Origin of the sequence: Acinetobacter lanii, assembly GCF_011578285.1 — a bacterium.
Classification (GTDB): Bacteria; Pseudomonadota; Gammaproteobacteria; order Pseudomonadales; family Moraxellaceae; genus Acinetobacter; species Acinetobacter lanii.
Genome location: NZ_CP049916.1, coordinates 864,855 through 1,095,540 on the forward strand (window position 1 = coordinate 864,855; position 230,686 = coordinate 1,095,540).

191 protein-coding genes, 10 tRNA genes and 3 pseudogenes (2 of these 204 only partly in view) are annotated in these 230,686 nt (G+C 41.6%); 96 read left to right on the top strand and 108 right to left on the bottom strand.

From position 1 onward, the window contains the following. The 10 genes and pseudogenes from ypfJ to G8D99_RS04105 all read left to right on the top strand — a co-directional run. On the top strand, positions 1-748 hold the 3' portion of the coding sequence (gene ypfJ / locus G8D99_RS04060; protein ID WP_166322869.1) for a KPN_02809 family neutral zinc metallopeptidase. 155 nt of this gene lie to the left of the window's left edge; only the last 748 of its 903 coding nucleotides appear in the window; the start codon falls outside the window, past its left edge; it ends in the stop codon at positions 746-748. A gap of 225 nt (positions 749-973) precedes the next feature. Continuing rightward, positions 974-2,473, top strand: a complete 1,500-nt coding sequence (locus G8D99_RS04065; RefSeq protein ID WP_166322871.1) for a cation:proton antiporter — start codon at positions 974-976, stop codon at positions 2,471-2,473. A 429-nt stretch (positions 2,474-2,902) separates the two neighbouring features. After that, positions 2,903-8,686 (top strand): Ig-like domain-containing protein, encoded by a 5,784-nt coding sequence (locus tag G8D99_RS04070; protein ID WP_166322873.1) that lies wholly within the window; start codon positions 2,903-2,905, stop codon positions 8,684-8,686. After that, on the top strand, positions 8,661-9,347 hold the full coding sequence (locus G8D99_RS04075; protein WP_166322875.1) for an Ig-like domain-containing protein: 687 nt from the start codon (positions 8,661-8,663) through the stop codon (positions 9,345-9,347). Before G8D99_RS04070 ends, G8D99_RS04075 begins: the two co-directional genes overlap by 26 nt. Next, positions 9,331-10,116 (top strand): type I secretion C-terminal target domain-containing protein, encoded by a 786-nt coding sequence (locus tag G8D99_RS04080; protein WP_166322877.1) that lies wholly within the window; start codon positions 9,331-9,333, stop codon positions 10,114-10,116. Before G8D99_RS04075 ends, G8D99_RS04080 begins: the two co-directional genes overlap by 17 nt. Before the next feature lie 516 nt (positions 10,117-10,632). Next, positions 10,633-12,744: an Ig-like domain-containing protein gene (locus tag G8D99_RS04085; RefSeq protein WP_166322879.1), complete on the top strand. Its 2,112-nt coding sequence runs from the start codon at positions 10,633-10,635 to the stop codon at positions 12,742-12,744. Continuing rightward, complete coding sequence (locus G8D99_RS04090) at positions 12,636-13,697, top strand: Ig-like domain-containing protein (RefSeq protein ID WP_166322881.1); 1,062 nt, start codon at positions 12,636-12,638, stop codon at positions 13,695-13,697. The genes G8D99_RS04085 and G8D99_RS04090 overlap by 109 nt, the downstream gene beginning before the upstream one ends. Positions 13,698-13,813: 116 nt before the next feature. Further along, positions 13,814-20,623: pseudogene (locus tag G8D99_RS04095) on the top strand (Ig-like domain-containing protein); the annotation flags it as partial. A gap of 10 nt (positions 20,624-20,633) precedes the next feature. Next, positions 20,634-26,309 (top strand): Ig-like domain-containing protein, encoded by a 5,676-nt coding sequence (locus G8D99_RS04100; protein ID WP_166322885.1) that lies wholly within the window; start codon positions 20,634-20,636, stop codon positions 26,307-26,309. A gap of 319 nt (positions 26,310-26,628) precedes the next feature. After that, positions 26,629-26,979, top strand: a complete 351-nt coding sequence (locus G8D99_RS04105; RefSeq protein WP_227554352.1) for an MGMT family protein — start codon at positions 26,629-26,631, stop codon at positions 26,977-26,979. 66 nt (positions 26,980-27,045) lie between these two features. Here G8D99_RS04105 and G8D99_RS04110 read toward each other — a convergent pair whose 3' ends face one another. From G8D99_RS04110 to carA, 5 genes are all read right to left on the bottom strand, one after another. Beyond that, the gene (locus G8D99_RS04110; protein ID WP_166322887.1) at positions 27,046-27,492 is read right to left on the bottom strand and encodes a universal stress protein; all 447 of its coding nucleotides are present in this window, start codon (positions 27,490-27,492) and stop codon (positions 27,046-27,048) included. A gap of 138 nt (positions 27,493-27,630) precedes the next feature. Next, complete coding sequence (locus G8D99_RS04115; protein WP_166322889.1) at positions 27,631-28,269, bottom strand: CatB-related O-acetyltransferase; 639 nt, start codon at positions 28,267-28,269, stop codon at positions 27,631-27,633. Positions 28,270-28,672: 403 nt separating this feature from the next. Next, positions 28,673-29,149, bottom strand: a complete 477-nt coding sequence (gene greA, locus G8D99_RS04120) for a transcription elongation factor GreA (RefSeq protein ID WP_166322891.1) — start codon at positions 29,147-29,149, stop codon at positions 28,673-28,675. 96 nt (positions 29,150-29,245) lie between these two features. Continuing rightward, entirely contained in the window at positions 29,246-32,479 is a 3,234-nt protein-coding gene (gene carB, locus G8D99_RS04125; protein WP_166322893.1) for a carbamoyl-phosphate synthase large subunit, read from the bottom strand. A gap of 13 nt (positions 32,480-32,492) precedes the next feature. Beyond that, positions 32,493-33,635, bottom strand: coding sequence for a glutamine-hydrolyzing carbamoyl-phosphate synthase small subunit (gene carA, locus G8D99_RS04130; protein ID WP_166322895.1), 1,143 nt, complete (start codon positions 33,633-33,635; stop codon positions 32,493-32,495). Between the two features lie 306 nt (positions 33,636-33,941). Here carA and G8D99_RS04135 point away from each other — a divergent pair, with 306 nt between their 5' ends. After that, complete coding sequence (locus G8D99_RS04135) at positions 33,942-34,415, top strand: hypothetical protein (protein ID WP_166322897.1); 474 nt, start codon at positions 33,942-33,944, stop codon at positions 34,413-34,415. Between the two features lie 139 nt (positions 34,416-34,554). Here the strand turns inward: G8D99_RS04135 and G8D99_RS04140 are convergent, their stop codons facing one another. After that, on the bottom strand, positions 34,555-35,091 hold the full coding sequence (locus G8D99_RS04140) for a DOMON-like domain-containing protein (RefSeq protein WP_166322899.1): 537 nt from the start codon (positions 35,089-35,091) through the stop codon (positions 34,555-34,557). 21 nt (positions 35,092-35,112) lie between these two features. Further along, the gene (yhbY, locus tag G8D99_RS04145) at positions 35,113-35,436 is read right to left on the bottom strand and encodes a ribosome assembly RNA-binding protein YhbY (RefSeq protein WP_166322901.1); all 324 of its coding nucleotides are present in this window, start codon (positions 35,434-35,436) and stop codon (positions 35,113-35,115) included. Positions 35,437-35,739: 303 nt separating this feature from the next. On the opposite strand from yhbY, the gene rlmE reads away from it, so the two are divergent. The 4 genes from rlmE (at position 35,740) to G8D99_RS04165 (ending at position 39,936) form a co-directional block, all read left to right on the top strand. After that, the gene (gene rlmE / locus G8D99_RS04150) at positions 35,740-36,390 is read left to right on the top strand and encodes a 23S rRNA (uridine(2552)-2'-O)-methyltransferase RlmE (RefSeq protein WP_166322903.1); all 651 of its coding nucleotides are present in this window, start codon (positions 35,740-35,742) and stop codon (positions 36,388-36,390) included. A gap of 140 nt (positions 36,391-36,530) precedes the next feature. Further along, entirely contained in the window at positions 36,531-38,429 is a 1,899-nt protein-coding gene (ftsH, locus tag G8D99_RS04155) for an ATP-dependent zinc metalloprotease FtsH (RefSeq protein ID WP_166322905.1), read from the top strand. Between the two features lie 132 nt (positions 38,430-38,561). After that, positions 38,562-39,413: a dihydropteroate synthase gene (folP, locus tag G8D99_RS04160; RefSeq protein WP_227554353.1), complete on the top strand. Its 852-nt coding sequence runs from the start codon at positions 38,562-38,564 to the stop codon at positions 39,411-39,413. Between the two features lie 211 nt (positions 39,414-39,624). After that, positions 39,625-39,936 (top strand): DUF5713 family protein, encoded by a 312-nt coding sequence (locus G8D99_RS04165; RefSeq protein WP_166322907.1) that lies wholly within the window; start codon positions 39,625-39,627, stop codon positions 39,934-39,936. A gap of 1 nt (position 39,937) precedes the next feature. Here the strand turns inward: G8D99_RS04165 and G8D99_RS04170 are convergent, their stop codons facing one another. The 5 genes from G8D99_RS04170 to G8D99_RS04190 all read right to left on the bottom strand — a co-directional run bounded on the left by G8D99_RS04170 (position 39,938) and on the right by G8D99_RS04190 (position 41,866). Continuing rightward, positions 39,938-40,495, bottom strand: coding sequence for a hypothetical protein (locus G8D99_RS04170; RefSeq protein WP_166322909.1), 558 nt, complete (start codon positions 40,493-40,495; stop codon positions 39,938-39,940). Between the two features lie 133 nt (positions 40,496-40,628). Beyond that, positions 40,629-40,714: transfer RNA gene (locus G8D99_RS04175), tRNA-Leu, on the bottom strand. 132 nt (positions 40,715-40,846) lie between these two features. After that, complete coding sequence (locus G8D99_RS04180; protein ID WP_166322911.1) at positions 40,847-41,578, bottom strand: hypothetical protein; 732 nt, start codon at positions 41,576-41,578, stop codon at positions 40,847-40,849. A 116-nt stretch (positions 41,579-41,694) separates the two neighbouring features. Beyond that, positions 41,695-41,780, bottom strand: a tRNA-Leu gene (locus G8D99_RS04185). A gap of 12 nt (positions 41,781-41,792) precedes the next feature. Continuing rightward, positions 41,793-41,866 (bottom strand) — tRNA-Cys (locus G8D99_RS04190). Positions 41,867-42,019: 153 nt separating this feature from the next. Between G8D99_RS04190 and folD the strand changes: the two genes are divergently transcribed. After that, positions 42,020-42,868: a bifunctional methylenetetrahydrofolate dehydrogenase/methenyltetrahydrofolate cyclohydrolase FolD gene (gene folD, locus G8D99_RS04195; protein ID WP_166322913.1), complete on the top strand. Its 849-nt coding sequence runs from the start codon at positions 42,020-42,022 to the stop codon at positions 42,866-42,868. A gap of 279 nt (positions 42,869-43,147) precedes the next feature. Next, positions 43,148-43,816 carry a class I SAM-dependent methyltransferase gene (locus G8D99_RS04200; protein WP_166322915.1) on the top strand — a complete coding sequence of 223 codons (669 nt, stop codon included), beginning with the start codon at positions 43,148-43,150 and terminating at the stop codon, positions 43,814-43,816. 34 nt (positions 43,817-43,850) lie between these two features. Here G8D99_RS04200 and G8D99_RS04205 read toward each other — a convergent pair whose 3' ends face one another. Both G8D99_RS04205 and G8D99_RS04210 read right to left on the bottom strand, forming a co-directional pair. After that, positions 43,851-44,282: a hypothetical protein gene (locus G8D99_RS04205; RefSeq protein ID WP_166322917.1), complete on the bottom strand. Its 432-nt coding sequence runs from the start codon at positions 44,280-44,282 to the stop codon at positions 43,851-43,853. 409 nt (positions 44,283-44,691) lie between these two features. Beyond that, on the bottom strand, positions 44,692-46,521 hold the full coding sequence (locus tag G8D99_RS04210; protein ID WP_166322919.1) for a phosphoenolpyruvate carboxykinase (GTP): 1,830 nt from the start codon (positions 46,519-46,521) through the stop codon (positions 44,692-44,694). Positions 46,522-46,926: 405 nt separating this feature from the next. Here G8D99_RS04210 and G8D99_RS04215 point away from each other — a divergent pair, with 405 nt between their 5' ends. From G8D99_RS04215 to groL, 4 genes are all read left to right on the top strand, one after another. Continuing rightward, a complete protein-coding gene (locus tag G8D99_RS04215) occupies positions 46,927-47,865 on the top strand; it encodes a diacylglycerol/lipid kinase family protein (RefSeq protein ID WP_166327508.1) in 939 nt (312 codons plus the stop codon). Further along, the gene (locus G8D99_RS04220) at positions 47,846-48,625 is read left to right on the top strand and encodes a metallophosphoesterase family protein (protein WP_166322921.1); all 780 of its coding nucleotides are present in this window, start codon (positions 47,846-47,848) and stop codon (positions 48,623-48,625) included. The genes G8D99_RS04215 and G8D99_RS04220 overlap by 20 nt, the downstream gene beginning before the upstream one ends. A 179-nt stretch (positions 48,626-48,804) precedes the next feature. Beyond that, complete coding sequence (locus tag G8D99_RS04225; RefSeq protein WP_166322923.1) at positions 48,805-49,095, top strand: co-chaperone GroES; 291 nt, start codon at positions 48,805-48,807, stop codon at positions 49,093-49,095. Positions 49,096-49,165: 70 nt separating this feature from the next. Next, positions 49,166-50,800 (top strand): chaperonin GroEL, encoded by a 1,635-nt coding sequence (gene groL / locus G8D99_RS04230; RefSeq protein WP_166322925.1) that lies wholly within the window; start codon positions 49,166-49,168, stop codon positions 50,798-50,800. Positions 50,801-51,161: 361 nt separating this feature from the next. On the opposite strand, the gene G8D99_RS04235 is transcribed toward groL, so the two are convergent. Continuing rightward, on the bottom strand, positions 51,162-51,545 hold the full coding sequence (locus G8D99_RS04235; RefSeq protein ID WP_166322927.1) for a hypothetical protein: 384 nt from the start codon (positions 51,543-51,545) through the stop codon (positions 51,162-51,164). Positions 51,546-52,049: 504 nt separating this feature from the next. Between G8D99_RS04235 and G8D99_RS15560 the strand changes: the two genes are divergently transcribed. After that, positions 52,050-53,996 carry a YadA-like family protein gene (locus tag G8D99_RS15560; protein ID WP_171522753.1) on the top strand — a complete coding sequence of 649 codons (1,947 nt, stop codon included), beginning with the start codon at positions 52,050-52,052 and terminating at the stop codon, positions 53,994-53,996. A 273-nt stretch (positions 53,997-54,269) separates the two neighbouring features. After that, positions 54,270-55,214 (top strand): annotated as a pseudogene (locus tag G8D99_RS04245) (MBL fold metallo-hydrolase); the annotation flags it as partial. A 545-nt stretch (positions 55,215-55,759) separates the two neighbouring features. On the opposite strand, the gene G8D99_RS04250 reads toward G8D99_RS04245, so the two are convergent. Then, the gene (locus G8D99_RS04250) at positions 55,760-56,914 is read right to left on the bottom strand and encodes a glycerophosphodiester phosphodiesterase (protein WP_166327512.1); all 1,155 of its coding nucleotides are present in this window, start codon (positions 56,912-56,914) and stop codon (positions 55,760-55,762) included. Positions 56,915-57,181: 267 nt separating this feature from the next. Here G8D99_RS04250 and G8D99_RS04255 point away from each other — a divergent pair, with 267 nt between their 5' ends. After that, positions 57,182-60,289 carry a multidrug efflux RND transporter permease subunit gene (locus G8D99_RS04255; RefSeq protein ID WP_166322931.1) on the top strand — a complete coding sequence of 1,036 codons (3,108 nt, stop codon included), beginning with the start codon at positions 57,182-57,184 and terminating at the stop codon, positions 60,287-60,289. 262 nt (positions 60,290-60,551) lie between these two features. Then, on the top strand, positions 60,552-61,133 hold the full coding sequence (locus G8D99_RS04260; protein ID WP_166322933.1) for a DUF4112 domain-containing protein: 582 nt from the start codon (positions 60,552-60,554) through the stop codon (positions 61,131-61,133). 102 nt (positions 61,134-61,235) lie between these two features. Here the strand turns inward: G8D99_RS04260 and htpX are convergent, their stop codons facing one another. Next, on the bottom strand, positions 61,236-62,141 hold the full coding sequence (gene htpX / locus G8D99_RS04265) for a protease HtpX (protein ID WP_166322935.1): 906 nt from the start codon (positions 62,139-62,141) through the stop codon (positions 61,236-61,238). A gap of 150 nt (positions 62,142-62,291) precedes the next feature. Then, positions 62,292-63,188 (bottom strand): lytic transglycosylase domain-containing protein, encoded by an 897-nt coding sequence (locus G8D99_RS04270; RefSeq protein WP_166322937.1) that lies wholly within the window; start codon positions 63,186-63,188, stop codon positions 62,292-62,294. A 498-nt stretch (positions 63,189-63,686) separates the two neighbouring features. Between G8D99_RS04270 and ttcA the strand changes: the two genes are divergently transcribed. Continuing rightward, the gene (gene ttcA / locus G8D99_RS04275; protein WP_166322939.1) at positions 63,687-64,607 is read left to right on the top strand and encodes a tRNA 2-thiocytidine(32) synthetase TtcA; all 921 of its coding nucleotides are present in this window, start codon (positions 63,687-63,689) and stop codon (positions 64,605-64,607) included. A 386-nt stretch (positions 64,608-64,993) separates the two neighbouring features. Next, a complete protein-coding gene (locus tag G8D99_RS04280; RefSeq protein WP_166322941.1) occupies positions 64,994-65,377 on the top strand; it encodes an SCP2 sterol-binding domain-containing protein in 384 nt (127 codons plus the stop codon). A gap of 212 nt (positions 65,378-65,589) precedes the next feature. On the opposite strand, the gene G8D99_RS04285 is transcribed toward G8D99_RS04280, so the two are convergent. Next, on the bottom strand, positions 65,590-66,702 hold the full coding sequence (locus G8D99_RS04285) for a transglycosylase SLT domain-containing protein (RefSeq protein ID WP_166322943.1): 1,113 nt from the start codon (positions 66,700-66,702) through the stop codon (positions 65,590-65,592). Between the two features lie 366 nt (positions 66,703-67,068). On the opposite strand from G8D99_RS04285, the gene greB reads away from it, so the two are divergent. Both greB and G8D99_RS04295 read left to right on the top strand, forming a co-directional pair. Next, a complete protein-coding gene (greB, locus tag G8D99_RS04290) occupies positions 67,069-67,563 on the top strand; it encodes a transcription elongation factor GreB (RefSeq protein ID WP_166322945.1) in 495 nt (164 codons plus the stop codon). A gap of 89 nt (positions 67,564-67,652) precedes the next feature. Then, positions 67,653-67,743 (top strand) — tRNA-Ser (locus tag G8D99_RS04295). A gap of 127 nt (positions 67,744-67,870) precedes the next feature. On the opposite strand, the gene G8D99_RS04300 is transcribed toward G8D99_RS04295, so the two are convergent. Together G8D99_RS04300 and G8D99_RS04305 are read right to left on the bottom strand one after the other, a co-directional pair. Then, positions 67,871-68,560, bottom strand: a complete 690-nt coding sequence (locus tag G8D99_RS04300) for a pirin family protein (protein WP_166322947.1) — start codon at positions 68,558-68,560, stop codon at positions 67,871-67,873. A gap of 264 nt (positions 68,561-68,824) precedes the next feature. Further along, a complete protein-coding gene (locus G8D99_RS04305; protein ID WP_166322949.1) occupies positions 68,825-70,075 on the bottom strand; it encodes a L,D-transpeptidase family protein in 1,251 nt (416 codons plus the stop codon). Positions 70,076-70,281: 206 nt separating this feature from the next. On the opposite strand from G8D99_RS04305, the gene hemE reads away from it, so the two are divergent. The 4 genes from hemE to G8D99_RS04325 all read left to right on the top strand — a co-directional run bounded on the left by hemE (position 70,282) and on the right by G8D99_RS04325 (position 74,929). Next, positions 70,282-71,352: a uroporphyrinogen decarboxylase gene (gene hemE / locus G8D99_RS04310; RefSeq protein WP_166322951.1), complete on the top strand. Its 1,071-nt coding sequence runs from the start codon at positions 70,282-70,284 to the stop codon at positions 71,350-71,352. Between the two features lie 64 nt (positions 71,353-71,416). Further along, a complete protein-coding gene (locus tag G8D99_RS04315; protein WP_166322953.1) occupies positions 71,417-72,217 on the top strand; it encodes a DUF817 domain-containing protein in 801 nt (266 codons plus the stop codon). 148 nt (positions 72,218-72,365) lie between these two features. Beyond that, positions 72,366-72,836 (top strand): DUF3015 family protein, encoded by a 471-nt coding sequence (locus G8D99_RS04320; protein ID WP_166322955.1) that lies wholly within the window; start codon positions 72,366-72,368, stop codon positions 72,834-72,836. A 230-nt stretch (positions 72,837-73,066) separates the two neighbouring features. Further along, positions 73,067-74,929 carry an Lnb N-terminal periplasmic domain-containing protein gene (locus G8D99_RS04325; RefSeq protein WP_166327514.1) on the top strand — a complete coding sequence of 621 codons (1,863 nt, stop codon included), beginning with the start codon at positions 73,067-73,069 and terminating at the stop codon, positions 74,927-74,929. A gap of 75 nt (positions 74,930-75,004) precedes the next feature. Here the strand turns inward: G8D99_RS04325 and G8D99_RS04330 are convergent, their stop codons facing one another. Further along, on the bottom strand, positions 75,005-76,468 hold the full coding sequence (locus G8D99_RS04330; RefSeq protein ID WP_166322957.1) for an iron-containing redox enzyme family protein: 1,464 nt from the start codon (positions 76,466-76,468) through the stop codon (positions 75,005-75,007). A gap of 450 nt (positions 76,469-76,918) precedes the next feature. Here G8D99_RS04330 and G8D99_RS04335 point away from each other — a divergent pair, with 450 nt between their 5' ends. Next, positions 76,919-78,277, top strand: coding sequence for a diguanylate cyclase (locus tag G8D99_RS04335; RefSeq protein WP_166322960.1), 1,359 nt, complete (start codon positions 76,919-76,921; stop codon positions 78,275-78,277). A 128-nt stretch (positions 78,278-78,405) separates the two neighbouring features. Here the strand turns inward: G8D99_RS04335 and G8D99_RS04340 are convergent, their stop codons facing one another. The 3 genes from G8D99_RS04340 to G8D99_RS04350 form a co-directional block, all read right to left on the bottom strand. After that, the gene (locus G8D99_RS04340) at positions 78,406-78,954 is read right to left on the bottom strand and encodes a hypothetical protein (RefSeq protein WP_166322962.1); all 549 of its coding nucleotides are present in this window, start codon (positions 78,952-78,954) and stop codon (positions 78,406-78,408) included. Between the two features lie 398 nt (positions 78,955-79,352). After that, positions 79,353-79,901, bottom strand: coding sequence for a GTP cyclohydrolase I FolE (gene folE / locus G8D99_RS04345; RefSeq protein ID WP_171522593.1), 549 nt, complete (start codon positions 79,899-79,901; stop codon positions 79,353-79,355). A 94-nt stretch (positions 79,902-79,995) separates the two neighbouring features. Then, positions 79,996-80,682 carry a Smr/MutS family protein gene (locus G8D99_RS04350; protein WP_166322966.1) on the bottom strand — a complete coding sequence of 229 codons (687 nt, stop codon included), beginning with the start codon at positions 80,680-80,682 and terminating at the stop codon, positions 79,996-79,998. Positions 80,683-81,060: 378 nt separating this feature from the next. Between G8D99_RS04350 and G8D99_RS04355 the strand changes: the two genes are divergently transcribed. The 4 genes from G8D99_RS04355 to G8D99_RS04370 all read left to right on the top strand — a co-directional run bounded on the left by G8D99_RS04355 (position 81,061) and on the right by G8D99_RS04370 (position 81,999). Beyond that, positions 81,061-81,261 (top strand): hypothetical protein, encoded by a 201-nt coding sequence (locus G8D99_RS04355; protein ID WP_166322968.1) that lies wholly within the window; start codon positions 81,061-81,063, stop codon positions 81,259-81,261. A 93-nt stretch (positions 81,262-81,354) separates the two neighbouring features. Continuing rightward, complete coding sequence (locus G8D99_RS04360) at positions 81,355-81,582, top strand: hypothetical protein (protein WP_166322970.1); 228 nt, start codon at positions 81,355-81,357, stop codon at positions 81,580-81,582. Positions 81,583-81,591: 9 nt separating this feature from the next. Further along, positions 81,592-81,801, top strand: a complete 210-nt coding sequence (locus tag G8D99_RS04365) for a hypothetical protein (protein WP_166322972.1) — start codon at positions 81,592-81,594, stop codon at positions 81,799-81,801. A gap of 9 nt (positions 81,802-81,810) precedes the next feature. After that, a complete protein-coding gene (locus G8D99_RS04370) occupies positions 81,811-81,999 on the top strand; it encodes a hypothetical protein (protein WP_166322974.1) in 189 nt (62 codons plus the stop codon). Positions 82,000-82,204: 205 nt separating this feature from the next. Here the strand turns inward: G8D99_RS04370 and trpC are convergent, their stop codons facing one another. From trpC to G8D99_RS04385, 3 genes are read right to left on the bottom strand one after another with little or no spacing between them, the layout of a single operon-like run. After that, positions 82,205-83,011 carry an indole-3-glycerol phosphate synthase TrpC gene (trpC, locus tag G8D99_RS04375; RefSeq protein ID WP_166322976.1) on the bottom strand — a complete coding sequence of 269 codons (807 nt, stop codon included), beginning with the start codon at positions 83,009-83,011 and terminating at the stop codon, positions 82,205-82,207. 16 nt (positions 83,012-83,027) lie between these two features. Then, positions 83,028-84,074 carry an anthranilate phosphoribosyltransferase gene (gene trpD / locus G8D99_RS04380; RefSeq protein ID WP_166322978.1) on the bottom strand — a complete coding sequence of 349 codons (1,047 nt, stop codon included), beginning with the start codon at positions 84,072-84,074 and terminating at the stop codon, positions 83,028-83,030. A 12-nt stretch (positions 84,075-84,086) separates the two neighbouring features. Further along, a complete protein-coding gene (locus tag G8D99_RS04385) occupies positions 84,087-84,671 on the bottom strand; it encodes an anthranilate synthase component II (RefSeq protein WP_166322980.1) in 585 nt (194 codons plus the stop codon). Positions 84,672-85,160: 489 nt separating this feature from the next. Between G8D99_RS04385 and G8D99_RS04390 the strand changes: the two genes are divergently transcribed. The 7 genes from G8D99_RS04390 (at position 85,161) to G8D99_RS04420 (ending at position 91,932) form a co-directional block, all read left to right on the top strand. Further along, complete coding sequence (locus G8D99_RS04390) at positions 85,161-86,123, top strand: hypothetical protein (RefSeq protein WP_166322982.1); 963 nt, start codon at positions 85,161-85,163, stop codon at positions 86,121-86,123. Positions 86,124-86,226: 103 nt separating this feature from the next. Then, positions 86,227-86,754 carry a GTP-binding protein gene (locus tag G8D99_RS04395; protein ID WP_166322984.1) on the top strand — a complete coding sequence of 176 codons (528 nt, stop codon included), beginning with the start codon at positions 86,227-86,229 and terminating at the stop codon, positions 86,752-86,754. A gap of 494 nt (positions 86,755-87,248) precedes the next feature. Continuing rightward, positions 87,249-88,664, top strand: coding sequence for a type I glutamate--ammonia ligase (glnA, locus tag G8D99_RS04400; protein ID WP_171522584.1), 1,416 nt, complete (start codon positions 87,249-87,251; stop codon positions 88,662-88,664). Between the two features lie 87 nt (positions 88,665-88,751). Continuing rightward, positions 88,752-89,030, top strand: coding sequence for a hypothetical protein (locus G8D99_RS04405; RefSeq protein WP_166322988.1), 279 nt, complete (start codon positions 88,752-88,754; stop codon positions 89,028-89,030). A 149-nt stretch (positions 89,031-89,179) separates the two neighbouring features. Further along, on the top strand, positions 89,180-89,671 hold the full coding sequence (locus G8D99_RS04410) for a chorismate--pyruvate lyase family protein (RefSeq protein ID WP_166322990.1): 492 nt from the start codon (positions 89,180-89,182) through the stop codon (positions 89,669-89,671). 14 nt (positions 89,672-89,685) lie between these two features. Beyond that, positions 89,686-90,564, top strand: a complete 879-nt coding sequence (ubiA, locus tag G8D99_RS04415) for a 4-hydroxybenzoate octaprenyltransferase (RefSeq protein ID WP_166322992.1) — start codon at positions 89,686-89,688, stop codon at positions 90,562-90,564. Positions 90,565-90,684: 120 nt separating this feature from the next. Beyond that, positions 90,685-91,932, top strand: coding sequence for an alpha/beta hydrolase (locus G8D99_RS04420; protein WP_166322994.1), 1,248 nt, complete (start codon positions 90,685-90,687; stop codon positions 91,930-91,932). A gap of 57 nt (positions 91,933-91,989) precedes the next feature. Here the strand turns inward: G8D99_RS04420 and G8D99_RS04425 are convergent, their stop codons facing one another. From G8D99_RS04425 to G8D99_RS04455, 7 genes are all read right to left on the bottom strand, one after another. Then, positions 91,990-92,445, bottom strand: coding sequence for a DUF2726 domain-containing protein (locus G8D99_RS04425; RefSeq protein WP_196782900.1), 456 nt, complete (start codon positions 92,443-92,445; stop codon positions 91,990-91,992). A 94-nt stretch (positions 92,446-92,539) separates the two neighbouring features. Beyond that, positions 92,540-92,615, bottom strand: a tRNA-Asn gene (locus tag G8D99_RS04430). Positions 92,616-92,717: 102 nt separating this feature from the next. Next, positions 92,718-93,026, bottom strand: coding sequence for a hypothetical protein (locus tag G8D99_RS04435; protein ID WP_166322998.1), 309 nt, complete (start codon positions 93,024-93,026; stop codon positions 92,718-92,720). A 143-nt stretch (positions 93,027-93,169) separates the two neighbouring features. Next, positions 93,170-93,245: transfer RNA gene (locus G8D99_RS04440), tRNA-Asn, on the bottom strand. Positions 93,246-93,250: 5 nt separating this feature from the next. After that, positions 93,251-93,326 (bottom strand) — tRNA-Asn (locus G8D99_RS04445). Positions 93,327-93,484: 158 nt separating this feature from the next. Continuing rightward, the gene (locus G8D99_RS04450) at positions 93,485-94,111 is read right to left on the bottom strand and encodes a superoxide dismutase (RefSeq protein WP_166323000.1); all 627 of its coding nucleotides are present in this window, start codon (positions 94,109-94,111) and stop codon (positions 93,485-93,487) included. Positions 94,112-94,265: 154 nt separating this feature from the next. Next, the gene (locus G8D99_RS04455; RefSeq protein WP_166323002.1) at positions 94,266-95,024 is read right to left on the bottom strand and encodes a Nif3-like dinuclear metal center hexameric protein; all 759 of its coding nucleotides are present in this window, start codon (positions 95,022-95,024) and stop codon (positions 94,266-94,268) included. Positions 95,025-95,190: 166 nt separating this feature from the next. Here G8D99_RS04455 and G8D99_RS04460 point away from each other — a divergent pair, with 166 nt between their 5' ends. Then, positions 95,191-96,363, top strand: coding sequence for a S1C family serine protease (locus G8D99_RS04460; protein WP_166323004.1), 1,173 nt, complete (start codon positions 95,191-95,193; stop codon positions 96,361-96,363). Between the two features lie 822 nt (positions 96,364-97,185). Here the strand turns inward: G8D99_RS04460 and G8D99_RS04465 are convergent. Both G8D99_RS04465 and radA read right to left on the bottom strand, forming a co-directional pair. Further along, a complete protein-coding gene (locus tag G8D99_RS04465; protein WP_166323006.1) occupies positions 97,186-98,187 on the bottom strand; it encodes a Tim44 domain-containing protein in 1,002 nt (333 codons plus the stop codon). A 134-nt stretch (positions 98,188-98,321) separates the two neighbouring features. Then, complete coding sequence (gene radA, locus G8D99_RS04470) at positions 98,322-99,713, bottom strand: DNA repair protein RadA (RefSeq protein WP_166323008.1); 1,392 nt, start codon at positions 99,711-99,713, stop codon at positions 98,322-98,324. A gap of 182 nt (positions 99,714-99,895) precedes the next feature. Here radA and G8D99_RS04475 point away from each other — a divergent pair, with 182 nt between their 5' ends. Next, positions 99,896-100,333 carry a hypothetical protein gene (locus tag G8D99_RS04475; RefSeq protein WP_227554354.1) on the top strand — a complete coding sequence of 146 codons (438 nt, stop codon included), beginning with the start codon at positions 99,896-99,898 and terminating at the stop codon, positions 100,331-100,333. A gap of 114 nt (positions 100,334-100,447) precedes the next feature. Here G8D99_RS04475 and G8D99_RS04480 read toward each other — a convergent pair whose 3' ends face one another. After that, on the bottom strand, positions 100,448-101,806 hold the full coding sequence (locus tag G8D99_RS04480; RefSeq protein ID WP_166327516.1) for an alanine/glycine:cation symporter family protein: 1,359 nt from the start codon (positions 101,804-101,806) through the stop codon (positions 100,448-100,450). Positions 101,807-102,124: 318 nt separating this feature from the next. Here G8D99_RS04480 and G8D99_RS04485 point away from each other — a divergent pair, with 318 nt between their 5' ends. The 7 genes from G8D99_RS04485 to G8D99_RS04515 all read left to right on the top strand — a co-directional run bounded on the left by G8D99_RS04485 (position 102,125) and on the right by G8D99_RS04515 (position 108,695). Continuing rightward, positions 102,125-103,531, top strand: a complete 1,407-nt coding sequence (locus G8D99_RS04485) for an amino acid permease (RefSeq protein ID WP_166323012.1) — start codon at positions 102,125-102,127, stop codon at positions 103,529-103,531. A 154-nt stretch (positions 103,532-103,685) separates the two neighbouring features. After that, entirely contained in the window at positions 103,686-103,898 is a 213-nt protein-coding gene (gene lptM, locus G8D99_RS04490) for an LPS translocon maturation chaperone LptM (protein WP_166323014.1), read from the top strand. A gap of 39 nt (positions 103,899-103,937) precedes the next feature. After that, positions 103,938-105,188, top strand: coding sequence for a diaminopimelate decarboxylase (lysA, locus tag G8D99_RS04495; protein ID WP_166323016.1), 1,251 nt, complete (start codon positions 103,938-103,940; stop codon positions 105,186-105,188). Positions 105,189-105,194: 6 nt separating this feature from the next. Beyond that, positions 105,195-106,049 carry a diaminopimelate epimerase gene (gene dapF, locus G8D99_RS04500; protein ID WP_166323018.1) on the top strand — a complete coding sequence of 285 codons (855 nt, stop codon included), beginning with the start codon at positions 105,195-105,197 and terminating at the stop codon, positions 106,047-106,049. A gap of 93 nt (positions 106,050-106,142) precedes the next feature. After that, complete coding sequence (locus G8D99_RS04505) at positions 106,143-107,078, top strand: ADP-ribosylglycohydrolase family protein (RefSeq protein ID WP_166327518.1); 936 nt, start codon at positions 106,143-106,145, stop codon at positions 107,076-107,078. Between the two features lie 117 nt (positions 107,079-107,195). Further along, the gene (locus tag G8D99_RS04510; protein ID WP_166327520.1) at positions 107,196-108,119 is read left to right on the top strand and encodes a tyrosine recombinase XerC; all 924 of its coding nucleotides are present in this window, start codon (positions 107,196-107,198) and stop codon (positions 108,117-108,119) included. A gap of 204 nt (positions 108,120-108,323) precedes the next feature. Beyond that, complete coding sequence (locus tag G8D99_RS04515) at positions 108,324-108,695, top strand: hypothetical protein (RefSeq protein ID WP_166323020.1); 372 nt, start codon at positions 108,324-108,326, stop codon at positions 108,693-108,695. Positions 108,696-108,729: 34 nt separating this feature from the next. Here G8D99_RS04515 and G8D99_RS04520 read toward each other — a convergent pair whose 3' ends face one another. Then, on the bottom strand, positions 108,730-109,224 hold the full coding sequence (locus tag G8D99_RS04520; protein ID WP_166323022.1) for an Lrp/AsnC family transcriptional regulator: 495 nt from the start codon (positions 109,222-109,224) through the stop codon (positions 108,730-108,732). Positions 109,225-109,339: 115 nt separating this feature from the next. Between G8D99_RS04520 and G8D99_RS04525 the strand changes: the two genes are divergently transcribed. The 6 genes from G8D99_RS04525 (at position 109,340) to G8D99_RS04550 (ending at position 117,008) form a co-directional block, all read left to right on the top strand. Continuing rightward, positions 109,340-109,945 carry a LysE family translocator gene (locus tag G8D99_RS04525; RefSeq protein ID WP_166323024.1) on the top strand — a complete coding sequence of 202 codons (606 nt, stop codon included), beginning with the start codon at positions 109,340-109,342 and terminating at the stop codon, positions 109,943-109,945. A 534-nt stretch (positions 109,946-110,479) separates the two neighbouring features. Beyond that, positions 110,480-111,232 carry an electron transfer flavoprotein subunit beta/FixA family protein gene (locus G8D99_RS04530; RefSeq protein WP_166323026.1) on the top strand — a complete coding sequence of 251 codons (753 nt, stop codon included), beginning with the start codon at positions 110,480-110,482 and terminating at the stop codon, positions 111,230-111,232. Positions 111,233-111,250: 18 nt separating this feature from the next. Then, the gene (locus G8D99_RS04535) at positions 111,251-112,183 is read left to right on the top strand and encodes an electron transfer flavoprotein subunit alpha/FixB family protein (RefSeq protein WP_166323028.1); all 933 of its coding nucleotides are present in this window, start codon (positions 111,251-111,253) and stop codon (positions 112,181-112,183) included. Between the two features lie 446 nt (positions 112,184-112,629). Next, entirely contained in the window at positions 112,630-113,130 is a 501-nt protein-coding gene (locus G8D99_RS04540) for a hypothetical protein (RefSeq protein ID WP_227554355.1), read from the top strand. Positions 113,131-113,439: 309 nt separating this feature from the next. Continuing rightward, positions 113,440-116,430, top strand: coding sequence for a DNA gyrase subunit A (gene gyrA / locus G8D99_RS04545; protein ID WP_166323030.1), 2,991 nt, complete (start codon positions 113,440-113,442; stop codon positions 116,428-116,430). 104 nt (positions 116,431-116,534) lie between these two features. Continuing rightward, positions 116,535-117,008 (top strand): hypothetical protein, encoded by a 474-nt coding sequence (locus G8D99_RS04550; protein ID WP_166323032.1) that lies wholly within the window; start codon positions 116,535-116,537, stop codon positions 117,006-117,008. Between the two features lie 55 nt (positions 117,009-117,063). Here G8D99_RS04550 and gltP read toward each other — a convergent pair whose 3' ends face one another. The 5 genes from gltP to G8D99_RS04575 form a co-directional block, all read right to left on the bottom strand. Next, complete coding sequence (gltP, locus tag G8D99_RS04555; protein ID WP_166323034.1) at positions 117,064-118,359, bottom strand: glutamate/aspartate:proton symporter GltP; 1,296 nt, start codon at positions 118,357-118,359, stop codon at positions 117,064-117,066. A gap of 288 nt (positions 118,360-118,647) precedes the next feature. Continuing rightward, positions 118,648-119,772, bottom strand: a complete 1,125-nt coding sequence (locus tag G8D99_RS04560) for an ABC transporter permease (RefSeq protein ID WP_166323036.1) — start codon at positions 119,770-119,772, stop codon at positions 118,648-118,650. Next, on the bottom strand, positions 119,769-120,899 hold the full coding sequence (locus G8D99_RS04565; protein ID WP_166323038.1) for an ABC transporter permease: 1,131 nt from the start codon (positions 120,897-120,899) through the stop codon (positions 119,769-119,771). The genes G8D99_RS04560 and G8D99_RS04565 overlap by 4 nt, the downstream gene beginning before the upstream one ends. After that, a complete protein-coding gene (locus G8D99_RS04570) occupies positions 120,899-122,026 on the bottom strand; it encodes an HlyD family secretion protein (protein ID WP_166323040.1) in 1,128 nt (375 codons plus the stop codon). The genes G8D99_RS04565 and G8D99_RS04570 overlap by 1 nt, the downstream gene beginning before the upstream one ends. Positions 122,027-122,046: 20 nt before the next feature. After that, on the bottom strand, positions 122,047-123,585 hold the full coding sequence (locus G8D99_RS04575) for a TolC family protein (protein WP_166323042.1): 1,539 nt from the start codon (positions 123,583-123,585) through the stop codon (positions 122,047-122,049). A gap of 330 nt (positions 123,586-123,915) precedes the next feature. Here G8D99_RS04575 and serC point away from each other — a divergent pair, with 330 nt between their 5' ends. After that, positions 123,916-124,998, top strand: coding sequence for a 3-phosphoserine/phosphohydroxythreonine transaminase (gene serC / locus G8D99_RS04580; protein ID WP_166323044.1), 1,083 nt, complete (start codon positions 123,916-123,918; stop codon positions 124,996-124,998). 110 nt (positions 124,999-125,108) lie between these two features. On the opposite strand, the gene G8D99_RS04585 is transcribed toward serC, so the two are convergent. The 5 genes from G8D99_RS04585 to pyrC all read right to left on the bottom strand — a co-directional run bounded on the left by G8D99_RS04585 (position 125,109) and on the right by pyrC (position 128,184). Next, complete coding sequence (locus tag G8D99_RS04585) at positions 125,109-125,258, bottom strand: hypothetical protein (protein WP_166323046.1); 150 nt, start codon at positions 125,256-125,258, stop codon at positions 125,109-125,111. Between the two features lie 33 nt (positions 125,259-125,291). Further along, positions 125,292-126,233, bottom strand: a complete 942-nt coding sequence (locus tag G8D99_RS04590; RefSeq protein WP_166323048.1) for a hypothetical protein — start codon at positions 126,231-126,233, stop codon at positions 125,292-125,294. 176 nt (positions 126,234-126,409) lie between these two features. After that, positions 126,410-126,485 (bottom strand) — tRNA-Glu (locus G8D99_RS04595). Positions 126,486-126,505: 20 nt separating this feature from the next. Then, positions 126,506-127,165, bottom strand: a complete 660-nt coding sequence (rnt, locus tag G8D99_RS04600; protein WP_166323050.1) for a ribonuclease T — start codon at positions 127,163-127,165, stop codon at positions 126,506-126,508. Then, complete coding sequence (pyrC, locus tag G8D99_RS04605) at positions 127,150-128,184, bottom strand: dihydroorotase (protein ID WP_166323052.1); 1,035 nt, start codon at positions 128,182-128,184, stop codon at positions 127,150-127,152. Before pyrC ends, rnt begins: the two co-directional genes overlap by 16 nt. A gap of 433 nt (positions 128,185-128,617) precedes the next feature. Here pyrC and G8D99_RS04610 point away from each other — a divergent pair, with 433 nt between their 5' ends. Both G8D99_RS04610 and G8D99_RS04615 read left to right on the top strand, forming a co-directional pair. Then, a complete protein-coding gene (locus tag G8D99_RS04610) occupies positions 128,618-129,880 on the top strand; it encodes a GGDEF domain-containing protein (protein ID WP_166323054.1) in 1,263 nt (420 codons plus the stop codon). Positions 129,881-130,528: 648 nt separating this feature from the next. Further along, positions 130,529-131,776, top strand: coding sequence for a GGDEF domain-containing protein (locus tag G8D99_RS04615; protein WP_166323056.1), 1,248 nt, complete (start codon positions 130,529-130,531; stop codon positions 131,774-131,776). A 151-nt stretch (positions 131,777-131,927) separates the two neighbouring features. On the opposite strand, the gene argG is transcribed toward G8D99_RS04615, so the two are convergent. After that, a complete protein-coding gene (gene argG, locus G8D99_RS04620) occupies positions 131,928-133,268 on the bottom strand; it encodes an argininosuccinate synthase (RefSeq protein ID WP_166323058.1) in 1,341 nt (446 codons plus the stop codon). A gap of 709 nt (positions 133,269-133,977) precedes the next feature. Here argG and lldP point away from each other — a divergent pair. From lldP to dld, 4 genes are all read left to right on the top strand, one after another. After that, a complete protein-coding gene (gene lldP / locus G8D99_RS04625) occupies positions 133,978-135,639 on the top strand; it encodes an L-lactate permease (protein WP_166323060.1) in 1,662 nt (553 codons plus the stop codon). 20 nt (positions 135,640-135,659) lie between these two features. Next, entirely contained in the window at positions 135,660-136,403 is a 744-nt protein-coding gene (gene lldR / locus G8D99_RS04630; RefSeq protein ID WP_166323062.1) for a transcriptional regulator LldR, read from the top strand. A 3-nt stretch (positions 136,404-136,406) separates the two neighbouring features. Next, the gene (gene lldD, locus G8D99_RS04635) at positions 136,407-137,558 is read left to right on the top strand and encodes an FMN-dependent L-lactate dehydrogenase LldD (protein ID WP_166323064.1); all 1,152 of its coding nucleotides are present in this window, start codon (positions 136,407-136,409) and stop codon (positions 137,556-137,558) included. 489 nt (positions 137,559-138,047) lie between these two features. Next, positions 138,048-139,745, top strand: a complete 1,698-nt coding sequence (gene dld, locus G8D99_RS04640) for a D-lactate dehydrogenase (RefSeq protein WP_166323066.1) — start codon at positions 138,048-138,050, stop codon at positions 139,743-139,745. A gap of 85 nt (positions 139,746-139,830) precedes the next feature. On the opposite strand, the gene G8D99_RS04645 is transcribed toward dld, so the two are convergent. Further along, a complete protein-coding gene (locus tag G8D99_RS04645) occupies positions 139,831-140,694 on the bottom strand; it encodes a hypothetical protein (RefSeq protein WP_166323068.1) in 864 nt (287 codons plus the stop codon). Positions 140,695-140,953: 259 nt separating this feature from the next. On the opposite strand from G8D99_RS04645, the gene G8D99_RS04650 reads away from it, so the two are divergent. The 8 genes from G8D99_RS04650 to epmA all read left to right on the top strand — a co-directional run bounded on the left by G8D99_RS04650 (position 140,954) and on the right by epmA (position 149,870). Further along, complete coding sequence (locus G8D99_RS04650) at positions 140,954-142,987, top strand: NADPH-dependent 2,4-dienoyl-CoA reductase (RefSeq protein WP_166323070.1); 2,034 nt, start codon at positions 140,954-140,956, stop codon at positions 142,985-142,987. A 97-nt stretch (positions 142,988-143,084) separates the two neighbouring features. After that, positions 143,085-143,175: transfer RNA gene (locus tag G8D99_RS04655), tRNA-Ser, on the top strand. A gap of 367 nt (positions 143,176-143,542) precedes the next feature. Next, entirely contained in the window at positions 143,543-144,169 is a 627-nt protein-coding gene (locus G8D99_RS04660; protein WP_166323072.1) for a paraquat-inducible protein A, read from the top strand. Positions 144,170-144,483: 314 nt separating this feature from the next. Then, positions 144,484-145,239, top strand: coding sequence for a paraquat-inducible protein A (locus G8D99_RS04665; RefSeq protein WP_166327524.1), 756 nt, complete (start codon positions 144,484-144,486; stop codon positions 145,237-145,239). Continuing rightward, on the top strand, positions 145,239-146,870 hold the full coding sequence (locus G8D99_RS04670; RefSeq protein ID WP_166323074.1) for a PqiB family protein: 1,632 nt from the start codon (positions 145,239-145,241) through the stop codon (positions 146,868-146,870). Before G8D99_RS04665 ends, G8D99_RS04670 begins: the two co-directional genes overlap by 1 nt. 40 nt (positions 146,871-146,910) lie before the next feature. Next, positions 146,911-147,624, top strand: coding sequence for a PqiC family protein (locus G8D99_RS04675; RefSeq protein ID WP_166323076.1), 714 nt, complete (start codon positions 146,911-146,913; stop codon positions 147,622-147,624). Positions 147,625-147,825: 201 nt separating this feature from the next. Further along, entirely contained in the window at positions 147,826-148,893 is a 1,068-nt protein-coding gene (locus G8D99_RS04680) for a 4-phosphoerythronate dehydrogenase (protein ID WP_166323078.1), read from the top strand. Next, on the top strand, positions 148,890-149,870 hold the full coding sequence (epmA, locus tag G8D99_RS04685) for an EF-P lysine aminoacylase EpmA (protein ID WP_166323080.1): 981 nt from the start codon (positions 148,890-148,892) through the stop codon (positions 149,868-149,870). The genes G8D99_RS04680 and epmA overlap by 4 nt, the downstream gene beginning before the upstream one ends. 78 nt (positions 149,871-149,948) lie before the next feature. Here epmA and G8D99_RS04690 read toward each other — a convergent pair whose 3' ends face one another. The 6 genes from G8D99_RS04690 to ahcY all read right to left on the bottom strand — a co-directional run bounded on the left by G8D99_RS04690 (position 149,949) and on the right by ahcY (position 159,927). Continuing rightward, positions 149,949-151,172, bottom strand: coding sequence for a multifunctional CCA addition/repair protein (locus tag G8D99_RS04690; RefSeq protein ID WP_166323082.1), 1,224 nt, complete (start codon positions 151,170-151,172; stop codon positions 149,949-149,951). Between the two features lie 121 nt (positions 151,173-151,293). After that, positions 151,294-153,573 carry an NADP-dependent malic enzyme gene (locus G8D99_RS04695; protein ID WP_166323084.1) on the bottom strand — a complete coding sequence of 760 codons (2,280 nt, stop codon included), beginning with the start codon at positions 153,571-153,573 and terminating at the stop codon, positions 151,294-151,296. A 136-nt stretch (positions 153,574-153,709) separates the two neighbouring features. Next, on the bottom strand, positions 153,710-156,574 hold the full coding sequence (locus G8D99_RS04700; protein ID WP_166323086.1) for a sensor domain-containing protein: 2,865 nt from the start codon (positions 156,572-156,574) through the stop codon (positions 153,710-153,712). 168 nt (positions 156,575-156,742) lie between these two features. Continuing rightward, a complete protein-coding gene (locus tag G8D99_RS04705; RefSeq protein ID WP_166323088.1) occupies positions 156,743-157,453 on the bottom strand; it encodes a 16S rRNA (uracil(1498)-N(3))-methyltransferase in 711 nt (236 codons plus the stop codon). A 44-nt stretch (positions 157,454-157,497) separates the two neighbouring features. Next, positions 157,498-158,334, bottom strand: a complete 837-nt coding sequence (gene metF, locus G8D99_RS04710; protein ID WP_166323090.1) for a methylenetetrahydrofolate reductase [NAD(P)H] — start codon at positions 158,332-158,334, stop codon at positions 157,498-157,500. 210 nt (positions 158,335-158,544) lie between these two features. Next, entirely contained in the window at positions 158,545-159,927 is a 1,383-nt protein-coding gene (ahcY, locus tag G8D99_RS04715) for an adenosylhomocysteinase (RefSeq protein ID WP_166323092.1), read from the bottom strand. A gap of 443 nt (positions 159,928-160,370) precedes the next feature. On the opposite strand from ahcY, the gene G8D99_RS04720 reads away from it, so the two are divergent. Further along, complete coding sequence (locus tag G8D99_RS04720) at positions 160,371-161,393, top strand: DUF4917 family protein (RefSeq protein ID WP_227554356.1); 1,023 nt, start codon at positions 160,371-160,373, stop codon at positions 161,391-161,393. 32 nt (positions 161,394-161,425) lie between these two features. On the opposite strand, the gene G8D99_RS04725 is transcribed toward G8D99_RS04720, so the two are convergent. From G8D99_RS04725 to lipA, 4 genes are all read right to left on the bottom strand, one after another. Further along, positions 161,426-161,950, bottom strand: a complete 525-nt coding sequence (locus G8D99_RS04725) for a tetratricopeptide repeat protein (protein ID WP_166323094.1) — start codon at positions 161,948-161,950, stop codon at positions 161,426-161,428. 216 nt (positions 161,951-162,166) lie between these two features. Further along, positions 162,167-162,547, bottom strand: a complete 381-nt coding sequence (locus tag G8D99_RS04730) for a carboxymuconolactone decarboxylase family protein (protein ID WP_166323096.1) — start codon at positions 162,545-162,547, stop codon at positions 162,167-162,169. Positions 162,548-162,795: 248 nt separating this feature from the next. Then, on the bottom strand, positions 162,796-165,429 hold the full coding sequence (locus tag G8D99_RS04735; RefSeq protein ID WP_166323098.1) for an acyl-CoA dehydrogenase: 2,634 nt from the start codon (positions 165,427-165,429) through the stop codon (positions 162,796-162,798). 346 nt (positions 165,430-165,775) lie between these two features. After that, on the bottom strand, positions 165,776-166,789 hold the full coding sequence (gene lipA / locus G8D99_RS04740) for a lipoyl synthase (protein ID WP_166323100.1): 1,014 nt from the start codon (positions 166,787-166,789) through the stop codon (positions 165,776-165,778). Positions 166,790-166,996: 207 nt separating this feature from the next. Between lipA and sthA the strand changes: the two genes are divergently transcribed. Continuing rightward, positions 166,997-168,412, top strand: a complete 1,416-nt coding sequence (gene sthA / locus G8D99_RS04745; protein ID WP_166323102.1) for a Si-specific NAD(P)(+) transhydrogenase — start codon at positions 166,997-166,999, stop codon at positions 168,410-168,412. Between the two features lie 113 nt (positions 168,413-168,525). On the opposite strand, the gene G8D99_RS04750 is transcribed toward sthA, so the two are convergent. The 3 genes from G8D99_RS04750 to G8D99_RS04760 form a co-directional block, all read right to left on the bottom strand. Further along, positions 168,526-170,619: an FUSC family protein gene (locus G8D99_RS04750; protein WP_166323104.1), complete on the bottom strand. Its 2,094-nt coding sequence runs from the start codon at positions 170,617-170,619 to the stop codon at positions 168,526-168,528. A gap of 548 nt (positions 170,620-171,167) precedes the next feature. Then, a complete protein-coding gene (locus G8D99_RS04755; RefSeq protein WP_166323106.1) occupies positions 171,168-173,225 on the bottom strand; it encodes an FUSC family protein in 2,058 nt (685 codons plus the stop codon). Positions 173,226-173,873: 648 nt separating this feature from the next. Continuing rightward, positions 173,874-174,737 (bottom strand): pirin family protein, encoded by an 864-nt coding sequence (locus G8D99_RS04760; protein ID WP_166323108.1) that lies wholly within the window; start codon positions 174,735-174,737, stop codon positions 173,874-173,876. 104 nt (positions 174,738-174,841) lie between these two features. On the opposite strand from G8D99_RS04760, the gene G8D99_RS04765 reads away from it, so the two are divergent. Beyond that, positions 174,842-175,756, top strand: coding sequence for a LysR substrate-binding domain-containing protein (locus tag G8D99_RS04765; RefSeq protein WP_166323110.1), 915 nt, complete (start codon positions 174,842-174,844; stop codon positions 175,754-175,756). 78 nt (positions 175,757-175,834) lie between these two features. Here G8D99_RS04765 and G8D99_RS04770 read toward each other — a convergent pair whose 3' ends face one another. From G8D99_RS04770 to map, 4 genes are all read right to left on the bottom strand, one after another. Continuing rightward, positions 175,835-175,996 (bottom strand): hypothetical protein, encoded by a 162-nt coding sequence (locus tag G8D99_RS04770; protein ID WP_166323112.1) that lies wholly within the window; start codon positions 175,994-175,996, stop codon positions 175,835-175,837. Next, positions 175,989-177,212: an MFS transporter gene (locus tag G8D99_RS04775; protein WP_166323114.1), complete on the bottom strand. Its 1,224-nt coding sequence runs from the start codon at positions 177,210-177,212 to the stop codon at positions 175,989-175,991. The genes G8D99_RS04770 and G8D99_RS04775 overlap by 8 nt, the downstream gene beginning before the upstream one ends. A gap of 268 nt (positions 177,213-177,480) precedes the next feature. After that, a complete protein-coding gene (locus G8D99_RS04780; RefSeq protein ID WP_166327526.1) occupies positions 177,481-178,614 on the bottom strand; it encodes an OmpW/AlkL family protein in 1,134 nt (377 codons plus the stop codon). Positions 178,615-178,986: 372 nt separating this feature from the next. Beyond that, positions 178,987-179,811, bottom strand: coding sequence for a type I methionyl aminopeptidase (map, locus tag G8D99_RS04785; protein ID WP_166323116.1), 825 nt, complete (start codon positions 179,809-179,811; stop codon positions 178,987-178,989). A 225-nt stretch (positions 179,812-180,036) separates the two neighbouring features. On the opposite strand from map, the gene rpsB reads away from it, so the two are divergent. The 3 genes from rpsB (at position 180,037) to G8D99_RS04800 (ending at position 182,425) form a co-directional block, all read left to right on the top strand. Then, the gene (rpsB, locus tag G8D99_RS04790; protein WP_166323118.1) at positions 180,037-180,786 is read left to right on the top strand and encodes a 30S ribosomal protein S2; all 750 of its coding nucleotides are present in this window, start codon (positions 180,037-180,039) and stop codon (positions 180,784-180,786) included. A 138-nt stretch (positions 180,787-180,924) separates the two neighbouring features. Beyond that, on the top strand, positions 180,925-181,803 hold the full coding sequence (gene tsf / locus G8D99_RS04795; protein WP_166323120.1) for a translation elongation factor Ts: 879 nt from the start codon (positions 180,925-180,927) through the stop codon (positions 181,801-181,803). Positions 181,804-181,894: 91 nt separating this feature from the next. Next, positions 181,895-182,425: a DUF3465 domain-containing protein gene (locus tag G8D99_RS04800; RefSeq protein ID WP_166323122.1), complete on the top strand. Its 531-nt coding sequence runs from the start codon at positions 181,895-181,897 to the stop codon at positions 182,423-182,425. A gap of 28 nt (positions 182,426-182,453) precedes the next feature. Here G8D99_RS04800 and G8D99_RS04805 read toward each other — a convergent pair whose 3' ends face one another. The 8 genes from G8D99_RS04805 to G8D99_RS04840 all read right to left on the bottom strand — a co-directional run bounded on the left by G8D99_RS04805 (position 182,454) and on the right by G8D99_RS04840 (position 189,701). Further along, positions 182,454-182,912: an Mpo1 family 2-hydroxy fatty acid dioxygenase gene (locus G8D99_RS04805; protein ID WP_166323124.1), complete on the bottom strand. Its 459-nt coding sequence runs from the start codon at positions 182,910-182,912 to the stop codon at positions 182,454-182,456. Positions 182,913-183,164: 252 nt separating this feature from the next. Continuing rightward, complete coding sequence (locus G8D99_RS04810) at positions 183,165-183,776, bottom strand: septal ring lytic transglycosylase RlpA family protein (RefSeq protein ID WP_166323126.1); 612 nt, start codon at positions 183,774-183,776, stop codon at positions 183,165-183,167. Positions 183,777-184,061: 285 nt separating this feature from the next. Further along, positions 184,062-185,063, bottom strand: coding sequence for a lytic murein transglycosylase B (mltB, locus tag G8D99_RS04815; protein WP_166323128.1), 1,002 nt, complete (start codon positions 185,061-185,063; stop codon positions 184,062-184,064). A 20-nt stretch (positions 185,064-185,083) separates the two neighbouring features. Further along, positions 185,084-186,226, bottom strand: coding sequence for a rod shape-determining protein RodA (gene rodA / locus G8D99_RS04820; RefSeq protein WP_166323130.1), 1,143 nt, complete (start codon positions 186,224-186,226; stop codon positions 185,084-185,086). 273 nt (positions 186,227-186,499) lie between these two features. Next, the gene (locus G8D99_RS04825; RefSeq protein ID WP_166323132.1) at positions 186,500-187,150 is read right to left on the bottom strand and encodes a hypothetical protein; all 651 of its coding nucleotides are present in this window, start codon (positions 187,148-187,150) and stop codon (positions 186,500-186,502) included. Between the two features lie 27 nt (positions 187,151-187,177). Continuing rightward, a complete protein-coding gene (gene queF, locus G8D99_RS04830; RefSeq protein ID WP_166323134.1) occupies positions 187,178-187,996 on the bottom strand; it encodes an NADPH-dependent 7-cyano-7-deazaguanine reductase QueF in 819 nt (272 codons plus the stop codon). Beyond that, complete coding sequence (locus G8D99_RS04835) at positions 187,996-188,769, bottom strand: ABC transporter permease (protein ID WP_166323136.1); 774 nt, start codon at positions 188,767-188,769, stop codon at positions 187,996-187,998. The genes queF and G8D99_RS04835 overlap by 1 nt, the downstream gene beginning before the upstream one ends. After that, positions 188,766-189,701 carry an ABC transporter ATP-binding protein gene (locus tag G8D99_RS04840; RefSeq protein WP_166323138.1) on the bottom strand — a complete coding sequence of 312 codons (936 nt, stop codon included), beginning with the start codon at positions 189,699-189,701 and terminating at the stop codon, positions 188,766-188,768. The genes G8D99_RS04835 and G8D99_RS04840 overlap by 4 nt, the downstream gene beginning before the upstream one ends. A gap of 190 nt (positions 189,702-189,891) precedes the next feature. Between G8D99_RS04840 and G8D99_RS04845 the strand changes: the two genes are divergently transcribed. Both G8D99_RS04845 and G8D99_RS04850 read left to right on the top strand, forming a co-directional pair. Further along, positions 189,892-189,967 (top strand) — tRNA-Arg (locus G8D99_RS04845). Positions 189,968-190,553: 586 nt separating this feature from the next. After that, the gene (locus tag G8D99_RS04850; protein ID WP_166323140.1) at positions 190,554-191,993 is read left to right on the top strand and encodes an amino acid permease; all 1,440 of its coding nucleotides are present in this window, start codon (positions 190,554-190,556) and stop codon (positions 191,991-191,993) included. A gap of 106 nt (positions 191,994-192,099) precedes the next feature. Here the strand turns inward: G8D99_RS04850 and G8D99_RS04855 are convergent, their stop codons facing one another. From G8D99_RS04855 to G8D99_RS15630, 6 genes are all read right to left on the bottom strand, one after another. Next, entirely contained in the window at positions 192,100-192,642 is a 543-nt protein-coding gene (locus G8D99_RS04855) for a serine O-acetyltransferase (protein WP_166323142.1), read from the bottom strand. A 510-nt stretch (positions 192,643-193,152) separates the two neighbouring features. Beyond that, positions 193,153-193,449, bottom strand: coding sequence for a hypothetical protein (locus tag G8D99_RS04860; RefSeq protein ID WP_166323144.1), 297 nt, complete (start codon positions 193,447-193,449; stop codon positions 193,153-193,155). A gap of 399 nt (positions 193,450-193,848) precedes the next feature. Further along, positions 193,849-194,196: a hypothetical protein gene (locus tag G8D99_RS04865; protein ID WP_166323146.1), complete on the bottom strand. Its 348-nt coding sequence runs from the start codon at positions 194,194-194,196 to the stop codon at positions 193,849-193,851. 290 nt (positions 194,197-194,486) lie between these two features. Beyond that, complete coding sequence (locus G8D99_RS04870; RefSeq protein WP_166323148.1) at positions 194,487-195,188, bottom strand: DUF3820 family protein; 702 nt, start codon at positions 195,186-195,188, stop codon at positions 194,487-194,489. A gap of 86 nt (positions 195,189-195,274) precedes the next feature. After that, positions 195,275-195,451, bottom strand: a complete 177-nt coding sequence (locus G8D99_RS15625; RefSeq protein WP_227554358.1) for a hypothetical protein — start codon at positions 195,449-195,451, stop codon at positions 195,275-195,277. Positions 195,452-195,460: 9 nt separating this feature from the next. Beyond that, positions 195,461-195,724 (bottom strand): hypothetical protein, encoded by a 264-nt coding sequence (locus G8D99_RS15630; RefSeq protein WP_227554359.1) that lies wholly within the window; start codon positions 195,722-195,724, stop codon positions 195,461-195,463. Between the two features lie 362 nt (positions 195,725-196,086). On the opposite strand from G8D99_RS15630, the gene glyA reads away from it, so the two are divergent. From glyA to G8D99_RS15760, 3 genes are all read left to right on the top strand, one after another. Further along, the gene (gene glyA, locus G8D99_RS04880) at positions 196,087-197,340 is read left to right on the top strand and encodes a serine hydroxymethyltransferase (RefSeq protein ID WP_166323150.1); all 1,254 of its coding nucleotides are present in this window, start codon (positions 196,087-196,089) and stop codon (positions 197,338-197,340) included. 147 nt (positions 197,341-197,487) lie between these two features. Next, positions 197,488-197,892 carry a nucleoside diphosphate kinase regulator gene (rnk, locus tag G8D99_RS04885; protein WP_166323152.1) on the top strand — a complete coding sequence of 135 codons (405 nt, stop codon included), beginning with the start codon at positions 197,488-197,490 and terminating at the stop codon, positions 197,890-197,892. A gap of 79 nt (positions 197,893-197,971) precedes the next feature. Beyond that, positions 197,972-198,103, top strand: a complete 132-nt coding sequence (locus G8D99_RS15760; RefSeq protein ID WP_264821730.1) for a hypothetical protein — start codon at positions 197,972-197,974, stop codon at positions 198,101-198,103. 523 nt (positions 198,104-198,626) lie between these two features. Here the strand turns inward: G8D99_RS15760 and G8D99_RS04890 are convergent. The 5 genes from G8D99_RS04890 to G8D99_RS04910 all read right to left on the bottom strand — a co-directional run bounded on the left by G8D99_RS04890 (position 198,627) and on the right by G8D99_RS04910 (position 201,944). Next, positions 198,627-199,040 (bottom strand): DUF3106 domain-containing protein, encoded by a 414-nt coding sequence (locus tag G8D99_RS04890; RefSeq protein ID WP_166323154.1) that lies wholly within the window; start codon positions 199,038-199,040, stop codon positions 198,627-198,629. Next, positions 199,030-199,356, bottom strand: coding sequence for a hypothetical protein (locus G8D99_RS04895; RefSeq protein ID WP_166323156.1), 327 nt, complete (start codon positions 199,354-199,356; stop codon positions 199,030-199,032). Before G8D99_RS04895 ends, G8D99_RS04890 begins: the two co-directional genes overlap by 11 nt. Then, positions 199,346-199,966: an RNA polymerase sigma factor gene (locus tag G8D99_RS04900; protein WP_166327528.1), complete on the bottom strand. Its 621-nt coding sequence runs from the start codon at positions 199,964-199,966 to the stop codon at positions 199,346-199,348. The genes G8D99_RS04895 and G8D99_RS04900 overlap by 11 nt, the downstream gene beginning before the upstream one ends. 160 nt (positions 199,967-200,126) lie before the next feature. Continuing rightward, the gene (locus G8D99_RS04905) at positions 200,127-200,903 is read right to left on the bottom strand and encodes a TrmH family RNA methyltransferase (protein WP_166327530.1); all 777 of its coding nucleotides are present in this window, start codon (positions 200,901-200,903) and stop codon (positions 200,127-200,129) included. A gap of 66 nt (positions 200,904-200,969) precedes the next feature. Further along, complete coding sequence (locus G8D99_RS04910) at positions 200,970-201,944, bottom strand: class 1 fructose-bisphosphatase (RefSeq protein WP_166323158.1); 975 nt, start codon at positions 201,942-201,944, stop codon at positions 200,970-200,972. 175 nt (positions 201,945-202,119) lie between these two features. Between G8D99_RS04910 and G8D99_RS04915 the strand changes: the two genes are divergently transcribed. Beyond that, on the top strand, positions 202,120-202,311 hold the full coding sequence (locus G8D99_RS04915; protein ID WP_166323160.1) for an NF038105 family protein: 192 nt from the start codon (positions 202,120-202,122) through the stop codon (positions 202,309-202,311). A gap of 183 nt (positions 202,312-202,494) precedes the next feature. Here G8D99_RS04915 and pal read toward each other — a convergent pair whose 3' ends face one another. The 6 genes from pal to ybgC all read right to left on the bottom strand — a co-directional run bounded on the left by pal (position 202,495) and on the right by ybgC (position 207,676). Continuing rightward, positions 202,495-203,064 (bottom strand): peptidoglycan-associated lipoprotein Pal, encoded by a 570-nt coding sequence (gene pal / locus G8D99_RS04920; protein WP_166323162.1) that lies wholly within the window; start codon positions 203,062-203,064, stop codon positions 202,495-202,497. A gap of 27 nt (positions 203,065-203,091) precedes the next feature. Then, on the bottom strand, positions 203,092-204,375 hold the full coding sequence (gene tolB, locus G8D99_RS04925; RefSeq protein WP_166323164.1) for a Tol-Pal system beta propeller repeat protein TolB: 1,284 nt from the start codon (positions 204,373-204,375) through the stop codon (positions 203,092-203,094). A gap of 151 nt (positions 204,376-204,526) precedes the next feature. Continuing rightward, positions 204,527-206,104 (bottom strand): cell envelope integrity protein TolA, encoded by a 1,578-nt coding sequence (tolA, locus tag G8D99_RS04930; protein WP_166323166.1) that lies wholly within the window; start codon positions 206,102-206,104, stop codon positions 204,527-204,529. Between the two features lie 3 nt (positions 206,105-206,107). After that, positions 206,108-206,548 (bottom strand): protein TolR, encoded by a 441-nt coding sequence (gene tolR / locus G8D99_RS04935; protein ID WP_166323168.1) that lies wholly within the window; start codon positions 206,546-206,548, stop codon positions 206,108-206,110. Continuing rightward, entirely contained in the window at positions 206,548-207,246 is a 699-nt protein-coding gene (tolQ, locus tag G8D99_RS04940) for a protein TolQ (protein ID WP_166323170.1), read from the bottom strand. The genes tolR and tolQ overlap by 1 nt, the downstream gene beginning before the upstream one ends. A 22-nt stretch (positions 207,247-207,268) precedes the next feature. Further along, complete coding sequence (gene ybgC, locus G8D99_RS04945; protein WP_166323172.1) at positions 207,269-207,676, bottom strand: tol-pal system-associated acyl-CoA thioesterase; 408 nt, start codon at positions 207,674-207,676, stop codon at positions 207,269-207,271. Between the two features lie 42 nt (positions 207,677-207,718). Between ybgC and G8D99_RS04950 the strand changes: the two genes are divergently transcribed. Then, positions 207,719-207,862, top strand: coding sequence for a hypothetical protein (locus G8D99_RS04950; RefSeq protein WP_166323174.1), 144 nt, complete (start codon positions 207,719-207,721; stop codon positions 207,860-207,862). 150 nt (positions 207,863-208,012) lie between these two features. Continuing rightward, positions 208,013-208,762 carry a hypothetical protein gene (locus G8D99_RS04955; protein WP_166323176.1) on the top strand — a complete coding sequence of 250 codons (750 nt, stop codon included), beginning with the start codon at positions 208,013-208,015 and terminating at the stop codon, positions 208,760-208,762. A 13-nt stretch (positions 208,763-208,775) separates the two neighbouring features. On the opposite strand, the gene ruvB is transcribed toward G8D99_RS04955, so the two are convergent. From ruvB to G8D99_RS04970, 3 genes are all read right to left on the bottom strand, one after another. Then, entirely contained in the window at positions 208,776-209,783 is a 1,008-nt protein-coding gene (gene ruvB, locus G8D99_RS04960) for a Holliday junction branch migration DNA helicase RuvB (RefSeq protein WP_166323178.1), read from the bottom strand. 2 nt (positions 209,784-209,785) lie between these two features. Further along, positions 209,786-210,388, bottom strand: a complete 603-nt coding sequence (gene ruvA / locus G8D99_RS04965; protein ID WP_166323180.1) for a Holliday junction branch migration protein RuvA — start codon at positions 210,386-210,388, stop codon at positions 209,786-209,788. A 113-nt stretch (positions 210,389-210,501) separates the two neighbouring features. After that, positions 210,502-211,842: a deoxyguanosinetriphosphate triphosphohydrolase gene (locus tag G8D99_RS04970; protein ID WP_166323182.1), complete on the bottom strand. Its 1,341-nt coding sequence runs from the start codon at positions 211,840-211,842 to the stop codon at positions 210,502-210,504. Between the two features lie 225 nt (positions 211,843-212,067). On the opposite strand from G8D99_RS04970, the gene sohB reads away from it, so the two are divergent. Beyond that, positions 212,068-213,030 carry a protease SohB gene (gene sohB / locus G8D99_RS04975; protein WP_166323184.1) on the top strand — a complete coding sequence of 321 codons (963 nt, stop codon included), beginning with the start codon at positions 212,068-212,070 and terminating at the stop codon, positions 213,028-213,030. 71 nt (positions 213,031-213,101) lie between these two features. On the opposite strand, the pseudogene G8D99_RS04980 reads toward sohB, so the two are convergent. The 5 genes and pseudogenes from G8D99_RS04980 to G8D99_RS05000 form a co-directional block, all read right to left on the bottom strand. After that, positions 213,102-213,726 (bottom strand): annotated as a pseudogene (locus G8D99_RS04980) (DUF2238 domain-containing protein). A 144-nt stretch (positions 213,727-213,870) separates the two neighbouring features. Continuing rightward, a complete protein-coding gene (gene purB, locus G8D99_RS04985) occupies positions 213,871-215,259 on the bottom strand; it encodes an adenylosuccinate lyase (RefSeq protein WP_166323186.1) in 1,389 nt (462 codons plus the stop codon). 56 nt (positions 215,260-215,315) lie between these two features. After that, positions 215,316-216,047, bottom strand: a complete 732-nt coding sequence (hflD, locus tag G8D99_RS04990; protein WP_166323188.1) for a high frequency lysogenization protein HflD — start codon at positions 216,045-216,047, stop codon at positions 215,316-215,318. Positions 216,048-216,060: 13 nt separating this feature from the next. Continuing rightward, positions 216,061-217,194 carry a tRNA 2-thiouridine(34) synthase MnmA gene (gene mnmA, locus G8D99_RS04995; protein ID WP_166323190.1) on the bottom strand — a complete coding sequence of 378 codons (1,134 nt, stop codon included), beginning with the start codon at positions 217,192-217,194 and terminating at the stop codon, positions 216,061-216,063. Positions 217,195-217,198: 4 nt separating this feature from the next. Continuing rightward, complete coding sequence (locus G8D99_RS05000; RefSeq protein ID WP_166323192.1) at positions 217,199-217,684, bottom strand: NUDIX hydrolase; 486 nt, start codon at positions 217,682-217,684, stop codon at positions 217,199-217,201. A 152-nt stretch (positions 217,685-217,836) separates the two neighbouring features. Here G8D99_RS05000 and G8D99_RS05005 point away from each other — a divergent pair, with 152 nt between their 5' ends. Continuing rightward, complete coding sequence (locus G8D99_RS05005; protein ID WP_166323194.1) at positions 217,837-218,490, top strand: hypothetical protein; 654 nt, start codon at positions 217,837-217,839, stop codon at positions 218,488-218,490. Positions 218,491-218,516: 26 nt separating this feature from the next. On the opposite strand, the gene G8D99_RS05010 is transcribed toward G8D99_RS05005, so the two are convergent. From G8D99_RS05010 to G8D99_RS05030, 5 genes are all read right to left on the bottom strand, one after another. Beyond that, entirely contained in the window at positions 218,517-218,813 is a 297-nt protein-coding gene (locus tag G8D99_RS05010; RefSeq protein ID WP_166323196.1) for a hypothetical protein, read from the bottom strand. Between the two features lie 205 nt (positions 218,814-219,018). Continuing rightward, positions 219,019-219,561 (bottom strand): gamma carbonic anhydrase family protein, encoded by a 543-nt coding sequence (locus tag G8D99_RS05015; RefSeq protein WP_166323198.1) that lies wholly within the window; start codon positions 219,559-219,561, stop codon positions 219,019-219,021. A 106-nt stretch (positions 219,562-219,667) separates the two neighbouring features. Beyond that, positions 219,668-220,816: a D-alanyl-D-alanine carboxypeptidase PBP5/6 gene (gene dacC / locus G8D99_RS05020; protein WP_166323200.1), complete on the bottom strand. Its 1,149-nt coding sequence runs from the start codon at positions 220,814-220,816 to the stop codon at positions 219,668-219,670. 133 nt (positions 220,817-220,949) lie between these two features. Continuing rightward, positions 220,950-221,357: an MCR_0457 family protein gene (locus tag G8D99_RS05025; RefSeq protein WP_166323202.1), complete on the bottom strand. Its 408-nt coding sequence runs from the start codon at positions 221,355-221,357 to the stop codon at positions 220,950-220,952. 253 nt (positions 221,358-221,610) lie between these two features. After that, a complete protein-coding gene (locus G8D99_RS05030; RefSeq protein ID WP_166323204.1) occupies positions 221,611-221,913 on the bottom strand; it encodes an MCR_0457 family protein in 303 nt (100 codons plus the stop codon). A gap of 170 nt (positions 221,914-222,083) precedes the next feature. On the opposite strand from G8D99_RS05030, the gene surE reads away from it, so the two are divergent. The 3 genes from surE (at position 222,084) to G8D99_RS05045 (ending at position 224,852) form a co-directional block, all read left to right on the top strand. Then, positions 222,084-222,857 carry a 5'/3'-nucleotidase SurE gene (gene surE, locus G8D99_RS05035; protein WP_166323206.1) on the top strand — a complete coding sequence of 258 codons (774 nt, stop codon included), beginning with the start codon at positions 222,084-222,086 and terminating at the stop codon, positions 222,855-222,857. Positions 222,858-222,981: 124 nt separating this feature from the next. Beyond that, a complete protein-coding gene (locus tag G8D99_RS05040) occupies positions 222,982-223,821 on the top strand; it encodes a peptidoglycan DD-metalloendopeptidase family protein (RefSeq protein ID WP_166323208.1) in 840 nt (279 codons plus the stop codon). Between the two features lie 98 nt (positions 223,822-223,919). Next, positions 223,920-224,852: a LysR family transcriptional regulator gene (locus tag G8D99_RS05045; protein WP_166323210.1), complete on the top strand. Its 933-nt coding sequence runs from the start codon at positions 223,920-223,922 to the stop codon at positions 224,850-224,852. 97 nt (positions 224,853-224,949) lie between these two features. On the opposite strand, the gene G8D99_RS05050 is transcribed toward G8D99_RS05045, so the two are convergent. Beyond that, positions 224,950-226,161 carry an aspartate aminotransferase family protein gene (locus G8D99_RS05050; protein ID WP_166323212.1) on the bottom strand — a complete coding sequence of 404 codons (1,212 nt, stop codon included), beginning with the start codon at positions 226,159-226,161 and terminating at the stop codon, positions 224,950-224,952. Between the two features lie 161 nt (positions 226,162-226,322). Here G8D99_RS05050 and grxD point away from each other — a divergent pair, with 161 nt between their 5' ends. Continuing rightward, positions 226,323-226,664, top strand: coding sequence for a Grx4 family monothiol glutaredoxin (gene grxD / locus G8D99_RS05055; RefSeq protein WP_166323214.1), 342 nt, complete (start codon positions 226,323-226,325; stop codon positions 226,662-226,664). A gap of 91 nt (positions 226,665-226,755) precedes the next feature. Here grxD and G8D99_RS05060 read toward each other — a convergent pair whose 3' ends face one another. After that, on the bottom strand, positions 226,756-229,413 hold the full coding sequence (locus G8D99_RS05060; protein WP_166323216.1) for a Lon protease family protein: 2,658 nt from the start codon (positions 229,411-229,413) through the stop codon (positions 226,756-226,758). Between the two features lie 186 nt (positions 229,414-229,599). On the opposite strand from G8D99_RS05060, the gene G8D99_RS05065 reads away from it, so the two are divergent. Further along, positions 229,600-230,686: the 5' end (the start) of an AmpG family muropeptide MFS transporter gene (locus G8D99_RS05065; protein ID WP_166323218.1), read on the top strand. Its footprint extends 1,100 nt past the window's final position; 1,087 of the gene's 2,187 nt are visible here — the first part of the coding sequence; the start codon lies at positions 229,600-229,602; the stop codon falls past the right edge of the window.

Genomic DNA, 230,686 nt, shown 5'->3' on the forward strand with positions numbered 1-230,686 from the left:
CAAGCAAGTCACGTCAGGAGGCGCACAACAGCAGGCGACAGGGCTGACTAATCCAACCCCTGAGCAGCAAGAGATAGCAACCTTTGTGGGCACGGTTTTGGCCGATACCGAAGACACTTGGACGCAAATTTTCAAACAACAAGGTGTACAGTACACACCACCAAAATTGGTGATGTTTAGTGGTGCAGTCAACTCGGGCTGTGGTACTGCGCAATCCGCAATGGGACCATTCTATTGTCCTGCTGATCAAAAAGTTTATGTCGATACCGATTTTTTTAAAGAAATGCGGACACAAATGGACATTTCTGGTGAGCAGAACCAATCTGAATTGAGTAGCCAAGATGCCGCAGGTGATTTTGCACAGGCTTATGTGATTGCACATGAAGTGGGTCACCATGTACAGAACTTGCTGGGTATTTCAGATCAAGTGCAAAAAGCGCGTCAACAAGCCAGTGAAGTACAAGGTAATGCCATGTCAGTTCGCTTAGAGCTTCAAGCGGATTGTTTAGCAGGCGTATGGGCGAAGGACAATCATCAGCGTACTCAATTCTTGGAAAAGGGTGATGTTGAGGAAGCTATGGATGCCGCCAATAAAATTGGTGATGATTATTTGCAGAAGAAAGCACGCGGTCATGTGGTACCAGACAGTTTCACGCATGGGACCAGTGCACAACGTATGACTTGGTTTAATAAAGGTCTGACCACAGGTGACATTAACCAATGTGATACTTTTAACTCATCACTTTAAAGTACAGTCTTTTGACATATGGCTGTTGTAATCATTTATGTAGTTTAAATGAGCTGAAAGGTGATTTTAGTCCTAAATCACCTTTCGTTATAAATTTTTAATTAACGTAAGCAATATATTCATAACTTTAAAAACAATATAATATTTTAAAATGATTGTGGGTAAGGCATTTATTTTTTTAATAGGTGGATTTGCTGAGTGCTATGAAAGATAGATAGGCGAAGTATGGGTAATTATTTTTTTCTGCAAGTTTTCACAGTGGTTTTTGCTTTATCAATCGCTACGACAATATTCAATAAACGGGTTCTCGGATTTCCTCAAGCCATCGGTGTGCCGATTGTTTCGGCAATTTTTGTCTTCATTTTACAATGGGCTGCAAATTTACTCGGCGATAATCAATTTATCTCGATTAATTTGACCAATATTGAAAATGCAGTCCGTCACATCGATTTCTATGACTTTTTGGTCAATGGTGTGATTTGTTTCATTTTGACCTCATCAGCATTGAAATTTAAAGTCTCAGATTTACGGGTCTATTGGAAGCCGATTAGCATTTTGGCGACTATTGCATTGGTAATCTGTGCTGTGCTGTTCGGTGGCTTATTATTTGGCTTCCAATATTTGATTGGCAATCCGGTGCCTATTTTAGTGTTATTGCTGTTAGGTTCAGCACTAGGGGCTACGGATCCGATCGGGATTAAAGGGGTACTGAGTTCAGTTCGTGCACCGCATCATCTGATGGTGAAACTCGAAGGTGAGTCGCTATTTAATGATGCCATGTGTATCGCCGTATTTATGACCTTACTTAATGTATTGCAAGGTGAACATTTTAGTTTGCTGGCAACTCTACAAACTTTGCTGTATGAGATTGTTGTCGCGGTCATTATTGGTTGGGCATTTGGTTGGGCGATTCTGCGTATTTTACGTGGTAAGCATGTCATGGAATCTTTGATTCTGACCTCAGCGTTATTGGCTTGTGGGTCATATTTGGTGGCTTTATTTGCACATGCTTCTGCGCCGATTGCTTGCGTCATTGGTGGCTTGATCGTTGGTAATAAATGGGATGAGATTTTACAGGATCGTGAAATCCGTGAAGTCAACCATTTTTGGCATACTGTTGAAGGGATTATCAATTCATTCTTGTTTACCTTGATTGGTTTAGAGCTGTTTATTCTGGATTTAAATGCAAGCATGATTTTAGGCGGGATCGTGGCCTTTATCATTCTGCATCTGTGTCGTTTTGCAGCAAACTTTCTCTCATTTGCCTTTTTCCCATCGTTTCGCGCACGCAGTTATAACGGTAGTTTAACCATCCTGTCTTGGGGTGGTGTGCGTGGTGCCATTTCATTGGCATTGATTCTGTCTGTAGCCAACGTCCCGCAACTGAGTCAATACAGTGATATCTTGATTGGATATACCTTTATTGTGGTGTTACTTTCAGGCTTGGTCTGTGGACTGGGCTTACCGTCTGTGATGAATGCGTTCTATTTCAATCCACATGAAGAAACCACAGGATTCAAAGGTTGGTATCAAAAAATGTGCCATAAAATGAATCGTAAAGGAGTGAAGTATATTGTCGGTGAAGATGCAAATGGCAATGAAATTATTACCATTTATAATCCTGAAGCGATTGTCGATCAGCAAACAGATGATGGTGTTGCAGCAGTGCATCATCCCAATAAAGTACAAGAAGTGAAGCGTTTGGAAAATCCGCATAACTTCTAAGCAAAGACTTGAAAATTTAAGATTTAATCTTAAATTTGTTGTCTTAAACCGAGCAATGATTGCAATCATTGCTCGGTTTTTTATTTTAGTCATGAGAATTTGAATCGAATCAAACTCCATAAATCCGCTAAAAGATAACTAAAGCTAAATAATGTTGAGTTTTATCACTTAATTGAATGCATTACATCGGATTTTAAACTGCTTGAAAAGTTACACATAACGCATATGTTTTTGATTTTTAAATGTTAAAAAGAATCATTGCCGTGTTGGAAAATCATTTCATATTCCATTGATCTTGGCATAATAGCTTTTAATTAAAAAAGTGTGATATAAATCACAAATAAATAATAAAAAGATGCTTTCTCATTGGTTCTCACTCAGGAGATTTTGCATCTAATCATATAAAAAATTAATTTCGAGGTTCAAATCATGTCAAAAATTTCAATAATTTCAAAAACCACGCATCAGGTATTACAAACCCTAGATACAGCTTCTGAAAAGAATATCAATCTCACAGAAAACTCTGCTGTGATACTCGATATTCCGAAAGAAGATGTCGCAAAGATCACTCGTGAAGGAAACAGTGCTGTTATTTCACTGCGTAATGGTGAAACCATTGTCATCCAAAACTTTTTCAATAATGAAAATACCGCAGACAATAGCTTGGCATTTGTTGATGATTCAGGACAAATGTATTGGGCTGAATTTACGGATGCCAATGGAGCAGTCACTGATACCATCAAATATCACTTGATTGATGATGTTGAGCCTCTTCTTTACAATGATGACAACTTTGCAGGTCTAATTTTACCGTGGTTAGGTGGAGCAGCCGCGATTGGTGGGATTGCTGCGGCAGCCGGCGGTGGCGATGACGATAACAATAACAACAATAATAATGGTGGTGACACAACTCCACCCGCTAAACCCGAAATCAATCCAATAAATCCAAAAGATCCGATCACAGGAACAGGTGAAGCAGGTGGTGAAGTGACTGTCACTTATCCAGATGGTTCAACATCAACCACAGTAGTCGGCGAGGATGGTACATGGGAAGTTGAAAACCCAGGCAATCTAGAAGATGGCGATGAAATCACTGCAGAAGTGAAAGACCCTGCAGGTAATGTCTCAGATAAAGACAAAGAAATCGTCGATGGTATTGCACCAACCACACCAAGTATCGATCCAATTAATCCAAAAGATCCGATCACAGGAACAGGTGAAGAAGGCAGTGAAGTGACTGTCACTTATCCTGATGGTTCAACGGTAACTACCATAGTCGGCGAGGATGGCACATGGGAAGTTGAAAACCCGGGCAATCTAGAAGATGGTGATGAAGTGACTGCAGAAGCCAAAGACCCTGCAGGTAACGTATCAGATAAAGACAAAGAAATTGTGGATGGAATTGCACCGACTGCACCACAGATTGATCCAATTGGACCGAAATCACCCCAGATTACAGGCACAGCAGAACCCAATGCTAAAATTACGGTGACTTATCCTGATGGAACAATCGCAACCACAACAGCAGGTTCAGATGGAAAATGGAGCGTACCAACGCCACCGAACTTAAAAGATGGCGATGAAGTTAAAGCCACGGCTAAAGACCCTGCGGGCAACGTCTCAGATGAAGGCAAAGAAATTGTCGATGGCGTTGGACCAATAACCACTCTAAATCCAGTCAACCTTAAAGATCCAATCACCGGTACAGGTGAAGCAGGCTCAACAGTCACCGTGACTTATCCAGATGGCACTACGGTTACAACGACAGTCAATGCAGATGGGAAATGGACAGTTCCAAACCCAGGTCTACAAAATGGCGACGAAGTTAAGGCGGTAGGAACTGACAAAGTTGGAAACATTGGTCCAGAAGTCACAGATCTAGTTGAAGGTCAATTACCACCACAACCCCAGCCAAGTGCCCCGAGTATTGATCCAATTGGACCCAACTTAGCGACGATTACAGGTAAGGCTGAAGCAGGCAATAAAATTACGGTCAGCTTCCCAGATGGCACATCAGTCACAACAACAGCGGGTGCAGATGGCAAGTGGAGTGTAACCACACCACAAGGCTTAAAAGATGGCGATGTTGTCAAGGCTATTGCAACAAACGCAAATGGCACACAGTCTAATCCAGATACAGAAATTGTCGATGGCGTAGGTCCAACAACCACGATTGATCCAATCAATGCCATTGATCCAATCACCGGTACAGGTGAGCCAGGTTCAAGTGTTGAAGTGACTTATCCAAATGGTGATACAGAGACTACGACGGTAAAATCCGATGGGACATGGCAAGTTCCGAACCCTGGGCTTGAAGATGGCGACATCGTAACAGCCGTGGGTACGGACTCGGTAGCTAACGTGGGTCCAGAAGTCACAGAACAATTTGACGGAGTCGGTCCAGCCACAGAAATTGACCCAATTGGACCAAACTTGGCTGAAATCACGGGTACGGGAGAGCCAGGCGCAACAGTTACAGTTACTTATCCAGACAACAGCACATCAACTACAGAGGTTGGATCAGATGGTACGTGGAGTGTAACAACCCCTCCAGGACTGAAAGATGGTGATGTGGTTACTGCACAGTCCAAAGATCCGCAAGGTAATCTTGGCGCACCAAACAATGAAACTGTAGATGGTCTTGGACCAACCACTGAAATTAATCCAATTGGACCAAATACACCCGTCGGTGGCACAGGTGAGCCAGGTGCAACGATTGAAGTGACTTTCCCGAATGGTGATACAGAAACCACGACAGTCGAAGAAGATGGCACATGGAGCGTGGCGAACCCGGGACTTGAAGATGGTGATGAAGTCAAAGCGATCGGTACTGACAAAGTGGGCAATCAAGGCCTGGAAGCAACAGAGCAAGTGGATGGCATCCTACCGATTACCGATATCGATCCAATTGGACCAAACTTGGCTGAAATTACAGGAACAGGGCTTGCGGGCGCTATTGTAACAGTCACTTTCCCAGATGGTTCGACTGCAACAGCGACCATCGATGCGGACGGTAAATGGTCAGTTGCGAATCCAGGCAATTTAAAAGATGGCGATGAAGTGACTGCAGTATCGAGCAAACTCGGGAATACAGGACCGATTGCCACCGAGACTGTAGATGGCGTGGGCCCAACAACAGAGATCGATCCAATCAATGCCAATGACCCAATCACCGGTACAGGTGAAAAAGGTTCAACGGTTGAAGTGACCTATCCAAATGGCACCAGCGTGACCACGCAAGTGGATGCGGATGGCAACTGGACTGTGGCGAACCCAGGTCTTAACGATGGTGATGAAGTCAAAGCGATCGGTACTGATCCAGTGGGTAACGTTGGACCAGAAGCGACAGCGACTGTTGATGGCACAGCACCAACTGCACCAGAGATCGATCCAATCGGTCCGAACTTGGCTGAAATCACCGGTACAGCCGATCCAAAAGAAGCGGGTAACACCGTGACTGTCAGCTTCCCAAATTCAAGCCCAGTGACCGCAATCATTGAGGCAGATGGCACTTGGAAAGTGGCAACCCCTGCGGGTCTAAAAGATGGTGACGAAGTTAAAGCGATCATCACCGATGCAGCAGGCAACGTTTCACCAGAAGCAAGTGAAATTGTGGATGGCGTTGGCCCAACAACCAACATTGATCCAATCAATGCCAATGATCCAATCACCGGTACAGGTGAAGCAGGCTCAACAGTCACCGTGACTTATCCAGATGGTAAGACCACAGCGACTGCAGAAGTGGATGCGGATGGCAACTGGACTGTAGCGAACCCAGGCTTAAAAGATGGCGACATCGTGAAAGCCGTGGCTACCGATCCAGTCGGTAACGTTGGACCAGAAGCGACAGCGACTGTTGATGGCACAGCACCAACAGCACCAGACATCGATCCAATCGGTCCGAACTTGGCTGAAATCACCGGTACAGCCGATCCAAAAGAAGCGGGTAACACCGTGACTGTCAGCTTCCCAAATTCAAGCCCAGTGAACGCAATCATTGAGGCAGATGGCACTTGGAAAGTGGCAACCCCTGCGGGTCTAAAAGATGGTGACGAAGTGAAAGCGATCATCACCGATGCAGCAGGCAACGTTTCACCAGAAGCAAGTGAAATTGTGGATGGCGTGGGCCCAACAACCAACATTGATCCAATCAATGCCAATGATCCAATCACCGGTACAGGTGAAGCAGGCTCAACAGTCACCGTGACTTATCCAGATGGTAAGACCACAGCGACTGCAGAAGTGGATGCGGATGGCAATTGGACTGTAGCGAACCCAGGCTTAAAAGATGGCGACATCGTCAAAGCCGTGGCTACCGATCCAGTCGGTAACGTTGGCCCAGAAGCAACAGCGACTGTGGATGGCACAGCACCAACAGCACCAGACATCGATCCAATCGGTCCGAACTTGGCTGAAATCACGGGTACAGCCGATCCAAAAGAAGCGGGTAACACCGTGACTGTCAGCTTCCCAAATTCTAGCCCAGTGACCGCAATCATTGAGGCAGATGGCACTTGGAAAGTGGCAACCCCTGCGGGTCTAAAAGATGGTGACGAAGTGAAAGCGATCATCACCGATGCAGCAGGCAACATCTCACCAGAAGCAAGTGAAATTGTGGATGGCGTTGGCCCAACAACCAACATTGATCCAATCAATGCGATTGATCCAATCACCGGTACAGGTGAAGCAGGTTCAACAGTTACCGTGACTTATCCAGATGGTAAGACCACAGCGACTGCAGAAGTGGATGCGGATGGCAACTGGACTGTAGCGAACCCAGGCTTACAAGATGGCGACATCGTCAAAGCCGTGGCTACCGATCCAGTCGGTAACGTTGGCCCAGAAGCAACAGCGACTGTGGATGGCACAGCACCAACTGCACCAGAGATCGATCCAATCGGTCCGAACTTGGCTGAAATCACCGGTACAGCCGATCCAAAAGAAGCGGGTAACACCGTGACTGTCAGCTTCCCAAATTCAAGCCCAGTGAACGCAATCATTGAGGCAGATGGCACTTGGAAAGTGGCAACCCCTGCGGGTCTAAAAGATGGTGACGAAGTGAAAGCGATCATCACCGATGCAGCAGGCAACGTTTCACCAGAAGCAAGTGAAATTGTGGATGGCGTTGGCCCAACAACCAACATTGATCCAATCAATGCCAATGATCCAATCACCGGTACAGGTGAAGCAGGCTCAACAGTCACCGTGACTTATGCAGATGGTAAGACCACAGCGACTGCAGAAGTGGATGCGGATGGCAATTGGACTGTGGCGAACCCAGGCTTAAAAGATGGCGACATCGTCAAAGCCGTGGCTACCGATCCAGTCGGTAACGTTGGCCCAGAAGCAACAGCGACTGTTGATGGCACAGCACCGAATGTGCCAGAAATTGATGACGTGGTGAAAGGTGATGAATTTATTACGGGTGAATCGGATTTAGGTACTACAGTGGTCATCACCATTAATAATGGTGCAACCATGACCACACAAACCAAAGCGGATGGTACTTGGTCAATCCCGAACCCTGGCGTTGTAAATGGTGATGTGATTACAGCCTACGCAGTCGATCCTGCGAACAATGCATCCGATACCACATCTTTAACCGTGCACTTTATGACTGAAGCATTGCTTGAGGCTCCTCAAGCGTATGATGATGTCGATGCATTCGTTGGAAATATTGCCCAAAAAGGCCTGACCAATGACGATCGACCTGATTTCACAGGTCAAGGTGCCATCCCAGGTGCAATCATCACACTTTATGCAAATGGCCAAGCAATTGGATCGACCCAAGCTGATGCTGATGGAACGTGGAAAATCACACCAACAGATGCATTGCGTGATGGGCCTCATAACTTCACTGCAACTCAAACAGACGATGGTATTGAAAGTGCTCAATCACCAGTCCTCGACTTTATTGTGGATACCATTGCACCTGAGGTGACACAAGCGGATATCAACAGTGCAGGAACCCAAGTGATTGGTCAAACCGAATCAGGTGCGACGGTTTATGTAAAAGATGCCGAAGATAATATCTTGGGTTCATCAGTAGCAGATGCCAATGGTACATACAGCGTTATCTTGAAAACACCAGTGACTAATGGTGACACAGTACAAGTGGTTGCAACAGATAAGGCAGGTAACAGTTCAGACGCTGTAGACGTTCGAGATACCACACACACCACCAGCATTGATTTTAGATGCTTTATTCGATGATGTCGCGAATGCAAGTGAACTAGGTGCATATAACGACAGCATCCTAAAACCTCAGTACAGCAGCACCGATTCCAAAGGTGAAACAAGCTACTACACCAACGATTCAACCCCAACGATGATCGGTCGAGGTGAACCAGGCGCAATTGTATCCATCTATGATGGTTACGACATGATTAATGGGGAAAAAGTGGGTGATAACCTGCTGGGCACTGTAGTTGTTGATGCCGATGGGAAATGGAGCTTTGAAATTCCACAATTGATGGACGTGTCCTATCGCCTCATCTATCGTCAAACTGATAGTGCAGGTAATGCTGGACCATGGAGTGAAGACCTTGTCATTAACTACTTGGCTGAAAGTGTAAATGACCGCTTCTTATCGGATACCGATAGCTTCAATCTAGAAGGGGGTAAATTTGCACTGGGTACAGGACCAAATAACCCCTTCAAACTGATTGATCATGACAGTATTCGTTTCTACGGTCAAAATGGCGTGACGGATACCAGCAACAGTATTCATGTGCTTGATGCCAAAGGCAATGTCTTAAAAGATGTGACGTGGTCTACAGCGTATGAAGGTGACCACTACATGGTGACCATGAAACTACCTGCAGGTTATGTCGGTGCGTATAGTGTGGTGATCGCAGATGAATCTCTTCAGTGACCTAGCGGGTAACTACAACTATGGCTACCAGTTCGATAACACTGTACAGAAGCCACAGGCGTTAATGGCGGATGCACAAGGAGAGGGCGCAGCTGGAACCACTTTGGTCCAAAATGGTTGGATTACCAATGACAACACGCCAACATGGATGTTGTCGACAGGTAAAATGACCAGCAAAGTGCTGATTCGTAGTACAGATGGTAGTTACTACAAAGAAGTAGATATTACCAATCAAGATGACTACCAATTCCAAATGGATGAACCATTGAGTGAAGGTAAACATTCATTTGAATTCAGCTATATTTACCAAGATGGTACTGCCAATGAAATCCAATCACCATGGTCAGACCCGTTCACGTTCACGGTTGACAGTAAAGCCTATATTATCAAAGCTGGCTTTGATAATGTGACACTGGATCATTCGATCTATGACAAAGCGTTATACAACTTGTTGGTGGCGAATGATCCAACAGGTGGTAATAAGGTGACGAAAATCGATGAATGGACCGATTTTAAAGTCAGTGCGGATGATAGCGTGAAAGACACCATTGACGTGTCGGAATTGTTGAATCTAAAAGATGTGAATGCAGGCAATGTGACTGAGTTCTTATCGGTATCGTATCTTACAGGGGACAGTGGTAAACACACCGTGTTGTCGATTGACCGAGATGGGAAAGATGGTAAGTTCAGCAGCACAGAATTGATCGTATTCAACAACGTGGATACGACCTTGGCTGAGTTGTTGAAGAATAATCAGATTATTTATTAACCGATAAACGGATTGTTGACTTAAGCTAAACAGCAAAACTGAATAGCGAAAGGAATATCCCAATATCAGATTAAAAAATCTGCAACAAAAAAGTTGTAATAAAAAAAGAGAATCTTAGGGTTCTCTTTTTTTTGGACAAAATTCAATTTAAAGAAATTATTTATTTAGATAGAAAACATATATTTGACTGTGCTAGAAAAGTTTTTCTTTAAGCAAAATTCGCTCTTTGAATTTGAGTAACCTGGCTTGATTAGAAAATCAATATATAAATGAATAGAGGCGGAATCCATCTTATCTTTCAGAACAAAAAATACTCTTAAATTTATCTTTATATTCATTGAGCTAAATATCCCTTCCAACAAATAGATTTGTTAATGGATATAGATTTGATCTTTATTAGTGTGATATAAATCACAGTTATAAAAGAATAGTTGTGAATTGTCATTTAATCCCATTCTCAACAATAAGAATAGATAGCAAAAATCAGCTAAAAAATTTAAATTTGAGGTTTAAATCATGTCAAAAATTTCAATAATTTCAAAAACCACGCATCAGGTATTACAAACCCTAGATACAGCTTCTGAAAAGAATATCAATCTCACAGAAAACTCTGCTGTGATACTCGATATTCCGAAAGAAGATGTCGCAAAGATCACTCGTGAAGGAAACAGTGCTGTTATTTCACTGCGTAATGGTGAAACCATTGTCATCCAAAACTTTTTCAATAATGAAAATACCGCAGACAATAGCTTGGCATTTGTTGATGATTCAGGACAAATGTATTGGGCTGAATTTACGGATGCCAATGGAGCAGTCACTGATACCATCAAATATCACTTGATTGATGATGTTGAGCCTCTTCTTTACAATGATGACAACTTTGCAGGTCTAATTTTACCGTGGTTAGGTGGAGCAGCCGCGATTGGTGGGATTGCTGCGGCAGCCGGCGGTGGCGATGACGATAACAATAACAACAATAATAATGGTGGTGACACAACTCCACCCGCTAAACCCGAAATCAATCCAATAAATCCAAAAGATCCGATCACAGGAACAGGTGAAGCAGGTGGTGAAGTGACTGTCACTTATCCAGATGGTTCAACATCAACCACAGTAGTCGGCGAGGATGGTACATGGGAAGTTGAAAACCCAGGCAATCTAGAAGATGGCGATGAAATCACTGCAGAAGTGAAAGACCCTGCAGGTAATGTCTCAGATAAAGACAAAGAAATCGTCGATGGTATTGCACCAACCACACCAAGTATCGATCCAATTAATCCAAAAGATCCGATCACAGGAACAGGTGAAGAAGGCAGTGAAGTGACTGTCACTTATCCTGATGGTTCAACGGTAACTACCATAGTCGGCGAGGATGGCACATGGGAAGTTGAAAACCCGGGCAATCTAGAAGATGGTGATGAAGTGACTGCAGAAGCCAAAGACCCTGCAGGTAACGTATCAGATAAAGACAAAGAAATTGTGGATGGAATTGCACCGACTGCACCACAGATTGATCCAATTGGACCGAAATCACCCCAGATTACAGGCACAGCAGAACCCAATGCTAAAATTACGGTGACTTATCCTGATGGAACAATCGCAACCACAACAGCAGGTTCAGATGGAAAATGGAGCGTACCAACGCCACCGAACTTAAAAGATGGCGATGAAGTTAAAGCCACGGCTAAAGACCCTGCGGGCAACGTCTCAGATGAAGGCAAAGAAATTGTCGATGGCGTTGGACCAATAACCACTCTAAATCCAGTCAACCTTAAAGATCCAATCACCGGTACAGGCGAACCTGATTCAACCATCAAAGTGACCTATCCAGATGGCACTACGGTTACAACGACAGTCAATGCAGATGGGAAATGGACAGTTCCAAACCCAGGTCTACAAAATGGCGACGAAGTTAAGGCGGTAGGAACTGACAAAGTTGGAAACATTGGTCCAGAAGTCACAGATCTAGTTGAAGGTCAATTACCACCACAACCCCAGCCAAGTGCCCCGAGTATTGATCCAATTGGACCCAACTTAGCGACGATTACAGGTAAGGCTGAAGCAGGCAATAAAATTACGGTCAGCTTCCCAGATGGCACATCAGTCACAACAACAGCGGGTGCAGATGGCAAGTGGAGTGTAACCACACCACAAGGCTTAAAAGATGGCGATGTTGTCAAGGCTATTGCAACAAACGCAAATGGCACACAGTCTAATCCAGATACAGAAATTGTCGATGGCGTAGGTCCAACAACCACGATTGATCCAATCAATGCCATTGATCCAATCACCGGTACAGGTGAGCCAGGTTCAAGTGTTGAAGTGACTTATCCAAATGGTGATACAGAGACTACGACGGTAAAATCCGATGGGACATGGCAAGTTCCGAACCCTGGGCTTGAAGATGGCGACATCGTAACAGCCGTGGGTACGGACTCGGTAGCTAACGTGGGTCCAGAAGTCACAGAACAATTTGACGGAGTCGGTCCAGCCACAGAAATTGACCAATTGGACCAAACTTGGCTGAAATCACGGGTACGGGAGAGCCAGGCGCAACAGTTACAGTTACTTATCCAGACAACAGCACATCAACTACAGAGGTTGGATCAGATGGTACGTGGAGTGTAACAACCCCTCCAGGACTGAAAGATGGTGATGTGGTTACTGCACAGTCCAAAGATCCGCAAGGTAATCTTGGCGCACCAAACAATGAAACTGTAGATGGTCTTGGACCAACCACTGAAATTAATCCAATTGGACCAAATACACCCGTCGGTGGCACAGGTGAGCCAGGTGCAACGATTGAAGTGACTTTCCCGAATGGTGATACAGAAACCACGACAGTCGAAGAAGATGGCACATGGAGCGTGGCGAACCCGGGACTTGAAGATGGTGATGAAGTCAAAGCGATCGGTACTGATCCAGTGGGTAACGTTGGACCAGAGGCGACTGAAATCGTCGATAGTATTGCACCAACCACACCAAGTATTGATCCAATCAATCCAAAAGATCCGATCACAGGAACAGGTGAAGAAGGCAGCGAAGTTACGGTCACTTATCCAGATGGCTCAACCGCAACCACCACTGTGAAAGAAGATGGCACATGGGAAGTTGAAAACCCAGGCAATCTAGAAGATGGCGATGAAGTGACTGCAGAAGCGAAAGACCCTGCAGGTAATGTGTCGGATAAAGACAAAGAAATCGTCGATGGTATTGCACCAACCACACCAAGTATTGATCCAATCAATCCAAAAGATCCGATCACAGGAACAGGTGAGGAAGGTAGCGAAGTCACGGTCACTTATCCAGATGGCTCAACAGCAACCACCACTGTGAAAGAAGATGGCACATGGGAAGTTGAAAACCCAGGCAATCTAGAAGATGGCGATGAAGTGACTGCAGAAGCAAAAGACCTTGCAGGCAATGTGTCGGATAAAGACAAAGAAATTGTCGATGGTATTGCACCAACCACACCAAGTATTGATCCAATCAATCCAAAAGATCCGATCACAGGAACAGGTGAAGAAGGCAGCGAAGTTACGGTCACTTATCCAGATGGCTCAACAGCAACCACACTGTGAAAGAAGATGGCACATGGGAAGTTGAAAACCCAGGCAATCTAGAAGATGGCGATGAAGTGACTGCAGAAGCAAAAGACCCTGCAGGTAATGTGTCGGATAAAGACAAAGAAATCGTCGATGGTATTGCACCAACCACACCAAGTATTGATCCAATCAATCCAAAAGATCCGATCACAGGAACAGGTGAGGAAGGTAGCGAAGTCACGGTCACTTATCCAGATGGCTCAACAGCAACCACCACTGTGAAAGAAGATGGCACATGGGAAGTTGAAAACCCAGGCAATCTAGAAGATGGCGATGAAGTGACTGCAGAAGCAAAAGACCTTGCAGGCAATGTGTCGGATAAAGACAAAGAAATTGTCGATGGTATTGCACCAACCACACCAAGTATTGATCCAATCAATCCAAAAGATCCGATCACAGGAACAGGTGAAGAAGGCAGCGAAGTTACGGTCACTTATCCAGATGGCTCAACAGCAACCACCACTGTGAAAGAAGATGGCACATGGGAAGTTGAAAACCCAGGCAATCTAGAAGATGGCGATGAAGTGACTGCAGAAGCAAAAGACCCTGCAGGTAATGTGTCGGATAAAGACAAAGAAATCGTCGATGGTATTGCACCAACCACACCAAGTATTGATCCAATCAATCCAAAAGATCCGATCACAGGAACAGGTGAAGAAGGCAGCGAAGTTACGGTCACTTATCCAGATGGCTCAACAGCAACCACCACTGTGAAAGAAGATGGCACATGGGAAGTTGAAAACCCAGGCAATCTAGAAGATGGCGATGAAGTGACTGCAGAAGCAAAAGACCCTGCAGGTAATGTGTCGGATAAAGACAAAGAAATCGTCGATGGTATTGCACCAACCACACCAAGTATTGATCCAATCAATCCAAAAGATCCGATCACAGGAACAGGTGAGGAAGGTAGCGAAGTCACGGTCACTTATCCAGATGGCTCAACAGCAACCACCACTGTGAAAGAAGATGGCACATGGGAAGTTGAAAACCCAGGCAATCTAGAAGATGGCGATGAAGTGACTGCAGAAGCGAAAGACCCTGCAGGCAATGTCTCAGATAAAGACAAAGAAATCGTCGATGGTATTGCACCAGCCACACCAAGTATTGATCCAATCAATCCAAAAGATCCGATCACAGGAACAGGTGAGGAAGGTAGCGAAGTCACGGTCACTTATCCAGATGGCTCAACAGCAACCACCACTGTGAAAGAAGATGGCACATGGGAAGTTGAAAACCCAGGCAATCTAGAAGATGGCGATGAAGTGACTGCAGAAGCAAAAGACCCTGCAGGTAATGTGTCGGATAAAGACAAAGAAATCGTCGATGGCACAGCACCAACAGCACCAGACATCGATCCAATCGGACCGAACTTAGAGTACATCACCGGTACAGCCGATCCAAAAGAAGCGGGTAACACCGTCACTGTAAGCTTCCCAGATGGCACGACTGCAACAGCAAGCATTGATGCAGCGGGCAATTGGAAAGTTACAACCCCTGCGGGTCTAAAAGATGGTGACGAAGTGAAAGCGATCATCACCGATGCAGCAGGCAACGTCTCACCAGAAGCAACTGAAATTGTGGATGGCGTGGGTCCAACAACAGAGATCGATCCAATCAATGCGATTGACCCAATCACTGGTACAGGCGAGCCAGACTCAATCGTTAAAGTGACCTATCCAGATGGCAGCAGCGTAACCACGCAAGTAGATGCGGATGGCAACTGGACTGTAGCGAACCCAGGCTTAAAAGATGGCGACATCGTGAAAGCCGTGGCTACCGATGCAGTCGGTAACGTTGGCCCAGAAGCGACATCAACGGTTGATGGCACAGCACCAACAGCACCAGACATCGATCCAATCGGTCCGAACTTGGCTGAAATCACCGGTACAGCTGATCCAAAAGAAGCGGGTAACACCGTAACGGTAAGCTTCCCAGATGGCACGACTGCAACAGCAATCATTGATGCAGCGGGCAATTGGAAAGTGGCCACCCCTGCGGGTCTAAAAGATGGTGACGAAGTGAAAGCGATCATCACCGATGCAGCAGGTAACATCTCACCAGAAGCAAGTGAAATTGTGGATGGCGTTGGCCCAACAACCAACATTGATCCAATCAATGCCAATGATCCAATCACCGGTACAGGTGAAGCAGGCTCAATCGTTAAAGTGACCTATCCAGATGGCAGCAGCGTAACCACGCAAGTGGATGCGGATGGCAACTGGACTGTAGCGAACCTAGGTCTTAACGATGGTGATGAAGTCAAAGCGATCGGTACTGATCCAGTGGGTAACGTTGGACCAGAAGCGACAGCGACGGTTGATGGCACAGCACCAACAGCACCAGGCATCGATCCAATCGGACCGAACTTAGAGTACATCACTGGTACAGCCGATCCAAAAGAAGCGGGTAACACCGTAACGGTAAGCTTCCCAGATGGCACGACTGCAACAGCAAGCATTGATGCAGCGGGCAATTGGAAAGTGGCCACCCCTGCGGGTCTAAAAGATGGTGACGAAGTTAAAGCGATCATCAACGATGCAGCAGGTAACGTTTCACCAGAAGCAACTGAAATTGTGGATGGCGTGGGCCCAACAACGACGATTGATCCAATCAATGCGATTGATCCAATCACCGGTACAGGTGAAGCAGGCTCAACAGTCACCGTGACTTATCCAGATGGTAAGACCACAGCGACTGCAGAAGTGGATGCGGATGGCAACTGGACTGTAGCGAACCCAGGCTTACAAGATGGCGACATCGTCAAAGCCGTGGCTACCGATCCAGTCGGTAACGTTGGCCCAGAAGCAACAGCGACTGTTGATGGCACAGCACCAACTGCACCAGACATCGATCCAATCGGTCCGAACTTGGCTGAGATCACCGGTACAGCCGATCCAAAAGAAGCGGGTAACACCGTAACGGTGAGCTTCCCAAATTCTAGCCCAGTGACCGCAATCATTGAGGCAGATGGCAGTTGGAAAGTTACAACCCCTGCGGGCTTAAAAGATGGTGACGAAGTTAAAGCGATCATCACCGATGCAGCAGGCAACGTTTCACCAGAAGCAAGTGAAATTGTGGATGGCGTGGGCCCAACAACGACGATTGATCCAATCAATGCCAATGACCCAATCACTGGTACAGGTGAAAAAGGTTCAACGGTTGAAGTGACCTATCCAAATGGGGATAAAGTGACTACGCCAGTGGCTGAAGATGGCACATGGAGCGTAGCGAACCCAGGCTTAAAAGATGGCGACATCGTGAAAGCCGTGGCTACCGATCCAGTCGGTAACGTTGGCCCAGAAGCGACATCAACTGTCGATGGCACAGCACCAACTGCACCAGAGATCGATCCAATCGGTCCGAACTTAGAGTACATCACTGGTACAGCCGATCCAAAAGAAGCGGGTAACACCGTCACTGTGAGCTTCCCAAATTCAAGCCCAGTGACCGCAATCATTGAGGCAGATGGCACTTGGAAAGTGGCAACCCCTGCGGGTCTAAAAGATGGTGACGAAGTTAAAGCGATCATCACCGATGCAGCAGGCAACGTTTCACCAGAAGCAAGTGAAATTGTGGATGGCGTGGGCCCAACAACGACGATTGATCCAATCAATGCCAATGACCCAATCACCGGTACAGGTGAAAAAGGTTCAACGGTTGAAGTGACCTATCCAAATGGCACCAGCGTGACCACGCAAGTGGATGCGGATGGCAACTGGACTGTGGCGAACCCAGGTCTTAACGATGGTGATGAAGTCAAAGCGATCGGTACTGATCCAGTGGGTAACGTTGGACCAGAAGCGACAGCAACTGTTGATGGCACAGCACCAACTGCACCAGAGATCGATCCAATCGGTCCGAACTTAGAGTACATCACTGGTACAGCCGATCCAAAAGAAGCGGGTAACACCGTCACTGTGAGCTTCCCAGATGGCACGACTGCAACAGCAAGCATTGATGCAGCGGGCAATTGGAAAGTTACAACCCCTGCGGGTCTAAAAGATGGTGACGAAGTGAAAGCGATCATCACCGATGCAGCAGGCAACGTTTCACCAGAAGCAAGTGAAATTGTGGATGGCGTTGGCCCAACAACCAACATTGATCCAATCAATGCCAATGATCCAATCACCGGTACAGGTGAAGTAGGCTCAACAGTCACCGTGACTTATCCAGATGGTAAGACCACAGCGACTGCAGAAGTGGATGCGGATGGCAACTGGACTGTAGCGAACCCAGGCTTACAAGATGGCGACATCGTCAAAGCCGTGGCTACTGATCCAGTCGGTAACGTTGGCCCAGAAGCAACAGCGACTGTGGATGGCACAGCACCAACAGCACCAGACATCGATCCAATCGGACCGAACTTAGAGTACATCACCGGTACAGCCGATCCAAAAGAAGCGGGTAACACCGTGACTGTCAGCTTCCCAGATGGCACGACTGCAACAGCAAGCATTGATGCAGCGGGCAATTGGAAAGTTACAACCCCTGCGGGCTTAAAAGATGGTGACGAAGTTAAAGCGATCATCACCGATGCAGCAGGCAACGTCTCACCAGAAGCAAGTGAAATTGTGGATGGCGTGGGCCCAACAACGACGATTGATCCAATCAATGCCAATGACCCAATCACCGGTACAGGTGAAAAAGGTTCAACGGTTGAAGTGACCTATCCAAATGGGGATAAAGTGACTACGCCAGTGGCTGAAGATGGCACATGGAGCGTAGCGAACCCAGGCTTAAAAGATGGCGACATCGTGAAAGCCGTGGCTACCGATCCAGTCGGTAACGTTGGACCAGAAGCGACAGCAACTGTGGATGGCACAGCACCAACTGCACCAGAGATCGATCCAATCGGTCCGAACTTAGAGTACATCACTGGTACAGCCGATCCAAAAGAAGCGGGTAACACCGTCACTGTGAGCTTCCCAAATTCAAGCCCAGTGACCGCAATCATTGAGGCAGATGGCACTTGGAAAGTGGCAACCCCTGCGGGTCTAAAAGATGGTGACGAAGTTAAAGCGATCATCACCGATGCAGCAGGCAACGTTTCACCAGAAGCAAGTGAAATTGTGGATGGCGTGGGCCCAACAACGACGATTGATCCAATCAATGCCAATGACCCAATCACCGGTACAGGTGAAAAAGGTTCAACGGTTGAAGTGACCTATCCAAATGGCACCAGCGTGACCACGCAAGTGGATGCGGATGGCAACTGGACTGTAGCGAACCCAGGCTTAAAAGATGGCGACATCGTGAAAGCCGTGGCTACTGATCCAGTCGGTAACGTTGGCCCAGAAGCGACAGCGACTGTCGATGGCACAGCACCAACTGCACCAGACATCGATCCAATCGGACCGAACTTGGCTGAAATCACCGGTACAGCCGATCCAAAAGAAGCGGGTAACACCGTCACTGTGAGCTTCCCAGATGGCACGACTGCAACAGCAAGCATTGATGCAGATGGCAGTTGGAAAGTTACAACCCCTGCGGGCTTAAAAGATGGTGACGAAGTGAAAGCGATCATCACCGATGCAGCAGGCAACGTCTCACCAGAAGCAAGTGAAATTGTGGATGGCGTGGGCCCAACAACGACGATTGATCCAATCAATGCCAATGACCCAATCACGGGTACAGGTGAAAAAGGTTCAACAGTCACCGTGACTTATCCAGATGGTAAGACCACAGCGACTGCAGAAGTGGATGCGGATGGCAACTGGACTGTAGCGAACCCAGGCTTAAAAGATGGCGACATCGTCAAAGCCGTGGCTACTGATCCAGTCGGTAACGTTGGCCCAGAAGCAACAGCGACTGTGGATGGCACAGCACCAACTGCACCAGACATCGATCCAATCGGTCCGAACTTGGCTGAAATCACCGGTACAGCCGATCCAAAAGAAGCGGGTAACACCGTGACTGTCAGCTTCCCAAATTCAAGCCCAGTGACCGCAATCATTGAGGCAGATGGCACTTGGAAAGTGGCAACCCCTGCGGGTCTAAAAGATGGTGACGAAGTTAAAGCGATCATCACCGATGCAGCAGGCAACGTTTCACCAGAAGCAAGTGAAATTGTGGATGGCGTGGGCCCAACAACGACGATTGATCCAATCAATGCCAATGACCCAATCACCGGTACAGGTGAAAAAGGTTCAACGGTTGAAGTGACCTATCCAAATGGCACCAGCGTGACCACGCAAGTGGATGCGGATGGCAACTGGACTGTGGCGAACCCAGGTCTTAACGATGGTGATGAAGTCAAAGCGATCGGTACTGATCCAGTGGGTAACGTTGGACCAGAAGCGACAGCAACTGTTGATGGCACAGCACCAACTGCACCAGAGATCGATCCAATCGGTCCGAACTTAGAGTACATCACTGGTACAGCCGATCCAAAAGAAGCGGGTAACACCGTCACTGTGAGCTTCCCAGATGGCACGACTGCAACAGCAAGCATTGATGCAGCGGGCAATTGGAAAGTTACAACCCCTGCGGGCTTAAAAGATGGTGACGAAGTTAAAGCGATCATCACCGATGCAGCAGGCAACGTCTCACCAGAAGCAAGTGAAATTGTGGATGGCGTGGGCCCAACAACGACGATTGATCCAATCAATGCCAATGACCCAATCACCGGTACAGGTGAAAAAGGTTCAACGGTTGAAGTGACCTATCCAAATGGGGATAAAGTGACTACGCCAGTGGCTGAAGATGGCACATGGAGCGTAGCGAACCCAGGCTTAAAAGATGGCGACATCGTGAAAGCCGTGGCTACCGATCCAGTCGGTAACGTTGGACCAGAAGCGACAGCAACTGTGGATGGCACAGCACCAACTGCACCAGAGATCGATCCAATCGGTCCGAACTTAGAGTACATCACTGGTACAGCGCGATCCAAAAGAAGCGGGTAACACCGTCACTGTGAGCTTCCCAAATTCAAGCCCAGTGACCGCAATCATTGAGGCAGATGGCACTTGGAAAGTGGCAACCCCTGCGGGTCTAAAAGATGGTGACGAAGTTAAAGCGATCATCACCGATGCAGCAGGCAACGTTTCACCAGAAGCAAGTGAAATTGTGGATGGCGTGGGCCCAACAACGACGATTGATCCAATCAATGCCAATGACCCAATCACCGGTACAGGTGAAAAAGGTTCAACGGTTGAAGTGACCTATCCAAATGGCACCAGCGTGACCACGCAAGTGGATGCGGATGGCAACTGGACTGTAGCGAACCCAGGCTTAAAAGATGGCGACATCGTGAAAGCCGTGGCTACTGATCCAGTCGGTAACGTTGGCCCAGAAGCGACAGCGACTGTCGATGGCACAGCACCAACTGCACCAGACATCGATCCAATCGGACCGAACTTGGCTGAAATCACCGGTACAGCCGATCCAAAAGAAGCGGGTAACACCGTCACTGTGAGCTTCCCAGATGGCACGACTGCAACAGCAAGCATTGATGCAGATGGCAGTTGGAAAGTTACAACCCCTGCGGGCTTAAAAGATGGTGACGAAGTGAAAGCGATCATCACCGATGCAGCAGGCAACGTCTCACCAGAAGCAAGTGAAATTGTGGATGGCGTGGGCCCAACAACGACGATTGATCCAATCAATGCCAATGACCCAATCACGGGTACAGGTGAAAAAGGTTCAACAGTCACCGTGACTTATCCAGATGGTAAGACCACAGCGACTGCAGAAGTGGATGCGGATGGCAACTGGACTGTAGCGAACCCAGGCTTAAAAGATGGCGACATCGTCAAAGCCGTGGCTACTGATCCAGTCGGTAACGTTGGCCCAGAAGCAACAGCGACTGTGGATGGCACAGCACCAACTGCACCAGACATCGATCCAATCGGTCCGAACTTGGCTGAAATCACCGGTACAGCCGATCCAAAAGAAGCGGGTAACACCGTGACTGTCAGCTTCCCAAATTCAAGCCCAGTGACCGCAATCATTGAGGCAGATGGCACTTGGAAAGTGGCAACCCCTGCGGGTCTAAAAGATGGTGACGAAGTTAAAGCGATCATCACCGATGCAGCAGGCAACGTTTCACCAGAAGCAAGTGAAATTGTGGATGGCGTGGGCCCAACAACGACGATTGATCCAATCAATGCCAATGATCCAATCACCGGTACAGGTGAAAAAGGTTCAACGGTTGAAGTGACCTATCCAAATGGCACCAGCGTGACCACGCAAGTGGATGCGGATGGCAACTGGACTGTGGCGAACCCAGGTCTTAACGATGGTGATGAAGTCAAAGCGATCGGTACTGATCCAGTGGGTAACGTTGGACCAGAAGCGACAGCGACGGTTGATGGCACAGCACCAACTGCACCAGACATCGATCCAATCGGACCGAACTTAGAGTACATCACTGGTACAGCCGATCCAAAAGAAGCGGGTAACACCGTAACGGTAAGCTTCCCAGATGGCACGACTGCAACAGCAAGCATTGATGCAGCGGGCAATTGGAAAGTGGCCACCCCTGCGGGTCTAAAAGATGGTGACGAAGTGAAAGCGATCATCACCGATGCAGCAGGCAACGTTTCACCAGAAGCAAGTGAAATTGTGGATGGCGTTGGCCCAACAACCAACATTGATCCAATCAATGCCAATGATCCAATCACCGGTACAGGTGAAGCAGGCTCAACAGTCACCGTGACTTATCCAGATGGTAAGACCACAGCGACTGCAGAAGTGGATGCGGATGGCAACTGGACTGTAGCGAACCCAGGCTTAAAAGATGGCGACATCGTCAAAGCCGTGGCTACTGATCCAGTCGGTAACGTTGGCCCAGAAGCAACAGCGACTGTGGATGGCACAGCACCAACTGCACCAGACATCGATCCAATCGGTCCGAACTTAGAGTACATCACTGGTACAGCCGATCCAAAAGAAGCGGGTAACACCGTGACTGTCAGCTTCCCAAATTCAAGCCCAGTGAACGCAATCATTGAGGCAGATGGCACTTGGAAAGTGGCAACCCCTGCGGGCTTAAAAGATGGTGACGAAGTTAAAGCGATCATCACCGATGCAGCAGGCAACGTCTCACCAGAAGCAAGTGAAATTGTGGATGGCGTGGGCCCAACAACGACGATTGATCCAATCAATGCCAATGACCCAATCACCGGTACAGGTGAAAAAGGTTCAACGGTTGAAGTGACCTATCCAAATGGGGACAAAGTGACTACGCCAGTGGCTGAAGATGGCACATGGAGCGTAGCAAACCCAGGTCTTAACGATGGTGATGAAGTCAAAGCGATCGGTACTGATCCAGTGGGTAACGTTGGACCAGAAGCGACAGCAACTGTTGATGGCACAGCACCAACTGCACCAAAGATCGATCCAATCGGTCCGAACTTAGAGTACATCACCGGTACAGCCGATCCAAAAGAAGCGGGTAACACCGTCACTGTGAGCTTCCCAGATGGCACGACTGCAACAGCAAGCATTGATGCAGCGGGCAATTGGAAAGTTACAACCCCTGCGGGCTTAAAAGATGGTGACGAAGTTAAAGCGATCATCACCGATGCAGCAGGCAACGTCTCACCAGAAGCAAGTGAAATTGTGGATGGCGTTGGCCCAACAACCAACATTGATCCAATCAATGCCAATGACCCAATCACCGGTACAGGTGAAGCAGGCTCAACAGTCACCGTGACTTATCCAGATGGTAAGACCACAGCGACTGCAGAAGTGGATGCGGATGGCAATTGGACTGTAGCGAACCCAGGCTTAAAAGATGGCGACATCGTCAAAGCCGTGGCTACCGATCCAGTCGGTAACGTTGGCCCAGAAGCAACAGCGACTGTGGATGGCACAGCACCAACTGCACCAGAGATCGATCCAATCGGTCCGAACTTGGCTGAAATCACCGGTACAGCCGATCCAAAAGAAGCGGGTAACACCGTGACTGTCAGCTTCCCAAATTCAAGCCCAGTGAACGCAATCATTGAGGCAGATGGCACTTGGAAAGTGGCAACCCCTGCGGGTCTAAAAGATGGTGACGAAGTGAAAGCGATCATCACCGATGCAGCAGGCAACGTTTCACCAGAAGCAAGTGAAATTGTGGATGGCGTTGGCCCAACAACCAACATTGATCCAATCAATGCCAATGATCCAATCACCGGTACAGGTGAAGCAGGCTCAACAGTCACCGTGACTTATGCAGATGGTAAGACCACAGCGACTGCAGAAGTGGATGCGGATGGCAATTGGACTGTGGCGAACCCAGGCTTAAAAGATGGCGACATCGTCAAAGCCGTGGCTACCGATCCAGTCGGTAACGTTGGCCCAGAAGCAACAGCGACTGTTGATGGCACAGCACCGAATGTGCCAGAAATTGATGACGTGGTGAAAGGTGATGAATTTATTACGGGTGAATCGGATTTAGGTACTACAGTGGTCATCACCATTAATAATGGTGCAACCATGACCACACAAACCAAAGCGGATGGTACTTGGTCAATCCCGAACCCTGGCGTTGTAAATGGTGATGTGATTACAGCCTACGCAGTCGATCCTGCGAACAATGCATCCGATACCACATCTTTAACCGTGCACTTTATGACTGAAGCATTGCTTGAGGCTCCTCAAGCGTATGATGATGTCGATGCATTCGTTGGAAATATTGCCCAAAAAGGCCTGACCAATGACGATCGACCTGATTTCACAGGTCAAGGTGCCATCCCAGGTGCAATCATCACACTTTATGCAAATGGCCAAGCAATTGGATCGACCCAAGCTGATGCTGATGGAACGTGGAAAATCACACCAACAGATGCATTGCGTGATGGGCCTCATAACTTCACTGCAACTCAAACAGACGATGGTATTGAAAGTGCTCAATCACCAGTCCTCGACTTTATTGTGGATACCATTGCACCTGAGGTGACACAAGCGGATATCAACAGTGCAGGAACCCAAGTGATTGGTCAAACCGAATCAGGTGCGACGGTTTATGTAAAAGATGCCGAAGATAATATCTTGGGTTCATCAGTAGCAGATGCCAATGGTACATACAGCGTTATCTTGAAAACACCAGTGACTAATGGTGACACAGTACAAGTGGTTGCAACAGATAAGGCAGGTAACAGTTCAGACGCTGTAGACGTTCGAGATACCACACCACCACCAGCATTGATTTTAGATGCTTTATTCGATGATGTCGCGAATGCAAGTGAACTAGGTGCATATAACGACAGCATCCTAAAACCTCAGTACAGCAGCACCGATTCCAAAGGTGAAACAAGCTACTACACCAACGATTCAACCCCAACGATGATCGGTCGAGGTGAACCAGGCGCAATTGTATCCATCTATGATGGTTACGACATGATTAATGGGGAAAAAGTGGGTGATAACCTGCTGGGCACTGTAGTTGTTGATGCCGATGGGAAATGGAGCTTTGAAATTCCACAATTGATGGACGTGTCCTATCGCCTCATCTATCGTCAAACTGATAGTGCAGGTAATGCTGGACCATGGAGTGAAGACCTTGTCATTAACTACTTGGCTGAAAGTGTAAATGACCGCTTCTTATCGGATACCGATAGCTTCAATCTAGAAGGGGGTAAATTTGCACTGGGTACAGGACCAAATAACCCCTTCAAACTGATTGATCATGACAGTATTCGTTTCTACGGTCAAAATGGCGTGACGGATACCAGCAACAGTATTCATGTGCTTGATGCCAAAGGCAATGTCTTAAAAGATGTGACGTGGTCTACAGCGTATGAAGGTGACCACTACATGGTGACCATGAAACTACCTGCAGGTTATGTCGGTGCGTATAGTGTGGTGATCGCAGATGAATCCTTCAGTGACCTAGCGGGTAACTACAACTATGGCTACCAGTTCGATAACACTGTACAGAAGCCACAGGCGTTAATGGCGGATGCACAAGGAGAGGGCGCAGCTGGAACCACTTTGGTCCAAAATGGTTGGATTACCAATGACAACACGCCAACATGGATGTTGTCGACAGGTAAAATGACCAGCAAAGTGCTGATTCGTAGTACAGATGGTAGTTACTACAAAGAAGTAGATATTACCAATCAAGATGACTACCAATTCCAAATGGATGAACCATTGAGTGAAGGTAAACATTCATTTGAATTCAGCTATATTTACCAAGATGGTACTGCCAATGAAATCCAATCACCATGGTCAGACCCGTTCACGTTCACGGTTGACAGTAAAGCCTATATTATCAAAGCTGGCTTTGATAATGTGACACTGGATCATTCGATCTATGACAAAGCGTTATACAACTTGTTGGTGGCGAATGATCCAACAGGTGGTAATAAGGTGACGAAAATCGATGAATGGACCGATTTTAAAGTCAGTGCGGATGATAGCGTGAAAGACACCATTGACGTGTCGGAATTGTTGAATCTAAAAGATGTGAATGCAGGCAATGTGACTGAGTTCTTATCGGTATCGTATCTTACAGGGGACAGTGGTAAACACACCGTGTTGTCGATTGACCGAGATGGGAAAGATGGTAAGTTCAGCAGCACAGAATTGATCGTATTCAATAACGTGGATACAACCTTGGCTGAGCTGTTGAAGAATAATCAGATTATTTATTAATCTGATCTGAATGTTAAAAAAGAGAACCCTAGGGTTCTCTTTTTTATGCGTCGAATTAGGCCAAAAAAAAGCTGAATTTGAAATTTCAAATTCGGCTTTGATTTATCCAATTAATACAGGTTCGAAGGATCTTAGACCTTTATTGATATTTCTTTAAGAAGTTTAAATAAGGTTAAATCAACAGTTGTTGTTCCAAGATAGCCATATGATTATTTTGTCCTGTGTTTTAATTTTTATTGTGGTTCTATTTTAGATTAAGTGAGCGCAGGCTAAATGACATTTGCAACAATACAGTCCAAATCAGGTTTTAGGTCAATCTATGCACCCATCTATCATTCAACAATCAAAGTCAGCCACGCAAGAATTGGCTGAGATGATTATGGCGGTGGTCGCCACCATTCCTCATGGCAAAGTCGCCAGTTATGGACAAGTAGCCGCTTTGGCAGGATTACCACGACATGCACGGTTGGTGGGGCGAGTTTTAAGTCAAATGGACAGTAATAGTGAAATACCGTGGCATCGGGTGATTAATTCACAAGGTCGAATTAGTCTAAGTCGCTTGGATGAAAATGGCTATAACGAACAGCAAGCACGACTCTTGGCAGAGGGAATTGTGTTTAATAACGGACGGGTGAGTTTTCACAGTTTTGGTTGGATGGGGGATGTGTAAAAACCTCATCAGCTATGAAACTGATGAAGTTTTTAGATGATTGTAAAAACTTGATCATAAATTGTTTTAAGAGTGTTGTTTCACCACAAATACAGGTACTTTTGATTCAGTGATGAGGCTTTGTGCAACGCTTCCCATCAACAGTTTTTTAAAGCCACTGCGACCGTGTGAGCTGAGTACAATTAAATCGATGTTTAATTCATCTACAGCTTTGCAAAGGGTACGGGGAATATTTTCACCTTCAAGTAATTGGGTTTCTACTTGTATGCCATGCGCTTCAAATTGTGCTTTGGCATGGTCTATATTGCTTTGAATAAATTCACGAGCGCGCTCAATCATTTCATTGGTTTGACCTTGACTGAGGTACTCAGATGCGATGTATGGGTCTAGTGTCATGACCTGAACCACTGTCACTTTGCTGTTAAATGCTTTTGCGAGTTCAACCGCATGTTGAATGACGTTGAGAGCAAGTTCTGAACCGTCTACGGGGACGAGAATGTTTTGATAAGCCATGATCTTTTCTCCTTGTTCTATCTCTAAAATTTTAATCTCATTGATGCTGATTTACTGTTCTTATTTGATAGTAGCGTGATTATAAGTGAAATAAAACTGAGTAAATCAATAAGGATAAAATGTTGAAATATTTAACGATTACTTATTTTGTAAAGAAGAACTATCTATAAAAGTTTTTAATTGCTCGACATCATCTGTTTGTAACTGTTCACGCATCTTTAAAAACTGCTTTTCATCTAAGTCATACAGTTTAAGTGAAAGCAGTTTTTCGATATCTTCTTCAGCAAAGCGGTACTTAATAATTTTTGCAGGCACACCGCCTACAATAGCATAAGGTGGTACGTCTTTGGTCACGACTGCACCTGTTGCCACCACTGCACCTTCGCCAAGCTTCACACCTTGCATAATCATGGTACGTGAGCCAATCCAACAACCATCACCAATCACAGTATCACCCGCAGGCACAAAACTGCGAGTATCAAAAGGAAATGCTGAAATCCAATCGGTGCGATGCAGTTGATTTCCGCCCATCATGATGACGCATTCAGCGCCAAAACAGACGAAATTGCCGATATAAAGCTGATCAATGGGCTTTTCAGGCGTAGAAGCTTTGTCATGTAAATAACGGACTACACAACGCTCAAAACCTTGATCCCAATAGGCTGAGTAATAGCTGTAATTGCCCTTGATATGAATGTTTGGATTTTTGACCGTTTTGGAAATAAATTCGAATTCACACCAATGATTGACAGGGGAATTGATGAGCTTTTCAGACATGGGGAAATGATATGGTTGATGTGAGGGAATTATAGCGTAGTTAAGCACCTCTTTGGAAAAGAGGGGCTTGGGGGGATCTCAAAATAACCTCCCCCTAACCCTCACTTGCACTTCATTTTAAAGCAGTGCTTTAAAACTCGCTCAGGAGAGGGAATATCGCGTCCTTTTACCTTGCAATGAATGCTCCCTCTCCCCATGGGAGATGAAGCACTGCTTCGCAAGGGGTGAGGGTGTTTTTAAAAGTTACCTCTCCCTAGCCCTCTCCTAAAAGGAGAGGGAATCATGCGTATCAAATGAATGAGGTGGCACTCCCTCTCCCTCGGGGAGAGGGTTGGGGTGAGGGATTCCAAAAACAAAAAAAACCCCTCAATAGAGGGGCTCTTCAAGTGAATCTATCTTAATATTAGATATATTCAACTTTCACAATTTCGTATTCAACTTCACCATTTGGTGTATTGATTTTTACTTCGTCGCCTTCATTTTTACCCAAAAGACCACGTGCGATTGGAGAGTTCACAGAGATCTTGTTGATCTTAAAGTCTGCTTCGTCATCGCCTACGATTTTATATTTCTTTTGCTCTTCAGTATCAAGGTTTTCAATGGTTACAGTCACACCAAAAACCACACGACCGTTTTGCTCAAGGGTTTTCACATCAATCTCTTGAACCGCACCAAGCTTACCTTCGATATCTTGAATACGACCTTCACAGAAACCTTGTTGCTCACGAGCCGCATGATATTCCGCGTTTTCTTTCAAATCCCCATGCTCACGCGCTTCCGCAATCGCAGCGATAATACGTGGACGATCAACAGATTTAAGCTGTTGTAATTCTTTTTCCAAGGCAAGTTTGCCTTCAGGAGTCATAGGATAACGTTGCATTGTTGTCCCTCATAGGTTGGTATTTATAAAAAATACGGAGTTTAAAAATAAAAAAAGCCCGCCACCGATAAGGTGACGGGTCTTATCGGAAACGTATTAACCTACAGTTTGCAAATCTTGCAAGCGGTATACATCCATTGGTAATTTAATCGCTAAAGCTTGGCATACAGCTTCTGCACCGTTCAAGGTGGTGGTGTAATACACTTTGCCTTGAAGCGCAGAACGGCGAATCGAGAACGAATCTTCTTGCGCCTGTTTGCCCTCAGTTGTATTGATAATGAGGTGAACTTCGCCATTTTTCAAGCGGTCAACGATATTTGGACGACCTTCAGTGACTTTATTTACACGTTCGCACTCAATACCCGCTTGTTTGATCACGTCATAGGTACCACCAGTCGCGATCACTTTGAAGCCAAGATCAGTCAATTGTTTCGCAATGCTGACTGCACGAGGTTTATCCGAGTGACGTACAGACAAGAAAGCGTGTTTCACTTCACCTGTCGTAGGTAGACCTGGTAAACGATCATTTGAGCCTAACACAGCTTTATAGAACGCTTCACCAAATGTTTTACCGACACCCATCACTTCGCCCGTAGATTTCATTTCAGGGCCAAGAATTGGATCAACACCAGGGAATTTGTTGAATGGGAACACCGCTTCTTTCACAGAGAAGTAAGTCGGAATAATCTCTTTGGTGAATCCTTGAGATTCAAGAGATTGACCCGCCATACAACGTGCAGCCACTTTCGCTAAAGACTCACCGATACATTTAGAAACGAATGGCACTGTACGAGATGCACGTGGGTTCACTTCAAGAATGTATACGTCATCGCCTTTAACAGCAAACTGTACGTTCATCAAACCAATTACGCCAAGTTCTTTCGCCATTGCAACAGTTTGACGACGCATTTCGTCCTGAACATCTTTAGATAAAGAGTAAGGCGGAATCGAACATGCTGAGTCACCTGAGTGAATACCTGCTTGTTCGATGTGCTGCATGATCCCGCCGATCACAACGTCTTTACCGTCGGATACGCAGTCTACATCCACTTCAATCGCATCATCGAGGAAGTGATCAAGAAGTACTGGCGCTTCATTTGATGCTTGAACTGCATCACGTAAGTAGCGTTTGAGTTCGTCATCGTTGTATACGATTTCCATCGCACGACCACCCAGTACATACGAAGGACGTACCACAAGTGGGTAACCCACTTTAGACGCTTCAGCCATACCTTCTTCAGCAGATTTTACGATGCTGTTGTTGGGTTGACGAAGTTGCAGACGTTGAATCATTTGTTGGAAACGTTCACGGTCTTCTGCACGGTCAATCGCATCAGGTGATGTACCAATGATTGGTGCACCCGCTTCTTCCAAAGCACGAGCCAATTTCAAAGGTGTTTGACCACCATACTGCACGATAATACCTTTAGGCTTCTCGATACGTACGATTTCAAGTACATCTTCAAGTGTAATTGGTTCGAAGTACAAACGATCAGAAGTGTCGTAATCTGTAGAAACTGTTTCAGGGTTACAGTTCACCATGATGGTTTCATAACCGTCTTCACGCATTGCAAGGGCAGCGTGTACACAGCAGTAATCGAACTCGATCCCTTGACCAATACGGTTAGGACCACCACCGATCACCATGATCTTGTCACGCGTTGACGGATTTGCTTCACATTCTTCATCGTAAGTTGAGTACATGTAAGCAGTATCTGATTCGAACTCAGCCGCACAGGTATCGACACGTTTGTAAACTGGCGTTACGCCCAAGTTCCAACGGTGTTTACGGAATTGTTTTTGTGAAATGCCCATCAAGCCGGCAATACGAAGATCTGACAAACCTTTACGTTTAAATGCACGGATGTTATCCGCATTTAAATCACCAAAACCTAAAGTTTTGATTTGATTTTCAGTTTTAATGATGTCTTCGATTTGGATCAAGAACCAACGGTCGATGTTGGTTGCAGCAAAGACTTCGTCTAGCGTGAAGCCATGACGAAACGCATCGCCTATGTACCAAATACGCTCAGGACCTGGCACTTTAAGTTCTTGAAGAATCTTGTCTTTCGCGCCATCAGCACCCAATTCGATTTTTTCATCGAAACCTGAAGCACCGACTTCAAGACCACGAAGGGCTTTTTGCATAGACTCTTGGAAGTTACGACCAATCGCCATCACTTCACCCACAGATTTCATCTGCGTGGTTAAAGTTGCATCTGCTTGTGGGAATTTCTCGAAGTTGAAACGAGGAATTTTCGTTACAACATAGTCAATTGCTGGTTCAAACGATGCAGGCGTTGTACCACCAGTGATGTCATTTTTCAATTCATCAAGCGTATAACCAACTGCCAATTTCGCCGCGATTTTCGCAATTGGGAAACCCGTTGCTTTAGACGCTAGGGCAGAAGAACGAGACACACGCGGGTTCATCTCGATCACAACCATACGACCAGTTTTCGGGCAAATACCAAACTGAACGTTAGAACCGCCTGTTTCAACACCAATTTCACGTAGTACCGCTAAAGATGCATTACGTAAAAGTTGGAATTCTTTATCTGTAAGCGTTTGCGCAGGGGCAACTGTGATTGAGTCACCTGTGTGCACGCCCATTGGATCGAAGTTTTCAATGGTACATACAATGATACAGTTGTCGTTTTTGTCACGAACAACTTCCATTTCGTACTCTTTCCAACCAATTAAAGATTCATCGATCAATAATTGTTTGGTCGGAGACAGATCGAAACCGCGTTCACAGATTTCAATGAACTCTTCTTTATTGTATGCAATACCGCCGCCTGAACCACCCATCGTAAATGAAGGGCGGATAATCACAGGGAAGCCGAAACGTGCTTGAATCGCTAAAGCTTCTTCCATTGACTCGGCAATGTCAGCTTTCGGACATTCAAGACCGATTTTACGCATCGCTTGGTCGAACAATTTACGATCTTCAGCTTTTTCAATCGCTTCTTTGGTCGCACCAATCAATTCAACATTGTATTTTTCTAAAATACCGTTGGCATCAAGTGCAAGGGCACAGTTCAATGCCGTTTGACCACCCATGGTTGGAAGAACCGCGTCTGGGCGTTCTTTCTCGATAATGGCTGCAACCGTTTGCCACGTAATCGGTTCGATATACGTTGCATCTGCCATGGTTGGGTCAGTCATAATCGTTGCAGGGTTAGAGTTAACAAGAATAACTCGGTAACCTTCTTCACGAAGTGCTTTACATGCTTGTGCGCCTGAGTAATCGAACTCACACGCTTGACCAATCACGATTGGTCCCGCACCAATAATTAAGATGCTTTTAATGTCTGTACGTTTAGCCATGATTGCTCCTTAATTACTTCTTAGATGCTTCAATAAGTTCGATAAAATGATCGAACAATGGTGCGCAGTCATGTGGACCAGGGCTTGCTTCAGGGTGACCTTGGAAGCTGAACGCAGGTTTGTCTGTACGATGAATCCCTTGCAGGGTTTGGTCGAACAAAGATTTGTGCGTTGCTTTTAGGTTTGCAGGCAAAGTGTCGAAATCTACCGCGAAGCCGTGGTTTTGCGAAGTAATCATCACCGTACCTGTTTCTATGTTTTGAACAGGATGGTTGGCACCGTGGTGGCCGTGAGGCATTTTTACTGTTTTTGCACCTGATGCAAGTGCAAGAATTTGGTGACCCAAGCAAATACCAAAGACAGGTACATTGCGAGCGTCTTCTACGATCGTTTTTACAGCTTCAATTGCGTAGTCACATGCAGCTGGATCGCCAGGACCGTTCGATAAGAACACGCCATCTGGATTCAACGCAAGTACATCAGCAGCAGGAGTTTGCGCAGGCACGACAGTCAATTTACAACCGCGGTCTGCGAGCATACGTAGGATGTTGGTTTTGACACCGTAATCGTATGCAACAACATGGAATTTAAGTTCAGGTTGTTTAAAGCCTTGGCCAAGCGTCCAAGAGCCTTCAGTCCATTCAAAGCCGGTCGGATCACAGCATTCTTTAGCAAGGTCTAAACCATTTAAACCGCCAAATGCACGTGCTTTTTCTAAAGCTTGTTCTTCTGTAATATTTTCGCCAGCAAGGATGCAACCGTTTTGCGCACCTTTATCACGCAAAATACGTGTTAATCGTCGAGTATCGATATCAGCAATCGCAACAACATTATGCTCAACCAAGTATTCACTTAAAGACTGAGTTGCGCGGAAGTTACTGTGTAATAAAGGCAAATCACGGATAACTAAACCGTTTGCCCATACTTTATGAATGCGACCTGATTCTGCATCTTCTTCATTGCATCCTGTATTACCAATATGTGGGTAAGTCAGGGTAACTAATTGTTGTGCGTAACTTGGGTCAGTCAAAATTTCTTGATAGCCAGTCATGGCAGTGTTAAAAACGACTTCACCAGTCGTACTACCCGATGCGCCAATCGAAATACCTTTAAAGATAGTTCCGTCGGCAAGGGCTAAAATTGCTGGGGTGCTCAAACCAAAGCTCCTGAAATTTAGGCTGTAAAAAAGCGAGAAGACGAAAAAAAAGGAAGGCTATTTTTAAACCTACCCTCCCTTGTCTGCTCGCTTGAACTTAACACGGCATTATACGGAGGAAGTGCTATGAAGTCCATTGTATTTGTCGTGAATAAGTAAGATATATGGCTTGTGTTTTGACTAAAAGTCTGCTTTTTGTACAGGAATAAAAAGTGTAAGAATTTAAGAATTGTTTAACAATTCAAAAGTTAAGTTTTATCAAGCTCGATTAATCTGATTCCTAATGACCCAAAAGAGGATAAGATCATGACGGCTAAAGAGAAAACCCTAGAAGCAAAAACTGAAACAGCTTCAACGCTCAAACAAAATGTCACCAACAGCCTAAAAGAGGGTACGGAAAAGTTAGAAAAAATCGCCAAAGTAGCCAAGACTGAAGCAGTGGACGTGGTCACACAAACCCAAGACAAAATCACGGCTGAAGCCGAAGGCTTAAATGAGACTGTTCAATCTCAATTGGCAAGTTTTAAGCAAGAATTGTTCAGCCGACTTGATGTGATTAAAAGTCAGGTCAATTTGTCTCAGAAAGATCTGATCGAACTGAAAGACTTTATTAAGGCAGAACTCAATACCGTAGTGGAAGATTTAAGCAAACTGGGTAAAGCGTTAAAACAAGATGTTAGTCAGATTTCTTTAAAACATAAAGATCAATTGACCGATACTTTTAAACGCTCTAAAGAACATACATTAGAAGCGTGGCATAAGGTGTCAACTAAACAGTAGTTAAAAAATAGTTATGAACGATTGGATCGCTGATTTAAGCTTTATAAGCCAAATGCTAGACATAAAAAAGTGAGGTCAAATGCCTCACTTTTTTATTTAAATCCAATTAATCTGAATTCTCAAGGAATCGAGCAATTAATTAGAAGACATGCAGCCAATCACGTTTATTGTGGAAGTCTGCATTGGGACTACTATGCTGCATTGCATAATAGTGAGTGCCTTTACTGGTTTTGAATACTGCAGTCAGACCCATAAACAGATCAGCCCATTTGAGTTTGTTGCTCAACATGAACTCAGTGAGATCCACACTTACGCTTAAACCATAATGGGTTTTTTTCAACTGATTTAAATCAATATCATATGCAGCTTGTGGCGGCATATCTTCTGGATAGCGATATTCTTCAAATTGATAGGCTTGCCAAGCTTCAGAAGGGGACAGATTAATCTCACGATAATAATCTTCGCCTTTTACCCCAATGAAAATCTCAAAGCAGGTTTCTTCCCAAAGGAAATCCTGACGCGGATGTCCTGCAACCATAGGAGGGAACTCAATCAATTGATTGGAGTCACGTAGCCAGTAACCTACATTTAAGGTGTAAGGACTGATTTGCTCAACCGCTGCCACGAGTGATACATCGAAGAAGCGATCAAAAGCATTTAATTCATAACTTGCCATGCAGCGAGAGCTCTAGATCAATTAGTTAGATAAATGCGCGTGACGAACCAAGTTAGATAATTTTTGATTTTGTTTCGGTGCTTTTTTATAAAGCAAAACAATTTTACCAATGGTTTGTACGATTTGCGCTTCAGTCGCTTGTGCAATTTCGTCAATTAACGCAGCACGCGCTTCACGATCTTCAGCCACGATTTTCACTTTAATCAATTCGTGATCGTTTAAAGCACGGTTTGTTTCTTCAATGACATTTTCAGTCAAACCTTGACCACCCAACATCACCACTGGGTTAAGTGCATGTCCGATTTGACGCAGACGTTTGCGTTCCTGAATAGATAAAGCCGCCATAAAGATAACCTAATTTTAAAAACGACTTAGTATAGCAAATTTGTAGGTTTAAACGCTGTAAATTCTGAAACCTGTAACAAAGATTTATTCAGCGGATTTTTTAGAAAAAAGCGCGATATCGATTTGATTGTTAAATCGACAAATACAATCATAGCTAAATACGTTGATTGCATAAATTAATCGATTAATATCATTCAAAAAAACAAGCATACTGATGCTGATTTAGATACAGATGATTACTGCACAGTATCGAAATTTGACGTACAATCAGAAGTTATATGTTGATATGTATTTATAGAAGTTATGGCGACGCGCATTACCAATCAAAAGTTATCTAAAAGTAGCCGTGAGTGGATGAGAGAACACTTAGATGATCCTTTTGTAAAAAAAGCACAGAAGGAAGGCTATCGCGCTCGAGCAGCTTATAAACTCTTAGAAATGCAAGAAAAATATAAGCTCATCAAGCCGGGCATGGTGGTGGTTGACTTGGGTGCTGCACCAGGCAGTTGGTCACAAATCGCAGGTAAATTGGTGGGTTCAAAAGGCATCGTGATTGCATCCGACATTTTACCAATGGATGCATTACCCGATGTAACCTTCTTACAAGGCGACTTCCGTGAAGAAGAAGTCTTCGAAAAATTGTTAAATATTTTAGATGGACGTGCCGTAGACGTTGTAATTTCAGATATGGCCCCCAATACATCAGGTAATAAGGCTGTTGATCAACCGCGTCAGATTTATCTTTGTGAACTTGCACTCGACTTCGCCAACAAAGTTTTGGGCCCTAAAGGTCAATTTGTGGTAAAAGTTTTCCAAGGCACAGGTTTTGATGAATTTCGTAAGCAAGTGGTGGACAGTTTTACCGTATTGAAAACAGCGAAACCTGCTGCTTCTCGTGCGCGTTCTAAAGAAGTTTTTTTAATTGGACAGGGCCGTAAAAAGAATTCGCAGTAAAGACCACTTGCCAAGTCGTCAAAAAATGTGCATTTTGTACTATTTGCACATTTTGTTAGTGCGAACCGATTTACATGCTTTTTGTTAACGGTCACCCAACTGTGGGCATGATCAAATTAGATTGATATGGGAATAAAGCTTTGAGCGATCTCTTCAAAAATGCCGTTTTGTGGCTTGTGATACTAGGTGTGCTGATCTTAATCTTCAGCAACATTAGTGACCGAGATAAGCCTGCTGCATTAAATTATTCAGAATTTATTGCATCGGTGAATGCTGGTCAAATTAAGCAAGTCATCATTGACGGCGAAAGAATAAGTGGCGAAAAAACAAATGGTTCTCCTTTTGAAAGCATTCGCCCAGCAGTTCAAGACCCTGAATTGATGCCAAATCTCATCAAACATAACGTTGTTGTTGAAGGTACTGCACCGCAACGTCAAGGTTTGTTGATGCAACTTCTAATTGCAAGTTTCCCTGTACTGTTAATCATTCTGTTATTCATGTTCTTCATGCGCAACATGGGTGGTGGTGCCGGGGGTAAAAACGGCCCAATGAGCTTTGGTAAGTCAAAAGCCAAGATGCTCTCTGAAGACCAAATCAAAATTACCTTTGGTGATGTTGCAGGCTGTGACGAAGCAAAACAAGAAGTGGTTGAAATCGTTGATTTCTTAAAAGACCCAACTAAATTTAAACGCTTAGGTGCAAGCATTCCGCGTGGTGTGCTGATGGTGGGTCCTCCAGGTACGGGTAAAACCTTACTTGCGAAAGCGATTGCGGGTGAAGCGAAAGTTCCATTCTTTAGCATTTCAGGCTCTGACTTTGTTGAAATGTTCGTGGGTGTGGGTGCCTCTCGTGTCCGTGATATGTTTGAACAAGCCAAACGCCATGCGCCATGTATCATCTTTATTGATGAGATTGATGCAGTGGGTCGTCACCGTGGTTCGGGTACCGGTGGTGGTCATGATGAGCGTGAGCAAACACTGAACCAAATGTTGGTTGAGATGGATGGTTTCGAAGGCAATGAAGGCATTATCGTGATTGCTGCCACCAACCGTGCAGACGTATTGGATAAAGCCTTACTTCGTCCGGGTCGTTTTGACCGTCAAGTGATGGTGGGTTTACCTGACATCAAAGGTCGTGAACAGATCTTAAATGTGCATTTGAAAAAATTGCCTTCTGTAACAGGTGTCGATGTTGGTGTGCTTGCACGTGGTACACCGGGCTTCTCGGGTGCGCAATTGGCAAACTTGATTAACGAAGCTGCTTTGTTTGCTGCTCGCCGTAATAAAAATACGGTTGATATGCACGACTTTGAAGATGCCAAAGACAAATTGTTTATGGGGCCTGAGCGTAAATCGATGGTGCTTCGTGAAGAAGAGCGTCGTGCTACGGCTTATCATGAAGCAGGTCATGCGATTGTGGCTGAAATGCTACCGGGTACAGACCCTGTGCATAAAGTAACGATTATGCCGCGTGGTTGGGCATTGGGTGTGACTTGGCAATTGCCTGAGCAAGATGCGATTAGCCATTATAAAGACAAAATGTTGAATGAACTTTCGATTTTGTTTGGTGGTCGTATTGCGGAAGAAGTCTTCATCAATCAAATGTCAACCGGTGCTTCGAATGACTTTGAACGTGCAACCAAAATGGCACGTGCAATGGTGACCAAGTACGGTATGTCTGAAAAGATGGGTGTGATGGTCTATGAAGATGATTCTCAGCAATCCTTTATGGGCAATATTGGTAGCCGTACCATTTCAGAAACGACTCAACTTGAGATCGATCGTGAAGTGCGCCGCATTTTGGATGAGCAGTATAAAGTTGCGCGTGATATCTTGGAAAATAACAAAGATATCGCACATGCCATGGTGAAAGCTTTGATGGAATGGGAAACCATTGATCGTGAGCAAATCCGTGACATTATGGAAGGTCGTGAGCCAAATCCACCGAAGGTGTATGTTGCAGAGAATCCTGTGCTTGATGTAACACCCGCGGACAGTGCGACAACACCACCGCCGTTACCATCTTTGCCGAAAGTTTAAGATTGTAAATTAATAAAAAGAGTCTCTGTGGAGGCTCTTTTTTTTATCTTGCAAACATTCTGCATAAAACAAATGACAGCTTGAAAATATCTCTTGCTAGAATAAAGCGATAGAACAGTAAGGAAATTTGACATGCAACTCATGCCCTTGCCACAACGAACTTTGCAATGTGGAAAACTCAGTCTGGATTTATCTCAACCGCATGTGATGGGGATTTTAAATGTCACGCCAGATTCGTTTAGTGATGGTGGGCAGCACAATGAGGTGAATCAAGCGGTCGCATTTGCCTTAGAAATGATTGGAGATGGTGCAACAGTCATTGATATTGGAGGGGAGTCTACACGACCGGGTGCTTCGCCTGTGGCTGTAGAAGAAGAGATTCGCCGTGTAGTTCCTGTGGTAGAGGCTTTAGCACAACATGATGTGGTGATCTCTATTGATACCTCAGAGCCTGAAGTGATCAAAGCTGCCGTGCAAGCAGGGGCGCATATTTGGAATGATGTGCGTGCGCTTACACGACCTCACGCCTTAGCAACAGCGGCTGAGTTGAATATACCGGTTATGATTATGCATATGCGGGGTGAGCCCACCACAATGAATGCTTTGGATCAATACAAGGATGTAACTGAAGATGTGATGGCTGAACTCAAGCAAAGCATCGATGATGCTTTAAAGGCAGGAGTCAAGCCTGAAAACATTGTGATTGACCCAGGTTTTGGTTTTGCCAAAAATGCACAGCAAAATTTAAAACTACTGAATGAATTTCATAAGTTAAACAGTTTGGGTTATCCAATTTTATCGGCTCTTTCCCGTAAGCGCTTTATTGGTGAAGCCCTTGGTGGTGTAGATGCGCAGCAACGTGCTGTAGGCTCTGTGATGGGGCATATGCTGAGTATTCAGCAGGGTGCCTGTATGGTGAGAGCGCATGATGTTAAAGCGATGGTTGATGCGATTAAGGTCTGGTCAGCAATGCAAAATGCTTGATCTTAGGTAAGGATTAGATTTATTTGATACAGTTCACATTTTTGGCGAGATAATTTAGACTTTAGTTGTAAACGTTTTTACGATGAAAAATAATATTTTAAATATACTTTTGGTTGGGTAAATCAATTAATTTGTTTTTAATATTAGGTGAATTGTATCGTTTGTGGTATATAAACTCGGTTTTTGTTAATGCTAAAATTTGAGCTTTAATATGTTTAACGATTTACTCCTCCCAATGTTTGATGATGAATATTATCCAGATATTCTAGTTGCTGAAGTGAAGCAACTCATTGAGCAGTTTGCCAAAAAGGTAGCAAAAGCCAAATCTGATGATGATATTTACCGTTTCGCAGGTGAAACAGTAATTGAAATTAATGAAATGAAGCCGCAGTTTGAAGACCTGGAATCATCTTTGGATGATACGGCCGCGGATTATATTGCTGAAGCCATGATGATGGTGGTACAAGACGAAGGCTATCTCGAAATTGAGATGGAAGAATTGGTATCAAATAGAGAGTGGTAAATCACTCTCTATTTTTTTGTCTGACTTTTAAGCTCCAATAAATATTTTCACTTTTATCGCGAATAAGATAGCCTGTTAGCCAAGCTAAATTCACAGTACCATCCATTCTTTTGGAAAGTTTAATTTTTTCATTGAGCCAATCTAGATGGGTTTTATAGCATTTATCAATATCATAAGTTTCCCAAGATGAATAATCTTCATTCCTGTCTCTGATCTCAATAAAAAGGCCAGCCAATTTACCACTAGAGTTAAAGTTTAAATGCATCTCTAAATCTAATTCCAATATTTGAACCAATTGAATCTTGTGATTGTTTTCTAAAATCTGATATCGATCACCTAACTTTTTTTTGGGAATAACTTTTAAGTATTTTTTGGGATTTATAAAGTTTTCATAACAATTTAGATGTAATGAATTGCCTTGATCTTTGAACAGAATGCCAGCGCTTAATAATTTTTCTTTGAACTCGGGGAAATTTGTATGAAGTGGAATGAAAATATCATTGATACGTAGATCACCATGAGTTGGGTCAAAAATAAGAGATTGAATAGTACTGGACATGCTGAGAGCACCAATTTTATTGTTATGGAAAATTAAGACTTTCTATTTTAATGGATCATATCTAAATTTTAGACATAAAAAAACCAGCGCTAGGCTGGAGATTTTATTGCACCATTATTCTGTAAGAGAAGAATGGTGCCCGAGGCCAGACTCGAACTGGCACGCTTTGTGGGCGGGGGATTTTAAATCCCCTGTGTCTACCGATTTCACCACTCGGGCATGAGCGCAATAATAGAGGACGAAATAACAGTTGGCAAGAGCATTTCTAACTAATTGCTTTGTTTTCAATCAAATCATGCGCTTGTGTGCAAAATTTAATAAATATTCTGTAAAGGATGGCTTGAAAGGGTATTACATAATGCTATCAAGATAGTGTTCAAGATCAACATGTTTATAGGTCATACACAATTTATTCTCAAGATTAATCAGTTCGATGTGCAAATCCACAAACTGTTTCTTTTGTTTGACTAAGGTTTGATAGTGTTCAGTGTCTTTTTTATTGATTAAGAGTTTGAAATTAAGTCTCAGTACCTGCTTGTAGGTCCAAAAGCAGATTCGACGTACTTGCTGTAATTCGTGATATTGCACTGCTGTGGTGGTGGGGCGAAACATATTCTCTTTGTAGAACTTCACAAAGCCAAAGCTCAGTGTGGCTAAGAAAAAAAGCACCATCAGTAGCCAGCTTTCAGCAAAGGCGATATTTAAACTTTGAAGCACGATCAGTGCAGTAAGCTTCAGTGGTGTGTGTTGCAGTTGGTTATAGAGCGAGGTGCTACTGTGCTTAATCTGTTTAATAATGATTGGGCAGATCAGCATTAAAAACAGCATGATCCCTAAAGCGGATAAGGAGAAAGCTTTAAAGTAGTGAATTTCAGCAAAAGAGCGATAGATCATTTCTCCAAAAGCATAGGACAGTGAACCGAAGATCATTAGTGCCAACGCCCAAGGAATAAGTTCTTTAAGCTCATCTAAGATGCCTTGAGTTTTAATTTGACCATAGAACAAAAAGTTGCCTTTAAATGCACTTGGATAAAGTTCATGAAGCTGTTGCAGAAACTGCTCAGATTTTTGATTGCGAATCATGGGAGGGGTAAAGCGAAAAATGTAATTGTAATATATATGAATTCTTAAGTTTTAGACATAAAAAAACCAGCGCTAGGCTGGAAATTTTATTGCACCATTATTCTGTAAGAGAATAATGGTGCCCGAGGCCAGACTCGAACTGGCACGCTTTGTGGGCGGGGGATTTTAAATCCCCTGTGTCTACCGATTTCACCACTCGGGCATTTTAACAAGATGGAGGCGGAGGTCGGAATCGAACCGGCGTACACGGAGTTGCAGTCCGCTGCATGACCACTCTGCCACCCCGCCATGTCTTGTTGATGCGTATATTATCAAGCTCTGAAAAAAAAACAATACTCCATGTGGTGTATATGTGCATAAAAACGGCATATAGCGAAAAATAATGAAAATAATCATGTATTATGTGCAAAATTGATTCATATCATCACTTGGAGAAGTGCCGTGGCATTAGTTTTAGATGGTCGTGCATTGGCGAAGCAAATTGAAGCTGACTTGTTGACTCGCGTAGAAGCGTTGAAAGAGAAAACAGGTCGTACCCCAATTTTGGCGACTATTTTAGTGGGTGACGATGGTGCATCTGCGACTTATGTACGTATGAAAGGGAACGCTTGCCGACGTGTCGGTATGGATTCATTGAAAGTTGAACTTCCAACTGAAACCACAACAGAACAATTATTGGCTGAAATTGAAAAACTCAATGCTAATCCAGATGTTCACGGTATTCTTTTACAACATCCAGTTCCTGCGCAGATTGATGAGCGCGCATGTTTTGATGCAATTTCACTTGCAAAAGATGTGGATGGGGTAACTTGCTTGGGTTATGGTCGTATGGCGATGGGTGAGGCTGCTTATGGTTCTGCGACACCTGCCGGCATCATGACGATTCTAAAAGAAAATAACATTGAAATTGCAGCTAAACATGCTGTGGTGGTGGGCCGTTCTGCAATTTTAGGTAAACCGATGGCTGCAATGTTGCTCGAAGCCAATGCAACCGTGACCATTTGCCATTCACGTACCCAAGACTTAGCAAGCTTTGTGAACCAAGCCGATATTATTGTCGGTGCTGTAGGTAAGGCGGAGCTCATTCAAAAAGATTGGATTAAGCCGGGTGCAGTGGTGGTTGATGCAGGCTTCCATCCACGTGAGGGTGGCGGTGTCGGTGATATTCAATTACAAGGTATTGAAGAGATTGCATCCGCGTATACACCTGTACCGGGTGGTGTAGGTCCAATGACCATTACCACTTTGATTCGTCAAACGGTTGAAGCGGCTGAAAAAGCGCTAGGTTAATTTTTTACTTAAAAGATCTTAAAGTCACAACGGAGTCTTACTGTTGGGACTTATTAATTTAAGAAGCTCGTATGTTACTTTTGTTTCGGCGAAATGAGGAGCGAGCTACGCAAGAAAACCATTTGTCATCTGCTGAACTCGACATATTTTGTCTTTCGATTAATGATGTCGCAGAAACATTGTTAATTCGATTAAGGTCTGTCTCGTACAGCAGCAGACGACGATGTCGCGCACCCATTATGTTTATATATTCAAATAAAATCATCTCCAAGGCTTAATATGAGCTGTACTTTCCAATTTCCTAAAGCACCGGAACATCTACTTAAAGCTTTGCATGACGTGATTCCATATTGTGAATTGCATGCACAGCAGTTACCTGAAACGCCGATTTCCCTGTGGTTGATTCCCCCTGTCTTTCCAACAGACAAACTCGATGATGAGGTGATTCGTCGGATCTGGAACGATACGCCGTATTGGATCTTCTGTTGGGCTTCAGGTTTGGCTATGGCGCAATGCTTGTTAGCTGAACCACATCATGTTAAAGATAAAGTGGTTTTAGACTTTGGTGCAGGCTCAGGTGTCGTTGCAATTGCGGCAAAAATGGCAGGGGCAAAACGCGTCATTTGTTGTGATATTGACTCTGTTAGCTTAGATGCCTGCCGCGCCAATGCTGAATTAAATGATGTTGAGCTTGAATACTTAGATGATTTGTATAAAGCCGAGCAAGTCGATGTGTTACTGGCAGCAGACGTACTGTATGACCAATGCAATCGCTTCTTCTTGGATGAATTTTTAAAATTTGCGTCTGAGGTATGGGTTGCAGACAGTCGCGTGAAAAACTTTAGTCATCCTAAATATGAAAAATTGGATGAAAGAAGTGCAACCACTTGGCCTGATTTGGATGAATCGCCTGAATTTAGAAATGTGAGTTTTTATAAGACGCTATAAATAGCGTCTTTTTTATCTCTCAATCATTTTAATATTAAGAACAAGTGTAACGCACGACACTTAAAGTAGTTGGTTTGGTTTCAAGTGCCTGACGAGTTGCATAGTCATCACTACTGGTGTTGGTTTGGGTGTTAGAAAATCCAAAAGAGGTTCGGCTTTGACCTAAGCGAATATTTTTTTGATCATTTTGTCCTAGGCTTGGATTGATAATTTCATTCACACTTAAAATATTCAGTTGGTAATTTTGATTACTTCCCAATACTTTTTGACATGCGCGCATGAGCTTATTTTGATCCAATTGCTGATCTTTACGCCCAGCTAGGGTATAAGCCAAAGTGGCACTATTTGTACTTTGATTTTCAATTTGATAGCCCGTCATGCCATTGTATTGACGAGGCGTGGTTTGACATGCGGTAAGTGCCAAAGTCATAAGGCTAAACCCCAGAAGAGCAGCATTTTTTTTCATTGTGACATCGTCCTGAATAAGTTGCTTTAAGTATGCCATAGCTTGTGTGGTGCTTTGATGGCTAAAAATGAAAAAGAGCTTTCTGAATTTTAAATTTTATCCAAGCTTATTGCTCAAATGGGTTTGCAATAGATCTTTTGCAAAAGTTGAAAAATGTTCAAAATTAAATAATAAAATGCAGCTTGAAAGGTTTCTTTTCACTTTGTGAGAAGGTGAGGATAAGGAAAATTTTCATATAAATTCTCTCCCTAACCCCTCCTTTTAAAGGAGAGGGAGCTTTAGTTATGAATTAAATCGTGGTTAAAATTTGATTTATGCAAGAAGTTTAATATGGGATGGATTAAAATCTATAGAGATATACATTGCATAAAAAAAAGGTCACCGAAGTGACCTTTTTAGATAGCTCAACTTAAGCTGATTTAACCGCTTCTAAAAGCTCATTTTGACGTGCTTTAAGAGCCGCTGGTAAACGATCACCCAATTTATCAAACAATTCAGTGTGGCTTTCAAGCTCTTTGATCCATTGATCTTTATCTTGTGAAGTCACCAAGTCAAATTGTTCTTTGGTAAAGTCTGAACCCGCCCAGTTCAATTGTTCGTAAGTTGGAACACGACCAATTGGAGTATCAACAGCAGTTGCACGACCTTCACAACGATCGATGATCCACTCAAGAACACGCATGTTTTGACCGAAACCAGGCCATACGAAGTTGCCTTCAGCATCACGACGGAACCAGTTTACGTTATAGATACCCGGAAGTTTATTGCCAGCAGCTTCAGCTTTTGCAGCAACTTGCTCGCCCATTTCTAACCAGTGAGTGAAGTAATCCGCCATGTTGTAGCCAGCGAAAGGAAGCATCGCAAATGGGTCGCGACGTACCACACCTTGTTGACCTACAGCAGCAGCAGTGGTTTCAGAACCCATCGTTGCAGCTTTATACACACCATCCACCCAGTCAAATGCTTCTGAAATTAGAGGCACTGTGTCTGCACGACGACCACCGAAGATGAACGCAGAAATTGGAACACCAGCTGGATTTTCCCAGTCAGCATCGATAGAAGGGCATTGACCCGCAGATACAGTGAAACGAGCGTTTGGATGTGCTGCTTTTTCTTCACCAGTGTGTGGTTGTCCTTTCCAGTTCGTAAGATTTGCAGGCGCTTCTTTAGTTAGACCTTCCCACCAAACTTCACCGTTGTCTGTTACTGCAACGTTGGTATAGATCACGTCTTTGTGCAATGTTGCCATACAGTTCGGGTTGGTTTTGGTATTTGTACCAGGAGCAACACCGAAGAAACCAGCTTCAGGGTTGATTGCATATAGACGACCATCTTCACCTGGTTTGATCCAAGCAATATCGTCACCTACAGTTTCAATTTTCCAACCTTCATAACCTGCTGGTGGAATTAACATAGCAAAGTTGGTTTTACCACACGCTGATGGGAATGCAGCAGCGATGTAGTGTTTTTCGCCTTGTGGGTTTGTCACACCAAGGATCAACATGTGTTCAGCCAACCAACCTTGTTGACGACCCATGTAAGATGCAATACGTAACGCTAGGCATTTTTTACCGAGCAATGCGTTACCGCCGTAACCAGAACCAAATGACCAGATTTCACGCGTTTCTGGATAATGCACAATCCATTTATCCGGGTTGCACGGCCAAGCAACGTCTTTTTGACCTTCTTCGAGTGGCGCACCAACAGTATGAACACAAGGAACATATTCGCCGTCAGTACCCAAAACGTCATAAACAGCTTTACCTATACGAGCCATTTTTGACATGCTGACTGCAACATAAGGAGAGTCAGTCAATTCGATACCGATGTGTGCAATATGAGAACCTAAAGGACCCATAGAGAAAGGTACAACGTACAAAGTACGACCTTTCATAGAACCATCAAATAAACCGTTTAATCGTGCACGCATTTCAGCAGGCGCTTCCCAGTTGTTGGTTGCACCAGCATCTTCTTTGTTTTCTGAACAAATATATGTACGACCTTCAACACGAGCAACGTCAGAAGGATCAGAATTCGCTAAATAAGAACCAGGATGTTTTTCTTGGTTAAGTGCTTGCATGGTGCCATTAGAGATCATCAAATCGATATAACGTTGATACTCTTCAGGGCTACCGTCACACCACTCAATTTTCGCTGGCTTAGTTAATTGTGCAATCTCTTCCACCCATGCAATAAGCTGAGGGTGACGAACGAATTCTGGTGCGTTCACTTGGGTCATGGTGAGGCCTATATCAAATGTGTACAATTGGCGTACAAATAACAATCCAAACCTAAAAAAAGATGTTTGGATTTGAGTATGAAAAAAGTGGCTGTATTAAAGCATATTTCAATAAAAAAAATAAGACCAAAGGCTAAATTGGGGAATGAGAACTATTTTTATATAACCAAATGAAATATAAGTATTTTATAAATTATTTACGGTCTTAATTGTAAAATTGATTAACTTGATGTTTAGTATTTTTGTAATAAATAGTCTTATATATGAATCATTTGACATAAATTAAAATGATTCGTTATTGATCGATTGTATAAATCAGCATAATCAAAATTTTACATAAAGGGGCTATTTTTTCGAGCTCAATTGGTCGAAATTATTCAAAAATAAGTACAGATACAATAAATGATGAATATGTCCTTAAAACCTTTATCGATGATATATAACGAAAAGTCAGGGTTTCACGCCAGTAAAAATGATCAAATTTATGAACAATTAATGACATTATGGACTGAGCAAGGCTTTGAAATTCAAGTCTTTGATATCGCTTCAGAAGCAAGCATTGAGGTGTTAATGCAAAAGGTGGTCAGTCGCCATCAACAGTACACAGATCATGGTGTGATAGTGGCAGCAGGCGGAGATGGAACCCTTAATGCCGTCGCATCGCAATTGCTCAATCAAGAAATTCCGATGGGGATATTGCCGCTTGGTACTTTTAACTATGTGGCGCGGGTTTTAAATATTCCGCTTGATTTATTAGAGGCAGCCAAGATTGTGGGCACAGGTGAAGCACGGGCTTCACATGTGGCTCGCATTAATGATCATATCTATTTAAACAACGCCAGTTTGGGCTTGTATCCTTTATTTATTAAAAAACGTGAATTGTATAATCAAAAATTTGGTCGCTTTCCTTTACATGCTTATACCTCAGGATTGGATGTTCTGATTCGTGATCGTAAAGAACTGAAACTCGAATTGGAAGTGGATGGCACAAAATATCCAGTCAAAACACCGTTACTATTTTTTGGTAACAATCAACTTCAACTCGAAGAGATGAAATTAAAAATTGCCAAGTGCGCCGAGCTTGGAGAAGTGGCAGGAGTGATTCTTGCCAAGAGTGATAAAGCCACTTTATTTAAGACTTTATTTCAATTAATTCGAGGCAACTTGGAAAAGGCGGCAGACGTTTATAGTTTTAGTGGAGAGCAGGTCGCGGTATATTCTAAAAAATCATCACTGACCATTGCCATTGATGGTGAACTCATGGAAATAAAAACACCACTCCATTTTTCAGTGGCAAAGAACGCTTTAAAAATTATGGTGCCATATGATTCTGCATCTGTCTGATCTGCATTTTGGTACCGAAAAAATTGAATGTATCGAAGCGATACAGCGTTTTTGTCAGTTGCATCCACCTGAAGCGGTGGTGGTCAGTGGTGATTTGACTCAGCGCGCTCGGTTTAAACAGTTTTATGCTTGCAAGCAATTCTTAGAAAGCTTAGACAGGCCTTATATTGTGATTCCGGGCAATCACGATATTCCGCTGTATCATCTATGGAATCGTTTCTTTAGTCCTTTTGCACGTTATCAACTATTTTTTGGGCAGATGGAAAGCGTTTTGGAAACCGAACATTTCTATATTGTCGGTCTAAACAGTATCCGTCGGCGATATCACACCCGAGGCTATATTTCGCTTGAGCAAATTGAACGCACGGATCAGTTACTGCAACACGCCCCACCAGACAAAATCAAACTGATTTTGGCACATCAACCTTTTTATACCCCACCTGATGATCAGCATGGGATTAAGGATTGTCCAGTATTAGGCAAAATGGCTTTAGAGATGTGGGCGAAATCAGGTTTAAATGGATTATTGCATGGGCATTTACACCAAAGTGCATTCTATAATTTGAATGAGATTTACAATTTAAACGCTCATCATCCCATACTCGAAATTCATGCCGGGACAGCAACCTCTTATCGTCTGCATCACGGACTTCCCAATGGCTTTAATGTGATTGAAAATAATATGGATGTGCATCCTTATTATTTTGAAGTAGCGCGACAAGATTTTATTTTAGATCAGCGAATCATCGAAAAGGCTTAAATCGCCTAAATTCGTCTAAAAAAAACACAAAAAGTTCATTTTTTTTAATTTTTCCCCTTGAAGCGTTTTTTTCCATCCCCACAACAGTGTCATCAAATCGATTTTATTCGATGATGACCGATGGAATAAAAACGTCATCATCTTTTGACCAAAAAAGACTAAGTCTGATGGAGTTTACTATGAGCAATATTCGTCCTTTACACGACAACGTTGTGATTCGCCGTGTTGAGAAAGAAACTAAAACTGCTGGTGGTTTAATTTTAAGTACTTCAGCAGCTGAGCAACCTGCTCAAGGTGAAGTAATTGCAGTGGGTAACGGTAAAGTCACCGACAACGGCGTTCGCGCTTTAGACGTTAAAGTGGGCGACAATGTATTGTTTGGTACCTATGCAGGTACAAAAGTAAAAGTTGCAGGTGAAGAACTTCTGATTATGAAAGAGTCTGATATTTTAGCGGTTCTAGAAGGTTAATTCAGAACGCTATTCAGTACTTTTTCTTTGCAAGTAAATTGTAAAATTTTAAAAATATTTGGAGTTAAACATGTCAGCTAAAGACGTAAAATTTGGTGATTCAGCTCGCGCGAAAATGATTGCGGGTGTTAACGTTCTTGCAGATGCAGTGAAAGTCACTTTAGGTCCTAAAGGTCGTAACGTTGTGATTGACCGTTCTTTTGGTGCACCGCACATTACTAAAGATGGTGTAACCGTTGCCAAAGAAATTTCACTTGCTGACAAATTTGAAAACATGGGCGCGCAATTGGTTCGTGAAGTGTCTTCTAAAACCAATGACATCGCAGGTGACGGTACAACAACCGCAACTGTATTGGCGCAAGCGATCTTAAATGAAGGGATCAAATCAGTAACTGCTGGTATGAACCCAATGGATCTTAAACGTGGTATCGACCTTGCGGTTAAAGCGGTTGTTGAAAACATTAAAGCAACGGCTAAACCAGCATCTGATACGAAAGCGATTGAACAAGTGGGTTCGATTTCTGCTAACTCTGACACCACAGTAGGTAAACTCATTGCACAAGCAATGGAAAAAGTAGGTAAAGAAGGCGTAATCACTGTTGAAGAAGGTTCAGGCTTCGAAGATTCTCTAGATGTTGTAGAGGGTATGCAGTTTGACCGTGGTTATATCAGCCCATACTTTGCAAACAAACAAGAGACTTTAACGGCTGAACTTGAAAATCCGTTCATTCTTCTTGTTGATAAAAAAATCAGCAACATTCGTGAATTGATCGCAGTACTAGAAGCTGTAGCTAAAACAGGTAAACCACTGCTTATAATTGCTGAAGATGTTGAAGGCGAAGCATTGGCTACCCTTGTTGTCAACAACATGCGCGGCATTATCAAAGTATGTGCAGTGAAAGCACCTGGCTTCGGTGACCGTCGTAAAGCAATGCTTCAAGATATCGCAATCTTGACTGGCGCAACTGTGATTTCTGAAGAAGTAGGTATGTCTTTAGAAACAGCTTCTCTACAAGACTTAGGTACTGCGCATAAAGTAACAGTATCTAAAGAAAATACTGTACTTGTGGATGGTGCGGGTGATGCAGCTCAAATCGCGGATCGTGTTAAACAAATCCGTGCGCAAATTGAAGAATCTACTTCTGAATACGACAAAGAAAAACTTCAAGAACGTGTTGCTAAATTAGCAGGCGGTGTTGCAGTGATTAAAATTGGTGCTGCAACAGAAGTTGAAATGAAAGAGAAGAAAGACCGTGTTGATGACGCACTTCACGCAACGCGTGCTGCGGTTGAAGAAGGTGTTGTTGCTGGTGGTGGTGTTGCACTGGTACGCGCTGCATCTGCACTTGACGGTTTAGTGGGTGCAAACGATGACCAAAATGTTGGTATCAACATTTTACGTCGTGCGATCGAAGCGCCACTTCGTCAAATCGTTGCCAATGCAGGTGATGAGCCTTCAGTGGTGATCAACGCTGTGAAAAATGGTGAAGGTAACTACGGTTACAACGCTGCATCAGGTGAATATGGCGATATGTTAGAAATGGGTATTCTTGACCCAGCTAAAGTAACGCGTTCTGCACTTGAGCATGCTGCATCTGTAGCAGCGTTAATGCTTACAACTGAATGTATGATTACAGACATTCCAGAAGATAAACCAGCAATGCCTGATATGGGCGGTATGGGTGGCATGGGCGGTATGATGTAATTCATCAACTGACTATTGAAATCAAAAAACCCCCATGTATGGGGGTTTTTTACATTTTGATAAATATAAGTATTTGTTAAATAATGAAATTAGAATTTTTTGTGAAAAAAAGTACGACTTTGGTGTATAAAATGTTGGCGAAATTAAAGAAATAGTTTATAGTTTGATCAAAATATGATTGATGCTACTTAAATGAAAAACAATCAAATCAATAATCAGAACTCTAATATTGAAGATCATGAAGAATTTATTTGGGTAAACAAGAATGAAATAAAGTCTCTATATAGCAAACTGATTGAATACGAAACTCAGTTGTCCCTCTACAAAGAAATGTTGAAAAAAAATGCAGTGAATGACTCGATTAGCATTTACTAAATTCTTCTATTAAGTCTTCAACAATTTTTCTCTGTCCAAAAGTTAAAGATTTTATTTTTACAATTAAATCAACATCTTTTGAATTGGCGTTTGCTCGGTTAAAGGTCATCGAACTGTTTGAGTCTTGATCACCAAATCTAAGCCATTGTGTAGAAACGTTTAACCATAGGGATAGAATGAGTAGCTTATCTTGATTCGGAATCGCTTTGCCTAGTAACCAATTATTAGCAGATTGTACGCTGACTGGCTGACCAGAATAACGATGATTAAATTCTCTGGATAAGTAAGTCGGACTAATTGGATGTTTAGCTTGAGTAAGGGCTTGTTTTAAACGTAATGAAAAAGCAATTTTTTCGTCAAGATTACTCATATATCGCAATTTAAGAATAGAAAATATCAAATTATTTTAACTGAATTTTAAATTTTTACATGTGAATTTTTGTAGATTGGATAAAAATTAGTGGACTATTCAGTTTGTTTTTTAACCCATTAAATTTAAATTATTAATATTTAATTAATTTAGTTAAAAAATAAGCTAAAGATTTAATAAAAACCGATTGAAATCATGGTATCAATCAAGTGATTTGTATAAATCAAAAATTGAATATTTTTATTTTTAAATATTTTTAATAAACAATTGCTTATATAATAATTAATAAGATCATTTTGTTTTAATCAATTAAAAATTGAAAATAAATCAAAAATTGATTGATATTAGTGTTTCAATTTGTATATGATTAGCCCGTAACCGCGCTGGTGGTTGGTCATGAATGGTAAAGACTCAAGAAAACCATACATCCGAAAAAAGTTTTGCTGGTTTGCATCGATCCTAGGGTGAACCAGTCTTTTTATAAAAACTGAAGGGAAAATTTAAATGAAATTCCAAAAAACGCTTTTAGCAGCAAGCTTAGCAATCGCAGCAGCATCAACAGTAAACGCAGCAGTTGTTTCTCAACAAGCAATTCCAGTACAGGTGACTGAAAATTTAGCAAATTCTAAATATGTATTTAGTGATTTAGAATATGTTGATGCTAATGATCTTAGCACTGGTGTATATGCAGTACAGGCTCCTGTACATAGTGAATTAGCTTCAACTTATAATAAAAATGTAAATGGTGAAGTTCGAGTTGCAAATGATTATTTACCTGAATTAAGTACTATTCTTAATGGTACTCGTGAGGTTGGTATTGATTTAGGCTCTCAATCTGTAAGCGGTGTTGGTAACGCTGGTTCAGCTGTAAAATATGACGTATTCAAATATACAGGTGAGAATGGTCAAGTTGTATATCGCTTCCAAAACCCAACTACTGGAAAATACATTGACGGTTTCTTCCGTAATGATGGCAATGGCAACCTTGTTGAATATACTGGCGCTGTAGACTTGAACTCACTACAAAAAGGTGGTCAGATCGATGGTCGTACAGGCTCTACAACAAATTCAGGCTTCGAAAATAAAGTTATCAATGGTGAGCACGTACTTTACGGTTATCAAGGTGCAACTTTGACTACAGCAGGAAGTGTTGATGGTACTATCGTTGCTCCAGATGGTTCTAACACTGAAGAATATGTAGGTGGTACATTTGGTAAAGTAAATGCTGCTGCTGGTGATATTCGTTATGTTCAGTCAGGTATCATCGCTAATACTGGCGATTATTCAAATGGCCTGAATGGAGATGGTTATCTAGATCCTTCAAAAAATATTTATGGTGTAAGTGCACGTGACAATAATAATGTAACTATGCTTACAGGCAATGGTATTGCTCTAGCAGATTTAAGCTCTGCTGGTAGTCTCCAAACTGACGGCAGTGTTGCTAATCGTACATTAATTAAGCAAGATGTTGGTGGTGTACAAAAAACTCGTGAATATTCAGTTGACGGTAAGCGCGTTTTAGAAGTTTACAATGATGATGCTGGACGTGAACTAGCTTCTCAATACTACGAAATTATTGGTAATGGTGCAGACTTAGCTGAATGGAATGGTTCTACTCCAGTAGCGGGTTCTCATATTAAAACTGGTACTGCAGCTTATACATCTGGTACTTTTGATGTAAATAAAGTTCACAACACTGTAACTAATAAAAATGTAACGTATAGCGAGACTAAACAAGTTGTTGTACAACAACAAGTTAAAGCTGGTATTACTAACCCGAATGCTGCAACGACTGATATTGATAAAACTTTCAGTGAAGCACCAACTTCTGAAACAACACAGTATGTTTCTACAGGTGTAATCAAAGAAAACAGTGGTTCAAATGTTTATGGTACAGAAGTAGTTAAGAAAGTAACTGCTGATGGTAAAACAACAGAAGAAAAAACAACGATCACTGCTTCTGGTATTGACACTACAGGCGTAATCAATGCAGCTGACTACCAAATTGGTGGTGTAAGTATTGTTGATGGTATTAAAACTTCTGTAGATTCAGCAGTAGCTGATGCTTCTCAAGCAATTGATGCTAAAGTTGCTGAAGTAGATGAGAAAATCGTTGAAGTTGATTCACGTTTAACTCAATTTAATGCAGACGCAGCTAAAATCAACGGTCGTGTTGATCAATTGAATAACCGTATTGATGACGTAGAGAAAACTGCTTACCGTGGTGTTGCAATTGCTTTAGCTGCTCAACAAGCAATTCCTAACTTAGGTGCTGGTCAAACTGCTGTATTCGGTGGTGCTGGTGTATATGAAAGCGAAGGCGCTGGTGCTTTAGGTCTTGCTACTGTACTTAAAGACGGTCGTACATCATTCAGCGGTGCAATCGGTGTTGCTGGTGGCGGTGAAGTCGGTGGTCGTGTTGGTGTAGCTTACGTGTTCGGCGGTAAATAATTTCATTACACAATGAAGTTTAAAAAATCCCCACTTTAAGTGGGGATTTTTTTTAGCCAATATGATTAAGACGTTTGATCGATTTAATGTTTTCAATATATTTAGAATAAATCACTGAACTTTATATAAAAATTAAATCTAATTTTACTCTTAGAAGAGGAATTTGGAGTAATGTGTTAATTTTTTTTTAAATATCAGGCAAAATAGCAAAGCATACTTGAACAACAAGCCATTCTAAAATTTTAACAATATCAGATAAATAAGAGAGAAGAAATGAAAGCGTTATCCCTCGCTTTATTGATGAGTTTAAGCAGTCTTGCATTTGCTCAGGCAGACGTCAGCATTCAATCCAATGTTTCAAAGGCACAGTCAGGTTTTTATAACTACCAATTTGGTCCATATAAAATTGTGGCTTTACAAGATGGCAGCAATCAATTAAATCGTGAGCTTTTTAATCAAAATATTTCTAATGAAGAACGTACCGCGCTTTTTCAGCAACTGAATATTGAAAATACTTTAGCAACATCGGTAAATGCTTTTTTAATTGATGATGGGCATTCCTTAATGTTGGTCGACAGTGGGGCAGCCAGTTGTTTTGGAGATCATTTGGGTTCTGTCGCAAAGAACATTGAAGCAGTGGGCTATAAACTGTCCAATATTCAAACCGTATTTTTAACCCATCTACATCCGGATCATGTTTGTGGTATCAGCAACGCAGGTAAGGCGGTGTTTCCACTGGCAACATTGTATGTACATGAAGATGAAAGCAAATATTGGCTTGATCCAAATACAGTGACCACACTGCCAAGCGCATCGCAACAAAAATTTAAACAAACGGTTATACATATTCAACAAGCGATTGAACCCTATCAAAAAACCTCAAGTTTTCGAACCTTTAAAGATGGTGCGGTGATCAACGGGTTAGAGGTGATTAATACCACAGGTCACACGCCGGGACATCGTAGTTTTAAATTGGTGAGTGGCGATCAAACGCTCGTCTTCTTGGGGGATGTTGTACATTCACATCAGTTGCAATTTGAACAACCGAAACTGTCTGTTGATTTTGATACCGATCCAGTCAAAGCATCGGAAACACGAATCAAAACCTTTGATGCGTTGGCACTGAATAAATCGGTGGTGGCTGCTGCGCATTTGCCTTTCCCAGGGATTGGTCAGATTGCGTTAAATGGAAACTTGAAATATAAATGGATGCCGCTAGGCTCACCTGCAACACCTGCAACACCTGCAACACCTGCAACACCTGCAACACCTGCAACACCTGCAACACCTGCAACACCTGCAACACCTGCAACACCTGCAACACCTGCAACACCTGCAACACCTGCAACACCTGCAACACCTGCAACACCTGCAACACCTGCAACACCTGCAACACCTGCAACACCTGCAACACCTGCAACACCTGCAACACCTGCAACACCTGCAACACCTGCAACACCTGCAACACCTGCAACACCTGCAACACCTGCAACACCTGCAACACCTGCAACACCTGCAACATCTGCATTGATAAATCCTTCGGCTGAGAAAGCTTTACCCGAAGTGGTGGAGGTTGCAAATGGTACAGTGGCTGAACCTGTAGTAAATGAAACAGTTAAAAAAGTCAGTGAATCCACCAACATCTCGATTCAAGAATCCATTCGTAAAGAAGTGACTCATACAACTGAAGCAACTCAGTAATGCTAAAACATGAATCTTAAAAAAAGAGGCGATTCGCCTCTTTTTTATTGGGGTATGAAAATTCAAGGTTTCGTTGCAGACTTTAAATATGCAGTTAATGCCTGTCGAGCCAATGCAGGATCATCGGTAAATACACCATCAACACCCGCTTGAAAGAAGCGTTGTAATTCTTTAAGTGAGCCTGATGCACAGCGTTCCTCAATGACGTCATTACAGCGGTGATAGGCAGACAAAAAGCCATTTTCAGGTCGAAAAGTATAGGGATGCACTTTTAATCCTACCGCATGTGCATCTTGAATAAAGCTCGTAGTAGCGTTGGCATCGCTGTTGGAAAAGATATAAGTTTTACTCGGTCCCACGCCATCGGCATAACTTGCGATGTCTTTAAGTCCAGAAGCCAAAGCTAAATCAAGATAATTTTTTGGATTGCCTGATGCAACAAAATCGGCAGGAGAGGCTGTAGGTGAATCTAAAAGTTGAATAATTTTTGCATTTTTTAGGCTTTTGTGAAGACTCAATTGTTGCCTGAAATATTTCAAATTCGCCACTTCAAAAGACTGTAAATAGATCGGTGCAATTTCACGGGTATAACTGTATTTGGCTAAGGTCTTAAGTAAGGCATCTTCCATCGCCAAGCCATTTTTTTGGAAATAGCTGGGATGTTTGGTTTCAATATATAAGCCGACAACTTTCCCGGTTTTTTGATAGTTTTTTTCAGCCAATTGAATAATTTCATCTAAAGTCGGAATAGTGAATTGATCATTGTATTGGGTGTTGGCAGTCCGATATTCAGGAATACGTTCGCGCGCACGAACATTTTGATTCAGTTCATTATAACTGAAGTCTTCAGTGAACCATCCTTTTAAGGTCACACCATCAATAACTTTGCTTTTTTCACGATCTTTAAATTGGGCTAAAGTGCTGATATTGGTGGTGCCACCAATTTCATTTTCATGACGTGCGACCAAAATGCCATCCTTAGTGGACACCAAATCCGGTTCAATAAAATCAGCACCATCATCCATGGCTTTTTGATACGCTGCTAAAGTATGTTCAGGACGCAGCGCACTGGCACCACGGTGACCGACAATGATAATTTTAGCTTCTGTATGGGGTGGGGTTGCTGGATTTGAACTTTGATCTGAATCATGATCATCGTCATTACAGCCATTTAAAAGGGCTAAAAGACAAAGACTGAGGGCAATTTTTTTTATCATCATGAACTCTGATTGTGTTGTTTGATCTGAGTATGGACTGGGCTGTTTTTCAAATTGATGACAGGTCTATGATGGAGACGTTAAATAGGATGGAAGAGCATCTAGATTCTGAAAAATGATCTTCATATTTTCTCCTTAATTGCCTCAATCTAAAGACTTTCTGTTATTTTTCTTGTGTTTTGAACAGGAGTCACGGAAGATCATTCTGTTTGTTATATTTTGTATAGATAGAAATTTTTCCACTCAATTGATTGTGAAATTAAAATAATGCTCTCTAAGTTTTTTATTGAACGTCCTATCTTTGCTGGTGTGCTTGCGATTTTCGTAATGGCCATAGGCCTGTTTTCGGTACTGAATTTACCGATTGAACGTTATCCCGATATTGCACCGCCACGAATTGCGATTAGCACCAGTTATTCCGGCGCGGATGCTGAAACCGTAGAGGAAAGTGTTACCCAAGTTTTAGAACAACAAATTAAAGGCTTGGATCATCTGCTGTATTTCAGTTCAAGCAGTGACTCGAACGGACGGAGTCGGATCAATATCAGCTTTGAAAATGGGACCGATCCTGATACTGCACAGGTACAAGTGCAAAACTCGATTAACAGCGTACTCAATCGTTTACCTGAAGACGTACAACGACAGGGCGTGAATGTACTGAAATCCTTGGGTGATACCCATATGGTGATCGGGCTGTATGATGAAACCGGCAAAAGCAACAATATCGAATTGTCTGACTATTTACTGACCCATTTAGAGTCTGAAATTGCCCGTGTAGAGGGGGTGGGTGAGGTTGATGTTTTTGGTTCACAATTTGCCATGCGAATATGGCTAGATCCGAATAAACTGCGCCAATTCAAACTCATTCCCAGTGACATTCAACGTGCGGTTGAATCACAAAATACTCAGGTGGCTGCCGGAGGGGTAGGCGAGTTACCGGTTGCTTCAGAGCAGTATTTAAATGCCAAAGTGACCTCAGGTTCACGCTTAAAAACGGTTGATGAATTTAATCACATCATTATTAAAGCCACTCAATCGGGTGAATACGTTTATTTAAAAGATGTGGCTCGGGTGGAGTTGGGTGCAGAAAATTATCAAGCCTATAACACCATTAATGGTTTTCCATCTTCAGGTATGGCGGTGTCTTTGGCCTCAGGTGCCAATGCGATTGAAACCTCGAAACTGATTAAACAGACCGTCGATCATTTTTCTCATCAGTTGCCTAAAGGCTACAAAATGGTTTATCCAAGTGATAATACGCCCTTTGTAGAAGAATCGATTCATGAGGTGATCAAAACCTTATTTGAAGCGATTCTGTTGGTGATTGTGGTGATGTTCCTGTTCTTACAGAATTGGCGTGCCACGCTCATTCCTGCAATTACCGTCCCTGTGGTGATTTTAGGCACCATGGCGGTGCTGTATCTGTTTGGTATGAGCATCAATACCTTAACTTTATTTGCTTTGGTACTCGCCATTGGTTTGTTGGTCGATGATGCGATTGTGGTGGTGGAAAACGTCGAACGTTTGATGCAGGAACAGCAACTCTCTGCCAAACAAGCCTCGATTGAATCGATGCAAGAGATCAGTGGGGCATTGATCGGGATCACCTTGGTGTTAACTGCAGTATTTATCCCGATGGCTTTTTTTGGTGGTTCGACCGGCGTGATTTATCGTCAGTTTTCCATCACTTTGGTTACGGCGATGGCGATTTCATTGGCAGTGGCATTAATTTTAACACCAGCCCTATGCGCCATTATTTTAAAGCCCTCGCATACAGCTTATACCTGGGCAACTCGATTTAATGGTTTTTTAGATGCGCTTAAAACCCGTTATATCAAACTCTCAAGCTTAAGCATTCAGCATCGCTTGATCACCATCGTGATTGCTTTGGCTTTGGTGACTGTATTTGGATTGTTTTATCGGATTTTACCGACCAGTTTTTTACCCAGCGAAGATCAAGGTACATTGAGTGTACAAGTAACTTTGCAAGACAATGCACCCATGACGAAAACCATTGCCATGGGTGAGGAAGTACGTTCTTACTTCTTAGAGCAAGAAAAGGCCAATGTTGAATTGGTGATGTTGCGCTATGGACGTAACCGTTCAGGTACAGGTCAGCATTTGGCACAAGGCTTTATTAAGCTCAAACATTGGGATGATCGTTCGGGGCAAGAAAACAGTGCCGATGCGATTCGTGAACGTGCGTTGAAGCATTTTAAAAATAGTCAAAATGCCAAAGTGATGATCACCATGCCACCGGTGGTCAATGGTTTGGGTGATACCAATGGCGTAAATTTATGGCTACGTGATATTGATGGTCAAGGTCGTAATGTACTGGGTGAAAAATTTAATCAGCTCAAGTCTGAAGCTGAAAAATTTAAAGCCTTTGAAAACTTAGGCAAAAAAGCTGCACCTGATAAAGCCAAGCTTGAGGTGAAAATCGATCAAAAGGCGGCAATGGCATCCAACTTGGCTATTTCGGACATTAATAGTACCTTGTCTGCAGCTTTGGGGGGAAAATACATCAATGACTTTATTGATCGTGGACGCATTAAAAAAGTCATGATGCAAAGCGATGCGCTGTATCGTGCCAAACCTGAAGATTTAGAGTATTGGACGGTGCGTAACAGCAATGGTGAGATGGTGCCGTTTACCACTTTCTCACAAGTGTCTTGGAATGGTGGTCCTGAAATTGTCAATCGTTTCAATGGCTATACCGCAATTGAACTTGAAGCCGACAAAGCCAAAGGTGCGAGTACCGGTCAAGCGATGCAGGAAATCACTACGATGGTGGAAGGTGTTTCAGGGGTCGACTTGGCATGGAGTGGCATGGCTTTTGAGGAGCAAAAATCCAGTAATCAGTCTTTCTTACTGTATATGGTGTCGATTGGCTTTATCTTCCTGTGCTTAGCAGCACTGTATGAAAGTTGGAGTATTCCGACCGCGGTAATGAGTGCCATTCCACTCGGCATTGGCGGTAATATCCTGTTTAGTTATTTTGCCGGCTTTCCCAATGATATTTATTTCCAAATTGCACTGCTCACCACCATTGGTCTGTCATGTAAAAATGCCATTTTGATTGTGGAATTTGCCTATTTAGCACAACAGCGGGGGCAGGGTATCATTCAAGCCGCACTTGAAGGGGCAAGCCTACGCTTACGCCCGATTCTGATGACCTCTTTGGCTTTTGGTGCAGGGATTATTCCATTGGTGTTTGCCTTTGGTGCTGGCGCTGCAAGCCGTCAAGAAATTGGGATTAGCGTTTTAGGTGGGGTGATCTTTGCCACCATTTTGGTGTTGATCTTTATTCCCTTTATGTATGTGTTAGTGCGTTCAATCTTTAAGGTAAAAGCCAGCGAAACTGGATGTGAATAACATTTTTGAAGATTAAATTCGACGCACAATCTAAACCAAGTAACTTAACGTATAACGCCTCAGTCATCGCAAATGCTGAGGCTTTTTTAAAAGTTTTAGGCTTCAATAGGGCAGAGATATGCATTCAAAACTCAATTCAATGCTTTAAATAGATATAAGAACAGGCTGACTTGACTTAAGCACTGATTCATCTTTAGAAAATCATATTGATTGCTAGCCTAAAACACGCTATTAAAGGACTAAAGACCTAGAACAGACTGATATGCCCCAACAAAAAAAATTATCTCAAGCTGAAGTGATTCGTTTAGAACGCGATTTGGCAAAATTTGCCAATATGATGGACTCTGTGGTGCGGATTCCATTTACCAAACAAGGGGTGGGTGCAGATGCCGCACTCAGTACCATTCCCGTTGCAGGAGATATCGCAGGCTTTGTGCTGACCTGCTACGCCGTGGTCAAAGCCAAACAGATTGGTGTGCCACAAGAGAAACTCAATGGTGTGATTAAATTGGCGGTCATGGATGCAGTGGTCGGTTTTATTCCGGTCGCTGGAACCTTGTTTGATATTTTTATCCGTCCGAGTCGTAAAGCGTTAGACGTTGTTCATGAGCATATTCGCACAGAATATCAAATCCACAGTGAAGATCATGTGGTGCACCCATTTTTGCATGAAAAATTGGAACAGAAGCAACAGCAATCGGCTTTTTGGCGTAACCCAATCATTGCTTGGTTGTGGCTACATATACCGGATTTATTGGGTGCAATTGTGATTGTGGCTTTATTGCTGGCGACTTGGTTCGGTGGGGTTGCCTTATGGGAATGGATGCAAAATATGCATCATTAAAATCTTCTTTCAACATTAAAGATCAAATTGTAATTCCAATAAAAAGAAGCCTCACATTGAGGCTTCTTTTATGACACTTTAAACGCTCATCAACACTGGCTCTTAACGGCAGTCCAACTGACGCAATGCTTCGACACGTTGTTCAATGGTCGGATGGGTTTGGAATAAGGCAGCCAAGCTGAATCCTTCTTCACTACCCGCAGAAATCGCGAAAGCTTTCATTTCTTTTGGCATTTGATCCGGCAATTCTGTTTCCGCTTGTAGACGAAGCAAAGCGGAAATCATGGCATCTTTACCTGCTAAACGCGCACCGGCTTCATCGGCACGGTATTCACGGTAGCGAGAGAACCACATCACGATTGCAGAAGCAGCGATACCGAACACAATATCAAGCACCATAGTGATTATGAAATAACCCCATCCTGGCGCTTCACCTTCTTCACGACCAAACACATTACGGTCAATAAAATCACCCACCACGCGGGCAAAGAACATCACAAAGGCATTCACTACACCTTGCACCAGCGCCAGGGTCACCATGTCACCATTGGCCACGTGACCGATCTCATGTGCCAATACTGCACGAAGCTCATCTTTATTCATACGCTCAAGTAAGCCAGTCGAAACGGCCACAAGCGCATCATTCTTATTCCAACCTGTTGCAAAAGCATTGGATTGATAAGAAGGGAAAATACCCACTTCTGGCATGTTAATGCCTGAACGTTGTGCTAACTGTGCAATCTCTTGAATTAACCATGCTTCTGCTTGGTTACGAGGTGCATTTGGATCAATCAACTCTGTACCAGTTGTCTTTTTCGCAAGCCATTTTGACATGAACAGTGAGATCATCGAACCCACCATACCAAAGACAAAACACATTACGAGCAAGTTGCCTAAATTTAGACCGCCTGCACCATGGTAACGACCGACACCGAGTAGCGACAAGATAATGCCTGCTACAACCAGTACCGCGAGGTTGGTTAGCAAAAACAAACCAATCCGCATCATCGAGAAAATCCTCTTTTTAATAAATAATAATTTGGTTTTTGAATCAAAAACGATATCTTAAATATGCGTTCTGTGGCAATGAAATTCAAGTGGCAAACGTAAATTAATACAAAATAGCGCAATCTTGCAAAAATGCGTTAAATCAATGAATTAATTGGAAATGGTGATTTTGGCAGAAGCCATGGCATTGCTGGTCGAGTAACTTCGTGCAGGCATATCGGTATATGTCCCATCTTGAGTTCTGATAATCTCACGAGGTACATAATTAATGCTTGAATTGCTATAAGTTTTTGTACTCGAAGGCGTATTTGTTCCTTGAGCAATGAGTTGACCTGAAATATTGTTGGTCGATTCAGTATTAACACTATTCTGTGGTGAATTGTTCGCACTGATCGATAAACCATTGGCATAGAGGTTATTTAAACGACTGGTGACGCGACGTACATAATCTTGGGTTTCACGAAACGGTGGGATGCCTCCGTACTTTTGCACATTGCCTTCACCGGCATTATAGCCTGCAAGCGCCAACTGAATATTGCCATTAAAGCGTTTCATCAACCACGCCAAATATTTGGCACCGGCATGAATGTTTTGTTGTGGGTCATAGGCATTATTTACATTGAATCTTTTTGCCGTGGCAGGCATCAGTTGCATTAAGCCTTGTGCTCCAACAGGGGAGCGCGCTTGGGTATTAAAACCAGATTCGGTATGCATCACCGCTTTAATCAACCCTTCAGACACGCCATAGGTTTGAGCGGCTTGGCGAATGTAGCTGTCAAAGGCATTTTTATTGCGACTATAACTGGGTAAAACCGAGGCTTCAGAACTGCCCCAATTGCTATAACTGTGGATATTACTGTCAGGATAATAGGTTTTCTTTTCAATCTTTAAATTGCTGTTGCTGCTTTTTTTATTGGTCAGCAGGGTTGAACCACTACTTTCACGGTATTGATAGATGGTTTGTCCGGCAGAACTGTAAGTTGACAAGCATGCAAGCCCAATATTCCCAAGCAATAGCCAGCCATGACGACGAATCAATTTTTTCATTTTTTATAATTTAAATTTGTTTACCCCAATGTTATGAGGAGTTTATCAAAGTTATGCACAAAGAAATACGCTATGCTGATTTTTAACAATACATTTACAAAAAATCAAGTCTTAATTGTTGGGATAATATCCAAAAAAATTATTTATTTTTATTTATTTTCTACTGCTTGACACTCATAAGTTATTGATAATTAATGTTTAAAATGATTGGTTAAAAAATGATCAATCTAAGGGAGAGTCCCATCTAGCCTTGCGAAAAGTTTGTCAAGCCCCAATCCGTCCACAATTTTATCCACAGGTTTTGTGGAAAACTGTGGAAAAGTCCAAAATATAAGCAGTGTGGGTAAAAAATGAACGCAAGCGTGCATTTTAGATACGTGAATATGACAGCATCGTGAAATAAAAAAATGACCCTTAAAAAATAAAAATTCTTTAGATGCGATTAAGCATCGAATCGGCTAAAATTGTGCAGTATTTTTTTTATGGTTAATTTCGTCTATGTACTCGCCAGTTGAGTCCGATCAAGGATTTAATTTTAAGCCTGAACCGCCTACAAGCTCTGCTTATTATCGTTTGTTAAAGAAACTTCGTCGTCAAGTCGGTCATGCAATTCGTGACTACAAAATGATTGAAGAGGGTGACAAGGTCATGGTATGCGTGTCTGGTGGTAAAGACAGTTATACCATGCTGGATATTTTGCTTCAGTTTAAGCGCATTGCCCCGATCAATTTTGATGTGGTCGCGGTCAACCTTGACCAAAAGCAACCGGGTTTTCCTGAAGATGTATTGCCGCGTTATTTAGAAGAAAATAACATCCCGTATTACATCTTGGAAAAAGACACCTACAGCATCACCAAAAAGTTGACCCCTGAAGGCAAGACCTATTGTGCAGTATGTTCGCGCTTACGTCGTGGTTCGCTCTATGGTTTCGCGCAAGAAATTGGTGCGACTAAGGTGGCACTCGGGCATCACCGTGATGACATCATGGCAACCTTCTTCTTGAACTTGTTCCATGGCGGTAGCTTAAAAGCGATGCCACCGAAACTGTTGTCGTCGGACAAAAAGAACATTTTGATTCGTCCTTTGGCTTATGTTGAAGAAAAAGACATTATCAAATATGCGGAAATGCGTAATTTCCCAATCATTCCATGTAACTTATGTGGTTCTCAAGAGAACTTACAGCGTGCCATTATCAATGACATGTTACGTGCATGGGATAAAGAGCATCCTAAACGCTTACACAGCATTTTCGGTGCAATGCAGAATGTTTCGCCTTCACAATTAGCAGACCGTGATTTGTTTGACTTTGAAGCGCTGGATGCACAACGTGAGATTGATTTCACCGGCAGTTGTTCAACTGATTCAGCAGAAAGCAGCAAACGTATTGATATGGTCAATTTAGGCTTTATGGCGGATTAATCCTAATTTGTTCATTGAGTCAAAAAAAGCATCTCAATATTGAGGTGCTTTTTTTTGAGACTTTTGTAGCTTTATGGTTTAAGCAACCAAAGTGACGGGTTAAAAAATGAATCAAATCAGTAAAATGATCAATTGTTCCAAAAATGTATAAAGTCTCGATAGATTAAATCATTGACAAAATTACATTAAAATAAAAAACAGACAGTTCTTGTACAATCTTGAAATTGAATCAAAAAAATCGATAAAAAATTGAACATAGAGTACAAAAAAATTTGGTGCAGGATGAAATTATCGTGCTATAACAATACTCAAGCATTATGCTTCATCATGTGGTTGTCTTGGATAGATGGCACAATAAAATTGAATAAATACATTGAGGAATGAACATGCCTGCATTTTTAACTGATGATTGGTTTGCTAACGTTGAAAAATTAACAAATGAAGCTGGTGATTTAAACTTGCCACCATCACTTGCGAATTTAGCTTTAAACTTGGTTGTAACAGGTACTGAAGGTACAACTGAATTGGCACTAGACAGCGGTAAAATCGTAAAAGGTTCTTCTGCAAATGCCAAAACAACTTTGAACTTAGATGCAGATACACTGCGTAAAGTTTTCTTAGAGTTTGATATGGCTGCTGCAATGCAAGCATTCATGACAGGCAAAATCAAAGTTCAAGGCGATATGTCTCAATTGATGGCTTTACAAACTGCGAAGCCAAGCCAAGAGCAAAAAGATCTGTTCAAAAAAGTACTTGAGCAAACTGCTTAAGTCTTAAACACAAAAAAGCTTACCTGTGGGTAAGCTTTTTTTTGACTGCGCAATAAGGTTCAACACCGATTTAAGTTTAAACGATTCAACATCATTCATGTTACATCAAGGTATCAGAGAGGAATCAAAACGCTATATATGACATATGCGACTCAACTGAGCTTTGTCTGCATGACTTGGTGATGCCACTTAAAACCCGATGCTCAACCTTATTAAATATTTAGCAGTTTCGGCGTGGTTTTAATGTGTTCTAAATAAGAACGAATTCGAGTCACATATTGTACCGCTTGTTTATAGCGACCATTACGTGCCTGATTACGATTCAAATAATCATACATTTGAATCCAATCATTGGGATTTTTGCCTTGTGCACGTAAACGGCTCATGATTTGATCAGTCGCTCCCGGTCCCATATTGTAGGCCACTAGAGCGTACCAATACCGGTCTTGTACCGGAATATGTGCATAACGGGTCATCATTTGGTCAAAGTACTTTGCACCGCCTTGAATGCTTTGTGCTGGGTCTACACGATTGGATACACCCATTGCACGTGCGGTACCATCGGTGAGCATCATGATGCCACGTACGCCTGTAGGCGAAACTGAATCAGGCTTTAAATACGATTCTTGGTAACCAATGGCAGCCAAGAAGTGCCAATCGAGATTGTATTTCTGTGCAGATTTTTTAAAGCTCGCTTTATAGATCGGCATACGCTTGCTTAAATCGCTTTGAATGGCATTCCAATCCGACGGTTTCACCACATTACGGTTATAAAATGAGGCCAATTGTTTAATCGCACCATTTTGTTTGCTTTGACAGACAAAACCACTGGCGGTGTCCGTTAAGGGATCATCGGCATGTTTAAACACCCAATTGATCTCGGTATTTAAACCATTTTTACTCAAACTGGAAAAATCACCACAACTGGCAGAGAAAGTCGTCAGTTTTTTCGCTTCAATCAAATGCGCCGATGCGGTGGTGACGGCAAAATTGGCTTTGCCTTGCTGTACCATTTTTAAGGCAGCTTCGTTGCTGGGTACGGTTTTAAAATCTAAACGTACATTTAAACTTTTGGCATAGTTGTTGACCAAGTCATAGCCAAAACCATGTCTGAAATTGCCATCTTTAAATACTACAGATGGATTGGAAACGGCCACTACGGTTAAAGTGTTGCTGTTCACGACAGAATTATATTGGTTGGTCTTAGACGCATTAATGGAATGAAAGGGCATTATTGCTGTTGCGAGAACCATCGCTTTTAAAGTGTGGGAAGAAATAAAAGATTGAAGGCAAAGCCTCGAACCAGAAGATGAACTACTGTGCATGTTGTCTCCGCTACAAGTAATTTATGCCCAAAAAAAGCAAAAGCGAATCCGCTTTAAAACTTTCATTTAAAGTTGATAAATTCAATTAGGGTGGGCGTCATGAACGTCATTCAAAAATGACATGTGGGATAGAAAAACAAAGAAAAATGTTTCTTTGTATAAAAAGTGATCAAGCTAAAACATGAGCGCATGATAATGGTCAAAAAACGCATTGTCAAATTTTGTACTTTTTTTTGTTAAAATTTGACATTTAAATTATTGATTTATAATAAATAAAAAAATTGTAAATCGAATAGATCTAGAATTAAGCTGAAAAATATTGCAATGTGTACCCACACTGTAAGCAAAATTGGGCTTTTTTTAGCCATGAAATCGAATCTGATTACCCGTTCTGGGCACGATAAATTGGTCGCAGAACTGCAACACTTATGGCGTGAAGAACGCCCTGAAATTACCAAGAAAGTGAATTGGGCAGCCAGTCTTGGCGATCGGTCGGAAAACGCGGACTACCAATATAACAAACAAATTTTACGTAAGATTGACCGCCGTGTGCGCTACTTGGGTAAGCGTTTAGAAGAACTCAGAATCATCGAGTTTTCACCTGAACAAGAGGGTAAAGTTTATTTCGGTGCTTGGGTCGAGATTGAAAACGATGATGGTGAAGTCAAAACATTACGTATTGTTGGGGTGGATGAAATCTATGATCACCATCCGCAACACATTTCCATTGATTCTCCCATGGCGCGTGCGCTACTGGGCAAACAGGTGGATGATGAGGTCGAGGTGGTCACACCATCAGGTAAAAAAAGCTGGTATGTGAACGCTATTCGCTATGAAAAGCTTGAAAATTCATCGAATTAATCGCTTTTGAATTAATTTTGAACATTCGTTAAGAAAAATGCAGAAAAGTATTTGCCAAGCGAAAAAAATATTTATATGATAGCGGCCATGGAAGCGTGGCAGAGCGGTTTAATGCACCGGTCTTGAAAACCGACGAGGGCTTATACCCCTCCGTGAGTTCGAATCTCACCGCTTCCGCCAAATTCGAAAAACCCCAATCATTTGATTGGGGTTTTTCATTTTCAGGCTATCCAATAGTTCACTCAATGGTTTGCATAAAAAAAATCCCGCTTCGAAAAGCAGGATTGATGATGATTATATTAATTATTTAAGCAGGTAGATCAAACCAAATCATTTGTGCAGTTGTGTTGGCTTTAACAGTTGAATTTTCATCAAACATCAAAGCATCACCACTTTTAACAATTTGACCTGCAATCTCCACTTCACCTTCAATCACATGCACATAATTGATTTTGTGCTGTGTAGCGATTTCAAGCTGATGTCCGGCATCCAATACAGCGGTTTTGACTTCCGCATTTTGACGTAAATGCATTGGTGCTTGATCACTGGCACCTGCAATCAAATGCCATTGATTTGGTTGTTGCTTAGGATTAAGTTCAATTTGTTGATAGGTAGGTTCGGCATCACGCACATTCGGTTGAATCCAAATTTGCAATAAATGCACGTCTTGATCATATTGATTCATTTCGCTATGACGTACACCGGTACCCGCACTCATGAGCTGCCATTCACCGGCTTTAATGTCACCTGAGTTGCCCATACTGTCTTGATGTGAAATGGTGCCTGAGAGTACACAGGTCAAAATTTCCATATTGTCATGTGGATGGGTACCAAAACCATTATGCGCAGCGATATGGTCATCATTGATCACACGCAGTGGGCCAACACCCATAAAGTCAGGATGATACCAACTACCAAATGAAAAACTATGGCGTGTGTTCAACCAGCCCGCTTGAACATGACCCCGGTCTTCACTGCGATGTAAATAAGTTGTCATTGCCATTCTCCAAATCTTGTTGTGTTATTCAATAAGCTTATTTTAGGGTGCTAAAGTCTGAGATAAAATAGGGTATAAGCAACGTATTGTTTCATTATTGGGATGATTAGGTCTCATCAGTTTGTCTTTATCACTCTTATTTGTATTGGAGCGATTCAACATTTTTATAAGGATAGACATCCTTGAATGGATGATTTTATGAATGATTTTTTAAAGCCAATAAAAAGCCCACTCGGAAGTGGGCTTGATCTATCGAAAATAGAATTATTCTAAGAATTTGACGGTAACACCGGCTTTCACCTTACGACCTAAGTCATTGGCATCCCAGTTGGTTAAACGGATACAACCATGTGATGCGGTTTTAGAAATCGCAGATGGATTTGGCGTACCGTGAATACCAAAAGATTTTTTGCTTAAACCAATCCAGATATTACCTACAGGTGCATTTGGACCCGGTGGTAAAGACAACGGTTTTAAGTTTTTACCTTGTACAAAGTTACTTGGCGAGTAGCTGTACCAAGGGTTAGGCGCAACACCAGTGACTTTATAGGTACCTGTCGGTGAAGGTGTATCTGAGCTACCAATGGTCGCAGGGAATGAACCGACCATTTGATTTTGGCTGTTAAATAAATACAGCTGTTTCGCGCCTTTATGTGCCACGATCAAATGAATGTTTTCCGGCAATTCATTTCGAATGCTGGTCACAATAATTTTTTCACCGGCTTTTTTAAATGTTGCCTTTGGATTAATTTTCTTTAAGAAAGCTTCATCCATATGGAATTTTTCACCCAGCATTTCACTCACGCGAGTGTAATAGAGGCCTTTCATTTTGGCTTGTAGCGCATAGTCACTTGGAATAGACGCTGCATATGGCCCTTTAAGATCCGCTTCAGTAATCGTATATTCGACAAACGCAGGTTTACCACCTTGACGTGCTTCTAAGGCATCCCAAGTTTCTTTGGTCAATACACCTGTCGCTTTTAAACCACTCATTTGTTGGAATGAAGCGATGGCTTTGAGCGTGTTTTTACCACTTGAGCCATCAATGGCACCCGGTGACGCATGGGCATTATTCAACATTACATGCGCACGTGCATACACAGGGAATTGACCTTTACCCATGTTTTCATACCAAGTGGCATTGTTCAGACCATCTAAAGTCCAAGAGGCTTTAACTGCAGGAGCATTAGAGGCAGATGTAGTCACCGCAGAAGAGGCGGGTGCACTGCCGATATCAGCACTGGCATCTTCAGTTTGTTCTAAGTTTTGTAATGTAGATGCTGCTTGATTGAGATCTTTTTGTTCTTGTGCAGAAATTTTGGCTTCATCTGAACGGCTTGCTGCTGCTGAAGATGCAGGACTATCTACCGCTAAAGGATCAATCGGATCTTGAACCACAGATTTTTGAGAAACTTTGGTCGGGCTTAGGGGCTGTTCAGAAGAAGTAGTTGCTGCTAAGGCCGTGCCAGCGAAAATGCAGCTTAAACTCAAAGCAAGGATTGAGCGAACGAACATGAAAATCAACCTTAAGAATTATTCATTTAGATTTATAGAAAACCCTTGAAGTATTGCAGAAAATACATCGTGATGCAGTATTTGTTTTGTTTAAACATCAAAAAAGATCAATCAGTATGATCAACATTTTAAATCTGAAGAAAATACTAAAGTCTAAGTCATTTTGTTATGATGAACTTAATTCTATTTTTGCTTTGGGAAAGTAAATGACGACGCTAAAGAATGATCGTTTTCTACGTGCCTTATTACGTGAACCTGTCGACTGCACGCCCGTATGGATGATGCGTCAAGCAGGTCGTTATTTACCTGAATACCGAGCGACCCGCGCCACGGCAGGCGACTTTCTGTCTTTATGCAAAAACCAAGATTTTGCCTGTGAAGTGACTTTACAACCTTTGCGTCGTTATGATTTGGACGCAGCGATTTTATTTTCCGACATTTTAACCGTGCCTGATGCTTTGGGTTTGGGCTTGTATTTTGAAACCGGTGAAGGTCCAAAATTCCAAAAAACCATTCGTACAGAACAAGATGTTGCCAACTTGCCTAAGTTTGATGCCAAATCTGATCTTGATTATGTCATGAAAGCAGTGAGCACCATCCGTTCAGCGCTGGGTGGTCAAGTGCCTTTAATTGGTTTCTCAGGCAGTCCTTGGACACTGGCGACCTATATGATTGAGGGCGGTTCAAGCAAAGATTTTCGTTTCACCAAGCAAATGATGTACGCACAACCTGAAGTGTTGCATGCCTTACTTGACCGACTTGCAGATGCAGTGATTGATTATCTGAATACGCAAATTGATGCAGGCGCGCAAGCGGTGCAAATCTTTGATAGTTGGGGTGGGGCATTGGCACATCGTGAGTATCTCGAATTTTCATTGAAATACATGCAAAAAATTGTGGCTGGTCTAAAACGTGAAAATGAAGGGCGTAAAGTGCCTGTGATTTTATTCACCAAAGGCGGCGGTCAGTGGTTAGAACCAATGATTGCAACCGGTGCAGATGCGTTTGGCTTGGATTGGACCACACCTTTGAATGTAGCGCGTCAAACCGTTAATGGTCGTGCTGCATTACAGGGTAATTTAGACCCTGCAACCTTATACGGCACACCGGCAAGTATTGAGAAAGCAGTGAAACTGATGCTGGATGATGCTTATGCCAATGGTGAAAAAACCGGTTATGTCGCGAATTTAGGCCATGGCATTACCCAATGGGTCGATCCTGCCAATCCAAAAGTGTTCATCGACACCGTGCATGAATACAGCGCTAAGTATCTATAACACTTGAATTCAATGGTCTGAAATTGTGGCATAATCGCGCGGTTACAGATGCAGATTGATCAAGATGATGGTGCTGAAAGCAAGTTTTGAGTTTATCTATAAGGCGGCATCGGCTGCCTTATTTGGTATTTTGCTATTAATTGCGTTTGCGATCACCGCATCTATGGGCAGTCAGGACCACTTCGGCTTTTTTAGATATGACTATCTGCTGTTTTATGCGCTGGTGATTCAAGTCTGTCTGCTGTATCTGAAATTAGAGTCTTGGGCTGAAGCCAAAGTTATCGCCTTATTTCATATTATGGCGATGGTGATGGAAATCTTTCTGACTCATCCTCAAATTGCCTCTTGGCAGTACCCGCAACCGGCCGTGTTTAAAATACTGACTGTGCCACTGTTTGCAGGCTTTATGTATTCGGCTGTGGGAAGTTTCTTTGCACGTTCACTGCGTTTATATCAAGTCTCTTTTTCAAAACTACCAAGCTTTTCCAATATGTTGATTTTAGCGCTGTGTGCTTATATCAATTTTATGAGTAAATTCTTTATTCCCGATGTTCGCTATCTCTTGTTTTTGTGGAGTGTCGTGATATTTTGGCGCACTAAAATACGTTTTGAATTGCAACAGCATCAGATTCAATTGCCGATGCTGCCTGTATTGATCGTTTTGGCCTTTATCATTTGGGTTGCGGAAAACATCAGTACCTTTTATAAAATTTGGTTATATCCCTCACAAGTTGATGCGTGGCATATGGTCGGGTGGGGTAAACTCGGTTCGTGGTATTTGTTGCTGCTACTGAGTTTGGTGTTGGTGCTGAAGATCTTAGGGCATAGAGATTCAGCAGGCCATTGGCAACTCAAAAATCATTAACTTGAGCTGTTTAATTTATATTCATAAAATTTGGAGTGATTTGTTTTGCCTTATCGAAAAGATAACGCTATCTTACAAAGGTGCTGTAATCGTTACGCACACGTGGATATAAAAACACTCTAAAAATAGATAATTCTGGAGAAGTGTCATGTTAAAAAAAATCTTATTGGCTGCTGTTTTAGCAGTAGGATCAACTGCTGCGTTCGCTGACCGTGATGCCGGTTGTGGTGTAGGTTCACAAGTTTGGGCAGGTCAATCAGGTAAACTTCCTAAACTATTGGCTGCAACAACCAATGGTATTTTTGCGAACCAATTGTTTGGTATTACCTTTGGTACTTTAGGTTGTAGCGGTACAGGTACTGTGACTGCACAAGCTGTAACGTTTACCAATGAAAATGCAGAAACGTTGGCGCGTGATATGGCGGTCGGTCAAGGCGAAAGCTTGAATGTATTGGCTGAGTTGTTAAACATTAAATCTGAAGATAAAGCACGTTTCTTTGCTGTATCTAAACAAAATTTCTCTGAAATCTATTCAGACAAAAACCAAGACTCTTTACAAGTATTGGCATCTTTACAAGCAGTAATGGCGAAAGACGACGTACTTAAAGCTTACGTTTAATCGTTCTCTAAAAACCCTGTCTGCATAGATGGGGTTTTTTCTGATCTGTGTTTTGAACACCTCTCTTTTTGATACATTAAAAATTTGAACTCATAATTTGAATGAAAAAAATTGCGCTTACCCTTGCAGCACTTTGTAGCAGTGTTGCCTCACTCAGCTATGCTGCACCATCAGAAAACATTGAAAATTTTGAGCTTAAAAATAATAAAAAAATAGTCCAAATCGACTCGATGCAATCCGCACCCAAGGCGACAACAGCTACTGTTCCGCAGAATCAAGCGCAGTTCTATATTGAAAAAGCCCAACAACAAAAGTTAGACCAAGACATTACTTGGCAACGCTTAATGTACGCCAATGCCAAAGGTCAAAGTGAGGTCAGTTATTCGGGCTATTTTATAAGCCAAGACGGTCAAAACCATTTAAAAAACGAATTATCGGCCAATATTCAGGCCTTATTTGCAACAGCTGAACCCAATCAATCGATTCGCTGTCGTTTTCCTGCACGTAGTGGATGGCTCATTCAAAAACTCGATATAAAAAATGATGAATTACCACAAGTCGCTTGCCCTGAATTAGATGAGTGGATGGGACAGATTAAGCCCTATAAAGCAACCTTAATTTATGCCACCGATTTTATGGGTAATCCAAGCTCGATGTTTGGGCATACCTTATTGCGTCTTGATCCCAAAGATCAAAAAGCTTTAAATCTGGTGTCCTATGCAGTGAATTATGCTGCCACAGTCACCAGTGGTGATGATTTGGCTTTTGCATGGAAGGGGCTGACTGGACAATATCCGGGTGAATACTCTTTAATGCCGTACTACCGCAAAGTCAAAGAGTATGGGGATTTTGAAAGCCGTGATTTATGGGAATATGAACTGGCATTAACGCCACAAGAAACCCAATTTTTGGTGGCGCATATTTGGGAGATGAAACACGTCACTTTTCCCTATTATTTCGTCAGTGACAATTGTGCGTATCGACTGTTGGGTTTAATTGATTTGGTTCGCCCCAATTCCAATTTGGCTGAACAGTTTAAGCTGGCTGCGATTCCCATCGAAACCATTAAATCGATTCAACAGGCCAACTTAATTCAGGACACCGTGTATCGTCCTGCTTTAGAAACTCAATTGTTGTCGCAAGCCAAACAGCATGGTAATCGTTTGGCCAAAGTGGCACATAGGGTCGCTTATGCAGAACCGACCGAGATGTCGACGCTTTTGGCTGACTATAGTGAGTTGGAGCAAACCCAAATTTTGGAAATGGCCTATGATGATTTGTATCTGCAATTCATTGGGCGACATGTCGAAGAAAAATTTGCGCAAGCTCGTTTACGTCAGTTGCTTAGTTTAAGAAGTCAAAGTGTCATCGAAAAACAACGTGGCGTACCTGCCACCCCAAAAACTGATCCGACACGTGCACACCATGCGCGTAATGTCTCTATTCAAGCCGGAGAGGTGCAAGGGCAAGGTTTTGTTGAGCTTGGCCATCGGCAGGCCTATCACGACCTGATTGATCCACAAGGCGGTTTTCGAATTGGTACCCAATTGATGTTCTGGGATGGTGCAATTCAGTATCGGGATGATCAACTCAAACTCGAACATTTTGATTTTCTTTCAGTCAACTCATATAACCCGATTACACCGTTTAAGACTCCGCTGACTTGGGGATTCAATATTGGTTGGAGGCAAGAGGCTTTAGACCGTGATGGGCAGTTCAGTGAAGATGATCAGCATGGGGTATTTAATCTTAAAACGCAGTTTGGCTATAGCGTTGCCAATCAAGCGCGCACGCACTTATGTTATGCACAAATTCAGAATCAGTTTGAAGCAGGAAAAGCCTTAGACAAAGGCTGGCGTGTAGGCATCGGGCCAACAGTCGGCTGTCAAAATATCTGGACGGATCATGTCAATAGTCTGGTACAAGTTGAACTGCCGTATTGGGAAGATTCACATCAATTCCAATTCAAACTCAACAGCCAATTTCAGTATCTGATTAACAATCAAAATGCATTGAGAGTGGGTTGGGAATATCAACAACAAGATCACCGAGACTGGAATAAAACCAGCTTCGGCTATATTCGCTATTTTTAAACGGTTAAATTCTAGCGGGTGTATCAAAAAAGCTTAAAGTGCGTGAGTTGAACACCACCATTTAGAGGACCCTATTTAAAAGGTGGTATTCAGTTCTTGCGGAAACAGCAGTTGGGTATATTTCCGCGTTGCCCAGAGTCCAAGCGTTTGATGATGCATATGCGGCGCAAGATAGGGGTGCAATATATTCACTTTTTCTGAATAACTGTCCGCTTGATTCAGTTGCGTATTAAGTTGATCAATGTCGAGTTGATCTTTTAGATTACTGAAATGTTTTAAATGATCGGGTGGGCTGCTGTGCTGCGAACGAACTGAAATCGCTGTTTTGATTTTGCTTGTTGGGGCGTATTGAGGGTCTTGCGCTGGATTGGAGATCCAATCATAAATGATCTGTCGTTCTGCACTGGAAAACACGCCAAACATTTTACCATCTGCACTCTGAATCATGTTCCAAAAACGACTTTCAGTCGGATCTTGATTGAGTTTGATCCAGTTTTTTTCAATTAAAAGATCTAAAAATTCAGCGACATCATCAGGGTGGGATAACCATTGATTGATGCTTCTTCCTTTAAATTGACAGCGGTCACTGTGAATGGATTGACCGACCAAGGCTTTATTCTGCATCACTTTTAAAGTCAGGGCTTTGAGGTCAATGTTATTAATCACCTCGGTTGAACTGATGCCACAATCATTCAGTGCATAGCCCTTGCGAACACGTTCGATAAATTCATCTGCTGGATAAAAAGGCGCTAAACGATAGAGCGCATCCAAGGCACTCGAGGCATGTCCAGACTCTGCGTTATCGATGGTAATGTGGACATTGAAATATTGCGGGTCGATGCCAAGTTCACGTAATTCATAATTGCTAATCAATAAATGCAAAGGCAATTGTTCATAACCCAAATTAAAGCCAATGATTTCAGGCAACATGTCTTGCCCTGCATAAGCCAATGCCAACTGTATGGCAGGCTGATAAAAATATGCATCTTCGAGCAGATCGACAAACTTGGATAATTTAAGTTGTTCAAGCAATTGATTGTACATACACACATGATTCGCTTGAGCTGAGCCTAGCCCCAATTCTTCTAAATAAATTAAAATCAAATCATGTAAATGCGGATGCTCAGCATATTGCGTCGTGCTGTAAAGCCATGAACCGTCGACACGCTTGACAGGTGCCACTTTAATTAAGAAATCATAGGCTGCGGAAGGTGAGTAAAAATATTCACGTGTGCCACCTTGCTGACGCCGCTCAAGATACTGCTGAAATAGTTGACAGTTTTGGTCGTGTTGCGTTGTTAGAAAATTCCCGATCTGATGAATATCTTGAGGAAGTGATTGTTCATTAAAGTGGATCTGCTGAAGTTGTTGTTTGAGAAATAGGGTGGACTGTTGTTGCTTGAGTTGAGTGCTGACCATTGGGTCTAAAAATAAATCAAATAACTGAGCATAGCTCGGTACGGCATCTTGCTTGGCTAAATGAGTTTGAGAAGTGTGCTGACTCGAATGGATAAGGGGAATGCTCTCGGTCAATCTCATGGGTATTTCCTCGATTATTCGCATTGTTCGACATTGTGTATTTTTTAATAAATGAAAGAGCCGTTTTTATTTTAAAAGGGTCATTGATGCTGTTTTATTGTGGTGCATTATTGAGCAATTTATAAGTAAAAAAGCGTAACATTATGCAAACTTAACATGCTCAATGCCTAAAAAAGGTGCAATTGACTTGAATGGACTCACTTGCTTTGCCTTATTTTCATCAATTTATCTGTTTGATTGTGGGTGAGTATTTTATTAATTGGTGAGTTTATAACATTGTAATTATAAGAATTTTGAGATTTGAATGTTGTATTGAATCAACATTGTTTAGTGTAAATATTCTAAAAACTTAATTTAATTAGTAAGTTAAATAACAACATTATTGCAATTGAATTTGATATATTCAGTCATCTTAGTTCACGCTAAAAAATAATTTTTGGAATCAATTGTATGGATAAAGAATATATTGCTCAGTTGACCGAGCAATGGATGGGGATTTGTGAGGAATATTCTGCAACTGATTTAAGCGCTGCCTTTGAACTGATTAAACGTCATTCACCTGAATTTGTGAGTGAGTTTTATAAACTGATGATGGCCGAACAAAACGCATCTTGTTTTCTCACCGATGAAATGGTGCAAAGTCGGTTACGTTCGACGTTGAATACGTGGCTACTCGATAGTTTTGAAGTGCCGTTTAAACAAAATTTTGAAGATATTGTAAAAAAACAACTGGTCGCGGGTGAAGTGCACTCACGTATTGGCGTACCTTCATGGCTGATCATGCATGGGATGCGTCAAATCAAGAAAAAAGTGATGCAATTTCTTAAGCAAGACCAAGTTGAAAATGCGTTAGCGGTTGCTGATTATATTGTTCAAATTTTATGTTTTGCCTCTGAGATTATGTGCCGTACTTATGAAGCCAAAGTCGAAGTGCATAATGATGTTAAACATTCATACCGATTGTTCTCTGCCATGCAAGATGTCGCGGTGCAGAAAGACAAACAACGCGGTTCATTGCTCGATTGGGAAAATGAGCTGATGTACAAGGTCTTCTCTGACAATACTGCCATCATTCATTCGAAACTGTCTAAATCTGAATTTGGTTTGTGGTTTATTCATAAGGCCGCATATGCCTTTTCAAGTTCAGATCAAGTTGAAGTAATTGTAGATTTGATTCATAAGGTCGATGACCTGAATGATCAGATCATCGGTGAACAAAATCGAAGCGATGCGTTAACCTATATCCAAAGAATTCGTGAAAAAAACCGTCAGATTTTGTTGTTGATTGAGCAGTTGTTCCAAGTCGCTGAATATATCAATTCAGGCAATGACTCACTGACTCAACTGCTAAACCGCCGTTATTTAAGTACCATTGTTTCTCGTGAAATCAATTTAGCCCGCAAGAGCCAGAGCTCCTTAACACTGCTTGCGATTGATGCGGATTTCTTTAAAAAGATCAATGACCGTTGGGGGCATGGGGCAGGCGATCAAGCCTTGCAAATGTTGGCGGATGTCATTATTGAAAATACCCGTGGCAGTGATTATGCGTTCCGTATTGGTGGCGAAGAATTCTTATTGCTTTTGGTGGATACTGAACTGAGTCAAGCTGAAGTGATTGCAGAACGGATTCGTCGTCGCGTTGAAGAATCGACCGTCAGCGCCAATGGTGGGATTCATTTTAGCTTTACTGTGAGTATTGGTATTGCCAAATACAATGGGCATCCAGACTATCAACGCTTCTTGGATGCTGCCGATACCGCTTTATATGCAGCCAAGCATCAAGGGCGTAATAACGTCTATTCAGTTTAAATCAATCAAAATCATATTGGGCAGTGTCACCAAGATTTTAAAATCAAGGTGATCTTGCCCCCCCCCATAAAAAAGCGCTGTTTGATGATTCAAACAGCACTTTTTTCAGCTTCAATTTTTATAGCGACTTATTTCTTCGCTTTGGCTTTCGTTGTACTCGATTTAGATTTAGTGGTGGATTTAGATGCAGATTTCGCAGGGGCTTTTTTGCTTGATTTTGCATCTTTGTCCGCAGCTTTAGTCTTGGTGTCTTTCTTAGATTCCTTGGAGTTGGATGCTTTGGTTTTAGATGTTTTGGCCTTGCTGTCTTTGTCGTCTTTATCTTTCGCGGTTTTGGCTTGAGTGTCTTTTTCTTTCTCAGACTTTGCCTTCACTTCTTTGGTTTTTGAGTCTGAAGATTTGGCTTTAGATTCTGCTTTGGTTGTGGTTTTTTTGCTGTCTTTAGCCTTGCTATCTTTCGACTTAGTGTCTTTGGTTTTGGTCTCTTTGCTTTTGCTGTCTTTCGCCGTGTCTTTGTCTTTAGAGGCCTTGGTCTCTGTTTTAGACTTGGCTGGTGCTTTGGTGGCAGCTTTGGTCTTGGTGTCTTTTTCATCTTTTGCTTTAGTCGCCACTTTTTTAGGTGCTTCCTTTTTAGTGGTTTCTTTTTTTGCGGTGTCTTTTTTGGTCGCTGTAGCCATTTTTTATTTCCTTCATTTTAGTTTTAAAGTTATGACTCGAAATTGAATCGATGTTTATGTTTATTGATTCATTTTACTTAGATTTTTTAAACACCAATATGAATGATGCTGAATAAATCAAAAAATGAAATGAATAGGGTGCCTTTCAAATTAACCTATTCAAAAAAAATAAAACATGCACTTATGTTTCAAACTATGTCTTTGTAATTTGTAAATTTTATCAGCCTTGATTCTCTTAATTTTTTTGTTTCAATTGTAATTATTATTACAGGATCGTGACATTATTATTGTGTTTTAGGGGGCAATATTGCGCTGAATTTTGTTTTGAAAATGATTATAAAAAAGCCCTGAACATGCAGGGCTTTTAAAAACACTAAATTCAAAAATTGCATCAGCACTTAGTGGCTTTCAGGAACTGCACTTAAAAACTCACGACGTTCATCTTTATTGGTTTTAAAATCCCCAACAAAAGAGACAGTACGAGTGGTTGATTCTTGCTTCCCGACACCACGCATCATCATGCACATATGTGCTGAGTCAATGACCACAGCCACACCGCGTGCACCGGTCACTTCAGCCACAGCTTCTGCAATCTGCTGAGTAAGGTTTTCTTGAATTTGTAAGCGACGTGCAAACATTTCTGTAATACGGGCGAATTTAGATAAACCTAAAACATTGCCTTCAGGCAAATACGCAATATGTACACGACCATAAAAAGGCAACAGGTGATGTTCACACAGCGAATAAAATTCGATGTTTTTCACCAACACCATTTCACGGTTATCAGAAGGGAAGACTGCTTTGTTGGTCACTTCTTCAAGCGTTTGACTGTAGCCAGACGTTAAATACGAAAAAGCTTTTGCAGCACGCATTGGCGTATCTTTAAGACCAGGACGAGTGAGATCTTCACCAACTGCTGTAAGGATGTTGGCGTAGGATTGCTGCATAGACATAAGACGTGTTCACTTACACTGATATTGAACAAGGACGGCATTGTAGCAGAAAACCGCTAAAATGCCCTGATTTCGGGAAAAATTCCGATTATTGATTAAACTTTGGGTTTTTTTCGGCACGTTTCAGTAAAACCAACACGGCACCTGTGCCACCTTGCTTTTCAGGTGCGCTGACAAAGGCCAAAACATCACGGTGTTGACGCAGCCAACTGTTGACGTAGGTTTTTAAAATTGCATCAGGACCTTTGCCGTGCACAATTTTTAGAACATTTTGATTTTCATCTTTGGCAATTTGAATAATCTGCAACACCGCTTGGCGTGCTTCTTCAACGGTACAGCCATGCAAATCAACCGCTTCAAACCAGCGTAAATTTCCGGCTTTAAGGTCTTCAAACACTTTGTGTTGTAGGGTCGCAATTCGATAGCTTAAGGTTGCTTGACTACCGACAGGGTTGAGCATGGCTTGGGTATCAGACAGCTCAGCCTGATCGGTTTCCATGGGACCCATTGCTGCCGCACGTTTGGCTAAGGTTTGGCTGTCGAGTTTTTTAGATTTGCTTTTTTCAATTTTGGCGATGTTAGCGTTTTCCATTCTTTGGACACCTTGCATCGACTTTTGGAACAAAGCAAAATCATCCTCTTCAAGCTGCTGTTCTTGCACTTTGGCTTCAGCACGTTTGGCGATTTCAGATGAATGTGGGTGGGTAATTTGCTTTTTAAATGATTTCAGTAAATTGTACTGATCTTTTGAAAGCGAAGAGTCATGTTTGCTCATAATTTTAAAACATGAAAGCAGCTAGATTTCGACAAATTATAGTCGGTATTTGAAAAAATGAGAAATGAATTAGATTTAAATCCTATGTAATCAAGGCTGAGAGTTTTATCTGGCCTTAGCATGCTTGATTTGACCCATTCTAATTTTAAACCCGATCGAAAAAGCGAGAATAAATCCCGATCATATGATCGAGATAAAAAATGATGAATCAAATTATTTTTCCATTTTATCTTGATCTAAATCAATGCTGCCTATCGTATATTTTGCTTGGAATATACCTTGATACATCTAGCTTGTAGCTATTTCGAGTTAATACGCCCATCCTGAGTGTGTTGATTATATTTTCAACATAATTTTAAAACGATAAGGATAATAATCATGTCAAATACCAACAATCAACCCGGCTCAAATGCAAACAATCCATCTCCCAAACAACCTGATGCCAATCAAGGTGATCAACAGCAAAAACAGCAACAAGGCAACCAAGATCAACAAAAAACCGGTGGCAATCCTAATCAAACTCCCAATCAAAATGCCAATGTGAAAGAACATCAACAGGCACCGAATACCAATAAATAGGCTGTGTTCGATTTATCCCTATTTCAATCTGAAACCACAGAGCATTAAGGGGTAAATCCCTTTAGTGTTTGAGTCAGCTTAAGGAGCATCAACATGAGCATGAAAGCAGTCAAAGTGCATAAGATGTATCAGGAGTTTCATCATTTTCCACCGATGCAATTCATGGGCGAATATGATGAATCCAATCAATTGGTAAGTTTGGTCAATTCCTTTCATCAACATTTAAGTCGGATCTCAGGCACTTATCAATGGGCGCTTGCAGGAAGCAATGAGGTGTATTTCATTGAAGAAGATCCAATATTTAGACGTCATCAAGATTGAGTTTGACGGATGATTTTCCCTCAAGTGCTGTTGACCTTTTATAAAGAAAGCAATCCGAGTAGCCAGCGTTGTGCATGGGCAAACTACAATGAAGCGGGCTTTTTCGTCAATATGACCAACTATTATGGTGAGGCATTAGACCTGAGCAAAGACCATAAAATATCTATCGACAATGAGGTGTGGGTTTTAAAAGATCACCTGAATAGGTTTTATTATTAGGAGACGATCATGCAAGAGAATCTATTGATCAGATTACGCAATCAAGCGTATCGAGATACGTTGCTGTTGCGTGATTATCAGCAAAATAACAATGATTATGCGCATCGCAATCGCTATGAAAAGTTTAGTTATCATTTCATCAACAGTGAAAATGGTCGCAAAGAATACTGTAAACATTATGTCTATATCGTGATGTAAATAAGGCAGTGAAAAAAGTGAATGCATCAGCTTTAAATCAATCACAACAATAAATTTAGCCTAGCTGTAAGTCAAATTTAGCGCAGCGATAAATCTGCTTAAATCCAAAAAATTGATCAGAACAATGTAATCAAACCATAAAATCACACTATAAAAAGCATTAAAAATGGGAGCATTCGCTCCCATTTTTTTTATCAGTGTTGAATTAGATGTTTTTTGGTGTTCCGAATAGGACAGTAAAGGCTTGATCAGGACGCGGTTGTTTCATAAAACTTTCACCGACCAAGAAGGCATGAATGTCATTTTGCTGCATCATTTGTACATCTTCAGGTGTCGCAATACCACTTTCAGTCACCAATAAACGCGTTGGATCGAGCAATTTTTTCAAACGTAAAGATGTATTTAAATCCACATCAAAGGTTTTAAGGTTTCGGTTGTTGACTCCTAACAAACAACGCTCATTTAAACGTAAAGCACGTTCAAGTTCAGCTTCATCATGCACTTCGACCAACACATCTAAATTGTGTTCAAATGCAGTTTGCGACATTTCTTCCAATTGTTGATTGGATAAACACGCCACAATCAATAAAACACAATCGGCATGTAAAGCACGTGCTTCAATCACGCCATAAGGATCAATCAAAAAGTCTTTACGCAGTGCCGGCAAATCACAGTGTGAACGTGCAATCTGAATATTTTCATCAGCACCTTGGAAGAAATCAACATCTGTTAAAACTGATAAACATGCTGCACCGGCACTTTGATATTGCTCGGCAATTTCCGCAGGGTTGAAGTTCTCACGAATCACGCCCTTAGATGGAGAGGCTTTCTTGATTTCCGCAATCACACCCGGTTGTTTACTGCGAAGTGCATCAGCAAAGCCACGCACTGGGGTTGCTGCTTGAGCGAGTTGCTCTACATCATACAAACTACGTTGCTTTAAGCGTAAGGCAAACTCTTCATGTTTGCGCTCAATAATTTTACCTAAAATCGTATTGGCGATATCGACCATGACTATTTCCTTGTCTTTAAGCTTGGTAGTGCTTGATGGTTTTGGTGAATTCAGACAATACACTGAGTTTTTCCAGTGCTTGACCGCCGTAAATAATGTCGTGCGCCAAAGCGACACCTTGCTTGTAGCTGGTGGTTAAGCCTGACACATAAATGCCGGCGCCTGCATTGAGTGCAATCATATTGGCTGCTTTTTCACCATTGGCAGATTTGTTTTTTCCTAAAGCATTTTTGATCAGTTCAAAACTTTGCACTGAGTCTTCAATCATTAAGCCGACCAAAGTTTGCGATTCTATATCGACATGCTCTGGGGTGATTTCCCATTCGGTGACTTCGCCATTTTTTAACTCAGCCACATAGGTGGTAGAAGCCAAGCTGATTTCATCAAGACCGTCTTTAGAGTGCACCACCATCACGTGTTCAGCACCGAGCTGCTTCATGACTTCAGCAATGGGACGACACAATTCTTGCGAAAATACCCCAATCACCAAGCGTTTAACGCCGGCAGGGTTGGTGAGTGGTCCAAGTAAATTGAAAATACTGCGAATACCCAATTCTTTACGTGGACCAACCGCATATTTCATGGCTTTATGATGATTTGGTGCAAATAAAAAGCCGACTCCCATTTCACGGATACAGCGCTCAGTCTGTTTCATGTCTAAATCAAGATTGATGCCTGCTTTTTCCAGCAAGTCAGAAGAACCCGATTTGGTTGAAACACCACGGTTGCCATGTTTGGCAATGGTGGCACCGGCTGCTGCAATCACAAAAGCGGAGGCAGTTGAGACATTAAATAGGTTTTGCCCATCACCGCCTGTGCCGACAATATCGACCAAATATGGCACATCACTGACATCGATTTTAATGGCAAATTCACGCATCACACGTGCGGCTGCGGTAATTTCATCAATACTTTCACCTTTTAGGCGAAGTCCCATCATTAAAGCACCGATTTGTGCCTCAGTCGCTTCACCATTCATGATGATGCGCATCACATCTTCCATTTGCGCTTGGGTCAATTCGATATTTTTAGTGATGTTGTTTAAAGCTTGTTGCATGTTCATTAGGTGTGACTCTTATGCGTAAATTTCTAAGAAGTTTTTAAAGATTTGATGACCATGTTCACTTAAGATCGATTCAGGGTGAAACTGCACGCCTTCAATCGGCAATGTCTTATGTTTAACACCCATGATTTCTTCCATCGAACCGTCTTGTTCATTGGTCCAACAGGTCACTTCCAAACAGTCAGGGACACTTGCTTGATCAATCACCAAAGAGTGATAACGTGTCGCTGCAAATGGGGAAGGTAAATTGCTGAAAATACCCGTGTCTGAATGGTACATATCAGATAAACGACCATGCATCACTTTTTTTGCACGGATAATATTGCCACCAAAAGCTTGTCCAATGGCTTGATGGCCAAGACATACACCCAACAGTGGAAATTTTCCAGCAAAATGCTGAATCGCAGGAATTGAAATGCCTGCTTCAGACGGTGAACAGGGTCCTGGGCCAATAACCAAGTACTTTGGTTGCCATCGCTCAATTTCCTCTAATGTGACTTGATCATTGCGAACAACTTTTACTTCTTGATTTAACTCGCCGAAATATTGCACGATGTTATAAGTAAAGCTATCGTAATTGTCTATCATTAAAAGCATGAGACTGAACCTACTAACCTATTGAAATTTATGCACAGGATTGTGCTTTTTGATCCTTGTAAACACTCGATCTGTCAGCTTGATAAAAACATACTGTTCAAAAGTATGGAAAAATGGCGGGAGGCAAATGAGTGGCAATCATCATAGCAAAAAAATAAACAGATAAAGTTGAATTATTTGATTTAAACATTTCAATTGTATGAAGTGGTTTTTTCAGCTTAATTTTTGAATCATGTTTAGATTACTTAAAGCACCTTAAATCCGCATATCGATGAAAACAGCATTGAGTTAATTGGAGTTAATTAAATATTTAAATCTGTTAAACAATGAAAAATAAAGCCATTCAAACTGCTGAAAAGAACAGCACGATCCATTATGATCGAGTCATAAGCAAAATATTCACATTAATACGTGTGCCATATTTCAATATGAAATGTCTAAAACAATAACTCACATCAAGACAGAAAAATCGAAAATAGCGGGGGCTAAATGAAGGAACAGATTAAAATTGCCATTTTTGGTTTGAGCCTGAATATTCAAGACAGCATCAAACAAAAAATTGTTCAAATGTATGATGACACGCTCCAAATCAATTGGGTCAGTATTGGCGATCAAGAGATGGATATTTTATTGGTCAATGATCTATTTTTTGGCTCATCCGCGATTCAAAATCTGGTGCAAACGAAAAAAATTCCTTATTTGCGCTTGGTCACCGATGAGCAATATTCAGGTTCCATTCAAGGCGATACTTTATATTTACCTTTTGTACTGACCGATCAAATTCGAGTATGGTTTAAAGACCGTTATTTAAAAGTCCCTGTACGAGACAAAGCAGCACGCTCACCTCGTGTTCAAGCTCAAGCCGGTGATATTCATAAAGTCATTCACGCCTTTTTTAATGAATGTAATGGCACCATTCAAGTCTTTGATGGCAATGGCAACATGGCTTTGATGAACACCAAAACAGAGCAGGTTTGGCTGGATCCCGACCGTAAAATTAAAGGCACCGATCATTCACTTAATTATACTTATGCCACCATGCAAATGACCCAAAGTGTCAGTGGCATGCAAGGTCTGGATTTACGTTCATGGCTTTGGAATACCTTGTGGTATTCAACTGATCTGATTAAGGATGTATCAGTATCGACTTTTTACCAGCTTGAGTATTGGCCACAGACCGATACCATTTTGGAGCGATTAGACATGTATAAAATAGCTGCCTGTTTTGAAAAGGGTGCCAATGTCTTGCAAGTGCAAGCCAAGACAGGACTGAGTAAAGAAAAAATTAAAAAATTTGTTGCAGTGGCCTTACTCAGTCAAGCCATGAAAGCCATTTCAGCAGAGGATGCGAGTTTGATTGGTCGTGAGGTAGTTGAACCTAAAGGACGTTTAAAAGCTTTATTGGGTCGTTTTAGAAAGAAAGATAAATCAGCGCAGATCATTTCAATTTAAGAGATGAATCAATAAGCAACGACTCAATAACTCAATAACTCAATAACTCAATAACAAGTACATAGATCAGACATCATTCAAAAAATGCTGAGGGGGAAGTAGTGTGAATCAGAATAAGATTATTTTTACAGGTCCAAGTGGGGCAGGGAAAACCACTGCCTTGCAAAATCTATCAGACATCGCACATTTATCATTATGTGTAGCAGATCCAAGCATAGAGACTCGAAAGCATGCAGATCAGGTGATTAGCATTGAAAATGGTCAAATTCAATTTAATGGTGCCGAGATTGATCTCTATATCACGCCGATATTGGCGCAAATTGAAGTGAGTTTATCGGTGCTGTCTGAGGATGCGATCGCGACAGTAATTTTTATTCATCACGCACAAAAGTCTGCACTGGCTGAGCTTGAAAACTACTTAAAACTGTTTATCGACCACACGGATAATATTGTGATTGCGGTTACCCATGTTGATCAAGACAGCCAGCAATTGTTAAAGAAATACCGTAATTGGATGCTGATGCGGTCTTATCGCATGCCAATTTTTGCAATCGATCCAAGAAAAAAACAGGATGTTGAATTACTCATCGAAACCGTCATGGCACGTGAACTGATCAAAAACGCTGAATAATTGAGCATTGAAAGTGCAATTACACCCCAATTTGGTGCATTTAAAATGCAATTTAAAACTTATCAGGCTGGATGATTGTTTGATTTATCACAGCGAATCTGAGCCATAATTTTAAAGATAGTTTAAATAATCAGCAGACTCAGCTTGCAATTTTTTCAGCTTAAGCGTTTCTTTTATTTATGCTTTGTAAAACGATGTCATGCTCAGGCGAAATCTATGTTTTAGCAAGCTTTAGCGATCGATTAAAATTTATAAATGCACCATATTGGTGCGTTCAATTGTTTCTCAAAATTAAAATGTTTATCCGTGTTTGAATATGGTGCATTTAACTTTTCTGTCAGTATAATAACCACAATAATAGACAATCTAAGCTTCTTTTCTTATAAGGAATTCAGGATTTTAGAATTGTTTTTTAAAGTTGGTACGGTAATTGCTTAATAACTGCCAACTACTAACACGCACTTTCATGTGCAACCAAAAAACATTGGAGTAAAATGAGCATGGCGAACAAGGTCCTAGAACTCATCAAAGAAAGTGGCGCTAAATGGGTTGATTTTCGCTTTACCGATACTAAAGGTAAAGAGCAGCACGTAACTTACCCTGCGGATACCATTGATGAAGATACATTCGAAGATGGTAAAATGTTCGATGGTTCTTCAATTTCTGGCTGGAAAGGTATCGAAGCATCGGACATGATCTTGCGTCCAGATGCTGAAACAGGTTTCTTGGACCCGTTCTTTGCTGAAGCTACAGTTGTTGTTACTTGTGACGTAATCGAACCTTCTACAGGTCAAGGTTATGATCGCGATCCACGCTCTATCGCTCGTCGTGCAGAAGAATATTTAAAATCGACTGGTATTGGTGATACTGCATTCTTTGGTCCAGAACCAGAATTCTTCGTATTTGACGAAGTAAAATGGGACATCGACATGTCTGGCGCGCGCCACACATTGATCGCTGAAGAAGCGGCTTGGTCTACAGCTAAAGATTACGAAGGTGGTAACTCAGGTCACCGTCCACGTGTGAAAGGTGGTTACTTCCCAGTTCCGCCAGTAGATTCTTCACACGATATGCGTGCAGATATGTGTGCACGTATTGAAGACATCATGGGTCCAGGTCGTGTAGAAGTGCATCACCACGAAGTTGCTTCTTGCCAGTTAGAAATTGGCGTGAGCTTTAACACCATGGTGCGTAAAGCGGACGAAGTACAGCAGTTCAAATATGCGGTTTGGAACGTTGCACACCAATATGCGAAAACTGCAACCTTTATGCCTAAACCAATGGTAGGTGATAACGGTTCTGGTATGCACGTGCATATGTCCATCTCTAAAGATGGCAAGAACTTGTTCGCGGGTGATGAATACGCTGGTTTGTCAGAAATGGCGTTGTACTTCATTGGTGGTGTGATTAAACATGCGCGTTCTTTAAATGCGATTACTAACCCTTCTACAAACTCGTACAAGCGTTTAGTACCACACTATGAAGCACCGATCATGTTGGCTTACTCAGCACGTAACCGTTCTGCTTCTATCCGTATTCCTTACGTTTCTAGCCCGAAAGGCAAGCGTATCGAAGCGCGTTTCCCAGATCCAATGATGAACCCGTACCTAGGTTTCGCGGCATTGTTGATGGCGGGTCTTGACGGTATCCAAAACAAGATTCACCCAGGTGAAGCTGCTGACAAAAACTTGTACGATCTTCCTCCTGAAGAAGAAGCGAAAATCCCAACAGTGGCACACAGCTTAGATATGGCGTTAGAAGCACTTCAAGCCGATCACGATTACCTCCTAAAAGGTGGCGTGTTCACGAAAGAAATGCTGGATGCTTACATCGAGCTTAAAACTGAAGAAGTTCGTCGTTTGAACACGACAACTCACCCAGTTGAATTTGATATGTACTACAGCTTGTAATTTCTTTGGAAATTTCACTGTAAAAAAAGCCCGCGTATGTCGCGGGTTTTTTTGTATGATGAGATAAATTTTTTGAAGATGATACTCATGGCAAAGCCACGTAAGAAACACACTGGGTTTTTTCCTTGGATTGATCCGCAAGATCATGACAAGGGCTTTAAACTGAATTTCTCAGAAGTCACTTATATGGAAATTGGGCGTACAGTTGAAGGCTATAAACAAGCAGAATTTATCGAACTGAAAAATCCGGAGTTGGCGTTAAAGTTTGATTATCCGCCAAATTTTTATATCAGTGCGGAGGGGCTTATTTTAGTGAAAACTCCGCAAGGCAAGTTTGAAGTGATTGCTAAAACGGACAATGCTTAAGTGATTGGCATTTCATACTACAGTTTTATACTTGAAGTATGGATGAAAGGGTTTTAAAAATAAGCGCTTAAGATTATTGAATTAAATCAGCTTTGATCGATTGTTTAATCAGGTCGTTCATTCATTAGTGTCATTTGAGTCAGGGATTTATGCGTCACAACACCATAGCAAGCGTTCAGCATCAACATATTCCTGAATATTTAAAACCTTGGCTGTATGCCTCAGGCTCTTTGACTCAGCAAATAACGTCACTTGCGCATGGTCAATTCCATGTTGAGCCTGTACTTGAGCATTTTCAACGCTTAAAACGCAATGATGCGATGTGGATGGGAATGCCAATACAGCACACCTCTTGGGTGCGTGAAAGCCTACTGTTTGGTTGTGAAGCTGAACCTTGGGTGAAAGCGACCAGTATTTTTCCGATATTGAGCTTACAAAAGCGTGCGCGCATATTTCGGTATATCCGAAAAAAACCGATTGGCTGGTATTTGTTTCAGCGCACCAATCCGACATGTGAGCGCCGTGTACTGTGGTTGAAGGATGGTTGGACCCGACAGAGCTGTTATACTTGGCATGGTTGTAAATTTATTGTGCAAGAAACGTTTTTAGCAAATTTTGAACAGTTTCTGCAACGAAAATAGGATGATGGATTGGCATGGCGGTGGTACAAGCGATCGGTTGGCGTGAGCGTTTAAGCGCATATTATTATTTGTGTCGTTTCGATAAGCCGATTGGCACAGAATTGGTCTTCTGGCCAACCATGTGGGCGCTCTGGGTGGCCAATCAAGGTATACCGAGTATTGCTGTTTTGGTACCCATGATCCTCGGCACGATTTTTATGCGTGCTGCAGGCTGTGCCATTAATGATTTCGCGGATCGTAAAGTCGATGGTGCAGTAGAACGAACAAAGACTCGTCCGCTTGCCACTGGGGTAATTCGAGGTCGTGAAGCGATTTATGTGTTTTTGGTTTTGGTCGCAGCCAGTGCTTGCATGCTTTTCTTTCTGCCAATAGAAACCTTCTACTGGTCTTTTGGTGCGTTGTTCTTAGCCTTTATCTATCCATTCATGAAGCGCTTTACTCATTTGCCACAAGTGTTCTTGGGCGCGGCATTTTCTTGGTCGATTCCGATGGCCTATACGGCAGTAGGTGTGGAGCCTAATCTGACCTGTTGGTTACTTTATTTTGGCAATTTGGCATGGACAGTGGCGTATGACACGCAATATGCAATTACTGACCGTGAATACGATTTAAAAATTGGGGTAAAGTCGACTGCGATTTTATTTGGAAAATATGATATCCAAATCATCTCACTATTACAGCTCACCAGCATTTTATTGATTGGTTATGCCTTATATATTGAACATTTATTGATGCCTTTCGGTGTGATCGCATTGCTTTTGGTTGCAGGAGATTTTATTTACCAATGGACTAAAACCAAAGATCGTAACCCACAGCGTTGTTTCTGGGCATTTAGACACAATCGTTGGGTCGGTTTAATCATCTTTATGGGGATTTGTGTTTCATTTATTTAAATCCATTTAAGAGATTATTCAGATTGAGAAAAAGCATTCTAGTCAGATGCTTTTTTTTATGTTTAATTATGAGTAGCTCATGATGAGTTGATTTAAAACAACAATAAGGAAGATGAATAAATGGATAAGTTATTTAAAAAGACTTTAATTGCTCTTACGTGTTCGACCGCATTATTCCTTTCTGCATGTAACGATGATGATAATGATCGTGATGAATATGCGTCTACGCGTATTTATCAATCTGAAACTACCTACACGAAAGATAGTCTAGCGGAAGCGGCAAATATTAAAGTAATGACCTATGTAATGCCAAATGTAATGGGGAAATCTGCTAAAGCTACAGCGATGGTTATGTTTCCGAAAACTGCCAAGCCAGCAAATGGGTGGCCTGTGGTGGTATGGTCACATGGTACGACAGGGGTGGGGGATGATTGTGCGCCAAGTAATAACCCATTGAATGAGCGTTTCGAAATTCTTGCGAAAAGCTTATTAGAGGCAGGTTATGTGATTGTTGCGCCAGACTATGAGGGATTAGGTACGCCAGGCATCCATCCCTATTTAAACTTAAACAGCGCAGCCAATTCTGCAATTTACGCAATTAAAGCTGCGCATGAAAAATACGGCAGTAATTTGAGCAAATCATGGATGTCGATCGGTCAGTCGCAAGGTGGACATTCATCACTGGGGATTGCTGAACTGTCCAATAGCAATCCTGATTTTAAAGGTGCGGTGGCAACGGCTCCTGCATCGAGTCTAGGTTACATTATTACGCAAGTTGCGCCTACAGCCATTGCACAACTTGAACAAGCTGAAAAAGCAGGGCTTTATCCAACAGGAACCTCGATCGCAGTTTATTCAGAATTGTTGGCTTACGCAGCTTATACTGCAGTAGGGATCCGTGCTTACAATCCCCAATTTAATTTGGGTGAAATTTTTGAAGATGATTCAAAATTCATTGCCGAAAAAGCAGAGGGAACCACAGGTGAAAACGGTTTATGTCTTAGTCCATTGATGGATGAGTTTTCATTGAAAATAGCAGAATTCTTGGTCAAAAATCCGGGCAAATCTGTCTTAGATTATCCAGGTTTAAAAAATGGCTTTGAAAATAATGCAGTGATTAAGAAGTTCTTAGCAGACAATCAGCCTGCAACCAAAAAGTTTGATAAACCGGTTTATGTGGTGCAAGGTAAATTGGATACAGCTGTGCCTTATCAAGTGACACAAGCGTTGGTTGAAAATCTAAATAATTTGGGTTCTACACCAAAAGTAGTTTTAGATATCGTAGATGATGCAACACATACCCAAGCCATTGTGAAAAAGAATGCTGAAGTTGTGCAGTTTATTAAACAGAATATGCCTGCTAATTAAGATTAACAGCGAAAAAAAGGAGCTTCGGCTCCTTTTTTAATATCTGAAAATTGAATCTTATAAGATGTCTTTTTGGAGCTGTCGAATACTTGGAATGCTGGTATAGCGTAATACCGTATAACCGGCTTCAGCAAGCATCGCATCGCGCTTCGCATCTTCATCTTCTTTACCATGATGAGTTGGGTCATCCAATTCAATAATGCAGACCACATCCAAATGTTTATTTAAGATGACGAAGTCAGTGACCTTACGATTAAATTTATTCCGAGTCGGCATGTAGTCACTGGTAATGAGTGAACTGAACGCGACTTGAGCGAGAACATGATGATCTGGTAAAGCATTTTTAAGTCGTTGAAACATTTTGGTTTCAAAGCGGGTAATGACAGGCTTGGAATAATATTCCCGTTTATCTTGGGGTTTGGGAGATTTAGGGGTTTTGACTTTGACTTTTTCAAATACGATCAGGGTCAAGAGGGCAAGACTCGCTGCACATCCAATCAGAAAAAATGTCATTTGACTTGCATGAATCACGGGAGCTGTCTTTTAAGCGTAGAGCTTTTCAGTAGATAAGAAAAAACCCACTCGAAAGAGTGGGTTTTTAGAATCTTGGCTCTCCAACCTGGGCTCGAACCAGGGACCTGCGGATTAACAGTCCGTCGCTCTACCGACTGAGCTATTGGAGAATCTGAGTGCGATTATAAGGACATTTCAGCAGGGGTCAAGTCATTCTGTTTAAAAATATAAGAAATATGAATTAAATGATTTAAATTTGATCTAAAAGCTGTTTATTTCAACATTTTTATTGCATTTACATAGTCTTGCTTTGATTTTAGTGGATTGGCTTTACGGCAAGCATTGAGCAGTTGCATCAGTTCAGATTGTGGCATTTCAGTGGTTACCGAGTTTTGGATCTGTTGAATGAGTGCCTGTTGAGACTGAATTGGAAGCTGTTGGGTGCATTGATAGAGTCGCTCATACATGAGTGTTGGGGCAGCTTTATTGGCTTCAGATTGTTGAGAGCATTTAAAAATAAACAGGATGATGAGAATTAAGACGATCCAAAAAATCATCGATTTCAGCCAAGACATATTCATTGTTATTGGTCTTTCGCACAGTTATATATGCAAGATAATTTTATGTGAATCACAGTTCAATACGAATATTGATATGAAGGGCTGATTTAAAACAATAAGATATAAAAAAAGCCCACTTCGCAATGAGTGGGCTTTTTAGAATCTGGCTCTTCCACCTGGGCTCGAACCAGGGACCTGCGGATTAACAGTCCGTCGCTCTACCGACTGAGCTATGGAAGAATAGATGGCTCTCCAACCTGGGCTCGAACCAGGGACCTGCGGATTAACAGTCCGTCGCTCTACCGACTGAGCTATTGGAGAATCTGATGCGCATTTTAGGGATGAAAATGAAACTCGTCAACCAAATAATTTAAACAAATGAATTGTTTGCTTTATAAATATTCAGTTTTGGCATAAAAATAAAAAAATCGCCCATAAAGGACGATTTTTTGTACGAAAATTAAGTGCTTAACGCAAACTTATTTTTCAACGCCTGCTTCTTGACCTGCATATTTCGCGTTTGCGTAATCCCAGTTCACTAGGCTTTCTAGGAAAGTAGAGATGTATTTAGGACGCGCGTTACGGAAGTCGATGTAGTAAGCATGTTCCCAAACGTCGATGGTTAATACTGCAACTTGACCGTGAGCAAGTGGAGTATCCGCATTAGCAGTTTTAGTAATCGATAATTTACCGTTTACTTGATCCGCAACTAACCATGCCCAACCTGAACCGAACTGAGTCGTTGCAGCAGCAGCAAATTCTTCAGCGAATTTTTCGTAAGAACCGAAAGCTTCATCAATTTTAGCAGCCAATACGCCTGTTGGTTTACCACCGCCGTTTTTAGCCAAACAGTTCCAGTAGAATGTGTGGTTCCAAACTTGAGCAGCATTGTTGAAAATACCTGCTTTAGATGCATCGCCAGCAGTCGCTTGGATGATTTCTTCTAAAGTTTTACCTTCAAGATCAGTGCCTTTGATTAGGTTGTTAAGGTTAACAACATAAGTATTGTGATGTTTGTCGTGATGGTATTCTAAAGTTTCTTTGCTGATGTGTGGAGCAAGATCTTCGTAACCGTATGGTAGAGCCGGTAAAGTAATCGTTGTCATGTTTTCAATTCCTTGCGTTTTGCTGGGTTTTGACATTAAGTGGCTTTATTGTAATAGATTCTTTAGGCAAATTGCGCATTGCTTATAAATAAGAATACAGAATAAAGCCCGAACTTATACGTATAAAGAAAATGCCAACCGCAGTCTGACTGAATTAAATCGGATTGTTCAATTCGAAATAACTATACTCAATATTAAACTGTTCTGAAATAGCTTTAGCCAAACGTTGAACGCCATATTTTTCAGTGGCATGGTGACCACAAGCATAATAATGAACATTCAGTTCTTGTGCTTCATAGAAGGTACGTTCAGACACTTCACCTGAAATATAGGCATCACAGTCTTGGTCGGCTGCTTTTTTAATATAATCTTGCGCACCGCCGGTACAAAAACCGACTTTTTGAATCGATGTTTTGTCTGCAGGTAAATGAATTGCATCAAATCCTAGTTTTTCTGAAGCAAATTGCTTAAACGCTTCAGGAGACATGGCTGATTTTAAGTAGCCAATATTACCAATCGGATTGCGTTCATTCGGATCAAGTGCTTGAATATGTTCAAGCTCAAGTAAGTCTGCAATGGCTGCATTGTTACCAATTGTTGGGTGACTATCTAAAGGTAAGTGATAGCCGACCAATGAAATATCATGTTGGATTAAGCTTTTAATGCGTTTACCTCGCATACCTGTGATCGGGTAGGGTTCGCCTTTCCAAAAATAGCCATGGTGCACCAGTAATAAATCTGCGCCATAAGCAATGGCGGCATCAATTGCCGTTTGAGAGGCAGTCACAGCACACAATATTTTTTTGACTTCTGACTTGCCTTCAATTTGAAGACCATTCGGCGCATAGTCTTTAAATTCATGTGATTTAAGGGTTTGATCGCACCATTGGATAATTTCGTTTAAATTTGCCATAACGCTTCTAGATAAGATGTCATTTAAAATATCAAAACATATTTTCAATCTTAACTAAAGCTGAACAAAAGTCTTTTGTGAAATTTATGTATCTGTTGCGTTTTTGATTACAATAGAGAAAATTCTTAGTCATCAATACATTAAATAATTCTTAGAGGAATAGAAAGTGCGCCGGTCCTTTACTTGGTTACCTTGGGTGTTACTCATTATTGTCATCATCAGTTTCGTCGCTTGGCAAAGGTTACATTTGCCGAAAGCCCCTGTATCTGCAGATGGTGTGAAACTCCCTGCGGAGAAAGTAGAGCCATTGGTGGATACCTCTCGTGCGGGCGGTGTCGTGTCCTATAGTGCTGCGGTGAAAGTGGCTGCACCTGCGGTAGTGAATATCTTTACTACGCAGAAAGTGAAGCGAAATCATCCACTTTTGAATGATCCTGCGTTTAGAGAATTTTTTGAAAATAATATTCCTGAACAAACCCAGTCTGAGAACAGTTTGGGTTCAGGGGTGATTGTCCGTCCTGATGGTTACATCTTGACCAACAACCATGTGATTGCCCAAGCAGATCAAATTGTGGTGGGGTTGTATGATGGACGCCGTGCTGAAGCGAAAGTGATTGGTACGGATCCTGATAGTGATTTGGCGGTGATTAAAATTGAACTTGATCAATTACCCGTCTTGCCATTTAAACTCAGTGGCAATGAAGTTGGTGATGTGGTGCTTGCGATTGGTAATCCATTCGGGGTAGGTCAAACCGTGACCCAAGGGATTATTTCGGCGACAGGGCGTTCTGATTTAGGCATCAATACCTATGAAGATTTTATTCAAACTGATGCTGCGATTAATCCGGGTAACTCAGGCGGTGCATTGATTGATGTTGCCGGCAATCTGATTGGAGTGAATACCGCAATCTTCTCGCAATCCGGCGGATCTTTAGGCATCGGCTTTGCGATTCCTGCAAAAATCTGTCAGCAAATTATGAATGCGATTTTAAAAGATGGTCGTGTGATTCGGGGTTGGTTAGGCATTAGCTTGGTTCCACCAAATCAAGAAGATGTATTAAAGCCACGTGAAAAAGGGGTATTGGTTGCAGATGTGCTTAAATCAGGTCCAGCGGATTTAGCGGGTCTGAAAATCGGCGATAAGATTGTTAAAGTCAATGATGTCGAAATTGATTCAGCATCCCATTTAATTAATTATGTGGCACTGCAAGCACCGAAAAGTACCGTGAAAATCTATGTGATTCGTGATAATGAAGCCGTGACTGTAGATGTTGTGGTTGGTGAGCGTAAGCTTCAACAAAACACGGATTCTCAATATATTCCATTGCCACAGCGTTAATGCTTGAGTATTGGTTTTAACGTCATCAGTCAAGCATCGTAAAAAAGCCCTCAATTGAGGGCTTTTTTACGCATATATCAAATCAAATATTGGACAAAATTTCGATATATTGAATGAAGTTTCATAACAGTAAAAGAATTCGAAATAATAGAGTTCTTTCAAAAATCAAAAAATGATCATAGAACCACGATCTAAAGGATCAATGAAATTTCCTACTCTCTCTGTGAAAAAGTAGGGATGAGAGTATTTTAATCTGAAAACAACCTCTCCTTTACGAAGCCTGCTTCTCATCTCCTAAAAGGAGAGGGAATCTTCATTATTAAATTTTAATAGGATAAAAATTGATTTATGAAAGACGTTTAATATTTTAGAGGGTTCTATCTTGTTAATGACCTACCCATAAGGGTCAGATTCTCTAAACTTAGATTTATAAATAATGAATAGGCTAGGCGTGATATACAGACTAGGCTCGATAAGGACATTCCATCGAGCATTTCTCATAATCATTCCCCCGAATGACCAATAAAGTTAATGCAAGGTGATTGGGAGAGCTGAGCTAGCACAAGTATTGATGTTTGCAGAAGCTGAAATGATAGCAACAAGAATATAATGCGTGATTAAGCGCTTTGAATAAATTGAATACAGATTGGACTGAATATGTCGAGAATAAAGAGATAGCAGTTATTACGTTGTTCATTACAAGAATGTGCATGTAAACGATGTAGTGAATTTTTTCTAAACGTCGGTTTGGATTTGTCTGAAATAATTAAGAAATAAAAAAGCCAGTGAAGAATCACTGGCTTTTTCAAAACTAAATTGAGATTAACTTTCTTGCTGGATACCCGCAACCAACCAATCTTGGCTAGAACCTGCAGGTTTTACAAAATGCCAAACTTCAGCAAAAGGTTGTGGCAAGCTGTTTAAGTCTTCGCTCACTGTACCTGTAAAGCGCACGCTCACGACATACTGACCGTTTTCAGTTGCAGTGTCCGTCACCATTGCATTCAAATTCGAGAATTCAGCAACGTCTTGATCTTGGTTCGCCATGATGTCGTTATACATTGAGCTATATAGGTCAGGCGTTAAATAGCGCTGAATTTCAGAAATATTGCTTGCCGTATTCATAGATTGAATATGATTGAAGCGTTGACGTGCAATACGTAAGAACGCAGCAGGTTCAGTACCATCCGGTAATTGATTGCCACTTTGGAAAGAGGCACCACCAAACGGTGCTTGAGTTGGAGCCGCATTGCCACCCAAGTTCTGACCGAAAATGTTGCTGTTGTCACCTGAACGTGGCGCAGGCTGACCAAATGATGCAGATGCAGGACCTGCACTATTTGGCGCATACGGATTATTAGTGGCTAATTTTTTTTTTGCACCGAGTTTACGGAAGATGAAGAACGCACCTGCAGCAATGATCAGTAACCAAATCCAACTTGGGATGCCACCTTTCTCTTCTTGTTGAGCAGGTGCTGCTTGTTGAACTTGAGCTTCGCTCGCTGATGCTTGATTTGCAGCATTCGGTTTATCATCTGCTAGCGCATTGGCAGCCACTGCACCAATTGCAGCACCCGCAACACCCGCTGCAACCATACCGCCCACACCCGGACCTGATTTTTGAGGTGCAGTTGGCGCAGGCTGTTGCACAGGACGAGGCTGTTGATAAGACTGGCTCGGTTGTGAATATGATTGGCTAGAGGTGTTTGAACGGCTCATACCATGGCTTTTACCACCACCGGCACGTTTCGCTTCTGCTAAAGGTGCAACCAATAAGCTTGCAGCCAAAAGGGTAGCCATCAAACCACGCTGTCGAACTTCCATCGAATCTTCCTACTCTAAATAAGTCATTAAATGTAGCTTTATATATGCAGTCTTTTGCAAGGAAATTCAATCTTTAAACACAAATTTTAGCAAAAAACTTTGAAATAAAATCAGTTGATAATAACGTGAACATTCTAGTTCAACTCATCACTGAGTTGCATCGCTTCTGCTAAAGCCTCATGCAGTCGAGCCACGGCAATAATGCGTACCCCATCCGGTTGTTTTTGTGGAGCATTACCGCGTGGCACAATAATATATTTAAAACCATGTTTAATGGCTTCTTTTAGACGTTCTTGTCCATTCGGCACAGGGCGAATTTCACCTGAAAGCCCGACTTCACCAAAGACTGCCAATTGTTGCGGCAGTGCTTTAGATCTTAAGCTTGAAGCGCAGGCCAAAAGCACCGCCAAATCTGAACCGGTTTCGGTAATTTTCAGTCCACCGACCACGTTGACGTAAACATCTTGTCCTGAGGTTTGTACACCACCATGACGATGCATCACTGCAAGCAGCATATTGAGTCGATTTTGTTCTAAACCCAGTGCAACACGGCGAGGTTGACCATGCGCATCATCCACTAAGGCTTGTACTTCAACCAGAAGTGGGCGAGTGCCTTCACGACTGATCATCACCACAGAACCGGGAATGGCTTCATCATATCGGCTCAGAAAAATTGCGGAGGGATTGGCGACTTCTTTGAGTCCCTTATCGGTCATGCCAAAGACACCCAACTCATTCACGGCACCAAAACGGTTTTTGACCGCACGAATCATGCGGTAGCGAGAATCGGACTGACCTTCAAAATAAAGCACGCAATCCACCATGTGTTCTAAGACACGTGGACCTGCGAGTGCACCTTCTTTGGTGACATGACCGACCAAGAACAAAGCTGTGCCACTGTTTTTGGCAAAACGAGTCAGGAGTGCAGCAGATTCACGAATTTGGGACACACCACCCGGAGCGGACTGTAATGTTTCGGTATATAAAGTCTGAATTGAATCTAAAATGGCGACCGCAGGGCGTTCATGCGCTAAGACCTCACAAATACGCTCAACACAGGTTTCTGCCATGACTTTGAGCTGCGCAGTAGGTAAGTCTAAACGCTGTGCACGTAATGCCACTTGCGACAAAGATTCCTCACCTGTGACATACAGAGCAGGACTTTGTGCTGATGCCATATGGGTGGCTGTTTGCAGCAAAATAGTCGATTTACCAATACCGGGATCACCGCCAATCAGCACCACTGAACCTGTGACGAGACCACCGCCTAACACACGGTCAAATTCACCAATCCCAGTGTGTAGGCGTGTTTCATGGGAGACAGAGACTTGATTGAGTGTGGTAATGGCAGCTGCTTGACCCGCGTAGCCCCCGCCCATTTTAGGTTGAGCACGGTGTGTGACTGCCGGGGCAATACTGACCTCGGTGAGGGTATTCCATTCGCCACAGTCTGAACATTGCCCCCCCCATTTTGGATGATCTGCACCACATTGTTCACAACGATACACCGTTTTTGCTTTAGCCATAATTTTTTAAAAATAGAGCGAAATAATGACACAGCATAACCATGAATTTGGTCTAAAACCATGACTTGGGATGAGAATGTGCAAGATTTAAGTCAGCTTATGTCGTTTTCAACAATTAGCGCTGTGTTGTTACTGAGCTGCGCCTTATAATGCGAGATCGTTAATTAAAAATGGAACAGATCATGCCACAATTGCTGCAACATATTGATGCGATCGCACGTGAAAAAAACCGTGATGTGCTGTTTCTACATTTTGAACATTATCAAGAAGACGGCGAGGGTGATGATCCCATTCGCTCGATCGTTTTGGCATGGTTAGAGGACCATGAAATTGAATATCAGCCATGTATGGGGCTTGAACAAGAAGGCTTTGTTGATACCTATGTCGGTGATATCTATGTCGATTTAGCAGTGGATGAAGATGATGCGACCTATCGTGAGTTATGTGAATATCTAGAAGATGACGAAGGCAATATGTTGCTCGATGGGGTGTTGTTCTTTGTGTTGTCTTTAGAACTTGCGCAAGAATTAGAGTCAGATCGATTGGCAGCTAAGGACAGTTTGAGCCCAAGCAATGTGATCGGTTTTGATGATGACGCTTGGTCGGGTACTCCTTCTTAAGTCGGCTACACTTTCTTAAACTGTATGCTCAATTAAAATGAATAAAAAGCCACTTTAAAGTGGCTTTTTAATGTTTAGATTTCTGTAGTTTGACTGATAGATAGTCTTGAAGACTTAATACAACTCACCTGATTTACGACGTGCAATAAAGTCTTTCGATTCTTTAGCAATGATGCCTGAAAGCAATAACAATGCGATGAGGTTCGGCACTGCCATTAAGCCGTTAAAGGTATCTGCAAATAACCAGACCAAATCTAACGTTGCAACACAACCGACAAACACAGAAGCGATATAAATCAAACGATAAATGAGGACGAATTTGTCACCTAATAAATAAGTGCAGCATTTCTCACCGTAGTAGCTCCAGCCCAAAATCGTTGAATAGGCAAAGAAGATAATCCCGAAAGTGACCACCCAGCCACCGATACCCGGTAAAAGCTTATCAAAAGCAGAAATGGTCAAGACAGCACCAGTTTGATCACCAAATGAATTACCTGCCATGATATATCCCATCACCAAGACAATACCGGTGATTGAACAGACGATAATGGTGTCGATAAATGTACCGGTCATCGACACCAAACCTTGACGAACAGGGTGATCTGTTTTGGCTGCTGCAGCTGCAATCGGTGCAGAACCCATACCCGCTTCATTGGAGAACACACCACGCGCCACACCATAACGGATCGCAGCGCCAATTGCACCACCGACTGCGGCTTCACCAGTAAAGGCATAGCTAAAAATCATTTTTAGTGCAGGTGCAAGCAATTCTAAATTGGTCAAAATAATGGCTAGACCACCTAATACATAACCTATCGCCATAATCGGTACAATGAACGATGACGCTTTAGAAATGGTTTTAATCCCGCCTAAAATCACCAATGCAGAAAAGGCAGTGATAATGATACCTGTGACCCAAGTAGACACGCCTAAGCTGTTTTCGACTGCAAGCGCGACGGTATTGGATTGCACTGAACTGCCGATGCCAAATGAAGCTAGCGTACCAAATAAAGCGAACACGACGGCCAACCATTTCCACTTGCTACCGAGTCCTCGCTCGATGTAATACATCGGACCGCCATTCATTTCGCCTTTTTCATTCTTCACACGAAATTTAACCGCTAAAACACCTTCGCCGTATTTGGTCGCCATACCAAACAGTGCGGTCATCCACATCCAAAATACTGCACCGGGTCCACCCAATACACAGGCTGTAGCGACACCGGCAATATTACCCGTACCAATGGTTGCGGATAGGGCAGTCATCAGGGAAGCGAATTGAGAAATATCACCCGTACCCTCTTTATTGGGGTGTTTTCCAAAGACTTGTTTAAAGGCTAAAGGCAACATGCGGAATTGCCAGAGTCCCAATCTGAAGGTGAGAAATATCCCGGTTCCCACAATCAAGACCAACATATAGGGTCCCCAGACCCAGCCACTCAGAGTTTCCATAACAGATTGTAGTGCTTGCATCATTCATCCTTTTATTCTTGCTGATTGTTATTCACATTATGCAAAGCAAGGCTTATGCCATTGATTTATGCTTTTTCTACGCAATATTTACGTTTTTTTAATGTTGTTTATTTTTCACACATAAGTGTTTATTTTTCAATCTTTTTATTTGAAGCTAAAGTTTATTTATTTATGTGAATATTCACTCATAAAGTGAATGTGAAAAATAAATTATTTTAAAAATCTAAAGAGAAAATTCAGATTGTGAAATTTTTCTTTTTGAAAAAAAGAGGTTTTGAGTTAATTTGAGCCCATTGAACAGATAAGGTGAATTCAATAATGTCAGGTCAAATAACAAATTCGCCGACCGAAGATGGTGATTTGCAACGCAGTCTATCAAATCGACATTTGCAGTTAATTGCAATTGGTGGCGCGATAGGAACAGGATTGTTCATGGGGTCAGGGAAGACGATTAGCCTTGCAGGACCTTCGATTCTGTTTATTTATATGATTATTGGTTTGATGGTGTTTTTGGTCATGCGTGCGCTTGGCGAGCTACTTCTGTCAAACTTGCAGTACAAATCATTTATCGATTTCTCGACTGACCTGATTGGTCCTTGGGCGGGTTACTTTGTTGGTTGGACCTATTGGTTGTGTTGGATCACTATAGGGATTGCTGATTTATCCGCAATTATCTATTACATGCAGTTCTTTAATCATGGGTTACCGTTTACCCCGATGGAAGGTGTGATGATCAGTGTGGCCGCGATTGTGTTTGTCACGGGGCTGAACTTAATGACGGTCAAATTGTTTGGTGAAATCGAATTCTGGTTTGCCATGATCAAGATCACCGCGATTGTGGTGTTGATTGCGGTCGGTCTATGGATGATTTTTACCGGCTTTATCTCAACGGCTGGTGAAGTGGCATCATTCACGCATTTGTGGAGTCATGGTGGGATATTCCCAACAGGATTATCTGGTTTCTTGGCGGGCTTCCAAATCGCGATCTTTGCCTTTGTGGGTGTCGAACTTGTCGGTACCACTGCTGCGGAAACCAAAGATCCTGAAAAGAACCTACCTAAAGCAGTGAACTCAATTCCTGTACGTATTATTATTTTCTATGTATTGGCATTGGTGATTGTGATGTCGGTCACCCCTTGGAATAGAATCGATCCAGCGATCAGCCCATTTGTGAATTTATTTAGCCAAGCCGGTATTGCTGCGGCAGCCATTATTATGAATTTAGTGGTGTTGTCTTCGGTGATGTCATCGATGAACAGTGGTGTGTTCTCAACCAGTCGGATGTTGTTCGGTCTGTCTCGTGAGAAACAAGGTCCTCAAGCCTTTGGTAAATTAAACTCACGTGCCGTGCCTGCCAATGCCTTGTATTTCTCTACCGCATGTTTGGTCTTGGGTGCAGCACTGCAGTATATGGTGCCGAATACCGTTGAAGCCTTTACTTTGGCAACGACGCTATCCACAATTTTGTTTATCTGCGTATGGTTGATGATCATTTGGAGTTATATGGTCTACTACACCACACGCCCTGAACTGCATGCCAAATCAACCTTTAAATTGCCGGGTGGTTTGGTGACCTGTTGGATCGTGATCATTTTCTTCATTGGTACAATTGCGATTTTAGCGCTTAAAGCAGATACCTTTAAGGCTTTAAAAGTCAGTCCAATTTGGTTCATTATCTTGATGATTGGCTATTATGGTTTCTATAAGAAACGTGGCGTGAAATAACGCTTCAGCGTCACTTATAAAAATCCTTTCAAAAAACGTCAGCATAGAGCTGGCGTTTTTTTTCGCTTGGAATCCTTAAACTATTGGCTGAAATGCTTTGGACATCGGATTGATCAGAGTATACTTTCTGCAATTTACAAAATGAGATTGTGAGATGCGTACTGTCATTTGCTGCATGAGTTTATTGACTGTGTTGTTGTCTACTGGCTGTGGACAAATGGGAGCATTACAACTACCAAGTGATCCAGATTTTGACAAGCGTTCAAAATATTTGCTCTATAAAGGTGACACTGAGTCTGTGCAAAGCCAAAAAACGACTCAACAACAGCCAGATCGCCAAGCTGCAGCATCGGAAATTACTGAATAAAATTAATTGCTTTAACCGCTTCATTGAAAGGATACATTCATGAGTTTTACTCGCATTAACGGAGTTTTGCACGCAGAACAATGTTCGTTGGATCAACTTGCGCAGCAATACGGTACCCCTCTTTATGTGTATTCGAAGGCGACCTTTGAAAAGCATTATTTAGATATGGACCGTGCGTTTGACTTTATTGATCACCAAATTTGTTTTGCAGTGAAATCAAACTCCAATCTTGCGGTATTGAATGTATTGGCGAAGTTGGGTTCAGGCTTTGATATTGTGACCGGTGGTGAACTTGCGCGTGTATTGGCAGCAGGCGGTGATGCATCGAAAATTGTATTTTCTGGCTTAGGGAAAACTGAAGCGGATATTCAAAAAGCACTTGAAGTCGGTATTGCCTGTTTTAACGTGGAATCCTATGCAGAGCTTGATCGTATTCAAGCCGTGGCGGCGCGCTTAGGTAAGAAAGCACCGATTTCATTACGGGTTAATCCAGATGTTGATGCCAAAACCCATCCGTATATTTCAACAGGCTTAAAAGAAAATAAGTTTGGTATTCCCTCAGACAGCGTATTTGACACCTATCAATATGCAGCGTCATTGCCGAATTTAGATGTTGTCGGTATTGACTGTCACATTGGTTCTCAGTTGACTGAAACCCAACCCTTTGTGGATGCCTTAGATCGTGTGATTAGCATGATCGATCGCTTGAAAACCTTAGGCATCACACTAAAACATATCGATATCGGTGGTGGTTTGGGTGTGACTTATAAAGATGAAGTTCCGCCAACTGTAGCTGAATATGCCAATGCCATGAAACCTGCTTTAGAAAAGTTGGGTTTAAAAGTGTATATGGAACCGGGTCGTAGCATTTCTGCCAATGCCGGTGTATTGGTGACTAAAGTAGATTTACTGAAACCAACCAATCACCGTAACTTTGCCATTGTTGATGCGGCGATGAATGACTTGATTCGTCCTTCACTGTATGAAGCATGGATGGATATTCAAGAAGTCAATGCCAATACCACAACCGAGCGTAAGGCTTGGGATGTGGTGGGTGCCATCTGTGAAACCGGTGACTTCTTAGGGAAGGAGCGTGAGCTAGCCATTCAACCGAATGATCATTTGGCTGTGTTGGGTGCAGGTGCTTATGGCTTTGTGATGAGTTCAAATTACAACTCACGCGGTCGTGCAGCAGAAGTGATGGTCGATGGTGAGCAAGCGCATCTGATTCGTCAGCGTGAAACGATTGAATCATTGTGGGCCAACGAAAGTTTATTGCCAGCGGAGTAAATTAAGATGTTATTAGAATTTACCAAAATGCATGGTTTAGGAAATGACTTTATGGTGGTTGACTTGATCAGCCAACGTGCCTATTTCGATCCGACCACCATTCGCCGTTTAGCAGACCGTAACTTTGGCATTGGTTTTGATCAGTTGTTGATTGTTGAAACGCCGGATCATCCTAATGTGGATTTTAAATATCGTATTTTTAATGCCGATGGTTCTGAAGTTGAGCAGTGTGGTAATGGTGTGCGTTGTTTTGCTCAATTTGTGCATGAACGCAAGCTGACCAATAAAACCAAATTTAAGGTACAAACCAAAGCTGGGATTGTAGAACCTGAATTGGGCTTAAATGGTTGGGTTCGGGTCAATATGGGTATGCCTAAGTTCTTACCTAAAGAGATTCCGTTCATTGCAGATGAGCCTGAGAGCTTGTATGAAATTGCACTTGCCGATAATGAAAGTTTAAATATTGATGTGGTGAATATGGGCAATCCGCATGCAGTGACCCTTGTGCCTGATGTTTTAACTGCGGATGTAACAAAAATTGGTCCGCAAGTGGAGTCACATGAGCACTTCCCTGAACGTGTTAATGTTGGCTTTATGCAAATTATTGATGAAAACAATGTTCGATTACGTGTGTTTGAACGGGGTGTGGGCGAAACTTTAGCCTGTGGTACAGGTGCCTGTGCAGCTGCAGTTTCAGGTATGCGCCGTGGTTTGTTGTCGAATAATGTCAAAGTTGAATTGGCAGGCGGTACTTTGCAAATTGAATGGAAAGAAGGCGAAGTGGTGTGGATGACCGGTCCAACGGCTACGGTTTATGAAGGTCGATTGGATTTACGTTATTTCCAACCTGAGCAAGCTTAAACAAAAAAGCGCTGATCAATCAGCGCTTTTTTATAAGATTAAAATCTTAAAGTGATAAAAAACTAAAATAACTGAATCTAGGAAAGCTCAATGATGAGATTAGAGGAAAAAATTCGTGGTGGAATGTATGGGTTGCTCATTGGTGATGCAGTTGGGGTTCCTTATGAGTTTAATCCGCCAGAAAGATTACCGGCTTATGAATTGATAGATATGATACCGCCGCAATCCTTTCGCAGTAGTTATCCTCATATTGCATATGGAACTGGGTCGGATGATGGTGCTCAGGCGTTATGTGTGCTTGCATCATTGCTTCACTGTAAAAAATTAGACCCGACTGATTTATTAAATCGCTTTTGTAATTGGTATCGTGCCGGGTATTTGGCGATTGATCATCAGGTATTTGATATCGGGATTCAAACCAGAGAAGCTTTAACACGTTATGTGCAAGGAACACCGATCAATCAGATTGCTAATACTGATGTAAGCGCCAATGGCAATGGTGCATTGATGCGTGTACTGCCATTGGCACTGTGGCATCGAGGTTCAGATGCTGAATTAATCGAGGATGCTTTTGAACAAGCTCATCTCACACATGGTCACATTCGATCTAAATTATGTTGTGCACTCTATTGCTTATGGACAAGACAACTTTTAAATGATGTCGATATTGATCAAGCTTGGTTAAATAGCATTGCGATTCTTAAGCAAACATTTAACAATCAGCCTGAAGTTATTCAAGAAATAGAACAAGGAATTGATCTTGAGTCTACATATCAGATTCAAGGCAAAGGCTATGTGGTGGATTGTTTGTTGTCAGCCAAATATGCGTTAAAACAAAACAGTTATGCTGATGTGATTAAAACTGCGATTTCGTTGGGTCATGATACCGATACCACTGCATGCGTGGCAGGTGGATTAGCGGGCATTGTGTTTGGGGAATCAGCCATTCCTGAACCTTGGAAAGTGACATTGAAAGGTCAAGAGATGGTTGAGCCATTACTTGAGGCATTATTGAAGTTACATGTATAAATGCCTATATAACAAAATGTTGATTGGGTAGTTATGTGACTATAGATCGCATCATAGATTTGTTATGCTTCATCCATATATTGAGGAAATATCAACGTGACTGATCAAGAGAGCAAAATGCAATATGGTGCAATGCAATTGCTCTCCATGTTTTTAAAAGAACGCAAAATTCAGAATCAGTCTGAGCATACACTGGATGCCTATTTTCGAGATATATCAGGCTTTATTGAATTCTGCTATGACAAAAACTTAGAGCTTAATCAAGTTGAAGCTTCAGATCTACGCGAATACATTTCTTTTAAAGTTGAACGTGATCGCTTGAACGCGACCAGTGTGCAACGTCATCTGACCTCCATTCGTCAATTTATGAAATGGGCGCAACAGGGCCACCATTTGTATATGAACCCTGTCGATGACTTTAAAGTAAAGCGCCAAGCTCGACCTTTACCCGGCATGATCGATATTGAAACCGTCAACCAAATTTTGGATCAAAAAGCCCCTGAAAAACCTGCTGATCATCAGCGTTGGTTACGTGATAAAGCCATTTTAGAACTGCTTTACTCAAGTGGACTACGTTTGGCGGAAGTTCAAGGTCTACTGATACGAGACATTGATTTTAATCGGATGTTGCTTCGTATTACAGGTAAAGGCAATAAAACCCGCATTATTCCCTTTGGTTCTAAGGCGAAAGACAGTTTGATTGAATGGCTCAAAGTGTATCGGATTTGGATGGGCGGTTTTACGGCAGACTCTCCAGTCTTTATTGCAGCTAAAGGGCAAGCCCTGTCCACGCGCCAAATAGAAAATCGAGTGAAAATCCAAGCGCAACGTGCCGGAGTGAGTGTGGATTTACATCCGCATTTATTGCGCCACTGTTTTGCCAGCCATATGTTGTCAAATAGTGGGGATTTAAGAGCAGTTCAGGAAATGCTGGGGCATAGTAGTTTGTCGACCACACAAATTTATACGCAACTGGATTTTGATCGGCTTGCACAAGTCTATGATCAGGCCCATCCGAGGGCCAACAAGTCTAAACTGTGATTAACTGCATGTTTTTGAATCATAATGCAGAAATTTAAATATTCATTGCAACATTTACACTAAAAAAAGACGCATCTGATAATTGTTTTTCATGAGAGCCTATTGTATATGTTTTAGACAGGTGTTGAAGCCATAGAAGCTTGCTGCACTGTTTTATTGAATATTTTGCTTTTCACATGAATTACATCAATTAGGCATTAAAAAATGATTCCGGACATTCAAGAAAAATATGAAAAATTAAGCCAAGCGCAAAAGGATATCTTTGCAGGCTATGGCTTACGTCAGGTTAAACATTTTGTAGAAATTAGCTTACCTAAAATTGAAGCGGTTTTGCCTCAAGGGGCGTATGTACAAGGGATCAATAACGAAGGCAAAGTCCAAGCCATTAACCCAATCCATAAAAAAACGTATTTATGGATCTCAGATTTGCAGTGGCAAGAGCGTCCGATTGAAACTGAAAATATTGATTTAAAAGAAGATGCCATCGCCGTATGGCAAATTTTCGATCTACAACAATATGAGTTGATCGATCTGAGTCATGTACACCGTGACTTTTTAGAAACTCAGCATGTTTGATGCTGAGTTTTTTATTTCCTGATAAAAATTAATGTTAAACACTGTCTAAGGGCAGTTGAAAACTCTGTTTAATAATTTGACTGGGTAAATCTGTTTTGACACTGGTAATGCCATTTTTCTTAGTCAAATGTGCCGACTGAAATTTTCGGTAACTTTCCAAATCTGCCACCACAACTTTCAGCATCGCATCACATTCCCCCAAAATGATATAGCACTCCATTACTTGGGGCAGTTCTTTCATTGCCTCAATAAAGGTATCAATGGTTTCAGCATCTTGTCCCACCAACCAAATACGTGAAAACAAAATCAACTGTAAGCCAATCTTTTGGGGATCAACCACGGTGGTGTAATTTTGTATCACACCGGCTTCCTCCAACAGTTTAACGCGTCTTAAACAAGAGGAAGGCGAGAGTCCAATTTCACGGGCTAAGTCGTTATTTTGAATACGACCGTTTTTTTGTAGCTCGAAAATGATACTTTTGTCGGTTCGATCTAACTTTACTGAAATAGATTTAGATAATATTTTCATAAATTAGAATTTAATTCGAAAAATAATACCAATTATAGAATATTTTGAAAGCCTATTTTATGTTTTTTCGCAGATACTCATGTCTCATTTTCGAGTGTTAATGAGGATAAAGAAAATGTCTGTTTACCTGCTTTTTGCCTTAACTGTCATACCTTTAATTTTTACACCTGGACCAGATATGTTGTTTATCTTGTCTCAAGTGATGGGCAAAGATGCAAAATCAGGCATGATGGCAACACTCGGCGTGTGTTCAGGCTATTTGGTGCATTCGATCTTGGTGGCACTCGGTATCGCGGCGATTATTGTCTCTTTTCCGCTGTTGTTTGAAACCATTCGCTGGTTGGGGATTGCTTATTTACTGTATTTAGCAGCATCACTGTTAAAGTCTGTTTTTCAAAATAAAAGCATTGTGATTGAGAAAAAACAGGCATCCAATCCGATTAAAAAAGGGTTTTTTACGGCTCTGCTGAATCCAAAAGGCATGTTGATCTACTTTGCGATTCTGCCGCAGTTCATGACACAATCCGGCAATACCGTATTACAAGGGTTGATTCTGTCGTGTATCTTTATTGGTCTGATTTTTGTAGTCTACTGCGCCTTGAGTGTGGTTTTTGCCAAAATTAGCCAAAAAGCTAAAATTGATGAGCGTAAACAAAAATGGATTGATGGGGGTTCGGGTGTATTGCTCACTTTGGCTGCGACATGGTTAATTGCCCATTAATTTGATAATTAATCGATGTATTCGAGCTAAATCTGAAAGCGTATTGCATGTAATACGCTTTTTAAATAGGCTTTAAGTGTGACGATTGTTTACGCATTTATGTTGCTCCATCTACAAATGAGATTGGATCTGCTGTTGATTGAACTTAAATGCCAATCAAAAGCACTCAATCTATCTTAAATGACACCGATTGAAATCTAAGCAAGGCTTTAATTGAGGCTAAATTGTTATCAACTTTTTAAATATGACAATGCTTAAATCAAAACTTTTGATGATGTTAATCAAATAAAAAAATAATAAAAATCAATGCTTAATTAAATTTACTTTATTCATGACATTCCCTGAATTTATAAACATAATTTTTTTTTGAACGCACCGTTCAACGAAATTTACGCTTTTTTACAGCTCTTTTGCCAATTGTGACTTGACCCAAATGCCAATCACATTGCAAGATAGGACACCTAAAAATTTTTAAATGAAGCGTTATGATGATGCTTCTTAACATTTACTTTTGTTATAACAGCCGAGGATTACATGAAGGCTCTTGTTGCTGTAAAACGTGTGGTTGATGCCAACGTTAAAGTTCGCGTTAAACCGGACAATAGTGGGGTTGACCTTACTAACGTTAAAATGTCGATCAACCCATTTGACGAAATCGCAGTGGAAGAAGCGGTTCGTTTAAAAGAAAAAGGGACTGTTACTGAAATCGTTGTTGTTTCTATTGGTCCTAAAGAAGCACAAGAACAAATTCGTTCTGCGATGGCGCTTGGTGCTGACCGCGGTATCTTGGTTGAAGCTGATGACAGCCAACTGGGTGCTTTGGAAGTGGCTAAGATCCTAAAAGGCATCGTAGAACAAGAAAAACCAGAACTTATCCTTCTGGGTAAACAGGCAATTGATGACGACTCAAATCAAGTTGGTCAAATGCTAGGTGCATTGCTTGGCGCAGGTCAAGGTACATTTGCTTCAGTGGTTAAAGTTGAAGGCACAACAGTTCAAGTAACACGTGAAGTGGACGGTGGTCTACAAACTGTTGAGTTGAACACGCCTGCGATCATTACAACCGATTTGCGTTTGAATGAACCACGTTATGCTGCGCTTCCAAACATTATGAAAGCACGTAAAAAACCATTGGATACCAAAACTCCAGCGGACTTTGGCGTGACGTCTACAACAAAACTTAAAACAGTGAAAGTTGAGCCACCAGCAGATCGTAAAGCTGGCGTTCAAGTGAAATCTGTAGATGAGCTTGTTGAAAAACTTAAAAATGAAGCGAAAGTGATCTAATACAGAAGGATAAAAATCATGAGTATTTTAGTTATCGCTGAGCACGACAATAAAGCACTAAACGGTGCAACTTTAAACGTTGTTGCTGCAGCACAAAAAATCGGTGGTGATATCACTGTATTGGTTGCGGGTTCAGGCGCGCAAGCGGTTGCTGATGAAGCAGCGAAAGTTGCGGGTGTAAGTAAAGTTTTACTTGCTGACAATGCAGCGTATGCAAATCAATTGGCTGAAAACGTAGCTGCTCTTGTTGCAGATTTGGGCAAAGGCTATTCACATATCCTTGCTGCGTCTACAACTTCAGGTAAAAACGTGTTGCCACGTGCTGCTGCGCTTCTTGATGCAAGCATGATTACGGACATCGTTGCGGTTGAAGGTGCTAAAACGTTCAAGCGTCCAATCTATGCAGGTAATGCGATTGCAACTGTAGAATCTGCAGAAGATATCGTGCTTGCAACTGTTCGTGGTACTGCATTTGATGCTGTAGCAGCTGAAGGTGGTTCTGCTGCGGTTGAAGCGGTTGCTGATGTTAAAGATGCGGGTATTTCTAAGTTTATTTCTGAAGAAATCGTGAAATCTGAACGTCCAGAATTAACTGCTGCTCGTATCGTGGTTTCAGGTGGTCGTGGTGTAGGTTCAGGTGAAAACTATCATACTGTACTTGATCCATTGGCAGACAAATTGGGTGCAGCGCAAGGTGCATCACGTGCTGCGGTTGATGCTGGCTTCGTTCCAAACGACATGCAAGTGGGTCAAACAGGTAAAATCGTTGCACCTGATTTGTACATCGCTGTGGGTATCTCAGGTGCGATTCAGCATTTGGCAGGTATGAAGGATTCTAAAGTGATCGTTGCGATCAACAAAGATGAAGAAGCACCAATCAATGCAGTTGCTGACTACTGGTTAGTGGGTGATTTGAATACAGTTGTTCCTGAATTGGTTTCTAAACTTTAATTTAAGAATAACCTAAAAGAGCCTCTGATTTGATCAGGGGCTTTTTTATGTCTGCATTTTCATCGTTGGTTAAGTCTTGTGCAAATGAGATTTGCATAACTGAATATAATGGGAGGGGTTTTAAGCCAGCATGACAAAAAAATGTCATTGATAACTTTGGTTAATATTATAAACATAGGTATAAAAGCGTGTTTAAGGGGCTGATTTGCAACGCTGTATCTCAAATTTGAGTTGAAATTGCGCTTATGTGTAGGCTTTTGCTTGTGATATTATTTGCCACTCTTTCTTAATATGACTCATGATCGTTGAGTGAGTTTGGAGCTGTTGGTTTGGTATTTGACACTCGGCTGTCTTGGCCTATTTTTGTCATCTATATTTTGTGTTGTATTTTTACTTTTCTAGATGCGTATCACCTCTTGGTTATCGGTGAGGGGACAGTGCGCTATGTGGAAGATATACAAGCTTGGATGCTCTTTGTTTTCGCAGTATTTACCTATTGTTATATGCAACCTCTCAAGCTGGCTAAAAGTGAAAAATACTTTTGGTTGTGGGCAGTATGCTGGTGGTTAGTGTTATTTGGGCGCAGTACCAGTTGGGGGCGTGATTATTTCCCAGAAGTGCCTAAAGTCTATTTTAGAGCGATTTCAGTGGTGTTGATTGGTTCAGTGGTCTTTCCATTGTTCAGTACGCAGTTGCGTCAGGAAATCGCAGGTAAGTTCAAATCGGTGAGTGTTTCGATTTGGGCGCTGATGATGGTGATTTTAGGTTTTATGATCTCAGATGCGATTGAGCATGAACGCATGTTGGGTGCTTTGTTTTTGCATAATCATGCCAATAAAGATTTTATGGAAGAGCTTTTTGAGTTTCCACTGATTGTTGGCTTATTTGTGATTGCCTATGATGTGATGAAAATGGATAAAGTGAAGTTTGATTTTTTACGACGCTAAGCTATGGCTTTGATTTTAAACCTCCTTTTTTAGGAGGTTTTTTTGTTTTAAAGCACTTAAATTTTGACATAGAAAAGCAGATGTAATTCGTCGTATTTTGACTATAGAAATTGTTTAAAAAACCAACCTTAAATTTAAGAAAATTAACAAGATTAAGCACCGAGATAAGACACAAAATACAGAGTTTTTATGCTATAATTTCTAACTAAATTTTAGATTTTAATCCTTCAATTTTGGGTTAATTTTTTGCAAGATTGATTATATAAAACGAGCAGTCCACTCCAGCGCTGTTCGTAATAAGGAGTATGCATGAGCGTATCGGAAATTAGACCGATTGCCATTGAGGATGAACTTAAAAGCTCATATCTCGACTATGCTATGAGTGTGATTGTATCTCGTGCATTACCAGACGTTAGAGATGGTCTAAAGCCTGTTCATCGTCGTGTGCTTTTCGCCATGCACGAACTAGGCAACGACTATAACAAAGCATATAAAAAATCTGCACGTGTGGTCGGTGACGTCATCGGTAAATATCACCCGCATGGTGACTCAGCAGTTTATGAAACCATCGTTCGTATGGCGCAAGAATTTAGCTTGCGTTATCAGTTGGTTGATGGTCAAGGTAACTTTGGTTCAGTCGATGGTGACAGCGCAGCGGCAATGCGTTATACCGAAGTTCGTATGCGTAAATTGACCCATGAACTTTTGGCGGATCTTGAAAAAGACACCGTAGAGTGGGAAGACAACTACGACGGTTCTGAACGTATTCCTCAAGTGATGCCGACACGTGTTCCTAACCTCTTAGTGAATGGTGTTACCGGTATCGCAGTGGGTATGGCAACCAACATGGCACCGCATAACATGACGGAAGTTGTGAATGCCTGCCTTGCTTATGCCAATAATCCAAATATCAGCATTGAAGGTTTGATGGAGCATATCTCTGGTCCAGATTTCCCGACGGGCGGTATTATTTATGGTAAATCAGGCATTGTAGATGCGTACCGTACCGGTAAAGGTCGTCTGCATATCCGTGGTAAATATCATTTTGAAGAAGATCCGAAAAATGGTCGTACCACGATCGTTTTCACTGAAATTCCATATCAAGTCAATAAAGCGAAAACCATTGAGCGTATTGCTGAATTGGTAAAAGAGAAAAAACTTGAGGGAATTTCGGAGCTTCGTGACGAATCCGATAAAGAAGGGATGCGTATTGCGATTGATTTGAAGCGTGGTGAAAACGCTGAAGTGATCGTAAACAACTTGTTCCAAAACACGCAACTTGAGAACTCTTTCAGCATTAACATGGTTTGCCTAGACAATGGTCAGCCGAAGTTAATGAACTTAAAAGACATCATTGCGGCGTTTATTCGTCATCGTCAAGAAGTGGTGACCCGTCGTACCATGTTTGAGTTACGCAAAGCGCGTGAACGTGGTCATATCTTAGAAGGTTTGACGGTTGCTTTAGCCAATATTGATCGCATTATTGAAACCATTAAAACCTCTGCAAATCCAAGTGAGGCGCGTGAGCGTTTACAAGCGGGCGAGTGGAATGCGGGTGGCGTGGTCGCTTTGCTTGAGAAAGCAGGCTCAGTATCTGTACGTCCTGAGGTGATTGAAGGTGAAGATCTGGCGAAACCATTTGGTTTTGATGGCAGTATCTACCGTCTTTCTCCAACGCAAGTGGGCGCGATTCTAGAATTACGTTTACACCGTTTAACTGGTCTTGAGCAAGACAAGTTACATGCAGAATATTCTGATATTTTGGCGCAAATTGCTGAATATACAGCTATTTTGAATGATTTTAATTTGTTGATGGATGTGATTCGTGAAGAATTGGCATTGATCCTTCAACAATATGGCGATGCACGTAAAACGTCAATTGTTGAATCACGTATCGACTTCTCGCGTGAAGATTTGATTCCTGAAGAGCAAATGGTATTAACCGTTTCAAAAACAGGCTATGCAAAAACTCAACCACTGTCTGATTATGCTGCTCAGCGTCGTGGCGGTCGTGGTAAATCTGCGACGTCGATGAAAGAAGATGATTACATCCAACATCTGATCGTGACTTCGAATCACGCAACAGTACTGTGTTTTACTAATGTGGGTAAAGTGTATCGTCTGAAAGTCTATGAAGTGCCACAAGCGTCACGTGGCTCGAAAGGCCGCCCGATGGTGAACTTATTGCCGTTGGAAGAGAATGAAACCATTACAGCGATTCTGCCTGTCGTGGATGCGCCGAAGAAATTTAAAGAACGCTTGGTGGATTTCAAAGCATTTGTGAAAGCCAATGCTGCGAAATTGCAAGAAAATCAAGTGATCAATGGTCATTTTGATGCACTTCAAACAGCACTTGCTGAGCTTGAAGATGGTGCGGATGATATTTCTGAAGCATTACGTGTTCAGTTAAAACAATTGGGCATTGAGCTATCTGCAAGCGATTTAGATGATGAAATCATCTACGATTTTGCACAACAAGCGGAAGCGGTACGTAAAAACTTCTACGTGTTCATGGCCACTGCATCGGGCACGATTAAACGTGTTGAACTTGAGCAATTCTCGAATGTTCGTTCGAACGGTTTACGTGCGATTGATCTGAAAGAAGAAGACACCTTAATTGGTGTTGCGATTACCGATGGCGAACAGCAAATCATGTTGTTCTCGAATGAAGGTAAAGCGATTCGTTTTGCTGAAACTGACGTTCGTGCGATGGGTCGTTCAGCCAAAGGTGTTCGTGGTATGCGTGTCACTTTCGCTGCTGCAACGTCTGAAGAAGATATAGATTCTGAGGTAGATTCGGATGATGAAGATACGTCAGACAGCAATGTGATGAGCCGTATCGTATCGCTTGTGGTTGTACCAGAAGAAGGTGAAGTGCTGTGTGCATGTGCCAACGGTTATGGTAAACGTACACCAGTGGGCGACTTCCCAACCAAGAAACGTGGCGGTAAGGGGGTGATTGCGATCAAAACCTCTGAACGTAACGGTGAGCTTGTGGGCGCAGTCTCGATTGATGCAACCAAAGAGCTGATGTTGATTTCTGATGGTGGTACTTTGGTTCGTACCCGTGCCTCTGAAGTGGCAACCACAGGTCGTAATGCGCAAGGTGTTCGTCTGATCCGTTTAGGGAATGAAGAAATCCTTGTGGGTGTGGTTTCAGTTGAAGCTGTCGAAGAAGATGAGTTTATCGAAACGACTGAAGGCGAAGCATTGGTTGATGCTGAAACGTTGGTAGATGATGAAACGATCATTGATCAAGTTGAAAATGAATCGGATTTAAATGAATCTGAAGATGAATAAATTTGATTGAATAAAAAAGGACGCTTCGGCGTCCTTTTTCTTTTATAATAGGATAATAAAATGAAATGATAATTTCACAACCATTCATAATAATAAGAGCTAGTATGTCGAACTTTAAATATATTTTAAAAATCTCTGTGATGAGTTTATCCACGTTTTTTGTTGCTGCATGTGAAAAACCAATTTACTTTGAATTAAATAAAGGAGAGGTGCGTGAATCAAATAAACCTTATAACTTAACCGATATACAAGTGAGTAATGCTGAAGCACTTTATATTGCGATCAGAGATAAAGATAAAAATAAGATACAAAGCTTAACTGGTGAAACTCTATTTAACGAGCTTGAGGAAGATCCTGCATTATTGGACGAAATATCAAGTTATATTCCATATTACGAAAAGTTAGTGTCAAAAAAAATGATTGAACACACTGAAACGAAACATAGTAAATATGGGGATCTGATAGAAGCTACATTCAAATATGAATATGAAAAAAGAACAGTTTATTATTCTGTCGTTTTTATGAAAAATGATTCGAACAATAAAATTGTGGGAGGAAATCTAAAATTAGAAATGTAAAATCCACAAAAAAGGACGCCGAAGCGTCCTTTTTTATTTCATTCATCACTGCATATTAAAGTTGGTTTTGCGCAGTAATGTCATAGTTCTTTTGCTTTTCAGTGTCGAATTGACCTTCCCATTTACTGATCACAAGCACAGCAAGGGCATTACCAATCACATTTAATACGGTACGTGCCATATCTAAGATACGGTCGATACCTGCAATAAATGCCAGACCTTCAAGCGGAATACCGACACTGCCAAGTGTTGCCAAAAGCACCACGAAAGACACGCCAGGTACACCTGCAATGCCTTTAGAGGTAATCATCAAGGTCAATACAAGCACGATCTGTTGTGTGATGGTGAGATCGATCCCGTAAAGCTGTGCAATAAAGATTGCAGCAATACTTTGATACAGGGTAGAACCATCGAGGTTAAACGAGTAACCAATGGGAACAACGAAGCTGGTAATCGATTTCGGTGCACCATACGCTTCCATTTTTTCCATCATACGTGGCAATACCGTTTCTGAACTTGCAGTTGAGTACGCCAAGATCAATTCGTCTTTTAAGATTTTGATCACTGTCCAAATGCTGAAACCACAGAATTTGGCAACTAAACCCAGCACCACAAAGATGAAGAACAAGATTGCGGCATACACCAGTACAGCAAGTTTCACTAATGGTACGAGAGAGCTAAAACCGAAACTTGCAACCGTCACAGCGATCAGACCGAACACACCAAAAGGTGCAAACATCATGATCATGTGGGTCACTTTAAACATGGTTTCAGAAATAGCTTTTAAGACATCAAGCAAAGGTTGTTTGGTTTCTTTAGTAAGTGAACCTAAACCTAAACCAAAAATCACCGAAAAGAAGATGATCGGAAGCATATGACCATCAGTCATTGCTGAAAAAATATTTGAAGGAATCACAGACAACACGGTATGCACTAGACCGTGCGCTTGGCTACTCACTTCTTGTGTGGTTTGTTGGTATTGTGAGATATCTGTTTGGGTAAGGCTTGACATATCAATGCCTAAACCTGGTTTAAACACATTCGCAGCGACTAAGCCGACCACAATTGCAACTGTGGTAATGATCTCGAAATAGACGATGGTTTTAAAACCCAGTTTTCCGACACTTTTGCCATCGCCAGCATTGGCAATACCAAGAATCAACATAGAAACCACAAGTGGAATCACGATCATCTTAATCAAGTTAATGAAAATTTTACCAAGAGGACTCAGTACATTGTTGATTAACAGATCACGGTATTCTGGTGTGTTATGCAAAAAAGAGCCAACAAGCACACCTAAAATGAGCGCAATTACGATTTGCCATGCAAGGCTAATCTTAATTCTCTTCATGCTAAGCCCTTAAAATTAAATTTGGGGGATAAAGAAAAACTGCCTTAATGTTGTTGTCTAAAGCTCATGGCGAAATCGGGAAGGAAATCATTTAACTGAGTGACAACCAATCGGCAGGAAATGAGGAAATCGCATTATTTTGCAACGTTATGTAATTTCTAGCTAACTTTTTTATGTATCTCTCACTCAATAGTTCAAAAATACTTCAGTTTAATTTAATGATTAGATTAAATAATTAAAATAAATCGAATAATTGAATAATATGTGTGAGCTATATCAATAATTCTGCTATTTTACATTTAAACGATAAAAACTCAATAAGGTGCAGATTGCGCCGAAACATGCCAAATAAATCATTTTAGGAATCACCAATGCGGTTGGCACGCCCATTTGATTCAGCTGTATAAACATTTGGATGCCTTGGGTGGAAGGGAGGGCATTACCCAGCCATTGCATCCATTCAGGCATCGCAGCATGGGGCCAAGCAGTCCCTGAAAGTAAGAATAAAGGAATGGAGCTAAAGACAATAACATGACCTGCACGTTCTGGTAGATCCAAAAACGAGGCTAACAGCATGGATAGCCCGATTACACAACTGACATAAATCGGTACCCCAAGCAACATGCCCCAAAAGTTCCCCCCATGCGGATAATCATTGAGCCAAAAAGTAAAACCAAATAAATAGAAACAAGACAGCGTTCCAATACTCAATATCGCACAGAAGATAGCCCAAAATTGATATTTTTTAGGTTGCCAGGGGTGTAAACGGTAAGTTGCAATCAGCATGCAAAGACCAAGCAAAATGGTTTGATGTACGATCAATGGGGCAACAGCAGGGAACACATAACTACCATAACCAGACAGCGTATTAAATAACGGAATTCGATGAACCGACAATGCTGGGCTGAATTCAGAAATATGGCTGAATTTTTCAGCTTGCTCCTTTAAGGCATTTTCTAAAGATGCGGCGAGTCCCAAGCCAATTTTTTGGGTTTTTAGAAAATTGGCGGCACTGAGGTATAAACCAATACCACCCACTTCACCACGATGCAGGCTATTGGATAGATTATGCGGTAGCAATAATATGCCATCCGCTTGTTGCGCCTTAATCATGTTTTCCGCTTGTTTAAAGTCTCCAAGCACCGCTCGAATTTCAACATTGGGACTTTGTGAAACAGCATTGATAATGGTATTGGAAATTTGGCTCGGTTCTTCATCGACTACAATAATCGGAAGTGACTCTGCATGCTCTGCTTTATACGCATTCGGATAAAAGAAACTATAGATCAAGACAGATAAAATCAGTGTGGTAAATATAGACGTGTTTTTTAGGATGTCTTTAAACGTTTTGGTGTAGTAATACCAAAATGATGTTTTAGATGGTGGAGTTTTGTCATGATTCAGCTTCTTCATGCTTGGACTCCACGCAAGGCCTTTTTAAAGAACAGCATGGCCAAAGCTAAATACAGTATGAAATAAACCACTAAAGCCAAGAGCGGGATAAATGAGACCTCAAATGGACTGCCCACTACCCATTGTTCGGTTTGTAATTTGGCATACGGGGTATAAGGAATGATATTCGCCCAAAATTTGGTAAACAGCGGGGCATTGTTTAAGGGTAATGTCACACCTGCAAAACTTAAGGATGAGCCACCATACACTGCAATAAAACCAAAACTCTTGGCAAGATTTTGCGTTACCAACACCACAGCGCTGCTCATAAATGCATAGGCGCTATAAAATAAAAACTGTCCGAGCAAAATCAGCCATAAAGAGCCTTCAACAAACCAACCCCGAATTTCAATTAACCAGAACATCCAAGCCCATGTCCATAGACTAAAGATCAGCACATAGGTCATATTTTTAGAGAATAGGGCAGTAAAACGACTTTGACCGTCTAACCAAGCTTGAGCAGTACCCGTTTTAAATTCTTGACCGACTGCAAAGGCGACACAACAGCAGAGTAGTAAATGTAGAATCGCAGGAATCATATAAGGTTCGAGGTAGAACTCATAACTCAAATTCGGATTGTAAAGCGTCGAAATTTTAACATTGGGCGTGGGTGCTTCTAAATAAGGAAGCGTATTTTCTAAATAATCATGACCACTAAAATCTTTAAGTGCGCCTAAGGTGCTCAGCAACATAGCGGTAGAAATACTGTTACCGACACTAAAGTAGCTTTGATTGAACAAAATACTGATCTGTGCATCTTTGGCGTGTACCAAACGTTGTTCTGCACCCGAAGGAATGCTGATATAGCCCCAAATATCGGTTTGATTCAGCAGTTGTTCAATCTCATTTTGATTGGCTGTGATGGTTTTGATATGCAAGCTATGATTCAGACGAACATGTTTTTCTATCTGATGACTTAATTGACTGTGGTCTTGATCCAAAATGGCAATCGGAAGCGCTGAGGGCTTGCCCTGAGCAAACATGCAACTGAATAAAATGATCACAAACAAAGGCGCAAGCGTAACCAGGCATAAATCCCATTTAGATCTGAGCAGATAACGTAATTCACGCAATATGCCTTGCCACATTATTGAGCTGCATCCACTTTAAACAACACGCTCATACCCACTTTTAAGTCAGCAATTTTTTGAGTCGGGACTAAGCTGACTTTAAAACTACGCACATCATAACCACCGGTTTGACGGGTGGTTTTAATGGTGGCAAATTCACCTTCAGCACTTATATGCTCGATTTTAAAAACAGCCGTTCGATTTAAAGCTGGAATAAAGCCTTGTAGAGTTTTGGCTTGGTAGACTTGAGCATATTGGTCTTCACGAATATTGAGTGACACCGAAATGTCATCATCCTTAATAATGCTGACCACAGGTACACCTGTTGCCACTAATTCTGTGGGTTTGCCATATATTTTAGAGACTGTGCCATTTAAGGGTGACAGTAGTAACTGCGTTTCAGCAGAGAGTGCATTGGCTTCATCGACGGCAGCTTGTGCAATTTTGACTTGTGCATCGGCAGAGCTTTTTTGTTGTGGGGTGCTGCCACGTTGTGCTCGTCGGTATTGTTGATAAGCAGCTTGGGTCATTTCTCTTGCAGATTGGGCAGCAGCCTGCATTTCATCACGACGTTGTCTTGAAATCACGCCTTCTTTATACAGGTTTGCGCCACGCTGATAGGTGGTTTCTGCCAATGTTTGTTGTGCTTTTAAGCTTTGCCAATTGGCATACAGACTGTCGATATTTTCTTGTTGTGAGCCACGTTCGGCTGTGGATTGTAAGGCTAAAGCAGATTGTAGGCTGGCGAGGGCTTGTTGTTTTTTGGCATCAATTTCAGGACTGACCAAACGAACCAAAGGCTGACCTTGTTTGACCTGTTGACCATCTTGAATATAAATTTCTTCAATTCGACTCGGGATCTTGGTACTGACATGTATAGTTTCAGCTTCAACTCGCCCTTGCAGTTCAACTGGTTTGGGTTGATAGGCTTTCCAAAGGCCATAAGCAATTAGACCCAATAATGCAATAACCAAAATCGCAATCAGCATTTTGATGATTGGTTTAGGGGAGTGATTCTTTTCAGAATGTTCAGAGCGTTTAGATGTCGATGGTAAAACTTGCTGATCTAAAGTGGCATCAACAGCCCCGCCCGTGTTGCTTGAGGGTGTATTGCCTTGATCAGAGGGTGCTTGCTCATGATTCATATGAAATTCCCCTAAAGCACTCAGCGAATGTAATCCGTGTTGGATTGCGTAATATACTGTTGAAACTGATCAATGGAACCATGACTTTGTAGTAAAGTCGCCAATGACATGACATATTTGTAGGCATTCAAAGCCATCTCACTTTTTAAACCACTTAAAGTATTTTGTGCATCAATCACTTGTGTGGCAGTCCCCATATCTTCTTTAAAAGACAGTTGTTGAATGCGTAAATTTTCTTGAGCTGCTTGAATATTCTTTTGTAAGAGTTGATGACTTAGTTGCGCCGTACTGACCTCGTTATAAGACTTATAAATGATATTTTCAATCTCTTGTTTGGTGCGCTCAGTCAGTAGTTCAGAGGCATAGCGTTGCAGTTCAGCCGCTTGCACAGTTTTATTTTTATCAATCCCTGAAAATAGGTTATAGCGTGCAACCACACCGACAATCCAATTCTGTTTGTCATCTAAACTGTATTCACCAAAGGCAAACAGGTTAGGTTTCTTCGCAGCAGATTGGGCTTTAACATTAGCATTAGCGAGTTGCGTATCCATCTGCATTTTTTTAATTAAAGTGGACTGGTCTTGATAGTTTTTTAAGAGGTCATTTAAATGTTGATTTTGCACTGAATTGATAAACAACGGGGTGCTTAAGGCTGTAATTTGGCTGCTTTGAAGAAGATTATTCAAGCTAAATAAACTGGAGCGTAAGTTGGCATCAGCATTTTGCAGTGCACGCTCGGCATTGTTTTTTGCCACTTCAAATTGCATGCGTTGACCTTTATTGATAAAGCCTTGTTGTTCGAGTTTTAAGGCATTGTGGTAATGGGTCTGCATGGCTTGGGCGTTGAATTGGCTGGATGCAAATAACTGTTGTTGAAGCTGTGCATTAAAATACGCTTGAATCAGTTCAAAGCGCTGTACATCTTGCTGTTGCTGGGTATTGAGTTGACTGCGCTTGGCTTCAATCTTGGCAATGTCCTTGGCTGAACGTGTTGCGCCGCCGGTATACAGTGGCATCAGCACCGATACAGTTGGACGAATCACTTGGTCTTCTAAAATTACATTGCTGCTGTCTGGAAATAAACCGATGCCACTATGTAGGGTCTGTCCAATGCCATCTTTTAAAGGATCGGCGACATTGCTCGGTAAATTCTGCTCATTAATCCGGTCATTGATACTTTGAGATAAGCTACTTTCCAAATTCTTTTTAAAGCCATCTAAGGGCAGGTCAACTTCATTGTGAAAGGCGTAGGCACGCACATTTAAATCTACACGTGGTAAACCTAGACCTTTGAGTGCATCGGCTTGAAGTTGAGCGGCTTGCTGTAAGGCTTGATTGGCTTGGCTGGTGTAGGAATTGTTTAAAACATGCTGTTCAGCTTGTACAAAACTGATGGTTTCAGCATGTGACACGGAAAAAATACTTAAGCTGAATATGATGAGCAGACCCAGTTTTAAAAATGAGGCTTTTAAAGGGCGAGCCGAACTTGAATTGCTCAAGTCTGAACGGTTGAATTCAACGCTTTTTATTTTAAATAATGTGATGAATTGCCTAGCCATGGAAGCCACTCTCAAAGAATTCAATCATTATAAAGGACAGTTTCAAAAAATCATGCACTGACTAAGTTGTTGTATTGTTTCATGTACTTTTATTCGACAAAACTTTAGTCATGATGTCGGTGAACTTAGAATTATACTTATTTTAATTGATAAAAAATTTGGTTAATTTAATAAATTGAAAAATTTAAGATTAAATCCAATCTAAAATAAAAAATTGATGCAAAAGATGGCTTAAAGTTGTAAATATTTTAAGGAGAATATACTGCAAGCTAACTTGATCTATGGTTAAATGCCGTTATTTTATTGTGTTTCACTTTGAAAGGAAAAATCATGCGCGCGTACAATTTCTGTGCTGGCCCTGCTGCATTACCCACTGCTGTTTTAGAAAAAGCACAAGCTGAGATGCTGAATTGGCAGGGCAAAGGTCTTTCCATTATGGAAATGAGCCATCGGAGCAGTGACTATGTGGCTGTGGCGGAAAAAGCCGAAGCAGATTTACGCAAGCTGCTGAATATTCCTGAGAACTATAAAGTGCTGTTCTTACAAGGTGGCGCATCCCTGCAATTTTCAGCGATTCCGCTAAATCTGTTAGGCAAAAATAACAAAGCGGATTATATCCATACAGGAATTTGGTCTGAAAAAGCGCTGAAAGAAGCACAGCGTTACGGTGAGATCAATGTGGTTGAAGCAGGCATTAAAGATGCTGAGGGTAAACTTGCCATTGCGGACGAAAGCACATGGAACTTATCTGCTGATGCTGCTTATGTGCATTATGCTGAAAATGAAACCATTGGTGGGATTCAGTTTAATCATATTCCAACCACAGATAAGCCATTGGTTGCAGATTTATCTTCAAGCATTTTATCTGCGCCAATTGATGTGTCTAAATTTGGTTTAATTTATGCAGGTGCGCAAAAGAATATTGGTCCTGCAGGCTTAACTTTGGTGATCATTCGTGATGATCTTTTAGATCAAGCCAAAGCGGAAATTCCAAGTTTATTAAAATATGCTGCACAAGCGAAAAATGAGTCAATGGTGAATACGCCTGCGACCTATGCATGGTATTTATCAGGTCTAGTGTTTGAGTGGTTGCTTGAGCAGGGTGGGGTCGAAGCGATCCATAAAGTCAATCTTGAAAAAGCGGAGCTGTTATATGGCTACATCGATTCAAGCGATTTCTATGCCAATCCGATTGCTAAACCATATCGTTCTATCATGAATGTTCCATTTACTTTGGCCAAACCAGAACTTGAAAAACAATTCTTGAAAGAAGCCGAAGAATATCATTTATTGAATTTGGCAGGTCACCGTTCAGTAGGTGGTATGCGTGCCAGTATTTATAACGCTGTACCTTTAGAAGGTGTTCAAGCCTTAGTGAAATTTATGGATGAGTTTGCTCAGCGTAATGCCTAATCCTTGCTTTATACCTCACTAAAGCCAAAAAAAGCCCTCAAATTTGAGGGCTTTTTTATGGATTCAATCAAAATACGGTAAATAAATATCGCTTTTAAAATAAAACTAAATTAGAAATTTGGAATAATCCCGCTTAAGTGCAAAATCATGGCTGATAAAAACATACCCAATATGAAAAAACAAAACGCGCCTGCATCCACTTTAAAACGAGGTGTTGACTGCGTGATTAAGCTGCTCTGTTGTTCCGGAATAATTTTCATCTAGGAGCCTAAATTCTAATTTATAGTTAAATCCTATTTATTCGTTGTATTTTTAGCATAAATATTCGCCTGAATCCATATATTTCCACGGATATATTGCCCAATTTCAAAGTTTTTATATAACTGATCTTTGGTTGCGATACGAATCAGTGTTGCAGGTTGGTTTTCATCGAGAATCAAAGTGACATCATAGAGGGTATAGGTCTGATCCATAAATTGCATCTCAGTCTTGCCCACCACTTTGCCTTGGAACCATGCTTCGTCTTCCTGACCCATGGTTTCACCATAAAGGTAAGCCACCATCTTGGAAAAATCGACAGTAACCGGCATCTTGTCTTCTTCTGTCTTGGGTTCCCAAGCATCGATCAGTTGTTGCAGATTTTCAGGGGCAACTCCATTATTTTCACTTAAAATTTCATTTAAGGCACGGTGATGTTTAATCGATGCCGGGTCATCCACCACGATTTGTTCATGGTCAGAGACTTTTTCAAGTTCATACGCCCATGCATTCAGCTGAATTTTATACTCTTGATCGCGTTGATACTGAGCATGATTGACTGAATATAAACTGTCAAAAGCATAGACCACGCTGTTTGCATTGAGTTTCAGTTGTAAAACAGCTTGGGTATTGGATGTGCAGGTAATGATGCGGTCAATCTGTGCCTGAAGGGTATAAGGGCTTTCAAACAAGGGAAACGCGGTTTTGACAGCTTTGGGTTTATTGTTCTCAACTTCAATCACTTGAGCCAATTGAACGGAGGCCTTATTTGGTCCTTGAATCAACCAGACAGAAGGATCCATATCGGCTTCATTTTCACAAAGTCCCATGGGCATAATTGGGGCATCTAAAGCTAAGCCTAACCATTTAGGGACTTGCTGAGTCGGGTCATCAGTTAATAGATTCCAGTGCTCTACGTGGCTGCCAAAGTTTTGATCATCAATGGTAATAATATCTGGTCTATTTTGATTGTTCATATGCTCATTGAAGTATTAAGAGACTTATGACTTATATCGAGGATGATTGCTAGATTTCAAGTCTTGAAATGTAAATAAATGATTTAAAGCAGATATTTATTCAAAAAGCTAAATTTTGATAGCAATCAAGATTCACACAGGGGTGAAATGAAATTTGAAGAAGAGAAAAAAGATATTGGCGTCCCTACGGGGATTCGAACCCCGGTTACCGCCGTGAAAGGGCGATGTCCTAGGCCTCTAGACGATAGGGACGTTTAGAAGATGGCGGTATCTTATTGATCCGCCACCAAAGTGTCAAGTAAGTGAGGTGCGAGTTTGTTCAAAATATAGCAAAACAGTTCAGCCGTCTTTTGAGTGTCGTATAAAGCAGAGTGTGCTTCTTTACCATCAAACTCAATACCCGCTTGAATACATGATTTTGCCAATACCGTTTGACCAAACATCACCGCACTCAAAGTCACCGTGTCAAACACAGAAAAACTATGAAATGGGTTCTGATTTTTAGTGCCTGTACGGTCAATCGCAGCTTTCACAAAGCCTAAATCGAAATGGGCATTGTGACCCACCAAAACCGCATGGGTACATTGCTGCTGCTTACGCACTTCATTAATCGATTTAAAGATACGTTTCAACGCTGATTTTTCATCTTCAGCCATGGCCATACGCATCGGGTTAAACGGATCTACCCCAATGAAATCTAAAGAACGGCGGTCTAAGTTAGCACCTTCAAACGGGTTAATGTGCGCATGATGCGCTTGACCCGGCACAAACTCACCTTGTTCATTATAGATAATTGGGATGCATGCAATTTCCAGCAGTGCATCTTTATCCGCATTAAAACCTGCAGTTTCAACGTCGACGACGACTGGGAGGAATCCTCGAAAACGTTGACCAATAACAGGCTGTATTTCAGTTGTCACACCTTTCTCCAATGAATGGTTTTTCCGGCATATAAAGGAATAATTTTTTCACCATCCAAGTAGTCGAAACTTTCAGGGATGATTTGGTCTTCTTTCACCAAAGTAATGGTATTGGTATTACGAGGAAGACCATAGAAGTCAGCACCAAAGTGGCTTGCGAAGCCCTCGAGGCGCTCAATTTTGCCGACTTGATCAAATGCTTGGGCATACAGCTCAATAGCGGTAGGCGCACTATAACATCCTGCACAGCCACATGCATTTTCTTTAGCATTTTTTGAGTGTGGTGCGCTGTCTGTGCCTAAGAAAAACTTCGGATTTCCACTCGTTGCCACTTCAAGCAGGGTTTGCTGATGGGTTTGACGCTTTAAAATCGGTAAGCAATAGAAATGAGGCTTGACGCCACCGACCAACATATCATTACGATTGAACAATAAATGTTGCGGGGTAATGGTCGCTGCAACATTACGGTCTTGTTCTAAGACAAAATGTGCTGCTTCACTGGTGGTGATATGTTCAAGCACGAGTTTTAATTTAGGAAATTGTTTTAGCAGTGGAGCTAAGACTTCATCTAAGAAACGTTTTTCACGGTCAAAAATATCGACATGGTTGTGAGTGACTTCACCGTGTAACAGTAGCGGTACTTGATGCTCTTCAAGTTGTTCGATCACGCCATACACTTTAGAAATGTCACTGACACCGTTGTCTGAGTTGGTCGTCGCACCGGCAGGATAAAGCTTAATGGCATTGACGAATTCAGATTCTTTAATCTTACGCACTTCATCAGGCGAGGTATGGTCAGTAAAGTACAGCACCATCCGTGGATCAAAATTTAAATTTTCTGGAACATGCGCCATGATGCGATCACGATAGGCATTGGCTTCTTCAACCGTTTTTACTGGCGGTACAGTATTGGGCATACAAATCGCGCGGGAAAACTGTTTCGCTAAATCAGGCACAGTGCGCTCTAAAGCCAAACCATCACGTAAATGTGCATGCCAATCATCAGGTTGAAGCAAAGTAATCGTATTCAAGGCAGTTCCTGACTAAAAAATAAAACAAATGATAATCGAAATAGCCCTGAAATGATAACCTCAATTTAACTTAAAGCATTGGTATTAAGTGATTTAAAACAGATTCATAGATTTATTGAGCACAATAATCTGCGTTTAAATTTGTAAATTAGATTTAAGTTGAACAATGGTTCGTTCTGACTCATTTAAAGCTCGGCTTGGAATAATTCAGAGAATAAAAAATAAGGCTTAAAATGTGATCAATGCCTATCTTGTGTGTGCTTATGCGACTAAGTCGTCTTTCATCTCATTGATAATAAAAACAAAAATGATACTCTTGAATAAGAACTAAATGCATTATACGCAATATTAAAATAAGCCAAGCCAGAATAAAGGTCGCAACAGCAAACCCAATAACAATAGCCATCACAACAATGATAGAAAGACAGCACTTATGAACACTGAAATTGATGTGAATGATCTTCAAGCCCAGAAACAACAGTTTTCCGAATTGTTGATTCTTCAACAAAATCGGGTGCTTTCAGTGTTTACTGAGAGTTTAGAACATGAATTTTGGCGCGAGCGCGAAAAACGTTTTATTGCATTGATTCTTCGGGTGTTTGTACCGGGTTCGATTATTTTCTTTATTACTCAAATGATCAGTATGACTTCGAATTACTTCCATACTGAACCTGAATTTCGTAATCATGACATTGTACTGATGGGCTGTTCGTCAATGGCAGGTTGGTTAGGCTTTCTTGCTTTTTATCTACTGTCTAAAAATGAAAACTGGAATTTAAAGTTTAAAGTTGTCGCACCCATTATTTTGTGTGTGACTTTGAGTGTTGTACAAATTTCAGTGTTAATGAGTCATTCGATTTCAATGACTTGGCGTGGAACCTTAATTATTCTACTGTCACAAATGTTGGCCTATCTGTGTACAGGAAGCCGTCCTAAATACACCTTTATTGCAGGTATGCTATCGATTGCTGTGACTTGTGTAGGGCTTAAACTTCTCGGTGGTCATCTGTCTTTTTGGATCTTGAGCAATGTGTTGTTGCTTGGCAATTTGATGGGCTTGGCATTGTCATTTATGACGGTATCCACTGAACGATTGCATTTTATTCAGGAGATGATCATTGGGATTGATAAACAAATCCATGAAATTTTGACCAGTCATTTTGCCAAACTGAGTAATCAAGACACACTGACTTTACTGGGAAATCGGCGTAGTTTTAATGAAGAACTGTCTCGTATTTATAACGATGCCATCGCCACCTCACACAGTTTTGCTCTGATTTTTATCGATGTCGATTATTTCAAACTGTATAACGACACTTATGGTCATCAAGAAGGAGATTTTGTCTTGGTCAGGGTGGCACAAACCTTATTGCGTCATATTGGGGAAAAGGATTCGGCGATTCGTTATGGCGGTGAAGAGTTTATTATTTTACTCAACCACACCAGTTATGATGAAGCTGCACAAGTGGCTGAAGATATTTTGCAAGATATTCGAGATCAGAACATTCCACACTGCGCCTCAAAAATTCATGACTATCTCACGGTGAGTATTGGACTGAGTTTATTTTCAGGTGAAGAGGGGATTGCTGAAAGTGGTTTACTCAAATTGGCTGATGATGCTTTGTATCAAGCGAAGAATAATGGACGCGATCAAAAAGTGATATTCACTCCAGATTTAAATCAGTCACAGGTTTGATTTTAAAGGTAATGCTCTGTTTAATAGAGCATAAAAATCAGAATTAATGAGATAAATATAACCCAAATGATGCTTACGATTGCTGAATTAATCTTCTGAATTTGCTAGATAAGTGCTAATCTAAGACTCGGTTTAAAATTAAACAATTAAATGAAAAGTGAATAATTTTAAAATAGCACTATAAGATGATGAAATGAGATGCGGATATCGATGCATTACCACAGCTGAAGAATCATATCGAAGGATTGTTAGAAAAACAAAGCCTTCATCTATACCTATATTTTAAAACTGGCTGATCAAGCGCTGTATATGGCCAAAGAATAGGATAGAGATCGTTATAAACTTTTGAATATTAAAGCGCTACCCAATTAAATTTAAAATTGACTTGACCCCTATACAATTATGGTTGTTCGATGGGAGCTCAGTCATTGCAATGCTCAGATCAATTTGAGTTTAGCTTTAATTTTTTAAAGTTGATTTTCACCCCATATGACCCATGTTTAGAAATACTACCAATTCTCTTTAATAGTATTTAAATAGTTGTTTATCAATATATTTATTTTTATTTTGAGATTTAAGTGCTACTCTTTTAATCAGGATTAAACTCTAAAGCATTAAAAAAACAAAGGCACAAGTCGTGTATTGAATATGAAAATTGAACTGGATATTGATCAGTTACAGCAAAAAAAATCAGAGATTGAGCAGCTTTTAGAGAAGCAAAAGCGTATTTTAAGCACGAAATTTGAACTTGAACTAGAGCAGCAATTTTGGCGGGATCGTGAAGAGCAATTGATCAAAATGCTGCAACGTGCCTATCTTCCGGTTTTGGCAGTTTTTTTTATTTTCATGTGTGTCAGTTTGACACTGAACTATTTAAGTGCCACGGAAGAATTTCGTAATCACGATTTCTCACGTAACTTTATTTCCTTTGGCTCAAGTTGGATCACGCTGATCGTTCTTTTTGTGATGGCAAAAAAAGAGCAGTGGAATTATTTATATATGCCGGTCAATGCATTTGCGATTTGCTTTGCACTCACCGTCAATCTCTCTATCCAGTTGACCATGTTGTCTTTGCCTGTGATTTGGCGTGGCACCATCGTCATGGCATTGGCCATTATCTTTGTGTATTTATGTTCAGGGCTTAGACCGAAAGTGGCTTTTTACAGCAGTATGCTTTCAGTGATATTGACCCTAATTTATCTGAAAATTGTCAATGCCAATGTCCCAATGTGGGTGGTGACCAATACTTTATTGTTGCCGAACTTAGTTGGACTGGCTTTGGCTATCTTGAGTATTTCAACCGAACGGATTCGATTTTTACAATCGATTATTATTGAATACGACAAACTAATTTATTCACGCTTAAATCAGCATTTTATTCATCTGAGCCATCAAGACACTTTAACGTTATTGGGCAATCGACGAGGCTTTGAACAGAATCTGAGTAATGCGATTGAATATAGTCAAGCCACAGCACAGAATTTTGCAATTCTGTTTATCGATGTCGATTACTTTAAACTGTATAACGATCGTTATGGGCATGATCAAGGTGATCAGGCTTTAATTAAAGTGGCACAAACTTTATTAAGACATATTCATGAGCAGGACACCGCGATCCGATTCGGTGGCGAAGAGTTTGTTCTATTATTAAAAAATATTCAGCTCTCACAAGCTGAAAAAGTCGCTGAAGCAATTTTAAATGATATTCGTGAACAGAAAATTGAGCATTTAAGTTCTACAATTTGTGATCATTTGACGGTAAGTATTGGTTTGACGCTCTATCAGGGTGAAGTGAATATTCAATATCCGGATATTTTAAAACGTGCAGATCAGGCATTATATATGGCCAAAGCAGAGGGTCGTGATCGTTGTCAGATTTTAAATATGACTCAATAGGTCATAAAGAATCAAAGTGAATATCGAGATCAATAATAAGGTTGCGATCAATACTTGATCGATAAAGTGTGAACATAACCAAGCAGCAATAAAAAACCGCGCCCTAAGCGCGGTTTTTTTGACTGAACCGAATTTAAAAAATTTTCAAAACTTAGTTTTTGTCTTTGAGTTGTGGAACAGCAGAACCTGTACCAACCGCCAATAAACCCGCACCAGTGTAGATGCCTAATTTTTGACGTGTATCGGTAATGTCCAAGTTACGCATAGTCAATTGACCAATACGATCCATTGGAGAGAACATTGAATCACCTTTTTCCATCGTTAAGCGTTCAGCTTCGTAGGTCAAGTTTTCAGATTCGGTGTTCATGATGGTGTAATCATTACCACGACGAAGTTCTAAAGTCACAGTACCTGTAACTGCTTTAGCCACCCAACGTTGAGCTGTTTCACGAAGCATTAATGCTTGAGAATCGAACCAACGACCTTGGTAAAGTAGACGACCTAAACGTAAACCGTTAATACGGTATTGTTCGATGGTATCTTCGTTATGAATACCAGTCACAAGACGCTCATAAGCGATGTGAAGCAGTGCCATACCCGGCGCTTCGTAGATACCACGAGATTTCGCTTCAATGATACGGTTTTCGATTTGATCCGACATACCTAGACCATGACGACCACCGATACGGTTCGCTTCAAGAATGAACTCTACAGGATCTTCGATACGTTTGCCGTTGATTGCAACAGGGAAACCTTCTTCAAAAGTAATCGATACTTCTTCAGCTGCGATTTCAACGTCTTCTTTCCAGAAGGCAACGCCCATGATTGGGTCAACGATTTTGATGCCTGCATTGAGGTATTCAAGATCTTTTGCTTCGTGAGTAGCACCTAACATGTTTGAATCTGTTGAGTATGCTTTCTCTTTTGACATTTTGTAGTCAAAACCGTTGTCGATCAGGAACTGTGACATTTCTGCACGGCCACCTAACTCATCGATAAAGGTTTGGTCTAACCAAGGCTTGTAGATTTTAAGCGCAGGGTTGGTCAACAAACCGTAACGGTAGAAACGTTCAATGTCATTACCTTTGTAAGTAGAACCGTCACCCCAAATGTTAACGTCATCTTCTTTCATTGCAGTCACAAGCATTGTACCTGTTACTGCACGGCCGAGTGGCGTCGTGTTGAAGTAAGGCACGCCACCTGTAGAGATGTGGAACGCGCCACATTGAATCGCAGCAATACCTTCAAGTGCAAGCTGTAAACGGCAGTCCACCAGACGTGCTTTTACAGCGCCATATGCTTCAGCTTTCTTAGGAATCGCATCGTAATCATCTTCATCTGGCTGACCTAAGTTTGCAGTATATGCATAAGGTTCAGCGCCTTTTTGTTTCATCCACAAAAGAGCAGCAGAAGTATCTAGACCACCAGAAAAGGCGATACCAACTTTTTTGCCTACAGGTACATTCTGTAAGATAGTTGCGTTATCAGACATTGTTCATCCTAACGATTTTGAATAATAGGCACCTAAGTGGTGACCTAGGAGAAGATATATAGCTCTGATTGTAGCACTATTCATAGAAATTTTTTTTCAAAAAATGAGACCAATAATAAAATTAATGGCTTTGCCAATCATATTTGCACTTTCCATAAACAGACGCGCCTTGCGATATGCGTGTTATTGAATCCTGACAGGGCTTGGCTTGCGACCTCAAAATTTTTAGAGGCAATCACAGATCCATAGAACAGTGATAAATCTCAGGATTTTAAACGGCGCCAGCCGATATACGCACTGCAATCTGCTTCGATTTTTGATTACAGCACAAATAAGACGATCTACATTGAGTTTAAGTACGCCTCGATAAATAGTAAAAGTGAAGTCGATAGCGCAGCTAATTAAAGAAAGATTTTTAGGATTAAGACTAAAGTTTTAAATTTTAAATTTTGATGAAAATGTATTCGATATTGTTTCATTTTAGAGAAAAATCAAGTGGTTTGGTCTAAATAATCACCAATACACCCTCTTTATATTGGTCATACCAATTTTGCTAATAAAATTAATAGTTGCAGTTTATTTCATCTATATTTAGCATTGTCTGCCATAAGAGGGTGGTATTGGTCTGATTAATTTTATATTGGTCATACCAATATGGAAAATATGACGAGGCGCGCAAAGTTCGGCTGAGCATTTCAAGGAGTAGATAATGCTTCAACAGTGGCAACAAATTTACGATCCGATGGGGAACATTTGGCTTTCAAGTGCAATTGCTTTGATTCCAATCGTGTTCTTCTTCTTGGCACTGGCTGTATTTCGGATGAAAGGCAGTGTGGCAGGCACCATCACCGTCGCATTGGCATTTTTGGTGTCGATGTTCTTGTACAAAATGCCCATCGCGATGGCAGTAGCTTCGATGATCTATGGCTTCTTCTACGGATTGTGGCCAATTGCTTGGATCATCATTGGTGCGGTGTTCCTATACAAAATTTCGGTTAAAACGGGGCAGTTTGACATTATTCGTTCCTCGATTTTGTCATTAACAGAAGACCAACGTTTACAAATGCTATTGGTAGGTTTTGCTTTTGGAACCTTCTTGGAAGGGGCGGCGGGCTTTGGTGCACCAGTCGCGATTACCGCTGCATTATTAGTGGGGTTAGGTTTTAAACCACTTTATGCAGCAGGACTTTGCCTGATCGTCAACACAGCACCTGTAGCATTCGGTGCGATGGGGATTCCCATCATTGTGGCAGGGCAAGTCTCGGGTATTGAAACCATCCAAATTAGCCAAATGGTGGGGCGTCAATTGCCAATCATGGTGCCGATCGTATTGATTTGGATCATGGCGATTATGGACGGTTGGCGTGGTGTTAAGGAAACATGGCCTGCAATTTTTGTCGGTGGTGGATCTTTTGCCTTAGCGCAGTTCTTAACCGCAAACTATGTCGGTCCAGAATTGCCTGATATTACCGCTGCGATTGCTGCTTTGGTGAGTTTAACCGTGCTCTTAAAATTTTGGCAACCGAAACACATTTTCCGTTTTGAAGATGAGAAACAGGTTGATCCCCATATTGCGCTTGCTGCGCAAAAGTCATATAGCGTGGGTCAAATTGTAAAAGCATGGTCACCGTTTGCGGTTTTGACAGCAATGGTGACGCTGTGGAGTATCAAAGCGTTTAAGGATCTATTTGCCAAAGATGGGGCACTGCATGATCTTGTGATCTCGATCAAAGTGCCATTTTTACATCAAATGATTCAAAAGTTGCCACCTGTAGTGCCTGAAATTAAGGACTACGATGCGATTTATAAATTTGATTGGTTGTCTGCAACAGGTACAGCCATCATGATTGCGGCAGTGATTACCATCATTTATTTAAAAATGAAGCCAAAAGATGCTGTTGTGACCTTTGTGGAAACGGTGAATGAGCTGAAAACGCCGATTTACTCGATTGGTATGGTATTGGCATTTGCCTTTATTGCGAACTATTCGGGTTTATCAGCAACTTTGGCATTGGCTTTGGCCCATACGGGGCAAGCATTTACTTTCTTCTCGCCGTTCTTGGGCTGGGTTGGGGTGTTCTTAACCGGTTCAGATACCTCTGCCAATGCTTTGTTCTCGGCATTGCAAGCGACGACTGCACAGCAAATTGGTGTACCTGAAGTGCTCTTGGTCGCAGCCAATACCAGTGGTGGTGTCACGGGTAAAATGATTTCACCGCAATCGATTGCAATTGCTTGTGCAGCAGTGGGATTGGTGGGTAAAGAGTCTGATTTGTTCCGCTTTACGGTAAAACACAGTATTACCTTTACTGTGATGATTGGTATCATCATTACCCTACAAGCTTATGTGTTCCCGTGGATGATTCCATAATCTCGGGTCAAGGAAAAGAAATGAAAGTCTCCGACAAAGTGGTACAACGCTTACGTATATTGATTGAACAAAACAATATGCAAGTCGGAGCGCGTTTGCCAGCAGAACGTAAACTGTGTGAGGAACTCGGTGTTTCTCGCAGCTCTTTGCGCGAGGCGATTCAGCAGTTGGTGGCTGCAGGGGTCTTAGTGAGTAAAGTCGGCGCAGGCAATTATTTACAGCAGTTGCCTGCCAATTGGTCGCAAAATTTAATTGTTGAGCCATTAACGGATTTGCTGAATCAGGATCCTGAATATCGTTTTGATGTGCAAGAAGCCCGTATGGTGCTTGAAGGCGGAACAGCGTGGTATGCCGCACAGCGCGCAACACCAAATGACCTTGAAAATATTCGAAAATATTTCGAGCAGATTAATCATTTTCAATTGATTGGAGATGATGCACAGGCTGCCATCGCTGATGCCAAATTTCATTTAGCCATTGCAGAAGCTTCGCATAATCTGGTGCTGATCCAAATGATGCGTGGGCTATTCGACCTTTTGCAATATAACGTGATGTTGGGACGCCGTAAGGTATACACCACACCACGCCACTTTGAGCAATTGCATGACCAACACTTTCAAGTGATGAATGCCATTGAACGCCAAGACCCAGAAGCTGCTCGAAAGGCAGTCTGTGGGCATATCGAATTTGTAGTTCAACGGGTACGTTTGATTGATGAAGAAGAAGCGCGTCGTCAACGTTCCAGTCGATTAAATAGGACATAACTCATGATTATTTCTTCTGCAAATGACTATCGTGAAGCAGCACGACGTCGTTTACCGCCATTTTTATTTCATTATATTGATGGTGGAGCGTATGCAGAATATACCTTAAAGCGCAATGTCGAAGATTTATCGAAAATCGCGCTGCGTCAACGTGTCTTAAATGACATGTCTCAATTGAGTTTGGAAACCAAACTCTTTGACGAGACCCTATCAATGCCTGTGGCGTTGTCACCAGTCGGATTAACGGGGATGTATGCCCGTCGTGGTGAAGTACAAGCCGCAGTGGCAGCAGACAAGAAAGGCATTCCATTTACCTTATCGACGGTTTCTGTGTGTCCAATTGAAGAAGTCGCACCTGCCATTCAGCGTCCAATGTGGTTCCAGTTATATGTCCTGCGTGACCGTGGCTTTATGAAAAATGCTTTGGAACGTGCCAAAGCTGCAGGCTGTTCAACGTTGGTGTTCACAGTCGACATGCCGGTTCCGGGCGCACGTTACCGTGATGCGCACTCTGGTATGAGTGGTCCAAATGCCGCGATGCGTCGTTATATGCAATCTTTTACCCATCCACATTGGGCATGGAATGTTGGCTTGCATGGTCGCCCGCATGATTTGGGGAATATCTCTAAATATTTGGGTAAACCAACAGGTTTAGAAGACTATATCGGATGGTTGGGCAATAACTTTGATCCGTCGATTTCATGGAAAGACCTCGAGTGGATTCGTGAATTCTGGGATGGTCCAATGGTGATCAAAGGAATTTTAGACCCTGAAGATGCCAAAGATGCCGTGCGTTTTGGTGCAGATGGCATCGTGGTGTCGAATCATGGTGGTCGTCAGTTGGATGGGGTTTTATCCTCTGCACGTGCACTTCCTCCGATTGCGGATGCAGTGAAAGGAGATATCAAAATCCTTGCTGACTCGGGTATTCGTAACGGTCTAGATGTCGTACGTATGCTCGCATTGGGTGCAGATACCTGTATGCTCGGTCGTGCTTTTGTGTATGCCTTGGGTGCTGCAGGCGGTGCGGGTGTGAGTAATTTACTTGAGCTGATTGATAAAGAAATGCGTGTAGCGATGACTTTAACGGGTGCCAAAACCATTGCTGACATTACTTCAGATTGCTTAGTACGTTTAGAAAAAGAATTGGTTTAAGCATTTAACCGCAAAGATTTAAAAGCCAAACCTAAACGATGCTGTTAATCATCTTATATCCAATTAAAATTGATCACAGATTTTCCTCTCCTGTGTGGAGAGGTTTAGGGGGAGGTTTTTTAGGTTGAAACACTCTCATCCTAACCTTCTTCCAGAGGGAGAGGGGAATTGCATTGATGATTAAGATTTTGGATCATTGATTATTTTTTATTTTCGAAACAACTATAGTTTTAACAGCATATATAGCGTGCTTATTCCTTACTTTTCTTTCGGGAAAAGTAAGCAAAACCGTTTGTCTTTCGTTGAACTCGCGCAATAACAGTCATGAAAAAAATTTAAGTCGCAGAAATATTTTGCCTCATGATTTAGTCTGGCTCGAACAGCAACGAAAGACTGGGTTGCGTATCGAGATTTCATTTTGCTTCAAGTTTCAAATGAATCTGAATAGATCATCATTCCAGATGGATTCAGTCATAAAGGATTTAAACTATGTCTGCTTCACTTGCTTGTCAAAACACCATTCAAAAACTGATTGATATTGTCGGTAAAGCCCATGTATTGACCGATGATCAAGAGACACGTTTGTATCGTCAAGGTCGTCGTTATGGTTCGGGGCAAGTGTTGGCGGTGGTGTCACCGGGTTCATTGTGGGAGCAATGGCAGGTCTTGCAAGCGGCGGTGGATGCCGATTGTATTGTGATTATGCAGGCAGCCAATACAGGACTAACCGGTGGCTCGACGCCGTTTGGCGATGATTATGATCGACCTGTGGTGCTGATAAGTACGCGCCGATTGGTTGGGATTCAAGTGATTAATGACGGCAAGCAAGTGATTTGTTTGCCGGGGGCAACACTGGATCGTTTAGAAAAAGAATTGGCAGGGTTTAATCGTGAACCGCATTCAGTGATTGGTTCATCCTGTATTGGCGCATCGGTTTTAGGTGGGGTGTGTAATAACTCCGGCGGTGCACTCGTACGTCGTGGACCTGCCTATACTGAATTGGCTTTATATGCCCGTGTCAATGAACAAGGTCAGTTAGAGCTGGTCAACCATTTGGGCGTGAACTTGGGTGAAACGACTGAGCAAATCCTGAAAAACTTAGAACAACAACACTATCAAACTCAAGACATTCAAAATGAAAGTCATTGCTGTGCATCTGACCACCGTTATGTCAAAGATGTGACACAGGTCGATGAAAATACCCCTGCACGTTTTAATGCTGATCCTTCTCGCCTGTATGAAGCTTCAGGTTCAGCAGGTAAAGTTTGCGTATTTGCGGTGCGTTTGGACACCTTTGAAAAAATTCCAAGCCAAGTGTTCTACGTGGGCAGTAATTCGCATGATGACTTAACTGAAATCCGTCGCTTCTTGTTGAAAGATTTACCCCGTATTCCGATTGCAGGGGAATACATTCACCGTGTGGCTTACGATATTGGGGCTGAGTACGGTAAAGATACTTTCATGTTTATTGAAAAGTTCGGAACAGCTAAAGTTCCTGCGGCTTTTGCGATGAAAGATAAAGTCGATGGTTATTTGGAAAAATGGAAGTTACGTGGACTGTCCGATAAAGTTCTGCAATTGGTGACTAAATTCTTACCGTCACATTTACCAAAACGAATGAACGACTTCCGTGATCTGTACGAGCACCATTTGGTGCTACGTATTGAAGATCAAGATGTACCTGCGGTGGAAGCCTTCTTTAAACAGTATTTTTCGACGCATCAAACAGGAGATTATTTCCTGTGTGATGCCGATGAAGGACGTAAAGCCTTTTTACATCGTTTCGCCGTGGCAGGTGCGGCGATTCGTTATCGAGATACCCATTTAAGTGAAGTTGAAGATATTGTGGCACTCGATATTGCGCTGCGACGTAATGACCGTGAGTGGGTGGAGACTTTACCCAAAGAGATGGATGATCAAATCATTCATAAGCTTTACTATGGTCATTTCCTGTGTCACGTGTTTCACCAAGACTATATTGTGAAAAAAGGGGTGGATCCTTTAGCGATGGAACATGCGATGTGGCATTTGCTCGATGATCGTGGGGCAGAATATCCGGCGGAGCATAATGTGGGTCATTTATATGTGGCAAAACCAGCACTGAAAAATCATTATCAAAAACTTGATCCGACCAATAGCTTTAATGTGGGCATTGGACAAACATCAAAATTGAAGCATTGGCATTAAGTCAGACTGAATACCATCCTATAAACATTAAAAGCCCGTAAATACGGGCTTTTTAACGGTTGTTTCTAAATGCTAATCTAAAATATTAAAGCTTGGATTCTGAAGCGTTGTGCTGATCGCTTGCATCACTCTGTTTGGATTTGCCGATAATCGAAGAAATAAAGCCCAAAATAAAGGCACTCACGATAAATACCACAAATGAATACAACACTGAATGGGTATTGAACCACACCACAAGGGTTAAAATCGAAACGATAGCGGTACAGATCCAAACCGCCATGCCTGAACCCGAGGGGGCTTGAGTGGGCGCTGATGGATGAAGCTCGGATTGAATGTCTGAATCATGGGCTGTGTTTTGAGTCATGCTGGTCGGGTCAACGCCGTAAAAAAAGTAAGCATAATCATCAAATTGAGATAAAGCTACTTTTTGATACTCCTTTAGACCATTGTCATGATGAGGATGCTGCCGAAACTGCTCCAGTTGTTCCAGTGGAAAACGCAGATGTTCATCCGAATCGAAATCTGTGGCTAAACCACTGCTGCGCAATAAAATAAAATTTTGATAATGGGTTTTAATCAGTTCCTGAAAGCGTTCAAAATGATGCAGATGCGCTTCACCGACACTGTCTAGGAAAAAGGCTTTATTTTCTTCTAGATTAATTAAGGCTTGATCAGGGGTGGTAATCAAATAAGCATATAAACTGTCGCCAAAGTCATGTTGATATTCTGCGACTAAATCATGTAATTGTGGATCGCCTGCATCAAGTAGATCGGTATATTTTGCCCAATGCAGATTGTTGGTTTTAAACAACATAAACCACAGAATCGGGACAAAACCATCTGCTTGTAATTCAAATGAGGCAGTATGATAAAAATCTGACCATTGGTTGTGACTGCCTATGGGCATATGCCCAAGCGGGGAACTGGTTAAAAAAACAGGGTGGCTCATAGGCTGACATGGGCTGATTGTCTTAAAGTTCTTCCATGATATTTCAAATTGGGGAATTTAGATTTTTGAGATTGTTGTAAAGCTGTATATCAATTCAGATGCTAGTTGTTTGACGTTCGGCTAAAAAACCAGATCAGCCCTTGCAGTTCAGATTGACTTTATTTACTGCTAAATCGTGAGACACAGTCATCCCAAAAATAAATAAACACGCTAAAGTAGTATGCAACAAGTTGCAAAGCCCATAAATAAAGGACATGCCATGACAACTCGCTATGCAAATATATTAAAACCATTGGATTTAGGCTTTACCACCATTCGTAATCGTGTCGTGATGGGCTCGATGCACACGGGACTTGAAGACCGCTTTTATAATTACCCTAAATTGGCAGCCTATTTTGGTGAGCGTGCTAAAGGTGGCGTGGGCCTAATCATTACTGGTGGGATTTCACCGAACCGTTCAGGTTGGTTGTTGCCTGCGGGAGGCACCATGAACACTTTGGGCGATGTTGCGCCACATCGTTTGGTGACGCATGCAGTGCATAAGCATGGTGGCCAGATTCTGATGCAGATTTTGCATTCAGGTCGTTATGGCTATCAACCTTTTGTGGTGTCGGCAAGTCCGATCAAATCGCCGATTTCACCGTTTAAACCTCGTCAAATGAGTGAAAAACAAATTTTAGCCACCATTCAAGACTATGCCCATACTGCCAGTATTGCCAAAAAATCAGGTTACGATGGCGTGGAAATCATGGGTTCAGAAGGCTATTTGCTAAATCAGTTTTTAAGCCGTCATGTTAATCAGCGTACTGATCAGTGGGGTGGAGAGATTGAAAATCGTATGCGCTTTGCGATTGAGATCGTCAAAGCGGTGCGGGCTAAAGTTGGGCAAAAATTTATTATTTGCTTTCGTTTATCGATGTTAGACCTCGTTCATGACGGCAATACCATGGATGAAGTGATTACTGTGGCCAAAGCCTTAGAGCAAGCCGGTGTAACTTTACTCAATACGGGCATTGGATGGCATGAAGCCCGCATTCCGACCATTGTCACTTCTGTGCCCCGTGCCGCCTTTGTTGACTACACCGCAGAAGTGAAAAAGCATGTGTCGATTCCGGTCATTGCATCGAATCGCATTAATATGCCGGACACCGCTGAAGAAATTTTGTCAGCAGGCAAAGCCGATATGGTGCAAATGGCTCGTCCACTGTTGGCAGATGCCTTTTGGGTGAATAAAGTCGCAACGGATCGTGTGGATGAAATCAATACCTGTATCGCCTGTAACCAAGCCTGCCTCGATCATACCTTTAAAAACAAACGCGCCACCTGTTTAGTCAATCCGCAAGCGGCCTATGAAACTGAATTGGTTTATGTCAAAACCAAAAAACCGAAGCGTGTTGCGGTCGTTGGCGGCGGTGTGGCAGGGATGTCTGCTGCGACTGTAGCAGCCTATCGTGGACATCACGTGACTTTATTTGAAGCAACGAGTGATGTCGGTGGTCAGTTTAATTTGGCCAAAGTGGTTCCAGGTAAAGAGGAGTTCCATGAAACTATTCGTTATTTCAAAAAACAGATTGAAAAAAACGGCGTTGAACTGCGTTTAAATACCCGCGTTAATCGTGAACAACTTGAACGTGAAGGGTTTGATGAAGTGATTGTGGCAACAGGTGTTGTACCCCGTGCCTTAAAAATCGAAGGCAGCGATGCACCGCAAGTGTTGTCTTATGCAGAAGTGCTCCGTGGTGCACCTGTAGGCAATAAAGTTGCTGTGATTGGTGCAGGAGGAATCGGTTTTGATGTCTCCGAGTTTTTACTGAAACCAGAACATCAACCTCAGCCACAACCTTTGGCGGACTGGAAACGTGAATGGGGGGTAGATGCTAACGTCAATTACATGACCGAAGGTGGTGCTGTACCGCCAGAAGTTGAACACCCTGTCCGTGAAATTTATTTGCTACAACGTAAAACCACACCACTGGGTATTGGACTGGGTAAAACCTCAGGTTGGGTGCATCGTGCCCAATTGAAAAAACATCGGGTGCGCATGCTTCGTGGTGTGCAATATAAAGCGGTGACCGATGAAGGCTTATGGATTGAAACTGAAGGGCAGTCACAACTGTTACGTGTCGATACCATTGTGGTATGTGCAGGGCAGGAATCTGTCAAAGAGATTATGCCGACTGAGACTGAAAAAACCTTAGCCCAGTACCATATTATTGGGGGTGCCAAGCTTGCTGCGGAGCTTGATGCCAAGCGCGCAATCCGTGAAGGTGCTGAAATTGCAGCCAAAATATGAGTTTTTTTAAGAATTTGGCGAAACTATATTCACTTGAATGCATTCAGTGAAACTTTTACTTGTCAGAATTTAAAAAGCTCCGTATTATGGCGCACATGGAAGCGTGGCAGAGCGGTTTAATGCACCGGTCTTGAAAACCGACGAGGGCTTATACCCCTCCGTGAGTTCGAATCTCACCGCTTCCGCCAAATTCGAAAAGCCCCAGTCAAACGACTGGGGCTTTTTTTATGTGTCTAATGCTATTGTTGAATTGAGTCTAGAGTGAGCTGAATGGCATAAATATGATGTCATTAGATGCTTGAGCAGGTTTAAAATGAAATACTTATTCAAAATTGAATGATTGTGAATCATTTTGAATGTCTGACATCAGAGGGCTTCACAATCTCATCGCATGAATATGGTTGAATATTCTTCTAAAACACGTTATTAATTAAAAATTAAGCATTCCGCATAGAATTTATTATTTATTCGGCAATGCATCAGAAGAAAAAATGATTAGAAAATAAGATTTCGAAATCAATCACCTTAAAACAAGAGCAATAGGTATCACTTTACATGCATGATCAAGCGCGGCACCAGTGGGTCGGATGTGAAGATTGCGATGCAGTCTATGTCCGAATTGCACTCGCATCCAAAGAACGTGCCTATTGCCCATATTGTGGCACCGAGCTGTATCGCGATTTATATTCTTTTAATACCTTATTGGCTTTGGTGGTGACCTCGCTGATTATTTTTGTGATTGCCAATAGTTTTCCGATTGTGACAGTTGAACTGCAAGGTATCTTTTCACAAACTACATTGTTGGGTGCAGCGTGGACCATGTATCAAGCTGATCGTGCCTTTGTCGGTTTTTTAATTTTAATGACCACCTTTGTGGTGCCCTTGCTGTATTTACTACTCATGGCATACATCTTAAGCAGTGTGATGATTCATCCGCATCAACCTTTAACGGTCATGCAAGTCCGCGCTTTACGTGGGTTGTACCTGTTGCGGACATGGGGCATGGTTGAAGTATTTTTGATTGGAATTTTGGTCACTTTGGTGAAACTGGTGGGTATGGTCAAAGTGATTCCGGGGATTGCACTGTGGGCATTTGCAATCTTAAGTCTGCTTTTGGTGTATATCGTTTCCATGAAAGTCAAAGATCTTTGGGATGCCATTGAAGTGAATGGTGGGCGCTGATGCAGATTTACTCGCTAAGTAACGTTTCAGATTTAGCCTTATCTCAAGAGAGATTAAAGCCCAAACACTTTAAGTCTGAATCAACACGATTATCGATCAATGCATCGTCAAATCTATCATCAGATGCGTCCTCTACTCACGCATCCAAACCTTCATCAGAGCCCTCATCAGAGCTTTCATCACAGCCTTTGTCTCAACCTTTATCAGAATCATCATCGAAGCCGTCACAAGATCTATCGACTCAATCTTCAGCTTCCTCTCAAGGACCAAATCCGAACTTTGGTCGAAGCGCATTGTTTGATGATGAAACAGACATGCAATTGCCATTACGTGGTATCGATTTAGGCTTGGTGTTATGCCATTGTTGTGGACGTTTAAATCCGCAGCCTGAGCTTAATTCCTCAGAGACTGAGGCGCATTTAAAAAATGACATTTTAAAGAGTGAAGCTTTAAAATGTGAACGCTGTCATGCACCGTTACATCAACGTAAAACAGCGAGTTTAGAGCGCACTTTAGCCTTTTTGATCGCAGCCACGATTTTATATATTCCTGCCAATATTTTACCAATGACGATTACCGAATCGATCTTGGGCTATCAACAAGACACCATCATGAGTGGCGTGATTTACTTTTGGCACAATGGGGATTACTTTGTGGCAAGCGTCATTTTCATGGCGAGTATTTTTATTCCTTTATTAAAGTTGGTGATTTTGGCTTTACTGCTGGCTGCGGTGTACTTACAAAGCGCTAAACGCATTTACTTACTGCCTGCACATTGCGCCATTTTATATCGAATTGTAGAGTTTATTGGCCGTTGGTCCATGATCGATGTATTTGTTGTCGCGCTGTTGGCTGCCTTAATTCAAATCCATTCCTTAGCAACCATTTTAGCTGGTGCAGGCTCCGTGGCTTTTGGGGCGGTGGTGGTGCTGACCATGTGTGCCTCCTTAAGTTTTGATCCAAGAATCATTTGGGACAACTATGCACAAGCGCAAAAAGATAAACGTCAAATCAAGCCTGTTGAAGCTACCCATGATTTAAATTTCCCTTATTCAAACCAAGAAAAATAATGATGACTGATTCTATAGAAAACCGAGAACCGACCCCATTACCTGAACCGACTAAGAAACGTAGCCGTTGGAAGCCGTCATTGATTTGGCTGATTCCTTTGGTGGCGTTGATTATTGCCTTATCTTTGGCAGTGAAAGCCTATTTGAACACAGGTCCTGTGATTGAAGTGACTTTTAGAACCGCTGAAGGTTTGGAGGCCGGTAAAACCACGGTACGTTATCGTCAGGTGAGTATTGGTTTGGTGCGTGAAATTGACTTGGCGGAAGACCGCTCTAAAGTGGTGGCCAAAATTGAGTTACGTAAAGATGCCAGTAATTTTGCCGCCAAAGATTCACGCTTTTGGGTGGTTCGTCCGCGCGTAGGGATGGGCGGGATCACCGGTATAGATACCTTGCTGTCAGGGGCATATATCGAAGTGGATGGGGGTAAATCAGATGAGAAAAAAGTCGATTTTCAGGGCTTAGAAAATCCCCCAGTCATCACTTCGGATGTACCGGGCAAAGTATTTTTCTTAAAAGCCAAAGATCTAGGTTCACTGGATTTCGGTTCACCGATTTATTATCGCAGAATCAATGTCGGTCAAGTCACGGCCTATAACTTGGCTAAAGATGGACAAAGTGTTGAGCTACAAACCTTTATTCGTGCGCCTTATGACAAGTTTGTGACCAATGATGCGCGTTTCTGGCAAGCCAGTGGCATTGATGTTAGCTTAAATGCTTCAGGGCTTAGTTTAAATACCCAATCTTTGGCCAGTATTGTGTCAGGCGGGATTGCCTTTGGGTATCCTGAAGATTCTTTTGCCAGTGTTGCGGCAAATAACAGCCGTTTTGATTTGTTTGATACCCGTGCTGAAGCCTTGAAAAAACCGGATATTAATCCACGCCGCATCGTGATGTATTTTGATGATTCATTACGTGGCTTGTCAGAAGGTGCACCGATTGACTTTATGGGCGTAGAAGTGGGTGTCGTCAAAGGCATTAATACAGAATTCTTAAATCAATACAGTAAAATTCGTATGCGTGTGGATGCGGAAGTTTATCCATCTCGTATTGCCGGTGGTCAAGAACTCGATCCACAAGGTCATATCTTTAAAAACTTTGTCGAGCATGGTTGGCGTGCCCAAGTCCGTACCGGCAACTTGCTCACAGGGCAAAATTACATTGCTTTTGATGTGTTCCCGAAAGCGCCGTATCGTAGTCTGACTTTATTGCCAAATGGCATTGTAGAAATACCGACCACACCAACCGATTTGAAAGGTCTGCAAACACAGATTACCGAGATCACGGAAAAAGTGAATAAATTCCCGATCGTAGAAATTGGTCAAGATGTGCGTAATACCATGGCCAAGCTACAAAGCACCATCACTTCATCGAAAAAATTGGTCGATCAACTCGATGGCCAAGTGGCACCGAATGTTCAATCGACCTTGAACGATGTCCGTAAAGCGGTGCAGTCGTCGGAAACCATTTTGTCTAGTGATGCACCAATGCAACAGGATTTACGCCGTGCCTTGCAACAGGTGACGCGTGCAGCTGCTTCATTGCAGTTGATGGCTGACCAAATTGAACAACATCCTGAATCGTTGATTCGTGGAAAAAATACAGAGCCAAAGAAAAATGATAATGATTAATTCAAAAAACAATGGGCCACGCACTGCAAAGCGCAGATTCATGTCAAAAGGCTGTTGGCAGTACAGTATGTTTGCGCTGTGTGGCAGCTTAATATTGGCGGGATGTTCTTCTTCAAATACCCCCAATTATTACTCGCTGACGCCGCAGATTGCACCGGTAGTGCAATCCAATCAGGTGCGTGTAATTGAAGTTTTGCCTGTGGGCTTGTCGGATCGACTGAATCGAATTCCGCTGGTGATTCAGACGCCAAAAGGCGAGTCTAAAGTACTGAATGAAGAGCGTTGGACCTCAACTTTGTCTGCCGAGTTAAGAGATAGCTTGTCTACCGGCTTGCAACAAAAGTTAGGGGCTTTTGATCGTTATAACAGTGGCATGACCGGAGGCAAAGCTGCCTATCGTATCGCGATTGATTTTTCCCGCTTTGATTTTATTCAAAGCACGGACAATAGTTCGGCTAAAGGCAAAACGCCCAGCGCAGATCAGGTGGTGATTGCCGTGGCATGGACGGTAAAATATGATGATCCTAATCGTCCACTCTCCAATCCTAAAAATGCACAAGAAAGTCCAAAGCACAATCAATTGAGTTGTCGTATGCAATGGACACAGCCCATTGCGATGCGTGATCCTAAACTGATTGATGCTGTGGAAACCTCACGTCAATCTTTGGCTCAGGTGATTGATGGGATTTCCACCTCAGTATTGGCGTTGGAGCGCAAGTCCAAGCCAAGTCTGAGTCATGGAGCGTGTAATTAAGAGAAATGAAATGAGTTAGAATATTTGGAATGCCATTATAGCTTTTGCAACTCTCAATTTTCTTAATCGATGATTTTTGAGATTCTCTTAATACCTGAAGAGAATTTTCGCTGATCATAAAAGATTTTGTTTAGCGAAAGCTGCATGGTCATCGCATCCACCAAGCGGTATCATAATGTGATTGTAAAATTGGGATGTAGCATGAAAATTATTGCAGATGAGAATCTGGCATTTACCGATTATTTTTTCTCAGCATTTGGCGAGATTGAGCACAAAGCAGGGCGTACTTTAACGCATGCAGATGTTCAGGATGCGGATGCGCTTTTGGTTCGCTCAGTGACAAAAGTCGATGCTGATCTGATTCAAAATACTGCAATCAAATTTGTGGGCAGTGCCACCATTGGTACAGACCATTTAGACATCGCTGCAATTGAAAAAAATGGCATTGCTTGGTCAAATGCAGCGGGCTGCAATGCGCAGGCGGTGGCTGAATATGTGATTACCGCTTTACTGCATTTAAAACCAGAACTGATTCATGCTCAGCACGATTTTACTTTAGGGATTATTGGTCTAGGGAATGTCGGTTCACGTTTAGCAACCATGGCGCAGCTTTTAGGTTGGAACGTGATTGGCTATGATCCTTTCGTGCAACGTGATCATGTACAGCAAGTTGAATTCGATGAATTATTGAAACAAGCTGATGCCATTTCAACCCATGTACCTTTGACCAAAACAGGGGATCATCCGACTTATCATTTGATTGATGCGGCTGCTTTCAATCAGATGAAAGCGGAAGCGATTTTGATTAACTCTGCTCGTGGTGCTGTGGTGGCAGAAGCGGATTTAATTGTAGATATTGAAAAAACTTCACGTCAGGTGGTACTTGATGTATTTGAGCATGAACCTGTGATTTCGGAACAGCTATTAAATCTGATCACTTTAGTGACACCGCATATTGCAGGCTATAGCTTAGAAGGCAAAGCACGTGGCACACAAATGATTTATGATGCCTTTTGTCAAAAGTTTGGCTATGAAGCCGATAAGAAGTTTGAAACCCAGTTGCCAGTCTGTGAACAATATTTCCAAGATCAAGATTTAAAAACGGTGTTGATCAATAAGCTTTCAGACATTTATGACATTCAACGTGATGATCAAAATTTACGTGCATGTTTAAAAGATGGAAAGGTAGATCAGCAGGCTTTTGATCATTTACGTAAGACCTATCCACTGCGCCGTGAGTGGGCTGCACATGGAGGGCCAAAAGCATGAATCAAACGATTCAGTATCAACCGACCTGCGATATCAAAGCCATGCAAGCCCGTGCCAAAATGTATGCACAGCTACGCCAATTCTTTGCAGAACGTGGCGTGATGGAAGTCGAAACCCCGATTCTATCGCAAGCGGGCGTGACCGATGTGCATTTGGCCTCTGTACAAGCCATGCGTCATATCAGTGGTCGCAAACAGACCCATTATTTACAGACTTCACCTGAATTCCCTATGAAGCGTCTGTTGGCAAGTGGCAGTGGTCCGATCTATCAAATCTGTAAAGTCTTCCGAGATGATGAACATGGACGCAAGCACAACAGTGAATTTACCATGTTGGAATGGTATCGCCCCAGCTTAAGTTTAAAAGACTTGATGTTTGAAGTCAGTGACTTACTCAATGTGACGTTGGCGCAGCGTTTTGGTGAAGTGCGTCCAACGGTTTTAAGTTATAAACATGCCTTTATGGATCGTTTGGATCTTAATCCTTTACAGGCGACCCTAAAAGAATTAAAAGATGCTGCACGCCGTGTCGGTTTAAATTTAGATTTGGGTGATGATCGATTGGGTTATATTGACCTATTGTTCTCACATATGGTTGAACCGAGTCTAGGCTTTGACACACCTGTATTCCTCACTGACTTTCCACCTGAAATGGCATCCTTAGCCAAAACCAAATTAGATGAAGATGGTGAATTGGTGGCAGCACGTTTTGAGCTATATATCGAGGGCTTGGAGCTTGCCAATGCCTATGATGAACTCATCGATGCAGAAGTACTGCGTTCACGCTTTGAAGCAGATAATGCTGAACGCGAAAAACTAGGCTTGCATGTGATGCCAATCGATGAATATTTATTGGCTGCCTTACCGAATATGACTGAGTGTTCGGGCATTGCACTCGGAATTGACCGCTTACTGATGATCGCCACTGAAAAAATGCGTTTAGAGCATGTGATTACATTCCCAGCCGATGTGTCTTAACTTATTCTTTGCTTCAACATTCGTAAAAAAGCTTGCCCGAGGGCAAGCTTTTTTATTTTGGATTTGAAATTTTAATGCTTATTGATGACTGGCTTTCAGAGCAGCCAAAGCATCAATACGTTTTTGAATCAGCATTTCACCAATATCAGGGCCTTTCACCTCAGCAGGTAAGTCCGAAGCTTTAATATTGCGGACCAATTCCATGGCACGACGCAAATAGGCTGCTTGCGGATAATCACGATCTTCTAGACCGAGTCGACCTTTGGCATCACATTCACAGGCCTGAATAAATGCTTCAACTCGTTCAGGACGACGTAATACATCAAGACGTTGTAACAAGCGCCAAAGTGTGCCTGCTTTTAAGGTAAAGGCTTGATGACTTTTCAAATGCTCTTTACAGACTGCCAAAGCCAGTTGCTTGGTATTGGTGGGTACTTTTAAGCGATCACAGACCTCAGTCACAGGTTGTATGCCACGTTCTTCATGCATGATATGCCGTGGTAATTCTTCAACAGGTGTCAACGCTTTACCTAAGTCATGCACCAAAACCGCGAAGCGTACATCCAAAGAATAGTTGGCTTTACAGGCCTGTTGCAAAGACATCATGGTATGAATACCACAGTCAATTTCAGGATGATATTCAGGACGCTGAGGTACGCCATATAGGGCATCAAGTTCAGGGAACAGGACTTTTAAAGCACCACACGCACGCAGCACTTCAAAATACACATCTGCATCTTTTTCCATTAAGGCACGAGAGGTTTCTTTCCATACCCGTTCAGCAGTCAAGGCTTTGAGTTCACCTGAGGCTGAAAGCTGTTGCATGAGTTCAAGCGTTTCATCTGCCACTTTAAAGCCGTACTGATGATAACGTGCGGCAAAACGTGCCACCCGTAGTACACGTAAAGGGTCTTCCGCAAAGGCATCTGAAACATGACGTAGAATTTTATGGTTTAAGTCATCATGTCCATGATAAGGATCATAGATTTTCCCATCATCATCCATGGCAATGGCATTGATGGTCAGGTCACGACGGATGAGGTCTTCTTCTAAGGTGACACTGACATCGGTGAAAAACTCAAAGCCATGATAGCCATGTCCTGACTTACGTTCAGTTCGGGCCAGTGCATATTCATCTTTGGTTTCAGGATGCAGAAACACAGGGAAATCTTTACCCACAGGTTGAAAACCTTGGGCAAGCAGTTGTTCAGGCGTTGCGCCAACAACGACATAATCCTTTTCGTGATAGGGGTGTCCGAGCAATTGATCTCGGACGGCACCGCCTACTAAATAAACTTGCATGAAAAAACCTCTATTCTTCAAGCAATCATGCTACAGAATAGAGGTTTTCTCAAGTCACAAGATGTGAGTAAACACGTATCAGTGGAAAAGCTTAACCGTTGAAGGCTAAGCATTAACAGTCTTAAAGCGCATCTTTCTCATTTTCTTGAATTTCAGCCACAGTCAGCGCAGTCATATTGACTAAACGACGCGTGGTTGCTGTTGGGGTCAAGATATGCACAGGCTTCGCCGCACCCAATAGGATTGGACCAATGGTGACATTGTTTCCTGAAGTTGATTTCAACAGGTTGAATGAAATATTGGCCGCATCCAGATTTGGCATAATCAGCAGGTTTGCAGGGCCTTTGAAACGTGAGTTCGGGAAGGCAAAGTGACGAATATTTTCATCCAAAGCTGCATCGGCATGCATTTCACCTTCAACTTCAAGTTCAGGTGCAGTTTTGCTCAAGATGTCATACACCTGACGCATTTTTTGTGCACTTGGGTCATCTTGATCTGAACCAAAACTTGAGTGAGAGAGCAGAGCAACGCGTGGCGTAATACCAAAACGACGCACTTCTTCAGCCGCCAAAATGGTCATTTCAGCCAATTGTTCAGCCGTTGGGTTACGGTTGATGTAGGTATCCGCAATAAAGATATTACGTTCATCTAACATTAAGGCATTTAAGGTAAAGAAGTTATTCATACCTTCTTTTTGACCAATCACATTGCGCACGAAATCTAAATGGATGTCGTAGCTTGAATATGTACCACAGAGCATGCCATCGGCTAAACCATGACGAACCAACATTGCCGCAATTAAGGTTGAACGACGACGTGTCTCACGTTGCGCATATTCAGGTGTCACCCCTTTGCGTTGCATTAATGTGTAGTAGTCATCTGCAAATTTTTCGTAATCTGGATTTTTTTCTTGATCCACGATGGTGATATTCACGCCATCTTGCAAACGTAAACCCAATTTTTTGATATTGGCTTCAATCACCGCAGGGCGACCGACCAAAATTGGTTTTGCTAAACCTTCATCCACTGCAATTTGCACAGCACGGAGTACACGTAAATCTTCACCTTCCGCATAGGCAATACGCTTCGGATCAGATTTTGCTTGAGCAAAAATCGGTTTCATAATGAATGCTGAGTTATACACAAACTCAGATAAACGTTGACGATAGGCAGCAAAGTCCAAAATAGGACGTGTTGCCACACCCGAATCCATCGCAGCTTGTGCGATAGCAGGCGCAATTTCAAGAATTAAACGTTGATCGAGTGGACGAGGAATCAAGTAATCACGACCAAAAGATGCTGATTTTTCACCATAAGATGCTGAATCTGCTTCAACATGTGCCATACGAGCAATCGCATAGACACAGGCAATCTTCATCTCTTCATTAATGGTGGTTGCACCAACGTCTAATGCACCACGGAAGATGTACGGGAAGCAAAGCGCGTTATTGACTTGGTTTGGATAATCCGAACGGCCTGTTGCCATGATCACGTCATCACGAACTTCGTGTGCATGTTCAGGTAAAATTTCAGGGTCTGGATTTGCTAAAGCAAAGATAATCGGATCTTTGGCCATTAACTTAACCATTTCTTTGGTTAAAATGCCGGCAGCTGAAAGACCCAAGAACATGTCCGCACCTGCAATCACGTCCGCCAATTGAGTTTGTTCAATATCTTGTACATAACGTAATTTAGACGCATCTAAGCCTTCACGTTTCGTGGTTAAAAGACCACGTGAATCGGCCACCACAATGTTTTCTTTTTTGGCACCTAAAGCGCACAGTAAATCTAAACAAGAGAGGGCTGCGGCACCTGCACCTGAAGCGACAATTTTGATTTGATCAATTTTTTTGCCATTCAATTGCAATGCATTTAACAGTGCTGAACCGACAATAATTGAGGTACCGTGTTGATCATCATGGAACACAGGAATATTCATGCGTTCACGCAGTTTTTGCTCAATGTAGAAACATTCTGGCGCCTTGATGTCTTCAAGGTTAATCCCGCCAAAGGTAGGTTCTAATGACGCCACGATATCGACAATTTTATCTGGATCATTTTCAGCAATTTCGATATCGAACACATCAACGCCGGCAAACTTTTTGAACAGAACGCCTTTACCTTCCATCACAGGTTTTGACGCCAATGGACCAATATTCCCTAAACCGAGCACCGCAGTACCATTACTGACCACAGCAACCAAGTTTCCACGTGCCGTATAAAGTGCAGCCTTAGACGGATCTTTTTCAATTTCTAAACACGGCGCTGCAACACCTGGAGAATAGGCTAGAGCTAAATCGTGTTGATTGATCAGTTGTTTGCTAGGTGTGACGCTAATTTTACCTGGGGTTGGAAATTCGTGGTAATAAAGTGCTTGCTCTTTTAAAGATTGATCGTCCATCTGAATCCCGGTCTTTTTACAGTGTTCCAGCGAAGCTGGTTTTGAGGCTAATTTCGTTTGAATATACCACTAGTTCAGGCTTGAGCACAGTTAAAAAGTCGAAAATTCGAACAAACTTATAGCTTTGATCAATAGATTAAGACAAATGGGCAATAATTCTATTTTGCGATAAGAATTCTGTGCAATCTTTGCTATTCAAGGGCTTGGAGAAATAATAACCTTGGAAATAGTCACAACCGAGTTGTTGTAAATATTCAATCTGCTCAATGTTTTCAACCCCTTCAGCCACAATACACATGCCCATGGTTTTACCCATCGCCACAATCGCATTGACAATGGCATTGTCTTTGGTTTGACCAATTTTGGAAATAAAGGCTTTATCAATCTTCAAGTTATCTATTGGATAATCCGCTAAGTAAGCGAGTGAAGAATAACCGGTACCAAAGTCATCGAGCGAAATCGTAATGCCACGTTTCTTTAAATTATTTAATAATTCAATCACATGCTCTGATTTATCCAGTAAAGAAGATTCAGTCAATTCAAGATCAAGGGTATTGGCTTTGAGGTTATAAATGCTCAGAGCTGCGTCGATATTTTCAATTAATTGCCCACGATGAATTTGCTGTGCCACCACATTCACTGATACTCGAATATCATCAAACCCTAAATCTTTCCATGCACGGATTTGTTTACAGGTTTCAAAAATCACAAACTGACCAATCTCAGAAATCAAACTGGTTTCTTCGGCAATCGGTAAAAACAGATCAGGGATAATCAAGCCATGTTGCGGATGTAACCAACGAATCAGCGCCTCAAAGCCATAAATGGTCATGTTTTCACTATCGACTTTAGGCTGATAGTAGACTTCTAGCTGATTGTTTTTAATCGCATGTCTTAAATCATGTTCTAGCTGTATGTCATTTTCAAACAGTGAATCGGTTTTGTTGTTATAGAAATAAACCGTATTGCCGCCGAGTTTTTTGGCTTCAACCAATGCATGTTCCGCATGACTATTGAGGCTACCAATTTGGCGCCCATGTTCAGGATAAATCGCAATGCCCAATGAGGCAGAAATCGCATGCTCTTGATCCAAAATGATAAAAGGCTGATGAAAAATATGCATAATCTCATCCACCTTTTGTTGAATGGATGCACGCGGATGATTGAGATTATAAATCAGGGCAAAATCGTCATTGTTTAAATAGGAAATCAGCAAAGCATCGGAGCAGGTGCTTTTGAGTCGTTTAGAAATTTGCTTTAAGAGTTCATCGCCACATTGATTGTTGAGATATTCATTGAAATTACGGAAACGATCGACATTGAGTCGAATAATCGCAAAATGACTCAAGGATTTAGATTTACTGATCATGTATTGATGCATTTGCAAATTAAAATACACCCGATTCGGGAGATCAGTCAGCAGGTCATAGTTCTCTAAATAGGCAAGTCGTTGTTCGTGATTGCGTCGATCTGTCAGATCTGACACCACACCGACATAGTTCATCACACGATTTTTATCGTCTCGCACCGCATTGATATGTAACCATAAAATCAGTGATTTTCCAGACACAAATTCTTCTTGTACTTCGGCATCATAATTGCCAGATTGCAAGATTTTTTGGGTAATGGATGAATGCTTTTCACTGACTTCAAATACAGTATTGACCGTGATATCAAAGATATGTTTACCGACCACATGCTCGGCAGGGATATCAATCAGAGAACAGAAGAAGGGGTTCACTTCTAAAAAGCATAAATTGTTGTCTAAAACGAAAACGCCCTGTGCCACTTGGTTAAACACGTTGGCAGCCAGTTTCAGTTTCTCTTGGTCACTTCTTTCTTGTTCGATATCACGGTGGATGCCGACCATACGTAATGGTTTACGCGTAATCGGATCGCGTGCAATGACTTTACCAATGTCCTTAATCCAATTCCAATGTTGGTCTTTTTGAACCCGATAGGTGGCTTCAAAACGCTCGGTTTGACCCCGTAAATGCAGACGCATCATTTGGTTGTAGTGCGCTTGGTCTTCAGGATGAATCATTAAGTCAATCTGATCTTTCTGACTGTCATATTGAATGACTTTGACGTGAGACTTTTTACCTGAAAGCTCAACCGTTCTTTTTTCGATATTCCATAGCCAAGAATGAATGCCTGCGGTTTCATGGGCAAAATCTAAATTGGCTTGATGGTTTTCTAGACGATCTTTGATTTTGTTGATGTCATAGGTGCGTTCTTTAACTTTTTGTTCAAGCAATTGATTATTGAGTTGTAATTCGTTTTCAATACTATGCGATTTGGTGATTTCACTCTTAAGTTGTTTTTGCAGTAAAGCGGATTCTTCAAGATGAGCGCGGGATTGTTTTAAGTAAAATTTATTGTGATTATTGAGTAAATTAAGGCGTTTATGAATTTTATGGGTCAGTATGGCGCTGATCAAAATTACGCTAAACCAGACATTAAAAATAAAATTATAAACATCTGAAATTTGGTTGAAAAATAGAACTTTGGAAAAAACCACAGGCAGCGCAGAGGGCACAAAGACCAATAAAAAATAGCGCAGTCGCTGCGCCAAATACACCACCGCAACCAAATAAGAAATAGAAAGCAGCAGTCCAGTAAATACAATCAAATGCACTTCTGAAATAAGCTTGTTTTCAATGCCCATGGACTGATTGATGATATACACCCCAATCGCCAGTCCAGCACCAACACTCATGCAGACCAATTGCGACCAAGTGTCTAAATTAAAGGTGCTGAGGTTTTTATTGCGGGCAAATTGGCGGGTCATCAGCATGAACACTAGCATCAGCAGTGCAAAACAGCAAAACCAAGTGTTGTAAATTGAAGAATAGCTTTTGAAATAGATGTGATAAATAATTATGTTATAGAAACAGGCAAACAAGACCCATGCAAGAAAATAATGCAAATGATAAGCTGCATTTTTGACTTGCGTAGCAGACACGCCGCGGGAGAGAGTGTCTTCCTGTATGTCGTCCATAGAGGGGTATACCTATACTTAATTCCATGATGTTTATTAGAATATATTCGTTGTACTAGTATTAGTTAACTTAAATAAAATTCAGCGTTTTAAGTGCTTAAATTAATGTCAAACCGTGAAAAAATCAATAGTATTGTGATTTAAGTCACGGTTTTATTGTTAATGCACTTAAATATTGTAATTAAGAATAGACAGTGCAACCACAGGTGCCGTTTCGGTGCGGAGTACGCGCTCCCCAATGCACCAATTTAAGAATCCTACAGCATTGGCAGCTTGAATTTCAGCTTCACTTAAGCCCCCTTCAGGGCCAATTAATAACGCAATGTTAGCAGTGGCTTGTTCAAGCACATTGACTTGATCTTTATTGGGTGCAAGTACTAACTTGGTTTCAGGAAGCGTGGTTTCAAGCCATTTTTCTAAGCTGAGCGGCGCAAGAATTTGAGGCACTCGATTCATACCGCATTGTTCACATGCTGCAATCGCAATGCCTTGCCAATGGTCAATTTTCTTTTGATCGCGATCATACTTTAAGCGCATTTCACAGCGTTCAGAGGTCAGCAATTGAATCTCAGACACACCCAATTCAACGGCTTTTTGAATGGCATAATCCATACGATCCCCCTTACTCATCACTTGACCCAGGAGGGTTGTGAATTTTGGGGTGCGATCATCGGGATTAAATTGATCCACCGAAACTGTGGCCGACTTTTTATTGACTTCAGACAATGTGACTTGGTATTCGCCACCTTGTCCATTGAATAAGGTTGCCACTTCACCGACTTGTGCCCGTAATACTTTTACCCAATGGTGAAATACGGTTTCTGTTAACTCAACATGCGTATCTACAGCTAAATCAGCTTCAATAAAAAAACGGGGCATGTGGGTATACTCGCTAAAAATCGGTGAATAGGGCAGATTTGAACTTATGCTAAGCCGAGGTCAAGCACAAGTTGACGGTTTGGCTCAGTATGATTCATGGTGTAGAAGTGCAGACTTGGTGCACCACCTGCAATCAGGCGTTCGCATAGTTTAACAACAACTTCGTGTCCAAAGGATTTAATACTTGCAGAATCGTCGCCATAAGTGGCCAATTGCTTACGAATCCATCGCGGAATCTCTGCACCTGTACCATCGGCAAAGCGAATCAAGTTGCTGGCATTGGTAATCGGCATAATGCCTGGGGCAACAGGAATATCAATGCCTTCTTTTTGGATGCGCTCTACAAAGTAAAAATACGCATCTGGATTAAAGAAGAATTGTGTGAGCGCAGCATTCGCACCAGCTTTCACTTTTTTGGCAAAGTTTTTAATGTCAATGTCAAAGCTTTCCGCTTGTGGATGCATTTCAGGGTATGCCGCCACTTCAATATGAAAGTGATCGCCCGAATGGTTACGGATGAACTCGACTAAATCAGAAGCATAAGGCAATTCGCCCAAACCCACTTGACCTGAGGGTAAATCACCACGCAGTGCAACGATCCGATCGATTCCTTGGGCTTTATATAAATCTAACAATTCAGCAATACGGGCTTTGTCATCACCAATACACGACAGGTGAGGGGCAACAGGCGTACCTTTGCCGTTAAAATCGTTGATTGCAGAAAGCGTGCGTTCACGGGTTGAACCGCCTGCACCGTAGGTCACAGAGAAAAATTCTGGATTCAGCAATTGAAGTTCTTGATGAACCACACGCAATTTTTCCGCACCTGCATCGGTTTTGGTTGGAAAAAATTCAAATGAAATAGGAACACGTTTTGACATTTTTAAATCCTTGTTATAAATAATTTTATTCACCCTCATTCCTGTCTTCTCCTTGAGCCGTATATGACTTTAGAAGAAGCAGGATCATTACTTGTAATCACATCAGAATGAATCTAAGGTAATTTCATTTTGTAATGAAAGTTCCTCTCCTGAGCATGCCTTAAGTACTGCTTTAAGGCTCAGCACAAGAGAGGTTAGGAGCGGTAAAACTTAGTATTTATAAGTGTCAGATTTAAATGGACCTTCAACTTGGACACCCAAGTAGTCCGCTTGTTCTTGGGTTAACGTGGTCAGAACACCACCAAAACCTGCAACCATTGCAGCAGCCACTTCTTCATCTAATTTCTTAGGAATCAGCTCTACACGGATTTTAGCCGCTTTTTGGTCTTCAGGAAGATCAGCAAATTTCTCAGCAAATAAGTGCATTTGACCCAAGACCTGGTTGGCAAAAGAACCATCCATAATACGTGATGGGTGACCTGTTGCATTACCCAAGTTCACTAAACGACCTTCAGATAAAAGGATTAAATAATCGTTTTCATTTTCTGAACGGTATACTTGGTGAACTTGAGGCTTCACTTCAATCCACTTGTAACCACGTAAGTAGTTGGTGTCGATTTCAGTGTCAAAGTGACCGATGTTACAGACCACAGCACCTGTTTTTAAAGTATCAAGCATCGCAGCATCACACACGTGGTAGTTACCGGTTGTTGTCACAATCAAATCGGTGTTTTGAAGAAGATCTAAGTTGATGTCTTCTTTCTTACCTGTTTGTACGCCATTTTTGTATGGAGCAACCACTTCGTAACCGTCCATACAGGCTTGCATTGCACAGATTGGATCAACTTCAGTCACACGTACGATCATGCCTTCTTGACGCAGTGATTGCGCAGAACCTTTACCGACATCACCATAACCAATCACAAGCGCGCGACGACCAGATAACAACATATCTGTACCACGTTTGATAGCATCGTTTAGGGAGTGACGGCAACCGTATTTGTTGTCATTTTTAGACTTGGTTACTGAATCATTAACGTTGATTGCAGGTACTTTTAATGTACCATCACGGTGCATTTCATACAGACGTTGAACACCTGTAGTGGTTTCTTCAGTAATACCGTGGATTTTTGCGATCACTTCTGGGTATTTTTCATGAACAAGTGCAGTCAAATCACCGCCATCATCCAAAATCATGTTGGCATCCCAAGGCGTGCCATTCACATTGATTTGTTGTTCTAAACACCAGTTATATTCTTCTTCAGTTTCGCCTTTCCAAGCAAAAACAGGAATACCCGCCGCAGCAATAGCAGCAGCAGCGTGATCTTGAGTCGAGAAGATGTTACAAGACGTCCAACGAACTTCGGCACCAAGTTCAACCAATGTTTCGATCAAAACTGCGGTTTGAATGGTCATGTGGATACAGCCGAGAATTTTCGCGCCTGCAAGCGGTTTAGCGGCTGCATAGCGTTTACGCAAACCCATAAGGGCTGGCATTTCTGCTTCTGCAAGTTTGATTTCTTTACGGCCGTAATCTGCTAGAGAAATGTCAGCAACTTTGTAATCTGTAAATGAAGCATTAACCGCGTTCATTAGGATCTCCTTGTTATTTGATAACAATAAAAAATAGATAGGATCATGATGTCCGCGGATGCCGTTGTTGGTTCTTTGAACAAGAACCGATGGTCGAGCCTAGCGAATTTAGTTTGGCATTTGTTGAAAATATGCCTGTAAATTCGTCGCAGCACCCCTCGACTAGCCAAGTATTGTACTTGGAAAAAAGCACAGTTCCAATCTGATCTTGGTTAATATCTGAGTCAATGTTATCCTTTAACATGGGTAATAATAAAAACATCTATAAGAAAAACTTATGATTAAAATAGAAAATTTATAAACATATCTCCAATTTATCTTAAACTAGATAAGCAGAATGATTAATGCTTATATGATTGTTTTTCAATTAAATTCAGCAATTTATCATTTTAATTGCTTTTTAATGTGATTAACTTCTGTGTAAATACTAAGTGGAGTTAGTCTTGAACAAGCCTTTTGAATATCCAATCAAAAATTGGACAGAGATTAAAGATCATTATCTTAAGGGAAGTTTAATCATCGGTAATGGTGCAAGTATGGCATTGCATTTTAAGTTTGGATTTAGTTCCTTGAAAGAAGAAGCTGAAATATTAGAACTTTTTAATGATGACATATCTAAGCTTTTTATCGAGTTTGATACATATGATTTTGAGCTAATTCTTCGGTTGGTTTGGCATTCGAAATTAGTTAATAATCATTTGGGAATAGTCGATCAAAAAATTGATGACGCTTACGAAAATATTAAAACTGCCCTAATCAAGGTTGTAAAAGATGTTCATTGTGAACATGCGACTATTGCTGTTCAATTACCTATTCTTTATAAATTTACAAAACAATTTTCTACTATTGTTTCACTTAATTATGATTTGATTCTCTATTGGATTCTAATGTATGGAAATCAGTTTAATGATGGACATAAATTTAAGGATTGTTTTCAAGGTGATGGAGGTTTTAGAAATGATTGGGAAGTACTGCGTACACCTATACGGGAAGAAAAAGAAGTTACCTTAAGCTTCTATCAACATGGAAATTTATCTATTTTTAGAAATGTAAAAAAATCAGAGACGAAAATTAAAAGTGATGAATTTACAGGTCTTATAGATGCTATTACCAACGAATGGGGTGACGAAAAAATTCCATTATTTGTTGCTGAAGGTACTGGTGCAAAGAAATTAGAATCAATAAAAAGTAGTCCATACTTGAGTACAATTTTTTATGAGGTCTTATCTAAATTAATTAATAGAAATAATAATTTAGTAATTTATGGATGGGGGATAGGTGAGCAAGAGCAGCATTTAATCCAACAAATTTTTAAAAAGGAAACAGTGGGTAAAGTTGCTATTTCAACTTATTCTAAAAATCAAAGTGAATGTCATAGAATTTCTAGCCTAATTAAAAAAACTTCCCCAAATGTTGAAGTAGAGTTCTTTGACAGTCAAAGTTCTGGTTGTTGGAATAATCCTTGAATTAAAAAGCCCATCAATGATGGGCTTTTTAATTATTGATTGGCTTGTTCTAAAGCATCGGCTTTTTCAGTCCAATAGGCTGCTTTTTCTTCATCAGCCTCTGTACCCAAGGCATTTTCATAGATAAATGCCAAATCACGCATGGCTTGGTATTCACCAAGTTCAGCTGCGTGCTTCACCAATGCAATGGATTTTTCAACATCTTTTTCAATCACATCACCACGGCGGTAATAACCCGCTAACTCTAAAGTCGCAGCAGGATGGTTTTGCATATTGGCTTTACTCAGCCAGTAATACCCCAATTCTAAATGTTTTTTAGATTCTTCTGGGTCTTCCTCAGCCAAATCTTTGGCATAGACTGTGTAGCCTTCACCCAACCAATACATCGCTTCAACCAAACCATTCTCAGCCGCTTTCAGTGCCCATTCTTCTGCAAGGACAATGTCATCCTCATGTTCGCTTTGCATATATAACTCAGCCAATTCAAATTGGGCTTCGGCATTGGCAGCCAATGCACGATTAGCAAGCGCGGTAGGGATAGTGGCACGTTCAGACATAAAAATTCCACGGCTACATAAAATGCAGCGATTATCTAAAATAAAAAAGCCAATCTTGAGATTGGCAAATCATTATACGCTAATTTTATTCTAAGAATTGAATCATGACGCAATTGTTGTCTGAACACCTCAGGTTGTTAAAATTCGTTTCACAGTACTTGTGATGATATAGTCATAGTGAGCATGTTAAATAGATCATCTAAGTAAGGCTTTATTTCATTTTTGATATTCGTTAATCACTTCAAGCGCAGCACGAAATGCCTCTTGGGTTGCCGGCGCACCGCAGTATGGCAAGCTATGTAATAACACTTCCTGAATTTCTTCGACTGTTGCACCATTATTGAGTGCGCCACGCACATGACCTTTTAGTTCAGTTGGGCTTTTCTGTGCAGTCAAAAAGGCAATGGTGATCAATGAACGATATTTGCGAGGTAACACACCTTCACGTTGCCAGGTTGAGCCCCACGCATGTTCATTGATCCAATCCTGTAAAGGTTGAGTAAAGGGGACAGTATTGTCTTGAGCACGTCGAACAAAGCTTTCGCCCATGACTTCTGTACGAACTTTTAATCCATTTTCATAATCTTGTTGTGACATAGTGAACTCTTTTTTGTGTTTTGATCATTGTGAAATTGATGCTGTATCAATGATGAATAATTTGATTAAAATTTCAACTTAATTGCAGTTTAAATCATCAGTATCCTTTGATTTATTCTGTCATTGATTCATTAAGTGTCTATTACACCTAAGTCATATCTGATTCATGTTTGAAATTGCTGATCTATATAAAAAGCGACCCCGAAGGATCGCTTATTTATAAATGAATCACTCACATGATGCTTGATTTAAAAGCGTAGGAACGCTTCAGGATTTTCATCTTTTTTCGCATCTGATGAATCAACACCATCTTTACCGACTGCAGCATTTGCATCCGTCGCTTGCGTGATATTGGCTTTATCATCGGCTGGTACCAATTCTGAAGCTTCTGAGTTGTTTCCATTACTTTGGTGAGTCTGATGATCGGGTAGATGTGGATTGTTTAAATCGAGAGCTTGATCAAGTTCCATATCAAAAATATCGGTCAACATACTGTCAAAACGTTGTGCATTGTAGGTGGTTAGTTGATCCGCTTCAGCTTGGCTAATAAAGTTCAAGGCCAATGCAGACTGAATATGTTCTTCAAAGGTTAAACCTGCAAATTGACCCTTAGATTCAGCCTTCTTAAACTTATTCCACACATCCTCCATGCCCAATAGCATCAGGAAGGTTGATTCCATACGACCATTCACATCATTGGGATCAGTGCTATAGAAAATATGTTGCTTCAACTGATCACGGAAGGCATTTTCTGTCATCATCCATTCCGCCACTTCAAGTTTCAATGCATCATTCGGTTTCGCTACCGGACGTCCCAATGGAAAACAAATAAATTTAATCAGACCTGAAGCCAATTTAATCGGGAAATTATCAAATAAGCCATAAAACGCTTCTTGGGCATTAAACAAAGCTTTCTGTAATGCCAATTTGGCATGTGCTTGTTCAGCTTCAGTTTGCGTACCATGTTCATAGAAATTTAGAATCGCGGTGGCAATAAATAAGTAAGAATGAATATCGGCTAAACGTCCTGACAGCATTTCCTTACGTTTAATGTCACCTGCAAGTAAGCCCAAACACATATCCGCGGTTAAGGCAAAGTTGGCACTTAAACGGTTAATGGTTTTATAAAAAGGACGACTAAAATCATCGGCTAAGGCTGATGCAGTGGATGACCCCCCAAAATAGCCATAGGCAAATGAACGCGCGGTACGGTTAAAGGTATAACCTAAATGTTTATACAGCATTTCATTGAAGGTTTTTAGGGCGCTGTCTTTATCATCTGCTTGTAGCAGTTGTAATTCTTCAAACAGATAAGGATGACAACGCATTGAGCCTTGACCAAAAATCATCAGCGAGCGACTTAAAATGTTAGCACCTTCGACCGTAATCGATACCGGAATCGCCTGATAATTCAGCGCAATAAAATTACGTGGACCCATTTGAATGGCACGACCACCCACTACATCCATCCCATGATTCACCACTTTACGCATGGTTTCAGTGGCATAGTATTTTGCCATTGCGGTCATTACCGCAGGTTTACCGCCCTGATTTAGGCCGCAAGTGACCAAATAGCGGAATGCTTCAAGCATATAGGTATCGGCAGCAATATCACTGGTGGCTTCTTGCACCCCTTCAAATTTACCGACTGAAATTTTGAATTGTTGACGCACTTTGGCAAATGCACCGACTGTCAAATAACTCATTTCACCTGCAGCCGTAGACAGTGCCGGTAATGAAATTCCACGACCGACTGCTAAACATTCCATCAGCATGCGCCAGCCTTTACCGGCATTTTCAACACCACCAATAATCCAATCCAGTGGAATAAATACATCCTCACCGTCCACAGTACCATTCATAAAAGGTGAACCCGGATTATGACGCGCACCGACTTTCACCCCTTCATGAGAAGCGGGCAACAAGGCACAGGTAATGCCATATTCTTTTTTGTTGGCATCACCCAATAAACCATCAGGATCATACAGTTTAAATGCCAGACCAATGACAGTGGCAATCGGCGCAAGGGTAATCCAACGTTTGGAGAAGTTCATGCGTAGCCCGAGCACTTGTTTACCTTCAAATTGTCCATAACAGACCACACCGGTATCTGGAATCGCACCGGCATCTGAGCCAGCTTCAGGACTGGTTAAACCAAAACAAGGAATTTCTTCACCTTTGGCAAGTCCTGGCAAGTAGCGATTCTTTTGTTGTTCTGTGCCGTAGTGCAATAGTAATTCACCCGGTCCCAGTGAGTTCGGTACCATACAACTCACCGCCGTGGTGAGTGAGCGTGATGCGATCTTACTCATGATGCGACTTTGCGCAAATGAGCTAAAGGCTTTACCGCCATACTCTTTGGGAATGATTAAACCTAAGAAGCCTTTGTCCTTAATGAATTGCCAAACCTCGGGTGGCAAATCTTTTAAATGATGGTGAATTTCCCATTCATTCAACATGCCACAGAGTTGTTCTACTTCATTGTCTAGAAAAGATTGTTCTTCTTCTGACAGTTTAGGATATGGGGAGGCGTCAAATTTTTTCCAATCCGGTGCACCCATAAAGAGTTCTTTTTCCCACCAACTGGTACCGGCATCTAGGGCTTCACGCTCAGTGGTACTCATGCTCGGCATGGCATTGGCTAAGGTTTTATAAGCTGGTTTGGTGATGATCGCCATACGTAATGGATCAATTAGTACAATTAAGCTGATTAGCATCAGCGGAATCCCTAAAATTAAGGACCACGGGCTTAAAAAAGCGACCGCAATGGCAACCACGATCGTAATGATGCCCCCGATTGTTCGGGAGGCCTCGAAAAAGAAAATCGCCCAAAGGGTAAAAATCAGGATCAGTGCACTTAGAATAAACAGCATTATTGTCATTCTCCATTTGCGTACAGCCTTGATCTAAAGCACTCATAACCTTTTTGAAAACTCAATTTGAATTTGAGAAAAGTTGTATTGATTCAGGCTAAAGTCAAACTGTCACTGTGGTGATATTTTGCACATTACACGTGAAAAGTGTGAATGAAGTTTTATAAAGTTCTAAGGTTAAGATGATTGAAAAATAATCAATTTTCAAGAGAAATAAGGCAAAGAAATGTCACCAAAAGTAATAAAAGCTGTCATTTTTTGCCAATTTTTTGATTTTTATAGGTACAAAAAAGCCCTCAAATGAGGGCTTCTAGTGTTTATATTGCATTTAATAGAATATTTAAATTGTCAGTAATTAAGCTTCAATCGCTTGAACTGCAATTTTTTTCGCAGGATCGACTTTACGACGCACTGCAGGTACGGGTTCGCCATAGTATTGACGGTCTGCAAAGTAGCTAGAACGTACCATCGGCGCTGCCCAAATATTACGGAAACCGAGTTTTTGACCATGCGCGGTATAACGTTCAAACTCTTCAGGCGTCACAAAGCGGTCAATCGGTGCATGTTCTTTCGATGGCTGTAAGTACTGACCAATGGTCACATAATCCACACCATGCGCATGCAAGTCATCCAGCAGTGCAATCACTTCTTCTTCAGTTTCACCAATACCCACCATCAAACCACATTTGGTTGGAACATCAGGGCAGTATTCTTTAAACATTTTTAATAGATCTAAAGAATGTTGGTAATCTGAACCTGGACGCATCGCTTTATATAAACGCGGCACGGTTTCGATATTGTGGTTAAACACATCTGGTGGACATTCGGTCATGATGCGTAGGGCAATATCCATACGACCACGGAAGTCAGGCACCAAAATTTCCAACAATGTTTTTGGACTGAGGCTACGTGCTTCTTTAATACAATCCACAAAATGTTGTGCACCACCATCGAGTAAATCATCACGGTCAACTGAGGTGATCACCGCATATTTCAAACCTAGGTTGGCAATGGTTTCAGCCATATGACGCGGTTCATCTGGATCGAGTGCATTGGGACGACCATGTGCCACATCACAGAACGGGCAACGACGGGTACAAATGTCGCCCATAATCATAAAGGTTGCTGTACCACCACCAAAACACTCAGGTAAATTCGGACAAGCGGCTTCTTCACAAACGGTATGTAATTTTTGCGCACGCAATGTGGTTTTAATGCGTTGAACTTCATCTGGTGCCGCCATTTTGACGCGGATCCAATCCGGCTTTCGTGGCGTTTCAACCGTAGGGATCACTTTTACAGGTATGCGAGCGACTTTCTCAGCGCCACGAAGTTTTTCACCCTGTACTGGTTTACGGTTCTCAGACATATTCAACAATTCCACTGTTTTGACGGGGGAGAGACTAAACAAATAGCCTTTTCATTATACCGAAAATGCATCTAAATTGGGTAAAAACGATATTCATTTAAAAAATGTGGTTATCAAGCAATATAGGGTATCGAAATACAGCAATGTGATCTCTTTTACGTCATAATATACACAGATTAGCAAAGAATGATTGGATAGGAGCATTGAATGCCACGTAAGAAAGAGGTCGTTAGCGGAACATTCGTTAAATATGATGCGGTTGTTCTAGGTTCAGGCCCTGCCGGCGAAGGCGCAGCAATGAAGCTTGCGAAGTCTGGTTTGCGCGTTGCAATTGTTGACATGCGTGATCAACTCGGTGGTAACTGTACGCATGTAGGTACAATTCCAAGTAAAGCATTGCGTCAAACTGTGTCGAGCATTATTCGTTACCAACGTGATCCAATGTTCCAAAAAGTCGGTGAATGGAAACAGTTCACCATGAAGCAAGTGCTTCAAAATGCCCACAAAGTGATTCAACAGCAAGTCGATACTCACTCTCGTTTTTACGATCGTAACCGTATTGATGTGTATCACGGTCGTGCCTATGTCCAAGATAAAAATACGGTACTCGTGTTCAACGCTGAAGGCGTCACAGAAACTATCGTATTCCAACAGTTGGTGATTGCGACCGGTTCACGTCCGTATCGTCCATCTGCGCTTGATTTTAATCATCCTCGTGTATTCGATTCAGACAAGATTTTAGACCTTGATTTCTCAATCCGTAAAATCATCATTTATGGTGCGGGTGTGATTGGGTGTGAATATGCGTCGATTTTTATTGGTCTTGACCATAAAGTTGATTTGATTAATACACAGCCAAAATTGCTCAGCTATCTTGATGATGAGATCTCGGATGCGCTGTCTTACCGTTTGCGTGAGCAAGGTGTATTGATTCGTCACAATGAACAAATTGATCACCTTGAAACCTTTGATGACCACGTGGTATTGCACTTGCAAAGTGGTAAGAAAATTAAAGCGGATGCGATTCTTTGGTGTAACGGACGTTCAGGGAATACCGATGGTTTAGGTCTCGAAAATGTGGGTCTTAAACCAAACAGTCGTGGTCAAATTACAGTGAATGATCAATACCAAACTGAAGTTGAGAATATCTTTGCTGCGGGTGATGTGATTGGTTGGCCATCGCTTGCATCTGCTGCGTATGACCAAGGTCGTGCGGCAGGTTCAAACATGAGCGGTGAAGAAGGCATTAAACCAGTCACTGATATTCCAACGGGTATTTATACGATTCCTGAAATTTCTTCAATTGGTAAAACTGAACAACAGCTTACTGAAGAAAAAATCCCGTATGAAGTGGGTCAAGCATCGTTCCGTCATTTGGCACGTGCGCAAATTACCGGTGATACCGTGGGCGAGCTTAAAATCTTGTTCCACCGTGATACTTTGGAAATCTTGGGTGTACATTGCTTCGGTAATAATGCAGCAGAGATTATCCACATTGGTCAAGCCGTGATGCAAAGTGGTAACAACACCATTAAGTATTTTGTTGAAACCACCTTTAACTATCCTACGATGGCGGAAGCGTATCGTGTAGCAACTCTAAATGGTATGAACCGTTTATTCTAATGTGATCTTCATTTTAGAAATTAAAACCCGTAAGTGAATCTTGCGGGTTTTTTTTATAGCGGTATCACGTGTAATCATCTGTTCTAGAGTCAAGTATCTCTAAAGAAAAACACTTAAGCAGATACTGTACTTTGGTGACACAAACTGGTTTGAATATTATTCAATGAAATCTGTAAACGCTCAGCTACATTTGAATCTGCCACAATTTTAGAATTCGCTTTTAAACGCTCAATCTTAGGCTGAATACTATTTAAGAAAGAAGTAGTATTTTGATTGAGTTCTTTGGCCCGTAAATAATCATCTAAGCCCATGATCAATTCTTCTAAAGCTAAACGCAGTTGATCTCCTTTAGGCAGTTTCAGCATCAGCTCTTGCAAACGAGTTAAATCCACAATCGCACTACATTCAATCATCGCCAAATTAATGTTGTGCTTTAAGTCATCAGATTGCACAATTTTTGTATTGAGCACTCCAATACTGTCGAGCATCTGTCTTAAGTGAATGCGGAATTTCACGCCGTAGGGAAGATACAAAGCTTGGCGAATCGCATGATAATGGGTAGTTAATATACGCTGTGCAGACATATCCGGAGACATAGAACGTACAAGGCGAATGATCAAAATGGAAATCATTGGACCTAAAACAGTACCCAATGAACTATCAATAAAAGTCACCGTGTCGATGCTGTATCGATTATGGAAATTCAATCCCATAATCACGCCCATAATCAGCGGTAAGCCAATCGCATTTAAAGGTGGGTGCGGGTAAAGCAGCAAACAAAACAGAATAAAAGGGGCAAGCACTAAACCCATTTGCCAAAATTCAGTGACCATCGGGAAGATCCCGAAACCATAAATAAAAATCACCACAATCGCATAGACATTGGCACGCACAAACATTTTTAATGCGGGAACGGGATTATCCAATGAAGTTAAAATACAGGCGGTAATCGCGGCCATTTCTGCCATCATATAACCCGCTTTCCAGCCGGTGACAATCCAAATCCCTGTGCCAATCATCACTACAATAAAAGCCGAAATGCCACCGCGTACCGCAATACCATGGTCTCGATGCAGACTCGGATAATGCGATGCAATTGGAATGATCGTTTCAGGCAATACATAATCACCCTGTTGAATGCGATGCCAAATCAAATGAATGGCGCGGATATTCTGAATAAAATGCCGAATATCCATTTTCAGGCTGGCAATTAAAATGCGCTGATCGGGTTCTAGCAGTTGTTCAAGTTGATCAAAATCTTGATGAAAATCGTCAGGCAGTAAATTTAATTCATGGTTGCGCTGTGTAGGTTGTTGTTTTAAAAATTCTAAAATGTGTTGATGAATCAGTTGAATCTGCTGTTGCGCAACTTGAGGAATAGGCTCAAGTTGCTTCATCCGCTCAGACATGGCGACCAAATTGGTTGTGACCATACTCAGTTGATGCAACATTTCTTGCAAAGGTTTGGTCATACCTTTGATTTTAGAACGCTCGTAAGACAGATGAATCGCCATAACATGCAAGTTGGCAATGTCACGGGTCATGGCATTAAAGGTTTTGCTATAGTTTTGCTTGATGCTGTCTTGGCTTTGAGCATCTTGTTCTAAGTTGCTAAAAGCTTGCATCATGATTTTGTCAAACACCTGTTCCGTGTCTTTGAGGAGTTTTGCGACTTGGTTTTGCACAGCAGGGGCGATGTTCATCGGATAAATCGCAGTCATCACCACCGCACTGCACAGTACTCCCAAACTGATTTCAATCACCCGACCAATGGCAAGATCGAACACTGTCGCGGTTTCAATATTATTAATAATGGTAAAGGCAATGATCACGGCGGTATAACCCGCGAGCATAAACATATAGCTTCGTGGAGTCCGATCCAGCAGCGAGATATACAGACAACCACCGACCCAAATCGCTAAAAATAGGGTAAATAGCCACGGTGTATGAATCAGAATGGGCGTCACCACAATCGTGACTGCAGCACCCAAGACTGTACCCAAAACTCGAAACACACTTTTTGAGGCGGTCATACCGGTATACGGGTTTGCGATGACGAACACCGTCCCAATCGCCCAAATCGGATACGACAAATCGAGTGAGAATGCGATATAGAGTGCTAATATGCCCGCGATAAACGTCTTGATCGCAAAAATCCAGTCACTTTTGTTTGGACGGAGTGCGAACAATTGTTTGGTCAGGAGCATAGATTTATCGATTCTTAAGTTATTGGTGATGGAATACTAAAAAACCTCAATCAACAGCAAAAGCACGTATCGAATGGTTCAAGATACATGCAAAAAAGTGCGGATAATTGAGTTCAAATCAGATTATTTCATAAAATTCACTCTAATTGCGAGGCTGTTTGTCTTAATGATTAATTGCTTTCAACTATAGTGGATTATTACTCTAATTAATTCATTTACTTAGCGCCATTTAAAAGCTAAAAAATATTTTATAATTTTTAATTCAATGAATCTCATGGACTTATCGAGTTTGGGTTTTTGGAGGATTGTGATTTTTAATACACTAGAAACTGGAATAGTGTTTTATAAATCAACATATATTGTTTAGATAAAACCCTTAGATAGGGTGGATTAATTGTTATTTTGTATTAAAGCATAAGCAACACTCTTGCATAGAACAATACATTTCAAGGCTTGATCGACTTTCAATCAAGCCTTCAAACTACCAAGCCTTCAAGGTCTGTATCTTAAACTGGCCATATAAAATTAAGTTCAATCTGATCTGAAGATTAAACCGCTTTATATTCAGCGTGACATAAGCTGTTCTGAATGTTATTCAATGAAATTTGTAGACGTTGCGACACATTCAGATCTTGCACATGTTCACTTTCTTGGCTGAGTCGCTCAATGTGTTGCATGATTTTATGATGAAAGGCTTCTGCATCCTGACGTAATTCTTTGGCGCGCAGATAGTCATCTAACTGTAAGGTAAATTCTTCCAAGCTGAGAAGCAAATGATCGTCTTTTTTGAGTTTCAGCATCAGTTCTTGAATACGTGCAAGATCCACAACGGCACTACATTCAATAATCGCCAAATTAATATTTTGCTTCAACGTTTCTGATTGCACAATTTTAGAATTCAGCACCCCAATGCGATCGAGCATGGCACGCAAATGCATGCGAAAACGCATCCCATAGGGTAAGTACAGAGCTTTACGCACCGCTTTATAGTGTGCCGATAAAATTCGTTGCGCCATCATATCCGGGGACATGGCACGTACAGTCCGCATAATCCAAATCGAAATGGCAGGGCCAAAAATCATTGCCATTGAACCATCGAACCAACTGGTGACTTCTAAGTGGTAACGATTATGGAATCCCATGCCCATGGTGATCCCGATCATCATCGGCACAGCCAAAGGCGTCAGCATAGGGTTAGGGTAGAGCAGTAACACAAAAATCAATACTGGTGCTAAGCACAGCGCCAATTGCCAAAACTCAGTGACGTTGGGGAATATGCCAAAAGCGTAGAGAAACACCACAATCGACGCATAGATATTGCCACGTAAAAACAGCTTTAAACCCGGTACAGGATTATCTAGTGCAGTCAAAATACAGGCAGTGACCGCTGCCATTTCCGCCATCATATAACCGGATTTCCAGCCAGTTAAAATCCACACCCCAGTACTGATCATCACCACCAAGAAAGCCGAAATTGCGCCACGTACGGCAGTGCTGTAATCACGGTGTAAATTTGGATAACGGATATTTTTGGGAATTAAAATTTCAGGCAGTGAATAATCACCTTTTTGAATACGTTGCCACATCAACTCAATCGCATGAAAGTTTTGAATAAAATGGCGCATATCCATTTTCAAACTGGCCAAAACAATCTGTTGCTCAGTCGAAGCGAAGTCCGATACATTGTGAAAATCACGGTCAAAACGATCAGGCAGTGCATTGATATCTTGTGCATCCTGAATAGTTTGGTTTTTTAAAAAATCGACAATATGATCATGGGTGATCTTGAGTTGATAGCGATAATTCACATCCATTTGATCGAGTTGCTTGATACGTTCCGCCATTGCGACCAAGTTAGCCACCGCCATACTGAGCTGATGCAACATCTCTTGTAGCGGTTTGGTCATGCCTTTAATACGAGAACGCTCATAAGACAAGTGAATCGCCATACTGTGCAAGCTGGCAATATCGCGTGTAATAGCTTGTAAAGTTTCAGAATAATTTGTGTCTGATTGACTCTCTTCCAAAATTTTGTCAAACACCCGTTGTGTGTCTTTAAGCACTTTGCCAATTTGGGTTTCGACCGCAGGGCCTAAATTCATTGGGAAAAATGCCATGGTCACGATGGCACTACACACCACCCCCACACTAATCTCGAGGAATCGACTCAGTGCAATTTCAAAGACGGTTGAGGTATCGCTAAAATTGACAATGGTGAAGCTAATGATGACCGCAGTGTAGCCTGCCAACATGAAAATATAGCTTCTCGGTGTCCGATCTAATAATGAAATATACAGACAGACACTGACCCACAGCGCCAAGAACAGGGTAAATAACCACGGGGTATGAATTAGTAAGGGCGTGACAATAATCGATACACTGGCACCGAGCATGGTGCCTAAAATACGGAAAAAACTTTTTGATGCCGACATCCCCGCATACGGGTTGGCAATAATAAATACCGTACAGATCGACCACATCGGATAAGCTAAATCGAGAGAAAAAGAGATATAAAGTGCCAATATGCCTGCAATGAAAGTTTTGATCGCAAATATCCAATCCGATTTAGATGGATTCAGTGCAAGCACAGGTTTGATCAGCAGCATATTTATATAATCTTGAGTTATTAACGATTTAACTAGACAAAAAATAAGCAACACAAAAAGCGTGAATGAACATGATTCATACACGTTAAATGAGCAATATTTTTTTGGTGAAGTGAAATTATTTCATAATTAAGCTGTAAATCGCTATTTTAATTATAGATAAAGCCCTGCATTTAAAATTGAAAAATCAATTCAATATATAATTGTTTGATTTAATTGTATTTATTTTTATTAAATTATCGATATGTGATATTTTGACTGTTAAATTGTTTATCTTTTAATTTATTTTGCTGGTTTATTATCCTTTTGAGTGGCTTGTTGTGCTTAATATTTGTTCAAATTGAAATGTGCTGTATTTAAAATGATCGCTTTGCTTATTATGATTTCTGTATAAATAAAAACCATAAACCTCATATTGATTTGAGTCATAACAATAGATTCATATTTCTTAATTTTTAAACGGATATATGCTGATGATTATAATGTGTTCAATGGTTGGATGATCTATTTTATTAATATTTTTTACTTTGACATGATTTAAAGGTGATTGGCTTTATTTAATCAGCATATTTAAAAGCATAAAGCCTGCATGGTGCAGGCTTTATCTGAGAATCTACGTAAGTAAAAAACAGGAACTGAGTCTTTCGATTAAGCAAAATGACCACTTTGAAAATCACGAAACGCTTGGTGAATTTCCGCTTCAGTGTTCATGACAAAGGGACCATGTGCCACGATGGATTCAAGGATCGGTTCGCCACTTGCGATTAACAGTTTCGCATCTTGCTCGACCTCAATCTCGACTGATGCAGCGTCATGATTTAAATATACGGTTTGCAAGCCAGTGAAACTTTCACCATCGATGCTGACTTTGCCACTTAAGACAAAGATGATGTTGTTCCAACTCGGATCAAAATCAAAACGCACAGTTTTATTCGCTTTTAAACGCGCATCGAGTAGATTCATTTTGCTATAGGTGAGTGCCGGACCTTGTGCCATCGCTTTTTCATGCACAAATTCACCTGCAATGACTCGAACCAACCCTTGCTCATCTTTTAAAGTGACTTCTGGGATATTCTGTTCAGTCAATTCCTGATAGCGTGGTTCGACCATTTTTGAATCGCTGGGTAAATTCACCCAAAGCTGAACCATGTCCAAATGCCCCCCAGAGTGCGCAAATGCTTTGGAATGATGTTCTTCATGCATAATGCCTCGACCCGCCGTCATCCATTGCACTTCATTTTTGCCAATAGTGCCATGATTGCCTTTGGAATCTCGATGTTCAAGTTCACCTTCATAGACAATAGTGACGGTTTCAAAACCGCGATGTGGATGCATCCCCACGCCACGTTGATGGTTGCTTGGACTAAACGGATAATGTGCAGTATAGCCCATGACTAAGAATGGACTCGTTGCTGTGCTCATGTCACTCATCGGCAACATTGAATTGGTTTTAAAACCATCACCTACCCAAGTGCTTCGATCACTGGTATATACTTTCTGAATCGCATTCATTTGAATGGCCTCATATTATGTTTCTCTTGAACATAAGATGGCGTTCAGGTTTGAATAATTACAGCATCGATAACACAACAGATAATTCCAAAAATGGAACAATTATGCAAAATTTGAATGATTATTATCATTTTGTCCAAGTCGTAAAATATCAGGGCTTTACCAAAGCCAGTGAAACATTAGGCATTACCAAGTCCAAACTGTCACGTCGTATAACTGACTTAGAAGAACGCTTAGGGGTGCGCTTAATTCAACGCAATACCCGAAAATTCACCGTCACCGAAATGGGGCAAAAATTTTATGAATATTGCCTACGGATTCTTGAAGACGTGACTGCTGCTGAAAACTTCATCCAAAGTGCTTTATCGGATGAACCCTCAGGTTTAATCAAACTGTCTTGCCCAATTGCTTTGGTGGAAATGCCGGTGGGGGAAATGGTGGCAAATTTTATGCAACAGTATCCGCAAGTGCAGGTGCATCTGTTGGCCAGTAACCATCGGGTCGATTTGATTGAAGAGGGCATTGATCTGGCGATTCGGGTGCGTAATACCGCTTTAGAAGACAGTGAGTTGATCGTACGGGATTTGGATGCATGGGAACATGTGATGGTGGCAGTCCCGCAGTTATTTCAAAACCACCCTAAACCTGAACAATTGGCTGATTTGAGTCAACTGCCAAGTATTGGTTTTCAAAGTCCCAAGCAATCTTGGCGGTTTAAAAATGCACAAGGTGAGATTGATGAAGTTGAATTTTCACCACGCTTAAAAACTGATAATTTTTCAGCGATGAAAGCTGCCGTCGCAAAAGGGGTAGGTATTGCCTCTCTACCCAAGGTTTTCGTGATTGATGAATTAAAATCAGGTGAGTTTATTGAATTATTGCCCGAGTGGCATTTACCCAAAGGCGTAATTCATATTGCATATCCTTCACGTCAAGGTATGTTGCCTGCAATGCGCTTGCTTTTGGAATATCTCATCGAGCAATTTAAAATTCGCGGTTGTGATGGAAAACATGATTAAAGGTGCGTTCCATCCTCTTTTAAATCTAAAAGCATTTTTAAATCTAGAAGCTAGAAATGCTGATTGAGTTGGCAGATGTTAATGCGCACAAAAGGCTTGATTGAAATAAATAAACAAATCCGGTGTTTTGATCCACAGGAAAATTGCCAACAGCATCAAGCCGAATACAGTGGTCGCCAATATTATTTTTAGGTTTAAGTTTGAACCTTTGTCTGTACTGGCACTTTTAAAATTAGTCATGAACAACAGGCTCCTCATTCACAAAGAAGTGTACAACCACACCGAACACACTCAGCGCAATCGAAATCGCCCAAATGATGTCGTAGTTTCCGGTGAGATCATGGTTTAGACCCCCGAGCCAGCCGCCAAAGAATGATCCAATTTGATGCACAAAAAACACGATCCCACTGAGCATGGTCAAGTATTTCACCCCAAACATATTTGCAACAGTGCCGTTGGTCAGCGGAACAGTCGATAACCACAGTAGACCCATAATCACGGCAAACCCATAAATCGTCCAATGGCTGAGTGGTAAGGCAAGAAAAGCAATAATTGCCACACCTCTGAGTCCATACAGTCCCATCAGCAGTTTGGGTTTCGAGTATTTATCCCCGAGCCAACCGGCGGTATAGGTACCAACAATATTAAACAAACCGACTAAGGCTAAAAAAATCGTGCCCGAGGTCGTACTAAAACCATGATCGGTGAGATAGCCCGGCAAATGAATACCTATAAACACCACTTGGAAACCACAGACCAAAAAGCCTAAGCCCAACCAAATAAAAGGTTTGTGATTTTTGGCTATCACTAAAATTTCTTTAAAGCTCAGTGCTGGTTGATTTGGATGAAGTGCTGATTGTGTATTATTCGGCGCAACATACATTGGGGCTTTAAGCAACAAGGATAGCGGTACAATTAATGCAATCAGAATTGCAGTGATTAATAATGCAGATGACCAACCAAATTCCTTCAAAAGTAACAGGGTGGTCGGTAGCATAATAAACTGCCCAAAGGAACCTGCGGCACTGGCGATGCCCATCGCCATACTACGACGACTCGGATGTGCAGCACGACCAACCGCAGACAGTAGTACCGAAAATGAAGTAGCAGACAGGGCTAAACCAATAATTAAGCCTAAGCTTAAATTCACCATTACACCGGTAGAGCTAAAGGACATCAATAGCAGTCCAATGGCGTAGAGTGCGCCCCCGACAGCAACCACTTTTTTGCTGCCATATTTGTCAGCAAGTGCACCGGTAAAAGGTTGTACAGCACCCCAAAGTAAATTTTGTAATGCAATGGCAAGGCTAAAGACTTGGTGACTCCAACCAAATTCTGTGCTCATGGGTACAAGATATAAACCAAAGCCATGTCGTACACCCAAAGACAGTGCCAAAATGAAAGCACTTCCAATCAGCATAATGATCAGCGGTTTGGAAAATCGTGTATCAGACATCTTCAATCCTTTGAATTTTTTTATCATTGTAGGTGAAGCTAAACAGCATGACGATAGAATAAAACTTTAGCAATGGATAAAAAATAATTATCAATGGGATTATTTTTAATGAGGTTGGGTTATGAAGGAAGGTCTTAAAAAGCGCTTGATGTTTGATGAGTATAGCGTCTGACAAACGGAGCGAAATTTTTAGAAAAATCCTCAGCAAAAAAAGCGACCTGTATCAGATCGCTTTATTGTAAAAAGAATGAATGACTGAATGTATGTTTTAGAAGCGGTAACCGACACCGGCATAGCCCAGAATTGGATTAATCTCAATATCAGATTTGGCATTCACCAATTCACCTAATTTGTCATCCTTCACCGTAATGGTGGTTTCACCTGTAAGATGTGCATAAGACACAGAACCCACAGCGAACCAACGATCATTAAAGTCATAAGTGAAACCTGCTGTAGCCACCGGTGCAAAGGCATCACTGGCTTCAAGTTTAACTTTTGGATTGGCGGTACTCGGTAAACCATCTAAAGCTTTACCTGCCTCACCATTTTTAATGTTGGCAATTTTATGACCCGCATTAATCAAATCTTTTTCTAGTCCTTGATCCATCTCAAGTTCATTAAAATACGCATACATTACGCCTAAACCGACATAGGGACGGAATTTATTCACCCCAGTTTTGCCAAAGTGATATTGGAATTCCACCGCAGGGGTCCATGCGCGTGCTTCGGCCACTTTGCCGAACTTAGATAGGTCGGTGATCGGTAAATCTTTTTGCAGGTACATTTCACCCAATGGAATTCCACCGGGAATTTGCGACACCAAATCTAACTCAGGTTTGGCTGTGGCTTTAAAAGGTGCACTAATTTGACCTTGTCCCATGATATCTACTTTCGGTGGAATCCCGGCTTTTACTTCCATGGACACATGATCGGTAAAGAAGTAATTTGTCATGATCCCTAAGGTGGTCACATCATCTGCTTCTAAACCCGTACCTTGTGCTTCCCATTTAGACAAATTATAAATATCTGCTGAGCCACTCATCTCAGCAGGCAAGCTGTCTAAACCCAATCGATCCAATATTTTGACTAAACTTGCTAAAGAGGTGTTTTCTTCGGTGAGATTGTTAATCACTGAATCCATCGATACATCGCCAACTTTTTGATTTTCACCTTCGGCAACCGCAGTATTAATCCCAATCGGTTTAGCATTACCTGTTGGCTTAACATATAAAGCACCCACAGAGACGGAAAAACGTTTAAAACCATCGCCATCTTTAAAACTAAAATAAGGTGAGTCGGCATGCGAGAGTCCAGGTAGGGCAAGGGTTGAAACTGCTAAACAAATTAATTTTTTATTGACTCGAGTATTCAGCGCGATAGGGTTAATGGCAGTTGTATTCATCACTTTATTCATTAGGTGGACTCCATGTCCGAAACAGAATTACTAATTTTTATTAAGTCGCTATTATTAAAAGTAAATTCAGATAAGACTGTGAAGATTTGAATGGAGTTTTTTTGCTATTTGTTGGTGTGATGATGTTTTTTAAGTCATCAAGTAAAAAAATAGTTGTACTCTGTAAAAGAGTTACATGGACTTTACATTGTGTCTAGATAATCAACGATTTAATTATACTTTCATATCAATGCTTTATTAACGTTGGATGTCATATGCCAAAGAAAAAGGCCACATCTTTGTGACCTTTCTGCTGAGCTGGATTGAGGTTTCAGCCAATGACTAAGTCTCTATCTGCTCTAAATTTTGTTTATTCAAGTCTTAAGCAAAACGCGATAAATCTTCATCAGGGCGGGCTGTCAGGACTTCAATACCGGTTTTGGTGACCAAAATGGTATGTTCATATTGTGCAGAAAGGCTGTGGTCTTTGGTCACAACAGTCCATTTATCACCTAAGAGTTTGGTCTTCCAGTCGCCACCATTGACCATTGGTTCAATAGTGAAAGTCATACCTTCTTCCAAAATCATGCCTGAATTGGCTTGGCCATAATGAAGGACTTGAGGCTCATCATGAAATACCGTGCCAATACCATGACCACAGTACTCACGAACCACACCAAAACGTTCACTTTCTACATATTGTTGAATCGCGTGACCAATATCACCAATGGTTGAACCTGGCTTAACAGTTTCCATACCTTTATACATGGCTTCTTGCGCAACTTTGCACAAACGATCTGCTAAAATTGAAGTCTCGCCACCGACCACATACATCATATTGGTGTCGCCGTGGTAACCATCTTTAATCACTGTGACATCAATATTGAGGATATCACCTTTCTTTAATTTTTTCGCATCTGATGGAATACCATGACAAACCACATGGTTCACAGATGTACAAATCACATGTTGGAACGCAGGGCGACCGGGTGCAGCGCCGTAACCTAAACATGCCGGAATGGCATCTTGTTTATTGACAATATAGTCATGACAAATCGTATCAAGTTCCAAAGTAGTCACACCCGGAACGATATGCGGTTTGATCATATCCAAAACTTCTGCCGCTAGTCGTCCCGCTACACGCATTTTTTCAATTTCTTCAGGTGTTTTAATAAGTCGACGTGGAGCCTCGTAAGTACTGTTCATGATCTTTAAAAACTTTTGGAAATTTGTGTGTGACTATGGTATAAATACCCGCCCAATTTATCAAATGCTTTTTCGTGAACAATTCACGCTTAGTTGTTTGGAATTGGGGAAATTAAATCCGCACATATGTCGTCACATATCTCTGGGTGCCTCGAGGGTTCAGATCCTCAGGTGGAGAATGCCGGACATATGGAGGCCTAACCCAAATCATTTAAGGTAATGAAAATGGCAGATTACAACGTAAGTATGCGTGACCTTCTTCAAGCTGGCGCGCACTTTGGTCACCAAACTCGCTTCTGGAACCCAAAAATGCGCGAGTACATTTTTGGCGCGCGTAACAAAATTCACATCATCAACCTTGAGCACACTGTTCCTGCGTTAAACGATGCTTTGAACTTTGTTAACAACCTAGCAAGCAAAAAGAACAAAGTATTATTCGTTGGTACTAAACGCGCTGCTTCTAACATCATCCGTGAACAAGCTCAACGCGCTGGTCAACCATATGTTGATCACCGTTGGTTAGGTGGTATGTTGACGAACTGGAAAACTCTTCGTCAATCGATCAACCGTTTGAAAGATCTTCAAACTCAATCTCAAGACGGTACTTTCCTTAAGCTGACTAAACGTGAAGCTTTAGAGCGTACTCGTGAGATGGAAAAACTTGAACGTTCTTTAGGCGGTGTTAAGAACATGGGTGGTTTACCTGACGCATTGTTCATCATCGACGTTGACCACGAAGCGATTGCAATCAAAGAAGCTAAGAACCTTGGTATTCCAGTAATCGGTATCGTTGATACAAACTCTAACCCAGATAACGTAGATTTCGTTATTCCAGGTAACGATGATGCGATCCGTGCTGTAACTCTTTATGCTTCTGCTATGGCTGATGCGATTATTGCTGGTAAAGAATACGCGCAAACTCAAGCGAATGCTCAAGCTAAAGCTGAAGAAGTTAAAGAAGCTCCAGAGGCTTAATGCGATTTGACGCCGAGTTGTCATTTTTGCGCCTTGTAATGGTGGCAAAGTAAGCGTTAAAAGCAAAACGGCCCAGAGAACACTTTGGGCCGTTTTTTGTTGAACAGATTCATTTTCTACCGTATTTAGGAGAACAACATGACTGCGATTACTGCAAGCATGGTAAAAGAATTACGCGACCGTACTGGTTTAGCGATGATGGAATGCAAAAAAGCGTTAACAGAATCAAATGGTGACGTTGAGTTAGCCATTGATAACTTACGTAAATCTGGTCAAGCAAAAGCAGCTAAAAAAGCGGGTAACATCGCAGCTGACGGCGCGATCACGATTGCTCAGGAAGGCAACAAAGCGATTCTTTTAGAAGTAAACTGCCAAACTGACTTCGTTGCTAAAGACGAAAACTTTGCTGGTTTCTCTGCTAAAGTTGCTGCTGCTGCGCTTGCTGCAAACGAAACTGATGCTGCGAAAATCGCTGAACTTAAACTTGAAGATGGTTCAACTGTTGAAGAAGCGCGTATTGCTCTTGTTCAAAAAATCGGTGAAAACATCCAAGTTCGTCGTGCGAAAATCGTTGAAGGTGAAAACCTTGCTGTTTACAAACACGGTCTTAAAATCGGTGTTGTTGTTTCTTACTCAGGCGACGCTGCGACTGGTAAAGGTATTGCAATGCACGTTGCTGCGTTCAACCCAGTTGCTGTAAATGCTGAAGGTGTTTCTGCTGATCTTATCGCTAAAGAAAAAGAAATTGCTGAAGCGAAAGCGCTAGAATCTGGCAAACCTGCAAACATCGTTGAAAAAATGGTGACGGGTTCTGTTGAGAAATACTTGAACGAAGTTGTTCTTGAGCGTCAAATGTACGTAATCGACAACGACAAGAAAGTTGCTGATGTTCTTAAATCTACAGCGACTACAGTTGTAGAATTCGTTCGCTTCGAAGTAGGTGAAGGGATTGAGAAAAAAGCAGAAATGAGCTTCGCTGACGAAGTTGCTGCTGCTCAAGCTGCTGCTGCACAATAATTTTTGCCTTTCGGTAAAAGTTAAAAAAAGCCCCATTTGGGGCTTTTTTTTTGGCTACAATATTTGTAAGACAAATAATGGAATATACATCATGGCGAATAAGAAAACGTTAAGCATTGGTGCGCTGATTGTTGTGGTTATTGCAGCAATACTGGGTATCGATTTAAATCAAAACGTTTCGAATACGAGCCACACTACAGCCTCTTCCACTGAGGCGGAAAAACTGCAACAGCCTAATGCTCGAGAGAATAGGGATTCATCAGAGCAGATGTCCACTTCCACATCAAATGGATTGCAGGTCATTCGGGATGCATTTGATCAACAATGTAGTGATATTCAGGTGATGGCAAAAGGGCGGGTAAAAGCAATCTTAAAAGATGATAATGAGGGTTCACGTCATCAAAAATTTATCTTGTCCTTGGATAATGGTCTTACGGTGTTGGTCGCACATAATATTGATCTTGCTCCTCGTATTGAAAATCTAAGCAAAGGCAATGAGGTGCAGTTTTACGGCGAATATGAATATAGTGAGCAAGGTGGTGTAATTCATTGGACACATCGAGATCCGCAAAATCGACACATTTCGGGTTGGTTAAAACATCAAGGAAAGACCTATCAATAGGTCTGATTCCTTACGAAATTTGATTTTCTCAAGATTGCGCTGAAATTGCGCCATTTTGACGAGTTTTCCATTTAGGTATCACTTTACCCAAATAAGCATCAACGCACCATAGCGGGCCAATGAGGAGGAATTGGAGGTCTTTAAAGAATGAAGGCTTTTTACCTTCGACTTTATGACCGTAAAATTGTCCAATCCATGCCACAATAAATACGCCAATATAAAAGCCAACGCCGACAGGTAAAATCCAAATTAACCATGCCATAATTAACAGTAAAGCAGACATCGCCACTGCCAAAACTAAATCAAGTCGTGCATAAAACACCAAGGTCAAAACCAGCAGTAAAGCGGTCAGTAGCGCACTGAAATGCGCAAGCATGCCGATAATGGAAAATAAGATGGCAGGGACACAGACCCAGTGAATAGATTTATTGGTTTGGTTTTGGTGGCTTTCACTATATTCATCGAGCCATTCAGTGATTGTTTTCACGCATTCATCCTTATACGTTTTATTGTGATTATGTCTGCAAAGACTATAAACGAGTTTTTGGATGAGGTCAAAATAGCAAGTAAAAGGCGACGTTATCAAAAGCGTTGAGCAAAGCTTTGATAAGGAGAGTGGCAATAGAAGAGGGTGAATTTGATTCTGCTTTGTCTTAAGTTTATAAGCGCAATAAAAATCAAAGATTAAAAAAGCCACTGTAAAAGTGGCTTTTTTGTTAAATGGAGATTCTAAAAGGAATTAAGAATTTGGACCATCCACACGCTCGATGCTAACACTTGCTGTACCACTGTTGGTAATACCTAAGCTTTTAGCAGCACCATAAGAAAGATCGACGACACGGTTACCATGGAACGGACCACGATCATTCACTTTAACGATCACGCTTTTACCATTGTTCTTGTTGGTCACACGGATATAACAGTTCAATGGAAGGCTACGGTGTGCAGCAGTCATTGCATTCATGTCAAATGTTTCACCACTTGCTGTTTTACGACCGTGGAATTGACGACCATACCATGACGCAACGCCAGACTGACTAAAACGACGTACGGTATTTGAAGCAACATCGTTCAGTTTATCAATGACTGAAGGTTCTTCTTTAGGTACTTGAATTTTCGCAGCGATGGTTTCACGACGAATTTTGTCACCTGAGCGCTCAGTAATTGCTAAACTGTTTAAGTTTGAAAAGTGCGCATTGAAACTGGTTGAATCTTTACTTATCACTCGAGATGCAAGACTCGAGTATTCAGCATCATTGTTTAGATATGATGACTGAACTAGCTCTGCATGTGCCTGAGTTAGACTCAGACCGATGGTCAGGGCTGATAAAATTTTAAGCGAAGCATGCATCGTTTAACTCCTTGGAACCTCAATTTAACTTTCAAAAGCTGCCGAAAATTAACCTTGATGGTCTGTAAATTCACTTGTGCAACTGCATTTAACGAGGAGGATAATATTCATGCTGCTACAAAAGTGTCTAGTGTTATTTGCACTTTAGTTACAAAAACCACAAATTATCACAATAATAGTTTAAAAAATAACCAATATTGTAACAAGTAATGTAAAAAGTGCCTTTTGTGACCAATTCCGCTTAAAAAAATCTTGACTATTTATGAATATAGGGAATTACCTGCCCTAACGACTGGTAATTTCAGTCCCTAAAAGCCACAGTGCAGTGGCATACATACGGCTTTTGTTATAGGTCGTAATCACTTGAAAATTAGGATAAGTCAGGTAATACGCTGGACCGTAATTTTCTTGTAGTTGAATCAGATTGACCATGTCTAAATCGTCCATTCTGACAGCAGGATTCATGGTCGAAACGCCCTGCGTTTTGAGCACACCATATGGGGTCGGTTTGGTTAAGTCCTGAGCAATGACAGCAGTTGGATTTGAGCCAGTATATCGAGCGGCAAAAGCAATTGGTTGATTGCGTTGCCAACCATTTTGCGCCAAATAATTGGCAATTGAACCAATGGCATCCACGGCTGAATTACGCAAGTCAATATGCCCATTACCATCGTAGTCAACGCCAAAGCGTGGAATATTACTCGGCATAAACTGTGGGTAACCCACAGCCCCCGCATACGAGCCAACGACAGAGTTCGTAGGAATCCCATCTTTATAAGACCAAGCAATTAAAGCACTGAGCTCACTTTGAAAATATTCTGCGCGACGTTCATAACCAAAGCCTAAAGTCGCTAGGGCATCACGTGTAATAAAATTACCTTTATTACTCCCAAAACCCGTTTCTACTCCTAAAATCCCAAGGATGATGGATTGAGGAACACCAAATTGTTGTTCTGCTCGATTTAAAGTGTCTGCATATTGGTTTCTAAATTTGACACCGCGCTGAATCGTACCTTCAGATAAAAAATTGGTTTTGTATTGGTACCAAGGTTTGCTTTCTCCAGGTCGATTCATAATGCTAATAATATTGGGTAAATTTTTTGACCCATTCATCGCCCAGTCAACTTGTTCAGCGGACAAGCCATAACTCTGCATCGTTTTGGTTTTAAAATTGTTGTAACTCGGATGATTATAGAAATCATTGGCTTGGCAGAAACTGCTCACGCTAAAAGCACCAACGATCAAAGAAATACGCTTAAATTTACGTACAAAATTCTTGTTTAACATAAAAATGCTGTTCCAAATTATTATCGATGTGTATGTACAGACATCACGATGCCAAAAGTGGCCATTAAAGTAATAATTGCTGTACCGCCATAGCTCATAAAAGGCAATGGAATACCGGTAACAGGTAAGATACCACTCACCATTCCTGCATTGACAAACACATATACAAAAAATGACAAAGCCAATGCACCGGCAAGTAAGCGACCGTAGTTATGAAAAGAATGCAGTGAAATAAATAGGATGCGCATAATAATGGCAAAGTACACGCTAAACAGTACCGCCACACCGATTAAGCCAAATTCTTCTGAATATGCCGCAATAATAAAGTCGGTGTGACCTTCAGGCAAAAAGTGCAAATGCGATTGTGTGCCTTCTAAGAAGCCTTTGCCGGTGATGCCACCCGAGCCAATCGCAGTTTTGGACTGAATAATGTTCCAACCTGAACCAAGTGCGTCGGCTTGTGGGTCAAATAAAGTCATGACCCGTTGTTTTTGATAATCGTGTAATAAGAATTGCCATGCCACAGGCACAATCATTGCAAATAGCCCCGCAGCACCACCAATGAGCCACCACGGTAATCCACTTAAGAATAATACGAATATACCACTGGCCAGCACCAAAGCTGATGTGCCTAAGTCGGGTTGTTCCGCAATCATGAGGAACGGAATCACGATTAGCACCAAACTACCCATGATTTGCGGAATCGAAGGCGGCAGTGATTTACGTGCCAAAAACCATGAGATCATCATCGGCATGCCGATTTTCATAAATTCACTGGGTTGCACACTGCCAATGCCTGGAATATCAATCCAGCGTTGTGCGCCTAGGCGGACTTCACCAAACAAAATCACTGCAATCAGGGACAACACACTAAAAATATAAAAGATCGGAGAAAATGATTGATAGACTTTTGGTGAAATCTGCGCAATGCCGAGCATGACCAAAAAACCAATGCCAAAACTCATGGCTTGTTTGGACACCATCATCACGTCTTGTTCAGATGCGCTATATAAAGCAGTTAAGCCTAAAATGGCATTGATAATGAGAAATAAGCATAACCAAGGGTCGATATGCAGACGATGCCATCGGGACGGTTGATCCGCTGTACTTAAGCCATCACGCGGCGCTTGGCGTAAAAATTTATATTGTGAATTTGGTGACATATCGATATCGGATAGGGCTTTATACGGATGTAATCTCCATTAATCGGCATGCTAACATATCCTTGATTTTACACAACGCATATCCTGCGTTTGCATAAAAAAAACCTAGCCGAAGCTAGGTTTTTTTATCGTGCCTAAACTGTATGAAAATTGATAACCATATAGAACCGAAAGGCAGATCATTTACAGTAGTGAATTGAGCTAGTCTATAAGTTCAATTTAAAGTGTTTCCACATCATAAAGTTTAGGGTGAAAGCAACCGCTAGACATCGATTATTCAATAAATAAAGTATCGTGATATTCAGCAGCAGCCAACATCTCTTCTTTGGTGAAGTTTGGAATCAGCTTATCTGCTGCCATATGAATCGCTTTAATCACAGCAGAAGAGGCAATATCAGAGGCTTTACGTTTGATCATGCCCAAGTCGAGAGTTTTATTAAAGTCATTCATAAAATGACGCACTAGGGCTTCACCGAGCTGTTTGTATTGCTCGGTCAGTAAAGTGCGATTGACTTCATTGCCTGATTTGACTTCAGCAAATAAGTTTTTAAAATTCGCCACCAGTTCAGGTTTTAAAGGTGCCCCAACACGGTAGTTGCCTTCAGGATCTTTAAATAAACTTTTTTCAGAAAACTCGATCGATTGTTTGGCAACATCATTCGGTACTTTGCTGAGGAGCTGTTTGAGTAAAACAGCCACAGTTGATTTAATATAGCCCGCTAATTTTTCAGCAGTTTCGCGTTTTTCGCTTAATGGGAAGCGACACACGAGTTCCACTAAAATCGCATCAAGAATTTCATCATTGATGAGAAGTGCGGCTTGATCCCGAATTGGATACAGTGGTTCATTGGTATTCTTTTTCTCAATTCCAGATTGAATCGTACTGAGTAACTTTTCAGATGGAATAAAACCAAAATAGGGCATGCTTTAAAACCTCAATGTTTATTCATTTTATTGTCGCGCCAATCGAATTGGGCTAGGCATCCATGCAAGATCGGATACACGACACGGATTAATGTCTAATCCACCACGTCGTGTATACGTCGCATATACCATCAGCTTTTCAGGCTTAAATGTTTCCCAAAGGTCTGCATAAATTTGCTCAACGCATTGTTCATGGAAGCCGTTATGCTGACGATAGGAAATAATATAAGCTAAAATACTGCGATAACAAGGTTTTTTACCTTTATATCGAATAAACACTGTACCCCAATCCGGCTGTCCAGTAACAGGACAATTACTTCTTAAAAGATGCGAATAAAGGTCAATTTCAAGCTCTTGATTTTGTGCCTCAGTATCTAAACTCAATAAAGTGGCATCTGGGTGATTTTTTAGACGCTCAGGTTCAAGCTCATCAATACACAGACCTTGGGGTTGGCTCACGGCTAAATCATCGGCTTGAAACAGCGTTAAAGTGATCTCAGCTTCGGCAGCCTTAGACAAATCTTTTTCAACCGTTGCAATAAAATCAGCGCGAGTTGCAAATTTGGTGAAATTCAGGCTATTGAAGTATAGCTTAAGTGATTTTGATTCGATCAAATTCGGCGAGTTGGCAGGTAGGGTGATGCGACCAATCGCCACCTGTGGAATGCCCTTAGCATTTAACCAAGAAATTTCAAATACATGCCACCAATCTTTACCCTGATAAATGCCATCGATATGGGCATAGTTCTCACGCGCTTGCGCACGCGAGATTGGGAACAAAATATCGGGTTGATATTGTGTTGGATAATTGGTGTCTTTACCTAAAAGTGATTGTTCTACACTCATTATTCACGCATTCCTGAACCGCGAGACAGTAAGTAATACGCCACACCGTAAAGGATAGCGCAGCAGACTGTGACAAAGATTAATGAAATGGTCACGTTGACATCGCTATGACCTAAAATGCCGTAGCGGAACGCATTGACCATATACACGATCGGGTTAATCAGCGACAAATTTTGCCAAAAAGGGCTCAATGCACTGATGGCGTAAAACACGCCACCCAAATATGTTAAAGGGGTTAAAACAAACGTCGGGATAATGGAAATATCATCAAAGGATTTGGCATACACCGCATTGATGAACCCACCCAACGAAAACAATAAAGAAGTAATGATGACGGTATAGACGGTCACGAAAATATTATGAATGGCTAAATGGGTGAAGAACAGGCTCATGATGGTCACGATCAAGCCGACCAACATGCCACGGCACACCCCACCAATCACATAGCCCCACAAAATCATGTGTAAAGGCACAGGACTCATGATCAGTTCTTCAATACTTTTTTGAAACTTGGCACTAAAGAAACTTGAAGACACGTTGGCATAGCTGTTAGTGATTACTGCCATCATGATCAGACCCGGTACGATAAATTGCATGTAGCTAAAACCGCCCATCTGCCCAATACGTGAACCGACCAAATTACCAAAGATCACAAAGTACAAACTCATGGTGATGGCAGGTGGAAGTAGGGTTTGTGGCCAAATCCGCATAAAACGACGGATTTCTTTATGGACCAATGTGAATAGAGCGGTTCTTAACTGAGTGAAATTCATTTGGCAGCTCCATCAAGATTTTTCTCGACCATTTTGACAAACAGCTCTTCAAGACGGTTGGATTTATTCCGTAGACTCAGCACTGTAATGCCTTGGGATTCGAGCAACTGGAATAAATCATTCAATGAATGTGCTTTATCTAGCACCACTTCTAAAGTTACAGGATCGATCAAATTGAATTTCACCCCGATGATCTCAATATTGAGCGGTTCAATCGGATGTGCTAAATCTAAAATAAAGGATTCTTCATTCAACTGATTTAAGAAAGATTTCATCGAGGTGTCTTCTTTAATCACACCGCGGTCAATAATGGCAATGCGACGGCACAACTGTTCCGCTTCTTCTAAATAATGGGTGGTTAAAATAATGGATGTGCCTTTGTCGTTCATTTCAGTGAGAAATTCCCACATCGAACGGCGTAACTCAATATCAACGCCTGCGGTCGGCTCATCTAAAATCAGCAGTTTCGGTTCATGCATCATGGCACGCGCAATCATAAGACGACGTTTCATCCCGCCTGACAGCATACGGGCTTGTGTGGCACGTTTTTCCCATAAACCCAGTTTAGTTAAGTATTCTTCAGCACGTTGTTGTGCAATTTTACGTGGGATACCGTAATAACCGGCTTGGGTCACTAAAATATCGAAGGTTTTTTCAAACTGACCGAAGTTGAATTCTTGCGGCACAATGCCCAAGCATTGTTTGGCTTCAGAAGGATGGGTATCTAAGTTATGCCCAAAAATTTCGACTGTACCCGAGGTTTTTTTGGTTAATGAACTGATGATACTGATCGTTGTCGATTTACCTGCACCATTGGGGCCTAGAAGTGCATAAAATTCACCTTCAGGAACGCTTAAATTGATTCCTTTAAGTGCTTGAAAACCATTTTTGTAGGTTTTGGATAGGTCTCTTAACGTCAATGCTTCAGTCATAGAGTTCTCGGGTGTTGAATATTGAACGGTATTGTGAGCGATTCGAGGCGATAAACCAAGTAAAAGCAGGGGAATTATGCGTTGCAATTTTAGAATGTTGTATAAAGTCTAAGCACTAATTTGACTGATGGTGACATAGTTGCTTTACCTTATGCTTTTTTTTGTTATGATGTGCCCATTCCAAAAAGCTGCGCTCATAGCTCAACTGGATAGAGTACAGGTCTCCGAAGCCTGTGGCGTGGGTTCGAGTCCCGCTGAGCGCACCATCTTTAACAATAATTTTAAGTTTTTGAATTCTTTATTTTCCATTTACCTTTAATTCACATTGCTATCAGCACATGAGTATCTAGAACTCAGTTTCACATTTCACGGTTCATTATTTAAAAATCATCTTTATGCATTTGGATGATGAGCAAGATTAAAAAATGTTGAATATGGCGTGATTTAAAGCAGGTCTTTTTTCAAAAGCGTGTAATCCCAGAATAAAGCAAGGATTTTCATCTTGAATCAAGAAAATTTAGCTGTGGATGCGAATCATATAAACCTTAATTTTGCCTAAACCATCTGAGTGCCCAAAAATTTACTTGGGAGAATTAGGATTTTTTAGCTTAAAAATAATACAAACACGAGAATAATGAAGAAATTTTAAATAATTCAGCCAAAATTGAAGCAAATATTCTCAATTTAACTTCAGAATTCTGTACTATTCAGTCAAAGACTAGAATTATGAATTTAGTGTGAACACTAAATTGATGGCTCTGGTCTTTTTGCTTTTAAAGTTCAGGTTTGATTCCAATTCTTGAACGCTTAAAAGTATCTAGATTTGATTGTAAAGTCAGGAATTTTTTGTTTATGAGTAAGTTTGATGAGAAACAATCTCCTGAAGAGACTGTGCTCAGCGGTGATGTAGGTAACTCAAGTCATGATGATCAGTTAGAACGATCATTGTCGAATCGCCATATCCAACTGATTGCGATTGGTGGTGCAATTGGAACTGGTTTATTCATGGGGTCAGGTCGAACACTGAGTGTTTCAGGGACTTCGGTCATTTTGACCTACATGATTATTGGTTTCTTCTTCTTTTTCGTCATGCGCGCCATGGGGGAATTACTGCTTTCAAACTTACGCTATAAATCTTTCACTGACTTTTGTTCAGCTTACCTAGGCCCTTGGGCAGGTTTCTTCCTTGGATGGTCCTATTGGCTGAGTTGGGTGGTGGCAGCCATTGCAGACATGATTGTGATTGGTGGTTATATGCAATATTGGGATCCAACCCTTGCACCTTGGATTCCTGCCTTTGTCACTATTATTGTGCTCACGGGATTAAATCTACTGACTGTGAAGCTGTTTGGTGAAATGGAATTTTGGTTTGCCTTGCTTAAAATCATTGCCATCATTGCTTTCTTATGTGTCAGTCTTTATCTGATCTTTACTCATTTTGTTTCACCGAATGGAACAGCAGCATCGTTTAGCCATTTGCTTGATGCGAAAGCGACGTTCCCATTTGGGGTGTCTGGCTTTTTTGCAGGCTTTCAAATTGCGATCTTCTCCTTTATCGGGATTGAATTGGTCGGTACTACGGCTGCGGAAACCAAAGATCCACATAAATCACTTCCAAAAGCGATTAACTCGATTCCAGTGCGAATCATGTTATTTTATGTCGCAGCCTTAATTTGTGTGGTATCGGTGACCTCATGGAGTCAAATCAGTACGGAACAAAGTCCATTCGTGCAGTTTTTTACCCTCATTGGTATTCCTGCTGCAGCAAGTTTAATGAACTTCGTGGTAGCAACGTCTGCGATTTCCTCTGCCAATAGCGGAATCTTTGCCACCAGTCGCATGTTATATGGTTTGGCAGTTGAAAATGATGCCAATCCAAGTTTCGGTAAATTGACTAAACGCAAAGTTCCAAAGAACAGTTTATTGTTTTCAATGTTGCTCGTGGTACTAGGAACCTCTATTTTATTTGTGGTACCCAATGTCATGACGGCATTTACCATCATTTCAACCTTTGGTTCAATTTTGGTGATCTTTACCTTTGCACTGATTTTGGTGGCGTACTTAAGCTATCGCCGTAAAGATCCGGCATTGCATCAACAGTCCAACTATAAAATGCCATATGGGATTTTTATGTCATGGGCAACATTGACATTTTTAATCTTTAGCTTGGTGATTCTTGCTTTAGATATGCAAACCTTGATTGCATTGGCGATCTCACCGTTTTGGTTCTTGGGCTTGTATATCTTTTATATAAGACGTCTGAATAAGCAAAAAGCACTGTCCTTAAAATAAGTGAAAAATATCTTTCAGCTAGGTGAAATGCCTGCATGAATGCAAAAAAAGCGCTCATTGATCAGATGGGCGCTTTTTTTATCGGCTTTTAACTCATTGGCATAGCTTATTGCGGGATAGACCAACGTCGATTCACTGAACCCCCGACATTATTGTAATTGATGACTTTGGCATAATTGCCAACAGCAGTGGCATTCTCAGGAATATCTTTGGTGACCACACTGCCTGCACCGATAGTGGCATTATCTCCGATCGTCACATGATCGATGATACAAACATTGGGACCGATATAAACATTATCACCAATGACAGCCGCTTGACGTCCGCCGTTTGCACCAATGGTGGTGAATTGAGATAAATTAACGTTATTGCCGATGATAGTGGTGGGATTCACCACCAAAGGTCCACCATGTCCAATAAACAGCCCATAACCAATTTGGGTGGTGCAGTGAATGTCGATGCCATATTTCTTCTTTTTATAATAAAAAATGGGGTAGGCGAGTTTAGCCACTAGACCACGGGTACTGGCTAACCGCATCCATACACTGAAATTAAAGCCACGATTAAACAAATAGGTTTTAATGAAAGACTTGAGTGTCGTGTTCCCACAATAACGATATAAGTCACTGAGAATATATTGAGTAATCATGCGGGTGTTCCATTCGGTTGAATGTAATGATGGGTTATGCTGCGTGATTCTAATAGATCTCTAGCATTTAAACAGCGCTGTGCCTTAAAAATAATAGAATAAGCGGTGCTAGGCAGTGATACTTGATGAATGAAGAAATGGTTTTTTGAAGCGGATTAAAGGCAGCAGCCATTATCTCCACTTTTTTTTAAATTTCAATTTCAATTAGGATGTGTAGATGTTTGCAATTGTTAAGCCTGCTTGCATGATCAATATTATCCTCCTATATTAAAACTACAGTAGGTCGATGTTAAAGACGCTACGAAGTAGTTGGACGGATCAATGACAGCTCGTTGCGTTTGAAAATAGTTTTAAACTGTTTCTCCAAACAATAAATCAGCACTAGCCTTCCAACATAGAAGCCCGCAGAAATGTGGGCTTTTTTAATGTCGATTCGAAAGTGTATTTAGTTCCACAATGCCTATAAAAAACTCACCCGAAGATGAGTTTAGAGAAGCTTATTTGAAAAGATTAGGCAGGAGTCGCATGAACTTTTAAATCATCAAATACATTGGTTAACAAGTGATACAAGCTTTGGCGATTTTGATTGGCCAATTCAATATCGCGCTTTTCAATACGGAAATTTTTATTTGGGTTTTTGCTGTCAATCACTAAGATATGTTGGCTCGAAATTGGATCATTTTTGATGGTCAAAATGCGGTTGTGCTCAATCTTATTGATGTTCGCAACACTTTCTTCAAAAGTCGAATAAAAGTTTGAAAGGAATAATGCAGTACGATTGTTGGTTTTAGCGATGTATTTAGTCATGGAAGATCCAATTATTTATGGTTATTTTTCAACCAAGATAATAACCGACTTCCATAACAATATTTTTATCTTTTTGTATATTATTTCTTAATAATAGACCTCTTGCATAAATCAAATTTTAACTATGGTTTAATTCATAATGAAAGTTCCCTCTCCTTTTGAAGGAGAGGGTTAGGGAGAGGATTTATATGAAAATTCCCCTCATCCCGACCTTCTCGCAAAGTTAACAAGGAACCTTTCAATCTTCATTTTATTATTCAATTTTGAACATTTTTCGACTTTTGCAAGAGATCTAATCATGTCTGAGATTTTTGCACATTACCATTTGTATATTGTTTACACCGCTACAGATCCTAAGGTTGGTGCAATCTATTCAGAAAGCGTTGAATAACATTAAGCTTAAAGCAATTCAACATTGACATCATACCTTTTAAATTCACTGATTAAATCTTCTAACACTTTGATCATCGATTCAGGATGGTCGAGCAGAATATCCTGTTGCAGTTGGCTGTCATAACATTCGACGCTGTCTATTTGCCATTGATCCGCATGCGCTGTTTGATGGAACACAATTCGACGAGGTTGTAGAACCTCATTGACTTGGCGCGGAATGACGTAAGTCAGTGCCAATTGAATCGCATCGTTTTGTCCTTGGGGGCTTAAAAAGGTCATCACCCAATTGCCGACTTTGCTTAAATGCATCGGATTATCTAAAGGATCAAATGCGAGAACAGGTGCAGCAGACATTGTAATTCCAAAATCAGATGGGAGAGGTGAAACAGTACTTTCAAGCTATTATAAGGAATTTACTATTGTTCAAAAGTATGGCGGGTTGACACCATTATTCAAATTTTGCCTTGCATTTATAGTAATTTGTTTATTTTTATGACTTTATTTTAATTTTTAGCGCTGATTTATCATTTAAAATATCTTATTTAAGCGAAAATAAGTCTTAAAGATGATAAGGGTGGTGCATTTATTCATCTAAGCGAATGAGCTAAATGCACCTTGAAGCATAGTTTAATTACTCAATGAACTTATAGCGTTTCAATTTTGGCTTTTTCAAGCGCTTTTTTAAGATAAGGGTCTAAGTCTTCCTGACGAAGTAACCACGAAACATAATCTGAAGGCAGATCTACAATTTTAGAACCTCGATGTTTGCCAAAATTGATCGATCGTGGAATACGTGCATCTTCAGAGGCTTCAAATAATTCTTCAATGTTTTGAATATTTAGTTTATAGATGATGTGCATCAAAATATTGGCAGTCAAAATAATGTCTGCATCGGCACGGTGTGCACCTTTGAGCATTTCACGGGCTTTTTCACTGCCCTTACTGATCATATAAATGAGCGCTGAAATATTATGTGCTTCAGCATCTGGCCAAACCAAACGTGCAAGCGCAAGGGTACAAATGGCTTTAATATGAGAGGTATCGACGCCACATTGTTGAATGGCACGAATATCATAATCGATGTTATGCCCAATGATATAGGTGGTGTCTTGCGGTAAGGTAAAGGTAGAAAAATTCGGTTGTCCCGCAATTTCAGACTCTAAAATATGATGCACCGCCATGGCTGCAAATGAGATTTTTTCATCACCAATGCTATACAACTGATCAAACATTTTAGAACGATCGAGGCTGAGCTTGCCGGCATTAATTTCAATCGGTGCATAAGCAATCTCAATCGGAAGACCATTTAAAGTATGTGTTTCAGTATCGAGAATAATTGCTTGCATCGAAAAGCCCAACCTAAAGGAGAATTTTGAATCAATTTAACATGTTAAAAAGCACCTTCACAGTCGAAACTGGCAAATTCCTTGGGCTATGCTGATTTTTGTTGTGAAATGATGTTTAAATAATCTTGTTTAAGCGCTTCACTGGAAAGTAAGCCTTTATAAAGGTGTAATGGAATCCCATCTTCCACATCTGTCAGCTTTCGAGCGGTCACACCATCACGATACTCGAAGATAGCCAGCGGCATTGCATCACGATCTAACACAATAAAACGTTATTGTTTGATCGCAATTTCATACTCGCTAAAGGTGTGTTTAAGCAAGCGAAGAAATACACTCTGATTGCTGTTTAAAAGGTTGAGTTCACGAATTCGATCACTGTCACTCTGATGCATACTTTTTAAATAAATACGCTGTAATTGGGTTCGTCCTTGTATATGCGCTTTCTTGGTCTTTTCTTGCTGTAGAGGCGGATGTAGTCTTGCTCGACATAAATAACCTGTTATAAAGCCTAAACATAAACACAGAAAAGCGATCATAAGCTCAACGATTAAAACATAATTGGTTAATATTTGATTTTACAGTCTTTTTGTTTTTGATTAAAACTAAATCACTCATTCTCAAGTTAAAATTAACTGATCTAGATTTTATTCTTGCAAATAAGGGTTGTCACAACGGTACAACAAGATTCGTTTAATTTATGTGAAAAATATTCTATTTGGAAAAAGTTTTATTTCAACTCAACTATTTAAATTGAACAAAAAATGAATTATCTCTTAAAAAATGCGCAATATTTCTTTCAAAGTCACTCAAGTTCATTCTCGAAATTTATAAACTTCATGCTACACTATGCGCCAATCTTAGCACGGCTTAAAAGCCCTAATTTAATAGGACCTCGCTAATGTTTGCCAATATCTCAGTTGCTGAATTTGATCCAGAAATTGCACAAGCAATCACTAACGAAGATGCTCGCCAAGAAGCGCACATCGAGTTAATTGCTTCAGAAAACTACTGTTCACCAGCAGTTATGGAAGCTCAAGGCTCAAAACTAACCAATAAATATGCAGAAGGCTACCCAGGCAAACGCTACTATGGCGGTTGTGAATACGTAGACGTGATTGAACAATTGGCCATTGACCGTGCTAAAGCGCTTTTTGGTGCTGACTATGCAAACGTTCAGCCACATGCGGGTTCTCAAGCAAACTCTGCGGTTTACTTAGCATTGCTTAACCCAGGCGATACAGTTTTGGGGATGAGTCTTGCTCACGGTGGTCACTTGACTCACGGTTCTAAAGTAAGTTTCTCTGGTAAAACATACAATGCGATTCAATACGGTCTAAACCCTGAAACAGGTGAGATCGATTACGAAGAAGTTGAACGTTTAGCAGTAGAACATAAGCCACGTATGATCGTTGCGGGTTTCTCTGCGTATAGCCAAATCGTAGATTGGCAACGTTTCCGTGATATCGCGGACAAAGTTGGCGCTTACTTATTTGTAGACATGGCACATGTTGCAGGTCTTGTGGCTGCGGGTGTTTACCCAAGCCCAGTGCAAATTGCTGACGTAACCACAACAACGACCCATAAAACACTTCGTGGCCCACGTTCTGGTTTAATCCTTGCGAAAGCAAACGAAGAAATCGAGAAAAAACTTCAATCTGCAGTATTCCCAGGTAACCAAGGTGGTCCTTTGGTTCACGCAGTTGCAGCGAAAGCAATTTGCTTTAAAGAAGCAATGGCACCTGAATACAAAGAATACCAAAAACAAGTGGTTGTAAACGCTAAAGCGATGGCTGAAGTATTAATTGCCCGTGGTTACGATGTTGTGTCTGGTGGTACTGAAAACCATTTATTCTTATTGTCTTTAATTAAACAAGACATTACAGGTAAAGATGCCGATGCTTGGTTAGGTGCTGCTCACATTACTGTGAACAAAAACTCAGTACCAAACGATCCACGCTCTCCATTTGTGACTTCAGGTATCCGTGTAGGTACACCTGCAGTAACCACACGTGGTTTCGGTGAAGCAGAAGTACGTGAGCTTGCAGGTTGGATCGCAGATATCCTAGACAGCAAAGGTGACGAAGCTGTTATCGCGGCTGTGAAAGAAAAAGTTGCTGCAGTATGTGCGAAATTCCCTGTATACGCGAACTAAGGTTTAGTCCATTCAAAAGGCCTCCTTTTTAGGGGGCTTTTTTATTGCATGATGAGCAATAGGCGATTATGCAGAAGTTTGTTATAAATAAATCATAGAATGATCATATTCATTGGCGACAGCCATTTTAGTTAGAGCAATATAATAATGAGTAAACCCCAGATTATTTTATCCAAACAGGATTTAAACCGTTTAGAAACCATGTTGGACAATCAACCTAAATTGACACCGACCATGATGCAGCTTGAAGATGAGCTGGCTCGTGCGGAGGTTGTTGCGCCGGAAAATGTTCCAGTCAATGTGGTGAGTATGAATGCACGTGTTTCGCTGACCATTGCGCCGTCGAAGACAGCAAGTGAAATTACCCTCGTTTATCCGCATGAGTTTAAAGGCGAAAAAGGTCAAGTGAATATTGTTGCACCCATTGGTGCTGCAATTTTGGGTCTTGCAGAAGGGCAAAGTATTGAATGGCCACAACCCGATGGTCAGATAATGAAAGTCACTATTGAAAAAGTGTTATATCAGCCTGAACGTGACGGGAATTACTTATAGTATTTAAAAGAATTGTGTTGAAGAAAATCCCACTGATCTAGATCAGTGGGAGATTTTATAGGAGGTCGAGTAATCCTCCGTGGTCAATGCTTATTCATCTTATCTTGATATTTCATCTCAAGGCTGTAAGGACACAGCTCAGGTGCATCATGCTGTAGAACATCAGCGTATTATTTCCAATATTGCGTGCATCTATACAGATACACCGTAAATGCGTCGATAAAATGGCAATAATAGACGCTGCTGATTTCATTTTGAGCGAGTTGCAACCTATCTTATCTTACTCATCTAATCTTTCTTTAGGTTGATTTATCTTTCAGCTATGAGACACAGTTTTTATGGTTTGAGAATATGACCATGACAATAAGCTTCCTCCAATAATCGAGATAGTGCTGAGCGATAGAATAAGTAAAATCAGGTGAGCTTGGTTTTATTGGAATATATGTAATTGAACATGGATGACGTCTTGAAAATTTTTTATAGTATGTCGCATTAGAGTGAACGAAAAATTGAAATAAATGTGACTTAAAGGGTGACGTGTAGCATTCATCCTATTATGAAAAAAAGAGTTCTATTCATCTCCGGAAAATGATTTTTTTTCTTGCTTGATTATTTATAATTTTGAGTAATCATTTGAATATTTAGTGCCATTATATGATGTTGATGAGTTCAATCAGAGATATAAAAAAAGCCCTGAAAACAGGGCATTGATTTTTTAAGTCATCAAGCAATGATTAATGCTTTTGAACAATATTTTTCTCAGGCATATATTTATTTAGATATTCTTCACGGATTTCTTTACGTTTTTGATTGTCGGTCGTCATCGACATTTTTTTACGTAACTCATTGCGTTCACTGGTACTCATTTGTTGCCACGCTTCACGCATTTGATTCTTTTCAGTTTCAGGGAGTTGGGTAAACCAATCCATGCGTTGCTGCAAAGCGATGCGCTGTTCTTCAGGAATTTCTTTAAGATTCTGATAGCGTTTGATTAAGGCACGCTGCTCTTCTTCAGACAGGCGATCCCAAGATTCTGATGCCTGTGTATTGGCATCTTTGGAAAAAATCCAAAAGCGTTCATAGCCTGCAAAACTGGTTTGCAAGAAACTCAAGGCACAAAAAGCCAAAGCGACATGTTTAGCTGCCATGAGCGACTTTTTCCTCACCAAATACCGAGAGCATTTCTAAATCTTCCATCATTTGTGGAGAGAGTTTAGGGCTAGATACCACTTGTTGATTGGATGGCTGATCATTGAAATCAATGGCATTTGGCAATACTACAAAACCGGTAATCGCGGCTGCCAATGCAAAACCAGTGACTTTCCATGAAGCCAAACGTGTGGTCCAAGATTTCTCTTGAATCTGCTCAAGTACATTTTCCATCACCACAGCTTTATTGCGATGGTTTTGCGCCAAATGATTGAGCTTGGAAGTTACGCTTTTTGCGAATTCATCATTCTTCATCCGATGATCCCCCCATATTAGGATTTAAATGAGACAGTGAATTTCTAAGACCTTGAATCGCACGGTGGTAATGGGTTTTGACACTGCCTTCGGAACACTGCATGATTTCAGCGGTGGTACTGGTGTCAAAGCCTTCCCAAGCACGAAGCATAAAAGCTTGTTGCTGACGAACAGGAAGCTTAGAAATTGCATGTTGAATCTCTTCTACCGCAAGTTCCTGTGCAAGGAATTGCAAAGGATTGGGTGTGGATTCATCCACTATATCCATCACTTCATCTTCATCTGAGTCTAGATCAGATTTTTTAAACAATGAAAATGGAAATGCACGACGAGATTCTTTACGACGCCAATCTTGTAATTTGTTATTCAAAATGGTGTAGAAAAGGGGATACCATTCATCGGTAGACTTTTCTGCATATGATTTATGGAGCGAAATAAAGGCTTCTTGCACCAAGTCCATGGCAATGCCATTATGACCTTGCGTTGCACTTTCCATCATGACTAAGGCCCGTCCAGTCACTTCACGCATGAAATATTTCAGGCGTTGTTCAGCCGTGCTCGCAAGAACACTCGCATCTTCAGGCTGTGACTTTTTCGGTGCTAAATCCATAGAGATGGAAAATCCCGTCATTGGGTACCCACCATTATTCTTAAATCATTACTTATATAACGTTTAAAAATAATGATCGGTTGACAATTTAAGCAACTATTTTTAAGCAGTTTAAATGATTTTTTAATTATAAAGATTAAACGTTAATATAAATTAACGTTTAAATGCGCTGACGCACCATTTCAAAGAAACAGATTGAACCTGCAATCGCAACATTCAAAGATTCCTGACCACCGGGTTGTGGAATGCTCACCGCAGCAGCATTAGCAAGCGCATAGTCAGAAACTCCTTGACCTTCATTGCCTAAGATCCACACGCTTGGTTGGGTTAAATCTTTGCTATAGAGGCTCTCTGACTCATGTGAACTGGTCACATACACCGGAATACTGAATTTTTGCAAAATGTCTTGAAGTTCAACATTTTCATAGGTATTCACCGCAAAGTGAGCGCCCATGCCGGCACGTAACACACGTGGTGACCACAGAGATGCAGAGCCTTTAGTCGATACGATTTGTTTAATCCCTGCAGCAGCCGCTGAACGCAATAAAGTCCCGACATTGCCCGGATCTTGAATGCTTTCAAGAATGAGGGTGTCTGCGTCAAAGTTTAAGGCATGACTTGAAGAGGGGATGTCTACGACTGCTAAGCAGGCTAGGCTCGTACCTAAAGTACTGAGTTCTTTATATAAAGATTCACCGATAACAAATACTGTACCTTTGTATTGTTCAGCAATTTTGTCAAAATCTTCGTGTTCAATGGCTTTTTCAGTGGTAAAAATCGAAGTAATTTGACGACTTTGTTCCAACCACGCTAAACACAAATGCGTACCTTCAAGTACGGTTTGACCTTGTTTTTTACGGTAGGTGTTTTGCTCAATTAGGCCACGTAAGTGCTTAATTTTAGGGTTGTCTTTTGATTCTAGGTAAATCAGTGCCATGCAATATTGATCCATGAGAATTGACTGCTTGAGCCAATTCTCATTTATGAAAATTTTAAAATAAAATTAGTTGTGGTAAGCAGTTACCAATTCAACTTCGTTTTTAGAGCCAATCACCACCGGTACACGTTGGTGTAATTCGGTCGGTTGGATCTCAAGAATGCGGACACGTCCAGTGGTTGATGCACCACCCGCTTGTTCCATCAACATACTCATTGGGTTTGCTTCATACATTAAGCGTAGACGACCGGCTTTTTTCGGGTCTTTGGTGTCGTATGGATATAAGAAAATACCGCTACGGCAAAGAATACGGTGAATATCACCCACCATACATGCCACCCAACGCATGTTGAAGTCTTTTTCACGGATAGAGGTTTTGCCCGCTTGTAGTTCGTCGATATAACGTTTTACAGGCGCTTCCCAATGACGTGCATTCGATGCATTGATCGCATATTCTTTGGTGTCTGCAGCCACTTGAATGTTTTCAGATGTCAGCAAAAATTCTTTAGATTCAGGATCAAACGTGAAGAATACCGTACCTGCACCCACAGTCAAAGCCATCATGCTTGATGGACCATACAGTACATAACCTGCAGCCACTTGCTCAGTCCCTGCTTGCATGAAGTCTTCTGCTTGAGTCACTGCATTTTTTGCAGGAAGAATCGAGAAGATGGTCCCTACACACATGTTGATGTCGATGTTGCTTGAACCATCAAGTGGATCGAACAACACAAGGTATTTACCGTTTTCTTGTGCAGGGGTGAACTCATCGAGTTCTTCAGATGCTAAACCGCCCACGTTGGCATTGCTTTTCAATGCATCAATCAAATAGTCATTTGAAATGACATCGAGTTTCTTTTGTTCTTCGCCTTGTACATTTTCATGTTGTGCGCTACCTAAAACACCTGCCAAGGCACCTTTTTGCAACAATACGTCAATGCGTTTGCATGTCTCAGCAATGGTTTGAATCACATTGGCAAGTTCAGGTGTGAGATTCCCTTGTTGTTGTTCTAAGTATTGGGAGAGTGTGCGATTCGACATAACAAATGAGCTCCAAAAAAGCGATATTTCGAGTAAAACGAAGAATGGCTCTATTTTAGAGAGTTCGACTCAAAATAGAAACCTTAAATAAGTTTTGTAGCGATTTTAAGCTTGAAAGGCAGAAAAAACCTGTTATGTTAAACATGTGGTTAATGAATACACAAGGAGCACGACAATGACAATTGAGAAATTTGAAGCGACTCCAACTGCAACTGAAGGTATTGATTTGGCGAGCATTAGCTCAGAAAAATCACAAGCTGCTTGGAAAGAATACGAAGCAAAACCAGAATATAAGAAGTTTAATAAACATGACTTGATCGAATCGATGCAACCGCCAAGTCCCATGCCAGTCCCAACGCAATCTTAATTTTTCTAAAGTCTGCTTAAAGCTTGGATTTTCAGTTCATTTTGAAATGACTGAATTAAGACATTAAAAAAGCGCCCATCATGATGAGCGCTTTTTTTATTCGAGCTTAGATAAGGCGTGTCACCCAACTAAGCTGAACCCTTCAGACTTTTAATTCCAAAATAATGAAATAGAAAATTTGAATTATTTAAGTAATGGTGGAACAGCTTCGTAGTTTAATTCTACACGACGGTTTTCTTTGTAAGCAGATTCGTCATGACCTGCATTGACAGGCATTTCTTTACCGTAACTTACTGCTTCTAACTGACCCGCGTTCACACCGTTGGTGATCAAGTAGCTTTGAACTGCTTTAGCACGACGTTCACCCAAAGCCATGTTGTATTCACGTGTACCACGTTCGTCAGTGTGACCTGTCAAAGCAAGTTTAGAGTTTGCGTTTGCCAAAAGGAACTGCGCATGTGCTTGAAGTGTTTGGTAATCTTCGTTAGACAAATCGCTGCTGTCGTAATCGAAGTGAACAACACGTTTCGCCAGAAATGCTTTATTTGCTTCAGTAACGCCTTTTGCAGACGCACCTTGCAAGTTTTGCGCATCAAGTGCTGCATCTTCGCTCAAACCTGCTGTGTTAACAGTAGTAGCAGTCGTTGGCGCTGTAGACGTTGTCAAGTCTGTTGCAGGCTTACGGCTTGCACAACCTGTCATTGCTACGCTTAATGCAAGCAAAGGTAACGCTAAAGTTTTGATGGCTTTCATGTGTTTCTCCTTGAAAATTGGATGAAATTATTTCGGTGCCCAAGCAGGCTCACGAACTTCACCTTGCTCACTTGGTAAATTCATACGGAATTTGCCATCGGTCGACATGATCGAAAGTAGTCCACGGTTGTTTTCACGTGTCGCGTAGACCACCATTTGACCGTTCGGGGAGAAGCTTGGTGATTCATCTAAGCTCGTTGGGGTCAAAATATTGGTGATACCTGTCGAAATTTCTTGAATCGCAACTTTGTAGTTGCTGCCAGAAGGGCGGTGGACTAAAGCCACATATTTCCCATCTGCACTTAGGGTGCCGCGTGCATTAAATGCGCCACGGAAAGTTAAGCGTTTGGTTGTGCCATCTGCAAAAGTATATTTATAAATCTGTGCTGAACCGCCACGGTCAGAGGTAAAGATAAAGCCTTTGCCGTCTGGGGTATAACGTGCTTCAGTATCAATGGCAGTGTCATTGGTCATGCGTTTAACTTGACGCGTTTCCAAATCCATTTGGTAGACTTCTGGGTTGTCATGCATCGAAGCCGTGAACAACATGCTCTTGCCATCAGGTGAAAAACTTGGAGCGCCATTTAAACCACGGAAGCCTGCCAATTTTTCACGTTGACCTGTGGCCAAATCTTGCACATAAATTGCAGGGCGTTTGGTTTCAAATGAAACGTATGCAATTTTCTTTGCATCCGGTGTCCAAGCAGGTGACAAAATTGGATCACGTGAGCTGAGGACAGTGCGAGGTTGTTCACCATCGGTATCGGCAATTTGAAGCGTATAGCGCTGCTGTGGTGTCGCAGGGTTACGCAGCACATAGGCAATACGACCACTGAAATCACCTTGAATACCGGTTAAGGCTTGATAAATCGCATCACTGATCATGTGACCTGCAGAACGCACACGCGACGCAGGTACAGTGAGTAGTTCATTCAGCACATATTGACCCTTTTCAACATCATACAGTTGATATTGAACCGCCAATGAACCATCTGCGTTCTTTTTCACATCACCTGTGACCACATAAGGTACACCGGCAGCTTTCCACGCAGGGCCATTGGCGTTGTTTAAAGAGGCAGTTGCCGGTAAATTTTTAGATGAGCTACTAAAACGACCTGAACGATTCAAGTCATTTTCAATAATTGGGTATAAAGAGGTGTCGTTACTAAAAGGAATAATGGCAATTTTTGGCGCTTCTTCAGGCGCTTTGGCAATTTCAAGGTGCAGTTGTGCATAAGAGGTTGTGATTACTGCAGGGCTACATGCTGCAATAATTGCCAAACCTAAAATATGTTTAGAGATCATTTTCATTTGTTGTCAAATACTCAAAAAATACTAGTTTTTGGATTGTTCATGCTTTGTAGCATAAAGACATGATTTTAATCTATATAAACCATGTAATTATGAATACTCCGTGTCCAAACAAAACAAAAACCTTGCCATAGGCAAGGTTTTTGGCGATTTATTTCACAGTAAATGAAGAAGTGAAACTACGGGCTTCACGTCTTGCATCTGGGTCTGATGGCATTGGATAAGGCGCTGCTGAACGTACCGCTTGTTCAACACTGGCTTTTACATCAGGATTCGATGCATTGACGATGACAGATGCCACAGCACCGCTGTCTGTGAGTGTTACACGAGCAGTCGCTTTTTCACCACTAGAGCCTGCTGGCATACGCCATGCATTACGCACTTTATTTTCAAAGTCACGTTTGGCAGAAGAGGCCACTTTTTTCGCTTCAGCTTTTTTGGTCGCTGCTTCTTCAGCGGCTTTTTTCGCAGAAGAGGCGCGTTCTTCAGCTTCTGCATCGGCTTTTGCTTTTGCAGCCGCTTCAGCCTTAGCTTTATTCGCTGCCTCGGCTTTTGCTTTTGCAGCCGCTTCAGCCTTAGCTTTATTCGCTGCCTCGGCTTTGGCTTTCGCTTCAGCGTCTGCCTTAGCTTTATTGGCTGCCTCAGCTTTTGCTTTCGCAGCAGCGTCTGCCTTAGCTTTATTGGCTGCATCCGCTTTGGCTTTCGCTTCAGCATCAGCCTTGGCTTTATTTGCTGCTTCCGCTTTGGCTTTTGCAGCAGCATCAGCCTTGGCTTTATTTGCTGCTTCCGCTTTGGCTTTTGCAGCAGCATCTGCCTTAGCTTTCGCTGCTTCATCTGCTTTGGCTTTTGCTGCGGCATCTGCCTTAGCTTTCGCAGCAGCTTCCGCTTTGGCTTTTGCAGCAGCATCAGCCTTGGCTTTATTTGCTGCTTCCGCTTTGGCTTTTGCAGCGGCATCTGCCTTAGCTTTCGCTGCTTCATCTGCTTTGGCTTTATCTGCAACTTCCGCTTTAGCTTTTGCAGCAGCGTCTGCCTTGGCTTTATTCGCAGCTTCCGCTTTGGCTTTTGCAGCAGCGTCTGCCTTAGCTTTATTGGCTGCCTCAGTTTTCGCTTTTGCAGCGGCATCCGCTTTAGCTTTTGCAGCTTCAGTCTTGGCCTTAGCATCTGCTTCAGCTTTTGCCTTATTGGCTGCTTCTGATTTCGCTTTTTGGGCAGCTTCAGCTTTCGCTTTGGCATTTGCTTCGGCTTGTGCTTTCGCCGCAGCTTCTGCTTTTGCCTTATTGTTGGCATCGGCTTTGGCTTCGCGTGCTTTCTCAGCCGCCTCAGCTTTGGCTTGTTCTGCGGCTTTAGCTGCTGCAAGAGCCGCTGCCTTTTCTGCCGCGGCCTGTTTTGCAGCTTCCGCTGCTTTTTGCATGTCTACTTTCGGTACAGCAGGTACAACAGGTGGTGGTGCAGCCGTAGGAATATTCGGTGCATCTTCAACAGGGTCTGCTGTCTGCTGTACTTCAGCTTTTACGTTCGTATCGGCAGTTTCGGTTGCATCCGATTCAACCAAAGGCTTCGGTTTTAAGTCTTCGGGCTTAATTAAGACTGTTTTAATTTCTTTGGGTGGTTCAGGTGGCTTGGTAATGCCTAAGAAAATCAAGCCAGAGATCGCCACCACATGGACACCGATGGTGAATCCAAGTGCAATCTTATTTTCTTTAGATTGTGGCTGTTTAAGTCTGTTCATAATTTAATCTACAGGCTTAGTCAGTAAGCCAACCTGCGTTAAACCTGCGTCTTGTAAAGTTGACATAAGTCCCATGACTTCACCATATGGACGAGTTTTATGTCCATTAATGACGACATTCAGTTTCTGATTTTCTGCTTCTTGTTGTGCTGTAGTCAATTGTTCCTTTAACTCATCCAAAGATACAGATTTTTTAATACTCTTGTATTCTAGATAATAAGAACCATCTTCTTTCAAGCTCACCATAGCGGGGGCTTCATCAGACACAATCGGATTGCTGTTGGCTTCAGGCAAATCAACTTTAATACCGCTTGTGATCATGGGTGCAGTGACCATAAAGATCACCAGTAGCACCAACATGACGTCAATATAAGGGACGACATTCATGTCACTTTTAAGAGGTTTTTTAATGCGCCCAAAGCGCCCAGAACGTTGGATCGCCATTATTCAGTTTCCTGTGTTTTTCCCACAGATTGACGTTGTAATAGCGCCACCATTTCTTCTGCAAACAATGCACGTTCCGAATAAACCTCTTCACTTTTTGAGGTGAAATGGTTAAATGCCAGCACCGCAGGAATCGCAGCAAAAAGTCCAATGGCAGTTGCAATTAAGGCTTCGGCAATACCCGGTGCAACAGTTGCTAAAGTCACTTGTTCCACTTGAGCCAAACCAATAAAGGCATTCATGATGCCCCATACTGTACCAAATAGACCAATATAGGGTGCAACTGAACCAATACTTGCAAGTGTACCTAGACCTTGCTCCATATTGCTTTGGTCACGGCTTAAACCGACACGTAAAATACGTTCTGTACCATCAATGGTGGGTGCAGTGTCCGCTTTGGATTTTTTAAGTTTTAAGAACTCACCCATGCCTTGATAAAAAATATCTTCAAGACCTTCACGCTTAGAGTTGACTTGTGCGTTGTTATACAGGGTATTTAACTCAGCACCTGACCAAAAGATTTTTTGGAAATGGTCATCGCCTTGTTGGGCTTTCTTATAGGTCATATGTAACTTGGCAATTAAGTACCAACTCAGGAGTGATGCCAATACCAAAATCAGCATGACCAATTGAACCACAGGACTTGCTTGTAAAATTAAATCTGAGATGTGAATTGAAGATTCTAGTTGTGTTGCCATAGTTACATGTGCCAAAAGTTTTTTATTCGTGAGCCAATTGAAGTTGAATCAAATCACGTATTTCATCAGGAAGTCTGAGCGGTTTCATGGCAGCGCTAATACATGCCAATTCAACCTCTCCAGAAGCTAGCATGATTTCACCACGATAAATATTTTGTTGCAATACAAAAGATGTGGCTTTACACGAAAGTACACGTGCTGTAACCGTAATGAGGTCATCCATCAGGATCGGACGTGAATATTTGAGCGCAATTTTGTGCACAACAAAGTTATATTCTTTTTGGTGCCAATAATGGGAAATACCTGAAGCACGTAGCCATTCTGTACGCGCACGCTCCATAAAACGGATGTGATTGGCGTGGTAGACAATACCACCTGCATCGGTATCTTCTATATAAACACGAATTTGAAATTCAAATTTGTTCGCCATATTCATTTCCCACGTTTAGCTTGGACGGTCTTGGAGTTGAGCATGTTCTTGCTGTTATTTTGTGTTCATGATGCACAAAATTTTGGTGAAGAACAATGCTATATAACGGGTCGCAGTTTAGCACTCGTGTTTATTCGTCCAATGGCACAAGGTTTCAAATCTTGTGGAGTCGATTCAATTGGTTAATATCGTCCCATTTACTACTCAATGCTATGCAAATGAGCCTAAAGTTTTAGAAATGAATCGAATTAAGACAATAAGTTGATGAATGTAAAATATACAATGGTTTAAAATTAACGCTATATTGATCATTTTATTGAAATTTTAGGGGCAGGGATGGTAGAGCAATTAGATAATAAAAATGAAGTCTTATTTAAAACATGGACTGTGCCTGAACAAGAAAACGTTAAGACTATTATTATTCAGCAACCAGCTGAAACACATATGGAATTAAATGCTTCTACAGATAAAACTGCGATTAGTTCTTTCGGTCTATCTGTAGTTATTGCTTTAATATTGGCAGGTTTGGCGACTTGGTATGCTTATTGGTGTGCAAAGAAAAGTTTTAGATTGACTAAAATGTCTTTTGATACAGTAGTTGCACAAATTAAAGCTTCAGAAATATCAGCATTGGATTTAAATACAAAATTATTTGAACAGCAAAAATTTCTTCAAGATAATGAACTCATATTTTCCTATAAAGTTTCAGAATTAGATAAATTAAGAACACTCATTTCAGAATATTTAACTTGCCTAATTTCTTTTAATACTGAAATTACACTCAAACTTGATATTTTAGATAATTTTCAAAGAATTGAGAAAGCTGCAAAATTTAATTTGAGAATTGCAAATTATCATCAACTCATAGAATTATTTTTAGACTGCCAAAATAATGATGAACATATGAGAATAAGAAATCATCTAAAAGATGTATTAAAGGCGCTTTGGGCTATTCGTGAAGTAATTGACAAAGATACATATACTATAAAATTGAAAATATCTTCTTTTGCAATGGAATTGCAATATGTCAAAGATATATTGAATGAATATTTAGCATCTGAGATTAGAAAAATTAAGGGAGAATAAATCTCCCTTTTCATCACTTCTCTTTCGGTTCAGGCGGTGTCATCCCAAACTGCAAATATGCCATATTCGTTGCAATACGACCACGTGCAGTACGCATCACGTAACCTTGCTGAATCAAATACGGCTCAATCACATCTTCGAGTGTGCCTGAGTCTTCCGCCATGGCAGCAGCTAAGGCTTCGACACCCGCAGGCCCCCCATCAAAACGCTCAAGAAGCATCGACAAATAACGACGGTCGAGGGTGTCTAAACCATCTTTATCGACATTCAGCATATCCAGCGCTCGTTGCGCCATCTCTTGTGTTACTTCGCCTGTACCTTTGACTTGTGCATAGTCACGCACACGACGCAGTAAACGATTGGCAATACGTGGTGTACCACGCGCACGACGTGCAATCTCTTGCGCACCATCTGCGGTCATCGGTACATTCATCAAATGCGCTGAACGTGAAACAATATGGGTGAGGTCTTCAACAGAATAAAACTCTAGACGCTGAACGATCCCGAAACGGTCACGTAGTGGAGAGGTCAGTAGACCTGCACGTGTAGTCGCTGCAACAAGAGTAAATGGCGGTAAATCCAATTTAATCGAACGTGCGCCCGGACCCTCACCAATCATGATATCAAGTTGATAATCTTCCATGGCGGGGTAGAGAATCTCTTCAATCACAGGGGAAAGACGATGAATTTCATCGATAAATAAAACATCACCTTCCTCCAGATTGGTCAACATGGCCGCCAGATCACCCGCACGTTCTAGTACAGGACCAGAGGTCGATTTTAGGTTGCCGCCCATTTCACGCGCAATAATATTGGCAAGCGTGGTTTTACCTAAACCGGGTGGACCAAAAATCAAAGTATGATCTAAAGCTTCACCACGACCACGTGCTGCACCAATAAAGATTTCCATTTGCTCACGCACCACAGGTTGACCAATATAGTCCTCCAGTGATGTTGGGCGAATGGCACGATCAAAATGATCTTCGGGTTTTTCAGAACCACTGATAATACGATCTTGCATATTTATCTATTCATCGATTTAAGCGCAGCACGGATAATGTCCGATGCTTCGGTATAATCCGCTTTGACTGCATTAATGAGTTTTTGAGCTTCCGCAGGTTTATAGCCTAAAGACTGTAGCGCAGCTTCAGCTTCTGCCACCGCAGAGTTGCCTGTAAATTGAATTTGTTCAGTGGTTGAATTGCTATGCGTTGCACCTGCGGACATGGCTTTAAAGCGATCACGCAGTTCAATCATCAAACGCTCAGCGGTTTTCTTACCCACACCGGGAACTTTGACCAAGGTATTGACATCTTCATGTTCGACGGTATGAATCAGCATTTCGACACTTAAGGTCGATAAAATGCCTAAAGCCATTTTTGGACCCACGCCATTGACCTTTAGTAAAGTACGGAAAATCGTTTTTTCACGGGCATCGATAAAACCATAAAGCAATTGAGCGTCTTCACGTACCGCCAAATGCGTCCATAAAGTGACTTTTTGACCTTTTTGCAGTTGGCAAAATGTTGAAAGCGGCGTATCAATTTCATAGCCCACACCATTTACATTTAAAACTACTGTAGGGGCTTCTAGAGCCAGCACTTCGCCAATAAGACATCCGATCATGAACGTATTTTCACTTCTATGTTAATGGTTGAATAGTAGATGCCTCAGGCATCAAACGCAAAATTTAGATGTAGAAAATCTTGCGTTTTGTTAAAAATATTTTCAAAAACAGATTATAGGAATCCTACCTTATTGCCCTTGAGTTCTTGAGCAAGGTTGTAGGCCTGATGGTCTGAAAACTTGGAAATAATATCGAGCACTTGCATGATATTGTCATAATGGTGATCACTAAAGTTTGCACCATAGCCAGATAAAATGGTCATTAAGCGACCTTCTTTAAAGCTATTGATTTTATTCGGCGTAGTCAGCGGAATGAAGGCATCTAAAATATGTTGCAAGCTTTGATGTGCCACAATTTCTAAGCCTGCTTTTTGCGGATGCTCAAAAATCTTTTCACGGGCTAAGTTCTTCGCTCGATTAATCCCAATTTCAATATCCTCAGCACAATATTGCAATAAACTGCCCTTGAGCTGACCCGATAAACTTTCAAAGTGATGTTTGGCAAATGCTGTCGTCACTTCATCGACCAAGCGTTTCATGACACGACCACGGAGTGCAGCAATTTTTTGTTGCCATGTGGTCAATGGGGTGTGTAACTCAGACGGCACACCATATTCACCGACCAAAGCCAAGAAAATCGGCTCAACTTCTTCATAAGACAACATATTTAAAATAATGCCATCTTCAAGATCAATCAGCGCATAACAAATATCATCAGCAGCTTCGAGTAAATAGGTCAGTGGATGGCGACAATAATGATATTCATCCAGTTGGATCAAACCCAGTTGTTCAGCGACTTGTTTCAGAATCTCTTTTTCAGATTGATAACAGCCAAACTTGGCACGTTTACTTGCGGGAATATTGTCCTGAGATTCGATGGTTTTAGACAGCCAAGGGTACTTTAAGTAAGCTCCTAAAGTTGCGTAAGTCAGACGCATACCCCCATCATTGGGATGGTAGTCAATTTTAGTGAGCAGTCTTAAACCTTGAGCATTGCCTTCAAATTGACGCACATCAGCTTGTTCCTCTAAAGACAAGGCTTTGAGAAAGTCACCATGTGAAGCGTCATCAAACCATTCACGAATCGCATATTCACCCGCATGTCCAAAAGGTGGATTACCAATATCATGGGCTAAACACGCCGCCTGAATAATCGCACCGACATCAGCAGGGGAAATCCACACGGGCAGTTCATCTTTGATCTTTTCTGCGGCGAGCATGCCCAATGAGCGCCCAATACAGGAGACTTCCAGTGAATGCGTCAAACGCGTATGAATAGCATCATGCTGAGTTAGTGGATGGACTTGGGTCTTACGGTTCAATTGACGAAAACTTTGCGAAAATATAATGCGGTCATAGTCTTTATGAAAGGGACTACGTGCCTGTTCAGAGCTTTGTTTTTTACTGCCAATTCGAATCGTGGACAGCAGTTCTAACCAACGCATTTGAGTCATTTATGGTTATTCAGTTATGGACTAAGTGCATGATGCCAAAGATTGCCTGAAATCACTAGGGCAGTGCGACATAAATTGTCTTTCTTCCCAATGACGATTATTTGAGAACAATCTAAACATGAAATGACGTGTTTTCTCGTGGAGATTGCAACAAAGCCATTGAAATTTGCAGACATTGACCTCATCTTTAAGGCATAAATAAATATTTAAGAGAATTGAAATTCTATGTTATTTCATTTGCCTAAATTGCCTGCTGAAATCCGTGTAACGCATTTGAATGCACGCATCAATGAACAACGAAAAAAAATTGCACAGACCACTGCCTCTAAATTTGAGCTATTACAGTTGGCTCAACAATTCTCTAAAGAAGCTCGCGCACGTAAGAAGAACAATCAAAAAGTGTATGTACTCGACTTTAAAGGGGACATGGCAGCTTCTGCGGTTGAAAACTTACGTGAAGAAATTACCCTGATTTTATCGACTGCTAAAGCAGGTCGTGACCGTGTATTACTGCGTTTAGAAAGCCCAGGGGGTATGGTGCATGGTTATGGTTTAGCGGCTGCACAATTGGTACGTTTACGTGATGCCGGTTTTCATTTAACCATTACTGTAGACAAAGTCGCAGCGAGTGGCGGCTATATGATGGCATGTATCGCCAATGAAATTGTGTCTGCGCCATTCGCAGTGCTCGGTTCAATTGGGGTGGTTGCACAAGTGCCTAATTTCAATCGTTTTCTGAAAGAGCATAATGTCGACTTTGAGCTGTATACCGCAGGTGAATATAAACGTACCGTGACCATGTTCGGTGAAAATACCGAAGAAGGTAAAGCCAAATTTGAACAAGAGTTACAACAAACACATAAGCTGTTTAAGCACTTTGTTGAAAAATACCGTCCACAATTGAATGTGGAAAAAGTGGCAACGGGTGAACACTGGTACGGTCAAGATGCGCTTGATTTGAACCTAGTGGATAAACTACAAACCTCTGATGAATATATGCTGGGTTTGTTGAGTCAGCATGATCTGTACTTGATTCAAACACGCCGTAAACCAACTCTGGGTGAAAAGCTCGGTTTACAAGCAGCCCAAATGGCCGATTCAGTCGTGCCTGCAGTGATGGGTAAAATTGCAGAAACCTTGTTTAAAGCCAATTCGAGTTTGGTACAAATGCGTGATCCTAAACTCTAAGTTTTGCACATTTGAAATGACAAAAAGCCAATCTGACGATTGGCTTTTTTTATAGGTTCTAGGCTAGAGTTTTAGGATTTTTGTTTAAACAGCATCATCAACCCCGTCATCATCGCCCCAAATGTCGCAATCAGCATGTCTTGATGCGCATCCCAAACATCGCCTTGCTGACCGTTATAGTTTTCCGCTTCTTCAGGTGACAGACCCATCGCCAACAGCCATTCAATCCATTCATACACCAAACTGCTCGCCATCACGAATTGAACCGTCAGAAAAAATAATGCTTTTGCTGATAGGGTAGGAAACCACACTTGAAAGAGGCGTAGAAAGAATGGATAGAGCAAAAGACCATAAGCAAAATGGACCAATCGATCATACATATTGCGTGTCCAGCCCATGGCTTGGTTTAGATCAAGATTGAAATATTGAATCGACCATTCGTTATAGGGCACAAGAATATAGATAATGTGTACCCAAGACGTGAATCAGTAAAAAGCCGAGATAGGCCACGAAACTCGCAAAATTCAGTCCCACTTTTTTAAACACGATCAATAAAGTGATGAGCATCAAGACTGTGCCGATCTGATGTAATAAATAGGAGGGGAATTCTAAGGGTGAAATGGATGCCACTAAAATACATCCAGCAAGGACAGCTAAACTCAGCCAATATTTACCTGTGAGCTGTCGATCAATGATTTGATTCATAATTTTAGGTTCTTATTATTGGTATAAAAATTGGCGTTAGTATAAACAACCGATATAAAAAAGCGAAACCGAAGTTTCGCTTTTATGGTACTGCTTAAGTCTTTCTAAATTAGATTCTAGACTTAAATGTTATGCTTAGATCTTAGAGATAAGCGCTTTGATTTGTTTCGCTTGATCCGCTGCATTACCTGTATAAGACGCAGGCGTCATTTCAGCCAAACGTGCACGATCTTCAGCAGGAACAGCTTCAAGTTCGTTACCGTTTACAAAGCTCACCATCATGTCGCGCGTCATTGCTTGACCACGCGTCAACGCTTTTAATTTTTCATACGGTTTTTCAACTGCATAACGACGCATAACCGTTTGGATTGGTTCAGCCAAAACTTCTTGAGCATTGTCCAAGTCTTCAAGTAAACGTTGAGCATTGAGTTCAAGTTTACCAATACCTTTCGAACATGCTTCGAATGCGATCAAGCTTTGTGCAAAACCAACACCCATGTTACGAAGCACAGTAGAGTCAGTCAAATCACGCTGCCAGCGAGATACAGGAAGTTTTTCACCCAAGTGACCTAAGATGGCATTGGCAATACCCAAATTACCTTCAGAGTTTTCGAAGTCGATTGGGTTTACTTTATGCGGCATAGTAGAAGAACCCACTTCGCCTTCTTTCAAACGTTGTTTGAAGAAACCTAGAGAGATATAGCCCCAAACGTCACGGTTGAAGTCGATCAAAATGGTGTTGAAACGACGTAACGCATCAAAAAGTTCCGCCATGTAGTCATGTGGTTCGATTTGAGTCGTGTACGGGTTGAATTCCAAACCTAAAGATTCAACAAATGCTTGAGAATGCGCAGGCCAGTTGATGTCTGGGTAAGCAGAGTAGTGCGCGTTGTAGTTACCGACTGCACCATTGATTTTGCCAAGAAGCTCAACATTTTTAAATTGTTTGATCTGACGTGCAAGACGGTAAGCCACGTTCGCCATTTCTTTACCCAAAGTGGTTGGGCTTGCTGTTTGACCGTGGGTACGAGACAACATCGGTTGTTCAGCATGTTTTTCAGCAAGTTCAGAAATCGCATCGATGATTTGTTGCATCGCAACCACTAACACTTCACGACCACTTTTCAGCATTAAAGCATGAGACAAGTTGTTGATGTCTTCAGACGTACATGCAAAGTGAATGAATTCGCCTGCATCTTTTAATTCATCAATGTGTGCAATTTTTTCTTTTAAGAAATACTCAACCGCTTTTACATCATGGTTTGTTGTACGTTCAATTTCTTTAATACGGTTTGCATCTTCTTCAGAGAAATCAGCAACAATCGCATCTAATGCAGCATTGGTTACAGCTGAAAATGCTGGCACTTCAGTGATTTCTGGGCGGTTAGCAAGGGCTTGTAACCAACGAACTTCAACTGTTACACGAGCATGGATTAAACCAAACTCAGACAGGAAAGGACGGAGAGCATCACATTTGCTTGCGTAGCGTCCATCAAGTGGAGAAAGTGCAGTTAAAGCGTTCATAGCGATTCCTTAGACATTGGAATTAAACGTAAAACAAAACTCATTTTCAGCATCCGTTAAACGGCCTGAAACTGTAAACGAGCGAGATCTTGAATATCTTTGAGTAACTTACGTTTGGTGAAGATCATTGACCATGAACTTCCACCAGACTGACGCCATAAATGCGCCATTTGTAAGCCTGTGAATAATGAGGCACGAATACGATTGGTATGTGCGCTGTCTTTAAATGCTTCAGCAGAACCTTTGACCATAATCCGAGGATTGATCGAGCCTGCTGTTTCAACATAGGTTTGTGCAAGATTGGCCAATACACTGGGATGTAAGTAATTGTGATCAAAAAAAGAAAGTTGTCTTAGGATTTTTTCTTGGGATTGTTCAATGATTTTGACGAATTCAGGATTGCTATACACCTTCTTCTCTAAATGTAATAAGCCCATGGCATAAGACATTGGAAGTTTGGCATTGGCGAGTTTTGGAATTTTAGGTTTGGGTGCAGTATTAAACGGTTGGGTAATGCTACTTTCTAATGTTTTTAAACCGAGGGAAATGTCAGCAAGTTGATTAAAAAAATCTAGAGTCTGACAATTTTGGTTGGCATCAGGGCGAATATTTAAACTCGCCTTGATCAATTGTTCGAGATAGAAGTTACCGAGATCACCAATGCTCTGTCGTCCTGAAAGTGCCGTCATATGGGTCAACTGCGTGGCTTGAAACACGCCTGCCAACGCCAAAGCTCTATTTTGACGTACATTCAGAGTTTGAAGCTGTTGAAACGGTAACTCTGTCATGCCGAATATTCCTTTAAATAAAATCAGGTTTTGGTGCATTGGTATGATGAATCACACCACCACCTAAACAAACTTCATCTGCGTAGAACACTACACTTTGTCCTGGGGTCACCGCACGTTGGGGTTCATCAAATTCGACACGAACACCATTTGGCATACTTTCGTCTTTGAAAATCACACACCCTTGGTCAGGTTGACGATAACGGGTTTTTGCAGTACAGCGGAAACCTGTTTCAGGAATTTCTTGTTCACCTGCAACCCAGTCAATCGCTTCACTCCAAAGTGTTTTACTTTGCATGAGTGGATGTTCATGACCTTGACCAATCACGAGACGGTTGTTTTCAATATCTTTATATAAAACAAACCACGCACCTTCAGCAGCGCCTTTTAAGCCGCCCATCCCGATGCCACCACGTTGACCGAGCGTATAGTACATTAAGCCGTGATGTTCACCAACCTCTTTACCATTATCCAGCACAATTTTTCCAGCTTGAGCAGGCAGGTACTGTTTTAAGAAATCATTGAAGCGACGTTCACCAATAAAGCAGATCCCGGTTGAGTCTTTTTTCTTCGCTGTTGCTAAACCGAGTTCTTCTGCTATACGACGTACTTCAGGCTTCTCAATTTCACCGACAGGGAATAACGTCTTGTTAATTTCACGACCATGCACTGCATGTAGGAAATAAGTTTGGTCTTTGTTTTGGTCATAACCACGGAGTAGCGGTGCATATTCTTCACCACGTGAATTTTTTAAAGTTTCACCACGACGGCAGTAATGACCCGTCGCAATAAAATCTGCACCTAAGTTAATCGCATGATCTAAGAACGCACGAAATTTGATTTCTTTATTACACAGAATATCGGGGTTTGGCGTACGACCTGCGGCATATTCTGCTAGGAAATGTTCAAACACACGATCCCAATATTCCATGGCGAAGTTTGCGGTATGTAATTTGATTCCAATTTTGTCACAAACGGCTTGAGCATCGGCGAGATCTTCCATCGCCGTGCAATATTCCGTGCCGTCATCTTCTTCCCAGTTTTTCATGAAAAGACCTTCAACTTGATATCCTTGTTGAAGTAAAAGTGCCGCAGAAACAGAAGAATCTACACCACCTGACATACCGACGATGACACGTTGTTGCATAGGATTAGGCATCCAAATTTGAATTAAAAGGAGAGTTTTGATGCTCATAAACGAGCGATAGTGGGAATTTTTGACCAGATATGGCATCTTGAACAGCTTTGATCACCAATGGACTTCGTGCACGTGCTGATTCTTGCAATTCATCAAGTGTCATCCATTTCGGACCAACAATGCCAGTATCTAAAGGTGCTTCAGGGAAGTATTCGAGCACATGAGCTAAAAAGCAAAATCTGTAATAGGTACGATCCGGAAACATCGGTGGGGTATAGGTATAAATACCCAGTAAACTATCAACTTCTACCGCATGTCCTGTTTCTTCCATGGTTTCACGTATTGCTGCTTGAATGATCGTTTCATTCGCTTCAACGTGACCCGCAGGTTGGTTAAATACGGTATGTGTGACACCTTCTGTATGTTCTTCTACAAAAAGGAATTTTCCGTCTTTTTCAACGACAGTCGCAACGGTAACGTGAGCAGTCCAAGCGGTCATGGAGAAGCACCATGGAGAGAAAAGGCTATTCTACAAAATTTAGCCGTGCATGACTATGGCGATTTCTTTAACAATTAGATATAGTATTTAAATTAGAAGAACGATGAAAGTAATAGATACTAATTATTAATGAAAATCAATTGAGATTTAAAATGCATCCAAATACTCCTTATGTAGTTGAATTTTTAATAAAAATTATGAAGAGGGAAAATTTGAATGGAATTTTAATTTCTGATGCAAATTTTAGGAAATTATTTGTTGAAAAAACAGATAAAAAAAATATGGAAAAAATTATTAAATTAATACAGTCAGAAGGATATGATGCATATGCATATAGTAAGAATTTTACTGGTAAAAAGTTCTATTTACATAGTTTAGTAATTTATAATCATACTAATCCCATGTTGTTGAATGTAGGAATTTATGAATCTATATATATTCTTAATCATCATCCTCTCATGCCCGAAAAAAGTAAATACGCTGTTTTAGAAATAGATCACAAAGTTTTTATTCATTGCAGTTCTGATCAATTTGGAGAGGCTGGATATTCAAAATATTGCCGCGTAATAAATTTTAATGTTAAAGAATATGAGACAAATGCCTTAAAAATTACAGTTGATGCTGAAATTATGCAAGATGATAAGCCATTAAATAAACTTTTTTCTTTTAATAAAGATTTATATTTCAATACAGACTTTCAGGATCCAGTATTAATATTGCAAATTAAAGAGTTAGTAAAAGAGGTTTATCCCATACAGAAAATTATAGAAAATGATGAACAAATACTATTTAAACCATATTCTTAATTTCTATGAATTATTAATTGTCAAAATTATTGTTTTCCTATGTGTGCAATGACTTCCAAAACTGAATCACGTTTTCCTTGATAATTTTCACCCGCAAATAATAATTTCGCACGTCGTGGTAGACGTTCTTCAATTAGATCAAATAGAAAATAAGTAGCAGCTATATCGAGTTGGTTAAATTTTTGCAGTACACACGGATACTTTTGGTTGTTAATTTTTGCACATTGATACTCGAACAGAAAAATCATGATGTCATTAATTTTAGAGTCGTAATCAATATTGAATAGATCAGCATCTGAAGCTGAAGGATATGGATGAGTCATCTACTTTTCTCATGATTATTCTTTTATCTCATCAATATCATAATTCAAAAATAAGCACAATCGCCTGAAATGATTCTAAGTGGTCAATAAAGATATTTTTATCTATGCTATTGTTTTTATGTGTAAAATTAATAAAGTATTCAGATTGAGCGATAAGAGTAAAGGTTGTGGCGTCCACAACCATCACACGTAAAATGATTACATATTATTGATTCTGAGCAATATAATGAGTCGAAACTTTGACATAATTCTGAGCAGAGTAGGGTAAGAATGCCAGTTCTTTTTCAGTCAGCTTTCTAATTTGCTTCACTGGACTCCCCATATATAAATAACCACTTTCAAGACGTTTATTCGGTGGAACAAGCGAGCCTGCACCAATCATCACATTATCTTCCACAATGACATCATCCAAAATAATGGTGCCAATGCCCACCAAAACACGATTTCCAATCGTACATCCATGCAATTTGACATGATGACCAATGGTCACATCTTCACCAATAATTAAAGGTGAACCTTCAGGTTTATCGGCTTTTTTATGACTGACATGCAACATCGAATGATCTTGAACATTCGAGTTTTTGCCAATACGAATATGATTAACATCACCCCGAATGACAGCAAAAGGCCACACCGAAACATTTTCACCCAAAACTACGTCACCAATCACTACAGACATCGGGTCAATATAGTTGGAATGATCAAATTGAGGATATGTGTCTAAATACGGTCGAATGTTTTGAGTCATGGCAAAAATCATTTTTTAGAATAGGTGGCAGTATAAATAAAAAAGCACCTATATCGAAATATAGATGCCATATCTTTAGTTTAACAACAACGGAGTTCAATCCAACTTAGAATAAATTGCTAAAGAATTGTTTGATGTGATCAATCATACGAGAGATAAAGCCTGCTTCTTCAACCGCTTTCAATGCAACAAGTGGCTTTTCAGCAATCACTTTGCCGTTTAAAGTCGCCGTCAATTTACCCACGACTTGACCTTTTTGCAGTGGTGCATTCAGGTTCGGTTGAACAGAAATTTGGGTTTTAATCGCATCCGCCTGACCTTTCGGCATGGTCACATTGAATTTTTCAGCAAGACCGATACTGACTTCATTTTCAGTACCAAACCATACTTTAGATTTCGCAATTTCTTGGTTTGCAGGTTGAACATTGACTGTTTCAAAGTTTGCAAAGCCCCAAGCTAAAATTTCACGTGTTTGAGATGCACGCTCATTCATGCTTGGCGCACCAAAAATCACAGAAACCAAACGCATCGGACCACGTTTTGCTGAAGTTGCCAAACAGTAACCCGCTTCATCGGTATGACCGGTTTTTAAACCATCCACACTTGGGTCGGTATACAGCAGCGCATTACGGTTGCCTTGCTTAATGCCGTTAAAGGTAAATTCTTTTTCAGAATAGATTGGGTAGTATTTTGAACTGTCGTGAATGATATGTTGCGCAAGAATCGCCATATCTTTTGCAGTGGAGTAATGACCTTCAGCAGGCATCCCTGTTGCATTGATAAAGTTGGTATTGCTCATGCCAATGCGTTTTGCTTCTTGGTTCATAGCATGGGCAAAAGTGCCTTCATTACCCGAAATGTGTTCAGCCATGGCTTTAGACGCATCATTACCCGATTGGATAATAATACCGCGGAGCATTTCCAACACAGTCGCTGTACCGTTTAATGGCACATACATGCAGGATTCAGAACTGCTACCACGACACCAAGCTGATTCGTTCATACGAACTTTTTCATCTTCAGTGAGTTGACCGTTTAAAAGTTTTTGTTCAATGATGAAACTGGTCATCATTTTGGTCATAGAGGCAGGTGCAAGTTTTTCATTTTCATTTTTACTAGCAAGGACTTGCCCTGTTTCATAATCCATCAGAACATAAGATTTATTATTCAATTCTGGTGGAGTGGATAAGACAGTTGCCGCATAAGAAAATGATGGTAATAGTAGTAATGCAGCAATGGCGCTTTTTTGGGTCATTCTGAGTCGTTCCAATCTTATGTGAAGCCAAATTCAGCCTTGCATTCTAGGATAAAGCAAAGCCAACTTCTACGGGTGAAGTTGGCTTATTTCACACTAATTGTAACTATTTCATCGAGTTTCGACTTTAGGGTTAGTAATCTTTGACATCTTCACAGACTTGAGCATTGCCTTTGTCGCCGGCAGCCTTAGCATCTTGGCGAGCTTGTTCTAAAGCTTGCTTAAAACTGCTTTGTTTAACAAGGCTTGTCAGGGTGCTTTCAGGGTTCTTTTCTTTTGGCATATAATCTTTTAACAGGCGTGCATAGCCAGCATCAAATTTTTTGTCTTGCTTAATAATCGAAGGACAAACTTCTGATAATACATAGATCGCAGCCAATTCATCTTTAGTCACTTGTTGATTGGTCACATCAATGTTTTCTTGAGGAACGTCTTTCTTTTCCTCTTTTTTTGCAAAGGCAGTCGGTACAAATGCCAAGGTGCTCGACAACAATGCCAAAGAGCACAGTTTTAAAATTTTATTTTGCGATTTGTTTTGCATCGAATACTCAAAATGTATAACTAAATGATTTGCATAGAATAAACAATTTTAATGAGGAAAAAACAGAGAAAATGTATTGATGCTGTAGGATTTGTTAGAGATTTCTACAGAAGAGCATTAAAGTCCAATTAAAAATAGACGCTATTAAATTCAGTGCTTTTGATTTAATAAATAAACTCAATCATTCCAAATTGGTATTTAGAATGATTTGAGTGCTGATTTGATCAGTTGTAATCCGCTAATGGAATGGGGGTTACAGACTGAGAATGTCTTCACAGCCTTGTTTCTGTTCAGTTTGATCGGCAGATAAACTATCTTTCTTTGCCTCCGCATACGCCGTTTGATATTCAGCATCTTGTTTAAGCTGTGCCAAAGTCGTGGCAGGGTTGCTTAAGCGTTTTAAATTGCTTTGGGTAAAGTGATTCACATGTTGAACAACTTTTTGATTTTCACCAATCAAAGTCGGGCACACTTCTGTTAAAACTTGTGCAGTGGCAATGTCTTCTTTCACCAAAAGGTCTAGTTCTGCTTTTGAAAGCGATTCCGCGTGTGCCACTGAACAGCTCAATAGTGTCCATGCGCAGACAAAGCTTAAGTGTTTGAATAATTTTATCATCAGTGTTTTTACCCAATGTTAAATTTTTAGAAAGAGTAATAAATATATAGAGTTGTTGAATATTTTCCTATCGTATAATGTACCAAAGCATTCGATTTTTGAGAGATCACGTGAATATTCTAATTGCCAATGATGATGGTGTTTTTGCACCGGGCATTCAAGCACTTGCGCAGGCTCTAAAACCCTTAGGGCGAGTGGTGATTGTTGCGCCTGAAAGTGAACGTAGTGGTTTTTCCAGTGCATTAACCTTAGATCGTCCCTTACGTCCCATCAAAATTGCAGAAGATGTTTGGGCGGTGAATGGTACACCGGCAGACTGCGTCTATCTTTCCATGAATGGCATGTTCGATTTTGAGTTTGATTTGGTGGTCAGTGGTATCAATAGTGGTGCGAACTTAGGCGATGATGTTTTGTATTCGGGTACAGTCGGTGCTGCTTTTGAAGGGCGTTTAATGAAACAGCCTGCGATTGCTGTTTCATTGGCAGGTGCCAATGTACGTGCCTATGACAAAGCGGAAGATTATGCGCAAGCAGCACAATGGGTACATGACTTCATTGCCAAAGGTTTGCCTGAGTTACCACCACGTCATATTTTTAATATTAATATTCCGGATGTGGACACGATTCAAGGCGCACAAATCACCTATCAAGGGCGCAGAATTCAATCTAAACCGATCACCACACAGGTTGATCCACGGGGTCGTCAAGTATTTTGGATTGGTTTGGCGGGCGAAGCGGTGACCGATCCTGCCAAGAATGCCCTGAACATTCAATCGGACTTTTTCGCAGTTGCAAATGGTTATGTCAGCATTACCCCGATTCAAATGGATGCCACCAATTATGCAGTATTGGATGATTTACAGCAGTTTTTGCATTCAAATTGATCATTAAATTAATTGAATGTTATAACTTTGTGAAAAAGCCGGTTTAATCGGAGTATTTAGCATTAATTTTGCTAATCTTAAGCCAATTTTAGTTTCAGTATTTTAGTTCTTGGAGAGGGAAATCATGCTTTTGGCCCCGTCACAAAAAATTTTAAAGATGCCTAAGGTATGGATCAATACATTACTTGTGTCGATGGTTGTGGTATCCACTTTAGCCATTACGGGTTGTGCTTCAAAACCACAAGTCAATAATCCAACACGTTATGCACGCGCACCTGATTTTTATACGGTACGTTCTGGGGATACATTAAGCGGCATTGCTTCTCGCTATGGTCTGAGCTATATCAGTGTGGCTGAAATGAACGACATTGCAGCACCGTACCGTATTTATGTGAATCAATCCTTACGTTTAAGACCGTCAGGCAGCCGTAATCAAACTCGTTCAACCACGGCGCCGTTAAGCGGTGGTGATGCACCGATTCAACGTCAAACTGTACAATTGCCGACCAACACCACAACTTATACACCGCCTCAAGTCAACACACCTGTCACCACAAGTACTGTGCCAGCGACTGCAGCGGTGGTTAAACCGACCTCTTTACGTTGGGTGAAGCCTTCGAATGGTCCGGTATTGGAAACCTTTAGTACCGCGAAGAATATTAAAGGGGTTCGTTTTGGGGGTAATGTGGGTGATGCAGTGCTTGCAGCGGCAGATGGGCAGGTGGTCTATGCTGCCGACGGTTTAAAAGAATATGGCAATTTGGTGTTGATTAAACACATCGATGGCTATATCACCGCCTATGCGCACAACAGCAAACTCTTGGTTGCCAGTGGTCAAAATGTCACTGCAGGACAGAAAGTCGCTGAAATGGGCTCAAGCGGTACAACACGTACCATGATGGAGTTCCAAGTGCGCTTAGATGGCAAGCCGATTAACCCTGCAAATATTTTACCTATCAATTAAAGATAGTTGATGCAAACTTAAAAATTCTTCGTATAATACAATGAGTTGCTTTTATCAGAATAATGAGTGAAGCATCTCATAATTTCAGAGGGAAATTTATGTTAGATCAACTTCGATCGATGGGTGTTTTTGCATGTGTGGTTGAGAAAAGTTCGTTTAGTGGTGCCGCACGCGATTTAGGCATTACCACGAGTGCTGTCAGCCAGCAAATCCGTTCATTAGAACAAGAAATGGAAGTGACACTCTTACACCGTTCTACAAGAAGACTAAGTTTAACGGAAGCGGGGCAAGCTTTTTTTCATAGCTGTCAAGAAATGCTCGCAGCAGCAGAACGCGGTAAAATCCGTATTAATGAATTAAGAGATGACTTGGTTGGCGATTTACGAATCGCCACTACACCAGAGTTGGGGGCAACGCATCTGGTACCTGCTTTATCGCATTGGATTTCGGCACATCGCGGTCTTACGGTGCATTTTGAAGCAGAAAATCAATTTATTGACCTGATTCAAGAGCGTATCGATATTGCGATTCGGATGTGCTCAAAAGTGGAAGAGTCCAATAATTTAAGCTATATACCGCTGGCACGTGTGGATCAAGTTTTGGTGGCATCGCCAAGTTATTTGAATCAAAATTCCCCAATCTCACGTCCCGAAGATTTGTTGAGTCATGATTTGATTCCGATCAATATCATGAAAAACCCGCAAAGTTTCACGTTTGAACATAGTGGTACTGGCGAAGCGGTCAATTTAGAGATGAAGCATCGTTTGCAGACCAACAATGTCATTGTAGCGAAATCTCTATGCCAAAATGGTCATGGTATTGCGCGTATTCTTTATCTTGATGTGCAAAAAGAATTGATGAATGGCACATTGGTTGAAGTTTTACCTGAATGGAAATTGCCAACATTTACCTTGAATGCAATGACCTTAAAACGTGAACAGCAACCGATGAAAATTCACCGTTGTTTAGATGCACTGAAACAGTATTTTGTACAATTGCCGGGTGGACGTATTTTCCAAGAAGCGTCTTAAAAATAGTGTTTACTTAGCCCATAAAAAAGCCGCTTGATGCGGCTTTTTTATGCTTGATCGAGTGATAAAAACTATAGCCAGATCAAAGATAAATGATTTATTTTAAAAAGTTTTGAATCGCAGGCACCAAACGAGCGAGTAAATCATCAGCTTGCTCATGTGTCATATTCAATGTGGGTAATAAACGCACCACATTGCCCGCTGTGACATTGATAATCAATTTGTGTTCATCACGCGCAATATTCACTAATTCTGCACATGGTTTTGGCAACTCAATCCCGATCATCATCCCAAATCCACGCACAATCACGTTTTGATCAGCCAATTGCGCACGGAATTGATCGACTAAATACGTGCCAATCTCTGCGGCATTTGCCACGATGTTTTCTTTTTGCATCAAATCGATAATCGTATACACAATACGTGAACCGAGCGCTGTACCGCTATAGGTTGAACCATGGTTGCCCGCAGTCAATATGCCCACACCTTTACCTTGAGTCATCACAGCACCAATCGGGAAGCCATTGCCTAGACCTTTAGCTGTGGTCATCACATCAGGCACAATGTTGGTGTGTTGATAGGCAAAATATTGGCCGGTACGACCGTTACCGGTTTGAACTTCATCCAGCATCATTAACCAGTTGTGTTGATTACAGATACGACGAATGTCTTCTAAGTAGCTGAAACCTTGAGGCGCAGTGTTGACACCACCTTCACCTTGAATCGGCTCAACCAAAATCGCCACGATGTCAGGATGGTTGATGGCTGCTTCTTCAATCGCTTCCACATCACCAAAAGGCACACGAATAAAGCCTTCAACCAAGGGACCAAAACCTTCCTGAACCTTTTTATTGCCTGTTGCAGACAAGGTCGCCATGGTACGACCATGGAAAGAGTGGTCAGCAACAATGATTTTAGGAAGCGCAATGCCTTGCATTTGACCGTATTTACGCGCGATTTTGATCGCACCTTCATTCGATTCTGCACCACTATTTGAGAAGAAAATTTCTTCCATGCCTGACACTTCTGCTAACTTTTGTGCAGCAGCGGTTTGCCAAGGCACTTCATAGATATTGCTGGTGTGAATTAAGGTTGCCGCTTGTTCTGCAATAGCCTCAGCCAATACAGGATGGGCATGACCTAAACCACAGACTGCGATACCGGTGAGTGCATCTAAATATTCTGTGCCATCTTCAGTATACAAATAAGAGCCACGTCCTCGGACAAAGCTGATCGGTTGACGGCTGAACACAGGCATCAAGTGTGAAGGTTGATCAGGTTGCACCGGAGCGAGGGTAATGTTGTTCATAACAAACTCTTATCTGTAAAGGTGAAAATAAAAGTTTATCTAATCAAAAACTAGAGCGGATTAAAAGTCTTAATACAAATTAAATTGGAAATATTCCGCAAGAAGTATTCTTTAATGCGGATTTAGGTATAATGCAGGCAGATGAGTTGAGGATTTAATCAATGACTGAACAAGCGCGTGATACAGAAGCGTTAATTCGCGATCAAATAGCTAAGCATGCTGTGCTTCTTTACATGAAAGGCACACCACAATTTCCACAATGTGGATTCTCTGCTCGTGCAGTAGAAGCATTGAGTCAAATTGGTCGTCCATTTGCTTATGTAAATATTTTGGAAAATCAAGATATTCGTGCAACTTTGCCACAAATTGCAAATTGGCCTACATTCCCACAATTGTGGATCAATGGCGAATTAATCGGTGGTAGTGACATTATGCTAGAAATGTTCCAAACAGGTGAGTTAAAAACACTTGTTGAACAATATAGCGCAGCTCCTGAAGCCTAATTCATCAGCTGAACATTAAAAAAGCGCCTTGAGGGCGCTTTTTTAATCTCTGCGGTTTATGTTCAAACCACAGATTGGAGGTATTGATCAACTATGAGTTTTCAGCTACATCTGAACGCAAACTTTTTTCATCAGAGGTCGATTGTGCTTCCGCTTCTAAAGCTTCAGCCACTTTCTTGGCTTTTTTCTCCGCCTTTTTGGCTTTTTGTTTTTTGTTCTTTTTTTTCTTTTTCTTTGGCTCTTCTTCAAGCTCAGCACCATCTTCAATGGCTTGCCAATAATCCAACTGATCCATCACTGCAGCAAAAATTGAATTTTTACTATAGCGACCTTTCTTGTCCATTTGACCCACAGGACGTGCCATCAAGATTTCCAACGCTTGTGCAATGTTGGTAATGGCATGGATATGGAATTGACCTGCAGCGACGGCATCAATCACATCTTGACGCAGCATTAAGTGATCCATGTTTTGACGGGGAATGATCACCCCTTGTTTGCCGGTTAAGCCTTGCAGCTTACAAGCATCATAGAAGCCTTCAATTTTCGCATTGACCCCACCAATCGGTTGCACCTGACCCAATTGGTTCATCGAACCTGTAATTGCCCAAGATTGATCGATCGGCAATTGGCTAATCGCAGAAATCAGTGCTGACAGTTCAGCCACAGTGGCAGAGTCGCCATCGACCTGACCATAACTTTGTTCAAAGGCGAGAGCAGCCGAGAAATGCAGAATCTGTTCACGTCCAAAATGTGCTTTTAAGAAGCTCGACATCAGCAACACACCTTTGGCATGCAGTGAGCCCCCGAGTTCTACACTGCGTTCGATATCTAAAATATCGCCGCCACCTTGATAGACAGAAGCCGTTAAACGAGAAGGTAAACCAAATTCGACATCCGCATAATGAATCACAGATAAGGCATTGATTTGCCCCAAACGATGACCGCGCGTTTCAATCAATTGTGTACCACGCGAAAGATCTTGCCAATACAATTCACGCAAATAGCCTAAACGATACTGACGATGTTTGAGTGCGGTATTGATATGCTCTGCGGTGACCATTTTGTCGCCGGCTTTAAAAGCATGATGATGCGATTCACGAATCAAATCCCCTAAAGTCGAGGCATGTAGGGACAATGAGCTTTGATCTTCGGCTTGACGGCTCGAGTCTGTAAGCAGTGCAGCCAATGCTGAACGATCAAACGGTAAAAGCTTGTCCGCTTGCACATAGTCTGCAATCAAATGCATGTAGGCTTGTTCGTTTTCGTCATTACGTTGCAATGTATCGGTAAAGTCAGCACGAATTTTAAAGACACTGCCAAGCTCGGGTTCAACTTCTAAAATTTCATAGTAAATTTCAGGTTCAGCCAACAGCACCACTTTTAAATCCAGTGGAATTGACTCAGGCTCAATCGAAATACTGCCAGTTAAGGTCAGCATATGTTCAAGTGAAGACAGCTTCAATTGACCTGATTTTAAGGCACGTTTTAGACCCTGCCATGCATAAGGCTGTTCAAGCAATTGTTCAGCTTCAAGCATCAGAAAACCGCCATTGGCTTTGTGTAATGCACCGGGACGAATTAGGGTAAAGTCTGTGCTAATGGTACCAGTTTGAGTCAGTTGTTCGACATGACCCAATAAATTGTAATGGGTTGGAAAATCTTCAAAAATTACCGGTGCGCCGCTATTGGCTTTATTGCTGATCACCACATTGGCTTGGTAACGGGCAGGGACACGATTGAATTGCGCAGGGGTGAAGTCAATTTCCTCTTGCTCCAACACCGCTTCCACATTTTCAATGATGTCTTGAGCATAGTATTTTAAATATTGAGCTAATCCTTCCACATCCGGGAATTTGCTTTTGATCTGTTCCATACGAGGAATAATCACTTGTTTGGCAATTTCACGGTTCAGCTCAGACACCAAATCACGTGCTTCATCTTCTAAGTCGCCAATTTGTAGACCTAAGCGCTCCAATTTTTTATCCATATAGCGGATATTTGAGGCAATTTCAGAGCGTTCTTTACTGCTTAAGGCATTGATGTCTTCTTGTGACATTTCCTGTAACTTGTCATTTTTATAATGCACAGGAATAAAGCAATGTTCATCATCTCGATTAATCAGTTTTAAATCGAGATCTTCACCTTCTTTGGTCAGTTCAACCAAGGCTTGTTGTTGCTCATTGCCAGTGACCAATCGAATTTTTTCAATACGATTGTGATAGGTTTCAGCACTAAAACGACGTTCCAACTGTTTAAAGTTGGTCTGCCAAGTTTGGTGCAACATATTTTGGAATTTCACGCCTTGTCCGGCAGGGAATTTCAGTGCAATCGGGCTACGCGCATGTTTAAAGTTATTTACATAGACCCAATCGGCAGGGGTTGGCATATCCTTGGCATGTTGTTCGAGTAAACGTTTGATCATGGTACGTTTACCGAGTCCTGCTGTACCGACAGCAAAGATGTTATAGCCTGAATAAGGCAAAGCAATGCCGGCCTCGACAGAAGCCTTGGCGCGATCCTGACCTAAAAAGTTATTCAGCGGTTTAATTCTTCTGGTTGATGCTGGAATATTTTCAGTATTGGGAATATGGGTCAGTTGTTCTGGTTTTAATGCAGTGTGCGTCAATGTACTTTGAATTTCCGTTTGTTCAAATACTGAAGGAAAAGGATTTACAATTTTTTCTAAGTTTGTGGATGTTGTGGTATGGGCTACAGCAGTTGAGTTAATTTGATCGTGTCTTTGGGTCACAGGTGAAAATCCAAAACTATAAAGTACGGTGGAAAACTTAAAGGTATACAGGTTTAAGGGAAAAGATCAAGTTGAGATGCAGTAAATAAATGCAAAAACAGCACAATGGTTGCATAAAAAATATTGAAACCCTGAGTATTAAAGGGTTGAATAGCATTAATTAATTTTGCTGAAAATAATAACGCAATGACATCACAAACTTCCGGATGGAAATCGGCTTTTTTAGCTTTTCTCGATCGTCGCGCATTGATCATGTTGTTTTTGGGCTTCTCGGCAGGTATTCCAATTCTGTTGATTTTTTCGAGCCTATCGCTATGGCTTGGAGAGGCAGGGATCGACAAAAGTGCGGTGACGTTTTTTAGTTGGGCAGCACTGGGCTATTCCTTTAAATTTGTCTGGGCACCCTTGATTGATGAGCTTCCGGTACCGTTTTTAACCAAAACCTTGGGGCGCCGTCGGGCATGGTTGCTGATCGCACAAATTTTGATTGTTTGTGCTATTTGTATCATGGCGTTTTCAGATCCTGCCTTAGGTCAGCATTATCTGTATCAAATGGCCGTGGGGGCGGTACTACTGGGGTTCTCAGCAGCGACCCAAGACATTGTGATTGATGCTTATCGAATTGAGTTGGCTGAAACCCAAATGCAAACGGTACTGGCTTCAACTTACAATGCAGGTTATCGCATTGGGATGATCATTGCAGGTGCAGGCGCACTGTTTCTAGCAGCCAAACTCGGTACAGCCAAAGGCAATTATATTTATAGTGCGTGGAAATACACCTACTTGGCGATGGCAAGTGTGATGTTGGTGGGGATTATTACAACTTTATCGATTCGTGAACCTCAAGTTGATCGTAAATATAAAGCCTATAAACGCACAGATTACTATCGTCTAGTGATGGTATTTTTTGTCGCTGTCGCGAGTTTTGTGTTGAGTTATATTTTTTTAGGTCAACTGATCGAATCGATCAAAACTCAATTTGAAATTAAAGATGCATTGGCCTTGTTTGGTTTAGAGGCAAGCCGCTTTATTGGCTCTGGGGCAATCGCATTTATCATCGGTTCGCTGTTGGTTAAAGGCGGTGCGGTCAATAAAGACATGGCCTATGAAACCTGGGTCAATCCTATTGCTGATTTCTTTAAGCGCTATGGGGTGAAGTTGGCGTTGGTTCTGCTGTTATTGATTGGTTTTTATCGTATCTCGGACATTATTGCCGGTGTGATTTCCAATGTGTTCTATCAAGATTTAAATTTCAGTAAAGAGCAAATTGCAG

What these genes read in the sequence shown, in the direction of transcription:
- G8D99_RS04065 (WP_166322871.1), top strand. Translation starts at nt 974, where the DNA reads ATGGGTAATTATTTTTTTCTGCAAGTTTTCACAGTGGTTTTTGCTTTA.
- G8D99_RS04070 (WP_166322873.1), top strand. Translation starts at nt 2,903, where the DNA reads ATGTCAAAAATTTCAATAATTTCAAAAACCACGCATCAGGTATTACAA.
- G8D99_RS04080 (WP_166322877.1), top strand. Translation starts at nt 9,331, where the DNA reads ATGAATCTCTTCAGTGACCTAGCGGGTAACTACAACTATGGCTACCAG.
- G8D99_RS04085 (WP_166322879.1), top strand. Translation starts at nt 10,633, where the DNA reads ATGTCAAAAATTTCAATAATTTCAAAAACCACGCATCAGGTATTACAA.
- G8D99_RS04105 (WP_227554352.1), top strand. Translation starts at nt 26,629, where the DNA reads ATGCACCCATCTATCATTCAACAATCAAAGTCAGCCACGCAAGAATTG.
- G8D99_RS04110 (WP_166322887.1), bottom strand. Translation starts at nt 27,492, where the DNA reads ATGGCTTATCAAAACATTCTCGTCCCCGTAGACGGTTCAGAACTTGCT.
- G8D99_RS04115 (WP_166322889.1), bottom strand. Translation starts at nt 28,269, where the DNA reads ATGTCTGAAAAGCTCATCAATTCCCCTGTCAATCATTGGTGTGAATTC.
- greA (WP_166322891.1), bottom strand. Translation starts at nt 29,149, where the DNA reads ATGCAACGTTATCCTATGACTCCTGAAGGCAAACTTGCCTTGGAAAAA.
- carB (WP_166322893.1), bottom strand. Translation starts at nt 32,479, where the DNA reads ATGGCTAAACGTACAGACATTAAAAGCATCTTAATTATTGGTGCGGGA.
- G8D99_RS04135 (WP_166322897.1), top strand. Translation starts at nt 33,942, where the DNA reads ATGACGGCTAAAGAGAAAACCCTAGAAGCAAAAACTGAAACAGCTTCA.
- G8D99_RS04140 (WP_166322899.1), bottom strand. Translation starts at nt 35,091, where the DNA reads ATGGCAAGTTATGAATTAAATGCTTTTGATCGCTTCTTCGATGTATCA.
- yhbY (WP_166322901.1), bottom strand. Translation starts at nt 35,436, where the DNA reads ATGGCGGCTTTATCTATTCAGGAACGCAAACGTCTGCGTCAAATCGGA.
- rlmE (WP_166322903.1), top strand. Translation starts at nt 35,740, where the DNA reads ATGGCGACGCGCATTACCAATCAAAAGTTATCTAAAAGTAGCCGTGAG.
- folP (WP_227554353.1), top strand. Translation starts at nt 38,562, where the DNA reads ATGCAACTCATGCCCTTGCCACAACGAACTTTGCAATGTGGAAAACTC.
- G8D99_RS04165 (WP_166322907.1), top strand. Translation starts at nt 39,625, where the DNA reads ATGTTTAACGATTTACTCCTCCCAATGTTTGATGATGAATATTATCCA.
- G8D99_RS04170 (WP_166322909.1), bottom strand. Translation starts at nt 40,495, where the DNA reads ATGTCCAGTACTATTCAATCTCTTATTTTTGACCCAACTCATGGTGAT.
- G8D99_RS04180 (WP_166322911.1), bottom strand. Translation starts at nt 41,578, where the DNA reads ATGATTCGCAATCAAAAATCTGAGCAGTTTCTGCAACAGCTTCATGAA.
- G8D99_RS04200 (WP_166322915.1), top strand. Translation starts at nt 43,148, where the DNA reads ATGAGCTGTACTTTCCAATTTCCTAAAGCACCGGAACATCTACTTAAA.
- G8D99_RS04205 (WP_166322917.1), bottom strand. Translation starts at nt 44,282, where the DNA reads ATGAAAAAAAATGCTGCTCTTCTGGGGTTTAGCCTTATGACTTTGGCA.
- G8D99_RS04210 (WP_166322919.1), bottom strand. Translation starts at nt 46,521, where the DNA reads ATGACCCAAGTGAACGCACCAGAATTCGTTCGTCACCCTCAGCTTATT.
- G8D99_RS04215 (WP_166327508.1), top strand. Translation starts at nt 46,927, where the DNA reads ATGAATATGTCCTTAAAACCTTTATCGATGATATATAACGAAAAGTCA.
- G8D99_RS04220 (WP_166322921.1), top strand. Translation starts at nt 47,846, where the DNA reads ATGATTCTGCATCTGTCTGATCTGCATTTTGGTACCGAAAAAATTGAA.
- G8D99_RS04225 (WP_166322923.1), top strand. Translation starts at nt 48,805, where the DNA reads ATGAGCAATATTCGTCCTTTACACGACAACGTTGTGATTCGCCGTGTT.
- groL (WP_166322925.1), top strand. Translation starts at nt 49,166, where the DNA reads ATGTCAGCTAAAGACGTAAAATTTGGTGATTCAGCTCGCGCGAAAATG.
- G8D99_RS04235 (WP_166322927.1), bottom strand. Translation starts at nt 51,545, where the DNA reads ATGAGTAATCTTGACGAAAAAATTGCTTTTTCATTACGTTTAAAACAA.
- G8D99_RS15560 (WP_171522753.1), top strand. Translation starts at nt 52,050, where the DNA reads ATGAAATTCCAAAAAACGCTTTTAGCAGCAAGCTTAGCAATCGCAGCA.
- G8D99_RS04250 (WP_166327512.1), bottom strand. Translation starts at nt 56,914, where the DNA reads ATGATAAAAAAAATTGCCCTCAGTCTTTGTCTTTTAGCCCTTTTAAAT.
- G8D99_RS04255 (WP_166322931.1), top strand. Translation starts at nt 57,182, where the DNA reads ATGCTCTCTAAGTTTTTTATTGAACGTCCTATCTTTGCTGGTGTGCTT.
- G8D99_RS04260 (WP_166322933.1), top strand. Translation starts at nt 60,552, where the DNA reads ATGCCCCAACAAAAAAAATTATCTCAAGCTGAAGTGATTCGTTTAGAA.
- htpX (WP_166322935.1), bottom strand. Translation starts at nt 62,141, where the DNA reads ATGATGCGGATTGGTTTGTTTTTGCTAACCAACCTCGCGGTACTGGTT.
- G8D99_RS04270 (WP_166322937.1), bottom strand. Translation starts at nt 63,188, where the DNA reads ATGAAAAAATTGATTCGTCGTCATGGCTGGCTATTGCTTGGGAATATT.
- ttcA (WP_166322939.1), top strand. Translation starts at nt 63,687, where the DNA reads ATGTACTCGCCAGTTGAGTCCGATCAAGGATTTAATTTTAAGCCTGAA.
- G8D99_RS04280 (WP_166322941.1), top strand. Translation starts at nt 64,994, where the DNA reads ATGCCTGCATTTTTAACTGATGATTGGTTTGCTAACGTTGAAAAATTA.
- G8D99_RS04285 (WP_166322943.1), bottom strand. Translation starts at nt 66,702, where the DNA reads ATGCACAGTAGTTCATCTTCTGGTTCGAGGCTTTGCCTTCAATCTTTT.
- greB (WP_166322945.1), top strand. Translation starts at nt 67,069, where the DNA reads ATGAAATCGAATCTGATTACCCGTTCTGGGCACGATAAATTGGTCGCA.
- G8D99_RS04300 (WP_166322947.1), bottom strand. Translation starts at nt 68,560, where the DNA reads ATGACAACTTATTTACATCGCAGTGAAGACCGGGGTCATGTTCAAGCG.
- G8D99_RS04305 (WP_166322949.1), bottom strand. Translation starts at nt 70,075, where the DNA reads ATGTTCGTTCGCTCAATCCTTGCTTTGAGTTTAAGCTGCATTTTCGCT.
- hemE (WP_166322951.1), top strand. Translation starts at nt 70,282, where the DNA reads ATGACGACGCTAAAGAATGATCGTTTTCTACGTGCCTTATTACGTGAA.
- G8D99_RS04315 (WP_166322953.1), top strand. Translation starts at nt 71,417, where the DNA reads ATGATGGTGCTGAAAGCAAGTTTTGAGTTTATCTATAAGGCGGCATCG.
- G8D99_RS04320 (WP_166322955.1), top strand. Translation starts at nt 72,366, where the DNA reads ATGTTAAAAAAAATCTTATTGGCTGCTGTTTTAGCAGTAGGATCAACT.
- G8D99_RS04325 (WP_166327514.1), top strand. Translation starts at nt 73,067, where the DNA reads ATGCAATCCGCACCCAAGGCGACAACAGCTACTGTTCCGCAGAATCAA.
- G8D99_RS04330 (WP_166322957.1), bottom strand. Translation starts at nt 76,468, where the DNA reads ATGAGATTGACCGAGAGCATTCCCCTTATCCATTCGAGTCAGCACACT.
- G8D99_RS04335 (WP_166322960.1), top strand. Translation starts at nt 76,919, where the DNA reads ATGGATAAAGAATATATTGCTCAGTTGACCGAGCAATGGATGGGGATT.
- G8D99_RS04340 (WP_166322962.1), bottom strand. Translation starts at nt 78,954, where the DNA reads ATGGCTACAGCGACCAAAAAAGACACCGCAAAAAAAGAAACCACTAAA.
- folE (WP_171522593.1), bottom strand. Translation starts at nt 79,901, where the DNA reads ATGCAGCAATCCTACGCCAACATCCTTACAGCAGTTGGTGAAGATCTC.
- G8D99_RS04350 (WP_166322966.1), bottom strand. Translation starts at nt 80,682, where the DNA reads ATGAGCAAACATGACTCTTCGCTTTCAAAAGATCAGTACAATTTACTG.
- G8D99_RS04355 (WP_166322968.1), top strand. Translation starts at nt 81,061, where the DNA reads ATGTCAAATACCAACAATCAACCCGGCTCAAATGCAAACAATCCATCT.
- G8D99_RS04360 (WP_166322970.1), top strand. Translation starts at nt 81,355, where the DNA reads ATGAGCATGAAAGCAGTCAAAGTGCATAAGATGTATCAGGAGTTTCAT.
- G8D99_RS04365 (WP_166322972.1), top strand. Translation starts at nt 81,592, where the DNA reads ATGATTTTCCCTCAAGTGCTGTTGACCTTTTATAAAGAAAGCAATCCG.
- G8D99_RS04370 (WP_166322974.1), top strand. Translation starts at nt 81,811, where the DNA reads ATGCAAGAGAATCTATTGATCAGATTACGCAATCAAGCGTATCGAGAT.
- trpC (WP_166322976.1), bottom strand. Translation starts at nt 83,011, where the DNA reads ATGGTCGATATCGCCAATACGATTTTAGGTAAAATTATTGAGCGCAAA.
- trpD (WP_166322978.1), bottom strand. Translation starts at nt 84,074, where the DNA reads ATGAACATGCAACAAGCTTTAAACAACATCACTAAAAATATCGAATTG.
- G8D99_RS04385 (WP_166322980.1), bottom strand. Translation starts at nt 84,671, where the DNA reads ATGCTTTTAATGATAGACAATTACGATAGCTTTACTTATAACATCGTG.
- G8D99_RS04390 (WP_166322982.1), top strand. Translation starts at nt 85,161, where the DNA reads ATGAAGGAACAGATTAAAATTGCCATTTTTGGTTTGAGCCTGAATATT.
- glnA (WP_171522584.1), top strand. Translation starts at nt 87,249, where the DNA reads ATGAGCATGGCGAACAAGGTCCTAGAACTCATCAAAGAAAGTGGCGCT.
- G8D99_RS04405 (WP_166322988.1), top strand. Translation starts at nt 88,752, where the DNA reads ATGGCAAAGCCACGTAAGAAACACACTGGGTTTTTTCCTTGGATTGAT.
- G8D99_RS04410 (WP_166322990.1), top strand. Translation starts at nt 89,180, where the DNA reads ATGCGTCACAACACCATAGCAAGCGTTCAGCATCAACATATTCCTGAA.
- ubiA (WP_166322992.1), top strand. Translation starts at nt 89,686, where the DNA reads ATGGCGGTGGTACAAGCGATCGGTTGGCGTGAGCGTTTAAGCGCATAT.
- G8D99_RS04420 (WP_166322994.1), top strand. Translation starts at nt 90,685, where the DNA reads ATGGATAAGTTATTTAAAAAGACTTTAATTGCTCTTACGTGTTCGACC.
- G8D99_RS04425 (WP_196782900.1), bottom strand. Translation starts at nt 92,445, where the DNA reads ATGACATTTTTTCTGATTGGATGTGCAGCGAGTCTTGCCCTCTTGACC.
- G8D99_RS04435 (WP_166322998.1), bottom strand. Translation starts at nt 93,026, where the DNA reads ATGAATATGTCTTGGCTGAAATCGATGATTTTTTGGATCGTCTTAATT.
- G8D99_RS04450 (WP_166323000.1), bottom strand. Translation starts at nt 94,111, where the DNA reads ATGACAACGATTACTTTACCGGCTCTACCATACGGTTACGAAGATCTT.
- G8D99_RS04455 (WP_166323002.1), bottom strand. Translation starts at nt 95,024, where the DNA reads ATGGCAAATTTAAACGAAATTATCCAATGGTGCGATCAAACCCTTAAA.
- G8D99_RS04465 (WP_166323006.1), bottom strand. Translation starts at nt 98,187, where the DNA reads ATGGAAGTTCGACAGCGTGGTTTGATGGCTACCCTTTTGGCTGCAAGC.
- radA (WP_166323008.1), bottom strand. Translation starts at nt 99,713, where the DNA reads ATGGCTAAAGCAAAAACGGTGTATCGTTGTGAACAATGTGGTGCAGAT.
- G8D99_RS04475 (WP_227554354.1), top strand. Translation starts at nt 99,896, where the DNA reads ATGCCACAATTGCTGCAACATATTGATGCGATCGCACGTGAAAAAAAC.
- G8D99_RS04480 (WP_166327516.1), bottom strand. Translation starts at nt 101,806, where the DNA reads ATGCAAGCACTACAATCTGTTATGGAAACTCTGAGTGGCTGGGTCTGG.
- G8D99_RS04485 (WP_166323012.1), top strand. Translation starts at nt 102,125, where the DNA reads ATGTCAGGTCAAATAACAAATTCGCCGACCGAAGATGGTGATTTGCAA.
- lptM (WP_166323014.1), top strand. Translation starts at nt 103,686, where the DNA reads ATGCGTACTGTCATTTGCTGCATGAGTTTATTGACTGTGTTGTTGTCT.
- lysA (WP_166323016.1), top strand. Translation starts at nt 103,938, where the DNA reads ATGAGTTTTACTCGCATTAACGGAGTTTTGCACGCAGAACAATGTTCG.
- dapF (WP_166323018.1), top strand. Translation starts at nt 105,195, where the DNA reads ATGTTATTAGAATTTACCAAAATGCATGGTTTAGGAAATGACTTTATG.
- G8D99_RS04505 (WP_166327518.1), top strand. Translation starts at nt 106,143, where the DNA reads ATGAGATTAGAGGAAAAAATTCGTGGTGGAATGTATGGGTTGCTCATT.
- G8D99_RS04510 (WP_166327520.1), top strand. Translation starts at nt 107,196, where the DNA reads ATGCAATATGGTGCAATGCAATTGCTCTCCATGTTTTTAAAAGAACGC.
- G8D99_RS04515 (WP_166323020.1), top strand. Translation starts at nt 108,324, where the DNA reads ATGATTCCGGACATTCAAGAAAAATATGAAAAATTAAGCCAAGCGCAA.
- G8D99_RS04520 (WP_166323022.1), bottom strand. Translation starts at nt 109,224, where the DNA reads ATGAAAATATTATCTAAATCTATTTCAGTAAAGTTAGATCGAACCGAC.
- G8D99_RS04525 (WP_166323024.1), top strand. Translation starts at nt 109,340, where the DNA reads ATGTCTGTTTACCTGCTTTTTGCCTTAACTGTCATACCTTTAATTTTT.
- G8D99_RS04530 (WP_166323026.1), top strand. Translation starts at nt 110,480, where the DNA reads ATGAAGGCTCTTGTTGCTGTAAAACGTGTGGTTGATGCCAACGTTAAA.
- G8D99_RS04535 (WP_166323028.1), top strand. Translation starts at nt 111,251, where the DNA reads ATGAGTATTTTAGTTATCGCTGAGCACGACAATAAAGCACTAAACGGT.
- gyrA (WP_166323030.1), top strand. Translation starts at nt 113,440, where the DNA reads ATGAGCGTATCGGAAATTAGACCGATTGCCATTGAGGATGAACTTAAA.
- G8D99_RS04550 (WP_166323032.1), top strand. Translation starts at nt 116,535, where the DNA reads ATGTCGAACTTTAAATATATTTTAAAAATCTCTGTGATGAGTTTATCC.
- gltP (WP_166323034.1), bottom strand. Translation starts at nt 118,359, where the DNA reads ATGAAGAGAATTAAGATTAGCCTTGCATGGCAAATCGTAATTGCGCTC.
- G8D99_RS04560 (WP_166323036.1), bottom strand. Translation starts at nt 119,772, where the DNA reads ATGAAGAAGCTGAATCATGACAAAACTCCACCATCTAAAACATCATTT.
- G8D99_RS04565 (WP_166323038.1), bottom strand. Translation starts at nt 120,899, where the DNA reads ATGTGGCAAGGCATATTGCGTGAATTACGTTATCTGCTCAGATCTAAA.
- G8D99_RS04570 (WP_166323040.1), bottom strand. Translation starts at nt 122,026, where the DNA reads ATGAATCATGAGCAAGCACCCTCTGATCAAGGCAATACACCCTCAAGC.
- G8D99_RS04575 (WP_166323042.1), bottom strand. Translation starts at nt 123,585, where the DNA reads ATGGCTAGGCAATTCATCACATTATTTAAAATAAAAAGCGTTGAATTC.
- serC (WP_166323044.1), top strand. Translation starts at nt 123,916, where the DNA reads ATGCGCGCGTACAATTTCTGTGCTGGCCCTGCTGCATTACCCACTGCT.
- G8D99_RS04585 (WP_166323046.1), bottom strand. Translation starts at nt 125,258, where the DNA reads ATGAAAATTATTCCGGAACAACAGAGCAGCTTAATCACGCAGTCAACA.
- G8D99_RS04590 (WP_166323048.1), bottom strand. Translation starts at nt 126,233, where the DNA reads ATGAACAATCAAAATAGACCAGATATTATTACCATTGATGATCAAAAC.
- G8D99_RS04610 (WP_166323054.1), top strand. Translation starts at nt 128,618, where the DNA reads ATGAACACTGAAATTGATGTGAATGATCTTCAAGCCCAGAAACAACAG.
- G8D99_RS04615 (WP_166323056.1), top strand. Translation starts at nt 130,529, where the DNA reads ATGAAAATTGAACTGGATATTGATCAGTTACAGCAAAAAAAATCAGAG.
- argG (WP_166323058.1), bottom strand. Translation starts at nt 133,268, where the DNA reads ATGTCTGATAACGCAACTATCTTACAGAATGTACCTGTAGGCAAAAAA.
- lldP (WP_166323060.1), top strand. Translation starts at nt 133,978, where the DNA reads ATGCTTCAACAGTGGCAACAAATTTACGATCCGATGGGGAACATTTGG.
- lldR (WP_166323062.1), top strand. Translation starts at nt 135,660, where the DNA reads ATGAAAGTCTCCGACAAAGTGGTACAACGCTTACGTATATTGATTGAA.
- lldD (WP_166323064.1), top strand. Translation starts at nt 136,407, where the DNA reads ATGATTATTTCTTCTGCAAATGACTATCGTGAAGCAGCACGACGTCGT.
- dld (WP_166323066.1), top strand. Translation starts at nt 138,048, where the DNA reads ATGTCTGCTTCACTTGCTTGTCAAAACACCATTCAAAAACTGATTGAT.
- G8D99_RS04645 (WP_166323068.1), bottom strand. Translation starts at nt 140,694, where the DNA reads ATGAGCCACCCTGTTTTTTTAACCAGTTCCCCGCTTGGGCATATGCCC.
- G8D99_RS04650 (WP_166323070.1), top strand. Translation starts at nt 140,954, where the DNA reads ATGACAACTCGCTATGCAAATATATTAAAACCATTGGATTTAGGCTTT.
- G8D99_RS04660 (WP_166323072.1), top strand. Translation starts at nt 143,543, where the DNA reads ATGCATGATCAAGCGCGGCACCAGTGGGTCGGATGTGAAGATTGCGAT.
- G8D99_RS04665 (WP_166327524.1), top strand. Translation starts at nt 144,484, where the DNA reads ATGCAATTGCCATTACGTGGTATCGATTTAGGCTTGGTGTTATGCCAT.
- G8D99_RS04670 (WP_166323074.1), top strand. Translation starts at nt 145,239, where the DNA reads ATGATGACTGATTCTATAGAAAACCGAGAACCGACCCCATTACCTGAA.
- G8D99_RS04675 (WP_166323076.1), top strand. Translation starts at nt 146,911, where the DNA reads ATGTCAAAAGGCTGTTGGCAGTACAGTATGTTTGCGCTGTGTGGCAGC.
- G8D99_RS04680 (WP_166323078.1), top strand. Translation starts at nt 147,826, where the DNA reads ATGAAAATTATTGCAGATGAGAATCTGGCATTTACCGATTATTTTTTC.
- epmA (WP_166323080.1), top strand. Translation starts at nt 148,890, where the DNA reads ATGAATCAAACGATTCAGTATCAACCGACCTGCGATATCAAAGCCATG.
- G8D99_RS04690 (WP_166323082.1), bottom strand. Translation starts at nt 151,172, where the DNA reads ATGCAAGTTTATTTAGTAGGCGGTGCCGTCCGAGATCAATTGCTCGGA.
- G8D99_RS04695 (WP_166323084.1), bottom strand. Translation starts at nt 153,573, where the DNA reads ATGGACGATCAATCTTTAAAAGAGCAAGCACTTTATTACCACGAATTT.
- G8D99_RS04700 (WP_166323086.1), bottom strand. Translation starts at nt 156,574, where the DNA reads ATGGACGACATACAGGAAGACACTCTCTCCCGCGGCGTGTCTGCTACG.
- G8D99_RS04705 (WP_166323088.1), bottom strand. Translation starts at nt 157,453, where the DNA reads ATGCCCCGTTTTTTTATTGAAGCTGATTTAGCTGTAGATACGCATGTT.
- metF (WP_166323090.1), bottom strand. Translation starts at nt 158,334, where the DNA reads ATGTCAAAACGTGTTCCTATTTCATTTGAATTTTTTCCAACCAAAACC.
- ahcY (WP_166323092.1), bottom strand. Translation starts at nt 159,927, where the DNA reads ATGAACGCGGTTAATGCTTCATTTACAGATTACAAAGTTGCTGACATT.
- G8D99_RS04725 (WP_166323094.1), bottom strand. Translation starts at nt 161,950, where the DNA reads ATGTCTGAACGTGCCACTATCCCTACCGCGCTTGCTAATCGTGCATTG.
- G8D99_RS04730 (WP_166323096.1), bottom strand. Translation starts at nt 162,547, where the DNA reads ATGTCACAACAAGATTATGAAAATGGATTAAAAGTTCGTACAGAAGTC.
- G8D99_RS04735 (WP_166323098.1), bottom strand. Translation starts at nt 165,429, where the DNA reads ATGACAATAATGCTGTTTATTCTAAGTGCACTGATCCTGATTTTTACC.
- lipA (WP_166323100.1), bottom strand. Translation starts at nt 166,789, where the DNA reads ATGTCTGAGAACCGTAAACCAGTACAGGGTGAAAAACTTCGTGGCGCT.
- sthA (WP_166323102.1), top strand. Translation starts at nt 166,997, where the DNA reads ATGCCACGTAAGAAAGAGGTCGTTAGCGGAACATTCGTTAAATATGAT.
- G8D99_RS04750 (WP_166323104.1), bottom strand. Translation starts at nt 170,619, where the DNA reads ATGCTCCTGACCAAACAATTGTTCGCACTCCGTCCAAACAAAAGTGAC.
- G8D99_RS04755 (WP_166323106.1), bottom strand. Translation starts at nt 173,225, where the DNA reads ATGCTGCTGATCAAACCTGTGCTTGCACTGAATCCATCTAAATCGGAT.
- G8D99_RS04760 (WP_166323108.1), bottom strand. Translation starts at nt 174,737, where the DNA reads ATGAATGCGATTCAGAAAGTATATACCAGTGATCGAAGCACTTGGGTA.
- G8D99_RS04765 (WP_166323110.1), top strand. Translation starts at nt 174,842, where the DNA reads ATGCAAAATTTGAATGATTATTATCATTTTGTCCAAGTCGTAAAATAT.
- G8D99_RS04770 (WP_166323112.1), bottom strand. Translation starts at nt 175,996, where the DNA reads ATGACTAATTTTAAAAGTGCCAGTACAGACAAAGGTTCAAACTTAAAC.
- G8D99_RS04775 (WP_166323114.1), bottom strand. Translation starts at nt 177,212, where the DNA reads ATGTCTGATACACGATTTTCCAAACCGCTGATCATTATGCTGATTGGA.
- G8D99_RS04780 (WP_166327526.1), bottom strand. Translation starts at nt 178,614, where the DNA reads ATGAATACAACTGCCATTAACCCTATCGCGCTGAATACTCGAGTCAAT.
- map (WP_166323116.1), bottom strand. Translation starts at nt 179,811, where the DNA reads ATGAACAGTACTTACGAGGCTCCACGTCGACTTATTAAAACACCTGAA.
- rpsB (WP_166323118.1), top strand. Translation starts at nt 180,037, where the DNA reads ATGGCAGATTACAACGTAAGTATGCGTGACCTTCTTCAAGCTGGCGCG.
- tsf (WP_166323120.1), top strand. Translation starts at nt 180,925, where the DNA reads ATGACTGCGATTACTGCAAGCATGGTAAAAGAATTACGCGACCGTACT.
- G8D99_RS04800 (WP_166323122.1), top strand. Translation starts at nt 181,895, where the DNA reads ATGGCGAATAAGAAAACGTTAAGCATTGGTGCGCTGATTGTTGTGGTT.
- G8D99_RS04810 (WP_166323126.1), bottom strand. Translation starts at nt 183,776, where the DNA reads ATGCATGCTTCGCTTAAAATTTTATCAGCCCTGACCATCGGTCTGAGT.
- mltB (WP_166323128.1), bottom strand. Translation starts at nt 185,063, where the DNA reads ATGTTAAACAAGAATTTTGTACGTAAATTTAAGCGTATTTCTTTGATC.
- rodA (WP_166323130.1), bottom strand. Translation starts at nt 186,226, where the DNA reads ATGTCACCAAATTCACAATATAAATTTTTACGCCAAGCGCCGCGTGAT.
- G8D99_RS04825 (WP_166323132.1), bottom strand. Translation starts at nt 187,150, where the DNA reads ATGCCCTATTTTGGTTTTATTCCATCTGAAAAGTTACTCAGTACGATT.
- queF (WP_166323134.1), bottom strand. Translation starts at nt 187,996, where the DNA reads ATGAGTGTAGAACAATCACTTTTAGGTAAAGACACCAATTATCCAACA.
- G8D99_RS04835 (WP_166323136.1), bottom strand. Translation starts at nt 188,769, where the DNA reads ATGAATTTCACTCAGTTAAGAACCGCTCTATTCACATTGGTCCATAAA.
- G8D99_RS04840 (WP_166323138.1), bottom strand. Translation starts at nt 189,701, where the DNA reads ATGACTGAAGCATTGACGTTAAGAGACCTATCCAAAACCTACAAAAAT.
- G8D99_RS04850 (WP_166323140.1), top strand. Translation starts at nt 190,554, where the DNA reads ATGAGTAAGTTTGATGAGAAACAATCTCCTGAAGAGACTGTGCTCAGC.
- G8D99_RS04855 (WP_166323142.1), bottom strand. Translation starts at nt 192,642, where the DNA reads ATGATTACTCAATATATTCTCAGTGACTTATATCGTTATTGTGGGAAC.
- G8D99_RS04860 (WP_166323144.1), bottom strand. Translation starts at nt 193,449, where the DNA reads ATGACTAAATACATCGCTAAAACCAACAATCGTACTGCATTATTCCTT.
- G8D99_RS04865 (WP_166323146.1), bottom strand. Translation starts at nt 194,196, where the DNA reads ATGTCTGCTGCACCTGTTCTCGCATTTGATCCTTTAGATAATCCGATG.
- G8D99_RS04870 (WP_166323148.1), bottom strand. Translation starts at nt 195,188, where the DNA reads ATGCAAGCAATTATTCTCGATACTGAAACACATACTTTAAATGGTCTT.
- G8D99_RS15630 (WP_227554359.1), bottom strand. Translation starts at nt 195,724, where the DNA reads ATGATCGCTTTTCTGTGTTTATGTTTAGGCTTTATAACAGGTTATTTA.
- glyA (WP_166323150.1), top strand. Translation starts at nt 196,087, where the DNA reads ATGTTTGCCAATATCTCAGTTGCTGAATTTGATCCAGAAATTGCACAA.
- rnk (WP_166323152.1), top strand. Translation starts at nt 197,488, where the DNA reads ATGAGTAAACCCCAGATTATTTTATCCAAACAGGATTTAAACCGTTTA.
- G8D99_RS04890 (WP_166323154.1), bottom strand. Translation starts at nt 199,040, where the DNA reads ATGGCAGCTAAACATGTCGCTTTGGCTTTTTGTGCCTTGAGTTTCTTG.
- G8D99_RS04895 (WP_166323156.1), bottom strand. Translation starts at nt 199,356, where the DNA reads ATGAAGAATGATGAATTCGCAAAAAGCGTAACTTCCAAGCTCAATCAT.
- G8D99_RS04900 (WP_166327528.1), bottom strand. Translation starts at nt 199,966, where the DNA reads ATGGATTTAGCACCGAAAAAGTCACAGCCTGAAGATGCGAGTGTTCTT.
- G8D99_RS04905 (WP_166327530.1), bottom strand. Translation starts at nt 200,903, where the DNA reads ATGGCACTGATTTACCTAGAATCAAAAGACAACCCTAAAATTAAGCAC.
- G8D99_RS04910 (WP_166323158.1), bottom strand. Translation starts at nt 201,944, where the DNA reads ATGTCGAATCGCACACTCTCCCAATACTTAGAACAACAACAAGGGAAT.
- G8D99_RS04915 (WP_166323160.1), top strand. Translation starts at nt 202,120, where the DNA reads ATGACAATTGAGAAATTTGAAGCGACTCCAACTGCAACTGAAGGTATT.
- pal (WP_166323162.1), bottom strand. Translation starts at nt 203,064, where the DNA reads ATGAAAGCCATCAAAACTTTAGCGTTACCTTTGCTTGCATTAAGCGTA.
- tolB (WP_166323164.1), bottom strand. Translation starts at nt 204,375, where the DNA reads ATGAAAATGATCTCTAAACATATTTTAGGTTTGGCAATTATTGCAGCA.
- tolA (WP_166323166.1), bottom strand. Translation starts at nt 206,104, where the DNA reads ATGAACAGACTTAAACAGCCACAATCTAAAGAAAATAAGATTGCACTT.
- tolR (WP_166323168.1), bottom strand. Translation starts at nt 206,548, where the DNA reads ATGGCGATCCAACGTTCTGGGCGCTTTGGGCGCATTAAAAAACCTCTT.
- tolQ (WP_166323170.1), bottom strand. Translation starts at nt 207,246, where the DNA reads ATGGCAACACAACTAGAATCTTCAATTCACATCTCAGATTTAATTTTA.
- ybgC (WP_166323172.1), bottom strand. Translation starts at nt 207,676, where the DNA reads ATGGCGAACAAATTTGAATTTCAAATTCGTGTTTATATAGAAGATACC.
- G8D99_RS04950 (WP_166323174.1), top strand. Translation starts at nt 207,719, where the DNA reads ATGTTCTTGCTGTTATTTTGTGTTCATGATGCACAAAATTTTGGTGAA.
- G8D99_RS04955 (WP_166323176.1), top strand. Translation starts at nt 208,013, where the DNA reads ATGGTAGAGCAATTAGATAATAAAAATGAAGTCTTATTTAAAACATGG.
- ruvB (WP_166323178.1), bottom strand. Translation starts at nt 209,783, where the DNA reads ATGCAAGATCGTATTATCAGTGGTTCTGAAAAACCCGAAGATCATTTT.
- ruvA (WP_166323180.1), bottom strand. Translation starts at nt 210,388, where the DNA reads ATGATCGGATGTCTTATTGGCGAAGTGCTGGCTCTAGAAGCCCCTACA.
- G8D99_RS04970 (WP_166323182.1), bottom strand. Translation starts at nt 211,842, where the DNA reads ATGACTCAAATGCGTTGGTTAGAACTGCTGTCCACGATTCGAATTGGC.
- sohB (WP_166323184.1), top strand. Translation starts at nt 212,068, where the DNA reads ATGTTATTTCATTTGCCTAAATTGCCTGCTGAAATCCGTGTAACGCAT.
- purB (WP_166323186.1), bottom strand. Translation starts at nt 215,259, where the DNA reads ATGAACGCTTTAACTGCACTTTCTCCACTTGATGGACGCTACGCAAGC.
- hflD (WP_166323188.1), bottom strand. Translation starts at nt 216,047, where the DNA reads ATGACAGAGTTACCGTTTCAACAGCTTCAAACTCTGAATGTACGTCAA.
- mnmA (WP_166323190.1), bottom strand. Translation starts at nt 217,194, where the DNA reads ATGCAACAACGTGTCATCGTCGGTATGTCAGGTGGTGTAGATTCTTCT.
- G8D99_RS05000 (WP_166323192.1), bottom strand. Translation starts at nt 217,684, where the DNA reads ATGACCGCTTGGACTGCTCACGTTACCGTTGCGACTGTCGTTGAAAAA.
- G8D99_RS05005 (WP_166323194.1), top strand. Translation starts at nt 217,837, where the DNA reads ATGCATCCAAATACTCCTTATGTAGTTGAATTTTTAATAAAAATTATG.
- G8D99_RS05010 (WP_166323196.1), bottom strand. Translation starts at nt 218,813, where the DNA reads ATGACTCATCCATATCCTTCAGCTTCAGATGCTGATCTATTCAATATT.
- G8D99_RS05015 (WP_166323198.1), bottom strand. Translation starts at nt 219,561, where the DNA reads ATGACTCAAAACATTCGACCGTATTTAGACACATATCCTCAATTTGAT.
- dacC (WP_166323200.1), bottom strand. Translation starts at nt 220,816, where the DNA reads ATGACCCAAAAAAGCGCCATTGCTGCATTACTACTATTACCATCATTT.
- G8D99_RS05025 (WP_166323202.1), bottom strand. Translation starts at nt 221,357, where the DNA reads ATGCAAAACAAATCGCAAAATAAAATTTTAAAACTGTGCTCTTTGGCA.
- G8D99_RS05040 (WP_166323208.1), top strand. Translation starts at nt 222,982, where the DNA reads ATGCTTTTGGCCCCGTCACAAAAAATTTTAAAGATGCCTAAGGTATGG.
- G8D99_RS05045 (WP_166323210.1), top strand. Translation starts at nt 223,920, where the DNA reads ATGTTAGATCAACTTCGATCGATGGGTGTTTTTGCATGTGTGGTTGAG.
- G8D99_RS05050 (WP_166323212.1), bottom strand. Translation starts at nt 226,161, where the DNA reads ATGAACAACATTACCCTCGCTCCGGTGCAACCTGATCAACCTTCACAC.
- grxD (WP_166323214.1), top strand. Translation starts at nt 226,323, where the DNA reads ATGACTGAACAAGCGCGTGATACAGAAGCGTTAATTCGCGATCAAATA.